A 230,686-nucleotide genomic window follows, 5' to 3' on the forward strand; every position below is an offset into this window, starting at 1 on the left:
CCGGTTACGACGCCACAGACTTTATCGCCCGCTACGTGGAAGGCTGCGAGGACCTGCCCCTCAAGCCATGGCTGGCCGAGCAAGGCTTGAAGCTGGAATGGCAGGCCGCTTCCAAGTTGCCCAACCTGGGCGCCCGTGTGCGTCAAAGCGCAGGGCAGTGCCAGCTCGCTACCGTCTTTACAGAGGGTGCAGCGCATCAAGCCGGACTATCCGCGGGGGATACTCTGGTGGCCATTGACGGCTTGCGTGTCAGCGACACTGCCAGTCTGGAGCGTCTGCTTGCAGCGTATGAGCCCGGTCAGACCGTTCAGATCCACGCCTTCCGCCGCGATGAACTACACTGCTTCACACTGCAACTGGCGCGCCCTGCTTTGGACGAGTGCGTCCTGAGCCGCCCCTCCTGACCTCTTTTCTGGGCCTGCCGCTCACGGCGGGCCTGATACTTTGCCTTTGCCATGACCACACGCCGTATTTTCATCAACAATCTGGTGGTGCAAGCCTCGATTGGCATGCTCGAGCACGAGCTGGTTCACCGCCAGCCGCTGCATATTGACGCCGAGTTCGACACCACCATCACCCAAGACGTCCAGGACCACGATATTGGCACGGTGCTGGATTACCGGCAGTTGCGCCAGGCGCTGATCGAGGTCAGCACCCTGGAGCACACGAACCTGCTGGAAACGCTGATCGAACGGCTGGCCGAGCGCATCCAAAATGAATTCCCAAGCGTGGAACGCGTTAAAATCCGCGCCAGCAAGCCCGAGGCCTTTGCCGACTGCGATGCCGTGGGCATTGAAATCGAGCGTAGCCGCTAAGCCCCTGCCCTTGCCCCGCCTCTTGCCGGGGCCACGATGACCTCTCTTTCGCTTTCCCTTATGTCCCAAGACACCAGCCCCCTGCCTTCTTCCGAAACCGACATCCCCGTGTTTGCCAGCAAGGCTGAACGCAAACAGCGCGTCAATGACAACAAGTTGAGCAAACGCATCATGCGTGAAGTGGGCCGCGCCATCGGTGATTTCAACATGATCGAAGAAGGCGACAAGGTCATGGTCTGCCTGTCCGGCGGCAAGGATTCCTACGGCCTGCTGGACGTACTGATGACCCTGCAAAAACGCGCGCCCATCAAGTTCGACATCGTGGCCGTGAACCTGGACCAGAAGCAACCTGGCTTTCCTGACCACATCCTGCCCGAGTACCTGGAAAAACTGGGCGTGCCCTATCACATCGAAACCCAGGACACGTACTCGGTAGTGACCCGCGTGATTGCCGAAGGCAAAACCATGTGTTCGCTGTGCTCACGCCTGCGTCGCGGCATTTTGTACCGCGTTGCCAAGGAGCTGGGCGCCACCAAGATTGCCCTGGGACACCACCGCGATGACATCCTGGCCACCTTCTTTCTGAATCTGTTTTATGGCGGTCGCATGAAAGGCATGCCGCCCAAGCTGATGTCGGATAACGGCGAGCACATCGTGATCCGACCACTGGCCTATGTGCCCGAAAAGGATTTGATCGCCTACGCCAAGCTCAAAGAGTTTCCCATCATCCCCTGTAATCTGTGCGGCTCACAAGAGAACCTGAAACGACAGGAAATCAACCGCATGATTGCGGACTGGGACAAGAAATTCCCACACCGATCCTGGAACGTGTTTGGCGCCTTGACCCGTGTAGTGCCATCCCACCTGATGGACCCCAAGCTGCATAACTTTGCGGACTTGAAGGTGACTGGCCAGGCTGACCCGGAGGGCGATAAAGGCTTTGATCAGGATTATTTTGACGATCATCTGCCAGAGAGTCTGCTGGCCGCTGGATTTGAAGAGGATGCCGACGACGCCGCACCTACCGTACGTCAGGATGCTTTCACCCCTGCCAAGCCCGCAGCATCCGGTGAGCAACAGATTGTGTTCATGAGCAAAAGGCGCTCCGGACAATAACGCGACTGGTCGGCGCTCCCAAACCGGCCGCCTTCTGGGCGATCAGGCTGAAGTCCGCACCCACGTAGCACAGCAAACCATCGTTTTATCTCTCGAAACCCAGGGCCAGCGCGGCCCTCGGCGCCGGCAGAGCCGACATCCCATCTTGTTGATCTGCTTGCCGTCCGCAAATACACAAGCGACGGACAATAAAAAGCCCCGATCGAAACCGCCAGGACCTGGACGTCATTCCAGATGCCGGCGGTTTCGATCGGGGCTTTTCGTACCTACTGTCCAGCTATCTGGCTTTAGTTCGGCTTTTGCGTGCCATCCCAGCGCTCACCGGGTACCTGAATATCAAACAATTCCAGCACCCGCATCACCGTGTGATCGACAATATCGTCAATACTTTTGGGACGCAGATAAAACGCAGGCATAGGCGGAAAAATGATCCCGCCCATTTCTGTCACAGCCGTCATATTACGCAGATGCGCCAGATTAAACGGCGTTTCCCGAACCAGCATCACCAGACGGCGACGCTCTTTCAAGGTGACGTCGGCCGCCCGGGTAATCAGGTTATCGGACAAACCATGCGCCACCGCTGCCAAAGTCCGCATCGAACAGGGCACAACCACCATGCCTGCAGTCGGAAAACTGCCGCTGGCCAAGGTTGCGCCCACATCGCGAAAGTTATGCACCTGATCGGCCAGAGACTGGATCTCGTTTTTGTCGATATCCAGCTCGTATTGAATGTTCAGCACCCCAGAGGGAGAGATCACCAAATGGGTTTCCACATCCGGACAGGACTGCAACACTTGCAGCAGGCGCACGGTATAGACGGCCCCCGTGGCCCCGGTCATGCCAATGACCAGGCGTCGCTTGGCTCTCACTCCAGAGCCCCGGCCTCACGCAACATGGTTTCCAGTTCGCCGTTCTCGTACATTTCAGAAACAATGTCCGAGCCACCAACGAACTCGCCCTTGATATACAGCTGAGGGATAGTGGGCCAGTTGGAGAAATCCTTGATGCCCTGACGCACTTCGGCGTCGTCCAGCACGTTAACCACAACCACCTGGCTCAAGCCGACCGCACGCAAAATCTGCACGGTACGGGCGGAAAAACCGCACTGAGGCGCTTGAGCCGTGCCCTTCATAAACAGCACAACAGGGTTTTCCGTTACGGTTTCGCGGATGAAATCTTGAACTTCACTCATGATGTTCTCTTAAGAAAAGAATTAACACTGTCCACCTGTGACGCGCCGGATTCCTGCCAGATCCTCATAGCTGATGACCTGTTTGAACCCCGCCTGCCGCAGCATATTTTGCACATGGTCGGCCTGATCCCAGCCGTGTTCCATGAGAAGACTAGCACCCGGACGTAGATACGGCCCGGCCCCCTGAACTATTGTACGCAAATCCGTCAAGCCGTCTGAGCCATCGGTCAGTGCCTGACGCGGCTCGAACCGCACATCGCCCTGCGCCAGATGTTCGTCATCCACTGCAATGTATGGAGGGTTGGACACGATCAGGTCAAAAGGTTCCTGGCCTGTCACGGCATCGTACCAACTCCCCAGACAAAACTCGACTTTCCCACACAAACGCTGCGCATTTAAGCCCGCCTGCGCCAACACCAGCGTGCTGATATCACTGGCCACCACATGGGCATCGGGACGGGCCAGAGCCAGCGATACGGCAATGGCGCCACTGCCGCAACCCATATCCAAAATGCGAGGAGATGGAATATCACGCACCCGCTCAAGCGCACGTTCAACCAGTATTTCCGTGTCAGGGCGCGGGATCAGCACCGAAGGCGACACCAAAAACTCATGCCCCATAAACTCACGGACCCCGACGATATACGCCATGGGTTCACCCGCCAGGCGGCGAGCCTCCAGCGCCTGATAAGCCTGTATTTTTTCCAGCGGCAACTCATCCGTATCATGCGCGATCAACCAAGAGCGGCTCACCCCCAGCACTTGCGTCCACAACATGTCGCGCTCAAGGCGCGGCAAAGGACTGAGCCGCTGCAAGGCACGCAGCGTACGGGGAATATAGGCAGGCAAGACCAAAGGCGACATGACCGGCTCACCGGGCAGGCTCATGCTCACGCCTGCGCCAGGGCAGCCAGCTGGCCAGCCTGATGTTCGGATAGCAAGGCCTTGATCAGCTCATCCAGGTCGCCGTCCATGATGTAGCCCAACTTGTACAAGGTCAGGTTGATACGGTGATCGGTCATGCGGCCTTGCGGGAAGTTGTAGGTGCGGATGCGCTCGGAGCGATCACCCGTACCGACCAGGCTTTTACGCTCGGCGGCTTCTTTGTCGGATTGCTCGCGCTGCTGCTTGTCTTTCAGACGCGCAGCCAGCACCTGCAAGGCTTTCTCGCGATTGCGGTGTTGGGAACGGTCATCCTGACACTCCACCACCAGACCCGTCGGCAAGTGGGTCAGACGCACGGCCGAGTCCGTCTTGTTCACGTGCTGACCACCGGCACCGCTGGCGCGGAAGGTATCCACGCGCAAATCCGCGGGGTTGATGGTGATTTCAGCCAAGCCTTCGGCTTCGGGCAGCACGGCCACCGTACACGTCGAGGTATGAATGCGGCCCTGGGCTTCGGTTTCAGGCACGCGCTGCACACGGTGCGCACCAGATTCGAACTTCAGACGACCATAGACATCCTGGCCTTCAATACGCACGATGACTTCTTTGTAGCCACCCACTTCCGAGTCGCTGGCGGACATGATTTCCGTGCGCCAGCCGCAGTTTTCGGCGTAACGCATGTACATGCGCAACAAATCACCCGCAAACAGGGCGCTTTCATCACCACCGGCACCGGCACGAATTTCAATGAACACGTTGCGGGTATCGTCCGGATCACGAGGCAAAAGCAGAATCTGCAATTCGTCTTCCAGTTGAGCGATGCGCTCTTTACCCAGCTTGTATTCTTCCTCGCCCATTTCTTTCAGCTCGGGGTCGGTCATCATGTCCTGGGCTGCCTGCAAATCACCCTCGGCCGCTTCGTAGCTTTTGAACGCCGTCACAACCGGGTCCAGCTCGGCACGCTCACGCGACAGTTTGCGAAATTCGTCCATATTGCCGGCAATTTCAGGCTCGGCAAGCATGGCATCCACTTCATGCAGACGACGAGCCAATTGCTCAAGCCGACTGCGCATAGAGTCTTTCATAGGGAATAGCCTAAAGGGAAAATCAGAAGGTCTGGGCGCAGTTCAAAGCAATCAGGCTGCACCGCAGAAAAGTCGGTGGACAGAAAGCTGCCTGGACGCTAACGCCGGCGCGTTGTCGATGGCAGCAGGCGAGGCAACAGATTCAGCAGTTGTTCGCGCTCAGCACCTTCGCTGCGCGTCAATTCAGCCATGGGACCATGCATATACTTCTGCGTCAGCCCATGAGCCAGCACTTCAATGACGTCGGCCGGATCGTCGCCACGGGCCAGCATGCGGCGCGCACGCTCCAGCTCGTGCTGACGCACTTTTTCGACCGATTCCTGCACATTCAAAATGGCAGGCACAATCGCACGAGTGCTGAGCCAGTGCATATAGTGCTGCACCTGGGTGTCGATAATCGCCTCAGCCTGAACCACCGCGGCCTGTCGGGCATCGGCCCCCCGCTGCACAAAGCGGCCCAGATCATCCACGGTGTACAGGTACACGTCGTCCAGGCGACCCACTTCAGTTTCAATATCGCGGGGCACAGCCAGGTCGACCATGACCACCGGACGGTGACGACGCGAGCGCACGGCCCGCTCCACCATGCCCAAGCCCAAAATGGGCAAGGTACTGGCCGTACAGGATACGACGACATCAAAATCGGCCAAGCGGTCGGGCACATCTGCCAGCTTCATGGTGTTGCCCATAAAGCGCGAAGCCAGGCTTTCCGCACGTTCCTGAGTGCGGTTGGCCACCACGATGCTACAGGGGTTCACCGCCGCAAAGTGCGTGGCGCACAGCTCAATCATTTCGCCTGCACCAATAAACAGCACCTTGGCCTGGCTCAGATCGCCAAACACACGCTCCGCCAAACGCACGGCTGCCGCAGCCATCGATACCGAATGAGCACCAATCGCCGTTTGTGTACGGACTTCCTTAGCCACCGAGAAGGTGCGCTGGAACAATTGATGCAGCAAGGTACCCAGCGAACCAGCCTCGTTGGCGGCTCGCACGGCATCTTTCATCTGCCCCAGAATCTGGGGCTCGCCCAGCACCATGGAATCCAGGCCACTGGCTACGCGAAACGCATGACGCACAGCCTCGTTCTGGTTGTAGCGATACAGGTGCGGGGTGAGTTCGGCAGAACGCAGGCTGTTGAAGTCCGCCATCCACTCAGGAAGACGCTCGGCCACATGGGGTTCGGCCGCACAGTAAATTTCGGTACGATTACAGGTAGACAGAATAGCTGCTTCACGGACCCCGGTGCCAAAAGTGGCACGCAAGGTATCAAGCGCAGGCTTTAACACATCGATCGGAAACGCAACGCGTTCGCGCACGGCAACCGGCGCGGACACATGATTCAGACCGAAGGTTAGAACATCTACAGACATGAGCAGTACAGGCTATAGCCCCGAAAAAGACCGAGACAAGCAGTTTCGCAGACGCAAAACGCATGAAAGATAAGTGATTTTACGCCGCAAGCCGGATTTTTGCCAAAAATGTTACTTGAATTGCCGTTTTGTGATTACAATTGCACTCCTTTATGCAGCCTGCTTTTGCTTGAAAAGGGCCCTCCCCTAGGGGTACGGCACATTTGAAGTTCAAAAGATGCATAAAATTTTTGTTGTACTATGCGCACAAATAAAAAAACGTGGTATAGTTCTATTTTTACCGAGCAGTACACGTTGGCCTGGTAGCTCAGTCGGTAGAGCAGAGGATTGAAAATCCTTGTGTCGGTGGTTCGATTCCGCCCCAGGCCACCAAGAATTCAAGCAAAAGCCCAGTCAAACGACTGGGCTTTTTGTTTTTCCATTCCAGTTGCGCCTGGCTAAATGCCCTGTCTGCGCGGCTTGCTCCTCATTTCTTGGCCCGATACCGCCCACTCTTACAGTTGCTGCTGGGGTAACGGTTGCATTGCCTGCGCTGGATATCCGATCAACGGTAGGAGGCCCGTTCTGCTCCTATCGCCTCAGCCGACGAATTTCCATCTCTTTGGCTCAGTCTGGTACCCGCAGCCGGCAAGACGTCTAAAAAACCAGAGACGTCCGTGCGCAACGTGCTGAGGCTGGCCCGACTCGGGCTCGTTTTTTTGCGCCGCCCGATGCCAATTCGTACTTAGCCGCGCTGATACTGCAAACAACGGCCCTTATACGATACTTCCTTACCCTCGGGCATCACGATAGGCCGATCCCGCAAACACACTTGCCGCACCAGCTCAAAACCGTGGCGCTGCATTTCCTGGGTAAATTTATTGCGATGCCCCCGATCCGGGTCTACCACCCAGACTTCGGCCTGTGATTTTGCATGCTGATTGACCAACGTGGCCAATTGAGCGGGCGTATTGCCTTCATACAGCAGATCACTGCCCACAATCAGGTCGTAACGCTGCCTGGCGGGAGTCAGGCCCAGGGAGGCCAGCAAATCAGGGCAGGTTTGCTCCCCCCACTGCGCATGGACATACGGCAGGTCGGACAAACCATTAAGAGCCTGATTCAGCTTCAGAAAATGCGGCACCATGGGGTGACAATCGCTGGCGTGAATGTGCGCCCCCCGTTTGTGCATGAGCAAGCTGGTCAAGCCCAGGCCACAGCCCAACTCCAATATCGTTTCCCCTGCCCGGATGGGTCGGTTCTTGAGCTTGCGTGCCAACTGGATGCTGGAAGGCCAGACGAGGCCGAACAAGGGCCAGACCGCAGGCCCTATACCCAGGGCCTGGGCATGGCCCTGCGGGTCGGCATACTGCATATGATCAGCCAAGGAACGAATACGCAAGGATTCTGCGGCCGAGATTCGTATATGCTGGAGACGGGTTTTTAAGGTAGCGGATGAAGATGAGGTAGAGCCATATAAGTCTGACATAGACCGATGATCGTCCATATCCGACAAAAAAGCGAATTTTGCCAGAATTTACCGTGGCTTAAACTATAAATAACCGAATTTACACACAATTTTGCATCACGCCGCCACCAAGGATCACTCTTGTTCAAAGACTTGATTAAAGACCTCAACGACCAATCAATTGTAGAGCCCGACATCTTTTTGGACGTGCCCTTCGTTCCCAGCGACGATCGGGTCATCGACACCATGTTGCAACTGGCCCAGGCAGGACACAAAGACCTGCTGTATGACCTGGGATGCGGGGATGGGCGCATTGTCATTGCCGCTGCCAAAAAATACCGCTGTTCTGGCGTCGGCGTGGAGCTGGACCCTTTGCGGATTGCAGACGCGATGGAGCAAGCCGGTCATGCAGGCGTGGAATACCTGGTGGATTTTATTGAAGAGGACCTGTTTACCGTTGACTTCAGCCAGGCCACCATCGTGACGCTTTACCTGATGGACACCATCAATGCCATCCTGCGCCCGCGCCTGTTGCAAGAACTACGCCCAGGCGCCCGCATTGTCTCTCATGCTTTTGACATGGGGGACTGGAAAGCAGACGAAACCTTGCATGTCGGCGGCATCAAAATCTACAAATGGATTGTGCCCGCACAGGTGAGCGGAGAATGGGAATGGGAGGGGTTGGACGGAACCGATTACCGTCTGAAGCTCAAACAGCGCTATCAAGATGTCAGCGGAAAAATCTGGATGAATGGCAAGCCAGCCCGATTGATCGACCTTCATCTGTGCGGTGATTGCCTGAATCTGAGCGTCCAGGCAGACGGCGCCTCGCCTATCATCATCTCTACGCTGTACTTTGGCCATCAGGAACTGCTATCGGTCGAAGAAGAAGGCTGACCTACCCGCCTCCCTACCCTGGCCACGTCCTGGCAGCGCTCACATCTTGTTGACAAAAGGAAACGTCTCTTAACGCCCAATTGTCTCTGCAATGCTAGGCTGATCTAACCCCTGTTTACCCAGCAAAGGAGTCAGCCTTATGCGTTTTTCTTCTCTTAAATCCCGATGCGCAATGGCTCTGGCCACCGTGAGCGCTACCCTTGCTTTATCTGCCCCCTCACTTGCCGATGTCATCATTCCCATGAATCTGGCGACCGAGAGTGGTGCTGGCGAGCAGATTGGTCAGGTAAGCGTACGACAGACCGAACATGGGCTGGTTTTTACGCCAGAGTTAAAGAATCTTAAGCCGGGCGTGCACGGTTTCCACGTGCATGAGAACCCCAGCTGCGCTCCGAGCAACAAAGATGGCAAAGTCACGCCTGCTGGGGCGGCTGGCGGCCATCTGGACCCGGACAAGACCGGCAAGCATGGTTTCCCTTGGGGCAATGGCCACCTGGGTGACCTGCCCGCCCTGTATGTGCAGGCAGACGGCACCGCCAGCACACCGGTTCTGGCACCGCGCCTGAAGTCTCTGGATCAGATCAAAGGTCGATCGCTGATGATCCACGAAGGCGGTGACAACCACTCCGACCATCCTGCTCCCCTCGGTGGTGGCGCCGGACGCTTTGCTTGCGGAGTGATCAAGTAACGGCCTTCATCCCTGTCACTTTTTCAAGGAGATACCATGAACACCACGATTGAGTCTTCCTTTGAACAACTGCAAGAGATGATCAAGGACATTCGCTTTGCGATGTTCGTCACACATGCTGAAAACGGCCAGTTGCACGCCTGGCCCATGACAACCCAAAAGGCAAAAATGGGGTCGAATCAAGAAGACTACGAGCATGACAAGCTCTGGTTCTTCATGTCGCGCAGCAGCGATCCAGTGGCCAACCTTCTGGCCAACCCACATGTGAATGTGAGCTATGCCGATCCCAAAAGTGATACCTATGTATCGGTGTCCGGTATGGCTCGTCTGGTTGACTCCATGAACCAGAAAGAACGTTTCTGGAACACCATGACGGAAGCCTGGTTCAAAGAAGGAATTACCGACCCAGACCTGGCCCTGATCTGCGTACACATTGACAGCGCAGAGTACTGGAGCGTGCGGGAGGGCAAGCTGGCCCAGGCTGGCAAAATGCTCAAAGCCACCCTGATGGGTGAGCGCTTAACCGAGATGGGTGAACACGGTAAAGTCACCCCCCACCGCTAAAGAGACGTCCCACCCGGCCAGCCTTAAGGCCAAAGCACAAAGCCCGGTCATGCACCGGGCTTTATTTGACAGACGTCTTAAGGACGCTGGTTCCTTGACTGTTTGAGGGGATGAAGTACCAGCCAAAAGGCTGATTGGGTGGATCAAAGGGGAGCGAGCTGCTTGCAGGAGTGGCTGGGCCGCAGCCTGTTGGGCTGCTGAGCAGATGCACAGGGTCGCACATTGGTTTACATGGACTCGTTGGCAGTAGTGTCGATTTGCCCACTATCAGGCCTGTTTGAGCCAACGGGCAAGACGAGTATATAAAGGCCCGGTCAGTACCAGTACGCACACCATCCGCGCCACCTGAAAGGACGTTACCATCGGCGCCCCCAGCTGAAGCACTTTGGCCGTAATCGCCATCTCGGCTATGCCCCCCGGGCTGACACCCAGCACCAGCGTGGGATAGGCAATGTCAGACAAACGATACAAGCCGTAAGCAAAACCGAATGCCAACGCCAGATTAATGAGGTTGCTGACAGCCGCTACCCCCAGGTAGCGAGGAGCACGTCGGAAAAAGTCGGGGCCGAACTTATCGCCCAAGGCCCAGCCAATGCACAGTTGCCCCAGATTGGAAATCTGCACCGGCAAGCCCGACAGAACAATGTCCTGATAGGTCAGAACGGCCACCACCAGCAGGGGGCCCAGCACCCAGGGATTGGGAAGACGCAGGATCTGAAAGATCAAGCCTGCCGCACTGCTTAACACCACTAACAGAGCCAGTCCGGGCAGATTCAAAAAATCCGGTCGCAGCACGGCTCCGGCCTGCTCACCCGAAAACCCCAGGGCTTCGAACGCAAAGGGGATGATGAGCACCACCATCAACACCCGCAACCCATGCGCCGAAGCGACCAGATCTGGGCGTGCACCATAACGCTCGGCCAGCCCGGTCATCTCACTGGCTCCGCCTACCGCGCTGGCAAACCAGGCGGTGCGCAAATCCGTACCCGCAAAACGGGTCAGCATGAAGGTCCCTATGCAGCACAAAAGCAAGGCAAATACCATGCCCATCACAATAAACAGGGCATTGCTGCCAATCAGCTGCACCATGGATGGTGTGAAATACAAGCCCAACGAGGCCCCGATCACCCACTGTCCGGCATTGCGCGCCAATGGCAGACACGCTGCCGGGCTGCCCGCCATCTTGGTGGCCGCGGTCAGAATCAAGGCACCCAACATCCAGGGCAAGGGCATGCTCAGATATGTCGCCCCCATCGCACCGACCAACGCCACCCCAAAGCCCAGGACAATTCGTATCCAGATCGCCATAACCGAAACAACAAGGCCAGGCCGCAGCCTGGCACTTTCTCCTCATAAACGCCCCACCGCAGGGGTGGGGACTTCCTCATGGTGTTTTCTTATGCCCCTGCTCTGCGTGCAGCGATGCGACGCAGCAGGATCGGACCCACACTAACCAAAAGTGCTGCGATCCACAAGGCGATCGATACCGGGCTCTCGAACAGAATGCCAAGCTGGCCGTCGGTGATGGACAAGGCCCGACGCAAATTCTGTTCCATCATATTGCCCAAGACCACACCCAGCACCATCGGCGCCATAGGCACATTCATTTTGCGCAGGAAATAACCCAGCACCCCAATGCCAACCACCAGCAGTAGATCAAAAGTCGTGCCATTGATGGCATACACGCCGATATAACTGATGGCCAAAATGCCAGGCACCAGCAAGCGCGGTGGAATGGCCAGCATGGACGCAAAGACCCGAACCATGGGCACGTTCATCAGAAACAGCATGACGTTGGCGACCATCAAGGAAGCGATCAGGCCCCAGACTATCTGTGGCTGCGACTCAAACAGTACCGGCCCGGGCGTGATGTTATACAAGGTCAAGGCCCCCATCATGACCGCCGTCGTCCCCGAGCCGGGCACTCCCAAAGTCAGCATGGGAATAAAAGAACCTGTGGCAGCACTGTTGTTGGCCGCTTCCGGCGCAGCCAGACCTCGCATATCACCCTGACCAAACATGGCGTTAGGGTCCCTGCCTTCGATATATTTCTTCTCATTGGCGTAAGCCACCGCAGAGGCCACGCTTGCCCCGGCTCCGGGCAAAATGCCAATGAAAAATCCCATCAGGCCACCGCGCACCGTGCTCCACCAGGTCAGGCCCAGCTCTTTCAGATTAAAGAGCTTGCGCTTGCTTTTAGGCACTTCAATCGACACGCCACCCAGCAGGTTTTCCAGCATCTGCAGCATCTCGGCCACCGCAAACAAACCGATCACGACAACCACAAAATCTATGCCATCGGCCAGATTCGGGATATCGAAACTGTAGCGATACACCCCTGAGTTGGCATCCACGCCCACCGTGGAAATAAACAGCCCCAGCATGGCCGCCAGAATACCCTTGACCGGCTCATCACCCAACAGACTGGTCAGGGCGCAAAAAGCGAACACCATCAGCACAAAGTACTCGGCGGGGCCAAAGGCCACGGCCCAGCCAGCCAGCATCGGGGCCAGCAGCACGATGCCGCAAATAGCAATTGTGGAGCCAATAAAGGAGGCAAATGCCGACAAGGACAAGGCCACACTGGCCATCCCTTTGCGAGCCAAAGGATAACCATCCAGGGTGGTCATGACCGCAGCCGCCTCACCGGGCACGTTGATCAGAATAGAGGTAATCCGCCCACCATACTCGGCCCCCACATAGACGGCCGCCAGCAGAATCAGGGCCGATTCGGGCGGCAATTTCATCGCAAAAGCAATGGGCACCAACATGGCCACGCCATTGATAGGCCCCAGGCCTGGCAAGACGCCGACAATGGTACCGATAAAGGCGCCGATCGCCGCCACCAGCAGATTCTGCGCGGAAAAGGCGACGCCAAAACCGACACTCAAATATTCCAATATCGAGCTCATAACCACGCTCCCAGAATGCCATGTGGCAGGACCACGTCCAGGCCCAGGTCAAACAAGACGAACAGCCCCACTCCCATCGCCAGCCCCCCGATCAGGGCCTGCTTCCAGGAGCCGCCAAACAAACGCCCCACCAAGGTGGCCATCATCGTGGTGGCGACAATAAAGCCCAACCACTGAAACAGCCAGGCATAGGCAGCCAGATAGGCCACCATCATCAAAATGCGCCCGTTCGCGCCGGGCGGATTGGCGGCAACTTGCCCACCGCCCTTGAGAATCAGGCGCAATCCGCACAGGGCGATGATCAGGGCCAGCAACAACGGAAAGGCCTTGGGCCCAACGGGTTCGTACGAAAAGGGGGGCTCTAGGTCATAGCCAAAAGCGGTGATGAGGGCGGCAAACACCAGCGCGCCCACGCCAAGCACGCGATCATTTAGCGTCATGATGGAATTCTCCGGATTTTCCCGCCGGAAGCGGCGGGGCAGACAGTGGGCTCCCGACGCGCAGCGGCCGGGAGCGCCGTAAAGACTTACTTCTTGATCAAACCAAACGAGTCCGCCAATTCGCGGTACTGAACCACCTGTTGCTTGACGTAGGTATCCAGTTCCTGGCCACTCATATTGAACGGAAACAGGCCTTGTTGAGTCTGCAGACGCGCAAACTCCGGGGTTTTCATGAGCTTGTCAAAAGCTTGAACCCACCATTGATATTGCTCGTCAGAAACCTTGGGGCCGACGTAAAAGCCACGGATAATCGGCCATTCGATATCAAAGCCCTGCTCTTTGGCGGTAGGGATGCTGGCCATCGCGCCGTCAAGCCGCTTGTCATTGAACACCGCCAGGACCCGGATGGGCGCGCCGCCCTCCAGCATGGTGTGAGCCTCGGCCGCATCGCCCATGTAAGCCTGAATATGGCCGCCACGCAACGCTGTCATGGCCTCACCGCCGCCCTCAAAAGCGACAAAGCGCATTTTGCGGAAATCCACATTGGCTGCTCGCGCCGTCAGCGCGGCTTTCATCCAGTCCTGCCCACCGACCGAGCCACCTGCACCCAGCACAATCTTGCTGGGGTCGGCCTTGAACGCCTCCATCAGCGCCTTCAGATCCTGGTAGGGCGAGTCGTCACGCACAATGGCCACCCCGTAATCACTGCCAATCGATGCCAGCCAGCGCACATCGTCTACGGAATACTTGCCAAATTTGCCCTGCGCCAGATTCAGCAAGGAGCCTCCCGAAAACGCCGCGATTGCATTGCCGTCACCCGGGCGCTGCGCAACGATGTGGTTATAGGCCACCGCCCCTACGCCACCAGGCATGTAAACGGTACGCATGGGGTTGTCCAGCAGCTTGGTTTCCAGAAAACCATTCACAGCTACACGACAGGTCAAATCAAACCCGCCGCCCGGCTGAGCAGGCGCGATGCACTCGGGTTTAGGTGGTTGCTGGGCGCTCACACCGCTCAAGCTGCTCAGGCCCAAAAGGCTGCCTGCCAGCAGCACCCGTAGTTTCATGTGGATAGTCATTGAATCGCCTCCAAGAGGATCGTCGTCGTTGTAATGGTTGCGACCTTACCGGAGCGAAGCTTTCGCCTACCTTTCAGTTCTGCCAAAAAACGATATTTTCAAGGGTATACCCTGAATCAGAGGTTCAAGAGTCCAGGGCATTGAACTCCAGGCGCACGATCAGACCACGCTGGCCCGGCCCTGGCTGAAGGCTCATCCGGGCATCGTGAATCTGGGCAATCGCCTGCACGATGGCCAGCCCCAACCCCGACCCTTGCAAAGCCTTGCCCGCCTCGCCACGACGAAAGCGATGCCCCGCCTTGGCCATATCATCGGCACTCATGCCCGGCCCATCATCCTCGACCTGTATACGGCACACGTTTCCCTCTTGCTGTACCGACACGGTGATGCGAGCACCTTTTGGACAATACTTGATCGCGTTGCTGACCATATTGCTGAGGGCCTGCTGCACCAGCCACGCCTCGCCTGCTACCCGCACCGGTCGGGACGGCGCTTCCAGCCCCAGGTCCTGACGGCGCGACCGCGCCAGACTCCATAACTCATCGACCACCTGTGCCGCCTGCTGACACAGATCCACGGTTCCCAATGCAGCCCGAACCCGTAGTTGATCCGCCGCATCCCGCACTCGTGATAAGGCCACCATCTGATGCGTCATCTGCGCCGTATTGTTCAAACGCTGCTGGATGGCATCGAGCACCTCTTTCATCTCTTCGGTCTTGGCCAGCGACAAGGCAAAATCCACCTGGGTCAACAAGACCGCCAAAGGCGTTTTCAACTGATGAGAGGCATCATCCAGAAACTGCTGCTGCTCTCGCGACTTGCGGGCATAACGCTCCATATGCAGGTTGATGGTCTGCACCAAGGGCCGTACCTCGCGCGGCAGACTGACGTCACTGATCGGCTCCAGATTGTCGGGAGAGCGGTTCCTGACCTCGGCGCTGAGCTTGCGCAAAGGACGCAAGGCCAGCAAGGTGCCGACCAGAATGAGCACAATAAACAGGCTCAACACGGCCAGATCCTGAATCAGATTCTGAAAAATCACCTTGCGAATGAAGGCATCGCGCTCACTGAGATTCTCACCGGCCTGTATCAAAACCCGACTGTGCTGATAGGTCTGCAGTCGCCCGTCCGACTCCAGTGCGACCGCCGCGATTCGCAAGGGTTCGCCCAAATACTGGGCATCATAAAAAACCGGCTGATTACTCTGTAATCGCTTGGCGGGCAACGGCATGCCCGTAAACCCAATCTCCGACAGCCCATCTTCGGTGGCGATCCGAAAATACACCTGGCTGCTGATGGTGTACTCCATGTACTCCATCATGTAGTAGGACTGCTCCATCGCCAAGCCGCCACTGATGGTGGTCACATTGGCCGCCATGGACTTGAGCGCCCCGGCCAGAGCCCGATCAAAGGCCGCGTTCACCTGATCCTTGAGCATCATGCTGGACACGAACAAGGACACGCCCGATGTCAGCAATGCCACGGGGATCAACATGCACAGCAAAGTACGACGCAAGCTGCTCAGGGCCATGGTCGCTCCCGACAGAAAGCCACGTTAGGGCTCCTCATCCGTGACAGGCTCCAGGCAATAACCGACCCCGCGCAAGGTCACGATATGCACATCCGAGTCCTGCAGTTTCTTGCGCAGACGGTGCACCAACACTTCGATAGCCTCGATATTGATTTCATCCTCATCCTTGTCGTTGAGCCGGTCCAAAATGAACTGCTTATTGACTGGCTCTCCGCTGCGCTGCACCAGAATGCGCAACACCTCCGCCTCACGCGGCGACACGGACAAAAGAGCGCCATCCAGCGTGAAGCGCTGTGTGGACAGGTCGTAGGCCAGGCTCGCACAGGCCATACGGGGCTTTTCCTTGCCGCGGCTGCGGCGTATGAGCGCATTGACGCGTGCCACCAGTTCTTCAATCCGGAAAGGCTTGGGCAAAAAATCATCTGCCCCACACTCGAGCGCCCCCACGCGTTCCTGAAGCGAGTCGCGCGCGGTCAAAATCAGGACGGGCGTGCGGTTGTCCTCGGAGCGCAGGCGCGCCAGCAAAGCACGACCATCCATGCCTGGCAACCCCAGGTCCAGTACCAGGGCATCAAATTCCTCGATCCGCAAGCGGTGATAGGCCACCATTCCGTCGTTGGACCATTCAACCGTAAATCCTTTCTTTTGCAAGCTGCGCGTCAGCCACAAGGCCAAATCAGGCTCGTCTTCGATCAGTAAAATACGCATGGCGGAAAGTAAAAAACAAAACAGGACAGCAACAATAATAAGCCGCCAAAGGGCACGGCCCGCGTTTCAATGATCCGCCGGCTCGGTCAACTCCAGCACAAAACGACGCAGCCACCGGCTTTCCTCATCGTGCTCCTTGTTGATATCCCAGATCATGGACACTACAAACGAGGGCACACGCAGTGGCACTGGCGAGACAGCCAGACGGCTATTGCATTCCACGAAGGAGCGGGCGGCATAGTCCGGCATGGTCAACACCAAAGGGCTGCCGACAATCGCATTGATCGCCCCCGAAAAGTGGGTAAATGAGGCCTTGACCTTGCGCTGCAGGCGCTCGGCATCAAACAGTTCATCTACAAAACCACGCAGCCCGTCAAAAGACACCCGGCCGTGATGAGCATGAAGGTACTCCTGCTTGCTGATGGGACTGGAGAACTGCACCGAATGGCGATCATAAATGCAGATATAAGAAGCCGAAAACAGGACCTGTGATTTGTGCATGGTGCTCAGGAACTTGGGACTGGAGCAGATGGCCAGATCCGCCCCGTGCTCCTGCATGCTTTGCGGCCACAAATAGCTGTTGGTCTGATAGAAGGAAAAACTGATGGTCCAGCCTTGCTCGTTGGCCGTGCGGATCATGCGTTTGGCCAGCATATTCTCCAGATCATCCGATAAGGCAATGCGAAACACCCGACTGGAACGAGTGGGGTCGAAGTCCTGATCGGAGGTCAGCAGCGTCGAAATGCTTTTCAGGGCTTCGGATATCTGCGGAGCAATCTCCAAGGCACGATGCGTGGGAGTCATGCCATGCGAGCCCCGCGTGAACAACTCGTCATTAAAGACCACCCGCAACTTGCGCAAGGACGCGCTGACCGCTCCCTGGGTCAGAAACAAGGCATTGGCGGCCTTGGTGACGCTGCGCTCATTCATCAAACACTGAAACACCAGCAACAGGTTCAAATCCATGCGCCTGATATTAGCGATATTAATCGAAGCCATTTTTCTAATTAGTTTGAATAATTATTTGGCTTGATTAGACTAAAAATCAGCCACAACCACAATAAGGGCCAGGTACATACCTGCCCCACTCGAGGAGATTGTTATGGGCACTGCTACCACCGCCCCTTCCCACGCCAAACCGGCCCCCCCAGGCCAGCCGGGTCTGAGCCGAAAACAAGTGCTTGCCGTAGGTATCGGCAACTTTATGGAATGGTTTGATTTCGCGATTTACGGCTACTTTGCAGCCGTCATTGGCAGCATCTATTTTCCATCCGACGCCGCCGGGGTTTCCCTGTTGTCGTCCCTGGCCGTATTTGCGGTGGGCTTTGTCTCACGTCCCTTTGGTGCACTGATTCTGGGTCCCATTGGTGACCGCTTCGGGCGCAAGACCGTACTGATGATTACCGTCTTTGGCATGGGCGTCTTTACCACCTTGATTGGCCTGCTGCCCGGTTACGCCACCCTGGGTATCACAGCGCCTATCCTGCTGGTCATCCTGCGTTTTTTGCAAGGCATGATGGTGGGCGGAGAATGGTCGGCAGCCGGTATTTTCCTGGTGGAAAGTGCCCCCGCCCATCGTCGCGCCAGTGCCGCCAGCGTGGTCACCTTTACCGCCGGTATCGCTTTTCTGGTGGGGACCGCCACAGCAGCCGCCATCAATGCCAACCTGAGCGATGAGCAAGTCTACAGCTGGGGCTGGCGTGTACCTTTTGTGCTATCCATTGTGATGACGTTCATTGCCGTCTTTATCCGTCGCAAGCTCAATGACACGCCGGTCTATCACGAGCTGCAGGAAAAGAAGGCCAACCACACCCTGGAGCGGGTTTCGTCCAAAGACAAGTTCAATGCCTTTGTCCTGTCCTTCGCATTTTCGGCCCTGTTCCTGGTATCGCTGTATTTCTTCATCACCTACGCCAATAACCACCTGGTCTCCGTTTTGGGGCTGAGCAAGACAAATGCCCTGTGGCTGTGCAGTGCGTCCCTGGTGGTGTATTGCATCCTGCACCCGCTGGTTGGCCGTTTCTCGGACCGCTACGGACGACGCAAGCTGGCCTTGTTTGCCGCCGCTGGCCTGACCGTCATGGCCTACCCGATTTTCCTCTTGATGAACACTGGCAAACCGGCCCTGATCCTGCTTGGGCTGACCATTCTGGCCTTTCTGGTAGCCATCTCCGCCGTCATGAACGTGGTGCTGCTGGTGGAAGTATTCCCGGCGTCAATCCGCTCCACCGGCGCCGCCTTGGGCCACAACGTTTCATCGGCTCTGTTGGCCGGACCGGGCCCCTTCATTGCCGCGGCTCTGATCCAGTACACCGGCAACCCCAACGTACCGGCCTGGTATCTGGCCGCGGTATCCCTGGCGAGCTTGCTGATTCTGTATACCCGCCTGCCCGAAACTCAACATGTGGACCTGTCCGCGGGCTAACCCCTAAAGGAGAGTAGTTATGAGCAAAGTTGCTGTTATACAAGCGGCATCCATTCCCTTTGACTCTGCCAGCAGTGTCGACAAAGCCGCCACTATCTTGCAGCGCGTTGCGGCCAACGGCGCCACACTGGCGGTCTTTCCCGAGGCCTTTCTGGGGGGCTACCCCAAAGGCATCAGCTTTGGCAGCGTGATCGGCAATCGTCGTCCCGAAGGCCGCGCCCTGTATCAACGGTACGTTGAGGGTGCCGTCACCTTGGGCGGCCCTGAACTGGAAGCCCTGGCCGAGGCGGTCACCCAGACCGGTGTCTACACCGTGATGGGCGTAATCGAAAAAATGGGTCGCACCCTGTACTGCACCGCCTTGACGCTGGCTCCCGGCAAAGGCGTGGTGGGCATTCACCGCAAGCTGATGCCTACCGGACAGGAACGTCTGGTATGGGGGTTTGGCGATGGCTCCACCATGGGGGCAGTCGACACGCCACTGGGCCGTCTTGGCAGTGTGATCTGCTGGGAAAACTATATGCCGGCCCTGCGTCAGACCATGTACGCCCAGGGTACTGAAATCTACTGCGCTCCTACTGCTGACGATCGCCCCACCTGGGCCTCGTCCATGATCCACATTGCCGTCGAAGGCCGCGTGTTTGTGCTGTCCGCCTGCCAGGCCATCCGCCTGAACGCCTATCCCGACGCCTTTCAGAAGGAATTTGCTCTGCCCGGCGAATTTGCACCGGACAGCTACGTCATGCATGGCGGCAGCATGATCGTCAGCCCTACCGGCCAAGTGCTGGCCGGCCCGGTATTCGACGAAGAAACCGAGCTGTACGCCGAGCTGGACATGGATTTGCTCAAGCAGGCCAATCTGGACTTTGATGTCTACGGCCACTACTCGCGCCCCGATATCTTCTCCCTGCATGTGGACACCCGTGCCAAACAGGTAGTAAGGCTGCAAACCGAAAACTCAGACGAGTAAAGCCGCGACGCCCTGCGTCGTAAGAGAAAGCGGCCCCATCGCGCCTGTCAGGTGATGGGGTCGGGCCTGCGGGACACAACACAAATCGTCTGCGCTGTACGCTGGGCCAGGGGTTCTTTAACGGCGCTTTGCCGACCGCAAGCTCCGGTGAGGTCACTGAGCCCCCGCTTCTGCTCCTCGTGCGCGTTGACTATCTAACGGTGTTCAGACCGAGTCCTTCAAACACAAGGCCGAATTTAAAAAATCCCATGCAAATAGTAGGTGAATACCCGCATCACCGACTACACTTGCGGCTTCGGCGTGAAAACCTCAATAGAATCAAGATTGTCCTTGATCAATTTGGTACGCGCTTTGGACAGTAAGGCATACGCTCAACGCTTATACTGTTCAACTATAAAACAGGGGCAACGCTCATAAGGCCACCCCCTGCAGATTTCAAACACGAAAACACATCCTATTGGAGAGCCGCATGGTTAACATGAATCGGCGTCAGTTCTTCAAAGTGACGGGGGCCTCGCTGGCCAGCTCCAGCATGGTCTTGCTGGGCGCTGCGCCCACCCCCGCCATGGCGGAAGTCAGGCAGTACAAACTGACCCGCATGACAGAGACGCGAAATACCTGTCCTTATTGTTCTGTTGCCTGTGGGGTACTGCTGTACTCTCGCGGTGACGGCGCCATGAATGCCGAGCCCAGCGTGGTTCACATCGAAGGCGATGCCGATCACCCCGTCAATCGCGGCACACTCTGTCCCAAAGGCGCTGGCCTGGTGGATTTCATCAAGAGCCCCAACCGACTCAAATATCCGGAATACCGTGCCCCCGGCTCGGACAAGTGGGAACGCATCTCCTGGGAAGACGCTTTCTCGCGTATTGCCAAGCTGATGAAGGAAGACCGCGACGCCAACTTCCAGACCACTGCCGACGATGGCACCGTGGTGAACCGCTGGCTGACCACGGGCATGCTGGCTGCCTCGGCAAGCAGTAACGAAGTGGGTTACGTCACCCATAAAGTCATCCGCAGCATGGGTGTTCTGGCGTTCGATAACCAAGCACGTGTCTGACACGGCCCGACGGTGGCAGGTCTTGCCCCGACGTTTGGCCGTGGAGCGATGACGAACCATTGGGTCGACATCAAGAACGCGGATATTGTGCTGATTATGGGCGGCAACGCAGCCGAGGCGCACCCCTGTGGTTTCAAATGGGTAACCGAGGCCAAAGCACACAACAATGCAAAACTGATCGTCGTGGATCCACGCTTTACGCGTTCGGCATCCGTGGCGGATTTTTACGCGCCTATACGTACTGGCAGCGACATCACCTTCCTGGGTGGCGTCATCAAGTACCTGTTGGATAACGACAAGATCCAGCATGAGTACGTGCGCAACTACACCGATATGCCCTTTATCGTGCGCGAGGACTTTGACTTCGAGCAGGGGCTGTATTCGGGCTACAACGAAGAAAAACGCAGCTACGACAAGTCCTCCTGGGACTACGAGCTGGGCGAGGACGGCTACGTCAAGACCGATCCCACCTTGCAGCACCCCCGCTCGGTCTACCAGTTGCTGCGCAAACACTACGAGCGCTACACGCCCGAGATGGTGGAACGCGTCTGCGGCACGCCCAAGGACAAATTCCTGAAAGTCTGTGAGATGCTGGCCTCGACCGCAGAGCCCGGTCGTGCAGGCACCATTCTGTATGCACTGGGCTGGACGCAACACAGTATTGGTTCGCAGATCATCCGTACCGGCGCCATGGTGCAGTTGCTGCTGGGCAATATTGGTATTGCCGGCGGTGGCATGAACGCGCTGCGCGGGCACTCCAACATTCAGGGCCTGACGGACCTGGGTTTGATGTCCAACCTGCTGCCCGGCTATCTGACCTTGCCCAACCAGGCCGAGAAGGATTTTGACGGCTATATTGGCGCGCGCGCCCAACAGCCACTACGTCCCAATCAGCTCAGCTACTGGCGCAACTACAAGAAGTTCCATGTCAGCCTGATGAAAGCCTGGTTCGGTGATGCCGCCCAGGCCGACAACAACTGGGCCTACGATTACCTGCCCAAACTGGACAAGCTCTACGACATGCTGCAGGTGTTCGAGCTGATGGACGAAGGCAAGATGACAGGCTATATCTGTCAGGGCTTCAACCCCCTGGCGGCAGCGCCCTACAAGGCCAAGCTGCTGCGTGCGTTCTCCAAGCTCAAATACATGGTCATCATGGACCCGCTGGTCACGGAAACGTCGGAGTTCTGGCGTAACTACGGCGAGCACAATGATGTCGATACCGCCTCCATCCAGACCGAAGTCTTCCGACTGCCCACCACCTGTTTTGCCGAGGAAGAAGGCGCACTGGTGAACTCGGGCCGTTGGCTGCAATGGCACTGGAAGGCCGCCAACCCACCGGGCGAGGCCAAGAGCGATATTGAAATCATGAGTACGCTGTTCACGCGTATCCGCTCGCTGTACGAGAAAGAAGGCGGCGCCTTCCCTGACCCGATCCTGAACCTGTCCTGGCCCTACTCCAATCCGGACGATCCGACCGCCGCTGAACTGGCCAAGGAGTATTCCGGACGTGCCCTGGTCGATCTGGTCGATCCCAAGGACCCGACCAAGATCACGCGCAAGGCCGGCGAGCAGCTCGATGGTTTTGGCGAACTGCGCGACGACGGCAGCACGCTGAGCGGTTGCTGGATCTATGCCGGCGCCTGGACGCAGCAAGGCAACCTGATGGCTCGCCGCGACAATAGCGACCCGACCGGCATCGGCCAGACGCTGAACTGGGCCTGGGCCTGGCCAGCGAACCGCCGGGTGCTCTACAACCGGGCTTCCTGTGACCTGAACGGCAAACCGTTTGACCCGCGCCGCAAGCTGATTCACTGGGACGGCAAGCGCTGGGTGGGGGCGGATATCCCTGACTACAAGGCCGATGAGAACCCGGCTGACGGCATGGGACCGTTCATCATGAACCCAGAAGGGGTAGCCCGCTTCTTTGCCCGTAAAGGCATGGCGGAAGGCCCATTCCCCGAGCATTACGAGCCCTTTGAAAGCCCCTTGAGCTACAACCCGCTCAGTCCTGATGAGCCTCGTGCCATCACCAACCCGGCAGCCCGTATCTTCAAGGACGACCTGGCCGCCATGGGTACGGTAGACAAGTTCCCCTATGTGGGTACCACCTACCGCCTGACCGAGCACTTCCACTACTGGACCAAGCACGTCAAGCTCAACGCCATCGTGCAGCCCGAACAGTTTGTGGAAATTGGCGAGGAACTGGCCAAGGAAGTGGGCATTGTGCAGGGCGACCGCGTCAAGGTGTCCTCCAACCGTGGCTACATCAAGGCCGTGGCGGTGGTGACCAAACGCATCAAGGCCCTGAACGTGGATGGCAAGATCGTCCATCAGGTGGGAATCCCGCTGCACTGGGGCTTTGTGGGTCTGGCCCGACCCGGTTTCCTGATCAATGCGCTGACCCCGCCAGTAGGCGATGGCAACTCGCAAACGCCGGAGACCAAGGCCTTCCTGGTTCAACTTGAAAAGGTTAAGGAGTAAGCCATGGCCTTGCAATCACTTGATATCAAACGGCTCTCCGCAACCACCACCCCATCGCCCAGCGTGCGCGAGCCCGTGGGCGGAGAGGTGGCCAAGCTGATCGACACCAGTAAGTGCATTGGCTGTAAGGCCTGTCAGGTCGCCTGCATGGAATGGAACGATACGCGTGACGAAATCGGCCACAACGTCGGGGTGTATGACAACCCGGCCGACCTGACCGACAAGTCCTGGACCATCATGCGTTTTGCGGAGTATGAGAACCCCGCTGGCGATCTGGAATGGCTGATTCGCAAAGATGGCTGCATGCATTGCGAGGACCCGGGCTGTCTGAAGGCCTGCCCCTCGCCGGGCGCCATCGTGCAGTACACCAACGGCATCGTCGATTTCCACGAGGAAAACTGCATTGGCTGCGGCTATTGCGTAACCGGCTGTCCCTTCGATGTGCCTCGCATTTCGGAAAAGGACAAGAAGGCCTACAAGTGCACCTTGTGTTCGGACCGTGTCGCTGTTGGTCAGGAGCCGGCCTGTGCCAAGACCTGTCCGACTGGCGCAATTGTCTTCGGAACCAAAGAAGACATGCAGCAGCACGCGGCCGAGCGTATCGAAGACCTGAAATCGCGTGGCTTTGACAATGCCGGCCTGTACGATCCGGCCGGCGTGGGCGGCACCCACGTCATGTACGTGCTGCACCACGCCGACAAGCCCGAGCTGTACAGCGATCTGCCCAAAGATCCGCAAATCAGCCCGATGGTCTCGTTGTGGAAGGGCGTGGCCAAGCCCCTGGGGGTCGCGGCCATGGCACTGACCGCCCTGATTGGTTTCTTCCACTACATCCGAACCGGCCCTAACGAGACTGACGAGGAAGACGAGCGCCGCGCCGACGAGGAAGCACGCAAGATCCAGGAGGCCCACCATGACTGATCACAACCGCAAGGACCTGATTCAGCGCTACACCACCAGTCAGCGCATCAATCACTGGATCATTGCCATCAGCTTTGTGCTGCTGGCCTTGTCCGGTCTGGCGCTGTTTCATCCGTCCATGTTCTGGCTGAGCCATCTGCTAGGCGGCGGGCCCTGGACACGCATTCTTCACCCATTCATTGGCGTGGTGATGTTTGTGTGCTTTTTCCTGTTTGCGGCCCGCATGGTGCGGCACAATATGTTCTCCAAGGGTGACGCAGCCTGGCTGCGTCACTTCAAGGACGTACTGGACGCCAAGGACGAGCGTATCCCCGAGGTTGGGCGCTACAACGCCGGGCAAAAAATCCTGTTTTTTGCATTGGTAATCTTCATGATTGGCCTGCTGGCAACCGGTGTGGTGATGTGGCGCGAATACTTTTCCGCCTTCTTCCCCATCTGGGCCATCCGTCTGGCCTCCGTGCTGCACGCGGCCTGCGCCTTGCTGATGATTTGCGCGATTATCGTGCACATCTACGCCGGGATCTGGGTCAAGGGTTCGGTCAAGGCCATGACCCGCGGCACGGTGACCCGCGCCTGGGCCTGGAAACACCACCGCGCCTGGTTCCGTGAGGAAATGGAAAAAGGTCAACGCCGTTCCGCCAAATAAGCGGTAATCTGCTTTATCAGTAACCCGGCTGCCATGCGCCATTTCGGGCATGGCAGCCTTGTTTTCAGGAGTCTGTCTTGCAACGCATCCTTCCGCGCGGCGAAATTGAAAGTCTGGACCACACCTCCATCCCCCGACTGCGCCTGCCTGTGCGAGCCAGCGTTTTTGCGGACCGGGCGGCGCGTCTGCGTCAACTGGCTGCCGACAACCCCGTCGGCGCCTATCTGCAGTTGCTGGCGCACCTGGTGGACGGCCAGCACACGCAACTAAGCGCCCTTTCCCCCACTGAGCTGCCCGCTGATGTGCTGGAAACGGCCCAACGGCACGGCATGCCGCCCTTGTTGGCCTCGGGCTGGAAGCGCGATCCGCAGTGGCTCAGCATCTTGAGCAACCTGCTCAATCACATGATCCAGAACCCGGACGTGCCCGCTCCCGCGCAAGAGGTCTGCCAGGGCCTGCTGAAAGCAGCCCAGTCCGATCCGCAAAAGCTGGAAGACCTGGCTGACGCGATTCTGGCCGAACAACTGCCGGAACAAGAGGGCGCCGCGGCCCCTTTTGTCATGGCCGCCTTGCAGGTGTACTGGACGCACCTGGCCTGCTCGCTGACCGAAGGCCAACTGTCGGTCACCAGCCCCTTTGGCGTGTGCCCGTCATGCGGCAGCCTGCCCGTATCCAGTGTGGTGCGTGTCGGTGGTCGTGAAGACGGTTGCCGTTATATGTGTTGCCCTCGCTGCAGCGTGGAATGGCATCTGGTGCGAGTCACCTGCTCGCACTGCGAAAGCACCAAAGGCGTGGCTTACCACGCGATCGAGGATGGCCCGGAAGGAATCAAGGCCGAGTCCTGTGACAACTGCCACACCTACCGCAAAATCTTCTATCAGGAAAAACAGCTGGGCATTGACCCGGTTGCCGATGATCTGGCCAGTCTGGCTCTGGATGTCTTGATGGGCGAAGCAGGTTATTCCCGTGCCAGCGGCAATCCCCTTCTTTGGCAGCAGTCTTAAGCTAAGATTCCCCTACGCCTTGCTGTCGTGCACGCAAGGCGTAGCCGAGAGACCTTGCCCACAGACTTTGCCTGCCTTTGAATGATGAGCCCCACTCCCGAACTCTCCCCCGCCCACATCCCCTCCCTGGACCGCCTGCTGCGCTCGTCAGAATTTCAGCCTTTGCTGCGCCAGTTTGGCCACTCCCGCCTCAGTCAACACACTCGCGGTCATTTGCAGGCACTGCGGGAAGCGGTGTTAAAGGGTGCGCTAAGCTCCCAGGATCTGGAGCCCGCGCAGCTCGCCAAAGCCCTGCAAGCACAGTTGCAAGCAGAGTCCCGCTTAAAGCTGCGCCCGGTCTTTAATCTGACCGGCACCGTGCTACACACCAATCTGGGGCGTGCCATGTTGCCAGAGGACGCCATTCAGGCCGTTGTCCAGGCCATGCGCTCACCCGCCAATCTGGAATTTGATCTGGCAACCGGGGGGCGAGGCGACCGTGATGACCTGATCAGCACCTTGCTGTGCGAACTGACTGGCGCCGAGGCCGCTACCGTCGTAAACAATAATGCAGCTGCCGTGCTACTGATGCTCAGCACCCTGAGTCCCCAATGCGAAACCGTGGTGTCACGCGGCGAGCTGGTTGAAATTGGCGGAGCCTTTCGCATTCCCGACATCATGAAACGCGCCGGGGCGCTTTTACATGAAGTCGGCACCACCAACCGTACCCATGCGGCCGATTACGACAACGCCGTCAACGAGCGCACCGCCATGTTAATGAAGGTGCATTGCAGCAACTACGCCGTCAAAGGTTTCACCAAAAGCGTTTCGGTAAGGGAAGTGGCACAGATCGCCAAAAAGCACGGCCTGCCCACCAGCGTCGATCTGGGCAGTGGCACCTTGGTTGATTTAAGCCAATGGGGCCTGCCACCCGAGCCTACCGTGCGCGAAACCATCGAAGCGGGCGCCGATATCGTGACTTTCAGCGGTGACAAGCTGTTGGGTGGCCCACAGGCAGGCCTGATCGTAGGCCGCGCCGATCTGATCGCCAAGATCAAGAAGAACCCGCTCAAACGCGCCTTGCGTGTAGGCAAAATCACGCTGGCAGCACTGGAGCCCGTGCTGGCCTTATACCGTTCGCCAGAGCGCTTGCCCGAGCACCTGACTACCCTGCGTCTGCTGACCCGACCTGCGGCTGAAATGCGCGCCCAGGCACTGCGTTTGGCACCAGTCCTGCAGCAATGGGTGGGCACACAATTTGCTGTCGAACCCACTGCCATGTTGAGCCAGATTGGCAGCGGGGCGTTGCCCGAAGATGTGCTGCCCAGCTTCGGGCTGCGCTTTGCCTACAAAGGGCCGGGCCGTCCAGGCCGCCATCTGACCCAACTGGAAGAACGCCTGCGCAGTTTGCCCCAGCCCGTCATCGGACGCATTGCGCAAGATGCCTTCTGGCTGGACCTGCGCTGCCTGGAAGAACACGCTGAACCGTTGTTCAGCGCACAACTGAATCCCGAGCAAGCATGATTGTTGGTACTGCAGGCCATATCGATCACGGCAAAACCACTTTGATCCGCGCCTTGACGGGCGTGGATACCGATCGTCTGGAGGAAGAAAAAAAGCGCGGCATCTCCATCCAGTTGGGCTATGCCTACACGCCTCTGCCCGACGGCCAGATCCTGGGCTTTATTGATGTGCCCGGCCACGAGCGCCTGGTACACACCATGGTTGCAGGTGCCACGGGCATTGATTTTGGCTTGCTGATCGTGGCGGCAGATGATGGTGTCATGCCACAGACCCGCGAACATCTGGCCGTGCTGCAATTGCTGGGCTTGAATGCCGGAGCCCTCGTACTGAGCAAGGCCGATCGGGCCGATACCGCTCGCCTTGAATCGGTCAAGGCGGAACTACGAGCGCTTGCTCACGGCACCTTTCTGGAACAGGCACCTGTCTTTGTGGTGGATGCCTTGAGTGAGGAGCATCCCGGCCTGCAAGCGCTGCGCCAGCATCTGCATACGCAGGCCATGCAATCGACCCGGCAGGAAGGGCAAGGTTATTTCCGTCTGGCCATTGATCGTGTGTTCACCTTGCAGGGCCACGGGACAGTAGTGACCGGCACCGTGCATGACGGTACGCTGGATCTGGATGGCCCCCCGGTGGACCTGCACCTGATGCCACGCGGCACGCCGGTACGGGTACGCAGTATTCATGCTCAGAACCGGGCCTCACGCCAGGCCCGCGCCGGACAGCGTTGCGCCCTGAACCTGGGTGGGATCGATGTGCAGGATATCGAGCGTGGCGACTGGCTGGCCGACGCCCGCTGTTTTATCCCTTCTACACGTATCGACGTGGAACTGAGCCTGCTGGACAAGGACATGCCCGCCTTGCGTACCTGGTCGCCCTGGCATGTGCACCTGGGCGCCGCGCACCTGACAGCCCATGCCGTGCCTTTGGAGGGCGACGCTTTGCAAGCCGGTCAGACCGCTAAGATTCAACTGGTCTTTGACCGACCTATCTGCTCCATGACCGGTGAACGCTTTATCTTGCGCAACGCACAGGCCAGCGAAACAGTCGGTGGTGGGATTGTGCTGGACCCGAATGCACCAGACCGCAAACGACGCTCTACGACACGACTGTCCTGGCTGGACGCCCTGGCACAATGGGCGCGCGGCGGACCACTGGAAGGCCTGCTGGCCCACGCACCTTACGGCTTGGACGAAGCAACGCTCCTACGTCTGTCGGGTGGAACGCAGCACCGCTTGATCGCTCCCGCAAACGCCCGCTGGCACACCGGGCCCCGCCCACAAAGTCAGCCTATTTTGCTCGGTGATGCACGCCTGGAAGCGCTCTGCCAACACGTAGAAAGCGTGATGCTGCAGTTTCATGAGCGCTATCCAGACGAACCGGGCCTGTCCGTCAGCCGCTTGCGCCGCATGGCGGCACCCACCATGCCCGACGCGGTCTGGCAACTCTTAAGCGAGCATCTGCTGGCAGAACAGCGCCTGGCTCGACAGGGTGCCTGGCTGCATACCCCAGGGCACCGCGTCACGCTCAGTCCCGATGATCAAATCCTGGCCGCAGCCCTGCTGCCGTTAATCGACGCTGGCCGCTTCGATCCACCCTGGACACGCGATCTGGCCAAAGAAACCGAGGCGCCCGAGGAGCAGACGCGCAACGTGCTGCGCCGACTGGTCCGCCAAGGCGAACTGTTTCAGGTCGTGCATGATCTGTTCTACCACCGTCGTCAGATTGCGGCTCTGGCCCACATCGTCGAGGAACTGCACACGGGTCAAGGAGTCAGCGCCGCCCAGTTTCGGGACGCAACCGGATTGGGCCGCAAACGGGCCATTCAGATTCTGGAGTTTTTTGATCGTATCGGCTATACACGACGGGTGCGTGATCGCCATGTTTTACGAGGCGAGGCCTGGGCAGCAGCGGATTGAACCAAAAGCGCGAAGTGGGTGCCGAAGCAGACGGCTCCCCGATCGTTGAAGCCTGACCGGCCCTAACGTATGATAGGGCCTCTTGAAGGAAAGCATCCGTGCCCGGTGGCACGGCCGGGCTTCAAACCCGGTTGGGGGCGTCAGACGTTCCCAGGTAGGTTCGACTCCTGCTGCTTTCCGCCACCTGCCTTTGAGCGAGAGATTGCCTGCGATCTCGAACGCCCCCAAGACTATTCACCCCTGGGTTTTACTCAAGTGCATCGGCATGATGCTTTAAAGCCTTGCGCACGTAATACTCGAAGCCAATCTCGGACCGGCGAGGGCGCAAGATCCAGTCATGTGCCTCTCGCCCCAGCTCCGGAAGAATCGGCTTGATCTGCCCGGCAGACATGGCCAGCAACTGCATCCGCGCGGCACGCTCGAACTGCAAGGCCAGCACACAGGCTTCTTCGATGGAGCCGGCCGCAATCAACATGCCGTGATGCGCCAGCAAAATCGCACGCTTGTTACCCAAGGCCTGGGAGATGATCTGCCCTTCTTCATTGCCGACAGGCACGCCAGGCCAGTCTTTCAGGAAAGCACAGTCCTCGTACAACGTGCAGTTATCCATATGAGAGACTTCTAAAGGCACGCCCAACATGGATAAGGACGCCACATGCAAAGGATGGGTATGGATAATGCAATTGACGTCGGGTCGTGCGCGATACACCCAGGAGTGAAAGCGGTTCGCCGGATTAGGCATGCCCTGCCCTTCCAGAACCCTCAGGTCCTCATCCACCAGCAAAATATTGGACACACTGATCTCATCGAAGCCCAAGCCTAGCTGCTGGGTGAAATAGGTACCTTCCTGCTTGCCCCGCCCTGTAATTTGTCCAGCCAAGCCGGAGTCATGACCGCCGTCAAACAGAATTCGACAGGTCAGGGCCAACTTTTCTTTAACACTGCGTTCCGGAACCTGAAACTGAGCCTGCATCTGTTCCTGCGCGCGAGCGATCAACGTTGATTTGGACAAATCCATCGTCGTAGTCATGAGTATTCCTTGTGAACAGCCTGGAGCATCCAAAGACACAGAGCCTCGTGCTTGAACCAGGCCCCTGCGCAATTGAAAAGAAGTCGCTTCAGTGATGGCGATCCTGGCCCAGGCCAAGAACTGCTGTGAAGGCTGATACAGCATGGGCCGTATCCACGAGATGAAGAGCGTGTTGTTTGGAATTGTTCTGACTACTTCTTCAAGCAAGCATGTTTCCTTTAAAGCCAAATCCTGTCAATCAGGAAACCCTATTTCCTTACGAACCATAGGCTTTCAAGACTGATTTCGGGCTGCCAACGCTGACCGCTTGACCGTGGTGCTCTCCGCCTTCCGCCGTTGACGTTACAGTTATGTTGCAACCCAGCAACGCGTTTAGCAATTATTCTCATTTTCAATACCAATGCTGCATTTTGCTTTTGATTTGGAAATGAGAATGGGTATCATTAATGTCGCTGTACGGGGAATACGGCCAGTAAGAGCAAGGCAACCGCAGCACACGCTAAAAACAGACACAAATTGGAAGTCGTCAATGAAATCTCTCTTTACCGTAAAGCGCTTGCCGCTCGTTCTGGCAAGCGTTTTTGCTGCCAGTGTTGCAGTTGCTCAAGACAGCACACCCGTTCAACTTAGCCCTGTTGTCGTAACCGCTTCGGGCTTTGAGCAGGATATTAAAGAAGCTCCAGCTTCGATTACCGTCATTACCCGCGAGGACCTGGAAAACAAGTTTTACCGCGATGCCTACGACGCCCTGTCAGATGTACCCGGTGTGATTGTGACGGGCGGTGGCGACCGTCGTGACATTACGATTCGCGGCATGAGCTCCAAGTACACGCTGATCCTCATCGACGGCAAACGCCAAAGCTCTACCGAAACACGAACCAACTCGGACTCTTCCGGTGTGGAAGGCGGCTGGACCCCTCCCCTGACCGAAATTGAACGTATCGAAGTGGTGCGTGGCCCTATGTCCTCACTGTATGGCTCCGACGCCATGGGCGGTGTAATCAACATCATTACCCGCAAGGTGCCCAAGCAATGGGGGGGAGCCGTCCGCCTAGACAGCACCTTGCAATCGCATAGCCGCTCCGGCGATATCTTCCAAGGCAACTTCATGCTGGGCGGGCCGATCAAAGACGGCCTGCTGGGTTTGCAAGTCTATGGTCAGCAGACCAATCGTCAAGAAGACGATATCTACAACGGCTATCGCAAGCGTGAGTCCTTTGAAGTCGGGGCCAAGCTGAGCCTGACTCCTTCGGACAACCACAGCTTTGTGCTGGAAGGCAACAGCAAGCGTCAAAAATACAACTCCACGCTGGGTAAAACCGTCGAACCCGTGGCTCCGGGTACCGCTTGCGGTCGCTTTGGCTGCCCCGCCAGCTCCGAAACGGATTACCGCGGTGAAAAAGTATCCTTGACCCACAACGGCAACTGGGGCTTTGCCACGTCCGACACCTACGTGCAGCAGGAAGACTTCAACAACAAGTCACGGGATATGCGCATCAAAAACACCGATGCACGTACCGCCTGGGTCGCTCCATTGGGGGATCATTTGCTGACTATCGGTGCTTCTTACCAGCATCAGAAGCTGAACGATGAAACCGGTAACCAGCTCACCACGGGCATCAGCCGCATCAAACGCACCCAGTGGGCGCTGTTCATGGAAGATGAGTGGAGCCTGACCAACCGCTTTGCCCTGACTGGCGGCCTGCGCTACGACCACGACGAAAACTTTGGCAAGCACGTCAGCCCTCGTATTTATGGTGTGTGGTCGGCCACCGACAACTGGACGATCAAAGGCGGGGTGTCCACAGGCTTTCGTGCCCCCGACTTGCGGCAAACCATCCCCGGTTGGGGCCAGGTCAGCCGCGGTGGCAATATGTACGGCAATCCTGATCTGAAGCCAGAAAAATCGCTGTCCCAGGAATTTGGGGTGATGTATGACACGCTGGAAGGCTTTTCTGCCGGCGTGACCCTGTTCAACAACGACTTCAAGGACAAGATCACCCGCGTGTCGTGCCCGAGCACCAAATGCACTGACGGTCCCAACCAGTTTGGTTCCAACCCAACCACCTACGAAAACGTGGACAAGGCGGTCACTCGCGGCATTGAAACCAATTTCACGTGGGATCTGGCCAAGGACTGGACCTTGAAGGCCAACTATACCTACACCGACTCCAAGCAAAAGAGCGGTCCTAACGAAGGTCAGCCTCTGAATCAGATGCCCAAACACATGGCCAATGTCAGCCTGGACTGGCGCCCGACCGAGAAGATCAGCACATGGGCACGCGTGAACTACCGTGGCAAAGAAAGCGAGCCAGTCAGCTCGGCTTCCTCTTCCAGCACACGCGCTCCGTCCTATACCTTCGTGGACTTGGGCGGCACCTACAAGCTGAACAAGAACGTAGACCTGTACGCAGGCATCTACAACGTACTGGATAAACAAGTCCGTTATGAAGACTACAGCTACGTGGAAGATGGCCGCCGTTACTGGCTGGGCGTAGGCCTGCGTTTCTAAAAACCTTGCCCCCCGCCAATGGCCGGCACCTCGGGTGCCGGCCATTTTTATTTCTCCACGGCATTCGCACCTCTTACCCGACAGATAAGCGCTTCCTTGCGCCCCAACAGCGCTAGACTAAAGCCTTGTTCGCCAGTTTTCTGGCGCCTGAGTCACCACAGTCGGGAGCTGACCTTGTCGTCCGTCGAGCCTGATCTTGCGATCTATGCTGGCCCTCACGCCTATCGTCACATTCAAAACCATGGCTTGCATGCCAAAGACATCAGCACGCTGATTGGCAGCGCCGGAGGGCCCAAGGCCCTGGCACTGACCGGGCTGGATCAGTATCTGTTTGGAGACTGGCTCAACACTCATGACGAGCCGCTCTGGCTGTTTGGCAGCTCGATTGCCTCCTGGCGCTTTGCCTGCGCCGCCCAGAACGATCCCTACAAAGCCTTTGCGGACTTTGCCCAGCTTTACATACACAGCCCGTTTATGCCCCAATCCACCGTGGCGGACATTACGCGCTCGACGCAGGGCATGCTCCGAACCTTGCTGGGGAACGCGGACGCCCAGGCGGCCATCCTGAACCACCCACGTTATCGCTTTGCCATCACCGTTGCACGCAGCAAAGGCTGGGCCAGCTCTCGGAACCCCAGGCAGCTCGGCGCAGCCTTGCTGGGCTGCATGGTCGGAAACTATGTCCATCCTGCCATCCCTCACTGGTTTTTTGAGCGGGTCATTGTGCATGACACCCGCAGCCCCTTGCCGATTGAGGACAAGCATCGAAAACAGGCTCGCTATGCCGCGCTGGACGAACACAATCTGTTCGAGACCCTGGCAGCCAGCACCGCGATACCACTTGTGATTGACGGGGTGGATGCCGCTCACAACTGGCCTGCCGGGCTCTACCGGGATGGCGGTCTGGTCGATTACAACTTTTGCGCACTGGATCTGGAGGGCCCCGGCCTGAGCCTGTTTCCCCATTTCACCCAGAACATCAGTGCCAGCTGGTTCGACAAATACCTGCCACGCTGGCAAAAGGCACGTCGGCCACATAGCCTGGACAAGCTGGTTTTGCTCTGTCCCACACCCCGCTTTTATCAGCGGCTGAACGAGTGCAAAATTCCCAGCCGGTCCGACTACAAGCGTTTATCGGATGCAGACCGGCGTCAGGCTTGGCAAAACTCGGTGGAACAAAGCCAGCGCCTGGGCGAGCAGTTTGCTCAATGGGTGGCCACCGACCAGCTCGCGCAGCGTGTCCGTCCGCTCCCCTTCCCCTAGCTAAAAGCCTGCAGGACCCACAGGCAATTTAGTATCATTTCACCTTCAACCTATTTCCTGGTGCGTGCTCATGGATACCCCCGTTCGTCTGACCCAATACAGCCATGGAGCCGGTTGCGGCTGCAAGATCTCTCCCAAGGTACTGGACATTATCCTGGCCGGCAGTGGCGCCCAGAATCTGGACCCGAATCTGTGGGTGGGCAATACCTCCCGCGATGATGCCGCCGTGTACGGCCTGAACGAGGAAACAGGCGTCGTCTCGACCACTGATTTTTTCATGCCCATCGTGGATGACCCGTACGACTTCGGGCGCATCGCCGCTACCAACGCCATCAGCGATATCTATGCCATGGGTGGCAAGCCGATCATGGCGATTGCGATTCTGGGCTGGCCCATCAACGTCCTGTCTCCGGAAATCGCGCGCGAAGTGGTGCGTGGCGGACGCGCCGCCTGCGATGCTGCCGGCATTGCCCTGGCGGGGGGCCACTCCATTGACGCGCCCGAACCTATTTTTGGTCTGGCCGTTACAGGCGTCGTGGATAAAGCACAGTTAAAGCGCAACGACACCGCTACCGAGGGCTGTCAGCTTTATCTGACCAAGCCTTTGGGCATCGGTGTTCTGACCACAGCCGAAAAAAAGGCCAAGCTGCGCCCCGAAGACCAGAATCTGGCTCGCGACTGGATGTGTACGCTGAACAAGCCCGGTAGCCGCTTTGCCCAACTGGCCGGCGTGAAAGCCATGACGGACGTAACGGGCTTTGGTCTGCTGGGTCACCTGATTGAAATGGCCGATGGCAGCGGCCTGACTGCCCGTTTGAATCTGGACCGCGTCCCTTTGTTGCCCGGCATTGAATACTATCTGGAACAAGGCTGCGTCCCCGGCGGAACCCAACGTAACTTTGACAGCTACGGCCACCGCATTGCCCCCATCAGCCAGGACCAGATCAACATTCTGTGCGATCCGCAAACCAGCGGTGGGTTGCTGATCGCTGTGGAGCCTTCTGCCACTGCCGAATTCATGACCATGGCGGCCGAACTGGGTTTGAAACTGGACGCCATCGGGGAATTCATCCCCGCCAACACCTACGCTGTTGAAATTGCTTGATGCGCCCTGACACCCACGACTACCGCGAGCTGTTCCTGAATGATGTACCTTTGATGGACGCTCGCGCTCCGGTCGAATTTAGCAAAGGGGCCTTTCCCGGCGCACTGAACCTGCCCCTGATGAACGATGAGGAACGTCATCAAGTCGGGATTTGCTACAAGCAGCATGGTCAGCAAGCGGCCATCGCCCTGGGTAACAAACTGGTCAGCGGTTCCATTAAAGCAGCCCGTCTGCAAGCCTGGGTGCAGTTTGCACAGACGCACCCTGAAGGCTACCTCTATTGCTTTCGGGGCGGCCTGCGTAGCCAGATCACACAAACCTGGCTACGCGAAGAGGCAGGCATCCTCTACCCCCGTGTGGTAGGGGGCTATAAAGCCATGCGCGGCTTTTTACTGAACAATCTGGAACAAACCGTCAGCAAGGCCCAGTTCCAGGTACTGGGCGGCATGACAGGCACCGGCAAGACCGATGTGCTGCTACAGCTTGAACACAGCCTGGACCTTGAAGGCTATGCGCATCATCGGGGCTCCAGCTTTGGCAAACATGCCACCGGCCAGCCCAGTCAGATCGACTTTGAACATCGTCTGTCCATCGCCATGCTGAAAAAGACAAACCAAGGACATCAGCGCTTTGTACTGGAAGATGAAAGTCAAACCATAGGACGTTGCAGCCTGCCGCTCAGCCTGTATCGCGGGATGCAGCACTGGCCGATCATCTGGCTGGAAGACAGCCTGGAAAACCGGATCACGCGCATTGTGCGCGACTATGTTCAGAACCTGCATGCCGAGTTCACCCAAGAACACGACCCGCAAACGGGCTTTGCCCTGTTTGCGGCGCAGTTGCGCCAAAGCCTGTCGCGCATCACCAAACGACTGGGGCATCAACGCTACCAGCAGCTCTCCGCCATCATGGACGCTGCCTTGCAAGAGCAGGAACGCAGTGGCGCACTGGATGGGCACCGCGATTGGATTGGCGGCTTGCTGACGCAATATTACGACCCTATGTACAGTTATCAACGCCAACAGAAAGGCGAGCGCGTCATTTTTCAGGGCGACGCCGAGGCAGTGCTGAATTATTTGCGTCACCCGGCCTGATCCAGGCGCCCGCCCCGTCCACAGCAAGGCCGTCCATCCTTTCACGCAAGCGCAGGTAGCCTGAGCGGGGCCTGCGCCCACGCTTGTCAGAATCTGTCCTTGCGCTGACACAACGAGTAAACAAAGGGTAACCCCTACCATCTTGCAAGAATCTTGTTGCAGGTGGTACGAAATGAAGTCCCTCAAATGCTTGGTCCGGCATGTCCAGTTGCGCACGCTGTGGCTCCTTCTCTTTGTTCTGGCCGCCTGTTTAAGCAGTCCCGCAGCCCACTCCACTTCGCGCATTGCCCATTTTCTGCCGGACATTGCCCTCAATGAGATTTTCCCCGCCGCCACACATGCCAGCGAGCCGGAAGGCAAGCTGCCTGTATCCAAAGTCTTTAAGGATCAGGAACAACTAGGGTATGTGTATGTGACGACCGATATCGTCAACACCCGCGGCTACTCCAGCTTTCCCATCGATACCCTGGTTGCTCTGGACATGGAAGGCAGCATCGTCGCTGCCAGACTGCTGGAACACCACGAACCCATTGTCTTGATCGGCATCCCCGAGTCCCGGGTAGAGGCGTTCATTCAAGGCTATATCGGCCAGAACTACATCAAGAACCGGCCTAAACCGGGCGCACCGCCTCCTGTTGACATCATCAGTGGCGCTACCGTGACCCTGATGGTGGTGGGCGACAGCATCATGCGCTCCTCCCAACTGCTCGGCCGGCAAGAAGGCATAGGCCAGCCTGCCGCTCCCGCCGTGGCGCAGGCCACCGTCAAACGCAGCATAGACACCCGCAACCACACCCTGTCCAGCTGGGACGAGCTGCTCCAAAGCGGCGCTGTCCAAGGCCTGCATGTCAGTGTGGCCGATATCAACCAGGCCTTTAAGGACAGCGGCCGCAGCGAGGCCGCTGCCCACCCCCAGGAGGGCGACCCGCAAGACACCTTTATCGATTTGTACGTTGCCCTGGTAAGCGTGCCCAGCATCGGTCAAAGCCTGCTGGGAGAGGCCGATTACAACTATCTGCAACAAGAATTGAAACCCGGCCAGCAGGCCATGCTGGTGTTAGGTAATGGCCTGTATTCCTTCAAAGGATCGGGTTATGTACGTGGCGGTATCTTTGACCGCATCGAAATCGTGCAGGATCTGGACAGCTTTCACTTCACCGACCTGGATCACCAACGTCTGCCCGGCGTGAAAGCCGCAGGCGCTCCGGATTTCAAAGAAGCCGCCCTGTTCAAGATCCCTGCCACCGCCACCTTTGATCCGGTTCTGCCCTGGCGCTTGCAATTGCTGGTGCAGCGCGTCCTGAGTGTCAAAGACAAAGCCTTTGTCACCCTGAACCTCAATTACCAGCTTCCTGATGCCTATTTGACAGCCCCTGCGCCCGCTGCCCCTGCAGCCGCCCCTGAGGCGGCCCCACCGGAGGAACAGGAAACAGCCAGCGCCCCCCTGTACAAGCAAATCTGGGCTGGCAAGAAGGTACAAATTGCCGTGCTGCTGGTGTCTTTGCTGACCTTGGGCGGAGTCTTCTTCTTCCAGGACACGCTGACAAAACACGAGGTGTTCTACCGACGCTTTCGTATTGGCTTTCTGCTGTTCTCCCTGGTCTGGATTGGCTGGTACGCCTCGGCCCAATTGTCCGTGGTGAATGTACTGACGTTCTCCCACGCCCTGCGCACCGATTTCCGCTGGGAATACTTCCTGATGGATCCACTGGTCTTCATTCTGTGGATTGCTACCGCCATTTCCCTGATTTTCTGGAACCGGGGCGCCTTCTGTGGCTGGCTCTGTCCTTTCGGAGCACTGCAAGAGCTGGCCAACAAGCTGGCCCGCTTCCTGCGCATTCCCCAGATCAAGGTGGCCTACAGCGCCCATAAACGGCTGGTAGCCATCAAGTACGTGACCTTCATTCTGCTGTTTGGCTTTGCCCTGTACGACATGGCCGTGGCCGAAAAGATGGCCGAAGTCGAACCCTTCAAGACCGCCATCATCCTGAAATTCATCCGCGACTGGCCCTTCACGATCTTTGCCGTACTGCTGCTGATTGCCAGCCTGTTCATCGAGCGTTTTTACTGCCGCTATCTCTGTGCCCTGGGCGCTGCCCTGGCCATCCCCGCCCGCCTGCGCATTTTTGACTGGCTGCGTCGCTACCCCATGTGTGGCAACCCCTGTCAGCGCTGTGCGACCGACTGTCCCGTACAAGCCATCGAGCCCGAAGGCCCCATCAACCCCAACGAATGTATCCAGTGTCTGAATTGCCAGATGCTGTATCACCACGAGAAAAAATGCCCGCACCTGATTCAAAAGATCGCCAAGCGCAAGCGAGATAAACCGGCCCCCGTTGCCGTTGCCAGCTCGCTGCAAGACGATGCTGCTGCCCGCCCTACCGTGCGTCCACGCAGCGTAGACAGTACCGATTCCACCCCCGCCACGCCGTGAGACGCCTGGGCGCGCCCCAGCGCCAAGTCGGTCACGTCATCACACACAAGGAAAATCACACCATGTCCGAGAACAAGCAGGATAAACAGGGTTTGAGCCGCCGCGCCTTTTTGGGCACTGCCGCCTTATCCGGCGCTGCTGTGGTCAGCGCCACCCACATTGGCAATGCCTTGGCCGATACCAAAAAGGCGCCGAACGGGCAAAGCGCCCATATTGAGCCGGGCGAGCTGGACCAGTACTACGCCTTTAACTCCGGTGGTCAGTCCGGCGAGATCCGCATCATGGGTCTGCCCTCCATGCGCGAACTGATGCGCATCCCGATCTTCAATATTTGCAGTGCCACCGGCTGGGGGATTACCAACGAAAGCCGCCAGATCATGCGCGCCAATCTGACGCCTGAAACCCTGGCGTTTGCAGACTCCCTGGGCGGCATCCTGCCCAACGGCGATGCTCACCACCCTCACATGTCCTTTACCGACGGGACCTATGACGGGCGCTTCATCTACATCAATGACAAGGCCAACAACCGCGTGGCTCGCGTGCGCTGCGATGTCATGAAGTGCGACAAGATCATTGAGATTCCCAATGCCGACGGTATCCACGGCCTGCGACCCCAACGCTACCCACGCACCGGCTATGTGTTCTGCAACGGCGAGCACATTGTCCCCCTGCCCAATAACGGCACAATCTTTGGCAACCCCAAAGAAAACTACTTCTCGGTGTTTACCGCCATTGATGGCGACACCATGGAAATCGCCTGGCAGGTGATCGTGGACGGCAACCTGGACAATTGCGACGCCGACTATCAGGGCAAGTACGCGTTCTCCACCTGCTACAACTCCGAAAAGGGAATAGATGTAGGCGAGATGAGCGCCAACGAGCAGGACTGGGCCGTGGTGTTCAACCTGAAAGCCATTGAAGACGGCGTCAAGAAAGGCGACTTCAAGGAAATGCAGGGCGTCAAAGTGCTGGATGGTCGCAAAGGCTCGCGCTACACCCGCTATATCCCCGTGCCCAATTCGCCACACGGCTGCAACGCCAGCCCCGACGGCATCCACGTAGTCTTCAACGGCAAACTCTCGCCCACCGTCACCATGATTGACGTGCGTCGCCTGGATGATTTGTTCGCCGACAAGATCAAGCCCCGCGATTGCGTGGTGGCAGAGCCCCAACTCGGTCTGGGCCCGCTGCACACCGCCTTTGATGGTCGCGGCAACGCCTACACCACCTTGTTCATCGACAGTCAGATCGTCAAATGGAACATGGCCAAGGCGATTGAAGCCTTCCAGGGCAAGGATGTGGACCCCATCATTCAGAAGCTGGACGTGCATTACCAGCCGGGTCACAACCACACCACCATGGGCGAGACCAAAGAGGCCGATGGCAAGTGGCTGGTGTCACTCAACAAGTTCTCCAAAGACCGCTTCTTGAACGTCGGGCCGCTCAAGCCCGAAAACGATCAGCTGATCGACATCTCGGGCGACGTCATGAAACTGGTACACGACGGCCCCAGCTTTGCCGAACCGCACGACATGCTGCTGGTCGCCGCTGGCAAGGTACGCCCCAAGCGTGTCTGGACCCGCGATGATCCCTGGTGGAACAGCGCACGCAAAATGGCCGAAAAAGATGGCGTCACCCTGGAAGGTGCTTCCAAAGTTATCCGTGACGGCAACAAGGTCCGTGTCTACATGACGGCTGTTGCGCCCGTGTTCTCGGTGCCGAGCTTTGAGGTCAACCAAGGCGATGAGGTCACCGTTGTGGTCACCAATATGGAGATGATCGAAGACCTGACACACGGCTTTACCTTGTCCGGCTATGGCGTAGCCATGGAAATCGGGCCGCAGCAAACCAGCTCGGTCACCTTTACCGCCTCCCGCCCCGGCGTGCACTGGTACTACTGCCAGTGGTTCTGCCACGCCTTGCACATGGAAATGTCCGGTCAGATGAACGTGAAACCCAAAGCCTGACGGTGACATGACACCTTTCCGCCTTCTTCCCTTCCGTGCACGATGCGTGCGCCCAGCCTGGGGGCTGCAGCGGCCCCTGACGCTGCTCACGGCCCTGGTCCTTGCGACCGGTGGTCTGGCTGCCCAGGCCGCCATCATCGAGGTGCCCGCCACCGCCGCGCTGCAAAGCGTCATTGACGCCGCCGTTCCCGGCGACACCTTGATGCTGGCCGCCGGCACTTATCACGGCAATATCATCGTGAACAAGCCGTTGACGCTGCAAGGCCCCGACAACCGGCAAGCCGTGGTGATGGGCGAGCGTGAAGGACGCACGGTCTGGGTACAGGCGGAAAACGTGACAATACGACAGATCACCGTAAAAAACTCGGGGCTGAGTCTGCCGGATATGGATGCGGGCATCTTTCTGGATAAGCCCGCCCATCACGCCCTGATCGAAAACAACGACATTCTCGACAATCTGGTGGGGGTCTACGTCTGGGGACCACATCAGGCCCTGGTCCAGGGCAATACCATCGTGGGCAACCAAGAACTGCGCCTGAACGAACGCGGCAATGGCGTCACCGTGTGGAACTCACCAGGCTCACGCATTTTGAACAACGACATTTCCTGGGGTCGCGACGGGATCTTTTCCAATACCAGCCGCAACAACGTTTTTAGTCATAACCGCTTTACCCAGCTGCGCTATGCGGTGCACTACATGTACACCAATAACAGCGAAGTCAGCGGCAATGTCTCCATTGGCAACGACATTGCCTACGCCCTGATGTTCTCGCAGTTCCTGACCGTACGGGACAACATCAGCATCGACAGCACGCATCAAGGCCTGATGCTCAATGCTGCCCAGCAATCGACCATTATCGACAATGTCGTGGACGGGGCCGAAAAAGGCGTTTTTCTCTACAACGCCAACTTCAACAAGATCTCTGGCAACCTGATTCAGAACACCCAGATCGGGGTGCATTACACCGCCGGCTCCGAAGGCAATGAGATCACGGAAAATGCCTTCATCCAGAACCAGAATCAGGTGAAGTATGTGGGCACCCGCTACCTGGAATGGTCCAGCAAGGGCCGGGGCAATTACTGGAGCGATCACAGCGCCTTTGACCTGAACGGTGATGGCATCGGTGATACCGCCTATCGCCCCAATGGCCTGATTGAGCAACTGGTCTGGCGTGCACCGTCTGCCCGCGTACTGTTAAACAGCCCTGCCGTGTCTATTGTGCGCTGGGCCCAAACCCAATTTCCTGCCATTTTGCCCGGCGGCATTATCGACAGCGCACCGCTGATGCGTGCGCCCGACAATCCCGTCTGGGAGCGCTACAAGGCCCATCATGACTCCATCCAATAACCGCCCGGCCCCTGTCTCGCTGTCCAATGTCAGCAAACTGTATGGCCAGCAGCGCGCTACCAACGCGGTGAACTTCGAGCTTTACCCCGGCCAATGCACGGTGCTGGCGGGTCATAATGGCGCGGGGAAAAGTACCGTCATCAAGCTGATCCTGGGCCTGATCCGTGCCGATGAAGGCAAGGTCACCTTGCTGGAGCACGATGCCAGCTCTTCTCAGGCGGCCAGGCTGCGTGCCCATATCGGCTACTTGCCCGAAACCGTCGCCCTGCACCCCGCCCTGACTGGCACCGAAACCCTGGCCTTTTACGCCCGACTCAAAGGACTGCCTATCCAGGACAATCAGCCTTTGCTGGCACGGGTCGGCATTGCTCAGGCCGCACACAAACGCGTGGGCACGTATTCCAAGGGCATGCGCCAACGACTGGCCCTGGCCCAAACCCTGCTGGGCAAGCCACGCGTGCTGCTGCTGGACGAGCCCACCACCGGCCTGGACCCCGCCTCCCGGCTGCTGTTTTACGAGATCGTGCAAGAACTGCGTGACGCCGGCGCCACCATCCTGCTCAGCACCCACGCGCTGGCAGAAATGGAACGACTGGCCGATCGCATCATCGTGATGCAGCAGGGCCGCAAAATTGCAGACGGCACCTTGTCCGACCTGCGCCAGCATGCCGGCTTGCCGGTACGCATTCGCCTGACCGTGGAACGCATACCGGACCCTGTGCCACCGCACTGGAAACCCATAGGCACAAACCGCCTGGAGCGTCATTGCACTGAAGCGGAAAAAATCCAGATCCTGCGTGAGGCGCACACCCTGCCTGGCTTGAAGGATCTGGAGCTGGAGTCCCCCGGTTTGGACGAGCTTTATGCGCACTTTTTAAAGCGCGAGGATTACTGAGCCATGAACCCTGTCCTGATCATCATCCAAAAGGAAGTGCGCGACGGGCTGCGCAACCGCTGGGTACTGGCAGTCACCCTCTTGCTGGCCACCCTGGCCTTGTCGCTCGGCTTTCTGGGCAGCGCCCCCACCGGCAGCGTCAAGGTCGACCCGTTGACTGTGACGGTGGTCAGCCTGTCCAGTCTGTCTATTTTCCTGATCCCGCTCATCGCCATGCTGCTGTCCTACGATGCCATTGTCGGGGAGATCGAACGCGGCACCCTGTCCTTGCTGCTCAGCTACCCGGTCCATCGCTGGCAGGTACTGGTGGGCAAATTTCTGGGTCATGCCCTGATCCTGAGCCTGTCTACCGTCGTGGGCTACGGCCTGGCGGGTCTGACCTTGCAACTTGCCCATGGTGGTCTGGACTTCAGCGTCTGGACGCCATTTCTGGCCATGATGGGCGCCAGCATTCTGCTTGGCGCCAGCTTCCTGTCCATGGGCTACTTCATCAGCACCCTGGTTCGGGAGCGGGCCACCGCAGCCGGGCTGGCCATCGGCATCTGGCTGTTTTTCGTGGTGATTTATGACATGGCGCTGCTCGGTGTTCTGGTGGCCGACCAAGGGGCCGTGATCACGGCCTCCTGGCTGAACATCATCTTGCTGTTCAACCCCACGGATGTCTACCGCCTGCTGAACCTGACCGGCTATGAGAACGTCGCCATGTTTGCGGGCATGGCAGGCCTGAGCGAACAGGCACGCCTGCCAGCCAGCCTGTTGATGAGCGTTCTGCTCCTCTGGATCGCCGTGCCTTTTGCTCTGGCGAGCCTGGTCTTTAAAAGAAAAGCACTATGAAAAAACTGCGCACTTTCCTGCTGGCGTGCCTGAGCGTATTGCTGACCGCCTGCGGTCAGCCCGAAACCGTCCAGGCCCCGCCGCCACCGGTCGTGCAGATTCCCCAAACCGCCGTGGGTCACTACTGCGGCATGTATCTGTTCGAACATCAAGGCCCCAAAGGACAAATACTTCTGCGGGAGCGCGAAGCACCACTGTGGTTCACCACCATCCGCGAAGTCTTTGCCTACACCTTGCTGCCTGAAGAGTCCAAAGCCATCGCCGCCACTTATGTGCAGGACATGGCCCAGCGCGAACCAAACGGCCAGTTTCCCGAACAGGCCTGGATACCGGCCCAGGAGGCCTGGTATCTGATCCACAGCCGCTACACCGGCGGCATGGGCACCATTGATGCCCTGCCCTTTAGCCAGGAGCAGGCCGCCAGGAGTTTCCAGCAACAGCATGGCGGCCAACTGGTTCGCTTTGCCGATATGCCCGAGAACTACATCTTTGGTGCCGTTGCACTGCCTTGAAACGCCCCTCTTGCTGACCCCCGGTATCTGTCATGACTTCTACTCCTGTTTCCCGTCGTCGTTTTATCGGCATTGTGGCCGCCACCAGCGCCCTGAGCGGCCTGCCCTGGGCAGCAAAAGCGATGCAAGCCCCAGCCGCCCCGCTTCGTTCCTGGCAAGGGGTGGCGTTGGGTGCCGATGCGCAACTGCATATCCATCACCCTGACCCTGTGTTCGCGCAGGCACTGATCGAGCAGGCCCTGTCCGAAGTCCGCCGTCTGGAACGAATCTTCAGCCTGTACCAGGAAGATAGCGCCCTGCGGCGTCTGAACCGGGACGGCTACCTGAAGCAAGCGCCCGGCGATCTGACGCGTCTGCTACAGGAATCACAACGACTTAGCGCGCTGACCGACGGGGCTTTTGACCCGACGGTGCAAGTACTCTGGGAACTGTATAGCCAAGCGGCCCAAGGCAAGGGCAATCAGGCGGCTGTCCCAGACGCAGCCCAGATCAGTCAGACACTGCAACAAGTCGGCCACCAGGCCATACTTATTCAGGAGGACTCCATCTGGCTGCAGCGGCCAGGCATGGCCTTAACCCTGAACGGTATTGCCCAAGGCTATATTACCGACCGCATCACCGAGCAGCTCAAACAGGCAGGGCTGGAACACGCCCTGATCGACATGGGAGAGATACGCAGCGTCGGCCTGGCTCCGGGCAATCGTCCCTGGCGGGTTGGTCTGACAGGGGACCCGGCAGAGCCAACCCGCCTCTTGAATCTGGACGTACGCAATCAGGCCGTCAGCACTTCGTCGGGCGCGGGAACCGCACTGAGCCGTGATGGCTCTGTCACTCATCTGTTCAACCCGGCCAATGGACAGGCTCGACCCTTGTATCGCAGTGTCTCGGTCGTGGCGGGCAACGCCACCATTGCCGATGCCTTGTCCACGGCGTTCTCATGGATGTCGCCCCCAGCGATTGCGCGGGTTCTGGCCAGCGACCCCGGTTTGCAGGCATGGGTCCTACCCTATGATGGCAAACATCTGATGCCGATCCATTCGTAAACACCCCGTCAAACCCGCTTACCAGGGGGCGCTCAAGCCCGACAAAGCCTCGTACAATGGCGGTTTCGTCTACCGCAGGCCTAATCCCCATGTCCGTGAACTGTCCAAGCCTTCCCTCTGCTGCCCCTTTGCCCGGTCTGCCAGAATGGACCGGGTTTTGTGAGGCGGCGCGTCAATCCGATCGCTACGCACTGGACCTGCACTGCCTGAAGGCAGCGGGCCTGCAAGTGGACTTGAGTGGGCAACGGCACTCGCCAGAACTACAGGCGGCCGGAGCCGCACTACTGGCCGCCCGCCATTTCGATCAGGCTCGCACACAATTGCTGAGCGGTGGCATCGTCAACAATACCGAGCAGCGCGCCGCCTGGCATAGCGCCCTACGCGCCCCTGCCCCCATCGCAGACGTGGCCAAGGAACGTGAACGCATGAACGAATTCGTGCGTGTCGCTGACTCCGAGCGCCGCTGGCGCAACATCATCCATATCGGCATTGGCGGCAGCGACTGGGGCGTGCGGCTGTCCTTGGCTGCCTTTGGCTATCGTCACAGCTGGCGCAATGTGCGCTTTCTGGCCAATATCGATGGCCATGCGCTAGAACATGCCCTATCGGGCATGGACCCGCATGACACCCTGATTGTCATTGCCTCCAAATCCTTCACCACCACAGAGACCTTGAAAAACGGGCAACGCGCCCTGGAATGGCTGCAGGCTGCCGGCGTCGCCAACCCCTATGAGCAGATTGTGGCCGTTACCGCCCGTCCGGACACCGCCGCACGCTGGGGCGTGCCGCAAAAACAAATCTTTCAGTTCTGGGATTGGGTTGGTGGGCGCTTCTCACTCTGGTCTGCCGTCAGTCTGACCACTGCCCTGGCCGTCAGCAGTGATGTGGTGGCCGGGATGCTGTCAGGCGCGGCTGCCATGGATCAACATTTCCAGGAAGCCCCCATTGCCTCCAACGTGCCCGTGCAAATGGCTCTGGCGGGGGTGGTCAATCGCAGTGTACTGGGCTATGGCTCACTGAATATTTCGCCCTACGATTTTCGCCTTGGCAATCTGGTCCCCTACATCCAGCAATTGGATATGGAGTCCCTGGGCAAATCCGTCACCACCGGCGGAGAGCCCGTAGGCGTCGCCACGGGCGCAGCCGTCTGGGGTCTGGCAGGAACCGACGCGCAGCACACCTTTTACCAGTGGCTGCACCAGGGCAGCGACGGCGCTCCCGTTGACTTTATTGTGTGCCAGCAGGCGGATCACCATCAGGCCGAGCACCATCATCTGTTGTTGGCCAATTGTCTGGCCCAGCGCGAGGCGCTGATGCGCGGCAAAACCTACGAACAGGCCCTGGCCGAATGCGAGCAGCAGGGCCTGGGCGAACAGGCCGCCGAGCTTGCCCACCACCGTGTCCACTCGGGCGGACGCCCCAACACGCTGATCGTGCTGCCGCGTCTGAACCCGTTCTCACTGGGCGCCTTGCTGGCCTTGTACGAACACAAGATTTTCGTGCAGGCCCTGATCTGGGGTATCAATCCCTTCGATCAGTGGGGCGTGGAATACGGCAAAGTATTGGCCAATGGGATTTTGCAGGAGCTGTCTGGGGAAAAAGAGATCTCTGCCACCCATGATGCGTCTACCCGGCATTGGATAGAGACTTTCAAGAGTTAACCTTGCTCACTGTCCTATCTGCGCCCTAGGTCCTGTTGAGACTATGTATAAAAAGCTGGATGCTAGGGTCATCGAGCTAACACAAGCCTGAAGTGAGCAACTCGCGAATTTGCATATGGCGGGTCGGCCATATTTACTAAGCCCCGAATCCTCATTGCAAACTCATCCAATTAATGATTACGGCATTCCAGACGGCACTGGTGCCATACACACTGCGGCGTTAATTTTTCACTATACGGGATATCGTAAGTTATGGAACCGGCTCTGGATCGCCTTTGATGACCATGCAACTATTGCAGGTATTAACTCAACCGGGGGGATGTGTTATCCCGTCAATTGTAACGATCATTAGACAGCAACTAACTGGCTTCAAGGTAGGCAATCTGCATCCCCAACAAGCTAGCTTCAACAACTTATCAGCATTTTCCCCATGTCTGAACACGCACTTTTTTAGCACTCTATCTGCACTCAATGGAAATCACAGAATCGAGTGCAGTCAAGCGACATATTTATCTAGCGATGAGCCAATGCTGACGCCTCTTTGTCAGTCCAACACACAATCGAAGCATATGCTAAATAAACCGGCTACGTTCGGCTTTGTAGACTGAAGCAGATCAAAAAAACCGTTCATTATTCTTACTCATGACAGTTTGGATTTTCGCGTCAGCTGAGAAAACGTACAACCCTATGCAAAGGGACATAGTTGCGGTCCCAGAAGCAAAAAATATGATCTTGAAGAAGATAGACCACGTATCCGGAATGATAGTCGTAAACGGTTTAACGGGCTGCTCCCGGTTTACTAGTTGTTAACACAACCGCTTTGAAGGATTTTTAAAATCTACTGATTTTACAGCAATGACGGGAACGCCATATACTCCAGAACACTGTACGAGTGAAAACGAGGACTTGAATTCCGCTAAAAAAACTTAGCAACAGGAACAAGGCTTGTCAATTTCAGAGTGTATAATTTTCTCAAATTACTCGGCGCCGAAGCCTGTCAGGCGGCTTATAGACTCGGCCTCGGTGTGACTGTAGAACAACGGCTCAGACCAGATAAAACCAACCAGTCGTATCCAATGTACTCATTTTTGATACAAACTCGACCGCCTCGTGACGGGTGCAATACCTTTACCATGGCCGCGCAACAAGGATTGCGGGCTTGCGCCTGACAATATGTGACCAAAGCAGTGTTTTCCCTTAGCCTGTACAAAAACGCCCGAATCAGGGCGTTTTTTTTCGGGGTTATCCCTCATCTATAGGCTGGTTCGCCTAGGCGCTATACGAATTGTCTTATGGCGCGCCTGTCGCACGCCGTTACATTGAGATGGCTACATCTAATAATTAATCCACTCTGGAGACATCTCATGGGTACGAACGCGACCACCGCACCCGTCGACGAACGATTACCGAATGGCAGGCTGGCTGCATTGGGCCTGCAGCACGTTTTGGTAATGTACGCCGGTGCCGTCGCGGTTCCACTAATTGTGGGCCGGGCTTTGAATCTGTCGTCTGAAGAAGTATCTATCCTGATCGCCGCAGACCTGTTTGTCTGCGGCATCGTATCCATCATTCAATCGATGGGTTTTACGCAGTACTTTGGCATCAAGCTGCCTGTCATGATGGGCGTTACCTTCGCTGCCGTGGGTCCCATGGTGTCCATGGCCCAGTCCAACCCCGGTCATGAGGGCGCTCAAATGCTGTTTGGCACCGTCATCGGGGCCGGGATCATCACCATGATCATTGCCCCTGCCGTGAGCCGGATGCTGCGTTTTTTCCCGCCGGTGGTCACTGGCACGATTATTGCTATGATCGGCATTACGCTGATGCGTGTGGGCATCAACTGGATTTTCGGCAATCCTGTCGGCCCGACTGCGCCCAGCGTCATCAACCCCGACCATCTGGCCTGGATACAGCACGCCCAATCCGCTGCCGCCATGCCCGGCTCCGCCCTGCCACCGCCCCCGGAAGGACTGGCCTTGAAAGCCACCGTTCCCAACCCCCGCTACGCCAACCTGACAGGTCTGGGCATTGCGGCCATCGTACTGACATCGATTCTGTTGATTGCCAAATTCGCAAAAGGCTTTCTGGCTAACGTGGCTGTCTTGCTGGGTATTGTCATTGGCGCGGTTGTGGCCTCGGCCATGGGCATCATGACTTACGAAAAAGTGGCCAACGCGGCCTGGGTTGATCTGGTTCTGCCGTTTCACTTTGGCATGCCCAAGTTCAACATTTTGCACATTGCGACCATGACCCTGGTCATGATTGTGGTGCTGATTGAATCGACCGGCATGTTCCTGGCGCTGAGCGACATGACGGGCAAGAAGGTGGATCAGAAGGATCTGGCGCGTGGTCTGCGTACCGATGGTCTGGGCACCTTGCTGGGCGGTATCTTCAATACCTTCCCCTACTCCAGCTTCTCGCAGAACGTGGGTCTGGTCGCCGTAACGGGTGTGCGCAGTCGCTTTGTGTGCGTGGCAGGCGGCGTGATTCTGATTATTCTGGGCCTGCTGCCCAAGATGGCCGCCCTGGTGGAATCCTTGCCTACCGTGGTTCTGGGCGGTGCCGGCATTGTGATGTTCGGTATGGTCACCGCCACCGGCATCCGTATTCTGTCCGGCGTGGACTACAAGACCAACCGCAACAACTCCATGATTGTCGCCATCTCGATTGGCGTGGGCATGATCCCGCTGGTGGCGCCCAATTACATGCAGTGGATGCCCCACGCCATCCATCCGCTGATCGAATCGGGTATTTTGCTGACCTCGATGGCCGCCGTTTTACTAAACCTGTTCTTTAATGGCGCCAAAGAAGACACCCACGCAGCGGTAGAAGCCGCCAAACACGCCGAAGCGTAGTTAACGCCCGGCATGATTGAAAACCGGCCTGTTTGTTGTCATGATGAAAAACAGGCCGGTTTGATCGACACAGGTGCCCTGGGTCTGGGGGCCACCGCTCAAGGCCAAACGGGCCATACGGCGAACAGCGCTTGTCTCAGGAAGCAAAACGCCGCGCACCCGCCACACACAAGGCGGCCCCCATCGTGACCCAGATCATGCTGGCATTGACGGCCTCGCCCAGCAGGACCGCAGCCAATGCCAAGCCCATAAAAGGTTGCAGCAACTGCAACTGTCCGACTGCCGCGATGCCCCCCTGCGCCAGTCCTCGATACCAGAACACAAAGCCCAAAAACATACTGAAGACCGACACGTAGCCAAACCCCAGCCAGGCCGAGAGGGTGACCGTGTCAAAGCTGGCGGGCCAGAACCAGATCATCATGAGGAACATCAAGGGCAAGGACAGCACCAACGCCCAGCAAATTACTTGCCAGCCTCCCAGGCGGCGCGACAGACGCCCACCTTCGGCGTAGCCCATGCCACAGACCGCCACCGCTGCCAGCATATACAGATCGCCTTGCCAGGCCGCTTCCAGCCCTTGCTGCGCGGCATAGCTCATCACCAGCAGGCAGCCCAAAACAGAGCATAACCAGAACACGGGTTTATGCCGTTCACCGGCCAAGACCACCCCAAAGAGCGCAGTGCACAAAGGCAACAAGGCGACATACACAATAGAATGCGCCGAAGTGATGTACTGCAGGGCCAGCGCGGTCAACAAGGGGAATCCCAGCACGACACCAAAACCGACCACGGCCAGGGACAACAGATCCGATCGCTGTGGCCGTGCCACGCGCCCCAGCAGCAACCAGACGCTGGCCAGCAACGCAGCCACGACGGCTCGCGCACCCGTCAGGAAAAATGGGTCCATACCCAGCACAGCGACCCGTGTAGCCGGTAAAGAACCAGCAAAAATCGCCACCCCCATAAAACCATTCAGCCAGCTGACCGCCTTGCTATCCATCGCTTTTTCTCCCCCAAAGAAGCTTGTCAGTACAACACAGCTATGCCAGGATACCCAGGCACAGTCCAGTACAGTTTTAAAAAACTGTATTGGCCTTTATCCCCATACACCGTGCCTAACCCTGCCTCATGCCTGCCTTGACCCGTATCGACCACCTCATGCAATCCGTGCGTGAACGCATCGCCGCACGGACCTATCCGCCGGGCACACGCCTGCCTTCTGTGCGGGCACACGCCCGTTCATCCGGCGTCTCGGTCTCTACGATTGTGGAGGCGTACGGCCGGCTGGCGGCAGAAGGGCTGATCGAAGCCCGGCCCGGCTCCGGCTTTTATGTGACGGCCCCTTTGGCCCCCCTGAGCCTGACGGCCCTGGAACCTGCACTGGACAGGGATATAGACCCTTTGTGGATCTCTCGTCAGTCTCTGGAGGCCGACGACGATGCACTCATGCCCGGCTGTGGCTGGCTGCCCTCGGACTGGATGTATGAACAAGGCGTGCGGCGGGGGCTGCGCAAAGCAGCACGCAGTGCCAGCCAGGACCTGACGGACTATGGCTCACCCCTCGGTCTGGAGCCTCTGCGACAACGACTGGCCCGCCGTCTTGTGCAATCTGATATTGAAGTTGGGCCGCATCAAATCATGCTGACCGATTCGGGCACTCAGGCTATTGACCTGATTTGCCGATTTCTTCTGGAAGCAGGCGATACCGTGCTGGTGGACGACCCTTGCTACTTCAATTTTCACGCTTTGCTACGGGCGCACAGGGCCAACGTCGTCAGTGTGCCCTACACCCACCAGGGGCCGGATCTGACCGCTTTTGAAGCGGCACTTCAACAGCACAAGCCCCGCCTCTACATCAGTAATTCGGGGATCCACAACCCGACCGGAGCACGGCTTTCGGCCGCTACGGCGCACAGTGTTCTGGCAATGGCGCAGCGTGCCGACCTCTACATTATCGAGGACGACATTTTCGGCGATCTGGAAACGCGCCCGGCAACCCGTCTGGCGGCACTGGATGGCTTGTCCCGCGTCGTGCAAATAGGCAGTTTTTCCAAAACCCTGTCGGCGTCGCTGCGTTGCGGCTACATCGCCGCACAGGCGCCCTGGATAGAAAGTCTGGTGGATTTGCGCACGGCAACCAGTTTCAGCAGCAACCGCCTGGCTTCGCATATTCTGAACAGTGCGCTGGGCGACAGCGGCTATCGTAAACATCTTGAGCACATTCGATACCGGCTGTCCAAGGCCATGGACGTGACCCTGACGCGCCTGGAGCAGCTCGGCCTCAGTCCGTGGCTACGCCCGCGCGAAGGCATGTTTCTCTGGGCCCGTCTGCCCGAAGGCCACGACGCCCTGAGTCTGGCTCGCGCCTGCCTGCCCCATGGCGTGATCCTGGCTCCTGGCCCCGTGTTCAGTCAAGCAGCGGATGCCGCTCAGTTCTTGCGATTTAATGTTGCCCAATGCAGCGACACGCGTATTTTTACGGTGCTCAAGAACGCGCTTGATCAAGCGCGACCCGATTAAGCCCTTGAACAGTGTTCGCTCTCTTGCCACGGAAACGGGCAATGATGCTCTGCCGGGGGTGGGGGATTACAATCTGTTCTGTTGGGCGGCCCATGCGGACCGCCGCCACCGATCCCATTCCCATGTCCCCCAAAGACTTACGCGATTTATTCCTGCTGGCCGCCATCTGGGGCGGCTCATTTTTATTTACCCTGCAGGCGGTTCCCGACTTTGGCCCTTTCCCGCTGACCGCCGTGCGCGTCGGTGTCAGCGCCCTGGCCCTGATGAGCTATATCACCGTCACGGGCCGCCTGCCAGTGTTCCTGGCGAACTGGAAGCCCATTTTTGCGCTCGGGGTCCTCAATGCCGCCGCGCCTTTTTCCCTGTATGCCTTTGCGGCATTGCGGCTGGAATCGGGCCTGCTGGCGGTCCTCAATGCCATGGCACCCCTGTTTGGCGCACTGGTTGCCCGGGTCTGGCTCAAAGAACGCCTGACGCCCAGCCGCATTCTGGGCCTGTGCGTCGGCTTTTTAGGCATTCTGATTCTGGTGTACGACAAGCTCAGCTTTAACAAAGGGGCCGAAGGCTGGGCTGTCCTGGCGTCTTTGCTGGCCACTGTGTTTTACGGCATTGCCGCCAACTTCACCGCGCGCTATCTGCGCGGAGTCCAACCCCAGGCGGTCGCGGCTGGCAGCATGGTCAGCGCCACCCTGGTTTTGCTGCCCGCCGCCATGTACTGGTGGCCGGCTCAAACGCCAGGCTTGCCCGCCTGGGGCGCGGCGCTGTCCCTATCCCTGTTATGTACCGCCGTTGCCTACCTGATTTTCTATCGTCTGCTCGCCAACGTCGGTCCCTCCAAAACCATCACAGTCACATTTCTGGTGCCGCCTTTCGGAGTGCTCTGGGGCGCCTTGCTGTTGGACGAAGCGCTGACCGCGCAAATGTTGATCGGCATGAGCACGGTCTTGTTGGGTACATTGCTGGCCACCGGTCTGATTGGCAGACGCAAGGCGGTCTAAGTCAGCCCCCACCGCCTTGCCCCACTCGTCAGCTAGTTGAACACGTGTTTGACGCTGGCTGTCTGTCCTGATCGCACCCGTACCGTGCTGCTAAACGGCGGCAGGCCGGCATTTTTAATCAGGATGCGGTGTGTGCCGGCCGGCAAGGACAAGGACTTCAACGGCGGACTGACTCCCTGCTTGCGTCCATTGACGTAGATCTCGCCCCACGGCCGCACATCCAGCACGACGGTACCTTTGGCCGTGGGCGCCGCTTGCGTCGGTGCAACGGCTTCAGGCTTGGCAGTATCCGCAGGGGTCGGCTCAACCCGCGGTAGACGGCTCGGCTCATCGGACGCTTGCTCTGGCTGGGCTGGCTGCGATGGCAGGGCATCCAACCCAGCCGACATGTCTGATACCTGTACCGCCTCGGCAGCCGGCTCGACAGCCTGAACCCGTGCCTGCCCGGCTAACACGCTGGCTTGAGCCGACATGGGCGCCAACGATGGAATGGCATCGGTCGTAACGGGTTGCACCGCCTGAAGCGCGACTGGTCCGCCTTCCTGCCCGGACACGGCAGCGGATAACCCTGGCGGGGAAGACGGCTCACCCTCGCTCGAGGTGTTCGGGAGCGCCGCGACTGGCTCTGAAACGGCCTGTACGGACCCCTCTGCCGTCGGCAAACCCCGTAGATCCGCCTGGCCCTCCTGCCCTTTGGGAGCCGCCCCTCTGGAAGGGGTTTCGGCCATCAAGGCCTGGCCGCTCTCTGTGGTGGCAACAAGCGATCCTGACTCCTCACTGCCTGTGCTCCAGTACCCTACTGCCAGCCCTACCACCAGCAGCAAGGCCAAGCCGCCCAGCCAACGCCAGCCAAAGGCGCGGCGTTCGGTTCGTATGGGCAACACGGGCCGCGCCAGCGCTGTCTGCTCAGAGACAGAGTCAGACACCTGTCCTAACCTTTCCAGTCGTCGATACGACAGCATGGATTGCGGGCGCTGAACCCAGTCCAATGCCAAGCCCTGCAACATGGCCTGGGTGGGGCCATCCGCCTCCTCATCCATCCCCACCGGGTCCCTTAGCTGTCGCCAGGGTGCGGCCGTCAAGGGCGTGCCCGTCGTCAAGTGCCAGCGCAACGCGGCATAGCCGTAGACATCTGTCCACGGCCCGGCAGGCCGGGTCGGGTCGTCCACATACTGTTCAGGGGCCGCACAAGGCTCATCAAACGCCATGCCGTGAGCACGGGCCTGAGTCAGGTTACGCTTGTGCAGGACCTGCGCCAGCGCTTGTAACTGAACCAGGCCCTCGTCGGTCAATATCACCGTATCCAAACCTAACGCGCCATACCATTCCTGCCGCTCATGCAATTGGGCCAGTTGCAAGGCCAAATGCTCCAGAATAAGCAGCCGCTGGTCCAGCGACAAAGAATCCAGAACCTGCCCCAAAGGACGGCCCTGTCCATCATGGGCAGAAGTCGTTCGTTTCATGAAAGTTCTCACCAGGATTGAGAGAGACGGCCATCAAGATCGGCCGCTGTAACTGAGGTAAACAAGCGTCGAAACAGGGCAAGGCTCAACTCACCACGATGGGTCACGCTACGCCAGTTGGGGTTGTTCATCCCCAAACACCACCAGTAGCTGCGTTGAGAGCCGGGTTCCAGGCAAGGCTGTAACACCGCCCATGGGTCTTGCGGCACAGCTCCTCCACGCGTGCCATACAACACATCCAGAATGTCCTGACCTGCCTCGCGTTGTTCCAGCCGGGCGGCAGCACTGTCAGCCAACAAGCCAGCAACCGGCAGCGCACGGCACAAGGTCTGGTCTACCTGCGTCGCGGCCCAGCAAAACCGCACCCCTTGCTGCAAGACCAGCCCCAGTTGCTCAACCAGACTGGCAAGAACAGGCAGACGAACGCGCTGACATTGCTCCAGATCCAAGGCCACCAGGGCACAGACCAGATACTCCCGTCCAACCCGGTCCTGACTGGGCATGACCGCGCCCGCCTGCACCCCGCCCTGAGGCAAGGACCTGACAAACCCCCAGACCGGAACGGCTGAGCCCGCTAGATTGACACCAGCCGGCTTAGTGAATGGACGAATCTGACTGACCCCACTACTGAACCAGCGCTCCCACGGCAGCAGAATCGAGTCGGGCATGCGTCTGCGCACGAAATCGCCCATTGCTGGAATCTTGCCGTACCACATCACGGCAAGGTTCGCGTCCAACTCATCGTTGAGCATCTCACTGGCTCCCCGGACAAGTAAACCCTCGCATTTCCGCCAGACGCCATGGATTTTTGGAACTGTTGGCCACTACATCCACGACAAACTGACGTCCGCCCAGGGCAAAGGACAGGCGCTGGGCACCTGCTGGTGCTCCTGGCACGACTTGCGCCTTGTCCAGCAAGCGCAACAGCGCCCACGCGCCAGTGGCCCTTATACCCGCCCCCTCGGACTGCGGTTGGGCCTCCAGGCTGACCTGACGGCCTCCTCGCGGCCCAGGCCACTGCACTCCCATCGCTACCTGGGGGCCATGCGCGTACCGCAACACCTGCCCATCCACATCCAGAAGCACTTGCGACAGTGCCGCATCCAGTTGCACCGGGGTGAATGCCAGATCAATACGTGGCTGAGTGCTTCCGGCTGGAAAAAACACGTCACGAATCACGGCGGCACGCTGAAACGCATCCAGATAACGGAAGCTGGCCGCCGCCTGCCCGTCTATACCCGGCTTGAAACGCCAGCGCCCGCCCGACATATCCACCTGATGCATCAAATGCTCTTGAAAGAAAGCATCCATCAAGCCACCCGGTGCGAACAGACGAGCAAAGTCGTTAGGAGCAACATCCTGGCTGGATTGCCCCGCAAAGGGATAACGCCCTGCGATCGCGCTACGGCAAAACTGGCCCAAGGTGGCATCGAGCAACTGCCCCAGACTCGCTTGCGTGCGTGAGGCAATCTCGGCAGAGGCGCCTACCGAGAACTGATCCAGCGCATCACGCAAAGGTCCGGGCAAACGCCCTGCCTCGGCCTGCAACTTGGTCAGCACATTGGACGGCGGCGGAGTTCCTGCACTGCGCAAAGCAGCATCCGAGGAGGTCAGAAAGGCATAGAACTCATCGAGCAGCTCCAACGTGCCATCAATGGGTGCAGGCGCGCCCCCCGTGCTGGAGGCCAGGCGGTGATAAGGCTCAAAGTGCTGATCCACAATCGCCTCGACCTGTTTGGCCTGAGGCTCATTACGACGGCTCCCCTCCAGACCGACGGGACCGAACATCTGTTCCAAGGCCTGGCGCGTATCGTCCAATCTCACCTTGGCCTGCGCACCCAGCGATGCTCCTTGCTGAGCATCCTCGCGCAACAAACGGGTTTGCAATGCCACTTGCTGCACCAGCTGTTTCAAGGGCGAGTCGGCCATGGACAAGGTACGGGCCAACTGAATGTTTTCCAGCAAACTGCCGCCTTGCAGCAGACGCAAATCCGCCAGATAGTCATCCCACACACGCACATAATCGAGCAGATACAGGCGGCGCAATTCCTGGCTGGCGGCCCGGCGCGCCGCCTCGGATTGGGCGGCGCCCGTGTCCAAGCCCAGAATCCAGCGATCATCCTCGCGCATCTGTCGCAACTCGCTGTCAATGCGCGGTTCGACCACCGTCCAGTACCCTTCGTAGGTGTACAAGCCGTCCACCCCTTCGGTTAAGGGCTTGCCGCTGGCACGCTGGAACACGGAAGCGGCATAAGGCCCCGCCATCCCCGCGACCGACATCGGCAACAAGCCGGGCGTGGCCGCCAACATGCGACGCATGCGGCTGTACGTGCGCTGCTCCAGGCTGATGCGCGCCAGCCGCTCCCGACTTTGCGCGATCAAAGCCTCATTACGAGGAAAGGGATTCAGTAGCAGACCGGCCTGGGTTACCGCGCGAACGTGGCTCTCCAGCCTGTCGTACTGCGACTGGGTAAAACCGGCTGGCAAGTCCTGCTTCAAACTGCCCAGCAACCAGGTCTGCAAATGGACAGCGTCATAGCGTCGCGTGTCGTAGAGCATCAGGTAAGCGCGCAAGGCCTCGTAACCATACTCCAGGTCCTGGGCCTGTTCGCTGCGCAGCACAGTTTCAATACGACGTGCCAGCAAAGGAGCCAGCAGCTTTTCCAAGGCCCGCTGATACACCGTATCCGCAGCGGCTTTCATCTTCTGGCCCTGATATAAACCCATGCGCCGCTCCAGCCCCGGTGCATCCAGAGAAAACTGATCGCTTTGCGGCAACAGCGACAACATATCGAGCAAAGGCAGCAACCCTACTGCCGGCGTGGTGTCCAGCACCTGTGTCTGATCCGCTTGTTGCTGGGCCTGGGGGATACGAGTCTCTACCTGTTCCACGTAAGCGCGATTCAGGAGAACGCTGCGGCCCCAGGCCAGCCCCAACAGCAGCACACCGGCCGCCACCAGACCGTAAACCAGAAAATGTCGCAGGCGCACGCGGCGCTCCCAGCGCTCGTCCCGGCCCGCCACGCCGGCCTCCTGAAAAATCAGTTCTTTGAGCAACTGGGTCAGAAAGTAGCTGCGGCCCTGGTTCGCCACAGGCTGAGCGTGATCCGCCTGTACATCCACCTCCAGATATTCGCGCAGGGGATCACGCACCTGATCCAGGCGCACCCCGCCTTGACGCCCACTGGTGAAGTACACGCCGCGCAGCAAAAGCGGTGCCTCGAATCGGGACTGGCTAAATACCTGTTCCAGAAACTCTTCCAGCACCGGCCCCAGGCGGGCAAACTGTTGCGGAAGCAGATACGCCTCGGCGCGTACACGTTCATCAGGCTGCTCGGCCATTACTGCGGCAAGGCCACGCTCCAGGCGCTGATGCAAGGCCTCATACTCGCGCCCATAGGTGTGAGACAAGGAAAACCCCGCCTCCCGCGCACGCTCATACGGCAGGGTAAAGCCCCAGACCTGTTCCAGCTCCTGACGGCTGCAATGATCGAAATACTCCTGAAAACCCTGGAGCAAATCCATCTTGGTGACCAGCACATAAATAGGGAACTGAATCCCGAGCCGCTCGCGCAGCTCAGCCAGACGCTGGCGCAATACCTGTGCGTGGTCGTGACGTTGCTCCGGGGTACTAGACAACAGGTCCGGCACACTGATTGTCAGCAAGGTGCCATTGATCGGTTGGCGGCGGCGGTAGCGCTTGAGCAGACCCAGAAACCCCCGCCACTCCTGCTCATCACCCACCGGATCACTCTCATGGGTGGTGTAGCGGCCTGCCGTATCCAGCAACACCGCTTCGTCGGTAAACCACCAGTCACAGTTACGCGTCCCGCCCACCCCGCGCAAGGAGGTTTTCCCATAGCGTTCCGACAAGGGAAACTGCAGTCCCGAATTGACCAGTGCCGTTGTTTTACCGGCACCTGGCGCCCCGATAAAGACGTACCAGGGCAACTGGTACACGTACTGACGTGACAAAAGGGAGCGCAGGCGCCCGCCCACATGCGAGCCGAAACGAATCCGCTTGAGCAATTCGATCGCTTCGTCAAACTGGCTTTGTAATGGATGGGAAGTGACGCTCGCAGCCGCGGCCGCCGCCTTTGGCGCGGGACGGCTCAGCTGTCCCAGCAACTGCGCGTTCAAGCGGCCTTCGCGCCAACTGCGCCAAAGCAGACGCACCAGCCAGAACAGCAACACTGCCGCCATTGCTATCCAGCGTGACAGCTCGGTTTCCAGCGGCCGGGTCTGACCCACCGCCAGCAAGGGCCCCAGTACCCAGATCAGCACCAGCAGGATCACGACGCCCACAAAGGTCCAGACGCCGCGGCTAAAGACCAGATTCAACAGACGTGTCATTGCCCGGACTCCTTGCTCAAGGGCACGATGGTGATTTCCACCCGGCGATTCTGGGCACGACCCTGAGCGCTGCGATTGTCGGCCACGGGCGCGGCATCGGCCCGGCCTTGAGCACGCACGCGTTCAGGCTGGCTCAACCGCTCCTGCAGCACGGCTTTTACCGAGTCGGCGCGCGCCTGCGAAAGATGAAAATTAGATGGAAAGCGCACGCTGCGTATGGGCACGTTATCGGTATAACCTTCTACCAACACCAGCCCCGGCGCGGCCTCCACGCCATCGGCAATGCGTGCAATGACAGGCAGCAGCGGTGCGCGGATCTGGTCCGCTCCGGAGTCAAACAAACCGTCTCCGCGCAAGACAATGACACTGCGGTCGGCCTGGTCCCTGACGGTCAGCAGCCCCTCGGCAATCTCGGGAGCCAGCAGCTCTGCCAAGGCCAAAGGCGCAGGTGGCGTCACACCGGCTGGTTCGGTCAGCCCTTGTGTCTGCAAGGCTGGCAAGCGCAGGGCCACGATGTCCTCAAAGACCTGATCCGATTGCCGGTTGAGCAACAGGTTTGCGCCCAGATACATCAGCATGCACAGCAGCAGCGCCACGCAAACCGCAACCCAGATCGGCACCGGTAAGGGTTTGCCCACTTTTTGCGCCGGTTTGTCCCGCCAATGTGGAGACAGGGCTGCCGCCACTGTGGGACCGTACTGACGCAAGCTCAGGTAAAGACGCTGACGCACCGTCTCCAGTTGGCTCGCTCCCTGCTCATGGACGCGGTAGCGGCCTTGAAACCCCAAGGCCAGGCAAAAATACATCAGCTCCAGTAAGTGCAAATGCGCAGCCGGGCTTTGCATCAGCTTGTCCAGAAGCTGGAAGAACTTCTCTCCCCCCCAGGTCTCGTTGTGAAAAGTGACTAGCAAAGTATGCGAGGACCAGACGCCCGCCTGCCCCCAAGGCGTCAAGGCGGCTGCCTCGTCCAAGGTCGTACACAAGCAATAACGGGCCGCCAAAATGGTCTCATTGGCTACGGGTACCGCCTGTGCGCGCAACTCGAACTGACGGATTTCAGCCACCAGCTTGGCACGCAAGCCCGCCGGGTCTGCATGGTGGGTGCTACGACGAATATCCGACACCATGACCAACAAGGGGTTGGCGGCCTCCAACAGGGGATTGGCGCCTTGAGCGATAAAGCGCGGTGCGTCCGCGCGCGATGGGCGCGGTTCGGGCACCGAGCCCGCGCCCCAGGAAACTGTCTCGTTCATAGCCATGCTCCGGTTCAGCGGCGTATCGCCCAAAACTCAAGTTGCAGACCAGGAAAATCTCCGGCCAGATGCAGGGCCAAGGCGCCATTGTGCTCAAGCTGACGCCATAACTCGCCACCTTTTTCCAGCTCGAAGTAGGTGAACCCGGCGTGATAGGGCAAAGCACGCGGCGCAACAGACAAGGGCTGCAAACCGATACCGGGCAATTGCAGATGGACCAGATCGCGAATGCGCTCCACCGGCCCCAGTTTCACTTGCGCTGCAAAATGCTGGCGTACTGTCTGAGCAGGCAAGTCAGCCTGTACGGCCAGAATGAAACCTGCCTGCTGCAAGAGCGAACGATCGGCAATGTGAGCCAGGCGCACGCCCTGGCCTTTATCCTCCAGCGCAATCGACACGGCCTGCTGCTCCAGCACTACGGCCAAGGCCCGGCGTAACTCCAGTACCAGGGGCAAGAAGGACTGGGCCAGATCGTCATGCAGATAGGGAGGCCAGACCAGCGGCTGTCGCCCATCCTGAGTGTAGGTGGCCAAAGCGCCATACAGCTCCATCCAGATCTGAAACAGCTCGCTGGGGTGTACATGAGCGCGCTGTTCCATGGCCCATAGGGCCGCCCGATAACGGTTGACCAGTTCCAGCATCATGAAGTCGGCCACATCGCCCTGCCCCCGCCCTCCCGGCCCCAGACGCTGGGCCAACGCCTGGGCGCGGGCCTGCAACAAGGCCTGTACATCAGCGCTCAACACGCTCAGCCGCGCGTGCGCCTGAATGGACAGGACAGGAGCAATAAAATCAGGGTCCAGCACCAAGGAACGATCAGACCGGCGTTCCAGAATGCGCGCCACCGGCATGGCAACGCTGTCTTCATAGACCTCGGACTCCGGCAAGAGCACAGGCTGCAAACGCCCCAATTGAGACAGACAAGGCTCGGGGGACAGGCCGCTGCTGTCATACAAGTCCTGCTCGCTGACCACATAGCGCGAACGACGTGCGCTGCTCACGTCAAACTGAACTTCTGCTCGACCTGCCTGAGGCCGAGGCAACACCAACATCAGTCGCTCGGGACGCACAAGCTCAGGGGCGGTCCAGGCCGCGATCTGCATGGCGCCCGGCCTGCTGTCAAATGGCGTCCCGTCGGGCAGCAGGCCACGCGCTTCACGCAGCGCTACACTGCCCATGCTCAGGGCCTGCTCGTCAAGAATCAAGGCTTCAAAGCCCCAAAAAAAGGGCTGTGTGGCACGCCGTCCAGCCTGGGCGTAATGCTCCAGATACCGCTCCATCTGCTGAAAATGCTGGGGCCGTAAAAAAAGCCCTTCGGTCCAAATCACTTTATCCATTGAATTAATCCGTTCCACACCTATCAATCAAGCACTTGAATGGCGTTTTTGCGTAATTGCAGACTGACCTGGACGGCATCGGGAGCCGATTGCCAGAACTTGTAAATATTGGTGGTGCGCGACTCGGGCAGCGGCAGCAACACTCGCCACACACTGGCATCCAACTCGCGATAGCCCACGACCACGCCGACGGCGGTGGCCTGCAGGTCGCCCGGCCTTTTGAAGGTATGGGTCTGGCCGGGACGCAGCACGATCTGCGCGACATTGAGCAGGTCAGCTTGCAAGGCTTGTTGCGGATCGGACTGCAGGGCAAAGAAATCCCGCGACTCAAAAGCACTTCCCGAGCGCAGCTCGAACACCAGCACCTGGACCGGAGAAGGCCGACCCGTGGTATCCGGGTTGAGCTGATCGTCCGCAGTCAGAACGATTTCATAAGGCACGGCCATGCGACTGGAGGTGGACGCGCACGCGGTCAACACGCCCAACATCAGCAGCGAACACAAACGAAGCAATCGGCAAACGGTCACGACGTCTCCTTGAATGACAATGCGCCCCATCTAAAAGCATGAATGCGACAACTTTGTTAAGGACACGGGGTGTTTCGGTGCTTACCCTTGCGCAACAACTCTTACAAAAGCATCCGCGTCATGTCATCTGGCTGTCTTTTTCCTTTCCTAGTCTTGGTGGCAAGTTCAACTTTTCTTTTTTCTGCCATGTATTTACCTGCCCGCCTGATTTCACCGGCTCTGGCCTTGTTGCTGGCGGCCTGCGCCCAGACCCCGAACAAACCGGTGGCTGTATTCAGCCCGGCTGCCGAAGCTGAGCTGGAGCAGATCCGCTCTGCCTTTCACGAAGGCGACTACACCGCCGTGATCCGGCAAGTAGGACGCTCCAGCACCTTGCCTGCTGCCGCGTCCCATCAATACAGCGAAGCCTTGAAACTGCAGGCCTTCAGCTTTTGTGTGCGCGACTACACCTTTTTGTGTGAAGAGCGTTTCAAGCAGGCACGGGTGGTGGACCCTGGTTTTAGCTTGGCCCAGGCCGAGCGCGGTCACCCCATCTGGGGGCCGGTTTATGAAAAAGTGGCGGGAGCCCAGCCATGAGCACGTCGTTAGACTGGCGTTTACAAGCCGAATCCGGTGGCCCTCCCCGCCCAGTGCCTGAACCCGGTCTGGTGTGTGGCTCCTGGACGCAGGCTGATCTGGTCTTACCCGACAACAATCAGACACCGCCCGTCCTGTCTTACCTGCGACGTCAGCAAAATGTGCTGACGATTCAACGAGCCAGCGCAGACGGTCAGGTCGCCGTCAATGGCATCGAGCTGGCACTGGAGCAGGTCCAGACTTTGCACAATGGGGATCGCCTGACCTTAGGAGACATGCACTACCGGGTGGAGTCGGGTGCCCATCCTGGCACGCAGCCTGAAACGCCTTTGGCTGCGGCGCCCATGGCCGATCCTTTCGCAGACCTGCATGTTCCCGGCATGGTCCCGGTGGGCGGCCCCATGCCGGCCCCTTCGGACAAGCATCCCTTTGAGGCCGCCGCCCAACCGGGCCGCTCGACCAGCACCGACAGCCCGATTCCGGCAGTCAGCTGGCAGCCCGAATTGGGCCACGCGCCGGAATGGGTCAGCACCTTGTCGGACAAGGAAAATGCGTTCGATCTTTTGCAGGGAATGCGTCAGGCCTAAGCCTTAGCGCCGCGGATCGTGCCAATCGGGGCGGCTGTCCAGAAACAGGCACAGATCCGCTCGGTCCTGCGTGCCGGGTTTTCCCAGCCAGGTTTCCTGGCCCAGCCCCACTCCCGCCCCCAGGCCCAGATCAGGCTGTTCACTGGCATGCAGCACCAGTTGCAGTTGAACCGACCACTCCAGCCCCAGATACAGAGCCAGGCAATAGCGCAATTGCCGCCACGCCGGACGGCCCGGCAAGAAGCGTCCATAATCCTGCCGACTCAAGGGGCCAATCCGTATGCGTATGGTTTGCTGCACGTCCAGAATACGCGCCCCCAGCACGGCATTTTTCCCCAGCCCCGAACAGCTGCGGCCCAGACAGACCTGGGTTTGATCATCCAGCGCGACCCAAACCGGCACGTTCTGCTGAATGCTGACGGGCACTTGAAAATAGCTGGCCAGAAGCGCTTGCAGGGCAGGCGCACTGCGAGTTTGGGACGCCAGCGCAGGCGCCTGAAAATACACGGCATGATCGCTCACGGGAGCCGATTCGCCCTGACTCCCTACTCCAGCCAGACTGGCCAGCCAACGCGTGAAACCATCCTGATCATGTTCCAGGTCACAGACCGCCTGCGCTTGTGCCCATGCTCTGAAAAACAGCAAAAACAGACGGTGATGAAACTGGTCCAGAAAGGCCACACCGGCATGGTCACCAAAGTTGCGGCTCCGCTGGAAAAAGTACTCTGTCATGTGCAGTGGCAAAGGGCCATTGGGCCCCCACAAGCCAAAGCCTTGCACATCCAGATGCAGTTGTTCATCTTCCCAGCGCGCGGTTTGCACGCTGGAAGCCGCAAACGCCAGACTCGGCGGCTGGCCTACCCGCACCTCTTCCTGACGCGGCGTAGGCGCGGTTCCCAAGCGAGGCTGGCCCTGGGCTGCCTGCAAGGCATCAACGGCCCGCAAGACCCGAAACAGATCATGCCCAAAAGGCCATTGCTGAATGATCCGACCCAGCTCCTCCAAGGAAGCCTGTGGCTTGAGCTGCTCTTGCTCGGCCCGGTTCACAGCACCGCCCGCGTACCTGCTTGCGGCCCCCAGGCGCCCAGTTCCACTCCTGCTTCGGAACGAAATTGGGTAGAAACAAAACTGTTCAGACTGACATGGCGGGCCAGGTAACGACTGAGCACAGCGGCCAGAACAAACGGACGGCCACCGGGAAAACCACTCTGATCCAGCGTGACCTCAAAATGCACGCCACGCGCCATCACCAACGGCCCTGGCCCAGGCATGGCCCGCTGCACGGGCCGCGCCTGAACCGCCATAAGGGACGCCAGCTGGCGCAGAGCACCCGCATCAGCGCTGTCCACATGCGGAGCCAGCAAGGCACGCCAGCGATCCGCCGCCTGTATCGGGTCTGACTGCGCCACACCCAACTGGGCCAAGCTCATCTGCGCGATCAGCTCCCAGGCCTGGCGGCCTCCCGTCGAGGCCGCTCGCGGTCGGGTCAGTCCACCCAACAGGCGGATACCGGCCACAGGGGCCGACACCTGCAAACTGAAATCCGACTCAGGCGAACGAGGCAGCAGCAAAGGTAAATCACGGTTACTGCACCAGGCGGTCACACTGATCTGATTCATGCCAAAAAACTCGGACTGCTCATGCTGATTGACCAGCGAGACATAGACTTCACTGCCTACGTAACTGCTGCGTCCCCCCCAACGCTTCTGGGCATCGGACACGAGGCGCGGTTCACGGCGCAACGTGTAATAGCGGCCATATGCCCCTCCATCCTGAGCCGTACTGGCATACAAGGGGCGAAACACAACATCGTCTGTTCCTCGTCGGCCATGGCCTTGCACCCGCTCCATCAGGCAAACTTCAAAGTCCATGGGACGGGTTCTGTCCATGACCACGTGATGATCGCTTGCCTGGGGACGCAAGGCCATACGTTCACTGCGTCGACGAAACAAATTCACGACGGGCGTGCAATACAAACGCACATGGCCAGGCCCGACTCGAGCGGCCAGATCAGGCCAGGCCTGTTTCAACACAATGTGCACACTCCAGCGACGGCTTTTCAGCGCCTGCGCCCGCGCTCTGGCAATTGCGGCTTGCAAACCCCGTAGCCGCACGAAAGCAAATCGCCCCGGCAAGGCAAAGTACTCCCGCAACAAGCGATGGCCGGAGAACTCCTGGGACACCATGGGCAAGATGGCTTGATCATCTTCCAGGCCATCGTGTGTCAGGCAATCGGACATCGCTAAAAACTGCGGCGCCTCGTCCTCCATCTGCACGAATACCCCCAAGGCCTGACGCAACAAGGCATCGAGCAACACGCTGCTGTCAGACTCCGGGCCAGCCAGATGCAGGCTCAACTCATCTACCGCCAATTCTTCCAGTGTCAGGCCGCCTTGTACCGAAAAGTCCAGCCGCAAGGCCGAACGAGCCTGTGCCGCCTGTCGACTACCCAGCGCCGCCAGCGGCAGATCAGCAGCGACATCACCCAGTTGCACATGCGTCAAGGCCATGGGCCACAAAGAGACGGTATGACAGGTGGAAAACTCACAGGCGGTTTGCTCTCCAGCCGGAATACGGGAGCGCAAGGTGGTGTGACGCGGCACCGTAAAACCTTTGGCCAGCGCCCCTTCGCTCATGCTGGGACAAAACTGCACCAAGCCCATGCTGGGAGTGGGCATCAGCCAGGAAGGCTGGATCACATCCAGCAATTGCTGGCTCAGGCGGGGAAACTCCGCGTCCATCTTCAGCTGGATGCGGGCCGTCAGAAAGCTGAACCCCTCCAGAAGGCGCTCGACATAGGGATCAGCGACCGCCGTATCGTGGACACCCAGACGGGCAGCCACCTTCGGGTAGGCTTGCGCAAACTCGGCGCCCAGCTCGCGCAGATACGCCAGTTCACGATTGTAGTAATGCAAAAGCTCCGGATTCATCCCGATGCGTCACTCTCTTCAAGATCCAGTTGCCCGCTTTCCAGATCAATGCTGGTGCGCAGTAGAAATTCCTGCGGATACGGTTCACACCAGACATGGCCCTGAATACGCAGACTTAGCACGTTATGCAGATCCTGCTGGGAGCGGTGATCCAGACAATGCACCTGCAAGGTATCGGGCAAAATGCGGGGCTCGAAATGCAAAATCGCGGTGCGCAGCGCCTGTTCCACATCCAGCCACTCCACCTCGCTCATGGTCTTGCCGGCCAGCGGGCTCAAACCATAATTCAGGCAGGAGCGACGCACATGGACCAAGGCCTGCATCAAGGGAGTCGCCCCCTGATTGGGGGTATTGAGCAAATGACCCAGATCGCGCAACACCGCCTGGCGCATCTGGTACTGGCTCATGGGCTGGGGTGGCTCCCAAATCTGATCGGGCCGCTCGTCGGTCAACCGGTCCAGCAGACACGGTTGCAAGCGATCTGCCTGACCGCGCATCAGCGCGGCCCCGCGGCGTCCCGGTAAGCGAAAGCGGTCCATGGCGGCCCTACCTCTAGAAGCCAGCCCGATCAGGCCTCTTTATTCTGCTTGATATCCCAGGCCACCAGGGTTTCAGCCCCTTTGCTGCCACGCTCGGACTGCTCCCAATATTGCTGCTTGACGCGTGCGGCCTGAAAGGAATAGTTGACCATCACACTTTCCACATCACGCTCGGCATTGAGCTGAACCGAAGTCACCAGGACTTCTTCCAGCGTAATTTTGGTGTATTCCACCTGCTCGCCACCGGCCTTGCACACCGACAGCTCCACCTTGCCCAGATGTTTGCCACTGGCGCAATGCTTCATCACCGCTGGGGCGGCCTTGTCAATGCGGGCGAGCACATGCAGATCATTGAAGTTGGCTTTGCCCTGACCGCCGCCCCCGCCCGAGCTCATGCTGCCGGGCTGGGAGGCGCCCCATGAGAACGACAGAATATCGGTCCAGTCTTTGTGGTTGGCATCTTTGGACTCGCCATTGGCGCCTTCAATCTTCATGAACATATCAACAGACACGCTTTTCTCCTTGGAGGTCGAATAAGGCCATCAAAGGCCAGGATGGAAATCAGTTCTGCTCGCCTTTCAATGACGGCAAGCGCGATACCAGTCGCAACGAAACCGTCAGGCCTTCCAGTTGGTAATGCGGGCGCAAGAAGAACTTGGCGGCGTAGTAACCGGGGTTATCGGGGACCTCCTGCACCGACACTTCAGCTGCCGCCAATGGCTTGCGCGCCTTGGTTTCCTGCGAGGAGTTGGTGGGATCGCCATCTACATAATTCATGATCCATCCGTTCAGCCAACGCTCCATATCGTCACGTTCGCGAAAGGAGCCGATCTTGTCACGCACGATGCATTTGAGGTAATGCGCGAACCGGCAGCAGGCAAACAGATAAGGCAGACGCGCTGCCAGACGGGCGTTGGCCGTGGCATCGGCATCGTAGTATTCCTGAGGTTTTTGCAAAGACTGCGCACCGATGAAGGCGGCAAAATCCGAGTTCTTGCGATGGACCAGCGGCATAAAGCCGTTCTTGGCCAGCTCGGCCTCGCGACGGTCGCTGATCGCAATTTCGGTGGGACACTTGATGTCCACGCCCCCATCGTCCGTCGGGAATGTGTGGCAGGGCAGATTCTCGACAGCGCCTCCCGACTCTACACCCCGGATCGCCGTACACCAGCCAAAATGCTTGAAGGAGCGATTGATGTTTACCGCCATGGCATAGGCCGAGTTGGCCCAGGTATACCGATCATGATTCGCGCCGTCCGTGTCTTCCTCGAAATCGAACTCATCGACGGGGTTGGTGCGTGCGCCATAGGGGAGCCGCGCCAGAAAACGCGGCATGGCCAGGCCGAGATAACGGGCATCCTCCGACTCACGCAAGCTTTGCCAGGCCGCGTATTCGGTATTGGAAAAAATCTTGGTCAGATCCCGCGGATTGGCCAGCTCCTGCCAGGACTCCATCTGCATGACCGACGGCGCAGCCCCGGCGATAAAGGGGCTATGCGCCGCAGCCCCAATGCGCGCCAGCTCGCCAAGCATTTCCACATCGGGCGGGCTGTGATCAAAGTGATAATCCCCCACCAGACAACCAAAAGGCTCACCACCAAACTGTCCGTATTCCTGCTCATAGACTTTTTTGAACAAGGGGCTTTGATCCCAGGCCACACCTTTGTAGCGCTTCAGATTGCGAGCCAGCTCTTTTTTGGTCGCAGGAAGCACGCGGATACGCAGCAGCTCATCCGTTTCCGTATTGCTGACCAGATAATGAAGGCCACGCCATGCCCCTTCCAGGCGCTGAAACTCGGGGTGATGCAGGATGTGATTGATCTGCTCGGTCATCTTCTGGTCGATCTGGGCAATCACGGCCTGAATGGTTTGATAGGCGTCCTCACTCAAGGTCACGGACTGGTCCAGGGCCTGCTCGGCCAAGGTGGACACAGCAAACTCAACCGCTTGCTGGGCCTGCTCGGTCTTGGGACGAAATTCCTGCTGCAACAGACGGGACAGCTCATCGAGCTGGGCCGTGTCACGGGTAGCGGTCAAGGTCTGGGGGGAAGTCATGAGGTAGGGCTCCTTATGCGTGGGGATCGCTGTCCTGATCGCCTTGAGACTCGTTCATTGTCAGGGCCTGGGGTGGGCGGCCAGCCAGGGCGCGCAAGAGCTCAGGCTGCTCAAGCAAACGCGACAGCAGCGCTTCCGCCCCGCTTTTGCCATCCATATAAGTCAGCAAATTGGCCAGTTGGGTACGGGCTTCGAGCAGGCGTGCCAAAGGCTCGATCTGACGGGCCAGTTCGGCAGGAGAAAAACTGTCCATGGAATCAAAAGAGACTTCCACGCCCAGCACTCCGTCCCCCGTCAAACTATTGGGGACCTGCATGTTCAGCTTGGGCGCGATGGACTTCATGCGGTCATCGAAGTTATCCACGTCAATTTCCATAAACTTGCGCTCGCCCAGATCCGGCAGGCTCTCCGTGTTGTGTCCAGCCAGATCGGCCAGAACGCCCATCACAAAAGGCAGTTGCACACGGTGCTCGGCACCGTACAGTTCGACGTCATATTCAATTTGCACACGCGGAGCCCGATTGCGCCCAAGGAATTTCTGTCCACTACCCGAATTGGATTTCACAGACATCAGGTCTTCTCCAGTTGATTGATGGAATTAAGAGGCCGCCGAGGCCGCCTCGGATCGAGGCATGAAAACCTGGATCTGTTCCCAGGCACCGGGAGCCAGATCACGAATCAGCTCGTGAAAGCCCATAGGCACCAGTTGCTGGGCGCGCCGCAACAGCAAAGGGGCGGGATGACTAGGTTCGTACTGCTCGAAATACGCCACCAGCTTGTCCAGCAGCAGCACCACTTCTTCGCGCGATGAAACATGCAGGCTCTGCCAGTTGAGCAAATCCATGGGGGGGACTGACGGACGGCCAGACGACAATGTCACCGTACTCGTCGCACTTTCCTGTATGGGTTCAGGAGCCAGCGGCGCAGACGGGGAGGTCGCTGCATCCAGGACCGCGCTGGCCGCTTCCACGGTATCCCAGGCCCCATCGAGCCGCAGCGCCCATTCCGTCTCCAGATGCTGCCGCACCAAGGCCTCCAGCTCCTGGCGGAACTGGCGTAGACGACGCAAGGCCTGGGTCTGACTCTGGCCGGCGGCAAAAGCACGACGCAATTCTTCTACCAGTCGGTCTCGCCCAGGCAGGCCAGAGTCTTTCTGCCCCCCATCCAGTACGTATCCGACTTCGCGCAAATTCAATTGACGGTGCCCCAGGCTGACCACAGGGGCTTCACGCATCAACCGCCCCAGCCCATCAATCGCCGACAAACCCGCCAGGGCATTGACACGGGGCAACGGGTCCAGCTCGCCATCTTCATACAGGCGTGGGTGGACGTACTCCCAGCCCTCTTGCAATGCACCTAACAGCCATTGGCATACGTCCACCAAGGCAGGCAGTCCACCGGTCTGCAAACGCGCCTGGGCCAGAACCACCAGCAAGCGGATATCGGCCGAGCGATCCAGCAAATCCTGCACCAGACGGACGATGCGCGTCCAATCGGGAACCTGGGCCGGAATGATGGTTTGGCCAAACTGCTGTTCACCCTGTACGTGGAGCGCCTGCATCAAGGCCAGAAAATCTGCCTCGTACTCCAGGTTCTCCCCGTAAAGAGCCTTGTCAGGCGCCACGCTCCAGGCTGGCTGCCACGGTTCCTGCATGCCTTCGACCATAGCTGTCGTCTCGAAAAACTGATTACGCAGCCAGTCTAGGAAGCGAAGGTGACACCTTTTTGACTAAAATTTTTCCTTACTTATTTTGCAAAATAGATGTATTTACGCTCTTTTTGAAGCATATAAACGCAAAAGCGCCGCCCGCAGGCAGCGCTTTTCAAACCAACACAGAGAGCGGGCAAAATCAGCTATCCAGCCCCTGCTCCTGTCGCCAATGCTGATAACGTTGCTCCAGAACCGGTCGCAGGGTCTCGTAACTGTCCCAGTCGTCGGGCACATGGTAGATAGAGGGCAGCACCTCGTCGTCCAGCGTATCCACGTAATCGTCCAGATACAGCTCGTCGTAATAAAAATCGCTGAAAGCCTTGCCCAACTCGGACATATCTTCGCTGACCAGCACGTCGTCGCAGCAGTCTTGCAACAATTGCGAGCCTTTGAGCATGTGATCGCGGCACTGGCGCACCTCGTTGGGATAGCGATCGACAAAGGTATCGGCCAGCAAACCTTTTTCCACCAGCCAGGCCAGGTACATGCCAATATGGGTGCGCCCGCCCTGCGGGCCCAGACCAGCAGGATAGTCCCCACCGACATGCCAGTCCACAGCGTCATATTTAACGGGATCAGTGTGCGTTTTCAATGTCGTACCTCCGTAGGTATGCGTAGGTTCTTGGGAAGGGGCTGGCGGGGCGCATTCTTGCCAATCAATTCTGCTCCCCTGCTCTCCATCGCCTTGTCCTTGGCCTTCTGGGTTGCGGACCGGCGTGCTCCCCCACTTTTGACTTCGACCGCCCGGATTTTGCCCGTGTTCTTGTCCTTGATCAGTATATCGATCACACGGCGGGTCAGCGGTGTTTTTGCAGATACCTGCGTACCCATCACCTCATGGCCTTCCTGCTTCAGCTCGGCCTCAACCTCGCGTTCCCGCTGCGCGCCACGACGCCGGTTGCGTTTAAGCTGCGCCCGCTTGGCCTCCCGTGCCGCCGCCTTGCGCGCCGCCTCCGGCCCGCTGCCCGAGACGCCTTTGCCGCCTTTACCGACTCCGCCACCGGCACCACCGCCACCTAGCAACAGCACTTTGAACTGGCTGGGCACCACCCGCATGCCCACTGTGTTGACGGTATTTTGCATGCTCAGGCTGGTCAGGCGGGTGGCTGGAATTCCCTTCCACAGCACATTGGGCACACAGGTAATGGAGCGCGAACGCGACATCACGGTTTGCGAGATCAAGCCCAAGGCTACACCCGGATTGTCGCCATTACTCAAGGGTATCGTCGTGAGCAGATTATGGGCAGGGCCGCCCTGCAACAAGATGTTCCACGCATTGGGGATGCCCATCAGCCCCGTCGCAAAATTGGGGTAAGGAATGGGCAACAGAGCCGGTGGCGTCTTGCAGATGTCGGGAAAGGCGATGTCCATACCGCCCCGTTGGCAATTGGCAAACATCCGGGCTCCTTACTCAAGATTCATATAACGCGCCGTCCAGCTTTCGGATTCGTGCAAAGCCGGATCATTGGGCAGGCAGCCTGCAACCTGCTCCTGTCCGGCCTTGTCCAGCAGGCAACGATGAAACTGGGTGCGTTCAAAATGCGCGCCATCCCAACGGGCCCGGCGGCAATCTGCATACGAGAAATCCGCATAACGCAGCTGGCTATGCTCGAAACGGGCCTGCTCCAGTACCGCCTGCGCGAAGTAGGCTTGCTGTAAAACCGAACCGCGAAAATCCGCCTCGGGGGCATGGGCTTGAGCCCACAGGCTTTGCGTCAGATTGGCTTGCCGCATTTGCAAGCCTTGGGCTTGCGCCTGAACAAACAACGCCTGCTCGGCCTGCACCTGGTTCAGCACGGCCTGATTCAGGATGGCAGACTTGAAATTGGTGCTGCAAAGGCGGGCGTGGCTTAGGTCCGCCTGAGTAAAGTCGGTCCCCATCAAAACACTGCCACCCAGATCCAGCCCGGACAAGTTCATGCCTTGGAAATTGCAGTCAATCGCGGTGACCCGGCTCCAGCGACTGCCTGCCAGCAGGCTGCCGCGCCAATCCAGTTCCATCACCGCCACCTCTTCCAGCCGGGTTGACCGCAAGGACAGCTCGCCAGCCCGGCAACCTGTCCAGGTACAGGCTTGCAACAAAGCCTGATCGAAATTTCCTGACCGCAGCACACAATGCGCCCAATGCGTCTCGATCCAGGCACCGCCTTGCCAAAGAGCACCCTGCAAATCGCAGTCCTGCCAGGTCACCTCACTTGCCTGTACATGTTTGCAAGACAGCTCCTTGAGTACACTGTCCATAAAAACGCAGCCGTCCAGGGTACTGGCATCCAAGACGGCCCCGCTCAGATCGCACTGGTGAAAATGGCTACCCGCCAGATTGACACCTAATGCCTTCACGCGTGGCAAGCGGCAGGACAGGAACACGGCCCCGGAGTAATCACCTGGCGGCAGATACAAGTCACTTAAATCCAGACCTTGCAATGGCTCACCCTGGCGGATGCGCAAACGCAAAACATGAGCGTCCATCAGACCGGGCCTCCCGCCGGTCCACGACGTGCGGTGCGCAGGTAGACATTCCGGCTACGAGTACGCATGTCGGTTTGCCATCCTTGCAGATCAGCCCGAAACAGATTCACCGTATCCAGCAAGGCTCCGCGCACATTCGCTCCGCCGGCCAGACTGTTGCTCATATCAACCTTGCTCAGCACGGCTTGACTGAAGTCCGCATCAATCAAAATGCACTCTCGCAAAACGGCCTGACTCCATTGCGAACCGTGCAGATTGGCACGGGATAAATCGCAACACTGGAGCTGAGCTTGTTCAAAGCAGGACTGGGATAAATCCACGCCTCGCAGATTGCTCTCTTCCAGACGCGCCCCCTGCCAGTTTGACCCTGGCATATCCAGGCCGGACACCACACTTTGGTGCCATGTACTCGCACTGCAATCTGCCACACCATCGAGCAAACCCAACAGCCAGGACGACTCTTTCAGCGTGGAGCCGCGCAAGGACAGCCCACGCAGATCACAATCCAGCCAGAGGCATTGCTGCAGCTGGCAATCCTGATACCTCACCCCAGACAAGCGCGAGCGCATCAAATACTGCACTTCCTGCAACTGGGAGGACTCGAACGTACAGCGCAGCATATCCACATCCAGCCATTCCTGTTCCTGCAAATGGGACTGCTGAAACAACACATCCTGCCAACTAGATTCGCGGGGTTGCCAACGTATCGCCTGCACGTGACGAAACTGCACCGACTGCAAGACCGCTGCGCTGAAATCCACATCATCCAACTGGGACTGGGTGAACTGCACCTGCTCCAGGCGAGCCCGCACAAAACTCGCCCCTGAGCAATCCGCCCCCGCAAATGTGCCTTCTGTCAGAACGGCATCGTTAAAGCAGGTGCCCACACAGCGCACACCGGAAAAGTCGAAACCCTGCAAATGCAGGCCGCTCAAATCCAGACCGGAAAGATTCCGCGTTCCTGCCAAAATCAGTTCCACGCGCCTGCGCAAACGCTGTTGCCTCAGCTCGGAGACCAGCATGGCATCGCCATAGGCTTGCATGGCCTGCCTGGCCTGTTCGACAGGCTTGGCCAGCACCCCGGATACCGCAGCGTTATCACTACCCATCCTATCGAGTTCATCTAAAAGGTGTTGGGTTTCCCGGGCAGCAACCCGATAAGCCGCCTTGTCCTGAAAAGGGGATTGGCGCTGCATATCCTGCACCTGCTCCATGCCCGCAGCCAGTTTCTGACGCGCATCCCACAGCTGACGATTGGACTGACGCACTTCCTGCACCCAGTCTGTCCGGTCTATATCCATAGGCTTGGGAGGCCCTGCCTGTGTCAGCGAAAAAAAGTCATCTTGCCAGGCGGGGTGAGCTTGCGCCGCCTCCTGCGCCCACCGCTCCAGACGCGTGCGCATCGTCAATGACAAGGGATCGTCCGGGCTGCTCAGCACCTCACCCAGGGGGGCACAGCAAGCCTGGGGCAGCAAGTCTTGATCGCGCAAGGCAAACAGGCCAGCCTGATCTCCTTCGCTGCGCAAGTGCAGCACGCGCTCATAATGATCCTGGCCGCGAGCTTGTCCTGCCAGCTCCACTGCGGGCATTAACACACTCACATCTTGAGCCTGCGCATCCTGCACGGGCACACTCCCCTGATACAGCAGCAACATGTGGCCCAGGTCCGGAAAAAACCAGACGGTGGTGTGCAGCAGATCCAGCTTTTGCAATCCGGGGACCCGACGATCCTGATACCAGCACATGGCTTGCCACTGCGGCAAGGTGCCGCACCACTGGGGTCGTTGTGCATGCAGATGGTGTAGCTCCCACGTACTGTCTGCAGGCCAGTGGCTCTGCCTGGGCCACCACTGATCTGGCTCCGCCGTGTTGAAAAAATGCGGGTCCAGGCTGTCGAGCATCATGCCCGGATCATGTTGCAACCAGGCGGGATCATAATGACCGGCCAAACGAAAACGTCGTGGTCGCAACGGAGAGACGGGCCCCAAACCGGCCGGGCTGCCTTGCTGACCAGAACGATGCAAACGCCCCTCCCAGGGTTCGACCTGAGGCAACGTCAGCGGCTCTCCAGGAGCGGCAAGCTCCATCCCCATGCCTGCCGGATTATCGGGATACTGCGGCCCTCCCCAGCTACGGCTACCATCCAAGGGCACACGCGTAAAAGGCGCTGCCTCGCAGGGCCTGCCTTGACGCCATTGGCGTCGCCCGAACACGGCCAGCCTCTTTTCAATGGGGCCGACACGGGCTTGAACCACCAGTTGCGAGACCTCTTGCCCATGCGGAGCACAGGCATGTCCCGATACCAGAAACTCCGCGCAAGGCTTGGGTAAAGCCAGATCCACCACCTCATCGTCCAAGATCAGGCTCGACACCCCCTGCCACATGCGTGCATCAGTGCTTAATAAATGCGGCGCATCCATCGAGCACCAGGCCTGGACTGAAACACCCAACGCATGCTGACCACGCCAGCTCCAGGGACGCGCCAAAACACCCAAGCGCAATGGCTTGACTAGGCGCATATGAACTCCTTAGCCATGTTTGCTGGTCCGATCATTGTTTCTGTTCATCCTGCCGCATAAGGTCAATCACCATAGGAAGTGAAGACAGGCCGCAATTGCAATACGACCTGTTCACGATCAAGCGCGCAACGTGTCGGTTCATGGAGGTCGCCCAGCACGGCCACCACCTGACCTGGCTCAAACCGGCTGTGCAATTCGGGTTGAATCAACACCTCTATAAACGTCCTGCGCCCCTCGACGTCCAGACTAAGACGCAACAAGGGATAAACCAGCTTGAATACACCCGGCAGCAACTCCTCTTGAGCCACGATGCGCGCCTGGCATCGCAGCGCCTTCCTGGAGCGCAGCCGCTGATACACGCGTTGCTCGGGCCAGGCACGCCAATAACGCACAAGCGCTCGAGCACCAGCCACCAAGAAGCCCACCGGCACCACCAGCACGATGGCGACCAGATATGGTAAAAAACCACTCCATTCCAAAGCCATGCCGATACGTACCATCATCGCCGCCAGACTCAGCGCCAGAAACATCCAAAGAAGCAGCCCTAGCATCTAAGCCCTTTTTCCCAAAGCCGGAACCTGACACTAATCCACATACGGGCTGTGCACAGGTTTGAGCTGCAAAGCCACCTGCTCACGATCAATGGCGCATTGGCGTGGATCAGTCGCGTCACAGAGCACCGCCACCGTATTACCCGGCCTGAATCTGTACCCCAGTTCAGGCTGCATCAGCACATCCAGATCAACGCGTGTTCCCTGCACATCCAAAACCAGGCGTACCAAGGGATAAGCATGTGTGCGCCCTTCCCGCAATGGGGTGCACTCCACAATCTCCGCCTGTACCCGCACTGCATTTCCCCGGACCAGCTTTCTGTATCTGGCCTGCTCCGGCCAGGCGCGGTAATGCTGCATGAAATCGCGGCGCGTCGTCTCCAGCGCTATCAGGAAAAACAGGTACAAGAAAATAGAGATATAAAAGCCCGGCCCTTCCCACTGGGTCATCACGCCCACGTAGGTAATCATCGCCGTCAGGAACAGGAGCATTAAGCCTGTGCGTACCGCCGTTGCCATCGTGAATCTGCCCCTCCTTGATTACATGAACAAATGCAGGATGGCCTTACGCAAACTCATCATCGATTTGTGCGTTTCCATGCCTATCTTCTTCAAGGCCAAGCCTTTCTTCTTGATATCGAGCATGACCTCATCGTTTTTGAAGGTCGCCTTATCGATCTTGTAATAGGCCCACTGATAGTTCAGCCCATACGCCTGTGCCCGCATGCCCCAGGCATCCAGGGAAGCGCCTGTCCCGTTCAGGCGAAACCCCGTCACCCTTTCGGTGTGAGGCACCCAGAAACGCTCCAGACTCGTGACATTGACCTTCCAGCTGGGCGTGGTGATGTTCACCCCTGTTGAGGCGGTAATGTCCACGGGCCCGGAAATGCTTTTGGTCAGATTGCCGGTCAGGGTGTCAGTGACATTGCCAGTGGTAGTCAGGTCCACATTACCCGTAACGGTTTCTTTAACATCGCCGGTCACGGTGTAGTCCACCGCGCCAGTAATCGTGCGGGTGTAGTCGCCGGTTTGAGTGGAGTTGCGGGTGCCGGTGATGGCGTCCGTGACCTCGCCCGTGACGGTATGGGTGACATCGCCGGTAATCGTTCTGCTCAGATCCCCGGTCAGCGTATCGGTCACATTGCCTGTCACCGTGCGCGTCACATCACCGGTGTGAGTGCGCGTCTGCTCGCCCTCTATGGTTTCGACCAGATCTCCGATGACTGTGCGTACAACCCCGCTATTGAAGGTCTCGGTTTCCAGATCCTGCACCGTGGTGGTGCGGGTCGCCATAACGCTCAAGGTATCGTGGCCGGTAATCACGGTAGTCCGGTTGCCATCGACGGTATGGGTTTCGTCCCCTTCAACTTCCGTGTCCAGATTGCGCTCGGCATGTAGCCAGATACGCTCCTGACCGGCCCTGTCCTCGAACATGAAGGCGTTGGCGTTGCTGGGGTCACCGTCTTTGGAGCGGCTCAAAAAGCCGCTTTGCGTCGCATTGTCCGGCAGGTTCCAGGGTGGCATATTGCTGGCGTTATACACGCGTCCGACCGCAATGGGCCGATCCGGGTCGCCCCCCAGAAAGTCCACAATCACTTCGTCGCCCACGCGGGGCAATTGAATGCCCCCAAAGCCGCCGCCTGCCCACGGGCTGGAGACGCGCAGCCAGCAGGAGCTGTTTTCATTGGCCTGCCCATAGCGGTCCCACAAAAACTGAACCTTGATGCGACCATACTGATCGGTCCACAGTTGCTCGCCGCTCTTGCCCACCACCTTGGCGGTTTGAGGGCCGTAGGTGCGTGGAACCGGCGTAAGCCGCAAAGGACGGTAAGGCTGGCTGGATGGCATCACCCGAAAATCAATAAAGTAGTGGCTGGCCATGCCACTCTCACCGGTATGGCTGACATCGAGAAAATCGTAATCAACCTGGGTCACCAAGTAATCGCGATTGTCCTCCAGACGCGGATGATTGCGCACGGACAACACATACCCTGGCGCGACCCCGCGCGCATTGGTCTGGGCTTGCGCCTGACTGCGTACCGCCTGCAAGGCTTCGAGCCGCAAGCGAGAGTAATGCTCACCGTGGTGAGGCTCGGTGTAGCCACCCGCCCATTCGTACACTTCCAGATCACCCAAGGCGTGTTCAGCGGGGTTGCTGCGCGTGGCGTCCAGGCTGGCCCCCGGCTTGCAATAGTCGTAATCGGCCGTCGCGTAACGGCCCGGAGTGACTTGCTCATACGGGTGCCAGGCATGGATATGCTCGACATCGGGATGCGCTACCCGGTCGGGGGACACAAAGGGTAGTTCAGTCAACCAGGGCGCAGCCGCATGCTGGCCGGCATCATCCGCCATCACCAGCGTATGAGCCCCGTTACGATGTTCGAACCAGTAGTAAATCCCTTCGCGCTCCATCAAGCGGCTGACAAACTGAAAATCGCTCTCCTGATACTGAACGCAATAAGTCTGACGTGGATAATCCTGCGTCAGCCGAGATTCCCAGGCAAAGGGGTAACGGCCCAGTACGTCCTGCAAGACCTCAGGCACTGTTTTTTCCTGAAAAATCCGGCTGTCCATGTTCTGGCTCAAGAACCAGAGCCAGGGACGCAAGGTAGCCCTGTAGGTGTAGAAACGGTCGCTACGGCCTGTTTTGCCCAGCAGGCGAAACGCGCTGATGCGCCCGTCCAGGAAACGCGGAACAGCAAGCGGCGTCCTGATCTCCAGACTCAGGGACTCACCCAGCAAGCTGCGCAAATCCAGCAAGGGTGTGTTGCACACCACATCCACCTGCAACTCAAAGGGCTGAGACAACCCTTCTCGGCCTTGCAAGGCCTGAAACAGCAGGACCTCCGGGCCCAAGGGGCTATGCACTTGCACAAGACGTTCTGTCAGCATGCCTACCCCATGTGTATTTGGTCAGCGTCAACTTTGACCAGCTCACGTGCGCTCATCAAGGTATGGCGGGCATGCAAACGCATTTGATGCTGGGCTTGTACGTCCAGTCGGCCACCACGCCAACGCTCTTCTTTTTCAGTCAGACGAAATACGTGATTACAGACTTGAGACAAGCGATCGGACACCGTTTCCTGGACCCGCGACAAGATCCGCAGCGTGCCTGCCGTCAGGCTCACTTCTCGGCCCGACTGGCGCAAATGCGCACCGGCCTGCAACGTCAAATCGGCCTCGGACTGAATATGTACCCCTCCCTGCGCAGCCTGCACATGCAACCCTTGCTCAGCCACCAGATGCAAGGCCCCGCCCTGAGGGCGCTCCAGCACGGCAAACACATAGGCCTGCTCGCCATCGGCCCCGCCTACCCATACCTTGTCACCCACTTGCGGCTGCACCAGGCAACTGACGGCCTGCGGCACAATCCAGCAGCGCTCGCCGCAGTCGACTTCAAACTGCCCCGACTCCAGACGGGCCTTGACCCACCCCTGCCAGAACCGGGGGGGCACATGCAGGCTGGACACCATGCGCGAGGGCAATCCCATACATCCTCCGTGTGAGCTGTTCAACACAATAAAAAGGACTATGGCGCGGGCCTATGTCTACTCTATGACAACAACAAACCTTTACTTTTTTGACATTTAGCGGGTTTTAAGCAAATTTGCTTACACGTATCGCGCTCTTGCCCCTCCCTGCCGGGGACAGACCAATAAAAAGCCGCCCGAAGGCGGCTTTGTCCAGCAACGATAAAAGCAGCAGATCGGAAATTATGTCCGCTCGAAAATCCCGGCTGCACCCATGCCGGTACCAATACACATGGTGAGCATGCCGTATTTCAACTGACGACGCTGCAAGGCATGAACCACCGTAGCAGCACGCATGGCACCGGTCGCACCCAGCGGGTGGCCCATGGCAATGGCGCCACCCAGCGGATTGACCCGCTCAGGGTCCAGACCCAGATCCCGAATCACTGCCAGCGACTGAGCCGCAAAGGCTTCGTTCAGCTCGATCCAGTCCATCTGGTCTTGCTTCAAGCCTGCCAGAGCCAGCGCATGCGGGACGGCTTCTTTAGGCCCAATCCCCATAATGGCAGGCGGTACGCCACGCACCGAGAAGGTCACAAAGCGTGCCAGGGGCGTCAGATTGTGCTCCCGCAAGGCACGCTCGGAGACAAGCAGCAAGGCACCGGCCCCGTCCGAGGTCTGCGAGCTGTTGCCGGCCGTGACCGAACCACGCGCTGCAAACACGGGGCGCAATTTACCCAAGGCTTCCAGACTGGTATCCGGGCGTGGGCCTTCGTCCCGATCGACCACTTGGGTTTTAACGGAGATTTCCTGAGTGTTCAGGTCAGGCTGGCGACGGGTCACCGTAACCGGCAAGACTTCACCCGTAAATTCGCCCGACTCCCAGGCCTTGACGGCTTTCTGGTGCGAGGCCAGAGCAAACGCGTCCTGGTCTTCGCGAGACACCTTCCACTGACGAGCGACCTCTTCAGCCGTCAGGCCCATACCGTAGGCAATCCCGTAGTTTTCGTCCGAGGTAAAGATCTCGGGACTGAAACTGGTGTTCACGCCCATCACCGGCACCTGACTCATGGATTCCACGCCGGAGGCCACGATAATGTCTGCCTGACCAGTACGGATACGATCGGCCGCAATGGCGATGGCACTCAGACCCGAGGCGCAGAAACGGTTGACGGTCATGCCGGCCACGGTGTGCGGCAACCCTGCCAGCAAGGCGGAGATGCGCGCGACGTTAAAACCCTGTGGGCCTTCAGGCAGGGCGCAGCCGGCCACCACTTCTTCAATGGCGGCCGGGTCCAGCTTGGGTACATCAGCCAGCATGCCGCGAATGGCATGCGCCAGCAGCTCGTCAGGGCGATAGGACGAAAACACGCCACGAGGCGCTTTTCCGATGGGTGTACGCTTGGCAGCGACGATATAAGCTTGTTGTACAGTCATGTCCACTCCTTGATCCGCTCTAGTTACGCACGGGCTTGCCAGTGCTCAACATCCCAGCAATACGCTCCTGGGTCTTGGGGGAATTGAGCAGCGCCATGAAAGCCTGCCGCTCTTGCGTCATCATCCATGCCTCATCCACCAGCGAGCCTGGATCTACATCGCCCCCGCAGATCACGGTTACGACCTTCTCGGCGATATGGAAGTCATACTCCGAGATAAAACCACCTTCTTTCATATTCACCAGTTGAGCTTTCAGTGTGGCAATGCCATCGCGACCGGCCACCGGGAAGCGACGTGGCAGCGGCGCACGCCAGCCGGCGCTGGCCAAAGCCTGAGCCTGACGAACGGCCACATACACCAGTTCCTGACGGTTCATCACGATGGTGTCGGACTCCTTCAGGAAACCAAGCTGGCGGGCATCCAGCGCAGAACGCGACACCTGGGCGCTGGCAATTGCCAGCGCAAAGCGCTTCAGATACGCCAGCAGTGGGGCGTCGGGCGCCCCCATGGCCTGCAGTTCGGCCGCGCGGCGTGCCGAGTACGCCAGACCACCGGCACCCGGCACCAGTCCCACACCGACCTCCACTAAACCGATATAAGACTCGAAATGGGCAACCCGGTGCGCACAATGGACAGCCAGTTCGCAACCGCCACCCAGAGCCAGACCGGCCACCGCAGCCACCACTGGCACTTGGGCGTAACGGATACGCAGCACCATGTCCTGCATGGCGCGTTCCACCGGCTCGACCGCCGCCACCCCCTCTTTCTCGAACAGCGGCAAAATGGCCTTCAGGTCGGCACCCGCGGAGAACGGGTCGCCATCCTGCGCAATGACCAACGCCTGATACGACGCTTCGGCCAGCTCAACCGCCTTGAACACGCCATTGACTACGCCGGGGCTGAGCGTGTGCATCTTGGTCTTGAAGGACACAATCAGCACATCCTGGGGATGCGGCGCGGGTAACGTCCAGCAGCGTACCGATTCATCCTCAAACACCGTCGTGGTTTCCAGGGACTCGACTTCGCCGACCAGCAAAGGGGTGCCGATGTGACGCTGATAAACCGGCAGTTCGCTGCGACCTTCAAAGCGACTTTGCGATGGATTCCAGGAACCGGCGGCAGTGTGGACACCCTGGGCTTCCCATACCGGGCCGCGTGTCGCCCAATCGGGCAGCGGCTGATTACTCAGTGTCTTGCCGTCCTGAATATCCTGAGTGATCCACTCAGCAACCTGACGCCATCCCGCCGATTGCCAGATCTCGAACGGCCCCTGCTTATGACCAAACCCCCACTTCAGGGCCAGATCCAGCTGACGGGCGTTGTCTGCAATGTCTTGCAGGTGAATGGCGCTGTAATGGAAGGTGTCGCGCAACACCGCCCACACGAATTGAGCCTGAGGCTTGTCGGACTCGCGCAGTTGACGCAGCCGTTCGGCCGGGTCACGTACGGCCAAAATGGCGGCGACATCGGGATCGATTTTCTGGTCAGCCGTCACGTAATCGCGCTGCTGTGCATCGAACCGCTGGATTTCACGCCCCTTCTTGCGGAAGAAACCGGCGCCGGTCTTTTGACCCAAAGCGCCTGCGTCAATCAGACCCTGCACTTCGGGCGGCAGGCCAAAGTGTGCTTTGAAGCTGTCATCAGGCAGTTGATCCTGCATGGTACGAATCACGTGTGCCAGGGTGTCCAGACCCACCACGTCAGCCGTCCGGTAGGTACCCGATTTGGCGCGTCCCAGGCGAGTGCCCGTCAATTCATCAACCTGCTCATACGTCAGGGAGAAACGGCGTGCCTGCTCGAACACGGACAGAATGCCGAAAACACCGATGCGATTGCCAATGAAGTTGGGAGTATCTTTGGCGCGAACCACGCCCTTGCCTAGTCGCGAGACCAGGAAGGTTTCCAGAATATCCAGCAGGGCTGGCTGGGTGTATTTCGTGGGGATCAGCTCCACCAGGCTCATGTAGCGTGGGGGATTGAAAAAGTGCACGCCGCAAAAACGTGGGCGCAGCGCTTCCGGCAACACCTCTGCCAACGAGGTGATGGACAGGCCCGAAGTATTGCTGGCGATGATGGCGTTAGGGTTCAGTGCTGGCCCGATCTTGCGGTACAGATCCTGTTTCCAGTCCAGGCGCTCGGCAATCGCCTCAATCACCAAGTCGCAATCGGCCAGACGATCCAGATTGTCTTCATAGTTGGCCGGCTCAATCAGGTCAGCCAGATCGGGCGTACCTAGGGGAGCGGGATTCATTTTTCGAAGATGGGCGATGGCACGAGTGACAATGCCATTTTTTGGCCCTTCACGCGCGGGCAGATCAAACAAAACGACGGGTATGCCTGCATTCACGCAATGGGCGGCAATTTGCGCGCCCATAACGCCGGCACCGCACACGGCGACCCGACGTAAGGTTCGGGCACTGCCCGTCACTGCACTGGCTGAACTAGATGTCATAGGTTTGTCTCCAGGAAACTGAACCCCCACGCCGCGCAAGATCCCAAACGGGGCTCTACGATGTGAGGCGATCGGATAATCGTACACGTACCAGCGGCTTTAAGACCATAAAGTCTTTTTTATTTTCATTCAAAGCGGGGCGTAGATCAAATCCATCTTCATCAACCGGTCTACCGTGGCGTGTCAGCGTATGTTTCCGTGGCCTTACCTGCATCCGGAAAAATTCAAACGATCGTTTCAATCTCTTTTATTTCAATAGATTGAACCAGCATCATGCTCTTTTCTTGCGCCATTCATTCCGAATAGGATTACTCGCCCCAGGTGCGCAGCAGGCCTGTCCCGGCCTGGTTTTTATTATTTCTTTTTTATTTTTTTCAATCCGGTTTCTATTTAAATTTTCATTTAATTTAATTAATTATTCATTTTAAATATTTCAAACGAATAATGACCCGGAGACTAAAAAATGGCGCATCCTTCTCCCGCCTGAACGGATACTTTGCGCAGCATCCGGGCTTGAGAAGCAGCAACGCCGACGAAGGACTGGCAGCGTAGCGCCCACAAGAAGACAAAAACGGCGTACTTTGTAGGCCAGAAACGACCACACTTTCATCTTGGCGAACCCTATCGCGCTTTATGACCCTATGATCCGGCCTCAAGACGCGCCCCCCTTATCCTTGGGCACCCTCTTTCTGATCTTTGCTCGCATTGGCCTGACCAGCTTCGGCGGGGGCTTAAGTGCTTGGCTCATGCGTGAATTTGTCGTGCAGCGACGATTAATGAGTCAGGCGGATTTTTTGAGCGGTCTGGCTCTGTCCCAAGCGCTGCCCGGCATAAACGTCGTCAATTTATCTATCTGGATTGGCTACCGCCTTCAGGCCGGCCCAGGCGCTTTGGTCGCCTCGCTGGGCATGGTTCTCCCCCCACTGCTTGTGGCCATTCTGATGCTGATCGGGCTGGAGCAGTTGACGGACTCTGTGCTGGTTCCCCAGATCATGGCGGGCATTGCGGCTGCCGCCCTGGGCCTGTCCCTTGAAATGGGGGTGCGCTCGGCACGCAGCGCGGCCACCGGCGCCATACCCATTGCCCTGATGATGGCGGTCTTTATCGGCATATTTGTCATGGAATGGAACCTGATCGCCGTCATTGTGATCTGTGCTCCCCTGTCGGTCGGGTACGCCTGGCTGCAATTGGAAGACGCTGCGACGAAGCAACCATGATCCCCATCCTCTTGCAACTTATCCGTGTCTTTGCCCCCCTGTCCTTCCTGACCATTGGCGGTGGGCAAAGCATCATTCCCGAAATACATCGGCAATCGGTCGATATTCATGGCTGGCTCAGCGATCAGGAATTTCTGGATTTGTTTGCCCTGTCACGCCTGACACCCGGCCCAAAATCCCTGCTGGTCACGCTGGTGGGCTGGAAAGCAGCGGGCTGGGCCGGCGCCCTGGTGGCATCGATCGCCATTTTTCTGCCTTCAGCGGTGCTGATTTATTATCTGGCCACCATCTGGAAGCGCTATGAAGGCAGCCGCCTGATCCGCGCCATCGAAATCGGCCTGCTGCCTATTGCCGCCGGCATGATCCTGGCGGCCAGCGGCACGATTCTGAAAGCAGCCCAAGGCGGAGTGTGGGCTTGGGGGACGGCGTTGGCCTGCGCCGCCGTCCTGCTGCTCACCCGCATCAATCCCTTATGGCTATTGGCGGCTGGTGGTCTGCTTTTTGCGTTGACACACGCTGTGACCTGAACCTACCTGGCCCCGTCAATACGTCTTTTTCTGGCCCCCGCTTCGTTCTAAAGTCGATAACGGTATCCCAGAGCGCCTGTCTCTTTCAATAAACGCCGTATTTCCACCTTGATTAAGCGCAATACATTGAGCCGCCAGACCGGCAAGCGGTACAATAGCAGGTCTTTTTACCCCCTTTTACCCACGACATGGCTGTAAATACTGACCAAGCCGTACTAAATCTGGATTCCGCTTCGCTGGGCTATGGCGCTTTCACCGTCCTGGCGGATGTGTCCATGACCGTCCAGAAAGGCCAGGTCGTCGCCATGATGGGGGGGTCAGGTTCCGGAAAAACAACACTTCTACGGGCTGCCACCGGGCAAATCCGTGCCCAGAAGGGGACTGTTACGGTGTTTGGTCAGGATCTGGCCAAGCTGGACGGCGAGGCCCTGCGCCAGACGCGCCAGCGCATGGGTGTCCTGTTTCAGCAAGGCGCCCTGTTCACCGACCTGAACGTGTTTGAAAACGTCGCGTTCCCCCTTCGCGAACTGAGCAACGACTCCGAAGCTGCCATACAGGAACGGGTGCTGGCCAAGCTGGACGCCGTGGGTCTGCGCGCCGCCGCTCATTTAGGTGTGAATGAAATCTCCGGAGGCATGGCTCGCCGGGTTGCTCTGGCTCGCGCCATTGTGCTGGAACCCGAGCTGATTCTGTACGACGAACCTTTCGCCGGGCTGGACCCCATTTCAATGGGCATTACCGCACAACTGATTCGCAACCTGACCGACCGCCTGAACTGTGCCTCGGTACTGATCACGCACGATGTGGCCGAATCCTTTGCGATTGCCGACCAGGTCTACATGGTTGGCCAGGGGCGTTTGCTGACACAGGGCACGCCCGCTGAACTGCGCGCTTCCCAAGACCCCTACGTACAACAGTTTTTGCGTGGTCAGCCCGATGGCCCCATCGCCTTCAATTACCCTGTCACCCCGGCTTTTGAGGCCTGGTTGCAGAATCGGACGACGCGCTCATGAACTTCATTACCGCCCCGATTAGCGCGCTTGGCGCTGCCATACGCAACAGCATTTACGGCTTGGGCGCATTCAGTCGCCTGTTTGCTGCCTTGCTGCTGCGTTCATCGCTGCTGTGGCGTCGCCCACGCCTGGTGTCCCAGCAAATCCACTTCATTGGCAACTATTCGCTGCTGATCATTGCCGTTTCCGGGCTGTTTGTGGGTTTTGTACTGGGTTTACAAGGCTATTACACGCTGAACCGTTATGGCTCCGAAGAGGCCTTGGGCCTGCTGGTGGCCTTGTCCCTGGTGCGTGAGCTGGGACCGGTCGTTACCGCCCTGCTGTTTGCTGGCCGGGCGGGCACCTCCCTGACCGCCGAAATTGGCCTGATGAAGGCCGGCGAACAGATTGCCGCCATGGAAGTGATGGCCGTGGACCCCTTGCGCCGCTTGCTGGTACCGCGCTTTTGGGGCGGCATCATTGCCATGCCCATCTTGGCGGCCGTCTTTTCCATGGTGGGTGTGCTGGGCGGCTATATTGTCGGCGTGCAAATGATCGGCATCGATGCGGGCGCTTTCTGGTCACAAATGCAAAACGGCGTCGATGTAATTGACGACGTTCTTAATGGGGTGATCAAAAGCCTGGTCTTTGGCCTGATCGTCACCTTGATTGCGCTCTATATGGGCTGGCATGCCAAGGCCACACCTGAAGGCGTATCTCGCGCGACCACACGCACAGTCGTCAGTGGTGCGTTGGCGGTATTGGGCACGGACTTCCTGCTCACCGCCCTTATGTTCAGTTAACTATTTAGGAATTACTCAGTTATGAATCGCGACAAAACCGATTTCTGGGTTGGCCTGTTTGTCTTGCTGGGGCTGGTCGCACTGGCATTCCTGGCCCTGCGTGCGGGTAACCTCAATTCTTTTTCCTTTGCCAAGACCTACCAGGTCTCGGCCAAGTTCGATAATCTTGGGGGCTTGAAACCCCGCGCGCCTATCAAGGCCAGCGGCGTGGTTGTTGGCCGGGTGAGTTCGATCGGTTTTGACAATCAGGACTTCAAGGCGGTCGTCACCCTGGATATGGATGAACACTACAAGTTCCCTGTCGATACCTCGGCCTCGATTCTGACATCGGGCCTGCTGGGCGAGCAGTACATTGGCCTGACCGCAGGCGGTGACGACAAGGATCTGCAAAGCGGCAGCACCATTACCTATACCCAAAGCGCGGTTGTGCTTGAAGAACTGATCAGCAAGTTCCTCTACAACACAGCCTCCAAGGACGGCGGCTCCAAATCGGAGTGATACAACGCTGCCTCATGCTCATTACAGACGACACAACCATGAATACAACCACCCACCGCTCCTACTCCCTGCCCCGTGCAGTCCGTTTGAGCCTGATCGGTGCCAGCGCAGCACTTGTGGCCGGTTGCGCCAGTGTGCCCAACCCCAATCCCCAGGACCCCTGGGAGAGCATGAACCGCGGCATCTACGCCTTTAACGAAAACGTGGACGGCGCGCTGATCAAACCAATTGCGGAAGGCTATACGGCACTGACGCCCCAACCTGTACGCACATGTATCAGTAACATTTTCAACAACATGGGTGATGCCTGGTCAGCAGTCAACAGCTTCCTGCAAGGCGAGCACGTCGACTTCTTCAATACCCTGGGTCGGGTACTGTTTAACTCCACCATGGGTCTGGGCGGCTGTATCGACGTTGCCACCATGAACGGCTCCAAGCGCATCCCTAACGACTTTGGCGTAACGCTGGGTGTATGGGGTGTCAAATCCGGCCCCTACGTCATGCTGCCCTTCTTCGGGCCCAGCACCGTCCGTGACGGTGTGGCACGCGGCACCAGCTTCCTGGAAGGTTTCTCGTCCACTGGCCCGATCATGGCCATCAAGGATGTCCCCGTACGCAACAGCATCATGGGCCTGTGGGCTGTGGATGCTCGCGCCGGGCTCCTGGACACAGAAAAACTTGTTAACGACATCGCCCTTGACCGCTACAGCTTCATACGCGACGCTTACCTGCAGCGACGTCATGCGATGGTGCAAGCCCGCCGCACCGGCGGTGACACCAGCCAGGATTTGCCTGACTACTCGGACGCAGACGAATAAAAACGCCCTGCCCGCCGACCATTCATCTGGAGTTTTTTATGATTTCCCGTCCCGCCCCGGGCGGGACTGCTTTGCAGTCCTCTCCCTCCCGCCTGTTTTCCTGGATTCTGACCGTCTGTGCGGCCCTGGCCCTGTGTTTGTCCTCGCTAGGTGCACAAGCACAAGCAGCTGATCCCAAAGGCGAGCCCAACAAATTTGTTGAAACGGTCGGCAATCAAGCATTGAAGGTCGTCAAACAAAGCGAGTCCATCCGCAAAGGGGACCGGACTGCCATTCTGGCGGCTGTGAATGAAAACATCATGCCTTACGTGAACCTGGAAAAAACGACCCGTCTTTCCGCCGGTCGCTACTGGCGTCAAGCCAGCCCCGAACAGCGTCAGAAACTGGTCGACGCGTTCAAGGGCACCCTGGTTCGCACGTACAGCGGCGCCTTGTCCCGCGTGGATGACAACACCCAGCTGACTATTTTGCCCTTCCGCGGGGATGCCAGTGCCGACGACGTCGTCGTGCGCTCGTCACTGACCCAGCCCAATGGCGGCCCTGTGGGTGTGGACTACCGCCTGGAAAAAACGGCCGACGGCTGGAAGATTTACGACCTGAACGTGGAAGGCATCTGGCTGATCCAGAACTACCGCAACCAGTTCGCCCAGCAAATTGAGCAAGGTGGTATTGACGGTCTGATTGATGCGCTGAACAAGCAGAACAGTTAAGCCCAGCCGTGGCAAACACGGCGCCTGGGCTGGGGCATTGTTAAGCAGACCAGCGTCGTACTCTATAATAAAGAGCCTGACCACCCCCCAACAGGTCTACGCCAGCGCGTAGGCCTGTTTAGTTAACAAAGACGCCACGGCGACGTCCCGCTTCGCACCACCCGCGTCAGGCCAACTCAATTTGCCATGTCCGCCTTCAAACTTGATAACGTCAGCAAACGCTTTGCCCCCCAACGACGGGGGCTCAAAAGCCTGTTTTCACAACCCCGTGCCGATGCCGGTTTTCTGGCCGTCGATCAGGTCAGCCTGACTATCGAACATGGCGAATTTTTCGGTTTGCTCGGACCCAATGGGGCCGGCAAGACAACCTTGATTTCCATGCTGGCCGGTCTGACCCGTCCCACCAGCGGTCAGGTCAGCGTCTGTGGTTACGATGTGCGTACCCAATACCAGAAGGCACGCCAGTCACTGGGCGTGGTGCCGCAGGAAATTGTGTACGATCCTTTCTTCACAGTCCGGGAAACCCTGCGGCTGCAATCAGGCTACTTCGGCCTGAAAAACAATGACGACTGGATTGACGAGATTCTGGCCAATCTGGCCCTGAGTGACAAAGCCGACACCAATATGCGCGCCTTGTCCGGTGGCATGAAGCGTCGCGTGCTGGTAGCCCAGGCGCTGGTGCATCGCCCTCCGGTCATCATTCTGGACGAGCCCACTGCCGGCGTGGACGTGGACCTGCGCCGCACCTTGTGGGAGTTCATCATCCGTCTGAACCAGCAAGGTCACACCATCTTGCTGACCACCCACTACCTGGAAGAAGCCCAGGCGCTCTGTGGCCGGCTGGCCATGCTCAAAAGTGGCAAAATCGTGGCACTGGACACCACGCAAGCCATCATGGAGCGCGCAGGCGGCCATGATCTGGAGGATGCATTTGTGCGCATCATGCACAACGAAGGAAAAATGGGAGTCGCCCTGTGAACCCAAACCACTCTCCCAAACACTGGGGCGTTCCCCAACACAGTGATACGCCCAGACCCAAAACCGGTACCCTGAGTCTGCCTCCACAACCCAAGATGGGCTCGGGCTTTCCCACCCTGCTGCGCAAGGAGCTGATGCGCTTTTGGAAAGTGGGCTTTCAGACGATTGCCGCCCCGGTACTGACGGCGCTGATGTATCTGCTGATTTTCGCCCATGTGCTGGAAGGCCGCGTCACCGTCTATGACTCCGTGCCCTACACTGCTTTCCTGATCCCGGGCCTGATGATGATGAGCATGCTGCAAAACGCCTTTGCCAACCCCTCATCGTCCTTGATTCAAAGTCGCATCACCGGCAATCTGGTCTTTATTCTGCTGCCGCCGCTCTCGCACCGCGAAATTTTTGCCGCCTACCTGCTTGCCTCCATCGCACGTGGCATCTGTGTGGGGCTATGTGTCTGGCTGGTTTCCCTGTTCTTTGTCTCCTTGCCCATTGCCAAGCCGATGTGGGTATTGGTCTTTGCCATCATGTCTTGCGGCATCATGGGCGCCTTGGGTCTGATCGCTGGTTTGTGGTCCGAAAAATTCGACCAGCTGGCCGCGTTTCAGAACTTTCTGATCATGCCGGCCACCTTTCTGTCGGGCGTGTTCTATTCGATCCATAGCCTGCCGCCCTTCTGGCAAACTGTTTCACACTGGAATCCGTTGCTCTATACCATTGACGGGTTCCGCTACGGTTTTTTCGCCGCCTCGGATATTTCTCCCTGGTTCAGCCTGACCGTTGTCGCCAGCGTCTTTGTTGCGCTGTGTCTGATTTCGCTACGCCTGCTTGCCTCAGGCTATAAATTACGGAATTGATTTCATGTTGCCGACTCCCGAACAAGTTCACCAATACATTGCCGACAACCTGCCCTGTGAACACCTGCAAGTACAAGGCGATGGTTCGCACTTTGAAGCCCTGATCGTCAGCCCCGCCTTTGAAGGCAAACGCCTGATTGCCCGTCACCAACTGGTCTACAAGGCGCTGGGCGACCGGATGAAGGCCGAGATCCACGCCTTGTCCATGCGCACGCTTACCCCCGACGAATACAAGGCCAATCCGAATGGATAAATTACGCATCACAGGTGGCCAGCGCCTTCATGGCGAGATCACCATCTCTGGCGCCAAAAACGCCGCCCTGCCTATTCTGTGCGCCAGTTTACTGACTGCCGACACGGTCTATCTGGACAATGTCCCGCGTCTGCGCGACATTGACACTACCCTGAAACTTTTGGGTCAGTTAGGGGTCAGGCAGGAACGCAATGGCACCTTGGAGCTGAACGCAGCCAACATCACCAAACTGGAAGCACCCTACGAACTGGTGAAAACCATGCGTGCCTCCATTCTGGTGCTGGGTCCCCTGCTGGCCCGCTTTGGCGAGGCCCGCGTCAGCCTGCCCGGTGGTTGCGCCATTGGCCAGCGCCCGGTGGATCAGCACATCAAAGGCCTGGCTGCCATGGGTGCGGAAATCCATGTCGAACACGGCTTTGTGAATGCCCGTGCCAAACGTTTGCGCGGTGCAGTGGTGCGTACCGATATGGTGACGGTCACCGGCACAGAAAACCTGATGATGGCGGCCGTTCTGGCTGAAGGCCAAACCATTCTTGAGAACGCAGCGCGCGAGCCCGAAATTATCGATCTGGCCGAACTGCTGATCAAAATGGGCGCCAAGATCCAGGGCCACGGTACCGACCGCATCGTGATTGACGGGGTCGAACGCCTGCACGGTGCCACGCACACCATCTGCCCAGATCGTATCGAAGCAGGAACTTTCCTGTGCGCTGTGGCCGCCACCGGTGGCGAACTGACCTTGCGCAATACCGATGCCGACGCCATGGGCGCCACGCTCGATAAGTTGCGTGAAGCCGGTCTGCATATTGAAACCGGCCCGGACTGGATCAAGGCCAGCATGGAGGGTCGCCCCAAAGCCGTTAGCTTTCGCACCAGCGAATACCCCGGCTTTCCCACTGACATGCAGGCTCAACTGATGGCCTTGAATACCATTGCCGAGGGCACCGCCTCGGTCGTGGAAACCATCTTTGAAAATCGCTACATGCATGTGCAGGAGCTCAACCGCCTGGGCGCGCAGATCGATATCGAAGGTCATATGGCCGTCGTTACCGGCGCTCCCTTCCTGACCGGCGCCAACGTCATGGCAACCGATCTGCGTGCGTCAGCCAGCCTGGTCATTGCGGGCCTGGCGGCCCGGGGTGACACCACCGTCGAACGCATCTACCATCTGGACCGTGGCTACGACCGTATGGAAGCCAAGCTTCAAGCCGTCGGCGCCAATATCGAGCGAATCAGCAGCAAGGAAACCTAATGAGTCCCGCCGGTTTAAATCAACCTCTGACGCTGGCCTTGTCCAAAGGCCGGATTTTTGACGAAACCCTGCCTTTGCTGGAAGAGGCGGGCATCAAGGTACTGGAAAGCCCGGAGACGTCGCGCAAACTCATCCTGCCCACCAACAATCCGGACCTGCGTCTGATTATTGTGCGTGCTACCGACGTGCCCACCTATGTGCAATACGGCGCCGCCCATATCGGGATTGCCGGCAAGGATGTGTTGTACGAGCACATGGAACAGCACCCTGGCGGCCTGTACCAACCGGTGGATCTGAACATCGCCCGATGCCGTCTGTGTGTGGCCGTGGCCGAAGGCTTTGACTACCACTCGGCCGTCAAACAGGGCTCGCGCCTGCGCATCGCCACCAAATACACGCGTGCGGCTCGTGAACACTTCGCCAGCAAGGGCGTGTATGTGGACCTGATCAAGCTGTATGGCTCCATGGAACTGGCCCCGCTGGTCGGCCTGGCCGATGCGATTGTGGATCTGGTCTCCAGCGGCGGCACCCTGCGCGCTAACAAGCTGGTGGAAGTGGAAGACATCACCCCCATTTCCTCGCGTTTGATCGTCAATCAGGCCGCCATGAAAAACCGTGGCGCGCAATTGCAACCCCTGATCGACGCCTTCTCGCGTGCTTCCCTGGACGAGTAAACCCACCCCTTCTTCCCATAAGGGGCAAAACGTCTGTCAATCCTGCTTGTGCAAAAGGCGCAGACCGCCTTTTGCCTGGGCGAAATGTTATACACTGGCCTTTGAACCTTAGCCTTTTCCTGTTGCGACATGTCACTGATCCATCGCCTAACCTCCCAATCCGCCCAGTTCGATGCTGAGCTGCGCACCCTACTGGCTTACGAAGCGTCCGAAGACGAGTCGATCGAGCACGCCTGTGCCCAGATCCTGCATCGTATCCAGCATGAGGGAGACACGGCCTTGCTGGACTACACGCAACGCTTTGACCGGCTGACTGTTGAACAGGCCAGCGCGCTGGAAATCCCCAAGGCGGAACTATTGGCCGCTTTGGAGAGTTTGCCGGCCGACCAGCGCAAGGCGCTGGAGCAGGCTGCCGAACGTGTGCGTCGCTACCACGAGCACCAACGCAGCGAAACCTGGACCTATACAGAGCCTGACGGCACGGTGCTGGGTCAGCAAGTCACCCCCCTGGATCGCGTGGGACTGTATGTTCCCGGTGGCAAGGCCGCTTACCCCTCCTCAGTCCTGATGAACGCCATTCCCGCCAAAGTGGCCGGCGTTCCAGAGTTGATCATGGTCACGCCCACACCCGATGGCGTGCGCAACCCCATCGTGCTGGCTGCGGCCGCTCTGGGTGGTGTAGACCGCGTGTTCACCATTGGTGGCGCGCAAGCCGTGGGCGCTCTGGCCTACGGCACAGACACCATCCCGGCGGTCGACAAGATTGTCGGCCCCGGCAATGCTTACGTCGCCGCTGCCAAACGCCGGGTGTTTGGGGTCGTGGGCATCGACATGATTGCCGGCCCGTCCGAGATCCTGATCATCAGCGACGGCAGCGCGCCCGCAGACTGGGTAGCCATGGACCTGTTCTCCCAGGCTGAACACGACGAGCTGGCTCAGGCCATCTTGCTGTGTCCCGATGCCGACTTCCTGGACCAGGTTGAGGCAGCTATCGAACGCCTGTTGCCCACCATGCCACGTGCGGACATCATTCGCCGCAGCCTGTCCGGTCGCGGCGCCCTGATCCATGTCCGCGATCTGGACGAGGCCTGTAAGATCAGCAACCATATCGCGCCAGAACACCTGGAAGTCTCTACCCGGAATGCCCAGGACCTGTTGAGCAAAATCCGCCATGCTGGCGCCATTTTCCTGGGCCCCTACAGTTCCGAATCGCTGGGCGATTACTGTGCCGGGCCCAATCATGTCCTGCCGACGGCACGCACTGCGCGTTTCTCGTCACCGTTGGGCGTCTACGATTTCCAGAAACGCAGCAGCATTATTCAGGTTTCAGAATCAGGCGCCCAGACACTGGGACCCATAGCCGCTACGCTGGCACAAGGCGAGGGGCTTTACGCCCACGCTGCCAGCGCGCAATTCCGATTGAACCAATCCTGATACCGGCCTTGCCGCCGGCTCTGACATGCGTACCGCCGAGATTACCCGCAATACCAACGAAACCCGCATCCGCGTGGCTGTAAACCTGGACGGCACCGGCCGTCACTCGCTCAACAGTGGCGTGCCTTTTCTGGACCACATGCTGGACCAGATCGCCCGACACGGCCTGATCGATCTGGACGTGCATTGTGAAGGCGATACTCACATCGACGACCATCATACCGTCGAGGATATCGGCATTGCGCTGGGCCAGGCCTTTGCCAAAGCTGTGGGCAGCAAGGCCGGTCTGCGCCGCTACGGACATTCCTATGTTCCGCTGGACGAAGCGCTCTCGCGCGTGGTGGTGGACTTCTCCGGTCGTCCCGGCCTGTTTTATTTTGTGCCCTTCACCCGCGCACGAATCGGCCAGTTCGATGTAGACTTGGCACGCGAGTTTTTCCAGGGCTTTGTCAATCACGCCCTGGTATCCTTGCACATCGATAACCTGCGCGGTGAAAACGCACACCATCAGTGCGAAACCGTGTTCAAAGCCTTTGGCCGAGCATTGCGCATGGCTCTGGAGCTGGACCCACGTAGCGAAGGCGTGGTGCCTTCGACCAAAGGGGTTCTGTAAACGTCCTTCGGACACACATCGTGACCACTATCGCTATTGTCGATTACGGTTCGGGCAACATCTTCTCAGTTGCCCGGGCACTGCATGCCGCCTCGCCCGAGGCGCGCGTTGTTCTTGCTCAAACCCCTCAAGCCATTCTGGATGCGGACCGGGTAGTATTACCCGGTCAGGGCGCCATGCCCGACTGCATGGCCCATCTGGACCAGTCCGGCTTGCGTGATGCCTTGCTGACCGCCGCCCGCACCAAACCCTTGCTGGGTATCTGCGTAGGCGAACAGATGCTGTTCGATTCCAGCCAGGAAGGCAATGTTCCCTGCCTGGGCCTGATTCCCGGACAGGTACGCCGCTTTGAAGGTCCGAATTACAAAAGCAGCGAGCACACCGGCGGCTCCGCATTAAAAGTGCCTCATATTGGCTGGAACCGAGTCCACCAGACTCGGGATCATCCCTTATGGGCGGGCATTGAGGATGGTGCGTTCTTTTACTTTGTACACAGCTACTTTGTCGATCCGCTGCATATAGATCAAACTTGTGGTTCGACGCACTACGGCCAATGCTTTACCTCGGCGATCGCAAACGCTAATATTTTTGCGTTGCAATGCCATCCTGAGAAAAGCGCAGACAACGGCCTGCAACTGTTCCGGAATTTCGCCCACTGGAAGCCATGATTTTTCAAGAAAGCTTCCTGGCGTTTTTCTGACTTTTTCCGACCCAGTATTTCTTACGTTTTTTACGGCTAAAGACCATGCTTTTGATTCCCGCCATCGACCTTAAAGACGGGCGTTGTGTGCGCCTTCGCCAGGGTGACCTGGACGATGCCACTATTTTCTCGGATGATCCGGCCAAAATAGCAACACAGTGGCTAGAGCAAGGGGCCCGACGCCTGCATCTGGTGGATCTGAACGGCGCCTTTGCCGGAAAACCCAAGAACAGCGAGGCCATCAAGTCCATTATTGCAGCCGTCGACGGTGAGATTCCCGTGCAGATCGGTGGCGGCATCCGCGACCTGGACACCATCGAGCGCTACCTGGACGCCGGCATGAGCTACGTCATTATCGGCACCGCCGCGGTCAAAAGCCCCGGTTTTCTGCAGGATGCCTGCAGCGCCTTTCCCGGCAGCATCATTGTTGGTCTGGACGCCCGTGATGGCAAAATCGCCACCGACGGCTGGAGCAAGCTGACCCGCCACGACGTACTGGACCTGGCCAAGAAATTTGAAGACTACGGCTGCGAATCCATTATTTATACCGATATTGGCCGTGATGGCATGCTGAGCGGCGTGAACATCGAAGCCACTGTCAAGCTGTCCCAGCATGTCAAGATTCCCGTCATCGCTTCGGGTGGTGTCACCAATCTGAAAGACATCGAAGAGCTGTGCGCGGTCGAGCACGAAGGGATTGAAGGCGTCATTTTGGGACGCAGCATCTACGAAGGCACCCTGGATTTTGCCGAGGCACAGACATTTGCTGACGAGTACCCGGCATGAGCCAGGTTGCTGCCAACGAATTAGCCTGCCGCATTATCCCCTGTCTGGATGTCACCGCCGGTCGGGTGGTCAAGGGGATCAACTTTGTGGATCTGGTCGATGCAGGTGATCCGGTCGAGATCGCCCGCAAATACAACGATCAGGGTGCCGACGAGCTGACTTTCCTGGACATTACCGCCACCTCGGATAACCGCGATCTGATTTTGCCCATCATCGAACAGGTGGCCAGCCAGATCTTCATCCCTTTGACGGTCGGTGGCGGTGTTCGCGAAGTGGCTGATATCCAGCGCCTGCTCAATGCCGGTGCGGACAAGGTTTCCATCAACAGTGCTGCCATCAGCAACCCTGATCTAGTACGTGCAGCCAGTGACCATCATGGCAAGCAGTGCATGGTTGTCGCCATCGATGCGCGTCGTGTCAGTACCGGCAATGAGGCTCCCCGCTGGGAAGTCTTCACCCACGGTGGACGTCGCGGGACCGGACTGGATGTGGTGGAATGGGCCGCGAAAATGGCCGAATACGGTGCCGGCGAACTGCTGCTGACCAGCATGGATCGCGACGGCACCAAGTCCGGATTTGACCTTGAGCTGACTCGTGCCGTGGCCGATGCCGTCTCTGTGCCCGTCATTGCCTCGGGCGGAGTCGGTGGACTGCAGGATCTGGCCGATGGGGTGATCAAGGGCGGCGCCAGCGCCGTACTGGCCGCCAGCATTTTCCACTATGGTCAACACACTATTGCCGAAGCCAAAGCATTCATGGCTGCGCAGGGTATTCAGGTGCGACGCTAATGGCTGACTTACCGGCTTGGCTGGCTGAAATTCGCTTTGATGAACACGGCTTGATCCCCGCCATTGCGCAAGACCAGGCAACGGGCAAAATCCTGATGGTCGCCTGGATGAACCAGGAGTCCTTGCAAGAGACCGTCAGCACGGGTCGTGCCGTGTATTGGTCGCGCTCCCGCCAGCGTCTGTGGCGCAAGGGCGAGGAGTCCGGTCATGTTCAACATGTCAGCGACTTGCGCCTGGATTGCGATGGCGACGTTATTTTGCTCAGCGTGGAACAACTTGGCCAGATTGCCTGCCATACCGGGCGGGAAAGCTGCTTTTATCGTCAGCTGCAAGGCCAGAGCGATCAGGCACAATGGGTAACGGTCGATCCCGTACTGAAAGACCCGGAGCATATTTACCGATGAGCGAACAACCTACCGTCGAGACCATTCTCGACCACCTTGGCCGGACCTTGAAATCCCGTTTACCTGCTCAAGGGGGTGACCCGTCCTCATCCTACGCCGCCAAATTGCTGGCCAAAGGTCCGGATGCATTCTTGAAAAAGATTGGCGAAGAGGCAACCGAGCTGGTCATGGCCGCCAAGGATCAGGAGCGCGAGCGTATTGTCTACGAAACGGCAGATCTGTGGTTTCATAGTCTGGTGGCGCTGACCTATTATGGTCTGGAGCCTCGCGATGTACTCACAGAGCTGTTGCGCCGCGAGGGCACATCGGGCCTGGAAGAAAAAGCTTCGCGACCTAAGGATCAGGTGTAATCCTGTCATCTAGTCGCGCTACACTGTCCGAACACCTAGATTTTCAGCATTCGCCTGGCGAATGCTTCGCTACCGAGGTTGCTATGAGCGAGAACTGTCTGTTTTGTAAAATTGCTGCCGGTCAGATTCCGTCCAAAAAAGTGTACGAGGACGAAGACTTTCTGGCATTTCACGACATCAACCCCGCCGCTCCAGTTCATATTCTGGTCATTCCCAAAAAACACGTCGTCTCCATGCAGGACGTCTCGAACCAGGATAGCGAATGGTTGGGTAAAATGATGGCTTTGGCACCTTCCCTGGCCGCACAGGCTGGTTGTCGCCCCGGCCCCGAAGGCGGTTTCCGTATTGTCATTAACAACGGTTTGGATGGCGGACAGGAAATCAACCATTTACACATGCACATCTTGGGCGGTGAGCGCCCATGGCAACAACGCGCAGCCATGGCTGCTTAAGGGAGATACATTATGGGTAGCTTTAGCATTTGGCACTGGCTGATCGTTCTGGTCATCGTCGCCCTGGTTTTCGGCACCAAAAAACTGCGCAACATCGGCTCGGACCTGGGCGGCGCAGTCAAGGGTTTTAAAGAAGGCATGAAAGACGTGGGTGAAGAAGAAAAAACACCCGAAAGCGTCAGCCAGCGTGCTGCAGATCCTCAAACGATCGACGTTCAGGCCAAGGAAAAGTCCGATCGCGCCTGACCCCCTTCTTGTGTGAGTCTGAATGTTTGATGTCAGCTTTAGCGAGCTGCTCCTGATTGGAGTGGTCGCCCTGATCGTCATCGGTCCCGAACGTCTGCCCAAAGTAGCGCGCACCGTAGGCCATTTGCTTGGCCGCGCGCAGCGCTACGTCAACGAGGTCAAGACCGATATCCAACGCGAAATCAATCTGGATGAGGTCAATAAACTCAAAGACCAGATGGAGGAAGCTGCCCGCTCGGTACGCAGTTCGGTCGAAGACACGGGCAAAAGCATCAGCCAGCCTCTGACCGAAGCACGCGATACCCTGCACAATGCGTCGGAATCGGCACGCAAGGCCTTTTCGGATACGTCCGAAAGCGCCCCTGCCACGCCCGACGCTCCTTTGGCAGAACCGGCCATCAAGCCGCCGGCCCCGGATGCAGCCGCCCAGCCAGCGCCTCATGCGCCGGCCAGTGACGACGCTCCCCGTCCTACGGATGCTCCCGCCCAACCCTCTAAAGGACCAACGGCATGAGCACCGAAACGCCTCAAGAAGATACGTTTATCTCCCACCTGGTCGAGCTGCGCACACGTTTGTTGCGCGCAGTCATCGCCGTGGTAGGGATATTTATTGTGTTGTTCACTTATCCGGGCGCCTCAGCCATTTATGATGTGCTGGCCCAGCCCATGATGAGCTCCCTGCCAGAAGGGACCCGCATGATCGCCACCGGGGTCATCACCCCCTTTATGGTGCCGGTCAAGGTCACCTTGATGGCCGCTTTTGTGCTGGCCTTGCCCATCGTGCTGTACCAGGCCTGGGCTTTTATCGCCCCTGGCCTCTATAACCACGAGAAGAAACTGGCTCTGCCCCTGATCATGACCAGCACGCTGCTGTTCATCGCCGGGATGGCCTTTTGCTATTTCGTCGTATTTCGCACGGTCTTTCACTTCATCGCGTCGTTTGCCCCGCAATCGATCACGCCCGCCCCTGACATCGAAGCCTACCTGGGCTTTGTCATGACGATGTTCCTGGCCTTTGGCATTACGTTTGAAGTGCCTATCGCCGTTATCCTGCTGGTAAAAACCGGGGTGGTCACGGTGGCCAAGCTGCGTGAAATCCGTGGCTACGTCATCGTGGGCGCCTTCGTGATTGCCGCCATCGTGACGCCTCCCGATGTGGTCAGTCAACTTCTGTTGGCAGCGCCACTGTGCCTGCTCTACGAATTAGGCATCCTGGCCGCCAGCCTGATCAAGAAACGGGAAACAGAAAGCAGTGAAAGTCGGGAGCTGGACCTGTAAGCCCCTAGGCGTACCACAGGACAGGACATCCCTGCATCACCCCGACCCAAAAATATGGCTCTCCGTGCGGCCCCGGACAGGGCAAGGCAAGAGAGCCATTTTTTTATAGCCACCTCATACCCACACCGGAGCGTCAGGCCGATGGGCAGCCCGTATGCATCATGGCAAAGCCGCGGCGACCCAGGCCCCACCAGGAAAGCAGCGCCCAGACGCTCTGAGCGACTCCCCTCCGGCCTAAGCGCCCCTCATGCAAGGGAAGCCGTAGCCTCCCTCCTTATTTGCGCACTTGCGGCCGCATACCAACCTTGACGGGGACATCCAGTTCCTTGCCCTCGCGCAGCACACTCAAGGTCACGATTTGCCCGGGCTGCACCGGACCGATCTGGTTGAGCAGATCAATCGAATCAGCCACAGGCTGACCATTCAAGCGCAGCACAATATCCCCCACCAACAAATGCGCCTCGGCAGCCGGTCCATGACGCTGCACGCTGGCGATAATTACCCCCGCATCATTTTTCAGCTTGAAGCTCTTGACCAGATCGGGGGTGATGTCCTGCGGCTCCAGCCCCAGCCAACCCCGCGTCACTTCGCCATTACGAATAATCTCGTCCATAATGGCCAGCGCTGTCGATGCGGGAATGGCAAAGCCGATTCCCAGCGACCCACCCGTTTCGGAATAAATGGCGGTATTGATGCCCACCAAGCGGCCTGCCGCATCCACCAGGGCCCCACCGGAATTACCCGGATTGATCGCCGCGTCTGTCTGGATAAAGTTCTCGTAAATATTGATGCCCAGGCGATTGCGGCCCAGTCCAGACACAATACCCATCGTAGTGGTTTGCCCCACTCCAAAGGGATTGCCAATCGCCAGTACAACATCTCCCACCTGCAACTGATCCTGAGACCGGGCGCGAATCACCGCCAGCTTGGGCAGATCGACCTTAAGCACGGCCAGGTCACTTTCCGGGTCCGAACCAATCAGGCGGGCCCTGGCCTGACGGCCATCGGACAAAGCCACCTCTATCGCATCCGCCGCCTCGATCACGTGGTAATTGGTCAGGATATAGCCCTGTTCGTGTACGATCACGCCCGAACCCAGGTTGATGGTGGAACGTCGTCCCATCAGATCAGGCAGTTCACGGAACAGACGCTGCAAATCAGGGTCCTCCAACAAGGGAGAATTGCCTTCCAAATGCTTGCTGGTGTACACATTAACGACAGCAGGCGCGGCACGGGTTACCGCCAAGGCATACGACACGCGGCCTTCCTGAGCAACAGGCGCCTGAACGACGGGGGCCGGCGCAGGCAGCACCGCCCTGCTCGTATCACGGGCCGGTGTCTGTGGGGCTCCCAGCCATTGAGGTCGCAGCGTCACCACAATAAAAAAGCCCGCCAGACAGATCGTTACCGCTTGAGCAAACACTAGCCACAATCGACGCATAGCACTCTTTCAGATAAGGAATTCCATGACTCAGGTTTCAACGGCCGAGCTGACCGACTGGCTCAACAGCACCTTGGATATCGCCCGCTTCAAGGACTACTGTCCCAATGGACTCCAGGTCGAAGGCAAGCCCTATATTGGCAAACTCGTCACGGGGGTGACAGCCTCGCTGGCGCTGATTGACGCCGCTATTGCCCGCCAGGCGGACGCTATTCTGGTGCACCACGGCTGGTTCTGGAAAAACGAAAATCCGTGCATTGTGGGCACTCGAAAAACTCGTATCGAACGCGTCCTGTCGCATCAGCTTAACCTCTTGGGCTACCACTTGCCCCTGGACGCCCATCCCCAGTTCGGCAACAACGCTCAATTAGCCCGGCAATTGGGTATTGAGGTCCTGCATGACGCAAACGGCCTGCCCCAAACCTGTGGTCCAGATGGACTGGTCTGGCTGGGCGAATTGCCAACCCCCGTTTCATTGGAAACATTCGGCCTGACAGTTTGCAATAATTTACAACGCAAACCTCTGATTGTTGGTGATTTACAACGGAAAATACGCCGCGTGGCCTGGTGTACTGGGGGTGCGCAAGGTTTTATTGAAAGCGCCGTGGCAGCACAAGCCGATCTTTACATCAGCGGCGAGGCGTCGGAACAAACCTTCCATAGTGCTCAGGAAAACGATATTGCCTTCATGGCCGCAGGGCATCATGCGACCGAACGGTATGGTGCTAAAGCCCTGGGAGAGGAAATTGCCCGTCAGTTTGGCATCGCCGTAGAGTTCATCGACCTGGACAACCCGATCTGACCGGAGCAAAAACCGGTACATATGACTTTGAACAAGCTTTAAAGACTCGCATGGCTAGACAAGCCCAGCCCATGAAAGGCTAAAATCAGGCAACCGGCGCGGGCGAACTTGACCCCGCCGGTCGGTTTACATAAACAAAAAGGTGCCGAAAGGCACCTTAAAGCTTTGATAAGTTTGGGCTTTTATTTTTTCAGCGAATCCCTGATCTCGCGCAGCAACAGCACGTCTTCAGGGGTTGGCTCGGGTACGGCCTCAGCAGCCTCAGCCTTGGCCACCGTGGCACGCATGCGGTTAACCATCTTGACCATGCAAAACACCACGAAGGCCAGCAAGATGAAGTTGATGAAAATGGTCAGGAAGTTACCCCAGGACAAAACAACGGCCCCCGCCGCATTCAAAGCTTCCAGGGTTTGAGGACCGGTATAGCCCTCTGGTGTACGCAAGACCGTGAACTGGTTGGTAAAATCCACCTCGCCGCCAAGGATGAAACTGATGACGGGCATGACGATGTCTTTTACCAGCGAGTCGATAATCTTGCCGAAGGCAGCGCCGATAATGACACCGACCGCCAGGTCCATCATGTTGCCCTTAACGGCGAACTCCCGGAATTCGTTAAGAAAACCTCGAGCCTTGTTCATATGTTCACCTTTGATCAAGTTATGCTGCGCTGGGTAAAGCGTATAATGTGCGGTTGAATAATATACCCAGGCCCAAATCCGTAAATTGTGGTATTGCCCGAGTCGGGCAGGAATAAGGATACTAGAATGAGTCAGAATACGACACAGCCCGATGCCAGAGGCGCGGTTGATCTCAACCTTCCGCCCGATCCTTCGCGCCGCACCTGGGTCGCCACCGCCTGTGCATTAGGTGGTGTCGCTGGTGTGGCGACAGCTGTTCCCTTTGTCAGCTCCTTTGCTCCTTCCGAGAAAGCAAAAGCGGCCGGCGCTCCCGTAGAGGTCGATATTTCCAGCATCGCCCCCGGTGAGATGCGCACCGTGGAATGGCGCGGGAAACCGGTCTGGATTCTGCACCGTACCCAAGAGCAGCTGGACGCCTTGCCCAAGCTGGACAGCCAGCTGGCCGACCCTGACTCGGATCGCCCCGGTTACACCCCCGCGTACGCCAAGAACGAATACCGTTCGCGTCGCCCCGAAATCTTTATCTGTATCGGTATTTGCACCCACCTGGGCTGCTCCCCTACTCCGCATCTGGCCGCCGGCGCTGGCCCGGGTCTGCCTGGTGGTTGGGAAGGTGGTTTTCTGTGCCCCTGCCACGGTTCCACGTTTGACCTGGCCGGCCGCGTCTACAGCAACAAGCCCGCTCCAGACAATCTGGAGATCCCGCCTTATGAGTTCTCGGCCGACGGCATGATGGTCACCATCGGCGTGGACGAAAACAACAAGGCCTAAGGCGGCTGCAACCCAATACGTACTATTTAAAAAGATAAAGGAGCCGTTTCATGGCTGGCGAGAAAACCGTCGAAACGACAGGACTCTTGGGATGGATTGACAGGCGCTTCCCCCTGACATCCATGTACAAAGAGCACATGTCAGAATACTACGCGCCGAAGAACTTCAACTTCTGGTACTTCTTTGGCTCTCTGGCACTGCTGGTGCTGGTTATTCAGATCGTGACCGGTATTTTCCTGGTCATGAACTACAAGCCCGATGCCAAGCTGGCGTTTGAATCGGTCGAATACATCATGCGTGAAGTGCCGGGCGGCTGGATCATCCGCTACATGCACTCCACCGGCGCTTCCATGTTCTTCGTGGTGGTGTACCTGCACATGCTGCGCGGCCTGTTCTACGGCTCGTACCGCAAACCACGTGAGCTGGTCTGGATTTTTGGCGTCGCCATTTTCCTCTGTCTGATGGCTGAAGCCTTCATGGGCTACCTGCTGCCCTGGGGCCAGATGTCCTACTGGGGTGCCCAGGTGATTGTTAACCTGTTCTCGGCCATTCCATTCATTGGTCCTGACCTGGCTATTTTCATCCGTGGCGACTACGTGGTCTCCGACGCCACCCTGAACCGCTTCTTTGCTCTGCACGTGATTGCTGTGCCTCTGGTCCTGCTGGGTCTGGTGGTCGCTCACCTGATCGCCCTGCACGAAGTCGGCTCCAACAACCCCGACGGCGTGGAAATCAAGAAAGGCCCCAAAGACGCTCAAGGTCGTCCTTTGGATGGCATTCCCTTCCACCCCTACTACACCGTCCATGACATTCTGGGCGTGGCAGGCTTTCTGATCGTGTTCGCTGCGATCGTGTTCTTTGCCCCTGAAATGGGCGGCTACTTCCTGGAGTTCAACAACTTCAGCCCCGCCGACGCACTGAAGACGCCTCCGCACATTGCACCGGTCTGGTATTTCACGCCTTTCTACTCCATGCTGCGCGCAACGACCGCCGACTTTACCTGGGTTCTGGCCGGTGCTTCCGTGCTGGGCGCTCTGGTGCTGTTCGTCAAGGGCAAGCTGCCCGGTATCTGGCGCCTGGCCGTACCGGCCATCCTGATTGCTGTTGCCGTTTTGCTGCGTGTCATTGACGCCAAGTTCTGGGGCGTGGTGGCCATGGGCGGTACGGTCGTGATCCTGTTCTTCCTGCCTTGGCTGGATAAATCGCCTGTGAAGTCGATTCGCTACCGTCCTACCTGGCATAAAGTGCTGTACGCGATTTTCATCATCAACTTCCTGATCCTGGGTTACCTGGGCACGCAGGCCCCGAACGACCTGTTCAACCTGCTGAGCCAGATCGGTACGGTGATCTACCTCGCTTTCTTCCTGCTGATGCCAGTATGGAGCCGCATGGGTACGTTCAAACCCGAACCTGATCGCGTGACTTTCCGCCCTCACTAGGCCCCCAACACGAAACGGAATGACCATGATTAAAAAACTGCTTGGCGCTCTGGCCTTGTCCCTTACCTGCACGGTGGCTGGTGCCGCCGGAGGTGGCTATGCCCTGGAGCGCGCGCCCGACCGCATGAATGACATGGCGGCCTTGCAAAATGGCGCAAAACTGTTTGTGAACTACTGTCTGAACTGTCATAGCGCCAACTCCATGCGCTACAACAAGCTGACAGAGATCGGCCTGACTGAAGAGGACATCAAAAAGAACCTGCTGTTCTCCTCGGACAAGGTGGGTGATCTGATGAAGATCGCCATGACCCCTGAAATGGGCAAGAAATGGTTTGGCGCAGCCCCACCAGACCTGTCCGTGATTGCCCGTGCCAAGTCCACCAACCTGGGCCCCAGCGGCGCAGACTACATCTACACCTACTTGCGCACGTTCTACCGTGACGTCTCGCGCCCAACAGGCTGGGACAACCTGGTTTTCCCAAGCGTGGGGATGCCTCACGCACTGTGGGAGCGCCAGGGTGGGGTAACCATGAACCGCACTACCGTGGCTCAGGAAGCCAAGGATGACGGCAGCAAGGAATGGGTCAAGACCACCGCCACCTACGATCCTGCTGGCTTCTCCGACGTCAAGAAAGAAGTATTGGCCGACTATACGGGCCACGCGACTGACACCGTCAAGCTTGTGCCCGTTAACGCCAAGGCCGCTGCCAAGTACGACAGCGATGTGGCTGACCTGGCCAACTTTATGGACTGGATGGCCGAACCTGTGCAACTGGAGCGCAAAAAGATCGGCGTTGGCGTGATGCTGTTCCTGCTCTTGTTCTTTGCCGTCGCATGGCGACTGAACAGCGTTTTCTGGAAAGACATCAAGTAAAACGCTATGCTAGACGGGCAGGCTTGACTAGTCTGCCCGGCTTTTTATTGTTAAAACCCCTTGCTGGGTTTTGAATCCTGAGCCGTGAGGCTCTTGTTTTTATTTCTACGACTGGAATCTCCTACCATGATGGTGCTCTACTCTGGAACAACTTGCCCATTCTCACAGCGCTGCCGTTTCGTGTTGTTTGAAAAAGGCATGGATTTCGAGATCCGCGACATCGACTTGTACAACAAGCCTGAAGATATCGCCGTCATGAACCCCTACGGACAGGTGCCAATCCTGGTAGAACGTGACCTGATCTTGTACGAATCGAACATCATCAATGAATACATTGATGAGCGCTTCCCCCATCCACAGCTAATGCCCGCAGATCCCACCATGCGTGCCCGCACACGCTTGTTCCTGTACAACTTTGAAAAGGAACTGTTTGTGCATGTGGCGGCTCTGGAGGATCGTCGCAATGCCGATGCCAAGGCCCAGGAACAGGCCCGTCAGCAAATCCGCAATCACCTGTCCCAACTGGCGCCCATCTTGCTCAAGAACAAGTACATGCTGGGTGAAGAGTTCTCCATGCTGGACGTGGCGATCGCTCCTTTGCTCTGGCGTCTGGACCACTACGGCATTGAACTGCCCAAGAGCGCTGCTCCGGTGCAAAAGTATGCCGAACGCGTGTTCTCGCGTCCTGCCTACATTGAAGCACTGACTCCCTCCGAAAAAGTCATGCGTCGCTAATCGATTATGCAAGAAACCTCGACCAAGCCTTACCTGTTGCGCGCGCTGCACGAATGGTGTTCAGACCACGGGTACACTCCTCATATCGTGGTGACGGTGGATGCTAATACCGTCGTCCCGAGAGGCCATATTCAGGATGGTCAAATCACCCTGAATATTGGCCATCTGGCCACCAACGGCCTGATTCTGGGCAACGAGTACATTGAATTTCAGGCACGCTTTGGCGGCGTGACGGAAGACATATTCGTGCCTGTAGCCGCCGTCTCGGCCATTTACGCACGTGAAACCGGTGCCGGCATGGGTTTTGAAGTCATGGAGTCCGAGCCCTACCCACAAGGCGACGCACCAACTGCTGTCGCTCCTGAAACGACAACAGAAGCACCCACTGCCAAAAAAGACGCTGACAAGGTTTCGCACCTCAAGATCGTCAAGTAAGGCGAGGTCGACGCAGAAAAACATAGAGCCCCGCATGGGGCTCTATGTTTTTGGCACTACGTCCGGTTAGACGCTACGACCGCCGCGCTCGCCCCTTAGCCTTGCTGCACCGCCTCAGCCTGATTACGACGGCGTCCAGCGGCCACACGCCACTCCAGAAGGCTCTTGAGCATCACTGACACAATAGCGAATACCGCCAGCAGTGCAGCCGCGGTAAAGGCCGCAGCCGCCTTGTTATCATTGTTGAGCTGATCGACCAGCAAGGACAGGGTCAAGGTCTGGTTCATGATGGTGCCCGACACAACAGATACCGCACCAAATTCGCCAATAGCTCGCGCATTGGTCAGCACGACGCCGTACAGCAGCGCCCATTTGATATCCGGCAAGGTAACGTGCCAGAAGATTTGCCAACCATTGGCCCCCAGACTTAAGGCGGCCGCCTGCGCATCCGAACCTTGAGCCTGCATGACGGGGATCAGAATACGAGCGACATACGGGGTCGTCACGAAGATGGTCACCATCAAGATCCCGGGCCAGGCAAACATCAACTGAATATCCCGTGCGCTTAACCACTGCCCCAGCGACGACTCTACCCCATAGACCACGAGGTAACACAAACCTGCCACCACCGGGGAAACCGCGTAAGGCAGGTCCACCAGGGTACTTAACAAGCGACGGCCACGAAACTGGTAGTGCGTCAGACACCAGGCCAGCAAGATGCCGAACACCATGTTCAGCGGTACCGTCAGCACCGCCACGAACAAGGTCAGCCCGATGGCGTGGAGCATATAGTCCTCTTGCAGATTGCTCCACAAAGCGGGCAAGCCATCACCCAGCGCTTTGGAGAAAATCAGCACCAAGGGAACAACAAGCAAGCCGAGCACCAGCCCGATGCCCACCGTCAGGATCAAGCGGTCTGCCAGGCTCTTAGGTGGTTTTCTCATGACGCCCTCCGCTGCCAGCCTAACAGGCGATTCTGCACCAGCTGCAGGCTAAACAGCAGCAGCAGGGAAGCGATCAGGATCACCGAGGCAATCGCCGCTGCCGCCGGGTAATTGAACTCTTGCAAGCGCACAAAAATCATCAAAGATGAAACTTCGGTTTTGAAAGGAATATTGCCCGCAATCATAATGACGGCGCCAAACTCTCCCAGGCTACGGATAAAAGCTTGCGAGGCTCCCGTCACCAAGGCAGGAATCAAAGGCGGAAACACGACTTTGCTAAAGGTCTGCCACCCGCTCGCACCCAGTGTATGGGCGACTTCCTCGTACTCCGCACCCAGTTCCTCAATGACAGGCTGCACAATACGCACCACAAAGGGCAAACTGGTAAAAGTCATGGCCAGAACAATACCGGGGTATTGATAAGCGACCTTCCAGCCCTCCGGCAGAAACTGGCCAAACCAGCCGCCCGGCACAAACAGGGTTGCCAGGGTCAAGCCAGCCACAGACGTCGGCAGTGCAAAGGGCAAATCCACCAAGGCGTCGATCAGCCGACGCCCTGGAAACTCAAAGCGCGTAATGATCCAGGCGATGATAAAGCCCACCACACTGGCGATCACGGTGGAATAAAAGGCGGCACTGACCGTGACCTGGTAACTGCTGACAACGCGCTTGTCAGTGATTGCGCGCCAATAATCGGCCAGACTCATGTCGCTGACGTACATGAACAGGGCCGACAAAGGCAAAAGCACGATAATGGACAGGTACAGGACGCTAAAGCCAAAGCTCAGCCCAAAACCCGGCATAACGGGGCGCTGCAAAAAAAAGAGGGGCTTTAGCGCAGTCTTCACCCCGGAAGCCTGCGCTTCGCCCACAAGAGTACGGCTCATGAATTATTTCGCCAGCAACTGATCCAATACCCCGTTAGCGGCAAAGTGACGGCTTTGAATCTCAGTCCAGGGGCCCAGAACGTCGGTGGGATTGATCAGCTTGACGGGCGCATATTTGGATTCGAATTCCTTGGCAACCGCCGGGTCCGTCACCCGATAGTTAAAGCCGGCCAGCAAGCGCTGAATTTCGGGGGTGTACTGAAACTTCAGGTACTCGGTCGCTTCCTTGCGCGTGCCTTTCTGATCCACTACCCGATCAACCACCGCCACGGGAAACTCGGCCAGAACACTGACAGGAGGCACCACCACTTCCAGCTCGCTGCCCTTGAACTCTTCGCTGCCAGCAATGTTGAGCACTTCGGACTCAAAAGTCAGCAGCACATCGCCCTGGCCGTTCTGGGCGAAAGCCACAGTCGCACCCCGACCGCCAGTGGGAAAACTCTCTACATTGCCCAACACCTTGGCCACGAACTGCTTGATCTTGGCCTCATCGCCACCGAACGCCTCGTTGGCATACAGCCAGGAAGCCAGATAGGTATAGCGTGCATTGCCCGAGGTCTTGGGGTTAGGGAATACCAGTTTCACATCATCGCGCACCAGATCATCCCAAGACTGAATGTTCTTGGGATTGCCCTTGCGCACCAAAAAGGCGATGGTGCTGTAGTAAGGGGAGCTGTTGTTGGGGAACTGCTGGGCCCAATCCTTGGCTACTGCGCCGCGCTCGGCCAGGAACTCAATATCGGTTACCTGGTTAAAGGTGACGGTATCAACTTTCTTGCCTTGAATAATGTCTTGGGCCTGACGGGAGGTCCCGGCAAACGACTGGTCAATCTTGATGTCTTGGCCTGTAGTCGCTTTCCAGTGCTCGACAAACTTGGGGTTGATCGCCGCAAAGGTTTCGCGCGCCACGTCAAACGAGGCGTTCAACAACGTAACCTGGGCACTGGCTGTACCTCCCAACAACGAGGCCAACAACAAGGCAGAGCCAACAACAGACTTCAATTTCATGGTGTTCCCCACAGTTCCCTGACGCAACCTTCCAGGCGCGGCATTCATGTTCAATCGCGTGCTATCTATATAAGCACAGCTTGGATAGATCAAATTATGAGTAGGGAAAAAGGCATTTAAAACGACATTTTCATCATGCCCTTATAACCAGAACCTATCTATGCACCCCGTTTTCACACTTCGGCTCCTAGCAATCTGTGCCTGGTGATTGCTTCTTTGGAAAAAATACGGCTATAATCATCAATTCGCCGGCTTAGCTCAGTTGGTAGAGCAGCGCACTTGTAATGCGAAGGTCGAGGGTTCAACTCCTTTAGCCGGCACCACGAATATCAGCGGTTTACCGCATAAAAAGGGTCACCAGAAATGGTGGCCCTTTTTTTATGCTGTTTTTCTGCCTACTTCTTGCCTGCTGTTGGTTCTGACGGGCAGACAAAGCGCCTGACCAGAGTACCTGGCCCCGATGGTTAGGTCGGCACTTCCAGGCAGGGCGTGGCTCGCCGCCTGGCAAGCAGCCCAGCAACAGCAACAGCAACAGCAACAGCAACAGCAACAGCAACAGCAACAGCAATCATAGTTTACGGGCACCATCAGCCTGTCTCTCGAAGCGACACCACTCAGCTCGCCCCCACCCTGCAGTCACCAGAAGAAAAGAGGCCGACGCCCTCATAGGGCGTCTGTTGGGCCTGGCCACGAGCCCAGTCCGCCATACCATTTCATTACTGCAGCGCCTTCAATTTGGATATATGTCTATAGCTGACATTTATCACTCATTTTTATTATTAAGTTTTTACTTATGATTAATGATTTATCATTTATTAATAATTTCTTATATCAATAATTAAACCAATAAAAACCATGCGCAGTTTTTACTTTTAAATCATTTTTATTTATTAGCCACCGCATAATAAGGCAATTGACAAACTCAATGTTTTATGCAACTTTTTTGCACGGTGAGTTATTATTCAATCACGCAAAAATAGCGTCCTTATTGATTAATTCACAGATCTCAAAATAACCTCTGGGAATCTTAGTGAAAGTTTCTTACGTCCTCATCCCAGCAATGCTTTTCTCGATTCAGTACACAGAGCTCATCTTGCTGCTCTTAAGCCCTACTTGTTCTGCTGTCTCGACATTCAAACCGCTACGTTTTAAACCTTTACTATCAGCCACTTAAGAATCCCCATCAAAACTCACAAGCAAAAAAATGCCAGGCTTGACCCACACCCAGCCCCGCTATTTTTGCTTAGGAAAAGGGGACCGGCTATTTCAGGCAGCATGCAGCACGCTCTATAGGAATAACATTCTTTTCATCTGTTTGTACCCCTAATAAAACCTGCTGCTATTGATAGCAAGTTCATCCATAGGTCCTCATTAGGTTCGCCTTTATATAAATTTAAAGCAGTGAATGCTTCTAATGTCAAACAGTCCAGGATTGCTTTCTAATGTCAGAACTCCACGCACGCAGCACTCAACATAACGGCCAGCTAGATCTGGTACAGCTTCTTCGAAGGTTTTGGGAAAAGCGCGCCCTATTTCTGTGTTTCTTCTTCGCCGGTGTCGTACTAGCCACCATTTATGCCCTTGTTGCCAAAGAACAATGGACATCCGTGGCGTACGTCAGCGCACCACGCGTAGAACAAATCAGCGCTTACCTGGACCAACGTCGCGCCATGGCGCGAGTAACAGGCAACCAGACCATTGACACGCATGCACTGAGCTCCTTGCTATTTAGTGCATTTGTCACACAAGCTGCCATTTCCAGAAACCAATGGGCCTACCTGAGTGAGACCGATTACTACAAACAACAGCTGACAGGCGATCAGAGAGCCGACCGCCTCTTACTGCTGGAACTGGTAGATCAGCTCAAGATCAAGGCCCCTGAGCATGATGTCATTGCGCCCTATTACAGGTTCTCCTTTAGTGCGACCAGCGCAGAGCAGGCCCAGGAAGTGCTGAACGGCTATCTGGACTGGGTAAACGCACTGGCATTTGAACAAGTCGATAAAGAATTCAACGACCAGCTCAATGCCCAGATACTGTCTCGACAAACGGATCTTCACAACATTGAATTCAAGCTGATGACGGACCGCCAGCACAGCATTGAAAATCTGGAGGCCGCCCTGCATACAGCCAAACTTGCCGGCATCAAGGACTATATCGTTGCCAGACAGACGGAAGGGGCCACCGTCATTGAGCTTAGCGATAGCAAACGCCTATTCATGCTCGGTGAAAAGTACCTGAGCGCTGAACTTGAGACCTGGGCCAGATCACCTATTATTTACCCGCCTAATTACTTTGAGATCAAGCGGGAGCTTGAGCAACTTGAACCGCTGCGACACTATAAAGTCAACAGCCTTTTATATTTCACTCAACGTCCCCCTACCCTTCCCTTAAAGCGTGACAAGCCTATGCGTGCGCTAATTGTCATTCTGGGGGGCTTATCAGGGGGCATGCTCGGTATTCTCTGGCTGCTTGGGCAGGAGATCTTCCGCAAACAAGACCTGACTGTGGTGACCAACTTTCGCCAGGAAAACAAACTTCTCGAGGTGAATCGGCAGTGATTCCTGTATGCCGCCCTATCCTGCCTTACTCTGCCGTCGGGACCAGACACTCGGCCAGATCCGCGGGACACCCCGCTCCCAGCAATGTCATGGTTCGCTCCAGCTCCTGAGTCAGCAGGCTGAGCACGGTCGCAACCCCTTGCTCACCATTTTGGGCCAAGCCGTAGGCAATCGCTCGGCCAAAAAAAGCGCCCGTCGCACCGCAGGCAAGCGCTTTGGCAACATCCGAACCCCGCCGGAAACCACTGTCGATGAACACCGGGATCTGCGAGTTGACGATCGCCATGATCTGCGGGAGCACACTGATTGTGGATGGCGCACAGTCCAATTGGCGGCCACCGTGATTGGAGACAATCAAGCCATCCACACCATGACGCAGCGCCTGACGCGCGTCTTCTGGATGTAGCACGCCTTTGACCAGTACAGGACCATCCCATTTGGAGCGCAGCCACGCTACGTCGTTCCACACCAGGCTGCGGTCCATACTTCTAGCCAACAGGGCTGCCTGCGCCTGGGCGGAGCTGGCCCCTTCCGTCGGCATCAGATTGACGAACTGGGGCTGTCCGGCTAATGCCTGCCGCCACAACCAACGTGGCTGCAAAGCCATATCCAGCAGTAAACGGGGACCGGGGCGAAAAGGTAGCTTAAAGCCATGACGTATATCTTTCTCCCGGTACCCACCGACCGGCACGTCTACCGTCAACACCAGCGCCTCAAAACCAGCTTGACGAGCACGATCCAAAATGGAATTGGCCATCCCCCTGTCTTGCATGACATATAACTGCATCCAGCACGGCCCGTCACAAGCCTCTCGCACGTGTTCCAGGGCGCTGTTGGAGGCCGTAGACAAAATGTAGGGCAAGCCTGCCTTGCCAGCGGCGCGCGCTGCCAGCACGTCCCCGCCAGGACGCACCACATCAATCAGGCCCACCGGCGCCACCCCAAAAGGAGCCGACCACCGCCGTCCAAAAACCTCTATGCTGGTCGAGATGGCCGATGTGTCCCGCAAACTGCGCGGCGATAAGGTCATCGTCTGCAAATCCGCTTGATTACGAGCCAGACACAGCTCATCCTCTGCCCCGCCGGCAACATAGTCATACACAAAACCGGGCAGACGGCGCCGGGCCGCTAGCTGGAAATCCTGAACATTGAGCCGCATGATGCAGGCTGCCTCCCACGTAAGGTCGAGCTTTCACGCCCGATTCAAGTTAATTGTTTAAGCATCAAGTATATGCCTGAAAATGCGGCATCCGGCCAGAGGCGCATCGCCCAAGCAGGCAGAACAAGCAAAATGGGCAGACAGGCTTGCCTCGATAAGGGGGGTACTTGCCTCAGACCGAGGGGCGCGTCAATAACGGAATCGGCAGCTCGTTAAGTCCTTTGAATTCCTGCAGGGAAAAGCTGGTCTGCGCCTGCCGAACCCCAGGCAGGCGATGCAGCTTGCGCTGCAGCAGCTCCGAGTAGCTATCCAGGTCTTTGGCCACCACCATGAGCAAAAAGTCAGCCGGTCCGGCAATGCCATGGCACATCACCACCTCCGGTATGTCGCGTACCGCCTCCACAAACTGCACCGAACGCGCTTCGTTCTGAAAGTCGACACTGATACTGACAAACGCCACCACCCCGTAACCCAGGCCACGACGGTCCAGCCGCGCCTGATAGCCGGCAATAAGTCCCGCCTCTTCCATGCGCCGAATCCGACGCCAGCAAGGCGATTGGGATATCCCCACCTTTTGCGCCAGCTCGCTCGTGGTAAGCCTGGCGTTTGCCTGCAGCTCGGCCAACAAAAGGTAGTCCACCTCATCCAGTTCTATATGCATAAAAAAACCTGTTTTTTAATTTTTACTGAAAAAATTATGCTTGTATAAAAAACCGCTTGGCGCAACCCTCTTAAATAAATAAGATCAACGCATAAATCTAAGTGGGATGAAATAATGAAACCACAGACACTTTGCGTCTCTGCCCCTAAGCCCGCTTGTTCGGGTAAGCGCATCCTGCCGCTCATGGAGACTTTCGGGCATGATGCGGGGCCCACTCCCCCTGGCGCGCAACGCGACTTTGGTTTTCTGCCGACTCAGGCGACTTGATCACACTGTCGCTCGGGTCATTATTAACATACCGGGAACAGAACACATGAATGCCTCCAACGCATCGGCTGACAAGGGAGTCGGCGAGACAGAACGCATTGTTGCGGAAGAAAAAGCGCAGTTGGATTTCAGCCAGTCCATGAGCTACGGCGACTACCTGCATCTGGATGAGGTGCTCGGCGCCCAGCACCCGCTCTCGCCCGCCCACGATGAAATGCTGTTCATCATTCAGCATCAGACCAGCGAGCTCTGGATGAAACTGATGCTGCACGAACTGAACGCCGCTACCGCAGCGGTCGCTGCCGACCGCTATGCCGACAGCTTCAAGATGCTGGCACGTGTCTCGCGCATCATGGAGCAGTTGGTTAGCGCCTGGACCGTGCTCTCGACCATGACCCCGCCGGAGTACACCGCCATGCGGCCCTATCTGGCCAGCTCCAGCGGCTTTCAAAGCGCGCAGTATCGCTGCATTGAGTTTGCCCTGGGCAACAAGAACGCCGCCATGCTCAAACCGCATGCACACCGGCCGGATCTGCTCCGCCAGGTGGATGCTGCCTATCGCGCCCCCTCGCTTTATGACGAGTCATTGCGACTATTGGCCCGTCAGGGCTTTGCTATCCCCGCCAACTACCTGGACCGCGACTGGACCCAGCCCTACCTGGCCAATGCGGAAGTGGAAGCCGCCTGGTTACAGGTTTACCGTGACCCTCATGCGCATTGGGATCTGTACCAGCTCGGTGAGAAACTGACCGACATTGAAGACGCCTTCCGGCTTTGGCGTTTCCGTCATGTCACCACGGTTGAACGCGTTATCGGCTTCAAGCGCGGCACAGGTGGGACGGGAGGGGTCAGCTACCTGCGCAAAATGCTGGATGTCGTGTTGTTCCCCGAAATTTGGACTGTGCGGACTGCACTGTGACACAGATACCCAACCCCGTTTTTTCGCCGCAAGATCGCGAGCGTGAATACTCGCCCAGCTCTTGTATCGGTGGCAACTATGCGCCGTACATTGAGCAGTACGCCACACTGAGCAAAGCCGCTCTGGTCGGCAGTGCCCACCATGTCGAGCTCGCTTATGGCGACGCTGCTGCGCATAAGCTCGACCTCTTTCTGCCTGCGGGCACGCACTCGGAATCGCTCCCGCCCCTGCTGCTATTTATACATGGCGGCTACTGGCAGGAGCTTTCCAAAGCATCCTCCTTGTTCTCGGCCCCAGACTGCACGGCAGCTGGCATCGCCTTTGCCGCCCTTGATTACACCTTGGCACCACAAGCCTGCGTCCATGACATGGTGCTGGAATGCCGCAAGGCACTGCGCTGGCTGCATCAACATGGCAACAAACTGGGCTTTGACCCGCAACGCATGGTCGTTTCCGGCAGTTCTGCCGGCGCGCATCTGGCAGCCATGTGCTGTCTGCGTGGGTGGGAGGATGATGCTGATTTGCCTTTGGGAACGCCGGCAGCGGCCGTGTTGGTGTCTGGCATTTACGACCTTCAACCCTTGATAGGCACCAGCATCAATGAGGCACTGTCCCTGGACGCGGCAAGCGCACGGGCGGTCAGCCCCCAGTTGCTTGATCTGACAGGTTTTCCACCCACCCTCATCGGCTGGGGAGAAATCGAAACCTCGGAGTTCAAGCGCCAGAGCCAAGCGTTTGCTGACTTGCTGAAAGCACAGGGCGCCCAATATCTGCCGCCCATCGAAATGCCAGGACGCAATCACTTCGATGTCATTTTTGACCAGGCTCGTCCCGACACCCGCTTGGGCGCAGCAACACACGCGCTTTTTGCATCGCTGCCAGTCACCTCTACCGCAAGCACATGAGGGAACACGGGGCAGACACGGCCGCCGCCGACGCGCTACATCGCCAGTTTCGCCGCACGCCCTTCACTACAACGCCAGCGTTGGGTGAAGGCTAAGGTCGGTCTGGGCATGAAGCTGAAAGCGTTGTCGTACGCGATGGCTTGCTAATGCCATGGCAGCCGGACGCGCAGCAGGCGGATCTGCCTGCCCGCGCTACGCAGCTGATTACAGTGAATCAAAGGGGTCCTGCGTGCTTGGCAGGCCCGTATCGTCCCCCAGCACAAAACGCGGGATGAACTGCAGCACATATTGCCGCATGGCTTCAACCAGGCGCTGTGCATCGGGGCGCAACTCCCGCGACCGCAAAGACACCACACCAACCATGTAGGGCACGTGAATATCAATCGGGCGCAGCACGACGTTGGGCAGAGGCAGGCCATGCGCAGTGAACGGATCAATCAGGGACACTCCCACCCCTTGGCTGGCCAGCACCAGCCCTTCCAGCGAGGACGCCACCTCAATATGACGAATATCTTCGGGAGCCTCCGGACTGGCACGCAACAAAGCGGTCGCCAGGGTATGGCGTAAGCGATGACGATTCTGAACGGAAATCAGGGGAGTGCCCTGAATATCGCTGAGCCGGACCAGGTCTTGACTGGCCAATGCATGGTTCACCGCCATGCCCAGCAAACAGGGGCTTTGCCCTGACCAATGCAGGGTACAGCCATCAATATCCAAAGGCAGGCTGGTCACGGCCAGATCGGCCCGCCCTTCGTCGATGGCTTGAACAACTTCCTCCGGCTTGACGGTATCAATCATCAGCTTTTGCTTGAAGGCCGGATCGTGCTGCTCCATGATGCCCAAGACCTGAGGCAACAAACCCATCGCCATGGCATGAGTGGCCACGATACGCAGGGGCCGCAGTCCCCCGCGGGCGATTTCCAGCGCACGGCTTTGCAGCACTTCCAGGTTCATCAGCACAGGCCGGGCTTCCAGATAAAACTCCCGTCCCTGTTCCGTCAGGGTGACCTGCGGGCGGGTACGGGTAAAGAGCCGGAAGCCCAACTCCTGCTCCAGCTCCTGGATCTGACGGCTGACTACAGGCTGTGAGCGATCCAACAGTCGACCGGCAGCAGTCACACTGCCTGCGGACATCACAGCTGCAAAAGCTTCTAATTGGCGAATTTCCATGTCGTTCTATGTGAATGCCGCATTTATCAACATGGAATATTCTAGTGCGGAATAGTTGGCCGGACTAGCGTTTAACACCGAAACATTGATCGAGCGTAGGGAAAGTCCCATCCCGCACTTCGGCCGCGTATTGGGCGGCCGCTTGCGAGATCAAGGCCCCCACATCCGCATACGGTTTGGCGAACTTGGGAATCTTGCCATTGGTCAGGCCCAGAATGTCCTCAGTCACCAGGACTTGTCCATCGCAGGCGGGCGAGGCGCCAATGCCGATGGTGGGAATCGCAATACTTTCCGTAATGCGGCGACCCAAACTTTCCGCCACACCTTCCAGCACGACTCCCCAGGCTCCGGCCTGGGCGTGGGCGACCGCATCTTCCAAAACACGCTGTGCAGCGGCATCGGTCATCCCCTGCGCCTTATAGCCGCCCATGGTATTGACGTACTGAGGCATCAGGCCGACGTGCGCCAGCACCGGAACACCCCGCTCCACCAGGAAACGGGTGGTTTCCGCCATGACATGCCCACCTTCGAGCTTGACCGCCTGCGCACCGCTGGCCGCCAGCATGCGCGAGGCATTGGCAAAAGCCTGCTGGGGTGATTCCTGATAGCTGCCAAACGGCATATCCACGACAATGCAAGCATGCTGCGTCGCGCGCACCACTGCCGCTGCATGGGCAGCCATCATATCGACCGTAATGCTTAAGGTGTCAGGCATCGCATAGCCCACCATGGCGGTCGAGTCACCCACCAGAATCATGTCCAGGTGCTCGTCCAGCATCCGTGCAACGGGCGCGATGTACGCAGTCAAGGCAGCAATTTTTTGTTTGCCCTTGCAGGCGATCAAAGTGGGAACGCTAACGCGAACCTGCGTGGTATGTACGCTCATACTTACTCCAGCTGGAATCCCATAGCGCAAACGCTTATATAGGATTGCTTATATAGGATTGTGAATGATGCAGATTGCAACATCTTAAGAAAAAAACCAGTCGACGCCTCTATAATCGCCGCAGGACAAAAAACAATAAGCTAATTTCCTGCCTGCGTACAAGCCTCGCGTGTCCACCCCATGCGGATTCCGGTCCTTTTAAGGACTTTTACAGAGTCAGCGCTTGTACTCTAGAACCCGATTGTTCCCAATGCGCGGTGGTTTCATCAGTCGTATCCAGGCTGTTTTGCCGTGCACTCAACCGAGGAGAGACCCATGTCGACTACCCCCCCAACAATCACCTTCCATGATGATAACCGCGCCCCGCAACTGGGCCTGGGCGTCTGGCAGGTACCTGCCGAGCAAACGGCCGATGTGGTGTGCAGTGGCATCGAAGCGGGCTACCGCCTGATCGATACTGCCGCCATTTACGGCAACGAAGCCGAAGTCGGCCAAGGGATTCGCCAGTCCAAGGTGCCCCGCGAAGAGCTGTTTGTGACCACCAAACTGTGGAATGACATGCATGGCCACGACAATACCCGTGCAGGCTTTGAGGAAAGCATGGACAAGCTGCAGCTCGATTATGTAGATCTGTACCTGATTCACTGGCCCGTGCCCAAAAACCGCCAGTACATCCAGACCTGGGAGACGCTGATCAATCTGCGCAACGAGGGCCGTGTGAAATCGATTGGGGTATGCAATTTTCTGCCGCAGCACCTGCAAACCCTGCTGGACAAGACCGGCGTTCTGCCCGTATTGAACCAGATCGAACTGCACCCCGGTTTCCAGCAGGCTGAATCGCGCCACTATCATGAAGATCATGCCATTCAGACTCAAGCCTGGAGCCCCCTGGGGCTGGGCACGCTGTGGGACAACCCGGTGCTGAACAAGATTGCCAAGCAGCATGGCCGTTCCGTGGCTCAAGTCATGCTGCGCTGGCAGATTCAACTGGGCAATATGGTGATTACCAAGTCCAACTCCCCCGAGCGTCAGCGCGCCAATATGGACATCTTCAGCTTCGAGCTAAGCGAACAGGATATGGCCGATATCGCCAGTCTGGACCGGCCCGATGGCCGTCTTGGCCCAGACCCGGAACTGTTTCGCCTGCCCAAAAGCACCGTCCAGGACTAAGCGCCAGGACGCACACGGCGCGCCGGTCCGGACAGAAAGGCAGCTAAAAGGGGCGCCAGGGCAAACAACCACAGCAAGGCCTGTGCCGACTGACGCGCGCCCTGCATGCCGCCAGGGTCCACAAACCCGGTTGCCGTGGTAATTATCCCTGCCAAGGCCGCCCCCAATGCCATCGTGTACAACTGCAAGGTGGTAATGGCGGCCGAGGCGATATTCTCCTGCCCCTTGGGGGCCGAATGAAAAACCCGCGTCAACAAGTGCGGCCAGGCCAGCCCAATCCCTACCCCCACGCCCAGCAAAGCCAGATACAGGGCCCAGGAATAGTCTGTCCCCTCACTCAAGCCCACCCATGGGATGAGGACTCCCAAAGCAGCCAGGGACAGGCCCGAGAGCACCGGCCCGACAATAATCAGTCTATCGCCGGTTTCCAGCCCACGGCTGGAGCTGGCAATCGACCCCAAGGTCCATCCCCCTGACATCAAGGCGGTCAGATAGCCCGCCTTCAGGGGACTCATGTGGTGAATGATCTGCAGGAAATACGGAATGAAGATTTCGGTCGCTACGGCCACGCTGACCAGACCAATACCGGCATAGAGACTGCCCAAAGCAGTACGAATCGAATAGGTGCCTTGGGGAAACAGACGACTGGTAGATTGACGGTCTGAGCGTGCCATCCCGTAAACCAAGGCAGCACCGCCCGCCACACCGGCCAGATTGATCACCCAGGAGGTGGACAAGCTGCCCGCCGACATTACCAGCACCGAAGCCGTCAACAACAATACCTTGCCCAGGGTCGAGCCTGATTGTCGTGATTCTGGAGCCCGCGCATCGCGCAGCTGTGTCCAGACCAGCACCGCCAGCAAGGCCGCACAGGGCAAGACACTCCAGAAGGCCAGACGCCACTGTCCCATCTGGGCAAAAACGCCGCCAATGGCCGGGCCCGACAGGGTAGCCACCCCCCACATGCTGGAGACCAGGGCCATGACACGCGGCCAGAGCCGCTCCTCAAACACCAGCCGGATGGAGGAATAGCTCAGACCCAGCAGCAAGCCGCCCCCTAAACCCTGAATCGTGCGGGCAAACAGCAAAAACAGCATGGAGGGCGCTGCCGCGCACAAGGTCGTGCCAATGGCAAAAAACAACAGCGACATCAGAAAGCTGTGTCGCAGGCCCCACTTCTCCAGAACCTGCGGTGACAGGGCCGAGCCCAGAATCGAGGCCACCACAAACAACGTGGTATTCCAGGCGTAGTACTCCAGCCCGCCAATATCCTCCACGACCGAAGGAAGAATGGTGGTGGCCACGTATACGTTAATGGCATGAACAGCCACCCCTCCGGCCAGGGCCAGGGAGCGCAAGCCATTGCGGCCCGACAGTAACTCAGACCAAGAAGCTTCCTGGGTATGTGTCATTTTTTTCTTTATCCAAGCAAAAAAGCCGGCAGACATGCCGGCCCTCTCATCCACCAGTGCGCCAGTCCCCTCAAGTCACTGGCGCACCTGCTGGCGTATCACAACACGCTCTGGCCTGCCGCAGCGCTTATGCCTTTAGCAAGCCTCGCAAAACGTATTGCATGATACCCCCATGACGGTAGTAATGCGCTTCGCTGGGCGTATCGATTCGAACCAGCGCCTCGAACTCGATATCACCGGCCCGCACAGTGACTTTTTCCGGAATGCGGTCCTGGTTCAGCGCCGTGATGCCTTCAATATCAAACACCTCATCCCCGGTCAGACCCAGCGTGGCAGCATTTTGACCAGCCAGGAACTGCAAGGGCATCACCCCCATCCCCAACAGGTTACTGCGGTGAATGCGCTCGTAGGATTCGGCAATCACCGCACGCACGCCCAAAAGCACGGTGCCCTTGGCCGCCCAGTCACGAGAAGAACCCGAGCCGTATTCCTTGCCCGCCAGAATCACCAGCGGAACACCGGCATTGAGGTAATGACGCGAGGCATCGTAAATCGTGGCTACCGGCGCGCCGTCCTGCGTAAAGTCGCGCGTATAACCGCCTTCTGTGCCAGGTGCCAGTTGATTACGCAAACGCACATTGGCAAACGTGCCGCGAATCATGACCTCATGGTTGCCGCGACGAGAGCCATAGGAGTTGAAATCCTGGGGTTTGACACCGTGGTCCATCAGGTAAGTGGCAGCCGGCGACGTGCGGGCAATGGAACCGGCAGGGCTGATATGGTCTGTCGTCACCGAATCGCCCAGCTTGGCCAGTACGCGGGCCCCCCGTATGTCCGCCACAGGGCTGGGCTCACGCTTCAGGTCAATGAAATAAGGCGGTTTTCGCACGTAGGTGGAATCGTCCTGCCACTCGAAACGATCCCCTTTGGGCGTAGGCAGGGAGCGCCAGCGCTCATCACCGGCAAATACATCCGCGTAGCCGTCACGGTACATCTCGGAGGCAATGGCTTTGCCAATCACCTCCTGTACTTCCGCCGCGGAAGGCCAGATGTCTTTCAGATAGACGTCCTGACCATCGCTGCCCTGCCCCAACGGTTCGTGGTACAGGTCGATATCCATGGTGCCGGCCAGGGCATAAGCCACCACCAGCGGGGGCGACATCAGGTAGTTCATTTTCACTTCGGGGTGAATGCGCCCTTCGAAGTTACGATTGCCGGACAGCGTGGACACCACCGCCAGATCGTTCTGATTAATGGCCTGGCTGACTTCCGGAATCAAGGGACCGGAGTTACCGATACATGTGGTGCAACCGTAGCCAACCAGATCAAAGCCCAGCTTGTCCAGATAAGGGGTCAGACCTGCACGCTGGTAGTAATCCGTGACCACGCGCGATCCCGGAGCCAGACTGGTTTTCACCCAAGGCTTGCGGCTCAGGCCCTTTTCCACGGCCTTCTTGGCCAGCAGCCCCGCCGCCATCATGACGCTGGGGTTAGAGGTGTTGGTACATGAAGTAATCGCAGCAATAACGACCGAGCCATGATCCAGCGTGCATGGGCTGCCATCGGCCAGCGTGAACTCCACCGCCGCTTTCCGGGGTGCTGGCGGTTTATGCGAGGGCACGTCCGAGGCAGGAAAGCTCTCTTCGACGGCCTCGTCGTAGGTGGCGACATCATCGCCCAGCAAATCACGCACCGCAGTACGGAAGGCCGGTTTGGAGGACGACAGTGCGATACGGTCCTGGGGACGCTTAGGTCCGGCGATCGAGGGCACCACCGTGGACAGGTCCAGCTCCAGACGTTCGGAATAACGTGGCTCGTGCTCGGGGTCGTGCCACAGCCCCTGAGCCTGCGCATAGGCACGCACCAGCTCGATCTGCTCTTTGCTACGTCCGGTCAGCTCCATATAACGCAGTGTTTCCTCGTCAATCGGGAACATGGAGATGGTGGAGCCGTATTCGGGGCTCATATTGCCGATGGTGGCACGATTGGCCAAAGGCACGGCACTGACGCCTGGGCCATAGAACTCGACAAACTTGCCGACTACGCCGTGCTGGCGCAGCATGTCGGTGATGGTCAGCACCAGATCCGTGGCCGTTGTGCCTTCGGGCATTTGACCGGTCAGCTTAAAGCCCACGACACGCGGGATCAGCATGGAAATAGGCTGACCCAACATGGCCGCTTCAGCCTCAATCCCGCCTACCCCCCAGGCCACCACGCCCAAACCGTTCACCATGGGAGTGTGCGAGTCCGTACCGACACAGGTATCGGGATAGGCCAGCTGACGGCCTTGCTCGTCGCGTGTAAAGACCACACGGGCAAGATGCTCCAGGTTGACCTGATGCACAATCCCCGTACCGGGGGGAACGACCTTGAAATTGTTAAACGCGCTTTGGCCCCAGCGCAGAAACTGATAACGCTCCATATTGCGTTCGTACTCAATCTGCACGTTGCGTTCAAACGAGCTGGGCTTGCCAAAATCGTCCACGATCACCGAATGGTCAATCACCAGCTCTACTGGCGCCAGAGGATTGATTTTTTGCGGGTCGCCGCCCAGTGCCTGCATCGCTTCGCGCATGGCAGCCAAATCCACCACGGCAGGCACGCCCGTAAAATCCTGCAACACGACGCGAGCGGGGGTAAAAGCAATTTCGCGGTCAGGCTCGGCAGCCGGGTCCCAGGCCGCCAGGGCGCGAATGTCATCGGCCGTCACATCCCCACCATCTTCGGTGCGCAGCAAGTTTTCCAGCAGGATCTTCAAGCCATAAGGCAGACTGGCAACATCCAGACCATCTCCACGAACCGCATCCAACCGATAGTAGTCGTAGGACTGCCCGCCGACATCCAACTGGTGCAAAGCTTTAAAACTATCTACGCTTTTCATATCGGGATCTCCATGGAAAAGTGCCGGCCGATACCACCCAATTCACCCAGCCAGCAAAACACATCGGGTAATTGTCTATGGGTCTAGACCATTTCACATCTTACACGCTGGCGCCACCCCCTGCCCCGCGTGACGTCCCCCCTGTGGCCTTCCGACACACCTACACAAACCCGGAAACATTCTTTACGTATAATCATTTAGGTGCCTCCCGCCTGTCTTGTGCCCCCTTTCCTCCCTTTATTTCGAGCACTCGCCCTTCCTCATGTTTTTTGTTGATCTGCGCCGGCTGATTCTCTTGCTGGCTACTGCCAGCAGTCTGCTGACCATGGGCTACACCTTGTATGGGGCCTACTCAGCGGAACGTTCCTTGCTGATCGAGCAAGCTCTGGAAAAAAACCGCGCCTACGCGCTGAAACTGGCCAGCAGTACAGATGCATTTATCGCCAACCTGTTGCAGCAACTGAGCTATAGCGCTGGCGTGCTCGAGCGATCCAGGTATATCGACGAACAATTACTGATCGACGAAGTACAACGGCTGAAAGAACAAAACAACAGTTTTAACTCGGTGCTGATTCTCGATGCCGAGGGACGGGTCCTGGCCAATGCTCCTGAAAAGCTCAGCTTGTTGGGCACAACCTTGCGCGGCGAAGGCACTCAACTGGCCTTGAAAACGCGTAAACCCGTCGTCAGTCCGCCCTATCTGTCCGCAACGGGGCGCTTGCTGATTTTTCTGTCCCACCCTCTTTTTGACGCCCAGGGAAACTACAAAGGTCTGGTGGGCGGCTCTATTTATCTGCACGAGCCCAATAGCCTCAATACCCTGCTAGGTGAACATTTTTACCGTGATGGCTCCTACATCTATGTGGTTGATCAACACAAACGCCTGATTTTCCACCGGGATGTCGCGCGTATTGGCGAAGTCATACACGGCAACCCGGCCATTGATGCCGTCAGCCAGGGCGAAAGTGACGCCTTGTCCTTGCGCAACATCAAGGGCGTGGACATGCTGGCCGGTTTCGCCCCCAGCAGCGATGTGAAATGGGGGGTGGTGGTACAAAGCCCCACAAAAGTCGTTCTGGACGAGTTGACCGTCTTGCTGGGAAAAGTAGTGCGCAACTCCATTCCCTTTTTTCTGGCCGTACAGATTCTGATCTGGATGCTGGCCATGCTGATCGCCAAACCCCTGCGTCAACTGGCCCGGCAGGCTCCACATCTGGATTCGACCAATGCCAGCTCCCGTATTGCCCAGGTTCACGCCTGGTACTTTGAGTCCCGCCAGATCAAGCTGGCCATGCTGCTGGGTTTGAAACGTGTCAACCGCAAGATGGGCGTCATGAATGTGGAACGCAATACCGACCCCCTGACCGGTCTGAACAACCGGCGCGGCATGACGACAGTGCTGCAGCAATGGAAGGAAATGGACACCCCCTTTTCCGTACTGACCGTGGATATTGACCACTTCAAACGGGTCAACGATACCTACGGCCACGATGTCGGCGATCTGGTATTGAGCTTTCTGGCCGACACCATGCGGGCCTGCACCCGCGACACGGATCTGATCTGCCGGGTCGGCGGTGAGGAGTTCTGTATTTTCCTGCCCGATCAGGATATCGATCAGGCGTTGCAACTGGCCGAGCGCTTGCGCATTCTGATCAGCGAGACTAGCAGTCCTGCGGGCTCGCCCATCACCATTTCAATCGGGCTGGCCCACTGGCCGATTCACGCCCGCGACCACAGTACCGTCCTGAAACTGGCGGACGAAGCCCTGTATAAAGCCAAGCGCAATGGTCGCAACCGCGTCGAGCTGTGCGATCCTGGCGTAGACGAAACAGACAAGCAGAGCGCTTAAAGACGGCGCAGCACCTTGATACGCACATCCAGCTGAACGGGCAGGCTCGTCAATTGACGCGCTTGTTCCCGCCCCTGGGCACTGGCTCGAAACAGGTGAGGTGTCATCAAAAGCAGGTCTGCAATCTGTTCCTGTGAGTCGAGCCGGATCTGGGCACGGACGCGTTCGGTGGTTTCCAGGCTAAAGCCGGTCGGGGGCACCAGATTCTCTTCCTTATCGGCTTTCAGCGTCGGATAAATAATGCGACGCAGCTCCAGCAGATGCTCCGGCCCGGCCTCAACCTGAACCCAGATGCCACCTGGCTTTAAAGTCCGCCAAAATTCCTCGGGCACTGCAAACCCAAACAGGCATAAGACCGCATCCAAGGCACCATCGGGCACTGGCAGTTGCGCATTGCTGCCCACCAGCCAACGGATGTCCGAGGAGCTGCGTGCCGCCGCCATAACGGCCCATTTGGAAATATCCAGACCAATCAGGGCCAACTGCCCATCTTGATCCTGCTGACGCAAGTAACGCGGGTAATAGCCTTCACCACAGCCCGCATCCAGACAGGCATAAGGAGCCTCCCCTTCCAGACCATCCATCAAGGCACGCCACACACCGGCGGCAATAGGTTCATACACCCCCGATTCCAGATAGCGACGGCGTGCCGCTACCATTTCCTTGCTATCGCCCGGATCGCGAGAACGCTTGTTCTGTACCGGCAGGAGATTGATATAGCCCTGACTGGCGGTGTCAAAGCAATGACCCGAGGCGCAACGCCAGCTAGGTGATTCAAATGTGAGCGGCAAGCCATCCAAGGGACAGCACAGCTTCTCGAACAGGGGGGGGGAAAAGTCGGACATGGATGAATCGCTCTACGGCCACCGTGGCCAAGGCGATAGTGTAGCGCCCCGGACAGTCTGTGCCGGGGCCGACAAGGCGTTTACGCTTGCGTGGCAAAGGCCAGCGCGTCGCGCAGCAAAGCCTCGATCAGGGGCTGGATCCGACCGGCCGCCTCTTCGTTGTAGGCAAAAGGCCATTGCTCTTGCATATAACAGCACTGCGCCATTTCCAGTTGGACCGCATGGATGTTCTGTTCAGGACGTCCGTAATGGCGAGTAATGTAGCCACCTTTGAAACGGCCATTCAACACGCTGCTGTAGTCCTGGTTGGCCAAGGCCGTTTTCATCAGACGTTCGCTCAAGGCAGGATCACAGCTCTGACCATTGGCGGTGCCAAAATTCAGATCGGGCAGGCGGCCTTCAAAAAAACGCGGCACTACCGAACGAATCGAGTGCGCATCCCATAGGACCACACGACCATGCAGCGCCAGCAGGCGGGTGAGCTCTTCTTCCAGTTTCTGGTGATAAGGCAACCAGATGGTTTCGCGCCGCTGGGCAACCTCTCGCTCGTCCGGCTCCTGGCCGGGCTGATAAATAGGCGCATCGTCAAACATGTCCACTGGACATAGGCCGGTGACACTTTGACCCGGATACAGGCTGCTATTGTCCGGCGGGCGGTTCTGGTCCACGACAAAGCGTGAATAGGTCGCTGCCAGAACCGAAGCCCCCAATGTGCGCGCGCATTCATAAAGGCGGGGAATATGCCAGTCCGTATCAGGCACCTGACGAGCCGATTCCGTGAAACGCGTCAGCAAATCCGAGGGCACGTAGGTGCCCGAATGTGGCATGGAGATCAGCAAGGGGACAGTGCCCGGGTAAAACTCAAAAGCAGCAGGAACAGTCATGACGGGCTCCGGTCGGTTTCAGCACACAATCAAGAGGGAATAGGATACAGATCACCCCGGCGGTGCTGCCAGGCCGGCAGTGATTCGCGCATGCGCTGCACACGAGCGGGGTCCAGATCGGCACAGATATAGCCAGGATGATCCGGCATGCAGGCCAGTACCGTTCCCCAAGGGTCAATAATCATACTGCGACCCAGACAGGGCAGGGCAGGACCAGGCCCCCCAATTTGGGCGGCGGCCAGCACATAGCATTGGTTCTCAATGGCACGGGCACGCAACAGCACTTCCCAATGGTCGCGGCCGGTATGCACATTAAAGGCAGCCGGCACCACCAGGACATTCGCGCCCCGGGCTCGCAAGGTACGAAAGAGCTCGGCAAAGCGCATGTCATAGCAAATGCTCAGACCCAGGTTCAGTTCCCCGACCTGCACATTCTGAACCTCCTCACCAGGACAAAAATCGTCGGACTCGCGGTATTCCAGGCCGTTGACCACCGCATCGTATAAATGAACTTTGCGATACTGAGCCACGATCTGTCCATCGGGCGAGAAAGTCACACTGGTATTGCCCAGGCGAGGATCGTCCGGACGGCGCTCATGCATGGAACCCAGATGAATCCAGGCACCGGTGCGCCGCGCCAGGCTGGCCATATGCTCGGTTACCAAGCCTGGGATAGGCGTGGCGTTTTGCTGCAGCCATGGCGTATCGCCGCGTACATCGCTGTACTCGGGGGTCACAATGAGTTTTGCCCCGTCCCTGGCGGCGGCCAGCACCCAATGTTCCAGCTGATCCAGATTGGTCTGGCGGTCGCGGCCACTATCCAGCTGAACCAGGGCCACACGTGTCGTAGACATACTTTTATCCTTTCAGCCCGGCTCAGTACTGCAAGGCGCGAGCAGTTTCCAAGGCCAGACGGGACAACACCCCCGCCCCCTGCCCCCCGTAAAGAGACGTGCTGGTGCGCCCGTCCGTAAAGCCATCGGCCATCACCGCCAGCACCACACTGCGCTCACCCATGGTCAAGATTCCGGCATCGTGACGCAAGCCGGGCAAGGAGCCGGTCTTGTGAGCCAGTTGAGCGATGGAAGGCAAAATTGCCGCGAAATGTCCTCGTTCACGCTGGTCAGCCAGCATGTCCAGACCCTGCTGACGCAGGCTTTCCGGCAAGGCAGGCGAGCCAAGCAGGTAGAGCAAGGTCGAGCAGGCATCCTGGGCGGTAGTCCAGTTGTCTTTACCAGCCTCCCGCGCCTTCATGTCCATCATGTGACGCTGCAACTGGGTCTGCTGCAGGCCAGCCTGCGCGCACCAGGCGTTGATGTTAGCCATGCCCAGCAAGTCGATCAGCGCATTGGTGGCGACGTTGTCGCTCAAAATGATCATCAGCAGGGCCAGCTCACGCAAGCTCAGGCTGGTCACGCCAGGCAACTGGCTCAAAATACCGGTGCCTGGCGTACGGTCTCCCTCAGGCAAGGGATAGACCGTATCCAGCGACAATCTGCCCTGGGCAACCTGTTCCAGCAGACACAGCAGCATGGGCGTCTTGATCAAGCTGGCCGAGGGCATGACGCGCTGCGCATGCCACTCAAACAAGGAGGTACCGTCGGTCGCGTAGACCGCCATCGAAATGCGGGCGGCTTCCTGGGCCAGCACAGGCTCCAGTCTTTCTTGCAGACGCTCACGAACCCGTGGCGCATCCAACAACGCGCTTCCCAAGGCAAACATACACACTCTCCTTCCGCACTCAGACCAAAATCAGGAATAGACCGGCGAACATCAACAAGTTGACGATCATCACCGCCCAGCCGTTATACAACATGTATTTAAGCTGAGTGGAACGCGCCAGGCCCATCTGGCCGAACATATCCGAAGAAGGAAAGGGACCGAACCAGTCAATTTGCGAGCTACCCAGAATGACGGCGGCCGTTGCGGCAGGACCCACGCCTGCTGCTGCCAGGAGGGGGCCAAAAATCTTGGCGGTAAAGGTCATCTGTGCGACGGCGGCTCCCGGAATATGGCCCACCACGTTAAAGGCCACAATCAACATGCACAGTACCGCGCCACTGATGCCGACCAGATACGGTTGTACCGAATCGAGCAAGGCGTGATAGGCATTGAGCTGATCCACCAGCACCAGCACGGGATTGAACAGCCAGAACAAGAAGAAAATCCAGATCAGCTTGCCCGCCCCGGCATACATGGCCTGCAAAATCTCGCGTGGGTTCATGCCGCCGGCCAGACCGGTTGCCGCTCCCAGGGACACCATCACAATAATGGCGTATGCAAAGCCGGCCTTGGAGGCAATACCCACCGCCGCCAGACCCACAATCGTGATGCAGAAAGCCCAGGCTGCACGTACTGCTTTAGGCGACGCCTTGGCATTCACATCAAAAGCCGCCTGGCCTTGCGAGGCTTCTTCGTACTGGAACTGGTCTTTGGTGATTTTCTGGATGCGGCCGGACATGAACCAGCCCGTCAGCAAGGTTGCCGCCGCCATCGGCAGGCCGGCCACCAGCAAATAGTCGGTGTAGCTCAAACCGGTCAGACCCGTTACCGTCACCACATTAGGAGTGAATGGGCCCAGCACCAGACCTGCGGAGCCGGCGCTTTGGAACAAGGCAGCCACGGCGGGGGGAGACAGACGCACGGCCGCGGCAATCGGGATCACCACCGCAGCGATAATGGCGTTACCGCCCGCCAACGTGCCCAGAGCGCCACAGATCAGGGTGGACGCCACCATGATGCCCAAACGCACACGCATCGGATTGGACAAGCCGATACGCTTCACAATGGCTCGCACCAATTGCTCAGCGGCACCCGTACGGGCGGCGACCTCGCCAACCCCGGCGCCCAGCACAATAATCAAACCCACCACCGCAATGAACGAGCCCAGTGACTCGGCCAGCAGTTTACCCATCGCAATCGGCGTCGTGCTGGTCATGATGGCGCCCAAAACAATGGCTCCAATCGTGGCCAACACAATGTCCACACCCAGCAGGGCGATAAGCGCGAACACCACTACCGGCGTCAAGCCCCACAGGGAGCTTTCACCCGGCATGTAAAAATGGGTGTACAAGGCAATCGCCATGCCAATTAAAAACACCACCATGGCTGCATTGCGCTTGCCCGTTGGCATTGCTTGCTGAATGACACTCATGTCGTCTCCTTAACGATCCTTCCTGGCCGGCTTTTCATAAGTCCGGCCTTTGCATGTGATGCAATCACCCTGCCCTGGTTGACGGCCCCAGATCCGGGCAACTGGTTTCTTGTCCGATGCGCCGCTTAAACCGAAATAATCGGCGCATCCAGGCTTTGTGCCTGAGCGGCAAAGGCGCGTTTAAGCACCTGTCCGGGCCGCTGCTCCGGAGCGACAGGATGAACCTGTACACCATTGACAAACACAGTCTGCACACCTTGAGACGGTAAGGTGGGCTGCTCCCAGGTGGCGCAATCTTGCACCGTTTCGGGATTAAACACCACCAGATCCGCCCAGGCGCCGACTTGCAACACGCCGCGGTTTTCCAGCCCGAAAACCGAAGCAGGCAGGGCCGTCATTTTGGCGACCGCCTGCTCCAGGGACATCAGGCCATCTTCGCGTACGTACCGCCCTAAAATGCGCGTAAAACTGCCCCACAACCGAGGGTGGGGATGCGCATCCGCAGGCAATCCGTCCGAGCCCACCATGCAACATGGGTGGCTGAAAATACGCTGGACTTCTTTCTCGTCCATCGCAAAATAAATCGCGCCGGCCGGCAGCAAACGCCGTGCGGCAGTTTCACGGTCGCAGCCCCACTGTTCGGCAATCTCGGCCAGATACAGGCCATTGCATTCCGGGTGAGGCTCGGACCAGGTAATACGAATCTGGTCTATGGTGTGGGCGCGCTCAGGAATCAGGATCGTGGAGCTGCCCGAATAGGGGTAGATATCGAGGGTGGCCTGTACGCCATCGGCGCGCGCTCGATCAATATTGGCCAAGGTCTCACTGCTGCGGCCCCAGTTGGCCGGCATCATGCACTTGTGATGCGACACCAGGGTGGCGCACTGCGTCTGGCGGCCTATCGCCAGCACTTCTTCTACCGACTCCTGCACCGTATCGCCTTCATTGCGAATATGACTGGTATGCAAGGAGCCCTGGGAAGCGGCAACACGGGCCAGGCCTTCCAGTTCGGCCGGTTCGGCCATGCAGCCAGGCTCATAGGCCAAGCCAGTACTAAAGCCCACCGCCCCATCCTGCAGAGCCTGGGCCAACAGGGCTTGCATGGCCTGCTGCTCATCGGCGTCAGGCTGAGCGAGCGGGTCCTGCATGACAGCCATGCGCAAATTCGCATGGCCGACCAAGGCTGCCACATTGATCATGGGCGTTAACTGACGCACCGCCTGTGCATACTGCGCCATGTCCTTAAACAAGGGCGAGTCGCCCAGCAAGGCCAAGGCAGCCGCCGAATTGCCGGGCAAGGGAGCCGGAAAGGCGCTGACGCCACAATTGCCAACCACCACCGTCGTAATGCCCTGACTGGTTTTCCAGTCCAGAGCGGGCCGCTCGATGAACATCAAGTCATCATGACCGTGGGTGTCGATAAATCCGGGGGCCACCACATGGCCGCTGGCATCCACCACTTGATCGGCATGCCAGGCGCTCAAATCGCCCAGGGCCACAATACGCCCCGACCGAATACCCACATCACCGCGCCAGCGCGGGGTGGCCAAGCCATCAATAATCCAGCCATTGCTGATCTTGACGTCCAAGCTGCGGTCGTCTGTCTGCATTTACGTCTCCACTTACCCTCCCACAAAAAGGGGAGTTGACCGCATTATCCAAAGGTATTATTAATATGAAAAATTGTTTAAGTTAATTGATTAATCAGAAAATGAAATGGACAGACTTCCCAAGCACATCACGCTCAAGCACCTGAATGCCTTTGTCGCCGTCGCCCAGGAGGCCAGCTTCACCCACGCCGCCCGGCGACTTTTTCAAACCCAGTCCTCGGTCACGGGCCTGATTCAGCAGTTGGAAGTTGCCTTGAATACCACTCTGTTCAATCGCACCAGTCGGCGCGTATCCCTGACGCCTATTGGCCTGGAGTTCCTGCCGCGCATCACGCGATTGCTGGCGGACTTTGATGGGGCCATCAGTGATGTCATGCGTTACGGAGAATTGAAAAGCGGGCGGGTCAGTGTGGCGGCCGCCCCTTCGGCCATCACGGATCTGATTGCACCGGCTGCCGCTCATTTCTCGCAGCAGCACCCTGCGGTACGGCTGTATCTGCGTGATGACAACTCAGGCCGCATTCAGCGCCAGATCGTGGCAGGAGAAATCGACTTTGGTCTGACCAGTCCCTGGGCAGATGTCCAAGGGCTGGACAGTCAACCCCTGCTGGAAGATCAATTCGGCGTGCTCTATCGCAGCGACGACACGCAGATCAAACCCGATGCCAACAACACGGTCAGTTGGTCGGCGCTGGAGGAGCGCAAACTGGTCGGTGTGGTGGACGAAACAGGCATCATGGCAGTGCTGCAATCGCGACCGGATTTACCCATTGAGGCCTCAGCCCCTTTTTATGAAGCGTCCAGCACCACCTCACAAGCGGCGTTGGTACAAAGTGGTCTGGCCATTGCCCTGCTGCCGGCCCTGGCCGCTCAACGGGTTCTCATGCCCGGCCTGAGTTTTTCGCTGCTGCAAGCCCCCACACTGGTTCGCACCTTATGCCTGATGTTCCATCAGGAACATGATTTGACACCTGCAGCGGCCGCCTTGGTGGATGAGCTGCGGGCCTATGTGAAAAAAGCAGCATTACCGCCTGGATGCCGCGCTCTGTAAGCATATGCAAATATCATGGGAGGGGCGCCCGGCCTCGGTAACAATAAGGACCGCTAGTCGCGTGCGCAGGATGACGCGACCTGGCCCAGTCTGCTCGACCCTTTCCATGAATAGACGAACAGCAAAGCCGGACGTAGCACCGTTCAGGCTCGCCTGATCACCCTGCCATCATGCCCGTGCTGCTTTCCGGGTGTTGATGGCCCACAAGGCGACCCAGCGCGTCATCGTCCTGCTCACCAGGAGAAGCACCATGACGCAGTCTTCCGCGACCTCCAGCAACGCCAAGCCGCTTCATCTTGACGACATCACCGTCGTAGACAACACCAAGCTCAAAAAAGCCGTGACTGCCGCTGCGCTGGGCAACGCCATGGAATGGTTTGATTTTGGTGTCTACGGCTTTGTGGCCGCCACCTTGGGTAAAGTCTTTTTCCCCGACGCCTCGCCCGCCGTGCAAACCATTGCGGCACTGGGCACCTTTTCCGTGCCTTTTTTGGTGCGACCATTGGGCGGCGTATTCTTCGGGCTGATGGGGGACAAGTTCGGTCGTCAGAAGGTGCTGTCCCTGACCATCATCATCATGGCGATCAGCACCTTCCTGATAGGCCTGATTCCCTCCTACCTCGCGATTGGTATCTGGGCCCCGATCTTGCTGTTGCTGTGCAAACTGGCCCAGGGTTTTTCCGTGGGCGGCGAATACACCGGCGCCGCGGTCTTTGTGGCCGAATATGCACCTGACCGGCAACGCGGGTTTCTGGGAAGCTGGCTGGACTTTGGCTCCATTGCAGGCTTTGTGCTGGGCGCTGGTCTGGTGGTGTTGCTGCAAACATCCCTGAGCGAAGCCAGTTTTCAGGACTGGGGCTGGCGCATTCCCTTCCTGATAGCCGGCCCACTGGGCATTTTGGGCCTGTATCTGCGCCATGCGGCCGAAGAGACGCCAGCCTTTACCGAGCAACTGGAAAAGATGGAAAAAGAGGACCGTGCCGCCCTGCAAGAGCGCCCGACGATTTCCTTTGGCGAGATCTTCTCCAAATACCGTAAAGCCCTGCTGATCTGTATTGGCATGGTGCTGGTCACCAACATTACCTACTACATGTTGTTGACCTACATGCCGACCTATCTGTCCAGCAGTCTGGGCTATGCCGAAGAACACGGTGTCTTCATTATTGTGGTGGTGATGATCGGGATGCTGTTTGTGCAACCGGTGGTGGGCTTTGTCAGCGACAAGATCGGGCGCAAGCCCTTCTTGCTGGCCGGCAGTCTGGGACTGCTGATCTTTGCCATTCCCGCCTTCCACTTTATTGGCAGCGACAGCAATGTGCAGATCTTTCTGGGACTGCTGATTCTGGCCGTTTTACTGAACTGCCTGACCGGGGTCATGGCCTCTACCCTGCCCGCCCTGTTCCCGACCCGACTACGCTACAGTGCCCTGGCCGCCTCTTTCAATATTGCGATTATTGTGGCGGGCCTGACGCCAACCATCGCTGCGTGGCTGGTGGAGCAAAGCAATAACCTTCTGATCCCTGCCTATTACCTGATGTTTGCCAGTGTCATCGGTTTGATTACGGCCGTGTTCCTGCCTGAAACGGCTAACCGCCCCTTGCGCGGCGATACGCCGACCGCCTCCAACCCCAAGGAAGCCAAAGAACTGCTCCAACAAGCCTACGATCACATCGAGCAAAGCGTCCAGGAGGTGGAAGAAGCCATTGCCAAGGCCGAGGCCGAGTTGGAAAGCCTGAAACAGAAACGCCAAGGTCTGGTGGACCGCCACCCCGAGTTGGATTAAATCCTGTCCCTGCTGCCAAGCCCGTTGGCGCGGGCCGGGAAATCGGCAAACAGTTCTCACGCCGCGGCATCCCCGCTGAAAGCCTGCATCAAAAAACCCGATCCCGTTTCAAGGCGGGATCGGGCTTGTAACTTGCGCTCCAGGCCTTGGCGCGGCCCCGATTCAGGCGCCGCTGCAGACGCAACATCAAATCGTCAGGCCACCTGATACTTCTAAGGTCGTGCCATTGATAAAGCTGGCCTCGTCCGAAGCCAGGAACGCGTATACATTGGCCACTTCCTCCGGCTTGCCCATACGGCGCAGCCAGCAATGATCGCGAAAGCCTTGCAGCACTTTTTCAGGGATGGATTTCAAAATGTCCGTCTCGATGAAACCAGGGCAAACGGCATTGACGCGAATCCCTTTGGGGCCCAGTTCACGGGCCCAGGTCTTGGTAAACCCAATCACACCAAACTTGCTGGCCGCGTAATTGGTCTGACCATAATTGCCATACAGCCCCACCACACTGGACGCATTGAGGATAGCGCCGCTTTCCTGCTCCAGCATCACCGCGGCCACTGCCTGAGTGAAATTGAATACCGCTTTCAAATTGACATCAATGACATCGTCAAACTGCTGTTCCGTCATGCGCAGCAGCTTGGCGTCTTTGGTGATCCCAGCATTGTTCACCAATACATCGATACGGCCGAACCGATGCTTTACATCCGCCACCATCGCATCAATCTGAGCACGGTCGGTGACATCCACGGTATAGGCCACGACCGTCACGCCCGGGGCGTGCAAGGACTGTGCGGCCGACTCAAGGGCTTGGGCATCCCGGTCACACAAGACCACTACCGCGCCTTCCTGGGCAAACTTTCTGGCCGTTGCCAAACCTATACCGGCTGCCGATCCGGTTACAAGCGCCACCTTATCTTTCAATCGCATTCCAGCTACCTTTTAAAAATCGCTCCACGCTGTCATGCAAACCCAGGTTTTCACAGCATCCCCACAGACCATGGTCTATTTACCCGTTCACACCAGCACCTAGTTTTTTACTCCGTTCGTCCGCCTTCCGCCAGTCAAAATGAGCAAATTTTATCCATGTCTGCCTGCTCCTCGCGGGCGACCAAAACGAAAAAAATGCTGCCCATCAAACTGGGCAGAAGGGCAAACAAACGCTTACTTGCCAGAAGTAAACTTGCTGTGACTGTGGATCAGATTGCGATAGTCAGGAATATGGGCAGAGAACAAGGCACCCAGACCTTCCACATCGTTACGCCAATCGCGGTGTAGCTCGCAGGCCACCCCAAACCAGGTCATCAACTGCGCGCCAGCCGCCGACATGCGATCCCACGCTGCGTGGCGGGTAATTTCATTGAATGTCCCCGAGGCGTCGGTTACCACAAACACATCAAACCCGGCTTCCAGGGCCGACAGGGCCGGAAATGCCACGCACACTTCCGTGACGACTCCCGCAATAACCAGCTGCTTCTTGCCGCTTGCCTCGATAGCCTTGACGAACTCGTCGTTATCCCAGGCGTTGATCTGACCAGGACGTGCGATGTAAGGCGCATCGGGAAAAATTTCTTTCAGTTCGGGAACCAAGGGGCCATTAGGGCCTTCTTCAAAGCTGGTAGTCAAAATCGTGGGCAGCTTGAAGTACTTGGCCAGATCAGCCAAAGCCAGCACATTGTTCTTGAACTTGTCCGGATCAATATCACGAACCAGAGACAGCAGCCCGGTTTGGTGATCGACCAGTAATACAGCGGCCTGGTCTTTATCAAGACGTTTGTAAGGCGTAGTCATCTCAGTTCTCCTTAAGAATGAGTAAGAAAGGGTGGGTGCCAATCCGGCACCCGGCACGGCTAAAGCGCTTCTGGGAAATCGCGCTGCAAAAACAAAGCGTTGAGCTGTTTCAACCCAGCCAGTGAGAGCGGACCGGGCCGCCCTCACCGACCAGCCTTAGGAAGTCGCGCCAGAAGGCATGGAGCCAAAGCGGCCATTGTTAAAATCGTCCATCGCCTGCAAGATTTCCTGCTGGCTATTCATGACAAACGGCCCATGACCCACGATGGACTCATCAATCGGTTGACCACTGATCAGCAAGACCACCGCATCGTTATTGGCTTCCACCATGAACTGGCTACCGGCGCGATCCAGCACTACCAATTGCCCTTCACGCACCACACTTTGCCCATTGACCAGCACCGTGCCGTGCAGAACCACCAAGGCGGCCGTCCAGCCTTGCGGACTTTCCAGCTCGACAATCCCCCCCTGATTCAGGCGCAAATCCCATACATTCATGGGGGTGAAGGTTCTGGCAGGGCCTGTAGCGCCGTCTTTTTCACCGGCAATAATGCGCACCTTGCCGGCAGCATCGGGCAGAGGCACGACAGGGATCTGCTTGTCAGTAATAGCCTGATAACCGGCAGGCGTGCCTTTGTCTTTGGCTGGCAGGTTGACCCACAACTGCACCATCTCCAAGGTGCCGCCCGAACGGGCAAAGGCATCAGAGTGGTACTCCTCGTGCAAGATGCCCGAACCCGCCGTCATCCACTGCACATCGCCCGGTCCGATCGTGCCCCCCTGGCCGGTGGAGTCGTGGTGCGACACTTCCCCCTTGTAGACGATGGTGACCGTTTCAAACCCCCGGTGCGGATGCTGACCTACACCGCGCTTGTGCTCGCTGGGCGCGAACTCGGCCGGGCCGGCATAGTCAAGCAACAGAAAAGGACTCAGCTGTTTTGCGTGCGTGTGGTACGAAAACAGGGAGCGAACGGGAAAGCCGTCGCCCACCCAATGGGGACGGGGCGCACTATAAATACCAAGAATGTTCTTCATGTCCATCTCCTTGTTTCAACATAGGAGACAGAATAAACTCGGAACGATGAAGTCAGTAGCCCCCTAAAACGGTCATCTCTGTTCCATTTATGGAACGATAAAAGCGCTATGCACGATTTAAATGACTTGTACTTTTATGTTCAGATTGTGGATCACGGCGGCTTTGCCCCGGCCGGTCGCGCACTGGGCTTGCCCAAATCCACCCTGAGCCGCCGACTGGCCGCTTTGGAAGAGCGCCTGGGGGTTCGGCTGATACAACGTTCTACCCGGCGCTTTACGGTGACCGAAATCGGCCAGACCTATTACGAACACTGCAAGGCCATGCTGGTAGAGGCTGAAGCGGCACAAGCCGCCATTGAAATGACGCATGCCGAGCCACGTGGCGTGGTACGTCTCAGTTGCCCCATCACCTTGCTGAACGCGCATGTCAGCACGATGTTGGCTGATTTCATGGTCCGCTATCCGCATGTGACGGTTCAGCTGGAGGCCACCAACCGGAAGGTGGATCTCATCGGAGAAGCACTGGATATCGCAATCCGCGTCCGCCCCCCGCCCCTGCAGGACAGTGATCTGGTGATGCGTGTTTTATCCGATCGTAGCCAATGTCTGACAGCCAGCCCGGCGCTGATTGCCCGTTACGGAATGCCCGGTTCGCCGGCGGATCTGGCCGACTATCCCAGCCTGGGCCTGGGTGTGCCTCAGCAAACCCATACCTGGACCTTGTTCGGACCCAATGGAGCGCAAGCCGTACTGCACCACACACCCCGTCTGATCACGACGGACATGACCGCTCTGCGCGCCGCGGCCCTGGCTGGAGTGGGAATCGTCCAACTGCCTACACTGGTGGTTTGCGATCAATTGGCACAAGGCGCTTTAGTCAAACTGATCCCGGACTGGGCGCCGCGCCGCGAGATCATTCATGCGGTGTTTTCCTCGCGCCGTGGTCAAATGCCCGCCGTACGGGCCCTGCTGGACTATCTGGTCGAACGCTACCAAGCCATGGACGAGGACTAAGCGCCATTCTGAGCCTGGCAGGCTTAGAAACCCGGTCATTGAGTGCGCGATCGGTTTCAGAAAACAAAAACGCCCTGCATATGCAGGGCGTTTTCTCTGAACGGGCCATCAAGCCGGGGATCAGATGCCGCGATTAAAATCGTGAACCTGCTTTTCAGCCTCTTCACGTGCAATACCGTAGCGCTCCTGAATCTTACCGACCAGATACTCGGTATTGCCCTCGGCAACATCCATATCGTCATTGGTCAGCTTGCCCCATTTCGCCTGGATTTTACCAGTCAGCTGCTTCCATTTGCCTTTAATCGTATCTTCATTCATAGTCGTTCTCCTATTTACAAAGGAATTTCATTACAGAGATTGATCATGGAATAATTATTCCGGCTTCACTTTCAATCCCGACGAGTCGACTTTCACAACACCTTTCACGCTTTCGGTGGCTGCCACCGCTTTTTTAAGCTCGATTTCGCTAGGCACGGTACCGGTCAATGTTGCAACGCCGTTATTGGTCTCAACAGAGATATCCGTGCTCTTCAAATCCTTGGTACTGGCCAGATCAGCCTTGATCTTGGTGGTAATCCAGGTATCGCTGACGGCTTCGCCCGCTGTTGCGGAATGATCCTGATTAACGGCAGGCTCATTAGCCAGTGCGCCGCCTTGCAGGCCAAAACTCAACGCCGAGGCCATTAGAAAACTGGATAGGATGGCGGATTTTTTCATAGATTTTCTCCAATATCAGAAAGAGTATTTTTAGAATTAAAAATTCCCTTATCCCTGCTATTAAAAGGAGTCCAAATCAATCAACAAAAATTTCGTTGTTTGCAATGGATGGTTCCACCGTAACATTCCCGTCCAGGGCGACAACTACGAAATGCTACAAGCAATTTCCTTATAATAATTTCCCTTCAAATTGCTCAAGGCAGCTTCTTCGACCTGAATAAGCAGATGTCCCTGACCCTGTTTTTCTGACCCTGTACCAGTTGGCCCCAAACCGCCCTACCCGGCATCGAGACTGGTTTTCACGTAGGGGACAACGTTGACCAGAAGGCTGTTCGCACGAGCAATAATTTACCCAAGGGCCGGGACGACCACAGACCCTGTCCTGCCCATGGAGAGGCAAGACCGGGCGGATACATAAGGTAAGAAATTTAGCAGTGCCACTAACAAACGCGACACCGTGAGCCGGTCAATTACCGTAAATGATGTACTTGCTGCAGCCCATAGACCTGCACCGGCAAACCCGCTTGACGCGCTTTCAACTGCAAGGCCAGATATTGTGAGTAATGCCGCGACTGGTGCAGGTTGCCACCGTGAAACCACAGATTTGGCTGCTGGGTGGGCTTCCACATATTGCGCTGCTCGCCCTCCCATGGCCCCGGATCTTTCGTGGTTTCCGAACCCAGGCCCCAGCATTTACCCACCCGGTCCGCCATTTCCTGGCCGGCCAGATCCGCTACCCAGCCGTTCATGGAACCGTAGCCCGTGGCGTACACCACCAGATCCGCAGGCAATTGCGTGCCGTCTGTCAGTACCACAGCGTTCTCGGTCAGATGGCTGATGTCGGTCCGGGATTTCAGCTTGATGCTGCCGTCGATGATCAGCTCGCAAGCGCCTACGTCGATGTAGTAGCCCGAAGCACGTCGCAGGTATTTCATGAACAAGCCCGAACCATCGTCACCCCAATCCAGCATGAAGCCTGCCGCCTCCAGCTTCTGGTAGAACTCTGCATCACGCTCGCGGATCTTGTCGTACACAGGAATCTGGAAGTCAGCCATGATGCGATAGGGCAGGGACGCAAAGAGCAAGTCTGCCTTGCGCGTGGTGACTCCCGAAGCCAGCGCCCGTTCAGAATACAGATCTCCCAAGCCGATCTCCATCAAGGAGTCGGATCGCACAATATGGGTGGACGAACGTTGCACCATGGTGACGTCCGCCCCCGCCTCCCACAACGCCGCGCAAATATCGTGCGCCGAGTTATTGGCCCCGATCACGACTACTTTCTTGCCCGCATACGCTTGCGGCCCAGGGTGCTGCGAGGAGTGCTGCTGCTCACCCTTGAACACCTCCTGTCCCTTGATACTGGGCACATTCGCCTTGCCGGACATGCCCGTGGCAAAGACCAGTTGCTGTGGCCGTAGCGTCATGGGCTTGCCATCACGCTCGATCTCCACTTCCCAGGTCTGGCTGGGCTCGTCGTAGCGCACCTTCTTGCACACGGTGCTGCTCCAGTAATTCAGCTCCATCACCTTGACGTACATTTCCAGCCAGTCGCCAATCTTGTCCTTGGGCGCAAAGACAGGCCAGTTGTCGGGGAAAGGCATATAAGGCAGGTGGTCGTACCAGACGGGGTCATGCAGGCACAGAGACTTGTAACGCTTGCGCCAGCTATCGCCGGGTCGAGCATGTTGATCAATGATGAGCGTGGGCACATTCAACTGCCGCAAACGTGCGCCCAGGGCAATGCCGCCCTGTCCGCCCCCAATGATCAATACATAGGGCTGTTCAGACGTACCTAATGTTGCCTGCTCCTGTTGACGACGCTCCTGCCAGGTCTGACGGCCGCGCCGGATGCCGTGCTCGGCCCCCATGGGACGACGCACGCCTAACGGCTCCTCATAGCCTTTCAATTCAGACATGGTGGTCAGAAAGGTCCAGATCTTGCCGTCCTTGACGCGAATATGGCCATAGCCACGCGCCACATCGGTTTCCACATGGAACCAGCCCTCCACCAGACCTTGGCCATCGTCACTGACCGGCTCGGCACTGTCGCGCTCGAACCTGGCTGACACGGCACCTTGTTGCTGCTGCGTCAGCATGTCGCGGATCTGATCGCGCCCCTCCATGGTTCGGATATTCCAGGTGAACATGACCAGATCACGCCAAAAGCATTCTTCGGCAAACAGGGCTGCCGCATCGTCCGGTGCATTGCTGGCAAGCGCATGGGTCAACTGGTCAAGAACCGTGTCCAACTGTTGCGCAGACGGCTGCAGTTGCTGCTGTGTTTGCATGATTTGTCTCCATATCGTTTTAATGGTGCGCCGGGCTTTTGCTGCCCAGCTATGGAGTACATAGCAAACACCGTGCCAAACCGGGAACGGCTTGTTTTAAAGGGGTATCGCTTGTTTTAAAGCGGTGAAACTGTGCCAGTGGTGACACAGGTGGTGCATCAGGTGTCGCAGCCTGTGTCAGGGGCCGAGTCTTGCTGAGTCAGACCTGCTCGTTTGATATAACGATGCAAGGTGGACCGGCTAATTCCAAGCTGCCGCGCTGCCGCACTGACATTACCGTCGCAGGCCTGCAAAACCTGCCGCCAGGAGGGTTCCCCGGCGCAGATAACTGACGTCGGGCTACTTGTAGATGTGGCCAGACGCCGCTCGCGCAACGCCTCTGGTAAATCCTGTACCTCAATGCAGGAACCTTCCGCCAAGGCCAGTGCCAGCACCAGCGCATTGTCCAGTTCGCGCAAATTACCTGGCCACTCATACGCTTGCAACGCTTGCCAGGCCTCGGGAGACAAGCCGGGTACATCGCCCTTGTTACGCCGATGCAATATCTGCTGCACCAGCCACTCCAGATCACTGCGCTGACGCAAGGCAGGCAGGGTCAACACCGCCGCATTCAAGCGATACAGCAAATCCGCACGGAAGCGGCCTTGCTCTACCAGGGCGCTTAAATCATGGTGGCTGGCTGAAATCACGCGCAGGTCCACGCGCTTGCTTGTGCGTGCGCCCAAGGGCATGACCTCGGACTCGGCCAGCACTCGCAGCAAACGACTTTGCAAAGCCAGCGGCATGTCGCCAATCTCGTCCAGGAATAGAGTGCCGCCATCAGCCGCCTCGATCAAACCCGTGCGACCTCGTGCAGCACCGCCGGTATACGTGCCAGCTAAATAGCCGAACAATTCGCTTTCAATCAGACTCTCGGGCAAGGCCGCACAATTGACGGCCACAAAACTCCCGCGACGACCACTAGCCGTGTGAATCGCACGGGCCAGATATTCTTTGCCCGAACCCGTCTCGCCCTGCAACAGTACCGGCATTTCCCGCGTTGCCAAACGGGCGGCTTTCAGCAGCATGGACTGCATGGCCGCATCCGTGCCTGCCAAGCCTCGCAATCCCTGTGGCAAGGCCGCATCCACGGCTGCCCCATCCATCCCCACAGACCGATTGTTCAATACACGTCTGGGCTCAATGGCATGGGCAAACAGCACACTCCCATCCCGGGCCATGACGACTCGCTCCTGCGTGGGGCGATAGCGCATCAAGGTCGGTAACTGATCCACTTCCAGATGCAGAAAGCGCATCAAACTCTGCCCCAGCAAATCCGCAGGATTACGCCAGTCCACCCCCGCTGCCCGCGCCAGAATTCGGGCACCCGTATGCGTCATGCCCTTGATACGGCCAGAGCCATCAATCGCAATAGCCGCTTCCGGATCAATATCCAGAAACTCCGGCGACTGCGACAAACATAGAATCCATTCCTGACGGTGACAGGCCATCAAATTGGCCAGTTCAATACGACGGGTCGCCGCATTGGCAAGGTGCAGGGCCAAGCCTTGGCTGGCCTTGGCCTCCGGCGACTGCAACAAGGACAAATCCAGTACTGCGGCCAGCTTGCCGTCATAGTGATAGATAGGCGCCGCCGTGCAGGATAAAGGCGCATGCATATGATCGAAATGATCATTTTGATGAATGGTCAGGGCCTCGCCCGTGTGCAGGCAAGTGCCCACCGCGCACGTTCCCGCACGCTCTTCAGACCATTCCGAGCCCATATACAGGCCGGCCTGCCGCAAGGCATCGCGCTGGCCTTCCGAACCCAGAAAATCCACCGTAACGCCCTTGTTATCGGACAACAGCAGTACGTAATTGAGCCCGGACACCTGTTGATAAAGACGCTCCAGCCCGGAGCGCGCAATATTGATCAGGGCTTCGGACTGTTGACGGTGCTCACGCAGCTGGGAATCGGGCACGATATAGGCCTCGCAAGCCTGTGCCGGGTCCAGCCTGTGATGCTCAATACACCGCCGCCAGCTATGGACCACAGCCTGATCGCGCCGGGACAGGCTGCCCTGCCAAACAGCCGTGATCTCTTGGACGTGTGCCACATGTGAAGACTGCATAGTTGCGCTCATCCCGAAAACAGACCACCCCCGGGCGGGCGCGGCCTCTCTTCCAGTGTGCCGCCATGCTTAGCTGCCGTACATGGAGGTTTTCCTTGAGATGCGGTGCAACAAATGAAGTGATTGCCTTCCTTTCTTTCCCGATCAAGCCATCAGTGGCATGGGCTCGTAACCAGGCTCCATGCCTACACCATATAAATAGCCAGCACCGAGGGCCGGAAAAATAAGCAACTCGTGCCCTACCACTCCATCAACAAAGCCCCCAAGCTAGTTACGCCTACATCGGTAGTCATACTCACTGAACAAGCATTTTTGACAGCAAAATTAAAAACAGCGCTTTGAACGGATCGGCATATCTGATGATAAGCACCCTAAGCTGGCATAACAGGCGATGACAGCCTAGGGCGGTACCCGTTTATCGCAGTCGAACTCTCTAGGTGACGCTTACCAGCGAACCCTTACACCGACAGTGCCGCTGTATCCATAACTGTCGCCAAAATTTTTGACGCTGCTTTTAAGCGCCAATTCTCCATAAAGCGAGTATTTGTCGTTATCCCAGTTATACGTGCCGCCGACACCCAATCCTGCCCACAAGCGCTCCGGCTTTTGAGTAAAGGTGACGCCACCCACGTTCACTTTGGAACCATTCAGAAATTCATTCTGCAAAAATAAGGTCGTATACACCGAGCTACGACTTATTTTCCCATTCTTCCCAGTCCAAGCGTTTTGATATTGCACATTCGCTGCGAGACGCAGCGCAAGACTATCTGCCTTATCTCTAGAGACCTCGGCGCCAAAAGCGTCCTGGAAACTATTGAAACGGGCATTGGTATAGCTCAGTTGGGCGTTAGGCGTCACAGACCAATTTTCATTAAATGCAAACCGCTTGCCAATCTCGGACGACACGGCGTAACCCCAGCCTCGATTACCATCCACCAAGCTGCGGCCCGCTGTTTTGGAATGCAGGTCACTGTCATACCAGCTAACTTGTGCCTGGTTATCCACATACACATTGTTGTCGCCATACCAGGTCAGCGTCGCCCCCACACCGTAACCCGAAGATTTGATGTTTCCCTTGCCATGATCGGAGTCGACATGCGCCTTGCCATGAACATACCGGGCGTTCAAGCCTCCGACCAGACGCCCCGACTGAGTGTCTTTCAAGGCTCGGTCTACCCCCAGTTGCAAGGTAAAGCTGTCGTAATCGTAATCAGCCGCAGAGCTGGACGTTCTTGGTTTGATCTTGCTATGTTGCCCGGCCATGCGTCCCCAGACACCACCGCCCTCCACCAGTGGACCCACGCCTCCGAACGACAACGTGCCTTCTGGCATCGTGGTGCCTGCTACCGGGCGGTTAGCAGACTGACTCCAGTAGCGGTTGCTGACGCGCTGCTGCCAAGTTGGCAATTCGCTTAAACCCAAAAGCAACTGCGGATAGGCTTCATAGACTGGCACACCTGCCTGATACAACGGGGAAGCGGGTTTTGGCGGTGTTACGGGAGGCGTCTGAGGCGATGACGGGGCCGGGTCGGGAGCCGGCTCTGGATTAAGCTCGGATCGCAGGTACCAACTAGTGCTATCTGTACCGCTTTGATTGCCCTGGTGCAATTGATAGGCATAAGCGCCCGCGACGATGGTATCTTTTTCGTCTTTTGTATAGTGGCCTACGAGCTTGAACTTACCTTGCCCGCCCCCTTGAACATTGACGACCTGAATCCCTTCTTGAGTCGGCGCTCCCAAGCCATTCTGATTATTAACCACAAGATCAGACTGACCCAATGAACTTCCCTTGACAACAATCTTATCGGTTTTGGATGAATCGTCTCCGAGTACGGTATTAATATTGACCACACCTCCGTTACCAATGTAATCACCTGATACCGTCAAGATCGTTCCAGCATTGGAACCCAAAGAAATAGCGCCCGCATTATCCAATCGCTTTATCGTCTGACCATAACCATTCAGGCTCAGAGCACTACCCGTCCCCACAATAAAATCAGAATTTTTGCTAAATGCACCCGCTGCGCCTGCTGACAATATACCAGCGGCGACTCTCGTCTCTCCAGAATAATCATTTATCGCCGTTAATTGAGTTTTCCCGGCATTTAAATGATTTAAATTAATAGACCCTGTCAAACTTGGTGAGAAATCAATATTTTCAACATGATTAAAATTAACCTGCGCTTTACCGAGACCACCTTCTACTTTTGTCGCCTCCAAGATACCAGCAGATTCGCCCATCCCAATATTCAAGGTTCCCAAACCTGATTCTCTGGTGGCAAGATTAACAACAGGAGTTACCAATTTACCACCACGAGCAATATTTAACGTTCCTGTACCATATGTTCCAACCGTCGTACCGTTCTCTGCTGTTGCAATCGAATTTATGCCGTCGACCTGCATGAGTCCAACAGCACCTTTATTGGAGTCTATATTGCTAGACGTTCCGGGGATACCACCAATAAAAATCTGATCAGTCGCGTGAACTTTCGCTCCGTTAGAGACATTCAGCTTTCCATTTCCTATCCAGCCCACGTAAACGTTGGGAAATTCCAATGAAGACTGGTGACCAGAAGCTGCGTCGCTCCCACTCACATCCACAACACCTTTTCCTTGTCTATAAATACCTATATACACAGGCCCCGAGCCTGAAGCGCCTCCTCCATTGCTAATGTTAACTTCTCCACTTCCATTACCACCAATCCAAAGTAACTCAGCATTTATCTCCGATTTGAATCCTGTTTCCGCATGAACACCATCAACATATGCTACCCCGGTCGATCCAGGCGCATCACCAAGAATTACGGCATTTGGTATTTTTAACAAACCGCCATTAGAAATACTCAGCCTTCCTGTTCCACTTTCACCAAACTTTATATTGTTATTTTCGGTCGTAAGCGTAGACCGAAAACCGGTCGGAGTGTGGACCCCGTCGATCAACACTGAGCCTTCGGAGCCTTCATAGGCACCCGTAAAGAGTGTATACATTCCAGAAACAAACCCACCATTCAAAATCCTAAGCTCGGCTTTTCCAAGATTGCCAATCAAAATGCGATTTTTTGTATAGATGGTAGAACGTTCTCCATTAGCCCCCACGCCATCCACTACGACCAAACCGTCAGCATTTTTACCGTATCCGATATACATATGATCGGGGTTCAGCTGTTCGTATTTAGCACCATCACTAACATTAAAAACTCCCTTCCCATGCTTTCCCACTACCAAGGCGGAAGCTCCATTCCATAGTGTGCCAGGACCAGAAAGATCAATTTTTCCCTCTGTATTTTCCTCTAACCCCAAATAAATATAAGCGCTTTCCACATAAGCACCATCTTTCACGGACACCATTCCGCTTGCCGCTGGTCCGTTTTCTGTTTTTGTATAATTAGTTCCAACAATCAGACCGGTGTTATATGCCGTTGAAAGATTCCAAGGTGAACTAGGATTTGGAGCAAGGGGGGATATAGGCGTTATAACTTCGCTTGCACAATCTGCAGGAGCATCATAAATGATACAACCATCCGCATAAGTTGCATTTTGCCCAGATACGGTAATACTTTGAGCCCAAGTCATTGAAGTACTTAAAGCGATGATTGAACTAAAAGAAGCAAGTTGAAACACAGGCACTGGATTTGACTTAATCATCTAGCATCTCCTTTGCAGATTCATTTCCAACACAAACAAAAAGTCAGAATAAAACCAGCCTTTCCTACAACATCAACTCTTAAAACATTAAATTCTTAAAATTTTTCTATCAATTAAAATGATCGTTATTTTTTATTATTCTTGATAGCCAATAAAATTAATATTATTAATAATTTTTATATTTATAATAAATTAACTTAGAAAATTTAAACCTAAATTATTAGTTTGCTATTTTTATTTGATAAACATGAGAACTCAACTGTGAAAAATTACTGTGCCCACCCATCTCAAGGGAGAACTGATCCAGGCTGAATAATCTCCATATTCAGCTTAAAAGAATGGGTAATGGACTGTACTTTTGAGGTTTTGGCTACTCACATACCAATAGACCGTTTTCTCAATGATTATTTATTTTCTTAGACACACAAACTAACGACCAAAGTCTCGACAGCGTCATTGAACGCCCCCAGTTTCTACAGCGCCTCTTTTTTATGAGAGAAAACGTGCTCTGCGCAAAGCTTACAAAAGCCTTAGCATGCATAGGCAAAACATAGCTGAACTTGCCTAGGTAAACAAGCTCCTGGATTGATTTGGTGCATTATTGTCACAATCCAGGGCTTTTCACACTCTATAAAGAATCTATCGCCTGTCGAAATTCTCCGTCAGGACAGGCCTGGAACCGCTATTCGACGGTCACACTCTTGGCTAGATTCCGTGGCTTATCCACGTCCGTGCCGCGCGAGCAAGCCGTGTGATAGGCCAGCAATTGCAGGGTCACGGTGTGCAGGATAGGGGACAGTTTGCCGTAGTGCTCTGGCATACGGATTACATGCACACGTTCACTGCTGCCGATACGGGTATCGGCGTCGGCAAACACATACAGCTCACCCCCACGAGCATGGACTTCTTCAATATTGGATTTCAGCTTTTCCAGCAACTCATCGCGTGGAGCGATAGTGACCACGGGCATGGCTTCGGTGACCAGGGCCAGCGGGCCATGTTTCAGTTCACCGGCCGGATAGCCTTCAGCGTGGATGTAGCTGATTTCTTTCAGCTTCAGCGCACCTTCCATGGCGATGGGGTAATGCATGCCACGGCCCAGGAACAAGGCGTTTTCCTTGCTGGCAAAACGGTCCGCCCAGGCCATGATTTGCGGCTCCAGAGCCAGCACGGCCGCGATAGCGGTAGGCAAGTGACGCAAGGCTTTCAGGTAGTCGCCTTCCTGCTCCTGATTCAGGTGGCCCTTGACCTGCGCCAGTGCGATGGTCAACAGAAACAAGGCCGTCAGCTGAGTCGTGAAGGCTTTGGTGGAAGCCACGCCAATTTCAACGCCAGCACGAGTGATATAGGACAGCTTGCACTCGCGCACCATGGCACTGGTGGCGACGTTGCAGATGGTCAAGGTCTGCTCCATGCCCAGACTGCGGGCATGCTTCAAGGCAGCCAGCGTGTCAGCCGTTTCGCCGGACTGGGAAATAGTCACGACCAGCGTGCGGGGATTAGGAACGCTGTCGCGGTAGCGGTATTCGCTGGCAATTTCCACGTTGACGGGGATTTTGGCCAGCGATTCGATCCAGTAACGAGCAGTCAGACCAGCATAGTAGCTGGTGCCACAAGCCAGAATCAGCACATTGTCAATGTCCTGGAACACCTTGTAGGCCTGATCGCCAAACAGCTCGGGGGTGACGCTTTCGATATCTTGCAAGGTGTCACCCACCGCGCGGGGCTGCTCAAAGATCTCCTTTTGCATAAAGTGACGATAGGGGCCCAATTCAGCCGCAGCGGTGTGCAAATGAACGGTGTGGACGGGACGGTCTACAGAGCGCCCCTCCTTGTCCATGATCCATACTTTACTGATTTGCAGATCAATCACGTCACCGTCTTCCAGATAAATGATCTGATCGGTCGTTCCGGCCAGTGCCAGCGCATCCGAGGCCAGAAAGTTCTCGTTATGACCCACACCCACCACCAGGGGCGAGCCGTGGCGCGCGCCCACCACACGGTGCGGTTCATCCTGACAGAACACCGCAATCGCATAAGCGCCGGTCAAACGGCGAATAACCTGCTGCACAGCCTCGAACAGATCACCGTTGTACAGGTGGTCAATCAGGTGAGCGATCACTTCGGTGTCGGTCTGGCTCTCGAACACATAGCCTATGGCTTGCAGCTCGGCGCGCAGCTCGTCGTGGTTTTCAATGATGCCGTTATGCACCAGCGCAATGCGGGCCTTACCTTTGCCCGAAAAATGCGGGTGTGCATTATGAGTAGCCGGCGCGCCATGGGTTGCCCAACGGGTATGAGCAATACCGGTAAAGCCTTGCAGATGGTCTGCCTTAACCTGTTCTTGCAGCTCGGCCACGCGCTGAGTACTGCGCGCCCGCAACAACTGGCCCTGCGCATGAACAGCAACGCCACAAGAATCGTAGCCCCGGTACTCCAGACGTTTCAAACCTTCCAGCAGCACGGGAACAATATCGCGTTGCGCCACAGCGCCAACAATTCCACACATAGCCAACTCCTGTTCATGGCCCCTTTCGGTCGGCCGACTAATTAATGCAATTTGTTTATTCTGATCTGAAACACAAAAAATTTTATGTCTATTTTTCTTTTGAAATGAATTAAAATTTCAATTAATAATAAAAATAAAATAAATAAATAAAAATTCTTATTTTATGGAATTTTATTTCAATACGATTAGATAAACATTGTCATGATTGAACTAGACGAGCTGGATTTACGCATTCTGGAGCAGCTGCAAAATGATGCTTCCATCAGCAATCAGGAACTGGCTTTGCTCGTGCATGCCTCTCCCCCAACCTGTTTGCGGCGAGTGCGTCGTTTAAGTGAACAAGGGGTGATTCGCAGGCAGGTCGCCTTGCTGGACCCGGAGCAACTGGGCTCCAGTTTGACGGCGATTGTGGAGATTACGCTGGACCGTCAGGGTGAAGAATATTTGCAGCAGTTCGAGCGCCTGATGGCCCCCGAAGCGGCGGTGACGCAGTGCTATCGCGTCTCAACCGGGGTGGATTTCATTGTGATTTTGCAAGTCAGCGATATGACGGCCTATCACAAGCTGGCTCATGCCCTGTTCACCAGCCAGGCGAACATACGTAATATCCGCAGTTTTTTTTCCATTCATCAGGCCAAATTCGAAACACGTGTACCGTTGCCTGCACCCAAAATCTGAGCCAGACCAAGTTTTAGAGCCGAAACGCCACCAGCCGTGAATAAGATACGAACGGCGGGCGATGGCGATGGCGATGGCGATGGCGATGGCAGGTATTAAAACACGCGTCAGGACCCGCACAAGCGCAGCGTGTGGAACGCGCAAAAACCGCGTGAATCAGCCGCGCTCAGGTTTGCACACGTTGCAGTACCAGTTGTTGATACAAACGCAAATAACGCTGCACCATAACGGCAGGGTCATGCTCCTGCTGCGCCCAGCGTTGCGCCAGCGCGGCTTGTTGACGCGCTGCTGCCGGATTGCTCAAGGTGTCATCCAAAGCCTGAGCAATAGCCTGTGCGTCCCCGACCGCACATAACTTCCCACGTCCATTACCCAGCAACTCCGTCAAGCCGCCCGCCATCGTGGCAGTGACCGGCACGCCATACACGAACGCATCCAGCACACTGGACCCGAGCGCTTCATGCCGGGAACTGAGGACAAAGCCATCCATCAGACGGTAAGCCTGTTCGGGGCGGGCTTCAAAACCGCTCAGCTTATAGCAAGACTCCAGACCTAATTGCGCAATCAAATCCTGTGCCACCGCGGACTCGGAGCCGGGCGCACCAAAATGCAGAAACACAAAGTCCTGGCGACGCTGAGACAGGGCGTGAACCGCCCGAATCAGGGTCAAGGGGTCCTTCTCGGCCGACAATGCGGCCATCGTCCCCAGAACACGCAGTCCATTTGGGTTCCAGCGCTGACGCAAGTGGTTCACATAGGCCTCATCCGACGCCACATACTCAATGGCGCTGGGAATCACCTCGACAGACAAACCCAGACGTCGCGGCTCTGCCGCCGCTGCCTGGCTGATGGCAACCAGCCGGTCCGCCTTGCGCCATTTCCAGCGCGTCCGGCGCTCTTTCACGCTCAAGGGACTGTTTGACTGTCGCCCACCACTACGTTGTTCGATACGTTTGCGGTCAACGGGAAAAGCCGTGCGCCGTGTAAAAACAAGCCGCTTGGGCAGCCAGAAATGCAATAAGGCCAGCCAGCTCATGCAGGACGCGGTTTGGGAATGGACGATGTCAAAACCACGTCCATGCACCAGCAGATAGCGCAGCGCGGCACCCACAGAGGCGCATTCCACCACACTCAACCCCTGTTCCTTGGCCCGAGCAGCCAGTGCTTCACCGCGCCGGGCCAAGAGGCTGACCTGATGGCCTGCCTGCTGCATCTGCTGGACGCTCAGCAAGGTTTGCCGTTCGCCACCGCGCCAACCGCGCTCGAAATTAAGCTGCAAAATGCGCATGGCATTGATCCAGGGTCAATCCGTTGGAGCCGGGTATGCCCGACGTACGCCTTGCCTCCCTGCCCGTGTCAGGCAAAGCCAGGGAGGTCAAAGATAGGCTGACACCCATCAGGACTTACGAACGGGGCGCTTCCAGCCGGACACGCTGCGCTGTTCCGAACGCGACAAGGTCAGCTGATCATCCGGCGCATTGCGCACCAGGGTCGTACCCGCGCCAATTGTTGCGCCTCGGCCTACGGTCACCGGAGCCACCAACTGCGTATCCGAACCGATGAAGGCATCGTCACCAATCACGGTACGGAATTTGTTCACGCCGTCGTAATTGCAGGTGATGGTGCCTGCACCAATGTTCACGCGCTGGCCCACATCGGCATCACCGATATAGGCCAGATGATTGGCCTTGGAGCCCTCGCCCAGCTGGGTATTCTTGATTTCCACGAAGTTGCCCACGTGGGTGCGATTGGCCAGAACAGCACCAGGACGCAGGCGGGCGTAAGGGCCGATACGGGCGTCTTCGCCTACCTGGGCTTGCTGCAGATGGCTGAAGGCCTCGATCTGGGTACCGGCGCCGATAGTCACGTCACGCAGCACGCTGTGCGGGCCCACGCGCACGCCATCCTGCAGCACAACCTTGCCTTCAAACACGCAACCCACATCAATGAACACATCACGACCGCATTCCAGGGTGCCGCGCACATCGAAGCGAGCCGGGTCAGCCAGTGTCACGCCTTTTTCCAGCAAGCGACGAGCCTGCTCGGCTTGCCACAAGCGTTCCAGTTCGGCTTGTTGAATACGGCTGTTCACCCCCAGGGTTTCCCACCCAGCCGCCGGCTGGGCCGCCTGCACCGACACGCCATCGGCCACCGCCAAGGCGATGATGTCGGTCAGGTAATACTCGCCCTGAGCGTTATCATTCGTAATACGGGTCAACCAGTCTTTCAGACGGGCCGTAGGAGCAACCAGAATACCGGTATTCACTTCTTTTACGGCACGTTCAGCTTCATTGGCATCCTTATGTTCCACAATGCGCTGCACGGAACCGTCCGCACCCCGAATGATGCGACCGTAGCCGGTGGAATCGGCCAGTGTTTCAGTCAACACGGCCACGCCTTGGCCACGTGCCTGCAGCAAGCGGCGCAAGGTGTCGGCCTGAACCAGAGGAACGTCGCCGTATAGAACCAGAGTGGCATCATCGTCCTTATCGCCACCGACCAGCTCCGGCACAGCCTGTTGCACCGCATGGCCCGTACCGTGCTGGGGTTGCTGCAGGGCAAAGGCCAGCTCGGCCTGGGCGAAGGTTTGCTGAACGCGCTCGGCGCCATGACCTACCACGACCACAACTTTTTCCGGCTCCAGTTCACGTGCGCTATCGAGCACGTGGGCCAGCATGGATTTGCCGGCGATAGGATGCAGTACTTTGGGCAGGTCAGACTGCATACGCTTGCCCATGCCTGCTGCCAGAATCACGATATTAAGCATAAAAATTTACCTACTAGGTTGGTCGATCAGTTCTTTTTGGTACTGCGTGTAGTGCTGCGCGTGGCGGTTTTTTTAGCCGCCGTTTTGGTGGCCACCTTGGCCGCGCTTTTAGTGGCTGCTTTCGCGGACGGTTTTACGGTCCTGGCCGCGGCCGGAGCACTGGTTTTGGCAGAAGTATGGGCATTGGCAGCCGCCGGTTTAGCGGGCTTTGACGAACCAGCCGCTTTAGCCTTGCTTGCCTGCTGACGATAGTTTTCCACCTGCTGCATCGAGGCAGCGGTAGCCGTGGCCATGGCATCAAACTGCTGTTGCAACATGTTCCACCAGGCTTGGGCAGCGGGATTGCCTGCACCTGCGTCGGCGTCCTGCTGAGCGCCAGGCTGTTTGTCGCCGGGGCTGTTCTGGCTGGCAGCCGCTTCAGACTGGGGCGGCGAGGACGGTGACGGCATGGATGCAGGCTGCGCTGCCGTGTGCGAACCAGTCTCAGGTGGGCAGGCCTGCGCCTTGGCCTCTGCCACACTGCTCGCTACTCCCGCCGCTCCCGCAGCCAGAGGATTAAAAGCCATGAAGGCCTCAAAGGGATTTTTCCCGCCAGCCGCCTGCGTCCCTTGCTGGGCCATGGTCTTGATGGCCGCCAGGGTGGAGCGCTGAATCTCCAGGCCCTGAATGGTGGTGCTCAACATGGACAGGTTTAACTGCAACCAGCTTTCCACGGCACGCAAGTCACGAATGCGGCGGTCCAGATCATCGGGGGACAGACTGGGCATCATGCCAGAGCTCACGTCACCTGCCCCACCGCCTGCCATGTTTTTCCAGGCTTGGGCCATCATGTCCATGCTACGTAGCAAGGGGTTGTTGCTGCCGCCCAGGGCATTGAAATCAGGTATACCAAAAGGATTCGGGTTCATGCTTAGCTCCCATGGGGTTGATGGCTGCCCGGCGTATCCCAGGCTCAGGCCAGCTGTTCCAGATGCTGCTTGATGCTGTCAATCAGCACCACTTGCGCTTCCAGGGTGAACATGTCTGCTTCTATCATTTGCCAGGCTTCATCCAGCGTCAATAAGCGAAATTCACTAACCTCGCCGTCCATATTGCAGGGCCGTACCTCGTCAGCCAGCACGCAGTCACTGACCAGGGCATTTTCCACCTGATAGCCTTCAGGCAGCCGACGGTGCATGCGCAAGGACACACGCAAAGGGCTGCTATGGGCCAGCACCGACTCTGGCAAACCAGCCTCTTCGTAGCTTTCACGAATCAGGGATGACTGCAGCGACTCTCCACTGACCGCCAGTCCGCCCACCAGCGTATCCCACATGTTCGGGTCTGTGGATTTGGTTGGGGAACGGCGCGCGGCCCAGATACGGCCATCCGTGGACCAGCCATTCAAATGCACTGCCTGCGTGAGAAACCCCAAGGGCCGCACCGCACCACGCTCAATACGGGACAGGCATTGCCCTTCACCGACCACATCCAGCAGCTCATCACGCCAGGCCCGGATGCAGCCGCCTTCCTGCAAACGCAAGGCAACCTGATCCAGGACCTGAGCCAGGCTCAGGTCCTGGCTCGGGCAATCGCTCAGACGCAAGACATCCTCTTCAATCGTCACCCCCGGCAGGGGCTCGATGCAATGGGCGGCCTTGGGCGTGATCCAGCCGGCAACACGCCCGTCAACCGTGACTGGGCGGCTGCCCGGCGGGGGCAGTTGTTGCAACTGACTGGTCAGGCTGAGCATGCGCTGTCGCAGGGCCTGAGTAAGCGATCGGTTTTGGAACAAAGTCATAGTCGGCGATTGTAATTCAAGCCTTGACCCATTACGGCTTTTGTAGCGTTTAGTCCAACCTTGTCTTCTAGGGACATACCCTGCCCTTGAAGGCTAAAGCAAGTTCTATATAATTTCCGTGAACAGATAAGCGACTAAAAACTTCGAGCGGGCCAGCACTTAGCTGCTACAAGCCCGCCACTGCAACACCGCAGTTTCTTCCAGCGTTGGATTTTTCGGAGCGTTGACGCAGCCGAACCCCGGTTTGGCATGGCAACACCAAAAGAGGGACAACAATGAAGATGTGGAGAAGTTTATTTGCTCTGACCGCCTGTTCGATGGCAGGTCCTAGCCTGGCTCAGACCACCAATATGGAAGGTGGACCCCGTGTCAATCAGCTCAATTTGCCCAATGGGGTCACCCCCATAGCCCAGGACATCGCCTGGCTGCACTGGATGATGCTGATTATCTGTACCATCATCTTCATTGGCGTGTTCGGCGTGATGTTCTACTCCATCATCCGGCACCGCAAGTCCAAGGGCGCCATTGCGGCACGCTTTCACGAGCATCTGGGTGTCGAGGTTGCCTGGACAGTCATTCCCTTTTTGATTGTGATCGGCATGGCCCTGCCCGCCACCAAAACCGTGGTGGCCATGAAAGACACCAGCAGTGCGGATCTGACCGTCAAGGTCACCGGCTATCAGTGGAAATGGGGCTACGAATATCTGGACGGCCCAGCCAGCGGCGTCAAATACCTGTCCAACCTGTCCACCCCCCGTGCCCAGATCGAAGGACGCGAGCCCATCGGGCCCAACTATTTGATGGAAGTAGACAAGCCCCTGGTCGTTCCTGTGAACAAGAAAGTGCGTGTCATGCTGACCGCAGAAGACGTCATTCACTCGTGGATGGTGCCCGAATTCGGTGTCAAGCAAGACGCCATTCCCGGCTTTTTGCGTGATACCTGGTTCCGTGCAGACAAGGTGGGTATTTACCGTGGCCAATGTGCCGAGCTGTGCGGCAAGGACCACGCCTATATGCCCATCGTCGTGCAAGTGATGGAGCAGGATGATTACAACCGGTGGGCCAAAGAGCAGACCGACCTGCTCACTGCCCAGGCCGATGACCCCAACAAGGACTGGAGCAAAGACGAGCTGATCGAACGTGGTCAACAAGTCTTTGCGCAAAACTGCGTCGCGTGTCACCAGGCCAATGGCAAAGGCGTACCCGGCACCTTCCCGGCGTTGGAGGGCAACACGAAGTTTGTGCTCGCTCCCATGAAAGGTCAGATAGACACCGTGCTCAATGGCCATCCCGGCACGGCCATGGCTGCCTTTCGCGATCAGCTCAATGATGTGCAGATTGCCGCGGTCATCACCTACACACGCAACGCCTGGGGCAACGCAGACAAAGGGCCGGACCCTGTCGTCACGCCCGCCGACGTCAAGGCACAGCGCTGATTTAGCGCCCGTCGCCCATCACACCATCAATCTATCCCTGACTACGGCCAGGGGGAGTGCAGCAAGGAGTCAAGCATGAGTAGCGTCACCGTCGACCATGTAGCGAACCCGAGCGGACATGAGGATCACCATCATGCCCATGCCACCCCTAGCGGCTGGCGTCGCTGGTTATTCGCCACCAACCACAAAGACATCGGGACCATGTACCTGATCTTCTCGTTTGTGATGTTGCTCGAAGGCGGCGTGCTGGCTCTGCTGCTGCGGACCGAACTATTTCAGCCCGGTCTCCAGTTTTTCCGGCCCGAGCTGTTCAATCAGTTCACCACCATGCACGGCCTGATCATGATTTTCGGCGCGATCATGCCGGCCTTTGTGGGCTTTGCCAACTGGATGATTCCGCTGCAGATTGGTGCTTCGGACATGGCCTTTGCCCGCATGAACAACTTTAGCTTCTGGCTTTTGCCAGTCGGCGCGATCCTGTTCACTGCTTCATTCTTTGTACCTGGCGGCGCCCCGGCCGGCGGCTGGACCATGTATGCCCCCCTGTCCTTGCAAATGGGTCCAGGCATGGACTTCACCATTTTTGCAGTCCACATTCTGGGGGCATCGTCCATCATGGGGGCCATCAATATTGTGGTGACGGTCCTGAACATGCGCGCCCCCGGCATGACCCTGATGAAAATGCCGCTGTTTTGCTGGACCTGGCTGATTACCGCTTATCTGCTGATTGCCGTCATGCCCGTACTGGCCGCAGCCGTGACCATGCTGCTGACCGATCGCCACTTTGGCACCCATTTCTTTAACGCGGCCGGCGGCGGCGACCCGGTTCTGTACCAGCACATCTTCTGGTTCTTTGGCCACCCCGAGGTCTACATCATGATCTTGCCGGCCTTCGGGATTGTGTCGGCCATTGTTCCGGCCTTCTCGCGCAAACCCTTGTTCGGCTATGCCTCCATGGTGTATGCCACGGCCGCCATCGCCATCTTGTCGTTTCTGGTGTGGGCTCACCACATGTTCACCACCGGAATGCCCGTGACCGGGCAACTGTATTTCATGTACGCCACTATGTTGATCTCCATCCCTACCGGGGTGAAGATCTTTAACTGGGTGGCTACCATGTGGCGTGGCTCGCTGTCCTTTGAAACGCCCATGCTGTTTGCCATCGGCTTTATCTTCGTGTTCACGATTGGCGGTTTTACAGGCCTGATCCTGGCCGTGGCGCCGATTGATATTGCGGTCCACGACACCTATTACGTAGTGGCTCATTTTCACTATGTGCTGGTTGCCGGATCGCTGTTTGCCTTGTTTGGCGGCGCCTACTACTGGCTGCCCAAGTGGACGGGCCGCATGTACAACGAACGCCTGGGCAAGATTCATTTCTGGTCCACCATGATCTCGTTCAACGTGACCTTCTTTCCCATGCATTTTCTGGGTCTGGCGGGCATGCCGCGTCGTTATGTGGACTACGCTGGCCAATTCACGGACTTTCACCAGATTGCCACCATTGGCGCCTTCTGGTTTGGGCTGTCGCAACTGCTGCTGATCTACATCGTGATTCAGGCAGCTCGCGGCAAAGGCGAAGCGGCCAGTGCCAAGCCCTGGGAAGGCGCGGAGGGGCTGGAGTGGACCGTTCCCTCGCCCGCACCGCATCACACGTTTGAAATCCCCCCTGTCGTCAAATGAGCTGGAGGAACGCCCTATGACTCCCGAACAACGCCGTCGCAACCGCCGTCTGGGACTGCTCCTGGCTGCGTTCGTCATTGCCATCATGGCCTGGACCTTTCTGAAAGGCAGTCAATTTTTAGGACAGTGATATGGATGACGATTTTCGGGACCTCACACGGCGCAAGCTCAGCTTTTTCCAGACCTTGAAAGCCATTGCCTGGGGTTTTTTTGGAGTCCGTCGTGGTCGCGACCATGAACAGGACATTGCCAAGATCAATCCGGTCTATCTGATTATTGCCGCCTTGATCGCCACGGTTGTTTTCGTTGTGGGCCTGATTATGGTGGCCCGCTGGTTCATTGGTCAGGCCAGCTGAACCCTGGCCGAAGACGGCGCCCCCCGGGCACCTGACCCGAAGGAGAACACTATGCATGTCGAGACTACGGCTCACCCGTCCAAGGCGCCGTATTACTACGTTCCCGGCTTGTCGGGACATCCGGTACGCGCCAGTCTTTCTCTGTGCCTGACACTACTGGGGGCGGCGACCTGGATCAATGACTGGCCAGGTGGTTTCTGGGTGTTTCTGGTCGGGATTCTCAGCTTCTTGCTGGTCCTGTATTTCTGGTTCAGTGATGCCATACGCGAATCCGAAACTGGCCTGAACAGTGCCCGTGTCGATGTCTCCTACCGCTGGAGCATGTCTTGGTTCATCTTTTCAGAAGTCATGTTTTTTGCGGCTTTTTTCGGGGCTCTTTGGTATACCCGTGAAATTGCCACCCCCCTGTTAAGTGACCTGGATCACCGCGCCCTGCTCTGGCCCGACTTCACGGGCACCTGGCCCAACCAGGGCCCGGCAGGCACCATTGCCCCCTTTCAGACCGTAGGCCCACTGTGGCTGCCCACCATCAACACGACCCTGCTGCTGACCTCGGGCGTGACGCTGACCATTGCTCATCATGCCTTGCGTGCCAGCAAGCGCAGCAGCGCGATTTTCTGGTTGTTCATGACCGTTGCCCTGGGGGTTGCGTTTGTGGCCTGCCAGGCATACGAATACCTGCACGCCTACGCTGAGCTGAACCTGAAGTTCACCTCCGGCGCCTACGGGGCCTTGTTCTACATGTTGACGGGCTTTCACGGGTTTCACGTGATTATCGGCGCCACCATGCTAACGGTGATGCTGATACGGTTGATACGCGGTCACTTTACTGCCGAGCATCATTTTGGCTTTGAGGGTGCCGCCTGGTACTGGCACTTTGTGGACGTGGTCTGGCTGGGTCTGTATCTGTACGTGTACTGGTTCTAGCAATGCATGCACCAGGCCTGTCTGTACGGGCCTGGTGTGTTCTTTCATGCCAAGGGTACGCCAGTGCTTTCAATCCAGCCCAGATAATGGGCCAGCAAGACAAACAGGAACAGGGCCACGGACAAACCCACACGCCAGGTCAGGGCATAAGCCATACGACTGGAATTGCCCCGGTCCCGCATCAGGTACACCAAGGCAGATCCCAACGAAACAATAATCCCCAGAAACACGATCAGGACTAGCACACGCATTACGTCTCCCCCGCTTCAGGTTGAATGGATGTCCAGCAACAATTCTCGTTCTTCTTCGACTCGACCCCTGCTTGCCCTGCTCTGTTTGGGTTTGCTGATGCTGCTGTTCATGAACCTGGGACGCTGGCAATTGAGCCGCGCACAGGAGCGTCAAAACCTGGCACAACAAATCGCTCAAGGCCGCCAGCAAGCCCCTTTGCACATCGATTCCAAAGCCAGCCTGGACAAAGGCGCTTTGTGGCAGTCGGTCGCCGTGCACGGCTCCTGGCGCAGTGAGTTAACTGTACTCCTGGATAATCGCAATTTCAAAGGTAAGCCGGGCTACTGGGTGGCGACTCCTTTTGTACTGGATGAAGGCGATCTGACGGGCTCCAGTCTGCTGGTGCTACGCGGATGGCTGCCGCGCGAACCTGGTCAAGCCCCCGAGGTCCCACCTGCCCCCACTGGCTCCCAAACCATTGTCGGCGAACTGCTGGAACGAGTGCCGCGTCTGTTCGAATTGGGCAACAGCCCCCTGCCCGAGCAGTTGCCCACCTCGTCGCGCACACCACCTGTCGTGCAAAACCTGAGCCTGGAGCAGTTGCGCAGCCGCATTGACGTGCCGTTGCTGCCGCGTGTACTGGCCCAGACCGCGCCCGCCTCCTCGCTGCAAACCCAATGGCCCGACCCCAATATCGATTTTGAGAAAAACCGCGGCTACGCCCTGCAATGGTTCGGCTTTGCCCTGATTGCCCTGTGTGCCTGGATCGGTGTAGCGTGGAAATGGCTGCGACGCTCCAGGCCCCATTTCGCCTCTACAAGGAAGACCTGACGTGGACACGACTCAAGCCCCTGCCCGCCCGCGTTCCCTGACTCCGCTGTACCTGCTGCTGGCGGTCAGCCTGGCACCCGTGCTGTTTGCACTGGCCGCCTATTACATTCCGGCCTTGGGACTGCGACCCGCTGAAAGCAATGCCTATGGTCAGTTGATCGAGCCACAACGCAGCGTGCCTGCGCAAGCCTTATTGCCGCTGCAGACGCTGGATGGTCAGGCCTTTGATCTGCAATCGCTGCGCGGCCGCTGGGTGCTGGTCAGTGCCGATGACAGCGCCTGTCCCGAAAGTTGCGTGCGCAAGCTGTTCATCCTGCGCAACTCCCACGCCAGCCAGGGCAAGAACGTGGATCGCCTGGCCCGCGTCTGGTTTGTGACCGACTCCGGCCAACCCTCCGAGCAAATTCTGGAGGCTTATAAAGGCACCCACATGCTACGGGCCGACCCACAGCAACTGGCCCCGTTTCTGGCACCTGGCGCCCCAGGCCAGGCCCCCGAGCAAGCCGTCAAAAACGGCATGTGGATCATCGACCCCAATGGCAACCTGATGATGGCCTTTCCCGGTGATGCCGACCCACTCAAGGTTCGTACCGATATACGCAAACTGCTGAACAATTCACGCATCGGATAAACGCATGACCGATATCCGCCATCGCTACCGCAAGCTGGTCTACCTGACCTGGTTCCTGACCCTGGACCTGATCATGTTCGGCGCCTTTGTGCGCCTGACCGATTCCGGCCTGGGCTGCCCGGACTGGCCTGGCTGCTATGGCAAGCTCACGCCGCTGGGCGCAGGTGCACATATCGAACAAGCTTATCAAGCCATGCCCTATGGCCCAGTCAGCTGGGGCAAGGCGTGGATCGAGATGATTCACCGTTATGTGGGCGCGGCCTTGGGCATGCTGATTATTGCCATCGTCTGGATGGCTTGGCGACATCGTCACGCCCTGGGGCACTCCGCCCGGCTGGCTCTGTTCACCTTGCTGGCGGTGTGCGTGCAAGGAGCATTTGGCGCCTGGACGGTTACCCACAAGCTAATGCCCCTTATCGTCACCACCCATTTGCTGGGCGGCATGAGCGTACTGGCCTTGATGACCTGGCTGGCTACCCGCGAGAATCCTGGCCCACCTGTCTTGTTGTCCACCCGTCGTTGGCGACCCTGGCTGATCGGTGCCTTTCTCCTTCTGACCATTCAGATTGGGCTGGGCGGCTGGGTCAGCACCAATTACGCGGCACTGGCCTGCATGGACTTTCCGCAATGCCACGGCCAATGGATTCCCGACATGGACCTGCACGGCGGATTTTCACTGTTTCGTGCGCTGGGCGAGCTGCCATCCGGTGAAATGATTTCCCAGGCCGCACTGACTGCCATTCACTGGGTTCATCGCAATATGGCCTTTCTTGTCTTTCTGATTCTGGGATCGGTCGCCTGGAAATTGCGCGCCGATCCTGTCTTGCGTCGCCCCGCCACCGGGGTGCTGTTGCTCTTGCTGGCCCAGCTCGTCACGGGGTTAACCACGATCTTTTTTCAATGGCCTCTTTTGATTGCCGTCCTGCATAATGGGGGAGCTGCCGGTCTCGTTTTATGCTGCGTCACCCTGTTGGTACGGCTTTCCCGCAAGTCGACTGTCCCCCAAGGAATACAGTATGACAAACACCGCCACCCTGGCTCCCGCCTCGCTCCTGCGCCAATATCTGGTACTGACTAAACCGCGCGTCACCCAGTTGGCTGTTTTCTGTGCCGTTATCGGCATGTTTCTGGCTGCTCCCGGCCTGCCCGATCCCGGCACAGTCGTAGCCGGCACACTGGGCATATGGATGTTGGCTGCCGCCGCCTTTGCCATCAACTGCCTGATCGAAAGCCAGATTGATGCCCGCATGCTGCGCACTGCCCGTCGCGGTACTGCCCGCGGCACCATTACCCCACCTCAAGTCCTGGCCATGTCCGGTTTGCTGGGTGGCATAGGCATGCTGGTGCTGTATTACTGGGTGAATCCGCTGACCATGTGGCTGACCTTGGCCACCTTCATCGGTTACGCGGTGATTTATACCGTGATCCTCAAACCCCTGACCCCACAAAACATCGTGATCGGCGGTTTGTCCGGTGCCATGCCCCCCGCTCTGGGGTGGGCAGCGATTGCCAACGCCGTACCGGCAGAAGCCTGGCTGCTGGTGCTGATTATCTTCATCTGGACGCCCCCCCACTTCTGGGCATTGGCCTTGTATCGCCAGCACGACTACCAGCGTTCGGGGCTGCCCATGCTGCCCGTCACCCACGGCAAGACTTTTACGACGCTGCATGTGCTGCTCTACAGCTACATCCTGATGGCCTCCAGCCTGCTGCCCTTCGTCATCCGCATGAGCGGCGTGCTGTATCTGGTGGCTGCCATCGTGCTGGGCGCACGTTTCATTCAATATGCCCATCAACTGCACCGCAACTACAGCGATGAACTGTCCCGCAAGCTGTTCCGCTTCTCCATTATTTATCTGGCGGTTCTGTTTGGGGCCTTGCTGATAGATCATTGGGTGCGGCTTATTTAACCGTCCGCCAAAAAAACGGGTCACAGCAGACCCGTTTTTTTTCGACTAGGCTTCTACTGTCCGTTCCCAATCAGGTGGCAAGGGCGGGCCCACAAAGTTTTCTGCCTCGCTCAAGGCATGCGCCAAACCAAACAAGGGTGGCAATTCTTCGTGCTGACGCTGGCCGGACTCGAATTCCTGCCAGACCTGATACGCGCGTTGGCGCTGTCGCACCACGGCCTCGATCTTTTCACTGAAGATGGGATCTTTGCCACGCAAGGTATCGAAATCACGCTCGGTCAGCATCAGCAGGCGGCTATAGCCCAGGGAGCGCACTTCACCAACGTGGTCGCTGTGCTCCACAACATTGACCTCACCAATCGTCTGCCCTGTCCCCAGTTCCACCAGGCTGCCATCAGGCAAGGTCAACTCCAGCGCCCCGGACGCCACAAAGAACATGGCACGCATGCCGCCATAGCGCAAATGGATCTTTTGATCTGGCAGCGCCAGACGTGGGCGCAAGCGTCGAGCCAGCTCTTTTTTGGCTTGCTCGGAGATGCCGTCGAACATGGGCACCTGCGCAATCAGCTCCATGGCGCTCATGGTCATGTCCAGAGTGGGACGCTCATCCAGATAGCGCCAGCGTTGCGTAATCTGTTTGACCAGATCCGCATACATCTCGCTGGTAATCAGGGAATGCGACAGCATGGTGCGATAGTGCGCCCGCTCTTGCGAGGCTGCCACACGCGCCAAATAGGATTCCTGCAACCATTGCGCAAACACCGGGTATTGCAGGGTCAGGGAGTGCAGGGCCTCTTCCAGCTGAGACAAACGTAACTTATGGGCCTGCACAATCGTACCGGTCGCCTGTTTCCCCAATAAGGGCGCCAATTCAGTCTCGGCAAAACGAATCAGACGCTGCGCCACCGAGCGTTTGGCGATCAGATTGGAGAAGCGTTTATCCAGTTCGCGTACCAGCCAGCCTTGCAAACCAAACAGATAATGCAGACGCAAAGCGGTACGAAAACCACGCGAATAGCGCAGGTCTGTTGCAATCGCCGCCTCAAAACCGGCCAAACCGGCCAGCCTCACTGTATCGTTCATGCGTTCGGCCCGGCTCAATAGGGCCTCGGCTGTTTTCCAATCCACAATCTGCGATTTCAGCAGCTCGTAAAACAGCTCCACCTCGCGGGCCGATAAAATCGCCATGCCCATTTTGATTTTCTGTGCCTCGGTCAGGCTTTGAATCTGGCCCGACGCCACACCGGCCTGACTGGCCTCAAAAACCGTACAAAGGCGCTCGATCACTTGTGGCTTGATCTGCTCTTGCCGCCCCAGTTCCTCGGTCTTGTCGCGCAGCTCTTCCAGCGCCAGACTCACCGCCTGATCGCGCAAATGGCGCTCCAGCGGTGTCAACTGATTCAAACCCAAACGACGAATCAAGGGCCGCAAGCTGATCCCGTTCACAAACAGGGTCAGCAGCACAAAGCCCGTGGTGGCCACACCGATGAACTGGCGCACATCATGCGGAATGGCGTGTTGTTCCGTAACCGCCAAGGCCAGCGCCAGGGAGACTGCTCCGCGCAGCCCGCCCCATAAAATCACCACCCGGTAAGGTCGACTGACCCGAGTGCCAAAGCGAGTACGGCCCAACAGAGGCAGCACGCCAAACACCATCGCAGCACGTGCCAGAAGCGTCACCCCAAACAGCAATACAACCAGACCAATCTGCATCCAGGTGATTTCTGCCATCAGGCGCGGAATCAACATGGCGGCGAACAGAAAAATTAGGGAATTGGCCAGAAACCCCATCTGGGTCCAGGAGCTGCTTAACAGTTCGAAAGTCGCGGGCGACATGCGGGTGCGACCCGTGGAACCCACCACCAAACCGGAAATGACGGTAGCGACCACTCCCGACACACCCAGATAGTGTTCGGATACAAAAAAGGCCAGGTACGCCAAGGCAATGGTCAGGGTTACTTCAGCAGCGGGCCAACCCCGCAAGAGCACAAACAGACCACTGGCCAGCCGTCCCATTAAGAAGCCCGAGATCCCCCCACCCAGAAAACTGAACAGGAAGCTGCCCAGCACCGTACTACCACTTAACTCACCACCTCCGGTCAGCACCGCCAGCAGCACGGAATACAGAGCAATGGAAGCGGCGTCGTTAAACAGGGCCTCCCCTTCGACCAGCGTGGACAACCGTTTGGGTGCGCCCACTTCACGGAAGATGCCCACCACGGCGACAGGGTCTGTCGTGGCCACAATCGCGCCCAACATCAAACAGACTACCAGTCCATAAGACGACGCCGCGTTCAAGGCGTAACCCACGGCAAAGGTACAGACCACCACGGCCACAATTGCCATCATCAAAATGGCACCGATATCATCGAGCAAGCGGCGCAAGTTCATGGCCAGCGATGTCTCGAACAACAAGATGGGCAAAAAGGCGTATAGAAAAGTCTCGGACGAGATGTCGAAGGCCTGCAGGGTATTGAGAAAGTCCGACACCATCTTGGGCGCCCAGGCATGCAAATGCAGCAGGATGCCCAGCGCAAAGCCGATCAAGGCCAGTAGTACGGAATACGGTAGTCGCAGGCGTCCAGCCAAAGGCGGCATAAAGGCGACCAATCCCAACAGGCCTGCCAGTCCAAAAACAAACTGCCCAATGTGCATCGCGACATCCTTTGTCATCGGCATTGACCCGATTGGCATGTGCCTACGCATTCAGACATGGGCAAGCCAGATCGGCACGGAAAATCCCCCCGCTTTCCGCAGGAATCAGAATAGCGCTTTTTCCCCGGCCCACAGCCGCCAAATTATCTTTTTCTCGCAAAATTTACGTTTTTTGGCCTGTGCCGGGGCACACACTCATCCGTAAAGCGGCAACTCAAAACCTGCGCCAGCGCAAATTCGCCCCTGACATAACTGGTTATACTTTCGCATCATGAGTTTTCCGCGCTCCTTCCTCGCCGCCCATGCCTGGCCCCATCGACTGGGCCTGTGTCTGTTGCTGCTGGCTGTGGTGTTGCGCGGAGTCGTGCCAACCGGCTATATGCCTAAACAGGGCGATCAAGGCTATGCCCTGGCCTTTTGTCTGCCTTCCGGACAGAGCCTGCCACCTGAAATGGCGCAACACTGGGCCGCCCTGTTAGGCGAGGACGCCACAGCGCACTCCGATCAGGCCACCACCAGCGCCACCTGCCCATTCTGCGTCATGCTGCAAGCGGCTCTGACACCCGCGCCTGTCGCGCTCGTGACGCCCTTGAGCCTGGGCCATTTCCGGCCCTTGTTGCTTCCGGCACTCCACCCGGCCCTGGCCCAAACCTTTATTCGCGGCCCACCCGTGGGGCCACGCGCTCCTCCCTTCCTTCTTCCTGCCTGATTCCTCGCGTTCGGCGCTGCCGCTACGCTTTCTCTGCCCTGCAGCTCTCGACCAAGCGGGTATGCCGCTGGACGATGGCTGCGCTTTGGAATTTAGTCATGAAGAACCTAGTAAGCCCCGGCCTGATCCGCGCCGGTGTTCTGGCCTGCCTGCCCTCTATGGCCCTGGCCCAAGCCACCGTTATTGAACAACTGAGCCCCATTGTGGTGACAGGTGTGGCCCCCGAGTCGCCCCTGCAATTTAGTACCAACCCCAAGCTGCCCCGCCTTCCCTTGCCGGCCAGCGACGGCACCGACTACCTGAAAACAATTCCGGGTTTTGCCGCCATCCGCAATGGCGGCAGCAATGGTGATCCAGTACTGCGCGGCATGTTTGGCTCGCGTCTGAACATACTGACCAACGGCAGCGCCATGCCCGGTGCCTGCCCGTCCCGGATGGATGCGCCTACCTCCTACATTTCGCCCCAGTCCTTTGATGAGCTGACCATCATCAAAGGCCCACAAAGCGTACGCTGGGGGCCGGGCGCTTCTGCCGGAACGATACGTTTCGAGCGCACAGCACCCGGTTTCACCGAGAACGATGCCACGCTGGAAGCCAGCCTGCTAGGCGGGTCGGCAGGACGCCACGCCGGAAACGTGGATTTCGCGGCCGGCAATGCCTCTTACTATGCCCGCCTGACCGCCAACCAGGACCGCGCGCAGGACTACAAGGATGGGGACGGCGAGCGCGTCCCCTCACGCTGGAAAAAATGGAATACCGATGTCGCCATTGGGCTGACACCCGATAGCGACACTTTACTGGAGCTTAGCGCCGGTACGGGCGACGGGTATGCCCGCTACGCAGGACGTGGCATGGACGGCACGAAGTTCAAGCGCGAAAACCTGGGGCTACGCTTCAAGAAAGAGATGCAGGAAGGGGCTGTGCGCCAGGTGGAGGCCCAGCTCTACTACAACTACGCCGATCACGTTATGGACAACTATGAGCTGCGCCCCTTCAAACCCAGCGCTGGCATGTCCATGCCCATGGCCTCCAATGTGGATCGCCTGACCTGGGGCGGACGCATCAGTGTGGATTGGGCGTTACGCGACGATTTGACCCTGACGACCGGTACCGATGTGATGCGCAGCCGCCATCGCAAGCGCAGCGGTATGGGTATGCAGGATTACCGTGATCAGGATTGGATAAAAGATGCGGAGTTCGACAATATCGGCCTCTTTACCGAGGCGCGTTGGGATCTGAACGATAACAGTCGTCTGATTGGTGGCGCACGTCTGGACTGGGCCAGCGCCCGGGACCTGCGTCCCAGTCTGGGCAGCGGCATGATGAGCAAGCCCAACCCCGGTGCCAACGAACGTCGCAAAGAAACCCTGCCCAGCGCCTTTATACGTATTGAGCATGATCTGCCAAGCCTGCCCTTGAGCCTGTACGCCGGTATCGGCCATGTACAGCGCATGCCAGACTACTGGGAGCTCATTTCTCCAGCCAGCGGCCCACAGGGAAGTCCCAGCGCCTTCCTGGGCATTCAACCAGAAAAAACCACGCAACTGGATATTGGCGCACAGTACAAGGATGACACGGTCTCGGCCTGGGCCTCGGCTTACCTCGGCCAGATTCAGGACTACATCCTGTTCGACTACCTGCCTGGCGGCATGATGGGCAGAAAAACGCAGGCTCGCAACGTCAATGCTCGTATTATGGGTGGCGAATTGGGTGCCGACTGGAAAGTCTCCCCCAGTTGGACGCTGGGCAGCAGCCTGGCCTATGCCTGGGGCAGCAACCGCACAGACAGTCGGGCTCTGCCACAAATGCCCCCTCTGGATCTGCGTTTAACGGCGGACTATGTACACGGCCCTTGGTCTGCAGGCGGTATCTGGCGCATTGTGGCCAAGCAGACGCGCTACGCTCGAGATCAGGGAAATGTGGTTGGTTATGATTTCGGGCCTACCGGGGGATTTAGCACGGTGTCGCTGTACGGAGGCTACAAAATCAACCGTAATCTGTCCCTGACAGCCGGTGTCGACAATCTGTTCAACAAAACCTATGGTGAACACTTGAATCTGGCCGGTAACAGCGGTTTTGGCTTTGGCGCCGCCACGCGCTTTAATGACCCTGGCCGCACCCTCTGGCTACGCGCAGCCCTGTCCTTCTAAGCCTTCCGTATAAGCCCTAGCCGGGTCTGACCGACCCGGCTGGGCAAACGGCAGCAGCATCAGGACAAAAAAAAGGGACACCTGGTCGGTGTCCCGTAAACATCCGCTTCAAAAGGGAGGGGAAGAGGAGAAGCCGAAGCGGACGTGCAAATGCCGATATGCGTAGGTGGCAAAAATCAGCAAATGTATTGTTTAGTCCGCGAAGATCAGCGTAAGTTCAGCCCTTTTCCCTGAAAAGTTGTAACTCTTTAAAACGGCTTACACGGCAGCAGACAGCGCCACGCGCAGCTTTTTGAACGCGGCCACTTCAATCTGACGGATACGCTCGGCCGACACGCCAAACTCAGCAGCCAGATCGTGCAAAGTGGCACCGCCATCATCCTGCAACCAGCGTGCGCGCACAATCCGCTGCGAACGCTCGTCCAACGTGTCGATCGCCTCTTCCAGGCCACTGCCTTCCAACATGTCCTGAGCGCGGCGCTCCAGCACGCGGCTCGGCTCCTCGTGTCCTTCATCGGACAGATAGGAAATAGGCGCGAAATTGTCATCATCGTCGTTGGTCGGGGCCTCCAGAGCCATATCGTGACCCGACAGGCGCACTTCCATCTCGCTGACGTCCTGTGGGCGCACGTCCAACTCACGCGCAATCGCATCGACCTGCGCGGTATCCAAGGTTTGTCCGTCCGGACGCATACGACGCAGGTTGAAAAACAGTTTGCGTTGGGCTTTGGTCGTGGCCACTTTCACCATGCGCCAGTTGCGCACGACGTATTCATGAATCTCGGCCTTGATCCAATGCACGGCAAACGACACCAAACGCACCCCGCGATCGGGATCAAAGCGCTTGACGGCTTTCATCAGGCCCACATTGCCCTCCTGGATCAGGTCGGCATGGGGCAATCCATAACCCAGATATTGACGGGCAATGGAGACCACCAGACGCAGGTGCGACAAAATCAATTCACGCGCGGCATCCAGATCATCCTGGTCGCGCAGGCGCTGACCCAGCTCGGTTTCGCGCTCGGCGCTGAGCATGGGCAGGCGGTTAACGGCAGAGATATACGCTTCGATCGTCCCCAGTGCGCCTGGATTAGACACGGCGGCGACCAGTTCATTACCAGACGCCAGGGCCAAAGCGTTCGCTTGTTGTGTCATGGAAAATCCTTAAAAAGTCAGCCGGCGAGAACACTGAGCAAGGCTCTCAAACCGCGGAAAACGCATTTCATCAATGATTGAGTTTAGCACTCGATGCTCTGGAGTGCTAAAAATTTCAAATACAGGAATAAGAGCGTCGCAGCAAGGAAAAGTTCACTCTTTAGCGTCAAACTGCAATAAATCGGTGGGCAGAACGCCACAAACAAGCTGAAAACCGTGGCAGCCTGAGAGTAACGCCTTTACGCCCACCTGAAAACAACAAAGTGCGACCTGGTTTATCCGCCAATCACAGGCGCTCGGCGTGAAAGTCCAGGTGGTCCTGAATGAAGGTCGAAATGAAGTAGTAGCCGTGGTCATAGCCTTCGTGGCGACGCAAGGTCAAAGGCTGCTTGGCCTGTTCACAGGCCTGCTCAAAGACGTCCGGATACAGTTGCTCGGCCAGAAAGCCATCGCTCAAGCCCTGGTCCACCAAAATACCAGCCGGATAAGGGGTGCTGCGCTTGCTCATCAAGGCACTGGCGTCGTGCTGCTCCCAGGCCTGACGGTCCTGACCGAGATAGGCACCGAAGGCTTTTTCGCCCCACGGACAACGGCTGGGGGCCGCAATAGGAGCGAAAGCCGATACAGAGCGATATTTACCGGGATGGCGCAGGGCCAAGGTCAAGGCACCATGGCCCCCCATGGAGTGGCCAAAAATACCCACACGACTGGCATCGCCGGGCAAGAGGGTCGTGACCAGATCAAAGAGCTCCTGGCTCACATAGCTTTCCATGCGGTAATGCGTGCTCCAGCTAGGTTCTGTGGCATCCAGATAGAAACCGGCCCCGGTTCCCAGGTCCCAGCCATCGTTCTCTCCTTCCACGCCAGCGCCACGCGGGCTGGTGTCGGGAGCAACGAGCATGATGCCGTGCTCGGCAGCATAGCGCTGAGCACCGGCCTTGATCATGAAGGTTTCTTCTGTGCAGGTCAGCCCAGCCAGGAAAAACAGGACAGGCACACGGCCTTGGCCGACGGCCTCGGCCAGATTGGTCGCACCCTTTTGGGCATGGGCCTGCAACTGAGGCGGCAGGTACACAGAAAAACGCATGGGCAAACCGATCGTCTGCGACGCGTGTTGGTAGTAGCGCTGCCAACCATTAAAACAGCGATGTTCGTTAAGCAGTTCCAGTGTCTGAGTCATAGCCCCCTCGTGTTCTCAATAGCAAATCCGGCCCAGGATCAGTGAAAGCACCCGAAGACCTCCCACCGCTCCTGGACCGGGATAAAGGGTGCGGGCGCACGCCTGCCCCCTCATGACGATCGCAATCAGTACATCACCACCGAACGAATGGACTTGCCTGCGTTCATCAGGTCAAAGCCTTCATTGATACGCTCCAGCGGCAAGGTGTGGGTGATCAGGTCGTCGATATTGATCTTGCCATCCATGTACCAGTCCACAATCTTGGGGACATCGGTACGACCACGAGCGCCGCCAAATGCAGAGCCTTTCCATTCACGGCCCGTCACCAGTTGGAACGGACGGGTAGCGATTTCAGCGCCAGCCTCGGCTACGCCGATAATGATGGACTGGCCCCAACCGCGGTGACAGCATTCCAGGGCTTGGCGCATGACCTTGGTGTTGCCGATACATTCAAACGAATAATCCGCACCGCCATCAGTCAGCTGAATAATGTGGTCCACCACGTTTTCAACGTCATTGGGGTTCACAAAATCCGTCATGCCGAACTGGCGGGCCATGGCTTCGCGCTCGGGATTGATATCCACACCAATGATCTTGTCCGCACCCACCATCTTGGCGCCCTGGATCACGTTCAGGCCAATCCCGCCCAAACCAAACACCACCACGTTGGCGCCCGCTTCCACCTTGGCAGTAAACAGGACAGCGCCCAGGCCGGTGGTCACGCCACAGCCGATGTAGCACACCTTGTCGAACGGAGCATCACTACGGATCTTGGCCAGCGCAATTTCAGGCACCACGATATGGTTGGCGAAGGTCGATGTGCCCATGTAATGGTGAACCGGTTTGCCGCCGATGGAGAAACGCGAGGTGCCATCGGGCATCAAACCCTTGCCCTGGGTAGAGCGAATGGCTGTACACAGATTGGTCTTGCGCGACAGGCAGGATTTGCACTGACGACATTCGGGCGTGTACAGGGGGATTACATGATCGCCAGGGCGCAGGCTGGTGACACCCGCGCCGACATCCAACACCACGCCTGCACCTTCATGGCCCAAAATGGCGGGAAACAAACCTTCCGGGTCAGCGCCCGACAGGGTGTAGTAATCAGTATGGCAAATGCCTGTCGCCTTGATCTCGACCAACACTTCGCCTGCTTTGGGGCCTGCCAGATCGACCTCTTCAATCGTTAGCGGCGCGCCCGCTTTCCAGGCAACAGCTGCACGTGTTTTCATGTGGTCCACCCTCCGGGTAAAAGTAATTATGGTTACGGTCAACTCGGTCCTTCGGGACCAAACTATTAAAGTATAAGAAATATTTTATAAGGCGCGGCCTGTCGGCCGACTCCTTGTATGGGTAAAGCCCCGCCTGAGCAAAGCCGCACCGACCTCAGTACAAGGACGATTTGCCCGTCAAGAGCACACCCAGACGCAACATACCATATGCCAGATAATCGACCAGCCTGCTCAGCCAACCCAGACGCTGATAGTGTTCCTGATGAACCCGCGTGGCATTGTGCTCGATTTCGTATTCCAGCTTGGCCTGCAAATCCCGGGTGAACGGCGCATCCTGAATCAGGACATTGGCCTCACGCGCCAGCAACAGGCTGAACGGGTCCAGATTGGATGAGCCCACCATGGAGTAATCATCAATGACCGCCACTTTGGCGTGCAAGTAACTGGCCTTGTACTCGTACAGCTCGATGCCGTGGTCCAGCAACTGCCCGTACATAAATCTACAGGCCCGATATTGCAGAAAATACTCGGCATGACCTTGCAGCAACAAACGCACCCGCACGCCCCGCTGTGCCGTCTGCTCAATGCGTCGCCGCAGGCTGCGGCCCGGGAAAAAGTAAGCATTGGCCAAAATCACCTGTTGCTGCGCCTTGCCCAGCAGGTGCAAGTAAGCCTGCTCAATCTGCTGACGATAGCGCACATTATCCCGCAGCAACAAGGTGGCCCGGACCCCCTCGAACACCTCTCCGGCCTGCTGCGCTTTCTTGCGAGCCTGACGCCGTTTGCGCCACTCGCGCCAAGTGGTGAAGCGTTGCGTAAAACTGTCCCAGTCCTTGCGTCTGCGCCAGGCCATGCGCAGCCACAAGGCCTGTTGGGCGCGCACCATATCATCGACGATCGGCCCCTCGCAGCGCACGGCAAAATCAAAACGTGGCCTGCCCTTCCCATCGATTAGCGGCACCTCATCAAAATCATCCAGGATATTGATGCCGCCCACAAAACCAATGCGCTCATCAACCACCAGCATCTTGCGGTGCAACCGGCGCAAACGTCGTAGGGATAGACGCGGCTCCCGCCATCCTTTGGGCTTGGGTCGGTAAATTCGATAACGCGCTCGCATGGCCTTTAACTGCTCAGCGATCTGCAAGGCATAGACATCACTGCCAAAGCCGTCGATCACCACACGCACGCGTACCCCTCGCTCACAGGCCCGACGCAAGGCGTCCAGAACACTGTGACCGCTATCATCCAGGTTGAAGATATAGGTTTCCAGATGCAGGCGCTTGGTGGCCTGATCGATCGCCTGACAAATAGCCGGAAAAAACTCCTGCCCATTTTGCAGCAAGGTGATCTGATTACCATCGTGCCAAAGTGGATCGCGCTTCAGACTCGGCATGTTTGCAAGGCCTATGCGTTAAGAAACCACTGAACGGCAAAGCTCCTTCAGGGCAGCTCCAGCTCAGTCAGGATAGGGGCATGATCAGACAACTGCTTCCAGGGGTCCCCCACCAGCACACGGGCATTACGGACCGCGAAACCACGCTGATAAACCCGATCCAGTCGTAGCCAGGGGAATGCCGCTGGGAACGTGCGGGGAGGAGGCGTCATGCGCGCTGCGCCGTTCACACCCAGTTGTATGCCCTGCTCAGGCACCACCAACCCGCTTTTACGCCGGGTACGCAGCCACTTGATGGGCTGGCGCAAGCGGAAACGGTTATCAACCTGTCCGCGAGGCGAGAAAGAAAACACTTCGTACAGGTTCAATTGCTGCACAAAAATCGGGGCCAGCCGGTTATTCCAGTCATTGAAGTCGCCCGCAATCAGCAACGGCTCATCGGCCGGGACAATGCGCTTGATGCGATCGAGCAGCGCCTGCACCTGACGAACCCGGCCACTGTTAAACAGTCCCAGGTGGACCACAATGCAGTGCACCGGGCGGCCATCAATATCAATGACCGCATGGAGTAGACCACGCTGCTCCATGCGGTGATCCGAAATATCCTGGTTTTCATACTGCAGGATAGGAAAACGCGATAGCAAGGCATTGCCGTGGTCCGTATACGGACGAACCACATTGCAGCCATAGGCCGTATTCATGCGCAAGGCCGCAGCCAAAGACTCATGCTGGGCGTCCAGACTGCTTTGCAGCTGGTTGCGCCCCTGCACTTCCTGCAAAAACAGCAAGTCGGGAGACAGTCCGTACAGTCCCAGGCGCAAATCCGCCAAGGACTCTCGTTTGCCAGAAGCCGAGCGTCCTTTGTGAATGTTGTAGCTGACTACCCGAATCACTGACACGCCGTCCCCCGATTTGACTTATTTGTTGTCCACGGCCCGCAGACGGATATGCAACTCGCGCAGTTGCTGCTCATCCACCGCCGAGGGGGCCTGAGTCAGCAAACACTGAGCACGCTGCGTCTTGGGGAACGCGATCACGTCACGAATCGAATCCGCGCCCGCCATCAGGGTAACCAGTCGGTCCAGTCCCATGGCCAGACCGCCGTGTGGAGGTGCACCGTATTGCAAGGCATCAAGCAGGAAGCCAAATTTGAGCTGAGCCTCTTCAGGGCCAATCTTCAAGGCATTGAATACTTTACTTTGAACATCGGCGCGGTGGATACGGACCGAGCCGCCACCCACTTCCCAACCGTTCAGCACCATGTCGTAGGCCTTGGCAAAGGCCTTGCCGGGATCGGTTTCCAACAGATCTTCGTGACCATCTTTGGGGCTGGTGAACGGGTGGTGAGCGGCGAAGTAGCGGTTCTCGCCCTCGTCGTACTCGAACATGGGGAAGTCCACCACCCACAGAGGTTTCCAGCCTTCTTCGAATAGGCCGTTTTCCTTGCCGAACTCGCTGTGACCGATCTTGATACGCAGCGCGCCGATCGCGTCGTTGACGATCTTGGCCTTGTCGGCACCAAAGAAGATCAGGTCACCATTCTGAGCACCTGTGCGCTCCATCAACTGCTTCAGAACCTCTACATTGATGTTCTTGACGATGGGCGACTGCAGGCCCTCAGGAATCGAGGTCACATCGTTGACCTTGATGTAGGCCAGGCCCTTGGCGCCGTAAATACCGACAAACTTGGTGTAGGCGTCGATTTCGCTGCGGGGCATGGCGCCACCGCCAGGAATGCGCAAGGCAACCACACGGCAGCTTGGGTCGTTGGCCGGTGCGGAAAAGACCTTGAAATCCACTTCACGCATCAGGTCAGCCACATCCACGAACTCCAGCTTGACGCGCAGATCAGGCTTGTCCGAGCCGTAGCGCTGCATGGCTTCAGTCCAGCTCATGGTGGGGAACTTGGGCAGCTCCACATTTTGCACCGTGCGGAAAATATGTGTGACCATGCCCTCGAAAATCTCGCGAATCTGCTCTTCGTTCAGGAAAGAGGTTTCGCAGTCGATCTGGGTAAATTCGGGCTGGCGGTCCGCACGCAAGTCCTCATCGCGAAAGCACTTGGTGATCTGGTAGTAGCGGTCAAAGCCCGACACCATCAGCATCTGCTTGAACAGCTGGGGCGACTGGGGCAGCGCAAAAAATTCGCCGGCGTTCACACGCGAAGGCACCAGATAGTCGCGAGCGCCTTCGGGGGTGCTCTTGGTCAACATGGGCGTTTCAATATCGATGAACCCCAGGTCGTCCAGGTAGCGACGGGCCTGCATGGACACTTTGTAGCGCAGCATCAGGTTGTTCTGCATTTGCGGACGACGCAAATCCAGGACACGGTGCGTCAAACGGGTGGTTTCGGACAGATTGTCATCATCAAGCTGGAAAGCGGGTGTGACCGAAGCGTTCAGGATCTCGATTTCGTCACAGACGATCTCGATTTCGCCCGAGCGCAGATCCGAATTGACCGTGCCTTCGGGACGAGCCTGAACACGACCGGTAATGCGCAGGCAGTACTCATTACGGATGCGCTCAGCCACTTCAAAGGCCTGCACGTTGTCAGGATTGACCACAACCTGCGCCAGACCCTCACGGTCGCGCAGATCAATGAAAATCACACCCCCGTGGTCGCGGCGACGATGTACCCAGCCAAACAAATTGACCGTCTGGCCCAGGTATTCTTTGGAAACCTCGCCGGTATAACACGTACGCATCTAGGATGACTCCGAAATAGTAAAAACTGCAAATTGGAAAATTCAGGTTCCAGCCAAAGGGGGCGTCCCTTCAGGGCCCGCAGGCTGGTCAGAAACTGGGGGTAGGGCTATGGGCTCGACAGGGCTGACCACGCCCATGGATACGATGTATTTAAGCGCTGCATCCACCGTCATGTCGAGCTTGTGAACGTCCGCCCGAGGCATCATCAGGAAAAAACCGGAGGTCGGGTTGGGCGTCGTGGGCACGTAGACACTGACAAAGTCGTCTCCCAGTATCTGCGCCACTTGTCCGCCCGGTGTACCGGTTAAAAAGGCAATGGTCCAGGAGCCGGCCCTGGGATACTGCACCAGGACAGCCTCGCGAAAAGCCTGACCGTCGGGTGCCAACACCGTATCGCTGACTTGCTTGACCGAATTATAAATGGAACGAACCAAAGGAATACGCCCAAGTAGCAATTCCCAACGATCCACCATCGCACGGCCCAGGTAATTGGCCGCCAGCAAACCCGTGCCGAACAAAACCGCCAGCACCAGCAAAATTCTAAAGCCGGGAATCCGCAGGCCAAACAAGGCCTGCGAAGACAGGAACTCCGGCACAACGCTCTCCAGCGTCTCGATCAGCAAGGTCAGCACCCAGACTGTAATGACCAGGGGCACCCAAATGAGCAGACCAGTGACGAAATAACGCTTGAAGGGGCGCATAAGAAATAGTGTTAACTGGACGTTGAAGGCGCAGGCGCCGACGAAGCAGCTGGCGTGGATGCCGAGCCGCTGTCCGCAGGCTTGCTGCCACCCTGGTTACGGAAGTCCGTTACATACCAGCCCGTACCCTTGAGCTGGAACCCGGCCGCCGTTACCTGTTTGGTAAAGGTGGGCTGATTGCATTCTGGACAAACCTCTAAAACGGGGTCCGACATTTTTTGCAGCACATCTTTTTCGTATTGGCACGAGCTGCATTTATACGCATAGATTGGCACGACTCATCCTAACTAAAAAAAGCCGAAACAAATTTCGAGATACCAGTAAATGGGGGCGGCACCTGCCCATTTCAAGCCGGCGCCCCGCTCAACGAGCCCCCGCAAACACGTCACGGGAGCGCTTCTGGCTTGATTTTAGCCCTTTTGGCGTTCAATCGCACTGAACTTGCTCCCCGCCAGAGTCACCGCGCAAGGTGGGCACCAGGTTCAGATCAGAAACAGGCAGGCAGCAACCAGGGTGGGCGCGGCCGCACTGAGCAACAAGCGCAACGGCGAGATGGCGCCGTCCGGGAAACTGCCTTTCAGAATGGAGAAACCGGCTGGATTGGGCGCATTGGCGATCACTGTCAAACCGCCCCCTGTGACCGCACCCGCGACCAGCATGTAACGCCAGATCTCCGAGGTCCCCTCAACCAGGGAGCCCAGGTAAGTCAAGGCCGCGTTGTCGGTGACAGCCGTCAAGGCGGTAGCCCCCCAGAACAGCACCGTGGGCGACAGACCACCCAGCAGATCCTGAAGCCACCATTTTTGTAGTCCACCCAGCACCACCAGCCCTGCCAGGAAAAAGCCGACCATCAAACCTTCACGCACCAGCAAGGGGCTTTGGTAGTGTTTGTACGAGTGGGCATAGCCGATGAACAGCATCAACAAGGCCATGAACACAATTGGATGATGCGCGCCCAAGACAATCGCAACCAGAAAAGCCACATGAATGGCCATGACGGTCACAGGCACGGAACGCTGCGTCTTGGCTTCCTGGGGCATGCCCTGGCCCATTTCCAGCAAGGCCTTGCGGCACACCAGCGTGACCAACGTGGCATTGATCAGCACCGCGACGACCGCACGCCACCCGAAGTGGGTGGACATATAGGCTGTATCCCAGCCAAAGGTACTGGCCACCATCAGGACGGGCGGGGCCGCATAGGCCGTCAGGACGCCGCCGATGGAGACGTTCACAAACAGAACACCCACGGTCAAATACTTGAAGCCGGCATGGCCTTGATGACGGAAATAGGCTTTATGCAGCAGGAGCGCCGCCAGGGTCATGGCGGCCGGCTCGGTAATCAGCGAACCGGCCAGAGGCACCACGGAAATCGTAATGAAATACGTGGAAATCTTGTCAGACATGGGAAGCGCACGGGCCAGGACGGACACCGTCTTGTTCACCAGCTCTAAAATGGGACGGCTGGCCGCGACCACCATGATCGCAAACACGAACATGGGTTCGGTAAAGTTGCGCCCTTCCAGATACTCAATCGCCGACTGTAAATCCACAAAAACAGCCATATAGGCCACCAGCACACAGGCCCACACGCCAAACACCGCCTCAACCTCGGACAACATGTGCCACAGCCCTGCATGGCTGCCGCCTTTATTGGCCAAGCGTGCAAACACCGGAACCGAAAAGGTGTGGACGATGGCAATGGCAAACAGCGCCGTTGCAACATACTCAAGAGGAGAGGCCATTTTTCAAACCTTTAAAACTTTACGTAAATTGCTTGAATACGTATCAAGCCAAACGGAGAGTGCCGGCCAAAGCAGCCACCACCAGCAAGACACCAACCCAGATGTTGGCACGGAAAAGGCGCAGGCCTCGTTCGGGATAGCGCACGTCAAAATGCCGCATTTGCCACAGCAGATGCAGCGCAATCAGCGCCATGACCGCGTAATACAGAATACGCTCGTTCAGCAGATAACCGCCGATCAGCCAGCACAACATGGCGGCAATGTAAAAACCGCTGATCCAGGTCTTGCCTGCCTCGCGAAAACGCAGCGCCGTGGAGTGCAGACCCAGCTTGGTATCGTCAGCCATGTCGATATAGGCATAGATGGAGTCGTAGCCAACCTGCCACAAAATCGCGCCCACCCACATCAGGATGGCACCAAAAGGCACCATGTTCTGGGTGTCCGACCAGGCCATCAACATGCCCCAGTTAAAGCAGATGCCCAGGACCACTTGCGGCCAATAGGTAAAACGCTTGCACAGGGGATAAATCATCACAATCGGGAACAAGGCCAGCGCCAGCCACCGGCTGTATTCATTGATCGCCAACAGCAGCAAGGCACACACGGCCATTTGCGCCAGCACGAAGAGCACGGCCTGACGCATGGTGATCTGGCCACTGGTCAAGGGACGAAAACGGGTACGCTCGACCTGATGGTCGAAATTGCGATCCGCCATATCGTTAAAGCAGCAGCCAATACCGCGCATCAGCAAAGCGCCCAGGGAAAAGATCACCAGACGCCACAAGGTGGGCAGTCCGTCCGCGGCCTGCACCAGAGCGGCAAGCGCGGGCAGCAGAGTCAACCAGGTGCCTACTGGCCGATCCAAGCGGCACAGCCGGGCATACGGCCCCCAGGAGGCAGGCAGATAGCGGGCTACCCAATCATTGTTGGGGCGCATATCAGACAGATCTGGACGCGGGGGGGCTTTCGAAGCGGATGGAGATGTCATAGAGGTAAAACCCAAATCCAGGCCCTGGGCCATAGACCGAAAACAAGCATACCCTCTGACAGAGGGTATGCGGTGGATTCCAGAAACCCGTTCACGCTCTGGGAGCCAAGAAAGTGCAATAAGCGGCGCTGAAAACCACAACGCTGGCTGAGCCAGCGCTTGAAAAGGCGCAAACCCGTCTGGCTGCGCCCCATGCCCGTCAGATAGCGATCAGGCTTCTTTGATGAGTTTACCCAAGATGGCAATGCCTTCGCGAATTTTTTCCTCGGGTACGGTCGCAAAGCTCAGGCGCAATGTGTTGCGCTTGACGCCATTGCCCGCGTAGAACGGCTCACCAGGCACAAAGGCCACCAGATTTTCAATGGCTTTTTGCAACAGGGCCGTGGCATCCACATGCTCGGGCAAGGTCACCCAAATGAACATGCCACCCTCAGGACGGGTCCATTGGGCCGTGTCCGGGAAGTTCTTGTCCATGGCGTCCAGCATGATGGCGCACTGTTTCTGGTAAATATCGCGCACTTTGGGCAGGTGCTGTTCCAGGAAACCGTTATGTACGGCTTCGTAAACCGCCATCTGTGTCAGTGTGGACGTGTGCAAGTCCGTGGCCTGCTTGATCTGCACCAGTTTGTCGATGATTTTGGCAGGGGCCACGATGTAACCCAGGCGCAGGCCGGGAGCCAGCACTTTGGAGAACGTGCCCAAACGCACCACAGTCGCGCCTGCCTTGCGCCCCAGGGACAGCAGGCTGGGCAGGCGCTCGCCGGCATAACGCAACTCGCCGTAGGGATCGTCCTCGATAATAGGAATATGGGCCGCAGCGCAGCGCTCCACCAGATCCTGGCGGCGTTCCAACGGCAGACGCAAGCCGGTCGGATTCTGGAAATTGGGCAAGGCGTACAACAGACGAGCGCCCATGGCCTCCGGTGCCGAGACATATTCGGGAATCATGCCCTGACCGTCAGTCGGAATGGCGACGAAAGAAGGATCGTAGACCGACAAGGCTTGCAAAGCGCCCAGATAGGTCGGGGACTCCACCAATACCTTGCTACCCTCGTCAATGAGCAGCTTGCCCAGCATGTCCAGCGCCTGCTGGGAACCGTTCACCAGCAAAATCTCATCGGCCTGAACGGGCGCGCCTTCGGCGCTCATCTGCTCAGCCAACCATTGGCGCAGCGGCAGATATCCTTCAGTCGTGGTGTATTGCAGTGCAGTCCGCCCCTGCTCGCTCAATACCTTGTTGAACGCGCTTTGCATTTCCTCGACAGGAAAGCCGACTGGAGTGGGCAGACCGCCCGCAAAGGAAATAATCTCGGGTCGCGCCGTGACCTTGAGAATTTCACGAATTGCGGAGCCACTCAGTTTCTGGGCACGTTGGGAAAAGGTAAAAGGCTGCGAGAGGGTATCCATGATTCGGAAAAGTCCTGAAGAAGAACGATTAAATACTTCATATGCAAACTTTATAGCTTGCAACAATGAACGCAGGATGCCGGAAAACCAGGCATCCTGCACCTTTGAATGAGTTATGACGCGGGTTTATTAGCGTATACCTTGCCACCAAGCGGCTTGCAGCGCAAGTAGCCAACGCGCATCCGCTCCGGATTTACCCTGAAAAAACAAGCTCTCGGCCCAGACAAACGTCGCGCTTTGTCTATACTTCATTATTGTATATACAATTAAAATCCGCATGGAGCCCTGCCACCATGAGCCAGCCCCACCCAAGCACTTTGTTTGGTCTGCTAACCATCAGTAAGCTGCCCGTGCAAAACTGGAAAAATGGGGGCGGCACCACACGCGAGATCCTGCGCCATCCCCCCCAAGCAGGATATGAAAGCTTTGACTGGCGCCTTAGCCTGGCCCATGTGCAGACCTCCGGTGATTTTTCCCGTTTTCCCGGTATAGAGCGCCATATCCTGCTCATCGAAGGCGAGCACATGCAGTTGATTCACAACGAACAGCGCCATGCACTGCATCCCTTCCAACCCTATGTCTTTGCGGGTGAGGACAAGGTGAGCTGCTTCTTGGCGCAGGGCCCTACCCAGGATTTGAATCTGATGGTGCGCCGGGGCCGGGCCCAGGGCCGTCTGCAGGCATGGGCGGGACGCGACACTCCTGTGCAGCTGGAGGCAGGCACGCACTTTCTGTACGCACCACGCGGCGGCTATACATGTCAGGCTGGAACCGCAAGCTGGGCTCTGACCGCAGAGCAGGCCCTGATCGGCTCCACCTCTGTCTCCGTCTCCTTGCAACTGACCGCCGATCATGCCGCGGCCCCGCTGGTCTACGCGTATATCGCCCCTACGGAATGACTGATGAACTACACACTCTGGACTGATTTACGTCTGGCTCCCCGCGCCGACCCCGAACACGTCATTGAGGATGCCTGCCTGGTCGAACAAGCGGGCCGCATCGTCTGGATGGGGCCCCGGCATGCACTCCCCCCCCAATGGCAACAGGCCAAACACGTACACAAGCTGGACAATCGCTGGGTCACCCCCGGCCTGATCGACTGTCACACTCACCTGGTTTACGGTGGCACCCGAGCCCAGGAATTCGCTTTGCGGCTGGCCGGAGCCTCCTATGAGGAAATAGCCCGCCAGGGAGGCGGTATTGTTTCAACGGTTCAGGCCACCCGTTGCATGAGCGAGGAGCAACTGCTGGCCCAGTCCCTGCGTCGTCTGGAAGCTTTGTTGGACGAAGGCGTGACCGCAATCGAAATCAAGTCGGGCTACGGCCTGGATCTGGACAGCGAGCGAAAAATGCTGCGCGTGGCCCGGCGTTTAGGAGAGTTGCGCCCGGTCACAGTGCGCACTACCTTTTTAGGTGCTCATGCCCTGCCCCCGGAGTTCGCAGGTCAAACCGACGCCTATGTGGATCAGGTCTGCAGCCAGATGATGCCCACCCTGGCACAAGAGGGGTTGATTGACGCTGTGGATGTATTTTGTGAACGCATCGCCTTTGATCTGAGACAGTCCGAGCGCGTGCTGAAAGCTGCCCAAGCCCTAAAACTACCTGTAAAAATGCATGCCGAGCAGCTCTCCAATCTAGGGGGCACGGCAATGGCGACACGCTACCGCGCCCTGTCCACCGATCATCTGGAGTATCTGGATGAAGCAGGGGTGATCGCCATGAAAGAAGCCGGAACGGTTGCCGTACTGCTGCCCGGCGCCTATTATTTCCTGCGTGAAACCCAGTTGCCCCCGATCGAGCTGCTGCGCAAGCACGGCGTACCCATGGCCTTGTCCACCGACAGCAACCCCGGCACCTCTCCCTGCACCTCCCTTCTGTTGATGCTGAACATGGGCAGCACCTTATTCAGGCTAACGGTGCCTGAGGCCCTGGCCGCCGTCACCCATCATGCCGCCCAGGCCCTGGGAGCCCCGGACATCACCGGCGAACTGAGCATTGGGTCCCGCGCCGATTTTGTCGCCTGGGATATCGAGTCACTGTCGGAACTGGTCTACTGGCTGGGCCTGCCCCGCTGCGCCCTGGTGGTGTACCAAGGCGCCATCAGCCGCGATCTGCGCAAGGAGTCATCATGAACCCTGTCCAACAGCATGAAGCCCTGTGGGCGCCCTGGGCCTATTTGGACGGCCACTGGCAAGCCGATGTGCTGATGCGCTGGGACATGCACGGCACGCTGACGCAGGTTCTGCCTGGAACCTGCCCGCCCGCCAAGGACGTGAGCGATAAGGTGTATCGGGCACAGGGCGCCGTGCTGCCAGGGATGCCCAATCTGCATTCGCACGCTTTTCAAAGTGCCATGGCAGGCTTGACGGAATTTCGGGGACAAGACCAGGACAGCTTTTGGAGCTGGCGCGACCTGATGTACCGTTTCGCCGCCCGTCTGGAGCCTGAACACCTGTATGCGATTGCCCACTGGCTTTACATACAAATGCTCAAGGCCGGCTATACCAGCGTCTGCGAGTTTCACTACCTGCATCACCCGCGTGAGGGAGGCCGATACAGGCCATCGGGTCTGCTGGCCCAAGGGATTCTGGAGGCGGCCAGCGCCAGCGGACTGGCGATCACCCTGCTGCCGGTGTTGTATCAGTACAGCGACTTCAGCCGCAAAGCACCGCGACCGGACCAAGAGCGCTTCCTGAACAGCCCCACGCAACTGCTGTACCTGCTGGAATCCTTGCACAGCAGCCACCCTTTGAACGTGGACCGGCGCTATGGCGTGGCGCCCCATTCCCTGCGTGCCACCGATGTGGGTTCCATCAGCACGCTGATCGACGGCCTGCATAGCCTGCCCTCCCGCCATCCGATTCACATCCATATTGCCGAGCAGATGGCCGAAGTGCTGGCGTGCCAGGAGCTCAAGGGTTGCAGTCCGGTCACCTACCTGTACGATAACTTCAATGTGGACGAGCGCTGGTGCCTGGTTCATGCCACTCACATTGGCGAGCCGGAGCGTCAGCAAATTGCCCGCAGTGGCGCAGTGGCGGGCCTATGCCCGACAACCGAAGCCAATCTGGGGGACGGCCTGTTTCCGGCCGCTGCTTTTCTGGCCGACCATGGCCACTTGGGCATCGGATCAGACAGCCACATCTGCGTGGACTGGCGCGCCGAACTGCGTCTGCTCGAATATGGCCAACGTTTAAGCCGTCAGCAACGCAACGTGCTGGCTTCGCCTCGACAGCCCTATGTCGCAGACTATTTATTTGGGACCTGCGCCCGCGGTGGGGCGCAGGCGTCAGGGCGGGCCACGGGGCAGCTTGCCCCCGAGCATCAGGCCGACCTGATGGTGATTGATCTGGCTCACCCCAGTTTGGCGGGACTGGATCAATCACATTGGCTCTCCGCCCTGGTCTTTTCAGAGCGCGCCCACACCAATCCGATTCGCGACGTATTCGTCAGTGGCAAAGCCTGTGTGATCGACGGCCAGCACCCCCAGGAGGAAACGGCGTTTGCCGCCTATCAAGACACACTGAGCCAGCTGTTGGACCGCGCCTGAAAAAACGAGCCTGAAAGCCTTACCCGGCAGGCCCTAGTCCGCGCTCGGCCCGACAGTCCTTGGCTCGCCATCGCGGTCAACAAAGCCTGGCGCAGTCGTTTTTCACTGGGTTGTCCGCCACGTCATTATGCAAAAAACCTGGCTCCGCCCATCCGGGCCAGGGCCACTGGCATGGAGACAACAAGGCTCGGGAGTACGCCCTGGACCCTAAAACAGGTCGGCCGCCGTGTCAGCCAGACTCTCGTCCAGCACCAGGGCTTTCAGGGCCTCGATATCGGGAGCCAGATAACGATCCTGATCGTAAAAAGGCACGGCCTGACGAATCGCGTCCTGCACCTTTCTCAAGCGCTCGGAAGTCAGCAAAGGAGCATGAAAATCAATGCCCTGCGCCGCACACAGCAATTCAATCGCCACAATTGCAGCGGTATTTTGTGCCATATCCTCCAGTCTGCGCGCTGCAAAGGTCGCCATGCTGACGTGGTCTTCCTGGTTAGCCGACGTAGGCAGGCTATCCACGCTCGCAGGATGTGCCAAGGACTTGTTTTCCGAAGCCAGCGCCGCCGCGGTCACATGGGCAATCATGAAGCCCGAATTCAAACCGGCAGAAGGCACCAGAAACGGTGGCAAACCGGAAATGCTGGCATCAATCAACAACGCGACTCGACGCTCTGCCAAGGCACCCATTTCGGCAATCGCCAGGGCCAGGCCGTCGGCGGCGAAGGCCACCGGCTCGGCGTGGAAGTTGCCGCCGGAAATCACCTGATCGGGCTCACCGTTCTTGCCGGGGAATACCAGCGGGTTGTCCGTGACGGCATTGGCCTCGATCAGCAAGCTGCGCTCATTTTGCGTGATGAGATCGTGGATCGCGCCCATCACCTGGGGCTGGCAACGCAAGCTGTAGGGGTCCTGCACCTTGTTGTCATTGTCCCGATGCGACTGGCGAATCTGGCTGCCAGCCAGCAGCTCCCTATACAAGCGGGCCGCGTAAATCTGTCCTGGCTGTCCACGCACCTCATGGATACGCGCATCAAAAGGCGCATCACTGCCTTTGGCGGCGTCCACACTCAAGGCTCCGGCCAAAATCGCATTGCGGAACAAGGTCTGGGTGCGGAACAAGCCATGCAATGCCAGGGCCGTAGACACTTGCGTGCCATTGATCAGAGCTAGCCCCTCCTTGGCGGCCAGCACAATCGGGGTGATACCAGCCTTGGCCAAAGCCTGCTGGGCAGGCATCCATTCGCCCTGCCACTTGGCCTGCCCTTCCCCGATCAGCGTCAAGGTCATGTGCGACAAGGGTGCCAAATCACCGGATGCGCCCACCGAACCTTTGGACGGAATGAAAGGCACCACGCCCGCATTCAGAATATCCAGCAAGGTCGTGACCACATGCGAGCGTATGCCCGAAAAGCCACGCGCCAGACTGGCAATCTTCATGGCCATAATCAGCCGTGCCACCGCATCGGAAACCGGCTCACCCACCCCTACGGAATGCGACAGAATCAGGTTCTTTTGCAGCTGTTCCAGATCGTGGTCGGGAATGCGTTGCTGGGCCAGCTTGCCAAAGCCGGTATTGATGCCATAGGCAGGATGACCTGCACGGATGATCTTGGCCACAATGGCCGAGGACGCGTCCATCGCCCCCACCGCCTCTGCCGGCAGAGTCAGAACAGTCGGTTTCTGCCAGATCTGGCGCAGTTGCGCCAAAGTCAGTGCGCCGGGAGAAAGCTCGATACTCTTGCTCATTTATCTGTCCTGTTTTTCTTACTTGATCATGGGCAGTGTCAGCCCGAAATTCTTGGCCGTTTGAATCGCCAGCTCGTAACCTGCATCCGCATGACGCATCACACCACTGGCGCAATCGTTAATCAAGACCCGCTCCAGACGGGCCGCAGCCTGCTCGCTGCCATCAGCCACGATCACCATCCCCGCGTGCTGGCTGTAGCCCATGCCCACGCCGCCGCCGTGATGCAGCGACACCCAGCTGGCCCCCCCAGCTGTGTTCAAGAGCGCATTGAGCAAAGGCCAGTCCGACACGGCATCCGTGCCGTCCCGCATGCTTTCGGTTTCGCGGTTCGGACTGGCTACCGAACCGGTGTCCAGATGGTCACGTCCAATCACAATCGGCGCTTTCAGCTCGCCCTTGCGCACCATTTCGTTAAAGGCCAAACCGGCACGATGACGCTCGCCCAGCCCCAGCCAACAAATTCGAGCAGGCAGACCCTGGAAAGCGATACGTTCCTGTGCCATGTCCAGCCAGCGATGCACGTGCTCATTGTCGGGGAACAGCTCTTTGATTTTCTGGTCGGTTTTATAGATATCTTCCGGGTCGCCCGACAAGGCCACCCAACGGAACGGGCCTTTGCCCTCGCAAAACAAGGGGCGAATATAGGCTGGCACAAAACCGGGGAAATCGAAGGCATTGGCCACGCCCTCATCAAACGCCACTTGGCGAATGTTATTGCCGTAATCCACAACCGGAATGCCCATTTTCTGGAAATCCAGCATGGCTTTTACATGGATGGCGCAAGACTGGGCAGCAGCTTGCTGAATGCGGACGTGTTGCGCCGGATCTTTCTGAGCGGCCTGCCACTGCTCCACCGTCCAGCCCGAAGGCAAATAGCCATTGAGCAGATCGTGGGCAGAGGTCTGGTCCGTCACCAGATCAGGCTTCAAACCACCGGCTTGAGCGCGTCGCACCAGTTCGGGCAGCACATCGGCGGCATTGCCCAGCAAGCCAATCGACACGGCTTCTTTAGCAGCCGTGTGTTGGGCAATCAGCTCCAGTGCATGGTCCAGATCGCGCGCCTGCTTATCCAGATAACGAGTCTGCAAACGGAAGTCGATACTGCTTTGCTTGCATTCAATCGTCAGCGATACCGCACCGGCAAAGCTGGCAGCCAAAGGCTGTGCGCCGCCCATCCCCCCCAGGCCAGCCGTCAGAATCCAGCGCCCGGCCAGCGAACCCCCAAAATGCTGACGACCTGCCTCAGCAAAAGTCTCGTACGTGCCTTGCACAATGCCCTGGCTGCCGATGTAGATCCAGCTGCCCGCCGTCATCTGTCCGTACATGAACAACCCGGCCTGATCCAGCTCGTGAAACTTCTCCCACGTGGCCCATTTGGGCACCAGATTCGAGTTGGCCAGCAGTACGCGCGGCGCATCACGGTGGGTACGGAACACGCCCACCGGCTTGCCGGACTGAATCAGCAAGGTCTGGTCATCCTCGAGTTGGCGCAGACTGGCCAGAATCTGGTCATAGCACGCCCAGTTTCGAGCCGCACGCCCGATGCCACCGTACACCACCAGATGTTGGGGGTTCTCGGCCACGGCCGGGTCCAGATTGTTCTGAATCATGCGGTACGCGGCTTCTGCCACCCAGTTCTTGCAACTGAGCTGTGTACCCGTGGGGGCATGAATCTCCCGCGCAGGATCGAAACGGGGGTCCTGGCTGGCCGTCGAAGTGTGATGATCAGGCATGGTGCTGTCCTCCATCTGAGGTGTCTCTGGATACGCGCTGGTTCTATCTGGCAGACTGTTTCCACCCAGGGAAGGCAGGTCCAAGCGCCGACAAAACAACGGTTTTCTTGTAAGCTTTTGCCAATGTATAGTCATTTCCAATAGTTGTCTATACATATGCCTGCCCTGGCAGCGCCGCGAAAACAGACGGCCAGGGACACTGTCGGGGTATTAGAATCATGGCCGGTGCAGCACCCCCGACGGTTGCCTGCACAAACCCTAGAGTGTGAACACGTCCCTACAGGAAAGCATCAGCATGGTTGCCCCTTTGACGAGCAACTCGTCCTCCGAATCGGCTCTCCCCGTCTATGTACAGATCAAGAACTATGTCGTGGAAAAGATTCAGACCGGACAATGGCGGGAAGGCGATCTGATTCCCACAGAGCTGGCCTTATGTGAGCAATTTGGCGTATCACGCATGACGGTCAACCGGGCCCTGCGCGAACTGACCAACGATGGACTGCTGATCCGCATCAAGGGTTCTGGCACGTATGTAGCCCAACCCAAATTCCAGTCCACGCTGATCGAGATACGCAGCATTGCACAAGACATACGCGAGCGCGGTCATCAACATAGCTGTCAAGTGCTGAGCATGGAGCGGCTGCAGGCCAGCCCGGCACAGGCACGCCTGTACGGCATTGCTCCGGGCGCGGCGCTGTTTCATTCCATTATTGTGCATGCCGAAAACGGCCTGCCTATCCAGTACGAAGATCGTCTGGTGGATGCGCGCATGGCACCCGACTATATGGAGCAGGACTGGAGTCAGATCACGCCTAACGAATATCTGGTGCGGGTCGCCCCCTTGCCAACCGGCTTTTACAGCATTGAAGTGCTGGTGCCACCCACCGGAATCGCACAGGCCCTGCATATGAAAGAGCAGCAGCCCTGTTTGGTGATGGACCGCCGCACGTTTTCCAGTGAGCAGTTCACTACTCACGCTAGGCTCTGGCATCCTGGCGATCGCTACAAATTCACGGGACGGATGTAGGCCCCAAACCGGCGCCGCTTCGAGTTTGCTTCCCAAACATAACTCTCAAGCGCAGCGGCACCTCGCCTTCCGGGCCACACAACACCGCCATGTTCGTGCCGCACGGACCTGACACGACCCGCACCACTGGCCTGTTCGCTTGCGAACCACGCCAGAGCGGGCCTGCTCACACTCTCGATCAGCCCGGCGGGCGTTCACCTTGCGCATGCTGGCGATAACGGCTCAAAGACAGCCCGGTGTGGCGCTTGAAGTAGCGACACAGATACGAGGGGTCCCCAAAGTTGAGCTGATCGGCGATCTGCCCCATCGCCAACTGGCTGTAAGAAAGCAGCGCCTTGATTTCCAGCACCACTTGCCTGTCGATCAAGGCCTTGGGGCTGTCGTTGAAAAACTCTTTGGTCAGCTGGGACAGGTAAAACGGGGTGATATTGAGCGCATCCGCGTAAAACTTGACCTCACGATGCTGCCTGCACTGCTGTCCAACCCGTTCCCAGAACCGCCAACTGATCTGCTCCTTGCGGCTGAACGTCTTTCCGCCTTGATACTCGGGCGGAATCTCATCGGCAATCCGCAGAAAGAAATTCTGCAACTGATTGCGCAGCATGATGTGCTGATACAGCGTGCGGGTTCGCACAATCTCGCGCAGTTGCACCAGCCAAGCCGCCAGCAAGGCCCGGTCTTGTTGCGGGGGCACGCACAGTGGATGGTCATGCAGGAACACAAACAAGGCATTAGGCAATTGATACGCCACTTCTGACGCCAGGCTCTTGGGCATCAACAGGAAAAACACCTTGAAACCGCGCGAACGCTTTTTCAGCAGCGCAATCGTGTCCTCCGCCAAAACCAGCACATCCTGAGGCCGTACAGGCTGATCCTTGAAGTTCAGGCTGATCAGAGCGTGGCCCGACAGGCAGATCATCAAGGTCATATAGGCATGACCAAAAGACAACGGCATGCCCATGCTGTCAGCCAGCGTTGTCTCGCCCGTCAGCCAGCCGTCTTGGGCGCTGAATAATTGTGGAGTGTGATGCATGATGTTGTTCTGCGCTTTAGCGCTCGGCACCCTGCAAGACTTGCTAAAAGTACCGAAACTACCAAGGTCCTGCTCTGTTCGCTCACGCCGCCCGCTTCTATTCTGTTTTCTGCTTCATTGTGAGTAAAGAAAATGACACTTCAAACAGAAAGACTCATTTTACGCCCCTGGCAGAACAGCGACGCCGAGGATTTGTATCTATACGCCAACGACGAGCGAGTCGGCCCGATTGCCGGTTGGCCTGCTCATACCAGCGTTGAGGAAAGTGCCGAAATTATCCGCACAGTTTTCAATATGCCCGAAGTGTATGCCGTCGAACACAGAGACAATGGCCGGGCTGTTGGATGCATTGGCATACTGATCGGCAAGAACAGCAACTTCAAGCTCAGTGAAGAAGAAGGTGAAATTGCCTATTGGATTGGCGTCCCCTACTGGGGTCAGGGCTTGATCCCCGAGGCCGTGCGCGAAGTGATGCGACACGCGTTTGAAACGCTGAAACTGAACGCACTGTGGTGCGGCTACTTTGCCAACAATACCCAATCACACCGTGTGCAGGCCAAATGCGGGTTTCGCCATCACCGCACCGAGGAAAACAAATACAACCCGTTCCTGCGAGACTACCGGACTGAACACATCAGCCGCATTACGGCCCAGGAATGGCTGGCCTTGCCCAAACAACAGGCCTAATCCCAGCCACCACCCTCCGGTCAGCTGGAATCGGCATCCTGGGGCTGACTTACACACGAGAACAGCTCCTGGACTTCTTCGATGCTCAATGTCAGACCCAATCGTGACTGCAAGCACTCAGCCCAGGATGTCGCCCATCAGAAACACGACACTGCCCATGGCAAACAGGCTCAGGGCAAGCAGAGAGACGGCCGACGGGAAGGTGCCGGTAGTTTTCAGATTACTCATGACAGATGTCCCAACAAATTACATCGCCTTAGGCCACTTGCTGGGTCAGCAAGGCCGCAAGGTACATGCCCAAACCGAAAATCGCGTGTGTCAGCAAACTATGCAAACGATGGGTCCAAGGCGTAGGGGTACGCGACGCAGCCAATGCCCCGCCGCCAACCATACGCAATGTCCAACATTCCCGCGCTTGCTGAAAGCCGCTGCGATCCGGGTCAGGAAGAACAAGACCGGCAGCCCCAGCGAGGCAGTGTCGCGTCTGGCCAAACCTTTGCCGGGCAAAAAACCACCAGCCATCACAAGCTGAGGCTTCAAGACCGTAAAAGCCTCCCCCTATAATGAGCAACTGTCGCGCCACATCCCTTTCAACTGGGCAGATGCCGCCATGCAGCGTTTCCCCCGCGACACATCTTCAAGCTATTTCTGTGAGGAGCCGTCTGAATGACGAGCACAAAGTCAGCAACTGAGTAAGCCGCAACAAGCTCTTGTCTTGTTGCGGCGCTCTGTACTTCCAATCCCGCTGATTGATAACAAACAGACGCCGCCCGATTCCTTTTTTCGAGTGGTAATTTTGTTATGTCTTGCTCACGCTCTTCCTGGGCTCATACGCTGCCAGCCGCCTTGCTGTTGATGGCGCCTTTTGACATCCTCGCGTCCCTGGGGATGGATATCTACTTGCCCGTCGTACCGGCCATGCCGGAGCTTCTGGGCACGACCCCAGCCCTCATCCAGCTGACCCTTAGCCTGTACATGCTGCTATTGGGTGCGGGGCAACTGATCTTTGGCCCTCTGTCGGACCGCATAGGCCGACGACCAGTTTTGCTGGCCGGAGCCGCGCTGTTCGTGCTGGCCTCAATCGCCGCCGCCTTATCCAGCACCGCCTGGGCTTTTGTAGGTTTCAGAGTGCTGCAAGCACTGGGGGCCTCGGCCACCCTGGTGGCCTTGTTTGCCACCGTACGCGATGTCTACGCCGATCGTGCCGAAGGGGTGGTGATCTACGGCCTGTTTAGCGCCATCCTGGCATTCGTACCCGCCTTGGGGCCTATTGCAGGTGCTCTGATTGCCCGTGCGGGCGGGTGGCAGGCCATCTTCCTGAGCCTGGCCGGAATGGGTCTGCTGGCCTGGCTCCACGCGCTGTTCCGTTGGCAGGAAACTCGGCCTGCCAAACCACTGCATTCACAACAGTCCGCGCTGGCCGTCTTCAAAAGCCCAGCCTTTTGGGTCTATACCCTGGGTTTCTCCACCGGGATGGGGACATTTTTCGTCTACTTCTCCACGGCCCCACGCGTCCTGATCGGACAAGCGGGTTACTCAGAAATGAGCTTCAGCCTGGCCTTTGCCAGTGTTGCCCTGGTGATGATTGCCACCACCCGCCTGTCCAAAACCTTTGTGGCCCGCTGGGGAACCGCCGGGAGCCTGAAGCGCGGCATGGGCGTGATCCTTCTTGCCACCCTCTTGCTGGCAACCGGGCAGATCTTGCTGGAACCTTCCTTTGCCAGCTTTATCCTGCCCATGTGGCTGGCCGCCATCGGCATTGTGATGACCGTATCCGTCACCGCCAATGGCGCCTTGGCTCAATTCAACGACGTGGCCGGCTCCGCCGTGGCGATCTACTTTTGCGTGGAAAGCCTGATCGTTAGCGTGATCGGTACGTTGGCAGTGACCTTATTGGATGGGGATACGGCGTGGCCGCTGGTGGTGTTTGGACTAGGGATGAGCAGTGTGGTGTTGCTTGCTTTGATGTTGCTGGAGGCAAAGAGCAAACGCGAGGTTTGAAGATAAAAAAGGGAAGGTTTTCGGTATGCCTTCCCTCCATTTGGATCACCCGCCGCCACTGTTCATGAGTAATCTCAGGAGCGAGCTACGGCGGACAACAATGCAATCAAGCGTCCCCAAACTCAAGTCATACGTCACCCAAACGGTTGCCTGAGCCAGACCATCGTATAGCCTTCGCGCCTGGGCATTGTCCTGCGCCGTAATCCAGCGCAGGAACGGCCAGCCTTGCTCCTTACCTGCCTGGGAGACTGCCTCAATCAAACGGCTGCCCAGCCCGCCGCCTCGCTGTTCCGGCAACACAAACAAGTCATCCAGAAAACCAGCCTCCTTGCCCAGCAAGGGCTCCGGGAAAGGACGGTAATGCGCCAAACCCAGCAGCACACCATTCGCCGTAGCTACCACCTTCCCCTGCAAAGGATGCTGCGCATCCAGCAGCCAGGACCAGGTACGAGCCAGGATCTCTTCATTCATGGGCTCTTTGTAAAACTCGGCGTACTGCCGATACAGTAGCTCCCAAGCGACCCGGTCTTGCGGCTGCAAATCCCGGATCTGAATACCACCGGCTATCGGCTGTTCTGCACGGCTAGTCATGCTTGTGTTCCCCTGTCGCTTACCATGCTGTTGCAAGGGCAGGCTGCGCCTGGTGAGAGGCAAAATGTGGCAGCACATACTCAGCCAACTCCTGGATAATTCCCGCCGCCGGTCGCTGCGCAAACTGAATACCCAAAGCAGCATGATTCACACCGGCTGCCTGCCATTCTTCCAGCAAGGTGATCAGCCCCTTGCGCCCGGTACGCAGTGTAAAACCACCGCGCAACGGTGTGCGTGGGTAATCGGGGTCATCCACCAAATCCAGCCATTCATTGGTCATGTGCGGACGGAAACCGCCATCTGGAATCCGGGCGCGCCAAGCCCGAATTTTGGCAGCCAGCTTTTGCGGACCTAGCGGTGTATGTGTGGCTTCCGGATAGGTCAGCCAACCATCGGCATGTTCGGCGATCCATTCGGGCGACTGCCCCGAGGAGCTGGTGACAATCAAGGGAATGGAGCCATGCACAGGCTTGGGTAACAGCTCTGCGGTATCGAAGCGACCTAGCGGAGAGTCGATATCCAGTTGCCCCGCTTGCGTTAGCTGACGGAAATAGCTGACAGCCTGCGCAAAACGCTCTGCCCGTTCGGCCCGCTCCACGCCATAGGCGGGAAACTCCACGGGCCTGTCCCCGGAAGCAATACCCAGCACCAAGCGTCCACCGGACAACTGATCAATGGTGAAAGCGGATTTCGCCAGGTCGATCGGGTGACGCAGGGAGAAAATCGTGCTGCCCGTGGCCAAGGCCACCCGCTTGGTGCGAGCAGCCAGAAAAGCCAGGTAAGTAAAGGGATCGAACACCTGCCCCGCATCTCCGAAACTTGGATCATACAAGGGCACATCACGTACCCACACCGCTGCAAAATCCTTGCGGTCTATCTCCTCTAGCAGCGCTGCCTGCCCGGCCAGCACACTCATATCGCCTTGATAAAAACGCAGAGGCAGGAAGATCCCCATGGTCAGACGACCCGGCGCAAACATGCGGCTATAGCCAGGGTGATTGGCAAAGGCAGGGAAAGATGCGCCTTGAGTCAGGCTTGTTTCAATCGTCATGCTGTTTTCCCCTCAGGCGCCAGTAGCAGGTTCAGGCAAGGTGATGCCTTTACGGACTGCGGGGCGTTGGGCCACGCGATCATGCCAGGCACTCATGTGCGGGTACTGGCTGAAATCAAAGTCGATAATCCGCGCAATATGCATCCAGCCAAAATGCGCAATATCGGCAATGGAATAGTCCTGTCCCGCCAGATAAGGATGGTCTGCCAAGCGTGTATCCAGCACGGTGAACAGATCATTCACCAGACGGCGGTAGCGCTCGATGGCGGCCGGAATCTTCTCTTGCGCGAACAGCTCGAAATGCACGCGCTGGCCCAGAATCGGCCCCACGCTGGAGGAATGAAATTGCAGCCATTTGATCGTTTCCCAGCGCTGAACAGGATCTTTTAAAAGCAATTGGCCGGTTTTTCCCGCCAGATACAGCAGGATCGCGGCGGACTCGAACAGAACAACAGCTGTTTCATCATCCGTCATCACCGGGATACGCCCATGTGGATTCAGGGCCAGAAACTCCGGCTGCTTATGCTAATTCGCTTCGATACGCACGTGATGCAGGCGATACGGAAGTGCCAGCTCTTCCAGGGCGATGGTCACCTTAAAGCCGTTAGGCGAACTATCGGTGTACAGATCAATCATGGCGTGGCTCCCAAACAGAAAGTTCGCTCTTCTTTTGGATATAGATAAGCTAAACTTTAAAAACGATTCAGAAGCCCATTTTCCCCACTTAGATAGCCAAAGAAAAACGATTAAATCTGCTTGATAGATTTAGATAAACTAAATCATGAATCCTGTCTTTCCTTTACAAGCTCTGCGCGCCTTTACCGAAGTCGGACGCTACGGCAGCATCAAGCTGGCCGCCCAGGCACTAGGCGTAACCTCGGGCGCAGTCAGCCAGCAAATCCGGCTGCTGGAAGACCGCTTGGGCGTGACACTGTTTGTGCGCAGCCACCACAAAATGAGCCTGAGTCAAGCAGGTGAACAGGTCTACCCTGCCCTGCTGACGGCGTTTGACCAGATCGAACAGGCCATGCATACGCTGGAAGCCACCAAGCACAGGAAGACACTGACGATCAGCACCGTGCCTTCCTTTGCCGCTTCCTGGCTGATTCCCCGGCTGGCCGATTTCAAGCAACGCCATCCCGATATCGAAATCCGTGTGGAGGCGTCCCCCACGCTGGTGGACCTGCGTCGCGACAAAGTGGATATCGCCATTCGCCACGGCTTGGGCGTATACCCCGGCTTGCAGGCCGAGCCCTTGATGGCCCCTGTCTTGCTGCCTGTAGCCAGCCCTGCGTTGCTGCAAGACAAGCCAGTCATTCAGGAGCCAGCAGATTGCCTGGAGTGGCCACTGCTACAAGATGCCGACCGGGCCGACTGGGCGCTTTGGCTGTCTGCCCACGGGGTGGAGGACGATGCACGCGCCGATAGAGGCACAGCTTTTGAGGATGATTACCTGCTGATACGCGGCGCGATTGCGGGCCTGGGACTGGCTTTGATACCGCAAGAATATGCGCAAGATGAAATAGCCGCAGGCCGCTTGGTGCAAGTGTTGGACAAGCCCTGGCCAGCCCGCTTTGCCTACTACCTGGTGACCTTGCCCGATACGAGGCAAAAAACAGAGGTCCGTGCCTTTAGTGATTGGATAAGCGAGCAAGCCCATTCATAGCAAGGTAACCAAGCTTCTTCCTGCTGCTGTGGTGGTAACAATGACCGCTATCGCACAGCGGTAGGGAGAAACAGACAGCACCTCATCGCTTCCCAATCCAGTCTCCGTAGGACCACCACGTCAACAGCCCTCATGGCCACGTCCCCCGGCTCCAGACATTGAAAATCCGCCTGACTTCCAACAAGGAAGCATATGATTTTTTTTGAAAAAAAACCCCGTCCCAAAAGGACGGGGCCAACCTCAACAAGCAATTGAAAAACTCTTAAGGCAATTCCACGGCCACCGGACCACGGGGACGGGAACAGCACAGCAAGACTTTGCCCTCTGGCACAGGGTCCAGAGGCTCTTCAAAATAATCGACCTCGCCCGATACCAGGGTGCACATACAGGTATTGCACAGGCCGGCCCGGCAATTAAAGTCCGGACTCAAGCCCGTTTCCTCAGCCAGATCCAGCAGGGAAGGACAGTCCTCATGCCATTGGGCCTGACGACCGTCGGGCAGGAACGTCACGGTTTGCGTCGCATCCACGGCGGTTTCCGCACTGGTTTGCGCAGCAGCTTCAGTGATGGCGGGGAGCAACGCCTGCTCTGCGTTCACCCCTGCGGCGCTGGAGACCACGGCCGTTTGCCCCTCAGGCTGAACCGTGCTGGCGGCAGTATCGCCAGCCAGGGTGTTTTCCAGCACCGTGGCCGGGCCAAAAAACTCGTAGTGAATGCGCTCTCGCGTCACTCCCAGACTACGCAGAACGCCGTAATTGCTCTGCATGAAGGCACCAGGCCCACACAGGTAAAACTCGTAATCATCCAGCGGTAGCCAACGCTGCAAATGCTCACGGGTAATCAGTCCCGCCACATGGTGCAAACCGGCTTGTACGTCATCTTCAGTCGGGTTGCGATAGCAGAAGTAAAGCTGCACGCCGTCACGCTGTGTGGCCAGTTCACGCATTTCATCCGCAAAGGCATGAACCGAGCCGTTATCGCAGGCGTGAATCACGTAGACCTTACGCTGACTGCGTTTCAGCAAACGATGCAGCATGGCCAGCAAGGGAGTCTGGCCCACGCCGCCACTTAGCAGCACCACAGGCCGCTGGCTGCTCTCGTCCAGCACAAACTCGCCAAGTGGCCCTGCCGCGCTCAGCACATCACCTGGCTGCACCTGTTGATGCAGATAGGAGGAGGCCAGACCATCGGCCACGCTTAACCCTACCGGGGCCTTCTCGTGTTTGACGGAAATACGCAAGCGGTCCGTGCTGTCGGGGTCCCCCGACAGACTGTAATTACGCAGCACGGTTTGTCCGTCAATTTCCAGACGAAACACCAGATACTGGCCTGGCTGATAAGGCGGCATCACACCGTCCACCGGGGCCAGCACAAAGGAGGTAATCACATCGCTTTCACGCTGTTTTTCCAGAACACGGTAATCCCGAAAACGGCGGCTGGCCGGGGATGCAGTGGACGCAGATGAGGCAGTCGGGCTCATGACGCTCAAGCCGCCGGGGTCTCGCTGGCGACCGTCTGCTCGGCCTGGATCAGCTGGCTGATCTTGCGACGGAAGCGCAAGGGGCCGGAATCCAGCGGCAAGTCCAAGGCAGCGGGACGCTCTTTCAGGGCTTTATGCACCTCTTCCAGAACCACCTTGTCTTCCAGGAACGCATGGCGCACGTCTTCATTGAAAATCTTGGAAATGGCCTCGTCATCCGGGCTGAAGTTGCGCAGCTGGAACCAGAAGTAGCGGGTGTGTTCCTCGTCGATGGGGGTCAGGAAGTTATAGGAGTCCATCAGGAAAACGTCTGGGTGGTACTCGCTGGGCTGCTCGGTGGCGGCACCGGCAGGCAGGAAGATGGCCTTGATAACGGCCAGCGACGGGAAGCGTACTTCGTATTGCTGCCTGCGGTCGCAATTGCCTTCAAATTTCACAAACTGCTTGTAAAACGGCGCAACTTCCACGTTTTTTGACCAGCGCGAGACCGTCACGCCATTGTCCTCAACCTTCACCGTCAGGGGCAGGCCGATGATGTCGGGGCTACCAAACGAGCTTTGGTGTACCCAGGATACGTGCGAGGGGTCCAGCAAATTGTCGGTGACGTACAAGTAATTGCAGTCCAGTTCCATGGCATCGCCACGATTCACGCCCCATTCGGGATTGTCCCACTCGGGGATATCAATCAATTTGGACGGGTCTGCCAGCGCAGGGTCCCCCATCCAGACCCAGACCAGACCATAACGCTCCGCACAAGGATAACTACGTACCACCGCACTTTTAGGAATTTGCGCCACGCCGGGCGCCTTGGTACAGGAGCCGCTGCAATCAAAGGTCAGGCCGTGATAGCCACACTCCACCTGATCACCAATCAAGCGACCTTTGGACAAGGGCAGACGACGGTGCGGACAGGAATCTTCCAAAGCAACCGGCTGGCCGTCTTCTCGACGGTACAGCACCAGATTTTCGCTAAGCATACGCACGGGCAGCAAGCTGCGGCCAAGCTGCGCAGCTAAAGCGCCAACATACCAAGCATTACGTACAAACATGGTTTACTCCCAACTCTGAATGCGACGCATGAAGGCGAAACGCATCCACCCATGCTTTATGTGTCTTTGAAGAATGCCGAGCCAAGGCCCAGGATCATCATAAACGCAATTAAATTCAGGCTACTATCCATTTCGTTTAGAATTTCTAAACCTAAATGACTGTTCTGAACGGGGCCTACCGATCATGGATACTTTGCCTCCCCTACGTGCCTTGCAAGTCTTTGAAACGCTGGGCCATAGCCAAAGCCTGCAAGAAGCCGCCCGACGTCTAAAAATTACACCCGGTGCGATCAGCCAGCAATTACGGTTGCTGGAACAGTCGCTGGGCTGCAGCTTGACCTACAAGGAAGGCAAGCGCCTGCGGCTGACGGCGGCCGGGGTACGCTTTCACGAAATTTGCACCCAGGCTTTTGAGCTCCTGCGTGACGGCCGGCAAGAAATGGAGCGGTCGCGCAATACCAGCCTGTTATCCATCAGCGCCCTGCCATCCATGCTGAAAACCTGGATGGCCCCGCTGGCATTTCGATGGCAAGAGCACTATGACCCAGAACTGACGCTGCATCTGAAAGGCAGCCATGCCGAGCCTGATCTGGAAGCAGAACAGATTGATTTTCGGATTACCTATGGGCAAGCAGCCGCCCGCCCCCGCAGCTTTACCGAACTGTATACCGATCGAGTCGTCCCCGCCTGCAGCCCGCTTCTGCTGCAAGGGCAGGCTCCGTTGCGGCATCCACGTGATCTGCTGAACTATCCGTTGCTGTCCTCGGACTGGCAGCCGCGCTTTACCTCGCCACCGTCCTGGCGAGACTGGTTTGAATCGCTGAGCGTCGACCCCGGCGAGCTGCCCTTGGATCGCTTCCGCGTTTTTTCGCTCTCGCATATGGCTTTGGAATGCGCTGTCGCCGGTCAAGGGTTTGTTTTAGCCCAATGCTCGATGATAGAAAAAGAAGTCCGCCACGGGCAGCTTATCCTGCCCTTCTCCCATTCCTTACCCCTGCCCTGGCCCTACGTGTTGACTCGACGGGCAGGCGCCTTTGAATCGCCCCATAGTCAGGACTTTCACCGCTATTTACTAAACCGGGCTCGACAACAGGAGCAGATCAATCAGGAGATTCTGTCCTGGGCGTTAGCCTAAGTCCGCCGCCGACAGACGGTTTCAAGAGGGCTGGGTTGAACCGGCCCAATATAGGCAAGCGACTTACCGGCCAGGATGCGGGGTGATCCAGCGGCCTGATCTGGATGGACGGGTCGGGCTGCGTTGCCGCTCAGTCTGGGTAGACTTCCTTTCCTCCAATTCACCGAAAAAAAACGTGTTGCCGGCCCCACAAAGGCTGGCAACACGTTCTTGGCTTCGTCAGCAACGACGGTACGGTTTAGGCCACGACTGCCGCCATCGACTCCGCAAAATAATCAACGTTGGACTGATTCAGGCCAGGCACGCTGATGCGGCCCGATTCCAGCACGTACACGCCATAATCGTCACGCAGCTTCTGAATCTGCTCTTTGCTCAGCCCGGTGTAGCAGAACATGCCTTGTTGTTTGACGAAATAGCTGCTGTCGTACTGGGGCGCCAGTTCTTTCAAACGCTCGTGTACACGCTTGCGCATGGCAGCGATACGCTGACGCATGGTTTCCACGTCAGCCGACCATTCCGCCAGCAAGGTTTCATCCGACAAGACCGAGGCAATTGCCTGACCACCATGCGAGGGAGGATTGGAGTAAATGCGACGTACCACCGCTTTCAACTGCCCCAGAACACGATCTGCTTCATCGGCGCTCTGGCACACCACCGACAACCCGCCGCAACGCTCGGAGTAATAGGAAAAGTTCTTGGAAAACGAGTTTGCCAGCAGGAAGCTCAACCCGGCATCCACCATGGCACGTACGGCAAAGGCGTCTTCATCCAGACTACGACCAAACCCTTGATAGGCCATATCCAGGAAAGGAATCAGCTTGCGCTGCTGCAGCACAGGAATCAGTTGCAGCCACTGCTCATCGCTCAGATCGGCCCCGGTGGGGTTATGACAACAAGGATGCAACAAGACAATGCTGTACTCGGGCAGCACGGAAATGTCCTCCATCAACCCAGTGAAGTCCAGACCGCGAGTGGCTGGATCGTAGTAGCGATAGGTATGGGTACGAATGCCCGATCCCCGGAAAATGGAGTGGTGGTTATCCCAGGCCGGGTCACTGATCCACATTTCACTCTCGGGGTAGGCTTCGTGCAAAAAGTCGCCCCCGACTTTCAAGGCGCCGGAGCCACCCAGTGTCTGAATGGTCGCCACACGTCCTTCCTGCAGCACCTTGCTGTCGGCACCAAACACCAGCTTCTGTACAGCGCTGCGGTAAGAAGCCAAGCCTTCAATAGGCAGATAGCCACGTGGCTGGCCCTTGGCGGCCCATTGCTCTTCAGCGCGGCGAGCCACGTCCAGCAGGGGCAGACGGCCTTGCTCGTCGTAATACAGACCAATGGTCAGGTTAACCTTGCGATCGCGCGGATCGGCGTGAAATGCCTCATTCAAGCGGAAAATCGGATCGCCACCATAGGCCTGCAAATGCTCAAACATGCTTGTTCCTTGAAAAATTACGGTTCTGGGCCGTCCGGTTGGTCGACGGTCTGTCCAAATATGCATTGACCTTATACCTTGGGCCTGCTTTAGCCACTATATCGGGGATCTTTTGGCAGCACCTGAGCATGCGAGCGATGCGTGAATGCCTCATCAGACTTGTCCCCCCTGACCAGGCACCGCACCTGTTCTTGTCTAGTCGGTGCAGGCAACGCATCGCGCGCCTCCCTATCTCGCCTTGGGTCAGTCGGATTCAAGGGACATGAAGGCATGATGGCGGTCGCGTTGCCCGGGCCTTGCCAGCAAAGAATATACATGGCTTTTTCGCGATGCAGGAAGCCTCGTCAGCGCTGGGCGGGGTTTTGCCCGACCTGCCGTTCCTATGTCACCGTATTGTCATATGCAGATCCTGCTCAAGACCGTTAACATGAGACTTTCATCGTTTCCACACAGGAGTCCGCCGTGCCCGTATCGTCGCTGCCCAGTCCCGTATCCTGCCCTTTAAAAGGGGCCAGCAATTTCCGTGATATTGGCGGCTATGCCACGGACTCCGGCTCTTTTCGTAAAGGTCGTGTCTACCGCTCGGACCATCTGGCAGATTTAAGCCAGCAGGATCTGGACATCCTCAAGGAGCTGGGCATTGCGCGCTCCCTGGATTTTCGCGGGGCGCACGAGCGCAAACGTTCGCCTTACCAGTACAGCTTTTTGACCAGTCACGCCCTGACAGTCGAACCCACCGTCTTACCCGATTTTCTGGACATGCTGGCTCAAGGCCAGGGGGATGTGCAGGCTGCGCACGCCACGATGAACAAGACCTACACCGAGTTCGTAACCACCCATGCCCGCACCTTTGCCCAGGTCTTTGATCAACTGCTGCAAGCCGATACGCCCGTGGTGATGCACTGTACGGCCGGGAAAGACCGGACTGGCTTTGCCGTGGCCTTGTTGCACCGCGCCGCTGGCGTCCATCCAGATGATGTCATGCACGACTATCTGCTGACCAAGCAGTTCTTCCGCCGCCCCGATCTGCCTGATAACCGGGGTATCCGCGACGAAGTACTGGATATTCTGTGGGGTGTTCAGCCCGAGTTTTTGGAAACCGCCTTCAAGACGATTGATGCTACCCACGGCAGCCTGGATCGGTTTTTCCAGGATGCCTTACAGCTCAGCCCCGCCCGACGCGAGGCCCTGCTGGAACGCTACGTCGCCTAAACCACCCTCACGGAGGTCGCGGGCAGTTCCCAGTGACCTTCCAGACTCAAGGCCGGTCCCAGCACATTGCGCCAGGTTGGCAGATCATGCATTTGCGTGAACAAGGGCATGCAATAACGCGGCTGCACCATATCCACCAGCCAGCGCAAATCGGACAGACGGGGATGCACATTCCAGCACAAGGTGTGAGTGCCGCGCGGCGCGTGCGGGGCGACATAGCCGGTGTGTATCAGCAAGCGGCTGCCGGGCGCTGCCTCCGGGTCCAGGGAGTGCAGCCGATGCTCCCGGATCAGCTCGCCCGCTTTGCCCTGACACCCGTCCGGTTCGCCAGCCAGCACCAGGTGAGCATGCGGATCAAAGGCGGCAGCACGCGGCATGAGCTCGCGCAACGCCTGTTGCACCCCAGGCAATAACAGGTCACTGCTCTGACTGATCATGCGGGTCAGGTTTTCATAGCAGGACGCATCCATGCTCCAGTCCTCGTATCCTTGCTGCTGACGCCACAGGGCAATCTCTATTGCCCGGCCCGAAGGCGGCACCGGCAACAAGGCGGGATGAGACTGTAACAAGGATTCCAGAATGCTCCAGGCCACATGATGCGACTGGTCGTACAAACCGTAAGAGGCGTCCAGTAAAGCCAGATGCGCAGGTGGTGGCAAGTCAAACGGAAACAGCAGGGATTCGCAGGAAAAATCCCCGCTATAAAATAGCCCGCCCCCCACATCCAGATGCAGCCAGACACCTCCCAGCGCGTGGCCGGACAAGCCGGTACGCACAGCAATATCACCGATATAGGTCGTGCCGCGCGTGGGCAACTCGCGCCAGGTTCGCCCGGCAGGCAAACTGCGTGCGGTGGAGGCGGTGGCATAGACAGGAATATGCTCGGGCAGCTTGGACAGCGCGCCGATATGGTCCTGGTGATCATGGGTGACCAGGATGGCATCCACCTCCAGTCCGTGATACCAGTCGCACGCCTGCCCGGGATACAGCGGGCCGCCTGCATCCAGCAGGAGTCGCAGGCCACAGGCCTGTACAAGGATAGCGGCGGGCGCCTTGCCTCCATAACCGCTCAACACCGTCACCTGGGTCTGGTTCATGGTCCTTCCCCCACAAGGCCGTGTGATCCACACATCGCCAAGCCACACCCGGCATCCTGCTGTGTCGCAGGGCTAAGCACCGGGCACACAGGCAAAGCATCAATTAGCGCAATAGGCCGCAGCACAGGCTGCCGGACAGAAAAAGGCATCAACTTAAAGAACCAGAGTCACCGAAGTGCCCTGCCTTAAAAAGACTACGACAGGCTCAGGTTAAACAAGAGTTCTTTCAGCCCTGTTACAGTTTTATGGCAGTTCGATGGCAGTGTGGGCTCGCGGACAAAACCGGCAAAAATAAAAAAAAGAGCGCCAACATCAGCGCTCCGAAAGTGGGGGAACAACAAACAGGATTTCAGACAATCAAAGGCGTCAGGAACACAGCCAGCACCACCGCAGTCAGCAAGCGCATCACGATGCCCAAAACAGCCGCTACCATGACCTCCTTTTCATTCAGATCCGAGCATTCGGCCCAGACCACGGGAATCTGCCCAAAGACCGCAGACAAGGGCAAGCCGGAGGACGCCAGTACAAACGAGCCCACCACCAACGACGGGTCCAGGGTCGAGGCAATCGCCTGCAATTTGCCCATCGCCAGGGTAGGGCTGACCAGCATGGCCAGCAAACCGGTTTCAGGGTGAATGTTCAAGGCCAGCAAACCACGCTCAAGCACCGCACTGATCGGCGCCCAGACGCCGATATGCTCAAGCAGGCCAATGACGCAAAACACCAGAGCCACTGCCGGGATCAGAATCAACAGCAAGAGCTCTACCCCTTCCCGGGCCGCCTTGAACAACATGGGCGCAAAATCGATATTCGGCGTAAAGCGGGGGGCCGCGAGTAAATCCACCGAACGAACATTGCGGTAGACCAGGCGTGACAACAGCAGGGGGGACAGCAGCAAAGGACCGAAGATCGCAATCAGCACCACGGCAAAGACATTGACCCCCGCAAAGGTCAGCGCCATCATGCCCAACATGAAGGTCGAGAACGACTGTTGGGACTGCACCATCGTGGCCACTGCAATCTTCTGCTCGTCCTTGGTGGCCCCGGCCTGGCGCAACAAAGGTCCCGAGATACGGCCAGCCGCGTTGATGTCGCCAAAAATGTTGTACACACTGGGAATAATCACCGCTGGATTGATCCCGATAGCGCGCATGGCGGGCATAAAGACCCGCATCATGGCGTCGGTAAAACCCAGGCGCTCCAGCAGGCGTCCAATGATGACGCTGATAATGACCGCCACCCCCACCTGTCCGGTCAAGAACACATCCACCACGACCGGTTTGACCTTGTTGAGCACGGTATCAAAGGCACCGGACAAGGTAGCGGGATAGAAAAACAGCGTCAGCATGGCCAGGATCAACAAGCCCAGGCCGACTGCCTCAATACGCTCCAAAGGACGACGTCCCGCAGGCGCTACATGCACTACTTTGTCGATTTCTATTGTTTTGTTATCCATGTCTCTCTCCGTTCAGGAAGCTGGACCTACTGGAAGCTCAACACGTTCTTGCCCATCAGATGGGCGGTCGAAAAGTGCTGGGCGTAGTCGCGCAAGCGGGCGCCTCCTACCTGATGCACGGGTGTGGAGGTGACCCGGTCACGGAACATCACCACCTCGACACCCTCGAGCAAGGCGCTCAAGGCATAAGCCAGCGGCAGCCCATTTTCCAGAATTTCCAGCACATGACTGTTACCCACCAGGAAATTCAGGCCCAGCTCCCGAGCACACTCAATCAGTGCATGACCGTCATAAACCCGGCTGATCGACGCCAGCACCGTATCCACCCCCGGATTCTCGGCCACCGCCTGGCGCAGATGTTCGGGGCTGAAACCGGTATGGGGGAAAATATGCAAAATGCGACCCACCCGGCTGCTGCGTTCCCCCAGACGAATCGCGCCGCGGGTCAGGGTGCTGGTCTCCAGAATGCTCTCGTTGCCCTTGATGCGACGTTCCGCCTGCAATAGTTGATCCTCCAGATCCAGCCCCATGAATCCGTCCAGGCGATCGAGCATATCGCCCAAGGTGCTGACCTCCTCCAAGGGTTCACCCACGAACATGACATTGCCATGAATGGCCCCGTAGGCGATATCGCTTTTTACGACTTTGTGACCATGCAGATACGCAATACCCGGATGCAGGCCGTGAAACGCCTCGTGGCATTCCAGCGCCGCCACGCCGTACAGGTCCAGATAATCCTTCAAGGTCACGCCCCCACAACTGGCCGCATCGGCAATCGGGTGGTGCGCGACAATGGCATCCACACCCGTAGCGCCAGCCAGCTCAATACTTAGCTCGGACATGGTCATGCACACTGCCACCTTGCGCACTTCCTTGTTGGGATCACCATGAATCAAGCCGGGTATCTCCAAGACTTCCTTACCGTAAATCCCCGAGGACTTCCAGATCACGAAGGGATGATGGCCGCACTTGACCTCATCCATACAGGACACCATGCGTCCCCCTGTGATTACATTCAATGCATCTAGCAAATCGGCTACATAGGCCATGATTTTGTCTCCAAATAAAAAGCCGGCCTCCGGCCCTGGGAATTCCCAGGGCCGGAGGCCGGCGGTATGCAAGCACTTCCTGTCGGCAACTTCCCCGAAGCAGGCCTGTCACGGCCTGAACCCGGCTCCGCAGCCCGATGCACACAGCACATCCGGCTTCAGAAGGAAGGACAACAAGACTGTCTACCAGTCAGCTTCTTTTTATCGATTTGGAATTCAGGGCGGCCGCTCACACCACCGCCACTGCATTCACACTCCTTTTTGCAACAACACCATGGTGGAAGACAACTGCGCGACGGCATCGTAGTCCTTGAAGATGGCCACAACATCCAACCCGTACTCTTCCACCAAAACCTGCTTCATCTCCTTTTTGAAGGCCTTGATCAAATACAGATCGGCCAGATCCGCAATATGCGCATTTTCCCGGCTCAGGGTCTGCAAAGCGGGCTGACGCTTGTGCACCGCCAACATGCTGATCCTGTCCTCCGTTACATCTATTTTCAGTGTCACGACACCAGATGCAAAAATACTGCTATTGATGCGGTTGTAATCCCGGGTCAGCGCCTGCTTGAATTCGCCTATAGAAGAAAAGCCTGCCATTCCCATTGCCTACCCCCAACATGCTTGAATTATTGTCGTTTTTCAGTGTGCAGCAACGACCTCCTGCGCCGCCTTGCCAAGCTGATAACGGCGATACGCCAGGCCAGCGACCGCAATATCCTCAATTGCCACACCCACTGATTTATACACGCAAATACCCTGTGCGTCGTAGCCCTGACCCGGGTCTAATTGCAACCAATCGCTGAGCTCGCACAACTTGCCGTGGATACCACAGTCCGGTGCCGCCAGAATCAAGTCTCCAGCCTCAGCCAGTGTCTGCTCCCCCCACTCCACCACAACCGTGCCCGCCCGCTCCAGACAGGCATCGTCCAGCTCCCGCGCAACCGGCAAACTGGAGCCGACCGCCGCCACAAAGCAGCCGGGCTTGAGTGTGCGTCCATCAAACAGGGGCTCCCGACTCCGGCTGGCCGTCACCAGAATGTCCGCCTGTACGGCGATCTCCTCAGGACGCATGGCACGCACCGGTACACCGCATTCCAGCTCCAGCTTGCGACAACGCTCCTCGTTCACATTCGGGCTCCAGACCAGAATCCGACGCACGTCAAAAGCCTGACAAAACTGCATGGCATGCGCGATCCCTTGAGCACCCAGACCCAGCACGCCCAGGGTTTGGGCTTGAGGGTTGGCACCCCGACGCGCCGCCAACACCGAACAGGCTGCTGTGCGCCATTGCGTAATCGCACCGGCCTCCAGCGTGGCCAAGGCCTGACCACTGAGAGCATCAAACAACACGATGACAAAGTTGAACGCGCCCCGCACCGTCGTGTAGATCTTGGCCCCTGCCACCTGTTGGCTTGGTATGACCGCCCCCAGGGTGGACAGACGCGTCTCCCCCACCTGCGTGCGCACACGACGCTGCTGGGCCGCGCGCCCCTGTCCAAACTCCAGAAAGGCCTGCTCCAGCACACCCTGCACGGCGGCAGCGTCAAGCAGTTCATGGAGTTGCTGATCGGTCAAATGCAGCATGGGCGACTCCTCTTACCAGCTCACCGTGACATCGCCACGAACAAAGGTCTGGCACGCCATGCGAAAGCCCTCTGCCAGGTCCTGCTCCGACAAATGCTTGTGTTCTTTGGCCTTGACCTCATCCGTATTGTCCAGTCCTTCGGTAATACGGCATTTGCAAGTCCCGCAAATGCCTCCTCCGCACTTGAACGGTATACCGCCCCGCTCCCGGATTGAGACCCGCAGCAAGTTGCTGTTTTCTGCGGCGGACACCACTAAGTCATTGTTCGATGCAAATGTAATCTGAACCATATTCTGCTACCTCAGGATTGCTGCTGTGCCGGGGTCTGGTCCCCAGCCTGGTGACCGACGGCCTGACACTGACGCAACTCGGCCTGGATGCTGCCAAACTGCGTCAGCCCGGCCAGCTCTTCATAAGCCTGCTTGGCGGTTGCAAACTTTTCCATTTGCCGGGTAGGAATGTCATTGATCGTGCCGTTGGGCGTCTCTTCCACAATACGCACGCGCGACCCTTCCTGAATGCGCGCGATGGCAAACACCGCTTTGAAACGTCCCTGAAAATGGTATTCATACGCTGCCACCGTCTCCACACCCACACCCGGCTCCGTGCGATATTCCCCCGGCTTGCTGGTCAGTACCACATACATCACTGCACCTCCTGCATTTCAGCCTGCTCCAGAACAATGTCCTGCGTAATCCACAACTGGCAGGCCAGCCGCCAGCCCTGATCCAGGCGTTCACCCAATTGCTTTTTCTCTTTCCAGTTGGCGGCAGGCAGATGCTCGGCCCCGTCCAGCACACGACACGCGCATTTGGCGCACTTGCCCATGCCGCAACCGTAGGTCAAATGAGGAAAGGGGAATTGCTTGATGCCCGCCCTGACCACCAAATTCGTGTTCTCCTGCACTTCGCCCACATGAGTCTGGCCGTTTTTATGAAAAGTAATGGTTGGCATAAGACCTCCTGCTTGCTGCCAATGATGCGACCGGATTGCGAGCCCTGACCGCCTGAAAAACCAAGAACGGTATACCAAGTCAAAAAATGCGCTTTCTCCGCAACAGATTTCCTTAGTTTTAAACACAAATTTCTGTCAATTTGAGTAGAAACCCCTATTGCGGTATACTTAATTCAATTAAAACCTTAAACGAGATTGTCATGAAAACCCCCGTCGAACGTCGCTATTTGCAGCGTCCCGTCGGCGAGCAGTTGCTGCCTCATTTGGCTCAGCGCAAGCATCTGCGCCGTCGTATTCCACTCATCAATCTGCCCTCGCTCACTGAGCTGTTTGGTAGCCGAAAGAAGCGCGACCCCAAAGCGGCCCACGATCAGCTCCCGCACAACGCCTAGGCAAGAGAAGGCTCTGCCGCACGGGTATCGGACTGAAAGTTGAAGGCATCGGCATACATGAACTGCTCATTGGCACCATGTTCCTTGAACAGGCCACGTGCCTGCTCAATCATCACGGGCGAGCCGCACAAGTAGATGGCATGCTCTGACAGGTCGGGTTCATCCCGGCATACCTGTTGTTGCACATAGCCCCGAGCGCCTTGCCAGCTCTCGTCAGCATGGGAGAGCACCGGGACAAAACGGAACTCGCACAAGCGGTCCGCCCAAGACTCGATTTCCTGGGCCAGATACAAATCCTCGGGTCGGTTCATCCCCCAGTACAGGCTCACGGGCGGGCAATCTTCCTTGTCCAGCAAGGACTCCAGAATTGCCTTGATCGGTGCAATACCCGTACCGGTGGCCACCATGACCATGGGCCTCCAATCTCGCTCACGCCAATAGAACACGCCCAAGGGCAGTTCCAGTCGCAGTTCGTCTCCAGCCTTCAAGGCTGGCAGATGCACCTGGGTAAAACGACCGCCTTCCACTTCCCGCACATGCAGTTCAATCCGACCCTGTGCCGCATCGGCATTGGCCATGGAAAAACTGCGCGCACGCCCGTCCTCGAGCAGGATGTTCAGATACTGACCCGGACGAAACTGCACTTGCACGTCCTGGGGCAACTGCAAGGTCAAACGCCAGATTCCCTGGCACGCCCGCTCCACGCGATGAACCTGCGCCCTGACTTGCCGAGTTTCTGGCAGCTCATCACGATGGGCAGCCAGACTGATTTCAATATCGGCATCCAGTCGAGCCTGGCAGGCGGCGGCATGGCCCTGCTCGTGTTCTTCATCAGTAATGCTCATGGGCAGGCTGTCATCCTCGTAACACACCTTTCCGCGAGTGACCTGAATGCGGCATGTGCCACAGCCACCGAACTCGCAGTCGCTGTAAATACGTACGCCTTGGCGCTGGGCGGCCTGCAAGAGGGTCTCCTGCGGTTCTACCCAAAACTGCTCGCCCGTTTCCTTGATATCGACACGATGGGCCATGACCCGTCCTCCTGATGCCACTATTTCTTGATATCGGCCTGAACCAATACATCCAGACCCTCATCCTTCAAGGCCTCGGCCAGCGCCTGCAAGCCAGCAACCCCGGCTGCCGTGTCCTGCTCGCCATTACCACCACTCAGGCCTATGCCACCAATCACTTCGCCATTGACCACAATGGGGTAGCCACCCACAAAGGCGGCAAAACGCCCCTCAAAGCTCAGCTGAATACCGAAAGCCTCATTGCCGGGCAAGGCCGGACCATTGGGCGCGGTAGTGAACAAATGAGTCGAGCGCTTATGGCCCGCCGCTGTAAATGCCTTGTTCCAGGCAATCTGGGCACCCGTGATACGCGCGCCGTCCATGCGTTCCATCACAATGGGATAGCCGCCCTCATCGACCACACACACTGTCTCCAGCACACCAATCTCTTTGGATTTGGCAATCGCCGCGTCCACCATCAAGCGCGCTTCGCGCTGTTCCAGACGTAGGATCTTTTTCATAATGCTTCTCGGTAAATCGGGTTAATAAAATTCAGATGCCGCGATACACGGTCTTGATCTGGGTGTAGAACTCCAGACCCGCACGACCGGATTCACGGAAGGTAGACGTGCTGGACTGTTTCAGCCCGCCAAACGGAGCATTGATCAGATTGCCGGTCGTCGTGCGGTTAATCTTGACGGTCCCGGCCTCGATATCATTGGCAAAGCGATGCGCATACTCGGCACTGCGTGTCACGATGGCAGCCGACAAGCCGTATTCGGTATCGTTGGCCATGGCCAACGCCTGCTCATAGGAATCGATTTCCAGCAAGGCAATCACGGGTCCAAAAATTTCTTCACGGGCAATACGCATCTGCTGGGTCACGTCCGTAAACAAAGCCGGGCGCATGAACAGGCCGCGTGCGTAGTCGCCTTCGGTCAAACGTTCGCCGCCCAGTAAATGGGTGGCTTCCTGCTTGCCAATGGCCACATATTCCAGAATGCTTTCCAACTGGCTTTCGGTGGCAATAGGCCCCAGATCGGGATTGCTATTCAAACCATTACCCACGGTCAAGGCGCTGACTTTCTCTACCAAGCGCCGCGTGAATTCTGCTTTGACCTGACGATGCACCAGCACACGGCTGGTCCCTGTGCAGGCTTGCCCACTCAGAGAAAAGCCACCCTGCACCACCAGCTTGACGGCCAGATCCAGGTCGGCGTCCTCCATGACAATCAAGGGGTTCTTGCCCCCCAGCTCCATTTGGGTCCGGGTGCTCATACGTGCCTGACGACAAATGTCTTCACCCGCCTGGGTCGAGCCAGTAAACGAAATAGCGCGTACCTGAGGGGATTGCACCAGCGTGGGCCCTACTTCACTGGCCCTGCCATGCACCAGATTCAGCACACCAGCCGGAATCCCCGCTTGTGCAAAGGCTTCACACAGGTAGTAGCCGGTCAAGGGCGTATCAGACGACGGCTTGAACACAACGGTATTCCCGGTGATCAGAGCGGGGGCAATCTTGCGTGCCGGGATGGAGATGGGGAAATTCCAGGGCGCAATCACTGACACCACACCCAATGGCTCGCGCTGGGTATAGACCAGTTGCTGCGCATCATCCTGGGGAAATGTCTCGCCGGTGTAGGTCTGGCCTTCAACCGCATAAAAGCGCAGGGTCTGGGCCGAGCGCCCGACTTCCATCTTGCTTTGCGCCAGCGTCTTGCCTTCTTCCCGCGTCAAGCCTTGCGCAATGCGCTCCACATTGGCATCGAGCCACGTGGCCGCTGCATTCAAGATACGTGCCCGAGTGGTGATCGGCGTGGCCCGCCATCCGGCAAAGGCAGCCTGGGCAGCAGCCACGGCGGCCTGCGCATCCTGCGCTGTGGACAGCGGGAAAATGCCCACTACATCGTCCCGATCAGCCGGATTCAGATTGGGCTGCGTACGTCCGCTCTGACTGGGTTGCCATTGCCCATCAATAAAATTGTCGAAAACGACGTCCTTGAGATTTTCCACCGCTGTACTTCCTTGTCTCTAGATTGGCGGGCAGCCCATCTGCCCGCCCGACTTTCCGGCTCAGGCCGCTTCCAGTTGCAATTCCTGCAGGCTGATCTCGTCTTTGACGTAGTCGTTGTACAAGGAAGTTGTATACAGTAGACGCATTTCGGCGCCAATTTCACAGATACGCAGGCAGCGCTGCTGCAGTTCCACGGTGTTGGCGTGCTCCAGCACGATCTGGTAGCCGCGTTCGCCATGAATCTCGTCGGACACGATATGCAGGTCGAAAAACTCCACCTCTTCGTCGGTAAAGCCGTACTTTTCGCGCAATGTGGGCGTTTGCTTGCGATAAATCGAAGGCACCTGGGACTCCAGGCCCACCACCAGACCAGCAACCGCCACCACCGGATCTTCACGCATGGCAATGGCGTAGCACCAGGCCTGCAGCGCACGCGTGGTGGCATTCATATTGTCAGGGTTTTCAATACGGGCCCGTGTCGTGCCGCAAGCCTCGCCAAAGCGGATCAGCAGATCGGTGTGGCGGTCACCACCAATTTCCTCTTCGTACATATTGGCCAGCAAGAAGTCTTTGGCTTCCACGTATTCGGCGGGAGTGCGGGCATACAGATAACCCAGGTAATCGGCAAAAGGGCCCACATAGTGATAGTGGTTTTCAGCCCAGCGAGCCAGATGCTCACGGCTTAATTTGCCAGTTGCCCAGGCAATGCTGAAAGGAGAGGTGTTGGCACTTTTACCCTTGATGGCGGTTTCCAGTGCGGTGCGAAATTCATCGCGATTCAGCAGTTTTTCCATGACTGTTTCCTTGTTGAAAGACGTCGCCCTTTGCTGCAGTCGACGAAAGATTAGGTTTTGACTATTTAAGTATATTGTATACCGTCTACTATTTTAAAAAGTAGGGAATAACCCTGCCTGGCTCTCAGCCCAGCGCGACACAACCATCTTTGCGCGGATCGGAAACGGCCTTCAAACGGCCGTCCGCCAAACGTTCGACCGCCTGGGCGCCACCGAAATCGCTGCGACCTGCCAGCTCGCCGACTCCTTTATCAGGCGGTCCATACGCCGAACCACGCAAGAAAGCGGCGCAATGTGCATCAAACCCCTCTTCCAAAGCCAGTCTGCCCGCTGCCTCCAGACGCCAGCGTGGGGCAAACAAAGCGCGCTCTAGCGGCCAGCCGTCGCGCAGCACACGTGTCCAGATCTGGATCTGGCCCTGCGGCTGCATCAAACCGCCCACCACACCCAAGCCCATATGAAAGCGGCCGGAGCGCAAAGCTACGGAAGGCACGACGGTGTGATAAGGCCGTTTTCCTGGCCCTGGCCCATTGACATGCCCCGGCCCGGAAAACCCGAACCCCCGGTTTTGCAACACAAATCCACAACCGGGCACCGCATAGCCCGAGCCAAACCGTTTGAAAATACTGGACATGAACGTGACCGCCAGACCCTGTCCATCCACCACTACCGTGCAGACGGTGTTGCCTGCCGGATCGCACACCACCCGGGAAGCCTGAGCCATGGCCGCTTCAGTGGCTTGAACCAGCGCCAGTTCAGCAGCCGCCTCGTCGGCCGGCCGATGCCAGGCAGCCTGAACCGCCTCCAGCACGGCGACGCCATGTGTATTGGGAGGACACTCAAAAAGACTGAATTCACCAAGAGCCGTGCTCACCGGTTCACAGAAAAAGCCCTGATGCCGCTGAAAGTCCTGGGCACGCAATAAGCCCCGTACCTGCTTCATGGCCCGTTCCGCCTGCTGGGCGGGACGCCCCAGATAGAAAGCATCTGGCCCCTGCTCGGCAATCTCTTGGAGCACAAGCGCCAACTCGGGATTCATATAGCGCTCACCCGCCTTGGGGGGATTGCCAGCACGATATAAGGCGGCACAGGCCGGATCACGGTGTAGAACAAAGTCAAAGATGTGCCATTCCCGGGCTGCCACGGGCGCCACGGCAAAACCCTCCCGCGCAGCCTCGATAGCCGGCTGGAACAGGCTTGCCCAAGCCAGGCGCCCATAACGCTGATGCATATCCCACCAACCCCGCACCAGTCCCGGCGTGGTGATCGACAAGACATGGCGCTCGGGAATACGTTCTCCTGGCAAGGCCTGAACCTGCTGAGCCGTCAGCAGCAAAGGGGCTGCTCCGCTGCCGTTATAGGCCACAGGCGTACTGTCTGGCGGCGCAATCATGGCCAACAGATCGCCCCCTATACCCGTGGCCATGGGTTCGACCACCCCCATCACGGCATCGGCAGCAATCGCGGCATCGACCGCAGTGCCCTTGAGCTCCAGCATGCGCTGCGCTGCCCGTACAGCCAGAGGATGACCCGCCGCCACCGCCCACTGCTGTCCCAGCCCTTGCTTTTCGCCCGCACGATAGGCTGTCGTCTCCATATCGCTCATCCAAATATCAGCACTGCGCAGATCGTCGAGAGCGCCATCCCACTTAGCACGGGTATCGTCAACGCGCGCACCAGATCCAGAATGTGTACACGGGCGAAACCCGCCACGGCAATCAATGACGACCAGGCAATCAGAGTGCCTCCTCCCGTCCAGATAGCGCCGATCTGTCCTACTGCAGCCAAGGTTTCCACTTCCAGGCCGGAGACCGGGCTCAAAGCCGAGGCCAGGGTGCCGGTCAAAGGCAAGCCCGAAAAGCCCGAACCATCAATGCCCGAGATCATACCGACCAGCAGCACACCAAAAGCCACCAGGAAATGATTGTCCGGAATCAGGTGCTGACCGGCTGAAATCAGCTCGAACAGCAAGCTGGGCGTCTGATCCAGCGGCGTACCCAAAATAGCGGACGTTGCTTCACTAGCCCCCAGAAAGAAGAAGCCGGCAATGGGCAAGACCGAACCCATGGCGCGAAACGCGAACACAAAACCATCGGTCATATGATCCGGGCAGGTATCCAGCATACGTCGCGGGCCTTCGGCCATACAGGTGGCAATCATCATCAGCACAAAGGCCACGCCACCCACCAGACCGGCAGCATCCCCGCCCCGCAGCACCGGCAGGGATGGAATAAAGCGCGGCAAAAGCATGATGCCAATGACACCCAGAAAGGCCAGCGGCGTGGCCCAGGCGAGGATGCGCGAATAACGCTCTTCCTTGGCTGTCAGCCCCACATGCACCGTATGCTCATTCCCGGCGGTGCCACGGGCAATCTCTGCCTTGTCATACGTTCCTTGGGACTCGACCTCATCCAAGGTACTGTCCGGGGCCTGTCGCATCCAGGCATCCAGCAAACGGCTGTCTGCCGGTTTGAAATGACGCCGCATCAGCAAAAACGCCAGACTCAGGGCGACCCCACCCGTAATCCAGGACAAGACCAGCGCACGATCTGCCAGGACAGCCACATCCGCACCGACACCGGCCGCCTTGGCGCTGATACCGGGAGCCACGCCGATAATGTAATCTGACGACAAGGCCATACCCTGCCCGCAAATGGCAATGGCCATGGCCCCCACCAGGGGCGGCAGGCCTGCGGCGATGGCAGCGGGAAGCAGGATGGCCGAGACCAGTGGCACCGCAGGTGTAGGCCAGAAAAACAAGGAAATGAAATAGGTAGCCGCCGCAATCATCAAAAACGACGATCCACTATTGACCATGACCTTGCGAAAGGGGGCCACCATCTTTACATCGGCTTCCAGGCGCTTCAAGGAATTGAGCAGCGCCGTCATGAAGGTAATTACCAGGAAAATATTGAACAGTTCCTGGGCCGCCACAAAACTGGCTGAAAAAATGCTGATGAAGCCCTGAATCGGGCTGCCTGTTATGGCGGTAACAACGGCCAAGGTGCCAATCACGGATGGCACCACCACGTTGGCCCGGAAGATCATCGTAATGATGATCACCAGAACGCTGATCAAATAAGCCCAGTGCGCCGCACTGAGCACCACGTCGCTTTGCATGTATCCCCCTTTCCTTCTCTTTTTTCTGACTATCGAGCACACCTGAAACGGTATACTATCTTCAATTTTTATTTCATATCAGAAAAATCTACCGGAAATTGGGGAAAACTCTGAGAGTTTGAAGAGTAAAACTTCCAGATTGAATACCTTATACAAATAAAAGGATGGGTATGGCGGCTTTAATCGATCTTGTGGACCCGCTATCCTGGTTGCTGATGGCGTGTCTGGTGGTTTTGGCCGCTTTTCTGCAAGGAGTAGGCGGGATTGGCTTTGCCATGCTGGTGGCCCCCATTGCAGCACTGATCTTCCCGCAACTGGTTCCTGGCCCCTTACTGGCTCTGGGTGGCAGTGTCTCCTTGCTGGCCGCGCTGCGAGAGCGCACCTATATCGTGCCGCATGTCGTGACCTGCGCGCTAGGGGGACGTGCTGTGGGTTCGGTCATCGCCGTACTGGGCATGACACAGCTGCCTCTGGAAGCCGTTAACCTGGGTTTTGCGGTCGCTATCCTGGCCGCCGTCGCACTGAGCGCCTGGGGCCTGCGCATCCTGCCCTCCCTGCGCAACATGATTCTGGCCGGCATTGCATCGGGCATCATGGGCACACTGACCTCGGTGGGCGCCCCTGCCCTGGCCATGGCCATGCAAAATCTGGCTCCTGCACAGCTACGCGCTTCTCTGGGTCTGATTTTATTTTTAGGCGCCAGCCTGTCACTGCTACTGCTTATTCTGGCAGGCCTGTTCACCCTGCAGCAGGCCATGCTCAGCATCGTGCTGTATCCGTTCATGCTGCTGGGCTTTGCGTTGTCAGGACAGCTACGCCATAAAGTCAGCCTGAGCTTGATGCGCAGGCTGCTGTTGGGCATCTGCTCGCTCAGCGCACTCGCGTTGATTGCACGGACTTTATGGAATTGATTGCTTAGGGGCCAAACTGTATACCATATTCAGAAAAGCACGCTCACGCCGTATAATCATGCCTGGCCCTTTTGCCCGATTGCACAGGTCGTACCATGAATATCCCCAGCTTCAGCCTTCCTCATTCCTTGACCGGCTCAGACAACCGTCGTCTGGGTGATCAGCACGCGTCATTGTTTGCCGTCATCCGTGATCAATTACGCGAACGCATTCTGAGTGGCGAATTTCACCCCGGTGACCGACTGGTGGAGGGCAAGCTGGCTACCGAGCTGGGCGTCTCGCGCATACCGGTACGAGAAGCCCTGCGTGAGCTGGCCTCAGAAGGGCTGGTCACTATTGAGCCACGCCGTGGTGCCTCGGTGGCCGTGCTGTCGGCAGAGATCGCCTACAACATGGCTGAAGTACGCGCCACCTTGGAAGGCCTCAACGCAAAGCTGGCTGCCCAGCGTCGCGATCCCGCCAATATCGAGAAGCTGCAAGCTATTCTGACCCAAGGCCACGACGCGATGGACGCTGGCAATCTGGACTTGCTCAAATCCCTGAACCGGCAATTTCATGAAACCCTGGCCACCATGTCGGGCAATATCGTGCTAACCGAACTGATGCGCTCCTTGCGTGATCGCACCGCATTGCTCTTTGCGCCCAGCAATTTGCAACGCATCCGCCAAAACTGGGAAGATCACGCTCAGATTCTGAATGCCGTCGTAGCCGGCAATGGTGATCTGGCCAACCTGCTGGCCACCCAGCATGTCCATAATGCGGCCAAAGCGTATCAGGACGCCCAAAGCGGCGAGAAACCCTGATCGATCAAGTCGGCGTGCTCCACCTCCAGCGCTGGACCTGAGCCCGTGCACAGGGTTCGTCGACCCTGAAAGACGCGTGCCCCAGCGTCCGCATTGATTTGACTGTTGAAAGTCGCAGCGCGCGTGCCGTGGGCAGCCTGCACGCCCTACTCTTGAGTCACACGACGTGCCAGGCTGGCCTTGCACAGGGGCTTCGTCACGACGGTGCCCACCTCCCCGGCCATGGCTCGCCACTCGCCCCATCGCTGCCCTGCTTTTTCAGAATCAGACAATAAAAACCCCGGCAATGACCGGGGTTGGCTGGGCTATGATCAGCTCAGTTAAATGTCCAGCAGATCTCCCATATCATCTGCGTGTTCTTCCTCAACAGCCATAATCTCAATCAGCATCTGGCGGGTCGTGGGGTCGGTGTCGCCGATACGTTCAATCATCTGCCGGTAGGACTCAATGGCAATACGCTCGGCAATCAGATTGGCACGGATCATGGATTTAATATCACTGCTGTCGTCATATTCCGCGTGGCTGCGTTCAACCAGATTCTGAGGATTGAAGTCTGGCTCGCCGTTCAGTTGTACGATCCGCTCGGCAATACGGTCGGCATGCTCGGCTTCTTGCCGGGCATGCTCCAGAAACTCGGCTTTGATAGGTTCATTGTTCAAACCGGTGGCGGTGAAATAGTGGCGCTTGTAGCGCATCACACAGACTAGCTCGGTGGCCAGAGCTTCATTGAGCATCTGAATGATTTCTTCGCGATTGCCCTTATAGCCGGACGCCACCGCCCCATCGTCCACAAACTTCTTGGCAGCCGCGCGAATAGCGGCAACATCAAAGGGACCGTGGTTTGGTGTCACAACTTTATGCTTACTCATTGCATTCCTCCGTATTGATTCCCACCGCGAACGCGCGGCGCCGTATCACGCAACAACCGGAAACGAACACACGGACTTCAGAACCAACCAGAGCTTGCGTTAAGAACAAGCACGTTACCTAAGCCTGGGTTTGAAGTCTGCACGCTGCTTGTGGTTGAGACCGGTCGTGCAAGAAACTGAACAAAGTGGATAGGCTGTTTCATAGTAGCGACTGCTCTCGCGCTTGAAAAGCTGAAAACGGCGGCAGGCGTCAGCCGACACACAGGCAGATTTACGCAGCAGGGCTGGCAAGCACTCACCCCTAAAACACGGAAAACTGACGAGCCATGCGGCTTAGCCAGGACATGGGGTGCCGGCACAAGAGGCCGGAACACGCCCTCATTGTGTTCAAGCCGAGATACAAGACCAAACACTTGGATACAGGCGCACGCTGTTTTCAGGGTGGAAGCGTCCCTTGGCCTCGTAGGCCAGATAAGGCCGATGCCTATTTTAAGAATCAATGGATTCTATTAATATGAATCGACCGTTACTTTTATTGCGGACAATGACTTCAAGAAGCTGGATACTACTGACTTACAAAGTCCCTGCGGAACCCAGTGCCAAACGTCTGGCACTGTGGCGACGCTTGAAAAGCCTGGGGGCGGTTTATCTGCAAAACGGTGTGTGCGTCCTGCCCAAAACGGATGAGCATGTGCGTCGCCTGAAAGTGCTGGAAAATGACATCGCGACCATGCAAGGCGAGTGTGTCCTGCTAGAGACGGTTGCCCTGGACAAAGCCCAGGAGGATAAAGTGATCGCCCGCTTCACGCACGAGCGCAACGATCAATACCAGGAACTGCTGGGTTGCTGCCGGGACTTCGAAGCCGAGATCGACAAGGAAATATCGATTCAGAAATTCACCTATGCCGAGCTCGACGAAGAGGAAACCGACCTGAAGAAACTGGAGAGCTGGTACGAAAAAATCCAGAAACTGGATTTTTATGGCGCTCCCCTGGCACAGATTGCTCAAGAGCGTCTGCAAGCGTGCAGGGCCCGACTGGAAGCCTATGCCCAAATGGTCTACGACGCCCATGAAGAAAACCGCTGATCCCATGCCTGCCCAGGCCCTCGCCTCCCGAGCCAACATTCACCGTAGCGTCTGGGCGCTGGGTTTCGTGTCCATGTTCATGGACATTTCCTCCGAGCTGATCCATGCCCTGCTGCCTATCTACATGGTTACGGTCCTTGGCACCTCGGTACTGGCAGTGGGCCTGATCGAAGGTATTGCCGAAGCCACAGCCTCCATCATGAAAGTGTTTTCCGGTGCCCTCAGCGACCGTTTTGGCAAGCGCAAGCTGCTGGCCGTCATTGGCTATGGCCTGGCTGCCCTGACCAAACCGATTTTCCCCCTGGCGAACTCCTTGGACTGGCTGGTCGGCGCCCGTTTTGTCGATCGCATTGGCAAAGGCATACGCGGCGCCCCCCGCGACGCTCTGGTTGCCGATGTCACTCCACCCGAACTGCGCGGCGCAGCCTATGGCCTACGGCAAACGCTCGATACCATTGGCGCATTTATCGGCCCTTTACTGGCAATCGGACTGATGTGGTGGACGGCCAATAACTACCAGCTAATCTTCTGGGTCGCAGTCCTGCCCGCCTTTACGGCCCTTGCGATTTTGGTGTTCTTTGTACGCGAACCCAAGCTACCCGCCACAAACCGCCCCCGCACACTGCCGCTGAACCGGCAAGAATTAGGCCGCCTGGGCTCCCGTTACTGGTGGGTAATCGTGATTGGTCTGGCCTTTACCCTGGCCCGTTTTAGCGAAGCCTTCCTGATTCTGCGCGGCGAATCCAGCGGACTGCCACCCATGTGGGCCCCAGCCGTGCTGGTCCTGATGAGTGTGGCCTTCTCGCTGTCTGCCTACCCTGCCGGTGTCCTGTCCGACCGCATGCGTAAAACCGATCTGCTCCTGATCGGCGTGGCCTTGCTGATTGCAGCAGACCTGATTCTAGCCTTCGTCCCCGGCCTGTTTGGCCTCGGTTTAGGGGTAGCGCTGTGGGGACTGCACATGGGATTTACTCAAGGCCTGTTCAATGTACTGATCGCTGACAGCGCCCCCGCCGAACTACGCGGCACTGCCTTTGGCCTGTTCCACCTGCTCACCGGCATTGCACTGCTGCTGGCCAGTGTGATTGCGGGCCTGCTGTGGGACTCCATCGGCTTTCAGGGGACATTTGCCGCTGGCGCACTCTTTGCCGTCTTGACGGGAGCTGGTCTGATCGCCCTACGGCGCTCTGCCCAAGGACACTTTTAAAACGCCGCCTGAGACGATGCAGCAAACGCAGACTCGGGTTCTGCCCACCGTGCCGCCCAACGGGTTGGAGCTACCTACCCTCAACGGCTCACGGGTTTTCGCCACGCGAGTCGGGACTGCGCAGCCAGGGCGTCAAACGGGGCCCTGCCTCATTGCGAACCGTCGACCTCGTCGACGACGACCCACAAAAAAACCCTGGCCCGCACGCTGCTAACCAGGGTTTCTGAGCCTGAAGGCTGCTGAGAATTAGAACGGAATGTCGTCATCCATATCGGCCAGATTATCCGACATGGGTGCGGGGTTGCGGGGGGCCTGTTGCGGTGCCTGCTGCGCAGGAGCAGGACGCTGAGCGCGCTGAGGAGCCGGCGCACCACCGCCATATTCGCCACCACCCATCTCGCCGCCACCATCACGACCACCCAGCATTTGCATTTGCTCGGCAATGATTTCAGTCGTGAAGCGTTCCTGTCCGTCCTGACCCGTCCATTTACGGGTACGCAGACGACCTTCCACGTAGACGGGACGGCCTTTGCGAAGGTACTCACCGGCAATTTCAGCCAGGCGGTTGTAGAACACCACGCGGTGCCATTCCGTTTCCTCGCGGCGTTCGCCGGAGGTACGGTCTTTCCACTGCGAAGTCGTGGCAATGGAAATATTGCAGATGGCCGAACCTTCCGCGCTGTAGCGTACTTCTGGGTCACGGCCAAGATTGCCCACCAGAATGACTTTATTTACCGATGCCATGAAAAAATCCTGTAGTCAAAATTTCAATATCAAGCCGTATTATCGTGGATTCGTGCCTTAATTAACACTCCCACCCGGCTGCCGGCGAGACTGTTTTGCCCATGCCGACCATCCCCGTACGGCACCTTGAAAGGCCTGTCAGGCTCTGCAGCCCAACCCTGTCGCTGCCATGCCCAGCTCTTGCTACCTGGGCCCATCCGGTCACCTTACAGGCGCCTGCCCGCCCGCTTGTTGCACAGGCGTAACCAACACCGCCTTTTAGTATTTGTCTTTGAATCCACGCGCCGTCAGTAGCCAGAGCACGGCCAGGGCGGCACCCGTCCACAACACCCATTGGATTTGCCCACGACCCGCCAGGACGCCCCCGACCAGCCCGCCCGCAAATACGCCCAGGGACTGAGAGGTGTTGTAAAAACCCAGCGCCAAGCCCTTATATTCGGGCGGTGCCACACGCGAGACCAAAGACGGCTGCAAAGCTTCCAGCACGTTAAAACCAATGAAAAACAAGGTCAATGCAGCCACCATGGGCACCAACGCATCGCGTGCCCACGGCATGACAGCCAGTACCACGATCAACAGCAACACGGCCAGTTCCAACGCTTGCTTATGGCGCTTGCGAGTCTCGGTCCAGAACACCGCCGGCACCATCAGTACAAAGGACACCAGGATGACGGGCAGGTACACCTTCCATAAATCCTGCGTTCCATAACCGCCCAAGGTAGCCAGAATACCCGGCACCACGATGAACAAAGACATCAGGATAAAGTGCAGACAGAACACCCCAAAATTCAGGCGCAACAAATCCATATGACGCAAGACCTGCCCAGCCGTGACCCGCACAATCGAAGCGGGCGCTTTAGGGGCGCTGGGCACAGCAAAAGCCGCGATCAACAGACAGACAAAACCCAGCAAACTGATCGCCCAGAACAAGCCTGACAGTCCGAATTGTCCCACCAGAACTGGGGAAAGAACCAGCGATACGGCAAAAGACAGACCAATCGAGCCGCCTACCATGGCCATTGCACGCGTCCGTACCTCAGGGCGCGTGGAGTCAGCCACCCAAGCGGAAATAGCGGCCGAAACCGCCCCCAAACCCTGGATACACCGCCCGACTGTCACCCAGTCGATATGTTGGGCCAGGGCCGAGATCACCCCGCCAATCACAAACAGCGCCATGCCAATGACAATCACCGGACGACGGCCAAAGCGGTCCGAAGCCATGCCCAAGGGAATCTGCAACACGGCCTGTGTCAGGCCATAGGCCCCCAGAGCAAGGCCGACGCGGGCGGCATCATTGCCGCCTGGCAACGCGTGCGCGGCAACAGCGAACACGGGGGTAAGCAAAAACAGGCCCAGCATCCGAGAGGCAAACAACAAAGCAAGCAGGATGCTGGCCTTGCGTTCCTGCCGGGTCAGACTCAGGCGTGCTGGGCGCGAGCCGGCCGTATTCATGGTTTGATGTGTACTCATTTAATACTCTGTCACAACTGGGCTGCCAAGGAGCCCCGTTACCCGTTCACATAAATTCTGACGCAACGCGCTATAGTAGCAAGTTGCCTTTTGACAAGCCTAAATAAAGCGATGGAAGCCATCCGCATTCGTGGTGCCCGTACCCACAACCTGAAAAATGTCTCCGTAGACCTGCCACGCCACCAGCTGGTCGTGCTGACGGGGCTGTCCGGTTCTGGGAAATCCTCTCTTGCCTTCGACACTTTGTATGCCGAGGGCCAGCGGCGCTATGTGGAAAGCCTGTCCGCTTATGCACGCCAGTTTCTGCAACTGATGGACAAACCCGATGTCGACCTGATCGAAGGCTTATCGCCGGCCATTGCCATCGAACAAAAGGCGGCGGGCCATAACCCGCGCTCGACAGTCGGTACCACAACCGAGATCCACGATTATTTGCGCCTATTGTACGCGCGCGTCGGCACACCTTACTGCCCGGACCACCATCTGGCACTGCAGGCCCATAGCGTGAGCCAGATGGTAGACCAGATTCTGCAATGGGAACCAGAAACCCGTATCGCTGTGCTGGCTCCCCTGCACCGCGCCCGGGTAGGCGATTTGCAACTGGAACTGCGTGGCTTGCAGGCCCAAGGCTTTGTGCGGGTACGGGTCGATGGGGAAATCTCCAGCATTGAAGATCTGCCGACGCTCGATGCCGAGCAGGCTCATGATCTGGACCTGGTGATAGACCGGCTGCGTATCCGGCCCGACAGCCAGCAACGTCTGGCAGAAAGCCTGGAAACCGCCCTGTCCACCAGCAATGGGCGCTGCCTGGTGGTCAATCTGGACACCGGTCGGGAACAGCCCTATTCCAGCCACTACGCCTGCCCGGTCTGTGATTACTCCCTGCCCGAGCTGGAACCGCGCCTGTTCAGCTTCAACAATCCGGCCGGCGCCTGCCCGGAATGCAACGGTTTGGGTCAAGTCGATGTGTTCGACCCGGAACGCGTTGTCGCTTTCCCGGAACTGAGCCTGGCCGGCGGTGCGATAGCGGGCTGGGATAGACGCAATGCCTTTACCTATACCCTGCTGACCAGCCTGGCAGCCCATTATCACTTTGATATCGACGCACCCTTCGAGTCCCTGCCCGACGAACTGCGCCACACCGTGCTGTATGGCTCCGGCGCTGAGGAAATTCCTTTTCTCTATTTGAACGAGAAAGGTCGCACCACGGTGAAAACTCACCCCTTTGAAGGTGTGATTCCCAATCTGCAACGTCGCTGGGCGGAAACCGATTCCAGCGCTGTGCGCGAGGAACTGAACAAGCTGCGTCGCACCCAGACCTGCCCAGCCTGCCATGGTGCACGCCTGCGTCTGGAAGCGCGTCACGTCCGTATTGGGGACGACCCGGTTCCCCATCCCACAGAATGCAAGCATCAGGCAGGCGCCGCGCCTGCCAGCCCAGCAGCCCGCAACGTCGACAAATTGCCTGAAAATACTGCGCAGTGCGCACAGGCAAGCGCCACAACTCAAGGACAGGCCAAGGGTCTGGCCATCTATGAAGTCGAAGCCCTGGCTTTGTCTGACTGCCTGGCCTGGTTCGAGCACCTTTCGTTAACAGGGGCAAAGAAAGAGATTGCCGACCGTATCGTGCGTGAAATCCGCCTGCGGCTGGAGTTTCTGAACAATGTGGGTCTGAACTACCTGTCTCTGGACCGCAGTGCCGACACCATCTCGGGTGGCGAGGCGCAGCGTATTCGTCTGGCCAGCCAGATCGGCTCCGGCCTGACCGGGGTAATGTACGTTTTGGATGAGCCCTCGATTGGCCTGCATCAGCGCGATAACGACAAGCTGATCCAGACCCTGCAACACCTGCGGGACCTGGGCAATAGCGTGATTGTGGTCGAACACGACGAGGACATGATCCGCAGCGCCGACTACGTCATTGATATGGGCCCGGGCGCAGGCGAACACGGCGGACAGATCACCGCTCAGGGCTCTCCCACAGAGCTGGCCAGCAACCCGGCCTCGATGACCGGGCAGTACCTGTCCGGGCAACGGAAAATTGCCATTCCCAAACGCCGTCCAGTGGATGACAGCCTGAACTGGCTGCGCTTGTACGGCGCCAGCGGCAATAATCTGAAATCGGTGGATCTGGCGATTCCTGCAGGCCGGCTGGTTTGCATTACCGGGGTATCCGGCTCCGGCAAATCCACCCTCATCAACGACACCCTGGCCACGGCTTTCTCGCATCTGCTGCATCGCGCCCACGCCGAACCTGCCCCCTATGACCGCATGGAAGGGCTGGAACATTTCGACAAGATCATCACGGTGGACCAAACACCGATTGGCCGTACTCCGCGCAGTAACCCAGCCACGTACACCGGCATGTTCACCGCTATTCGCGAGCTGTTTGCCAGTGTGCCCGAGGCTCGCCTGCGCGGCTACGACCCGGGTCGCTTCTCTTTTAACGTCAAGGGCGGTCGCTGCGAGGCTTGCCAGGGCGATGGCGTGGTCAAGGTCGAGATGCACTTTCTGCCCGACGTCTACGTGCCTTGTGATGTCTGCCAGGGCCGTCGCTACAACCGCGAAACCCTGGATATCCGCTACCGGGGTCGCAATATCAGCGAAGTGCTGGATCTGACCGTTGAGCAGGCGCTGGAGTATTTTGATGCGGTCCCCGCAGTGGCCCGCAAACTAAGCACTCTGATCGATGTAGGGCTGTCCTATATACGTCTGGGTCAAAGCGCGACCACTCTGTCCGGGGGTGAGGCTCAACGAGTGAAATTGTCACTGGAGCTGTCCAAACGCAGTACCGGCCAAACCTTGTACGTGCTGGACGAGCCGACCACCGGCCTGCACTTTCAGGATATTGCCGTCTTGTTGGACGTGTTGGACAAGCTGGTCGAGTCTGGCAATAGCGTGGTTGTCATTGAACACAACCTGGATGTCATCAAGACCGCTGACTGGCTTGTGGACATGGGGCCGGAAGGCGGCCAGGGCGGTGGACAGATTGTGGTGCAAGGCACCCCGGAAACGGTTGCCGCCTGTGAACAAAGCCATACCGGGCGCTATCTGAAGCCTTTGTTGCAGCGCTAAGGTCCTGCTTCGCAGGACGCTACCACCAGAGATCCAGGCTTAAAGACCGCTCATTCGCCGCATCCTGGGCCATTAAAGCGGTTTCTACGGCCGTGCCTCCTGGTGAGGTCGATCTATCAGGCCTACATCTTGAATATCGCGTCATGTTCGCGAATGGCATGGCGGTCCGTCATCCCCGCAATGTAGTCGGCGATGGCCCGGGCCTGGGCAATAGGGTCTTCACGACGATGCTCGGCCGCCAGCAGGCGCGGATCATCCAAAAAAGCGTGAAACAGTTCGCGCACAATATTCTGTGCCTTGCTCATCATGCGCACCACTTTGTAATGACGGTATAAGTTGGCATGCAAAAACCGCTTGAGCTCATCAGCCTGAGCGCGTAGTTCCGGCGAGAACCCAGCCAGGCGCGGTAACTGACGAATCGCCTCCACACTATCAGGACGGTGCTCCTCCAGCCTGGCACGCGTGGTTTCGGTTAAATCGACCACCAGGGTATTGATCATGCCACGGATAATTTCAGCTACCAAACGCTGACCACTCAAGCCCGGGTACTGAGTCTGCACATGCTCGTAATGATCACGAAACAGACGCAGCTCCAGCAATTGCTCCAGACGAATCAGGCCGGAGCGCAAGCCGTCATCAATATCATGATTGTTGTAAGCAATTTCATCAGCCAGATTGGCCATTTGCGCTTCCAACGACGGCTGGGTGCGATCAATGAAGCGCTGGCCGACCTCGCCCAATTCCCGCGCATGTTTTAGTGAGCAGTGCTTCAAAATCCCTTCGCGGGTTTCAAAGCACAGGTTCAGACCATTGAAGGCGGCATAGCGCTCTTCGAGCTCGTCCACTACCCGCAGGCTTTGCAGATTGTGCTCAAAGCCCCCGGCCTCGGGCCGCAGGCTTTGCATGCAACTATTCAAGGTATCCTGACCCGCATGGCCAAAAGGGGTATGGCCCAGATCATGAGCCAGGGAGATCGCTTCAATCAGGTCTTCGTGCAAGCCCAGATTGCGGGCGATGGCCCGCGCCAACTGGGCCACTTCCAGACTATGCGTCAAACGTGTCCGAAACAAGTCACCTTCGTGGTTAATGAAAACCTGGGTCTTGTATTCCAGCAAACGAAACGCATTGCAGTGAATAATCCGGTCGCGGTCCCGCTGAAAGGCATTCCGGCCCTGGGGCGCTGCCTCTGCATAACGCCGACCGCGGGACTGTTCAGGGTGACAGGCATAAGCGGCAAGCATTTGCATGGGTTTTACTCCTGTTCCACCGTTGTAAAGCGGGCCAAGGCCTGGCGCACCACATCAGGCGCTACCGCCTGAACCTTGGCATGAGCTAATTTATCCAGCAGCACAAAGCGCAGCTGGCCACCTTCATTTTTCTTGTCCACCTGCATCAGTTGCAGCCAACGGTCCGCAGGCCATTGTGGTGGCGTGACCGGACATCCGCTGGCTTGAACCAGGGCCTTGATACGGGCCACATCCTGAGCCGGCAGGCCACAAACTAAATGGGACAATTCAGCGGCCATGATCATGCCGCAGCCGACGGCTTCACCATGCAGCCATTGACCATAGCCCATACCGGACTCAATTGCGTGACCAAAAGTGTGGCCAAAGTTCAAGATAGCGCGCAGACCAGACTCGCGTTCGTCCTGCGAGACCACCTCGGCCTTCACTTCGCAGGAGCGGCGGATCGCATGAGCAATCTGCTCCTGATCCAGACGGCGCATGGCGGCGATCTGCTCCTCACACCAGTTGAAGAAATCCAGATCGTAAATCATGCCGTACTTGATGACTTCAGCCAGACCGGCGGAAATTTCGCGAGCGGGCAGCGTCCTGAGTACATCGGTGTCTATTTCCACCGCGATGGGCTGGTAGAAGGCGCCCACCATATTCTTGCCCAGCGGATGGTTGATGGCTGTCTTGCCACCGACTGAAGAATCCACCTGCGCCAGCAAGGTCGTGGGGACCTGCACAAAGCGCACGCCCCGCATAAAGCAAGCTGCGGCAAAACCGGCCATATCACCAATAACCCCGCCACCCAATGCCACGATCAGAGCTTTGCGATCCAGATGACTGCCCAGCAGTGCGTCAAAAATCAGGTTCAGGGACTCCCAGGTCTTGTAAGCTTCGCCATCGGGCAGTTCAATCACGTGAACCGGTTTGCCAGTGGTGACCAGAGCTTCCTTGACCGGCGCCAGATACAAGGCCGCTACGGTAGGATTGGTGACAATTGCAATGGCGGAGGTATCAGCGGGCACGGTGTCTGCAAGCTGCGCCAGACGTCCGGCAGCGATATGGATGGGATAAGCGCCACCCTGGGCGTCAACATGCACTACGGACATTTAGCAACCTCGTTCTTTCAACAGAGACAATAAATGGCGCACCGCATGATGCACCGGCGCCGAGCCGGTCTCAAAGCGGATGTCGGCCACTTCTTCATAGAGGGGTTCGCGCGCCTGCAGCAACTCCTGAATGCGAGCCCGAGGGTCCGCCGTTTGCAGCAGTGGCCGGTTACGATCTCGGGCCACGCGACGGTACAGTTCATCTACCGTGGCGCACAAGTACACTACGATACCGCGATCTTTGATGATCTGGCGATTGGCCTCGGACAAAATAGCCCCGCCACCCGTTGCCAGCACAATTCCGCTCTGGCGCGAACAAATATCGAGCACTGCAGATTCACGTTTGCGGAACCCTTGTTCACCTTCGAACTCAAAGATAGTGGACACTCGCACCCCGCTTCGGGCTTCCAGCTCGTGGTCCAGGTCCATAAACTCGCGTTTGAGTTCCCGCGCCAATTGACGGCCAATGGTCGTTTTACCGGCCCCCATCATGCCCACCAAAATAATGGGTCGAGGGCCAGTTTGTTGTAAATGGAGCAGCTCGGCGTCTGTTAAGGGATCAGGATGTTCTACAGGCATCAGCTCGGCGGGTAAAGAGTGGTTCATTTGTGTATTATCCCATTAGCCTTCCCTAAGCACAGTCCGCTTGCTTAGTATTATTTTGTTACATTGATACTTGGTATGAGGCCCAGTCCTGCTGCGTTTGGACTTTAAAATCAGCCCTAATGAGTTCTTCTTCCCGCTCCCCCAATTCTAAGCCCGAGCAAAGCTCCGGTTCCTGGCTTGCCCGCCTCATCATCAAGACCTCGGTCTTTTTTGTGGGGCTTGGTCTGTGTGCCGCCCTGCTCGGGTCACTTGCGCTAGCTCTGGCTTGGCCCAACCTGCCCGATCTTAGCGCCATGATCGACTACCGCCCCCGAGTGCCGCTGCGCATTTATACGGCGGACAAGGTCTTGATCGGTGAATTTGGCGAAGAACGCCGCAATGTGCTGCGTTTTGACGAAATCCCCGATGTCATGAAATCGGCCATTCTGGCGGCCGAGGACGACCGTTTCTACCAGCACGGTGGTATTGACTGGATGGGGGTCGGTCGCGCGGCCCTGGCCAACATGACCCATATGTCCAAGACACAAGGGGCCAGTACGATCACCATGCAGGTGGCCCGCAACTTCTACCTGTCTTCGGAAAAAACCTATACCCGCAAGTTCTATGAACTGCTGCTGACCT

Annotated in this window: 207 protein-coding genes, 3 tRNA genes and 1 pseudogene (2 of these 211 only partly in view); 99 read left to right on the plus strand and 112 right to left on the minus strand. The window is 57.7% G+C overall.

Translation table 11 applies throughout. The features are described 5' to 3' along the window. The 3 genes in view from ACOZ42_RS15175 to ttcA are tightly spaced (at most 60 nt apart) and all read left to right on the plus strand, a layout consistent with a single transcriptional unit that may run on beyond the window. Positions 1-404: the final stretch of a M61 family metallopeptidase gene (locus ACOZ42_RS15175; protein WP_003804993.1), read on the plus strand. 1,372 nt of this gene lie to the left of the window's left edge; the window shows 404 of its 1,776 coding nt (coding positions 1,373-1,776); its start codon lies off the left edge, out of view; the stop codon is at positions 402-404. 51 nt (positions 405-455) lie between these two features. Beyond that, the gene (gene folB, locus ACOZ42_RS15180; RefSeq protein ID WP_003804991.1) at positions 456-815 is read left to right on the plus strand and encodes a dihydroneopterin aldolase; all 360 of its coding nucleotides are present in this window, start codon (positions 456-458) and stop codon (positions 813-815) included. A gap of 60 nt (positions 816-875) precedes the next feature. Next, positions 876-1,931, plus strand: a complete 1,056-nt coding sequence (ttcA, locus tag ACOZ42_RS15185) for a tRNA 2-thiocytidine(32) synthetase TtcA (protein WP_003804989.1) — start codon at positions 876-878, stop codon at positions 1,929-1,931. A gap of 287 nt (positions 1,932-2,218) precedes the next feature. On the opposite strand, the gene ACOZ42_RS15190 is transcribed toward ttcA, so the two are convergent. From ACOZ42_RS15190 to hemA, 5 genes are all read right to left on the minus strand, one after another. Next, complete coding sequence (locus ACOZ42_RS15190; protein ID WP_039944058.1) at positions 2,219-2,770, minus strand: UbiX family flavin prenyltransferase; 552 nt, start codon at positions 2,768-2,770, stop codon at positions 2,219-2,221. Between the two features lie 26 nt (positions 2,771-2,796). Then, positions 2,797-3,123, minus strand: coding sequence for a Grx4 family monothiol glutaredoxin (grxD, locus tag ACOZ42_RS15195; RefSeq protein WP_003804985.1), 327 nt, complete (start codon positions 3,121-3,123; stop codon positions 2,797-2,799). Between the two features lie 21 nt (positions 3,124-3,144). Next, positions 3,145-4,011 carry a peptide chain release factor N(5)-glutamine methyltransferase gene (gene prmC / locus ACOZ42_RS15200; protein WP_003804982.1) on the minus strand — a complete coding sequence of 289 codons (867 nt, stop codon included), beginning with the start codon at positions 4,009-4,011 and terminating at the stop codon, positions 3,145-3,147. Positions 4,012-4,013: 2 nt separating this feature from the next. Then, complete coding sequence (prfA, locus tag ACOZ42_RS15205; RefSeq protein ID WP_003804980.1) at positions 4,014-5,093, minus strand: peptide chain release factor 1; 1,080 nt, start codon at positions 5,091-5,093, stop codon at positions 4,014-4,016. Positions 5,094-5,191: 98 nt separating this feature from the next. Then, positions 5,192-6,466, minus strand: a complete 1,275-nt coding sequence (gene hemA / locus ACOZ42_RS15210; RefSeq protein WP_003804979.1) for a glutamyl-tRNA reductase — start codon at positions 6,464-6,466, stop codon at positions 5,192-5,194. A 296-nt stretch (positions 6,467-6,762) separates the two neighbouring features. Between hemA and ACOZ42_RS15215 the strand changes: the two genes are divergently transcribed. After that, a tRNA-Phe gene (locus ACOZ42_RS15215) sits at positions 6,763-6,838 on the plus strand. A 352-nt stretch (positions 6,839-7,190) separates the two neighbouring features. On the opposite strand, the gene ACOZ42_RS15220 is transcribed toward ACOZ42_RS15215, so the two are convergent. Then, a complete protein-coding gene (locus ACOZ42_RS15220) occupies positions 7,191-7,847 on the minus strand; it encodes a class I SAM-dependent methyltransferase (RefSeq protein ID WP_230406216.1) in 657 nt (218 codons plus the stop codon). 207 nt (positions 7,848-8,054) lie between these two features. Between ACOZ42_RS15220 and ACOZ42_RS15225 the strand changes: the two genes are divergently transcribed. From ACOZ42_RS15225 to ACOZ42_RS15235, 3 genes are all read left to right on the plus strand, one after another. Further along, positions 8,055-8,810, plus strand: a complete 756-nt coding sequence (locus ACOZ42_RS15225) for a class I SAM-dependent methyltransferase (RefSeq protein WP_131071011.1) — start codon at positions 8,055-8,057, stop codon at positions 8,808-8,810. Between the two features lie 139 nt (positions 8,811-8,949). Further along, positions 8,950-9,498, plus strand: coding sequence for a superoxide dismutase family protein (gene sodC, locus ACOZ42_RS15230; protein ID WP_003805039.1), 549 nt, complete (start codon positions 8,950-8,952; stop codon positions 9,496-9,498). 36 nt (positions 9,499-9,534) lie between these two features. Further along, positions 9,535-10,062, plus strand: a complete 528-nt coding sequence (locus ACOZ42_RS15235) for a pyridoxamine 5'-phosphate oxidase family protein (RefSeq protein ID WP_003805041.1) — start codon at positions 9,535-9,537, stop codon at positions 10,060-10,062. A gap of 267 nt (positions 10,063-10,329) precedes the next feature. Here ACOZ42_RS15235 and ACOZ42_RS15240 read toward each other — a convergent pair whose 3' ends face one another. From ACOZ42_RS15240 to ACOZ42_RS15270, 7 genes are all read right to left on the minus strand, one after another. Beyond that, positions 10,330-11,370, minus strand: coding sequence for an AbrB family transcriptional regulator (locus ACOZ42_RS15240; protein WP_426345335.1), 1,041 nt, complete (start codon positions 11,368-11,370; stop codon positions 10,330-10,332). A gap of 89 nt (positions 11,371-11,459) precedes the next feature. Next, positions 11,460-12,974 carry a tripartite tricarboxylate transporter permease gene (locus ACOZ42_RS15245; protein WP_003805046.1) on the minus strand — a complete coding sequence of 505 codons (1,515 nt, stop codon included), beginning with the start codon at positions 12,972-12,974 and terminating at the stop codon, positions 11,460-11,462. Continuing rightward, the gene (locus ACOZ42_RS15250) at positions 12,971-13,414 is read right to left on the minus strand and encodes a tripartite tricarboxylate transporter TctB family protein (RefSeq protein WP_059318181.1); all 444 of its coding nucleotides are present in this window, start codon (positions 13,412-13,414) and stop codon (positions 12,971-12,973) included. The genes ACOZ42_RS15245 and ACOZ42_RS15250 overlap by 4 nt, the downstream gene beginning before the upstream one ends. An 86-nt stretch (positions 13,415-13,500) precedes the next feature. Continuing rightward, a complete protein-coding gene (locus ACOZ42_RS15255) occupies positions 13,501-14,493 on the minus strand; it encodes a Bug family tripartite tricarboxylate transporter substrate binding protein (RefSeq protein ID WP_003805049.1) in 993 nt (330 codons plus the stop codon). 124 nt (positions 14,494-14,617) lie between these two features. Next, complete coding sequence (locus tag ACOZ42_RS15260; protein ID WP_059318180.1) at positions 14,618-16,024, minus strand: sensor histidine kinase; 1,407 nt, start codon at positions 16,022-16,024, stop codon at positions 14,618-14,620. Positions 16,025-16,048: 24 nt separating this feature from the next. Further along, positions 16,049-16,732 carry a response regulator gene (locus tag ACOZ42_RS15265; RefSeq protein ID WP_003805055.1) on the minus strand — a complete coding sequence of 228 codons (684 nt, stop codon included), beginning with the start codon at positions 16,730-16,732 and terminating at the stop codon, positions 16,049-16,051. Positions 16,733-16,798: 66 nt separating this feature from the next. Next, a complete protein-coding gene (locus ACOZ42_RS15270) occupies positions 16,799-17,698 on the minus strand; it encodes a LysR family transcriptional regulator (RefSeq protein ID WP_003805057.1) in 900 nt (299 codons plus the stop codon). Positions 17,699-17,834: 136 nt separating this feature from the next. On the opposite strand from ACOZ42_RS15270, the gene ACOZ42_RS15275 reads away from it, so the two are divergent. From ACOZ42_RS15275 to ACOZ42_RS15315, 9 genes are all read left to right on the plus strand, one after another. Continuing rightward, positions 17,835-19,157 (plus strand): MFS transporter, encoded by a 1,323-nt coding sequence (locus ACOZ42_RS15275; RefSeq protein WP_059318178.1) that lies wholly within the window; start codon positions 17,835-17,837, stop codon positions 19,155-19,157. 19 nt (positions 19,158-19,176) lie between these two features. Beyond that, positions 19,177-20,127, plus strand: coding sequence for a carbon-nitrogen hydrolase family protein (locus tag ACOZ42_RS15280; RefSeq protein WP_003805062.1), 951 nt, complete (start codon positions 19,177-19,179; stop codon positions 20,125-20,127). Positions 20,128-20,596: 469 nt separating this feature from the next. Then, on the plus strand, positions 20,597-23,671 hold the full coding sequence (fdnG, locus tag ACOZ42_RS15285) for a formate dehydrogenase-N subunit alpha (RefSeq protein WP_153008905.1): 3,075 nt from the start codon (positions 20,597-20,599) through the stop codon (positions 23,669-23,671). A 3-nt stretch (positions 23,672-23,674) separates the two neighbouring features. Continuing rightward, positions 23,675-24,592 carry a formate dehydrogenase subunit beta gene (fdxH, locus tag ACOZ42_RS15290; protein WP_003805067.1) on the plus strand — a complete coding sequence of 306 codons (918 nt, stop codon included), beginning with the start codon at positions 23,675-23,677 and terminating at the stop codon, positions 24,590-24,592. Continuing rightward, on the plus strand, positions 24,585-25,238 hold the full coding sequence (locus ACOZ42_RS15295; RefSeq protein ID WP_003805069.1) for a formate dehydrogenase subunit gamma: 654 nt from the start codon (positions 24,585-24,587) through the stop codon (positions 25,236-25,238). The genes fdxH and ACOZ42_RS15295 overlap by 8 nt, the downstream gene beginning before the upstream one ends. A 77-nt stretch (positions 25,239-25,315) precedes the next feature. Beyond that, positions 25,316-26,242, plus strand: a complete 927-nt coding sequence (fdhE, locus tag ACOZ42_RS15300) for a formate dehydrogenase accessory protein FdhE (protein WP_059318177.1) — start codon at positions 25,316-25,318, stop codon at positions 26,240-26,242. An 84-nt stretch (positions 26,243-26,326) separates the two neighbouring features. Then, positions 26,327-27,745, plus strand: coding sequence for an L-seryl-tRNA(Sec) selenium transferase (gene selA / locus ACOZ42_RS15305; RefSeq protein WP_426345860.1), 1,419 nt, complete (start codon positions 26,327-26,329; stop codon positions 27,743-27,745). Next, complete coding sequence (gene selB, locus ACOZ42_RS15310; RefSeq protein WP_426345336.1) at positions 27,742-29,661, plus strand: selenocysteine-specific translation elongation factor; 1,920 nt, start codon at positions 27,742-27,744, stop codon at positions 29,659-29,661. The genes selA and selB overlap by 4 nt, the downstream gene beginning before the upstream one ends. A gap of 87 nt (positions 29,662-29,748) precedes the next feature. Then, positions 29,749-29,844, plus strand: a tRNA-Sec gene (locus ACOZ42_RS15315). A 64-nt stretch (positions 29,845-29,908) separates the two neighbouring features. Here the strand turns inward: ACOZ42_RS15315 and ACOZ42_RS15320 are convergent. Then, complete coding sequence (locus tag ACOZ42_RS15320; RefSeq protein ID WP_301606040.1) at positions 29,909-30,691, minus strand: aldolase; 783 nt, start codon at positions 30,689-30,691, stop codon at positions 29,909-29,911. A 529-nt stretch (positions 30,692-31,220) separates the two neighbouring features. Here ACOZ42_RS15320 and ACOZ42_RS15325 point away from each other — a divergent pair. The 13 genes from ACOZ42_RS15325 (at position 31,221) to ACOZ42_RS15385 (ending at position 50,214) form a co-directional block, all read left to right on the plus strand. Next, complete coding sequence (locus tag ACOZ42_RS15325) at positions 31,221-33,203, plus strand: ligand-gated channel protein (protein WP_426345337.1); 1,983 nt, start codon at positions 31,221-31,223, stop codon at positions 33,201-33,203. Between the two features lie 174 nt (positions 33,204-33,377). Further along, positions 33,378-34,466: a hypothetical protein gene (locus ACOZ42_RS15330; protein ID WP_003805079.1), complete on the plus strand. Its 1,089-nt coding sequence runs from the start codon at positions 33,378-33,380 to the stop codon at positions 34,464-34,466. A gap of 70 nt (positions 34,467-34,536) precedes the next feature. Next, entirely contained in the window at positions 34,537-35,571 is a 1,035-nt protein-coding gene (gene selD / locus ACOZ42_RS15335) for a selenide, water dikinase SelD (protein ID WP_240209476.1), read from the plus strand. Continuing rightward, the gene (gene mnmH / locus ACOZ42_RS15340; protein WP_426345338.1) at positions 35,571-36,665 is read left to right on the plus strand and encodes a tRNA 2-selenouridine(34) synthase MnmH; all 1,095 of its coding nucleotides are present in this window, start codon (positions 35,571-35,573) and stop codon (positions 36,663-36,665) included. The genes selD and mnmH overlap by 1 nt, the downstream gene beginning before the upstream one ends. A 172-nt stretch (positions 36,666-36,837) precedes the next feature. Then, entirely contained in the window at positions 36,838-39,099 is a 2,262-nt protein-coding gene (locus ACOZ42_RS15345) for a 4Fe-4S binding protein (RefSeq protein ID WP_426345339.1), read from the plus strand. A 62-nt stretch (positions 39,100-39,161) separates the two neighbouring features. After that, the gene (gene nosZ / locus ACOZ42_RS15350) at positions 39,162-41,066 is read left to right on the plus strand and encodes a TAT-dependent nitrous-oxide reductase (protein WP_426345340.1); all 1,905 of its coding nucleotides are present in this window, start codon (positions 39,162-39,164) and stop codon (positions 41,064-41,066) included. A 7-nt stretch (positions 41,067-41,073) separates the two neighbouring features. After that, on the plus strand, positions 41,074-42,414 hold the full coding sequence (locus ACOZ42_RS15355; protein WP_080585009.1) for a nitrous oxide reductase family maturation protein NosD: 1,341 nt from the start codon (positions 41,074-41,076) through the stop codon (positions 42,412-42,414). After that, on the plus strand, positions 42,398-43,309 hold the full coding sequence (locus ACOZ42_RS15360) for an ABC transporter ATP-binding protein (protein WP_059318172.1): 912 nt from the start codon (positions 42,398-42,400) through the stop codon (positions 43,307-43,309). The genes ACOZ42_RS15355 and ACOZ42_RS15360 overlap by 17 nt, the downstream gene beginning before the upstream one ends. 3 nt (positions 43,310-43,312) lie before the next feature. Beyond that, entirely contained in the window at positions 43,313-44,143 is an 831-nt protein-coding gene (locus ACOZ42_RS15365; protein ID WP_003805092.1) for an ABC transporter permease, read from the plus strand. Continuing rightward, the gene (locus ACOZ42_RS15370) at positions 44,140-44,655 is read left to right on the plus strand and encodes a nitrous oxide reductase accessory protein NosL (RefSeq protein WP_003805094.1); all 516 of its coding nucleotides are present in this window, start codon (positions 44,140-44,142) and stop codon (positions 44,653-44,655) included. Before ACOZ42_RS15365 ends, ACOZ42_RS15370 begins: the two co-directional genes overlap by 4 nt. 32 nt (positions 44,656-44,687) lie before the next feature. Next, complete coding sequence (locus tag ACOZ42_RS15375; protein WP_059318170.1) at positions 44,688-45,698, plus strand: FAD:protein FMN transferase; 1,011 nt, start codon at positions 44,688-44,690, stop codon at positions 45,696-45,698. An 89-nt stretch (positions 45,699-45,787) separates the two neighbouring features. After that, positions 45,788-47,359 (plus strand): glucose-6-phosphate isomerase, encoded by a 1,572-nt coding sequence (gene pgi, locus ACOZ42_RS15380; RefSeq protein WP_426345341.1) that lies wholly within the window; start codon positions 45,788-45,790, stop codon positions 47,357-47,359. A 1,364-nt stretch (positions 47,360-48,723) separates the two neighbouring features. Then, positions 48,724-50,214, plus strand: a complete 1,491-nt coding sequence (locus ACOZ42_RS15385) for a nucleobase:cation symporter-2 family protein (RefSeq protein ID WP_003805495.1) — start codon at positions 48,724-48,726, stop codon at positions 50,212-50,214. Positions 50,215-50,350: 136 nt separating this feature from the next. On the opposite strand, the gene ACOZ42_RS15390 is transcribed toward ACOZ42_RS15385, so the two are convergent. Further along, a complete protein-coding gene (locus tag ACOZ42_RS15390; RefSeq protein WP_426345342.1) occupies positions 50,351-51,214 on the minus strand; it encodes a DMT family transporter in 864 nt (287 codons plus the stop codon). A gap of 128 nt (positions 51,215-51,342) precedes the next feature. Between ACOZ42_RS15390 and ACOZ42_RS15395 the strand changes: the two genes are divergently transcribed. Further along, positions 51,343-52,734, plus strand: coding sequence for a PLP-dependent aminotransferase family protein (locus ACOZ42_RS15395; RefSeq protein WP_131071025.1), 1,392 nt, complete (start codon positions 51,343-51,345; stop codon positions 52,732-52,734). A 92-nt stretch (positions 52,735-52,826) separates the two neighbouring features. Beyond that, the gene (locus ACOZ42_RS15400; protein ID WP_081050055.1) at positions 52,827-53,732 is read left to right on the plus strand and encodes a DMT family transporter; all 906 of its coding nucleotides are present in this window, start codon (positions 52,827-52,829) and stop codon (positions 53,730-53,732) included. A gap of 32 nt (positions 53,733-53,764) precedes the next feature. On the opposite strand, the gene ACOZ42_RS15405 is transcribed toward ACOZ42_RS15400, so the two are convergent. The 6 genes from ACOZ42_RS15405 to tssJ are packed head-to-tail and all read right to left on the minus strand — an operon-like array spanning position 53,765 to position 62,665. Further along, positions 53,765-55,195 carry a PEGA domain-containing protein gene (locus ACOZ42_RS15405; protein WP_426345343.1) on the minus strand — a complete coding sequence of 477 codons (1,431 nt, stop codon included), beginning with the start codon at positions 55,193-55,195 and terminating at the stop codon, positions 53,765-53,767. Between the two features lie 8 nt (positions 55,196-55,203). Beyond that, complete coding sequence (gene tagF / locus ACOZ42_RS15410) at positions 55,204-55,947, minus strand: type VI secretion system-associated protein TagF (RefSeq protein ID WP_219235285.1); 744 nt, start codon at positions 55,945-55,947, stop codon at positions 55,204-55,206. A gap of 1 nt (position 55,948) precedes the next feature. After that, on the minus strand, positions 55,949-59,548 hold the full coding sequence (tssM, locus tag ACOZ42_RS15415; RefSeq protein ID WP_426345344.1) for a type VI secretion system membrane subunit TssM: 3,600 nt from the start codon (positions 59,546-59,548) through the stop codon (positions 55,949-55,951). After that, positions 59,545-60,801, minus strand: a complete 1,257-nt coding sequence (locus ACOZ42_RS15420) for a DotU family type VI secretion system protein (protein WP_426345345.1) — start codon at positions 60,799-60,801, stop codon at positions 59,545-59,547. Before ACOZ42_RS15420 ends, tssM begins: the two co-directional genes overlap by 4 nt. Positions 60,802-60,815: 14 nt before the next feature. Further along, positions 60,816-62,138, minus strand: a complete 1,323-nt coding sequence (gene tssK / locus ACOZ42_RS15425) for a type VI secretion system baseplate subunit TssK (protein WP_219235291.1) — start codon at positions 62,136-62,138, stop codon at positions 60,816-60,818. A gap of 23 nt (positions 62,139-62,161) precedes the next feature. Beyond that, positions 62,162-62,665: a type VI secretion system lipoprotein TssJ gene (tssJ, locus tag ACOZ42_RS15430; RefSeq protein WP_230406223.1), complete on the minus strand. Its 504-nt coding sequence runs from the start codon at positions 62,663-62,665 to the stop codon at positions 62,162-62,164. 186 nt (positions 62,666-62,851) lie between these two features. Between tssJ and ACOZ42_RS15435 the strand changes: the two genes are divergently transcribed. Further along, on the plus strand, positions 62,852-63,241 hold the full coding sequence (locus ACOZ42_RS15435; RefSeq protein WP_003805477.1) for a TssQ family T6SS-associated lipoprotein: 390 nt from the start codon (positions 62,852-62,854) through the stop codon (positions 63,239-63,241). Continuing rightward, the gene (locus ACOZ42_RS15440; protein WP_003805475.1) at positions 63,238-63,828 is read left to right on the plus strand and encodes a hypothetical protein; all 591 of its coding nucleotides are present in this window, start codon (positions 63,238-63,240) and stop codon (positions 63,826-63,828) included. The genes ACOZ42_RS15435 and ACOZ42_RS15440 overlap by 4 nt, the downstream gene beginning before the upstream one ends. A 3-nt stretch (positions 63,829-63,831) precedes the next feature. Here the strand turns inward: ACOZ42_RS15440 and tssG are convergent, their stop codons facing one another. The 17 genes from tssG to ACOZ42_RS15525 form a co-directional block, all read right to left on the minus strand. After that, on the minus strand, positions 63,832-64,875 hold the full coding sequence (gene tssG / locus ACOZ42_RS15445; RefSeq protein ID WP_426345346.1) for a type VI secretion system baseplate subunit TssG: 1,044 nt from the start codon (positions 64,873-64,875) through the stop codon (positions 63,832-63,834). Beyond that, positions 64,872-66,758, minus strand: a complete 1,887-nt coding sequence (gene tssF, locus ACOZ42_RS15450; RefSeq protein WP_059318144.1) for a type VI secretion system baseplate subunit TssF — start codon at positions 66,756-66,758, stop codon at positions 64,872-64,874. The genes tssG and tssF overlap by 4 nt, the downstream gene beginning before the upstream one ends. Continuing rightward, complete coding sequence (tssE, locus tag ACOZ42_RS15455; RefSeq protein WP_131071030.1) at positions 66,755-67,297, minus strand: type VI secretion system baseplate subunit TssE; 543 nt, start codon at positions 67,295-67,297, stop codon at positions 66,755-66,757. Before tssE ends, tssF begins: the two co-directional genes overlap by 4 nt. A 29-nt stretch (positions 67,298-67,326) precedes the next feature. Further along, positions 67,327-67,809 carry an Hcp family type VI secretion system effector gene (locus tag ACOZ42_RS15460; protein WP_003805467.1) on the minus strand — a complete coding sequence of 161 codons (483 nt, stop codon included), beginning with the start codon at positions 67,807-67,809 and terminating at the stop codon, positions 67,327-67,329. A 49-nt stretch (positions 67,810-67,858) separates the two neighbouring features. After that, a complete protein-coding gene (tssC, locus tag ACOZ42_RS15465) occupies positions 67,859-69,352 on the minus strand; it encodes a type VI secretion system contractile sheath large subunit (RefSeq protein WP_003805465.1) in 1,494 nt (497 codons plus the stop codon). Positions 69,353-69,365: 13 nt separating this feature from the next. Then, complete coding sequence (tssB, locus tag ACOZ42_RS15470; protein ID WP_201024855.1) at positions 69,366-69,923, minus strand: type VI secretion system contractile sheath small subunit; 558 nt, start codon at positions 69,921-69,923, stop codon at positions 69,366-69,368. A 27-nt stretch (positions 69,924-69,950) separates the two neighbouring features. After that, positions 69,951-71,018, minus strand: a complete 1,068-nt coding sequence (locus ACOZ42_RS15475; RefSeq protein WP_219235299.1) for an ImpA family type VI secretion system protein — start codon at positions 71,016-71,018, stop codon at positions 69,951-69,953. Positions 71,019-71,202: 184 nt separating this feature from the next. After that, positions 71,203-71,655 carry a hypothetical protein gene (locus ACOZ42_RS15480; RefSeq protein ID WP_131071031.1) on the minus strand — a complete coding sequence of 151 codons (453 nt, stop codon included), beginning with the start codon at positions 71,653-71,655 and terminating at the stop codon, positions 71,203-71,205. Further along, positions 71,652-72,461, minus strand: a complete 810-nt coding sequence (locus ACOZ42_RS15485) for a DUF4150 domain-containing protein (protein WP_165477531.1) — start codon at positions 72,459-72,461, stop codon at positions 71,652-71,654. Before ACOZ42_RS15485 ends, ACOZ42_RS15480 begins: the two co-directional genes overlap by 4 nt. Before the next feature lie 9 nt (positions 72,462-72,470). After that, positions 72,471-73,532: a pentapeptide repeat-containing protein gene (locus ACOZ42_RS15490; protein ID WP_219235301.1), complete on the minus strand. Its 1,062-nt coding sequence runs from the start codon at positions 73,530-73,532 to the stop codon at positions 72,471-72,473. Further along, complete coding sequence (locus ACOZ42_RS15495; RefSeq protein WP_426345347.1) at positions 73,532-76,051, minus strand: DUF2169 domain-containing protein; 2,520 nt, start codon at positions 76,049-76,051, stop codon at positions 73,532-73,534. The genes ACOZ42_RS15490 and ACOZ42_RS15495 overlap by 1 nt, the downstream gene beginning before the upstream one ends. A 62-nt stretch (positions 76,052-76,113) precedes the next feature. Next, entirely contained in the window at positions 76,114-76,602 is a 489-nt protein-coding gene (locus tag ACOZ42_RS15500; RefSeq protein ID WP_235587667.1) for a hypothetical protein, read from the minus strand. Between the two features lie 33 nt (positions 76,603-76,635). Further along, on the minus strand, positions 76,636-77,121 hold the full coding sequence (locus ACOZ42_RS15505; protein ID WP_003805449.1) for a hypothetical protein: 486 nt from the start codon (positions 77,119-77,121) through the stop codon (positions 76,636-76,638). A 21-nt stretch (positions 77,122-77,142) separates the two neighbouring features. Continuing rightward, on the minus strand, positions 77,143-79,494 hold the full coding sequence (locus ACOZ42_RS15510) for a type VI secretion system Vgr family protein (protein ID WP_003805448.1): 2,352 nt from the start codon (positions 79,492-79,494) through the stop codon (positions 77,143-77,145). Positions 79,495-79,496: 2 nt separating this feature from the next. Continuing rightward, complete coding sequence (locus tag ACOZ42_RS15515; RefSeq protein ID WP_426345348.1) at positions 79,497-80,093, minus strand: DUF3540 domain-containing protein; 597 nt, start codon at positions 80,091-80,093, stop codon at positions 79,497-79,499. 222 nt (positions 80,094-80,315) lie between these two features. After that, entirely contained in the window at positions 80,316-81,515 is a 1,200-nt protein-coding gene (locus ACOZ42_RS15520; protein WP_426345349.1) for an acetyl-CoA C-acyltransferase, read from the minus strand. A 13-nt stretch (positions 81,516-81,528) separates the two neighbouring features. After that, a complete protein-coding gene (locus ACOZ42_RS15525; RefSeq protein WP_426345861.1) occupies positions 81,529-83,883 on the minus strand; it encodes a 3-hydroxyacyl-CoA dehydrogenase/enoyl-CoA hydratase family protein in 2,355 nt (784 codons plus the stop codon). Positions 83,884-84,602: 719 nt separating this feature from the next. On the opposite strand from ACOZ42_RS15525, the gene ACOZ42_RS15530 reads away from it, so the two are divergent. The 23 genes from ACOZ42_RS15530 (at position 84,603) to tatC (ending at position 100,588) form a co-directional block, all read left to right on the plus strand. Further along, complete coding sequence (locus ACOZ42_RS15530; RefSeq protein WP_003805440.1) at positions 84,603-85,178, plus strand: chromate transporter; 576 nt, start codon at positions 84,603-84,605, stop codon at positions 85,176-85,178. After that, complete coding sequence (locus ACOZ42_RS15535) at positions 85,175-85,705, plus strand: chromate transporter (RefSeq protein WP_003805438.1); 531 nt, start codon at positions 85,175-85,177, stop codon at positions 85,703-85,705. The genes ACOZ42_RS15530 and ACOZ42_RS15535 overlap by 4 nt, the downstream gene beginning before the upstream one ends. A 188-nt stretch (positions 85,706-85,893) precedes the next feature. Further along, positions 85,894-86,718, plus strand: a complete 825-nt coding sequence (locus ACOZ42_RS15540; RefSeq protein ID WP_003805436.1) for an ABC transporter ATP-binding protein — start codon at positions 85,894-85,896, stop codon at positions 86,716-86,718. After that, on the plus strand, positions 86,715-87,500 hold the full coding sequence (gene mlaE / locus ACOZ42_RS15545) for a lipid asymmetry maintenance ABC transporter permease subunit MlaE (RefSeq protein ID WP_003805434.1): 786 nt from the start codon (positions 86,715-86,717) through the stop codon (positions 87,498-87,500). Before ACOZ42_RS15540 ends, mlaE begins: the two co-directional genes overlap by 4 nt. A gap of 21 nt (positions 87,501-87,521) precedes the next feature. Continuing rightward, complete coding sequence (gene mlaD, locus ACOZ42_RS15550; protein WP_003805432.1) at positions 87,522-87,998, plus strand: outer membrane lipid asymmetry maintenance protein MlaD; 477 nt, start codon at positions 87,522-87,524, stop codon at positions 87,996-87,998. A gap of 38 nt (positions 87,999-88,036) precedes the next feature. After that, the gene (locus ACOZ42_RS15555) at positions 88,037-88,816 is read left to right on the plus strand and encodes an MlaA family lipoprotein (RefSeq protein WP_003805431.1); all 780 of its coding nucleotides are present in this window, start codon (positions 88,037-88,039) and stop codon (positions 88,814-88,816) included. Positions 88,817-88,854: 38 nt separating this feature from the next. After that, positions 88,855-89,526 carry an MlaC/ttg2D family ABC transporter substrate-binding protein gene (locus tag ACOZ42_RS15560; protein WP_003805429.1) on the plus strand — a complete coding sequence of 224 codons (672 nt, stop codon included), beginning with the start codon at positions 88,855-88,857 and terminating at the stop codon, positions 89,524-89,526. Positions 89,527-89,712: 186 nt separating this feature from the next. After that, complete coding sequence (locus ACOZ42_RS15565) at positions 89,713-90,504, plus strand: ABC transporter ATP-binding protein (RefSeq protein ID WP_003805427.1); 792 nt, start codon at positions 89,713-89,715, stop codon at positions 90,502-90,504. A 95-nt stretch (positions 90,505-90,599) separates the two neighbouring features. Continuing rightward, the gene (locus tag ACOZ42_RS15570) at positions 90,600-91,358 is read left to right on the plus strand and encodes an ABC transporter permease (RefSeq protein WP_051010478.1); all 759 of its coding nucleotides are present in this window, start codon (positions 90,600-90,602) and stop codon (positions 91,356-91,358) included. 4 nt (positions 91,359-91,362) lie between these two features. Then, positions 91,363-91,611, plus strand: a complete 249-nt coding sequence (locus tag ACOZ42_RS15575; RefSeq protein ID WP_003805423.1) for a BolA family protein — start codon at positions 91,363-91,365, stop codon at positions 91,609-91,611. Then, positions 91,604-92,863, plus strand: coding sequence for a UDP-N-acetylglucosamine 1-carboxyvinyltransferase (murA, locus tag ACOZ42_RS15580; RefSeq protein ID WP_003805420.1), 1,260 nt, complete (start codon positions 91,604-91,606; stop codon positions 92,861-92,863). Before ACOZ42_RS15575 ends, murA begins: the two co-directional genes overlap by 8 nt. Continuing rightward, positions 92,863-93,537: an ATP phosphoribosyltransferase gene (gene hisG / locus ACOZ42_RS15585; protein ID WP_003805418.1), complete on the plus strand. Its 675-nt coding sequence runs from the start codon at positions 92,863-92,865 to the stop codon at positions 93,535-93,537. Before murA ends, hisG begins: the two co-directional genes overlap by 1 nt. Positions 93,538-93,666: 129 nt before the next feature. Then, positions 93,667-94,971, plus strand: a complete 1,305-nt coding sequence (gene hisD / locus ACOZ42_RS15590) for a histidinol dehydrogenase (RefSeq protein ID WP_003805416.1) — start codon at positions 93,667-93,669, stop codon at positions 94,969-94,971. A gap of 25 nt (positions 94,972-94,996) precedes the next feature. Further along, positions 94,997-95,584, plus strand: coding sequence for an imidazoleglycerol-phosphate dehydratase HisB (hisB, locus tag ACOZ42_RS15595; protein WP_003805414.1), 588 nt, complete (start codon positions 94,997-94,999; stop codon positions 95,582-95,584). A 20-nt stretch (positions 95,585-95,604) separates the two neighbouring features. Next, positions 95,605-96,252, plus strand: a complete 648-nt coding sequence (gene hisH, locus ACOZ42_RS15600; protein ID WP_003805413.1) for an imidazole glycerol phosphate synthase subunit HisH — start codon at positions 95,605-95,607, stop codon at positions 96,250-96,252. Positions 96,253-96,329: 77 nt separating this feature from the next. Beyond that, complete coding sequence (hisA, locus tag ACOZ42_RS15605; protein ID WP_003805410.1) at positions 96,330-97,070, plus strand: 1-(5-phosphoribosyl)-5-[(5-phosphoribosylamino)methylideneamino]imidazole-4-carboxamide isomerase; 741 nt, start codon at positions 96,330-96,332, stop codon at positions 97,068-97,070. Then, positions 97,067-97,858 carry an imidazole glycerol phosphate synthase subunit HisF gene (gene hisF, locus ACOZ42_RS15610; RefSeq protein WP_003805408.1) on the plus strand — a complete coding sequence of 264 codons (792 nt, stop codon included), beginning with the start codon at positions 97,067-97,069 and terminating at the stop codon, positions 97,856-97,858. Before hisA ends, hisF begins: the two co-directional genes overlap by 4 nt. Continuing rightward, positions 97,858-98,262: a phosphoribosyl-AMP cyclohydrolase gene (gene hisI, locus ACOZ42_RS15615; RefSeq protein WP_003805407.1), complete on the plus strand. Its 405-nt coding sequence runs from the start codon at positions 97,858-97,860 to the stop codon at positions 98,260-98,262. Before hisF ends, hisI begins: the two co-directional genes overlap by 1 nt. Then, on the plus strand, positions 98,259-98,612 hold the full coding sequence (locus ACOZ42_RS15620) for a phosphoribosyl-ATP diphosphatase (protein ID WP_003805405.1): 354 nt from the start codon (positions 98,259-98,261) through the stop codon (positions 98,610-98,612). Before hisI ends, ACOZ42_RS15620 begins: the two co-directional genes overlap by 4 nt. Positions 98,613-98,695: 83 nt before the next feature. After that, positions 98,696-99,064, plus strand: a complete 369-nt coding sequence (locus ACOZ42_RS15625) for a histidine triad nucleotide-binding protein (protein ID WP_003805403.1) — start codon at positions 98,696-98,698, stop codon at positions 99,062-99,064. A 12-nt stretch (positions 99,065-99,076) separates the two neighbouring features. Continuing rightward, positions 99,077-99,310: a Sec-independent protein translocase subunit TatA gene (gene tatA / locus ACOZ42_RS15630; RefSeq protein ID WP_003805401.1), complete on the plus strand. Its 234-nt coding sequence runs from the start codon at positions 99,077-99,079 to the stop codon at positions 99,308-99,310. Positions 99,311-99,332: 22 nt separating this feature from the next. Then, entirely contained in the window at positions 99,333-99,824 is a 492-nt protein-coding gene (gene tatB / locus ACOZ42_RS15635) for a Sec-independent protein translocase protein TatB (protein WP_059318133.1), read from the plus strand. Then, positions 99,821-100,588, plus strand: a complete 768-nt coding sequence (gene tatC / locus ACOZ42_RS15640; RefSeq protein ID WP_003805399.1) for a twin-arginine translocase subunit TatC — start codon at positions 99,821-99,823, stop codon at positions 100,586-100,588. The genes tatB and tatC overlap by 4 nt, the downstream gene beginning before the upstream one ends. A 274-nt stretch (positions 100,589-100,862) precedes the next feature. Here tatC and ACOZ42_RS15645 read toward each other — a convergent pair whose 3' ends face one another. Beyond that, positions 100,863-102,029, minus strand: coding sequence for a S1C family serine protease (locus ACOZ42_RS15645; RefSeq protein ID WP_301606061.1), 1,167 nt, complete (start codon positions 102,027-102,029; stop codon positions 100,863-100,865). 25 nt (positions 102,030-102,054) lie between these two features. Between ACOZ42_RS15645 and ACOZ42_RS15650 the strand changes: the two genes are divergently transcribed. Then, the gene (locus tag ACOZ42_RS15650; protein ID WP_426345350.1) at positions 102,055-102,831 is read left to right on the plus strand and encodes a Nif3-like dinuclear metal center hexameric protein; all 777 of its coding nucleotides are present in this window, start codon (positions 102,055-102,057) and stop codon (positions 102,829-102,831) included. A gap of 182 nt (positions 102,832-103,013) precedes the next feature. Here ACOZ42_RS15650 and mscL read toward each other — a convergent pair whose 3' ends face one another. Beyond that, positions 103,014-103,469, minus strand: a complete 456-nt coding sequence (mscL, locus tag ACOZ42_RS15655) for a large conductance mechanosensitive channel protein MscL (RefSeq protein WP_003805396.1) — start codon at positions 103,467-103,469, stop codon at positions 103,014-103,016. A 126-nt stretch (positions 103,470-103,595) separates the two neighbouring features. On the opposite strand from mscL, the gene petA reads away from it, so the two are divergent. From petA to ACOZ42_RS15680, 5 genes are all read left to right on the plus strand, one after another. Beyond that, positions 103,596-104,240 (plus strand): ubiquinol-cytochrome c reductase iron-sulfur subunit, encoded by a 645-nt coding sequence (petA, locus tag ACOZ42_RS15660; protein WP_003805394.1) that lies wholly within the window; start codon positions 103,596-103,598, stop codon positions 104,238-104,240. Positions 104,241-104,290: 50 nt separating this feature from the next. After that, positions 104,291-105,679, plus strand: a complete 1,389-nt coding sequence (locus ACOZ42_RS15665; RefSeq protein ID WP_003805393.1) for a cytochrome b — start codon at positions 104,291-104,293, stop codon at positions 105,677-105,679. 19 nt (positions 105,680-105,698) lie between these two features. Next, complete coding sequence (locus tag ACOZ42_RS15670; RefSeq protein WP_003805392.1) at positions 105,699-106,553, plus strand: cytochrome c1; 855 nt, start codon at positions 105,699-105,701, stop codon at positions 106,551-106,553. Positions 106,554-106,679: 126 nt separating this feature from the next. Continuing rightward, positions 106,680-107,288, plus strand: a complete 609-nt coding sequence (locus tag ACOZ42_RS15675) for a glutathione S-transferase N-terminal domain-containing protein (protein ID WP_003805391.1) — start codon at positions 106,680-106,682, stop codon at positions 107,286-107,288. 6 nt (positions 107,289-107,294) lie between these two features. After that, positions 107,295-107,723: a ClpXP protease specificity-enhancing factor gene (locus ACOZ42_RS15680; RefSeq protein WP_003805390.1), complete on the plus strand. Its 429-nt coding sequence runs from the start codon at positions 107,295-107,297 to the stop codon at positions 107,721-107,723. A gap of 95 nt (positions 107,724-107,818) precedes the next feature. Here the strand turns inward: ACOZ42_RS15680 and cysW are convergent, their stop codons facing one another. Genes cysW through cysP form a run of 3 tightly spaced genes read right to left on the minus strand, consistent with a single transcriptional unit; the run spans position 107,819 to position 110,562 of the window. After that, positions 107,819-108,667: a sulfate ABC transporter permease subunit CysW gene (gene cysW, locus ACOZ42_RS15685; protein WP_003805389.1), complete on the minus strand. Its 849-nt coding sequence runs from the start codon at positions 108,665-108,667 to the stop codon at positions 107,819-107,821. Next, positions 108,664-109,554, minus strand: a complete 891-nt coding sequence (cysT, locus tag ACOZ42_RS15690) for a sulfate ABC transporter permease subunit CysT (protein ID WP_336579976.1) — start codon at positions 109,552-109,554, stop codon at positions 108,664-108,666. Before cysT ends, cysW begins: the two co-directional genes overlap by 4 nt. A 3-nt stretch (positions 109,555-109,557) precedes the next feature. Next, positions 109,558-110,562, minus strand: a complete 1,005-nt coding sequence (cysP, locus tag ACOZ42_RS15695; RefSeq protein WP_059318128.1) for a thiosulfate ABC transporter substrate-binding protein CysP — start codon at positions 110,560-110,562, stop codon at positions 109,558-109,560. Between the two features lie 247 nt (positions 110,563-110,809). Between cysP and ACOZ42_RS15700 the strand changes: the two genes are divergently transcribed. Together ACOZ42_RS15700 and ACOZ42_RS15705 are read left to right on the plus strand one after the other, a co-directional pair. Then, positions 110,810-110,885, plus strand: a tRNA-Thr gene (locus ACOZ42_RS15700). A gap of 1,119 nt (positions 110,886-112,004) precedes the next feature. Beyond that, positions 112,005-113,123, plus strand: a complete 1,119-nt coding sequence (locus tag ACOZ42_RS15705; protein WP_426345351.1) for an LPS O-antigen chain length determinant protein WzzB — start codon at positions 112,005-112,007, stop codon at positions 113,121-113,123. A gap of 25 nt (positions 113,124-113,148) precedes the next feature. Here the strand turns inward: ACOZ42_RS15705 and ACOZ42_RS15710 are convergent, their stop codons facing one another. Both ACOZ42_RS15710 and ACOZ42_RS15715 read right to left on the minus strand, forming a co-directional pair. Then, positions 113,149-114,282, minus strand: a complete 1,134-nt coding sequence (locus ACOZ42_RS15710; protein WP_059318126.1) for an alpha-hydroxy acid oxidase — start codon at positions 114,280-114,282, stop codon at positions 113,149-113,151. A gap of 172 nt (positions 114,283-114,454) precedes the next feature. After that, the gene (locus ACOZ42_RS15715; RefSeq protein WP_003805681.1) at positions 114,455-114,943 is read right to left on the minus strand and encodes an Lrp/AsnC family transcriptional regulator; all 489 of its coding nucleotides are present in this window, start codon (positions 114,941-114,943) and stop codon (positions 114,455-114,457) included. 313 nt (positions 114,944-115,256) lie between these two features. On the opposite strand from ACOZ42_RS15715, the gene kynA reads away from it, so the two are divergent. After that, positions 115,257-116,129, plus strand: coding sequence for a tryptophan 2,3-dioxygenase (kynA, locus tag ACOZ42_RS15720; RefSeq protein WP_003805677.1), 873 nt, complete (start codon positions 115,257-115,259; stop codon positions 116,127-116,129). Next, positions 116,126-117,034 carry an alpha/beta hydrolase gene (locus tag ACOZ42_RS15725; RefSeq protein ID WP_426345352.1) on the plus strand — a complete coding sequence of 303 codons (909 nt, stop codon included), beginning with the start codon at positions 116,126-116,128 and terminating at the stop codon, positions 117,032-117,034. Before kynA ends, ACOZ42_RS15725 begins: the two co-directional genes overlap by 4 nt. 204 nt (positions 117,035-117,238) lie before the next feature. Here the strand turns inward: ACOZ42_RS15725 and ACOZ42_RS15730 are convergent, their stop codons facing one another. Both ACOZ42_RS15730 and panB read right to left on the minus strand, forming a co-directional pair. After that, positions 117,239-118,168, minus strand: a complete 930-nt coding sequence (locus tag ACOZ42_RS15730; protein ID WP_230406225.1) for a LysR family transcriptional regulator — start codon at positions 118,166-118,168, stop codon at positions 117,239-117,241. Between the two features lie 100 nt (positions 118,169-118,268). Continuing rightward, positions 118,269-119,090 carry a 3-methyl-2-oxobutanoate hydroxymethyltransferase gene (gene panB / locus ACOZ42_RS15735; protein WP_003805671.1) on the minus strand — a complete coding sequence of 274 codons (822 nt, stop codon included), beginning with the start codon at positions 119,088-119,090 and terminating at the stop codon, positions 118,269-118,271. A 315-nt stretch (positions 119,091-119,405) separates the two neighbouring features. On the opposite strand from panB, the gene ACOZ42_RS15740 reads away from it, so the two are divergent. Continuing rightward, positions 119,406-120,260: an aldo/keto reductase gene (locus ACOZ42_RS15740; RefSeq protein WP_003805669.1), complete on the plus strand. Its 855-nt coding sequence runs from the start codon at positions 119,406-119,408 to the stop codon at positions 120,258-120,260. Here ACOZ42_RS15740 and ACOZ42_RS15745 read toward each other — a convergent pair. Beyond that, positions 120,257-121,672: an MFS transporter gene (locus tag ACOZ42_RS15745; RefSeq protein WP_003805667.1), complete on the minus strand. Its 1,416-nt coding sequence runs from the start codon at positions 121,670-121,672 to the stop codon at positions 120,257-120,259. The two genes, ACOZ42_RS15740 and ACOZ42_RS15745, sit on opposite strands and share 4 nt — an antisense overlap. 127 nt (positions 121,673-121,799) lie before the next feature. Beyond that, positions 121,800-124,553, minus strand: a complete 2,754-nt coding sequence (gene acnA, locus ACOZ42_RS15750; protein WP_131071047.1) for an aconitate hydratase AcnA — start codon at positions 124,551-124,553, stop codon at positions 121,800-121,802. A gap of 262 nt (positions 124,554-124,815) precedes the next feature. On the opposite strand from acnA, the gene ACOZ42_RS15755 reads away from it, so the two are divergent. Next, positions 124,816-126,402 (plus strand): diguanylate cyclase, encoded by a 1,587-nt coding sequence (locus ACOZ42_RS15755; RefSeq protein WP_426345353.1) that lies wholly within the window; start codon positions 124,816-124,818, stop codon positions 126,400-126,402. Here the strand turns inward: ACOZ42_RS15755 and ACOZ42_RS15760 are convergent. From ACOZ42_RS15760 to ACOZ42_RS15785, 6 genes are all read right to left on the minus strand, one after another. Further along, the gene (locus ACOZ42_RS15760; RefSeq protein ID WP_426345354.1) at positions 126,399-127,247 is read right to left on the minus strand and encodes a putative RNA methyltransferase; all 849 of its coding nucleotides are present in this window, start codon (positions 127,245-127,247) and stop codon (positions 126,399-126,401) included. The genes ACOZ42_RS15755 and ACOZ42_RS15760 overlap by 4 nt on opposite strands. Positions 127,248-127,327: 80 nt before the next feature. Beyond that, entirely contained in the window at positions 127,328-128,131 is an 804-nt protein-coding gene (gene hutG / locus ACOZ42_RS15765; protein WP_059318122.1) for an N-formylglutamate deformylase, read from the minus strand. A 29-nt stretch (positions 128,132-128,160) separates the two neighbouring features. After that, a complete protein-coding gene (locus tag ACOZ42_RS15770) occupies positions 128,161-128,985 on the minus strand; it encodes a carbon-nitrogen hydrolase family protein (protein ID WP_003805656.1) in 825 nt (274 codons plus the stop codon). A 22-nt stretch (positions 128,986-129,007) separates the two neighbouring features. After that, on the minus strand, positions 129,008-129,853 hold the full coding sequence (locus tag ACOZ42_RS15775; RefSeq protein ID WP_415301987.1) for a serine hydrolase: 846 nt from the start codon (positions 129,851-129,853) through the stop codon (positions 129,008-129,010). 19 nt (positions 129,854-129,872) lie between these two features. Next, complete coding sequence (locus ACOZ42_RS15780; protein WP_426345355.1) at positions 129,873-131,285, minus strand: gluconate:proton symporter; 1,413 nt, start codon at positions 131,283-131,285, stop codon at positions 129,873-129,875. A gap of 125 nt (positions 131,286-131,410) precedes the next feature. Further along, complete coding sequence (locus ACOZ42_RS15785) at positions 131,411-132,895, minus strand: N-acyl-D-amino-acid deacylase family protein (protein ID WP_003805650.1); 1,485 nt, start codon at positions 132,893-132,895, stop codon at positions 131,411-131,413. 106 nt (positions 132,896-133,001) lie between these two features. Between ACOZ42_RS15785 and ACOZ42_RS15790 the strand changes: the two genes are divergently transcribed. Both ACOZ42_RS15790 and proP read left to right on the plus strand, forming a co-directional pair. Beyond that, on the plus strand, positions 133,002-133,946 hold the full coding sequence (locus tag ACOZ42_RS15790) for a LysR family transcriptional regulator (protein ID WP_059318119.1): 945 nt from the start codon (positions 133,002-133,004) through the stop codon (positions 133,944-133,946). Between the two features lie 250 nt (positions 133,947-134,196). Further along, positions 134,197-135,729 carry a glycine betaine/L-proline transporter ProP gene (gene proP / locus ACOZ42_RS15795; RefSeq protein ID WP_003805648.1) on the plus strand — a complete coding sequence of 511 codons (1,533 nt, stop codon included), beginning with the start codon at positions 134,197-134,199 and terminating at the stop codon, positions 135,727-135,729. Between the two features lie 186 nt (positions 135,730-135,915). Here proP and fabG read toward each other — a convergent pair whose 3' ends face one another. The 3 genes from fabG to ACOZ42_RS15810 form a co-directional block, all read right to left on the minus strand. Next, a complete protein-coding gene (gene fabG, locus ACOZ42_RS15800) occupies positions 135,916-136,656 on the minus strand; it encodes a 3-oxoacyl-ACP reductase FabG (protein ID WP_059318118.1) in 741 nt (246 codons plus the stop codon). A gap of 234 nt (positions 136,657-136,890) precedes the next feature. Then, positions 136,891-137,517: an isochorismate family cysteine hydrolase YcaC gene (ycaC, locus tag ACOZ42_RS15805; protein ID WP_059318117.1), complete on the minus strand. Its 627-nt coding sequence runs from the start codon at positions 137,515-137,517 to the stop codon at positions 136,891-136,893. A 156-nt stretch (positions 137,518-137,673) separates the two neighbouring features. Beyond that, complete coding sequence (locus ACOZ42_RS15810) at positions 137,674-138,552, minus strand: pirin family protein (RefSeq protein WP_059318116.1); 879 nt, start codon at positions 138,550-138,552, stop codon at positions 137,674-137,676. A 108-nt stretch (positions 138,553-138,660) separates the two neighbouring features. On the opposite strand from ACOZ42_RS15810, the gene ACOZ42_RS15815 reads away from it, so the two are divergent. Then, positions 138,661-139,566, plus strand: a complete 906-nt coding sequence (locus ACOZ42_RS15815; protein ID WP_003805641.1) for a LysR family transcriptional regulator — start codon at positions 138,661-138,663, stop codon at positions 139,564-139,566. A 120-nt stretch (positions 139,567-139,686) separates the two neighbouring features. On the opposite strand, the gene ACOZ42_RS15820 is transcribed toward ACOZ42_RS15815, so the two are convergent. From ACOZ42_RS15820 to glmS, 6 genes are all read right to left on the minus strand, one after another. Then, positions 139,687-139,884 carry a CsbD family protein gene (locus ACOZ42_RS15820; RefSeq protein ID WP_003805639.1) on the minus strand — a complete coding sequence of 66 codons (198 nt, stop codon included), beginning with the start codon at positions 139,882-139,884 and terminating at the stop codon, positions 139,687-139,689. A gap of 54 nt (positions 139,885-139,938) precedes the next feature. Beyond that, on the minus strand, positions 139,939-140,283 hold the full coding sequence (locus ACOZ42_RS15825; RefSeq protein ID WP_003805637.1) for a BON domain-containing protein: 345 nt from the start codon (positions 140,281-140,283) through the stop codon (positions 139,939-139,941). Between the two features lie 470 nt (positions 140,284-140,753). Then, complete coding sequence (locus ACOZ42_RS15830) at positions 140,754-142,571, minus strand: NAD(P)/FAD-dependent oxidoreductase (protein ID WP_003805635.1); 1,818 nt, start codon at positions 142,569-142,571, stop codon at positions 140,754-140,756. A 158-nt stretch (positions 142,572-142,729) separates the two neighbouring features. Next, positions 142,730-144,682, minus strand: a complete 1,953-nt coding sequence (locus tag ACOZ42_RS15835) for a sigma-54-dependent Fis family transcriptional regulator (protein ID WP_426345356.1) — start codon at positions 144,680-144,682, stop codon at positions 142,730-142,732. A gap of 444 nt (positions 144,683-145,126) precedes the next feature. After that, complete coding sequence (locus tag ACOZ42_RS15840) at positions 145,127-148,327, minus strand: autotransporter outer membrane beta-barrel domain-containing protein (RefSeq protein WP_426345357.1); 3,201 nt, start codon at positions 148,325-148,327, stop codon at positions 145,127-145,129. Between the two features lie 682 nt (positions 148,328-149,009). Next, the gene (gene glmS, locus ACOZ42_RS15845; RefSeq protein WP_426345358.1) at positions 149,010-150,836 is read right to left on the minus strand and encodes a glutamine--fructose-6-phosphate transaminase (isomerizing); all 1,827 of its coding nucleotides are present in this window, start codon (positions 150,834-150,836) and stop codon (positions 149,010-149,012) included. Between the two features lie 201 nt (positions 150,837-151,037). Between glmS and ACOZ42_RS15850 the strand changes: the two genes are divergently transcribed. Next, positions 151,038-151,514 (plus strand): Lrp/AsnC family transcriptional regulator, encoded by a 477-nt coding sequence (locus ACOZ42_RS15850; RefSeq protein ID WP_003805628.1) that lies wholly within the window; start codon positions 151,038-151,040, stop codon positions 151,512-151,514. 166 nt (positions 151,515-151,680) lie between these two features. Here the strand turns inward: ACOZ42_RS15850 and ACOZ42_RS15855 are convergent, their stop codons facing one another. The 4 genes from ACOZ42_RS15855 to ACOZ42_RS15870 all read right to left on the minus strand — a co-directional run bounded on the left by ACOZ42_RS15855 (position 151,681) and on the right by ACOZ42_RS15870 (position 156,061). Then, on the minus strand, positions 151,681-152,802 hold the full coding sequence (locus ACOZ42_RS15855; RefSeq protein ID WP_426345359.1) for a glycosyltransferase family 4 protein: 1,122 nt from the start codon (positions 152,800-152,802) through the stop codon (positions 151,681-151,683). A 108-nt stretch (positions 152,803-152,910) separates the two neighbouring features. Continuing rightward, on the minus strand, positions 152,911-154,281 hold the full coding sequence (glmU, locus tag ACOZ42_RS15860; protein ID WP_003805147.1) for a bifunctional UDP-N-acetylglucosamine diphosphorylase/glucosamine-1-phosphate N-acetyltransferase GlmU: 1,371 nt from the start codon (positions 154,279-154,281) through the stop codon (positions 152,911-152,913). Positions 154,282-154,307: 26 nt separating this feature from the next. Continuing rightward, a complete protein-coding gene (locus tag ACOZ42_RS15865) occupies positions 154,308-155,189 on the minus strand; it encodes a PhaM family polyhydroxyalkanoate granule multifunctional regulatory protein (RefSeq protein ID WP_301606097.1) in 882 nt (293 codons plus the stop codon). Positions 155,190-155,233: 44 nt separating this feature from the next. After that, positions 155,234-156,061: an NUDIX hydrolase gene (locus ACOZ42_RS15870; RefSeq protein WP_336579983.1), complete on the minus strand. Its 828-nt coding sequence runs from the start codon at positions 156,059-156,061 to the stop codon at positions 155,234-155,236. A 275-nt stretch (positions 156,062-156,336) separates the two neighbouring features. Here ACOZ42_RS15870 and coxB point away from each other — a divergent pair, with 275 nt between their 5' ends. The 5 genes from coxB to ACOZ42_RS15895 all read left to right on the plus strand — a co-directional run bounded on the left by coxB (position 156,337) and on the right by ACOZ42_RS15895 (position 160,463). Then, positions 156,337-157,497: a cytochrome c oxidase subunit II gene (coxB, locus tag ACOZ42_RS15875; protein WP_301606100.1), complete on the plus strand. Its 1,161-nt coding sequence runs from the start codon at positions 156,337-156,339 to the stop codon at positions 157,495-157,497. 75 nt (positions 157,498-157,572) lie between these two features. Then, positions 157,573-159,180 (plus strand): cytochrome c oxidase subunit I, encoded by a 1,608-nt coding sequence (gene ctaD, locus ACOZ42_RS15880; RefSeq protein ID WP_003805154.1) that lies wholly within the window; start codon positions 157,573-157,575, stop codon positions 159,178-159,180. Between the two features lie 16 nt (positions 159,181-159,196). Further along, positions 159,197-159,310: a cytochrome oxidase small assembly protein gene (locus ACOZ42_RS15885; protein WP_219235321.1), complete on the plus strand. Its 114-nt coding sequence runs from the start codon at positions 159,197-159,199 to the stop codon at positions 159,308-159,310. Between the two features lies 1 nt (position 159,311). Then, on the plus strand, positions 159,312-159,536 hold the full coding sequence (locus ACOZ42_RS15890) for a DUF2970 domain-containing protein (RefSeq protein ID WP_003805158.1): 225 nt from the start codon (positions 159,312-159,314) through the stop codon (positions 159,534-159,536). 51 nt (positions 159,537-159,587) lie between these two features. Beyond that, positions 159,588-160,463 (plus strand): cytochrome c oxidase subunit 3, encoded by an 876-nt coding sequence (locus ACOZ42_RS15895; RefSeq protein WP_131071057.1) that lies wholly within the window; start codon positions 159,588-159,590, stop codon positions 160,461-160,463. A 44-nt stretch (positions 160,464-160,507) separates the two neighbouring features. Here the strand turns inward: ACOZ42_RS15895 and ACOZ42_RS15900 are convergent, their stop codons facing one another. Further along, positions 160,508-160,714 (minus strand): twin transmembrane helix small protein, encoded by a 207-nt coding sequence (locus ACOZ42_RS15900; protein ID WP_003805161.1) that lies wholly within the window; start codon positions 160,712-160,714, stop codon positions 160,508-160,510. Positions 160,715-160,742: 28 nt separating this feature from the next. Between ACOZ42_RS15900 and ACOZ42_RS15905 the strand changes: the two genes are divergently transcribed. From ACOZ42_RS15905 to cyoE, 4 genes are read left to right on the plus strand one after another with little or no spacing between them, the layout of a single operon-like run. After that, on the plus strand, positions 160,743-161,525 hold the full coding sequence (locus ACOZ42_RS15905; protein WP_219235325.1) for an SURF1 family protein: 783 nt from the start codon (positions 160,743-160,745) through the stop codon (positions 161,523-161,525). Between the two features lies 1 nt (position 161,526). Continuing rightward, on the plus strand, positions 161,527-162,156 hold the full coding sequence (locus tag ACOZ42_RS15910) for an SCO family protein (protein ID WP_415301990.1): 630 nt from the start codon (positions 161,527-161,529) through the stop codon (positions 162,154-162,156). Between the two features lie 4 nt (positions 162,157-162,160). Continuing rightward, positions 162,161-163,234 carry a COX15/CtaA family protein gene (locus tag ACOZ42_RS15915; RefSeq protein WP_426345360.1) on the plus strand — a complete coding sequence of 358 codons (1,074 nt, stop codon included), beginning with the start codon at positions 162,161-162,163 and terminating at the stop codon, positions 163,232-163,234. Beyond that, on the plus strand, positions 163,173-164,066 hold the full coding sequence (gene cyoE, locus ACOZ42_RS15920) for a heme o synthase (protein ID WP_059318100.1): 894 nt from the start codon (positions 163,173-163,175) through the stop codon (positions 164,064-164,066). Before ACOZ42_RS15915 ends, cyoE begins: the two co-directional genes overlap by 62 nt. A gap of 45 nt (positions 164,067-164,111) precedes the next feature. On the opposite strand, the gene ACOZ42_RS15925 is transcribed toward cyoE, so the two are convergent. Continuing rightward, the gene (locus tag ACOZ42_RS15925; RefSeq protein ID WP_059318099.1) at positions 164,112-166,721 is read right to left on the minus strand and encodes a cation:proton antiporter; all 2,610 of its coding nucleotides are present in this window, start codon (positions 166,719-166,721) and stop codon (positions 164,112-164,114) included. Between the two features lie 271 nt (positions 166,722-166,992). Between ACOZ42_RS15925 and ACOZ42_RS15930 the strand changes: the two genes are divergently transcribed. Then, positions 166,993-167,430 (plus strand): DUF2946 family protein, encoded by a 438-nt coding sequence (locus ACOZ42_RS15930; protein WP_003805177.1) that lies wholly within the window; start codon positions 166,993-166,995, stop codon positions 167,428-167,430. A gap of 98 nt (positions 167,431-167,528) precedes the next feature. After that, on the plus strand, positions 167,529-169,580 hold the full coding sequence (locus ACOZ42_RS15935; RefSeq protein ID WP_219235327.1) for a TonB-dependent copper receptor: 2,052 nt from the start codon (positions 167,529-167,531) through the stop codon (positions 169,578-169,580). A 258-nt stretch (positions 169,581-169,838) separates the two neighbouring features. Here the strand turns inward: ACOZ42_RS15935 and rpoH are convergent, their stop codons facing one another. The 11 genes from rpoH to ACOZ42_RS15990 form a co-directional block, all read right to left on the minus strand. After that, a complete protein-coding gene (gene rpoH, locus ACOZ42_RS15940) occupies positions 169,839-170,735 on the minus strand; it encodes an RNA polymerase sigma factor RpoH (RefSeq protein WP_003805180.1) in 897 nt (298 codons plus the stop codon). 286 nt (positions 170,736-171,021) lie between these two features. Next, entirely contained in the window at positions 171,022-171,915 is an 894-nt protein-coding gene (fghA, locus tag ACOZ42_RS15945) for an S-formylglutathione hydrolase (RefSeq protein ID WP_426345361.1), read from the minus strand. A 125-nt stretch (positions 171,916-172,040) separates the two neighbouring features. Beyond that, the gene (locus ACOZ42_RS15950; protein ID WP_003805184.1) at positions 172,041-173,147 is read right to left on the minus strand and encodes an S-(hydroxymethyl)glutathione dehydrogenase/class III alcohol dehydrogenase; all 1,107 of its coding nucleotides are present in this window, start codon (positions 173,145-173,147) and stop codon (positions 172,041-172,043) included. A 154-nt stretch (positions 173,148-173,301) separates the two neighbouring features. Beyond that, positions 173,302-174,543: a cardiolipin synthase ClsB gene (gene clsB, locus ACOZ42_RS15955; RefSeq protein WP_003805185.1), complete on the minus strand. Its 1,242-nt coding sequence runs from the start codon at positions 174,541-174,543 to the stop codon at positions 173,302-173,304. A 47-nt stretch (positions 174,544-174,590) separates the two neighbouring features. Next, positions 174,591-175,442 (minus strand): endonuclease/exonuclease/phosphatase family protein, encoded by an 852-nt coding sequence (locus tag ACOZ42_RS15960; protein ID WP_003805186.1) that lies wholly within the window; start codon positions 175,440-175,442, stop codon positions 174,591-174,593. Between the two features lie 18 nt (positions 175,443-175,460). Beyond that, positions 175,461-177,248 (minus strand): aspartate--tRNA ligase, encoded by a 1,788-nt coding sequence (aspS, locus tag ACOZ42_RS15965; protein WP_003805188.1) that lies wholly within the window; start codon positions 177,246-177,248, stop codon positions 175,461-175,463. A gap of 42 nt (positions 177,249-177,290) precedes the next feature. Continuing rightward, entirely contained in the window at positions 177,291-177,950 is a 660-nt protein-coding gene (locus ACOZ42_RS15970; RefSeq protein ID WP_003805190.1) for a DUF502 domain-containing protein, read from the minus strand. An 11-nt stretch (positions 177,951-177,961) separates the two neighbouring features. After that, positions 177,962-178,165, minus strand: a complete 204-nt coding sequence (locus ACOZ42_RS15975; protein ID WP_426345362.1) for an FmdB family zinc ribbon protein — start codon at positions 178,163-178,165, stop codon at positions 177,962-177,964. A 267-nt stretch (positions 178,166-178,432) separates the two neighbouring features. Further along, positions 178,433-179,692 (minus strand): putative Na+/H+ antiporter, encoded by a 1,260-nt coding sequence (locus ACOZ42_RS15980; RefSeq protein WP_003805195.1) that lies wholly within the window; start codon positions 179,690-179,692, stop codon positions 178,433-178,435. 43 nt (positions 179,693-179,735) lie between these two features. Continuing rightward, entirely contained in the window at positions 179,736-180,680 is a 945-nt protein-coding gene (ubiA, locus tag ACOZ42_RS15985) for a 4-hydroxybenzoate octaprenyltransferase (protein WP_039944086.1), read from the minus strand. 210 nt (positions 180,681-180,890) lie between these two features. Further along, entirely contained in the window at positions 180,891-182,087 is a 1,197-nt protein-coding gene (locus ACOZ42_RS15990) for a PLP-dependent aminotransferase family protein (RefSeq protein ID WP_426345363.1), read from the minus strand. 293 nt (positions 182,088-182,380) lie between these two features. On the opposite strand from ACOZ42_RS15990, the gene ACOZ42_RS15995 reads away from it, so the two are divergent. Genes ACOZ42_RS15995 through ACOZ42_RS16005 form a run of 3 tightly spaced genes read left to right on the plus strand, consistent with a single transcriptional unit; the run spans position 182,381 to position 185,637 of the window. Beyond that, a complete protein-coding gene (locus ACOZ42_RS15995; RefSeq protein WP_003805201.1) occupies positions 182,381-182,986 on the plus strand; it encodes a HutD/Ves family protein in 606 nt (201 codons plus the stop codon). A 3-nt stretch (positions 182,987-182,989) separates the two neighbouring features. Next, the gene (gene hutI, locus ACOZ42_RS16000; protein WP_426345364.1) at positions 182,990-184,219 is read left to right on the plus strand and encodes an imidazolonepropionase; all 1,230 of its coding nucleotides are present in this window, start codon (positions 182,990-182,992) and stop codon (positions 184,217-184,219) included. Next, entirely contained in the window at positions 184,216-185,637 is a 1,422-nt protein-coding gene (locus ACOZ42_RS16005; protein WP_426345365.1) for a formimidoylglutamate deiminase, read from the plus strand. Before hutI ends, ACOZ42_RS16005 begins: the two co-directional genes overlap by 4 nt. A gap of 207 nt (positions 185,638-185,844) precedes the next feature. Here the strand turns inward: ACOZ42_RS16005 and hutH are convergent, their stop codons facing one another. Both hutH and hutU read right to left on the minus strand, forming a co-directional pair. Next, positions 185,845-187,380: a histidine ammonia-lyase gene (gene hutH / locus ACOZ42_RS16010; RefSeq protein ID WP_003805206.1), complete on the minus strand. Its 1,536-nt coding sequence runs from the start codon at positions 187,378-187,380 to the stop codon at positions 185,845-185,847. Positions 187,381-187,398: 18 nt separating this feature from the next. Then, positions 187,399-189,129 (minus strand): urocanate hydratase, encoded by a 1,731-nt coding sequence (hutU, locus tag ACOZ42_RS16015; protein ID WP_059318091.1) that lies wholly within the window; start codon positions 189,127-189,129, stop codon positions 187,399-187,401. 280 nt (positions 189,130-189,409) lie between these two features. Between hutU and hutC the strand changes: the two genes are divergently transcribed. Further along, the gene (gene hutC / locus ACOZ42_RS16020) at positions 189,410-190,141 is read left to right on the plus strand and encodes a histidine utilization repressor (protein WP_059318090.1); all 732 of its coding nucleotides are present in this window, start codon (positions 189,410-189,412) and stop codon (positions 190,139-190,141) included. 178 nt (positions 190,142-190,319) lie between these two features. Here the strand turns inward: hutC and ACOZ42_RS16025 are convergent, their stop codons facing one another. Further along, entirely contained in the window at positions 190,320-191,174 is an 855-nt protein-coding gene (locus ACOZ42_RS16025) for a helix-turn-helix domain-containing protein (protein ID WP_426345366.1), read from the minus strand. Between the two features lie 132 nt (positions 191,175-191,306). On the opposite strand from ACOZ42_RS16025, the gene ACOZ42_RS16030 reads away from it, so the two are divergent. After that, complete coding sequence (locus ACOZ42_RS16030) at positions 191,307-191,861, plus strand: GNAT family N-acetyltransferase (RefSeq protein ID WP_336579995.1); 555 nt, start codon at positions 191,307-191,309, stop codon at positions 191,859-191,861. 256 nt (positions 191,862-192,117) lie between these two features. Here the strand turns inward: ACOZ42_RS16030 and ACOZ42_RS16035 are convergent, their stop codons facing one another. Then, positions 192,118-192,252 carry a DUF2938 family protein gene (locus ACOZ42_RS16035; protein WP_003805223.1) on the minus strand — a complete coding sequence of 45 codons (135 nt, stop codon included), beginning with the start codon at positions 192,250-192,252 and terminating at the stop codon, positions 192,118-192,120. Between the two features lie 410 nt (positions 192,253-192,662). On the opposite strand from ACOZ42_RS16035, the gene cml reads away from it, so the two are divergent. Continuing rightward, the gene (gene cml, locus ACOZ42_RS16040; protein ID WP_003805225.1) at positions 192,663-193,862 is read left to right on the plus strand and encodes a CmlA/FloR family chloramphenicol efflux MFS transporter; all 1,200 of its coding nucleotides are present in this window, start codon (positions 192,663-192,665) and stop codon (positions 193,860-193,862) included. A gap of 45 nt (positions 193,863-193,907) precedes the next feature. Here cml and ACOZ42_RS16045 read toward each other — a convergent pair whose 3' ends face one another. The 3 genes and pseudogenes from ACOZ42_RS16045 to ACOZ42_RS16055 form a co-directional block, all read right to left on the minus strand. Beyond that, positions 193,908-194,453: a GNAT family N-acetyltransferase gene (locus tag ACOZ42_RS16045; RefSeq protein ID WP_426345367.1), complete on the minus strand. Its 546-nt coding sequence runs from the start codon at positions 194,451-194,453 to the stop codon at positions 193,908-193,910. Between the two features lie 19 nt (positions 194,454-194,472). Next, a complete protein-coding gene (locus tag ACOZ42_RS16050) occupies positions 194,473-195,504 on the minus strand; it encodes an LLM class oxidoreductase (RefSeq protein WP_426345368.1) in 1,032 nt (343 codons plus the stop codon). A 12-nt stretch (positions 195,505-195,516) separates the two neighbouring features. Next, positions 195,517-196,140 (minus strand): annotated as a pseudogene (locus ACOZ42_RS16055) (glutathione S-transferase family protein). A 145-nt stretch (positions 196,141-196,285) separates the two neighbouring features. Here ACOZ42_RS16055 and gcvA point away from each other — a divergent pair. Next, complete coding sequence (gcvA, locus tag ACOZ42_RS16060) at positions 196,286-197,170, plus strand: transcriptional regulator GcvA (RefSeq protein ID WP_131071074.1); 885 nt, start codon at positions 196,286-196,288, stop codon at positions 197,168-197,170. 262 nt (positions 197,171-197,432) lie between these two features. Here the strand turns inward: gcvA and ACOZ42_RS16065 are convergent, their stop codons facing one another. Beyond that, positions 197,433-198,650: an FAD-binding oxidoreductase gene (locus tag ACOZ42_RS16065; RefSeq protein WP_131071075.1), complete on the minus strand. Its 1,218-nt coding sequence runs from the start codon at positions 198,648-198,650 to the stop codon at positions 197,433-197,435. Between the two features lie 5 nt (positions 198,651-198,655). Continuing rightward, positions 198,656-199,699, minus strand: coding sequence for a Rieske 2Fe-2S domain-containing protein (locus ACOZ42_RS16070; protein ID WP_426345369.1), 1,044 nt, complete (start codon positions 199,697-199,699; stop codon positions 198,656-198,658). A gap of 184 nt (positions 199,700-199,883) precedes the next feature. On the opposite strand from ACOZ42_RS16070, the gene ACOZ42_RS16075 reads away from it, so the two are divergent. After that, positions 199,884-200,834: a LysR substrate-binding domain-containing protein gene (locus ACOZ42_RS16075; protein WP_426345370.1), complete on the plus strand. Its 951-nt coding sequence runs from the start codon at positions 199,884-199,886 to the stop codon at positions 200,832-200,834. A gap of 238 nt (positions 200,835-201,072) precedes the next feature. Here the strand turns inward: ACOZ42_RS16075 and ACOZ42_RS16080 are convergent, their stop codons facing one another. Next, positions 201,073-202,266, minus strand: coding sequence for an aromatic amino acid transaminase (locus tag ACOZ42_RS16080; RefSeq protein WP_003805245.1), 1,194 nt, complete (start codon positions 202,264-202,266; stop codon positions 201,073-201,075). A 462-nt stretch (positions 202,267-202,728) separates the two neighbouring features. On the opposite strand from ACOZ42_RS16080, the gene ACOZ42_RS16085 reads away from it, so the two are divergent. Then, a complete protein-coding gene (locus tag ACOZ42_RS16085) occupies positions 202,729-203,478 on the plus strand; it encodes a tyrosine-protein phosphatase (protein WP_003805247.1) in 750 nt (249 codons plus the stop codon). Here ACOZ42_RS16085 and ACOZ42_RS16090 read toward each other — a convergent pair. The 8 genes from ACOZ42_RS16090 to ACOZ42_RS16125 form a co-directional block, all read right to left on the minus strand. After that, positions 203,475-204,575 (minus strand): MBL fold metallo-hydrolase, encoded by a 1,101-nt coding sequence (locus tag ACOZ42_RS16090; RefSeq protein WP_131071078.1) that lies wholly within the window; start codon positions 204,573-204,575, stop codon positions 203,475-203,477. The genes ACOZ42_RS16085 and ACOZ42_RS16090 overlap by 4 nt on opposite strands. Positions 204,576-204,924: 349 nt before the next feature. Beyond that, a complete protein-coding gene (locus ACOZ42_RS16095; protein WP_059318084.1) occupies positions 204,925-206,031 on the minus strand; it encodes a hypothetical protein in 1,107 nt (368 codons plus the stop codon). A gap of 26 nt (positions 206,032-206,057) precedes the next feature. After that, entirely contained in the window at positions 206,058-207,080 is a 1,023-nt protein-coding gene (locus ACOZ42_RS16100) for a Nif3-like dinuclear metal center hexameric protein (protein ID WP_059318325.1), read from the minus strand. Positions 207,081-207,329: 249 nt separating this feature from the next. Beyond that, positions 207,330-207,680, minus strand: a complete 351-nt coding sequence (locus tag ACOZ42_RS16105; RefSeq protein ID WP_131071079.1) for a DUF2294 domain-containing protein — start codon at positions 207,678-207,680, stop codon at positions 207,330-207,332. A gap of 42 nt (positions 207,681-207,722) precedes the next feature. Beyond that, complete coding sequence (locus tag ACOZ42_RS16110) at positions 207,723-208,667, minus strand: ornithine cyclodeaminase family protein (RefSeq protein WP_426345371.1); 945 nt, start codon at positions 208,665-208,667, stop codon at positions 207,723-207,725. Positions 208,668-208,679: 12 nt separating this feature from the next. Then, the gene (locus tag ACOZ42_RS16115; RefSeq protein WP_003805258.1) at positions 208,680-208,958 is read right to left on the minus strand and encodes a 2Fe-2S iron-sulfur cluster-binding protein; all 279 of its coding nucleotides are present in this window, start codon (positions 208,956-208,958) and stop codon (positions 208,680-208,682) included. Between the two features lie 11 nt (positions 208,959-208,969). After that, entirely contained in the window at positions 208,970-209,314 is a 345-nt protein-coding gene (locus tag ACOZ42_RS16120; protein ID WP_426345372.1) for a ferredoxin, read from the minus strand. Further along, a complete protein-coding gene (locus ACOZ42_RS16125) occupies positions 209,314-209,622 on the minus strand; it encodes a 2Fe-2S iron-sulfur cluster-binding protein (RefSeq protein ID WP_003805261.1) in 309 nt (102 codons plus the stop codon). Before ACOZ42_RS16125 ends, ACOZ42_RS16120 begins: the two co-directional genes overlap by 1 nt. A gap of 200 nt (positions 209,623-209,822) precedes the next feature. Here ACOZ42_RS16125 and ACOZ42_RS16130 point away from each other — a divergent pair, with 200 nt between their 5' ends. After that, positions 209,823-210,014 carry a hypothetical protein gene (locus tag ACOZ42_RS16130; RefSeq protein WP_131071081.1) on the plus strand — a complete coding sequence of 64 codons (192 nt, stop codon included), beginning with the start codon at positions 209,823-209,825 and terminating at the stop codon, positions 210,012-210,014. Here the strand turns inward: ACOZ42_RS16130 and ACOZ42_RS16135 are convergent. The 6 genes from ACOZ42_RS16135 to ACOZ42_RS16160 form a co-directional block, all read right to left on the minus strand. Continuing rightward, positions 210,011-211,045: a 2Fe-2S iron-sulfur cluster-binding protein gene (locus ACOZ42_RS16135; RefSeq protein ID WP_415301995.1), complete on the minus strand. Its 1,035-nt coding sequence runs from the start codon at positions 211,043-211,045 to the stop codon at positions 210,011-210,013. The two genes, ACOZ42_RS16130 and ACOZ42_RS16135, sit on opposite strands and share 4 nt — an antisense overlap. Positions 211,046-211,065: 20 nt before the next feature. Beyond that, the gene (locus ACOZ42_RS16140; RefSeq protein WP_003805267.1) at positions 211,066-211,545 is read right to left on the minus strand and encodes a GlcG/HbpS family heme-binding protein; all 480 of its coding nucleotides are present in this window, start codon (positions 211,543-211,545) and stop codon (positions 211,066-211,068) included. 31 nt (positions 211,546-211,576) lie between these two features. Then, positions 211,577-213,037 carry an aldehyde dehydrogenase family protein gene (locus ACOZ42_RS16145; protein ID WP_059318080.1) on the minus strand — a complete coding sequence of 487 codons (1,461 nt, stop codon included), beginning with the start codon at positions 213,035-213,037 and terminating at the stop codon, positions 211,577-211,579. A 60-nt stretch (positions 213,038-213,097) separates the two neighbouring features. Beyond that, the gene (locus tag ACOZ42_RS16150) at positions 213,098-213,832 is read right to left on the minus strand and encodes a TenA family transcriptional regulator (protein ID WP_003805271.1); all 735 of its coding nucleotides are present in this window, start codon (positions 213,830-213,832) and stop codon (positions 213,098-213,100) included. Positions 213,833-213,956: 124 nt separating this feature from the next. Beyond that, positions 213,957-215,438, minus strand: coding sequence for a gamma-glutamyltransferase family protein (locus ACOZ42_RS16155; RefSeq protein WP_426345373.1), 1,482 nt, complete (start codon positions 215,436-215,438; stop codon positions 213,957-213,959). Then, positions 215,435-216,952 (minus strand): hypothetical protein, encoded by a 1,518-nt coding sequence (locus tag ACOZ42_RS16160; RefSeq protein WP_003805276.1) that lies wholly within the window; start codon positions 216,950-216,952, stop codon positions 215,435-215,437. Before ACOZ42_RS16160 ends, ACOZ42_RS16155 begins: the two co-directional genes overlap by 4 nt. 170 nt (positions 216,953-217,122) lie before the next feature. Here ACOZ42_RS16160 and ACOZ42_RS16165 point away from each other — a divergent pair, with 170 nt between their 5' ends. Next, the gene (locus tag ACOZ42_RS16165; RefSeq protein WP_059318078.1) at positions 217,123-217,863 is read left to right on the plus strand and encodes a TSUP family transporter; all 741 of its coding nucleotides are present in this window, start codon (positions 217,123-217,125) and stop codon (positions 217,861-217,863) included. Positions 217,864-217,958: 95 nt separating this feature from the next. Then, on the plus strand, positions 217,959-218,666 hold the full coding sequence (locus ACOZ42_RS16170; RefSeq protein WP_003805280.1) for a GntR family transcriptional regulator: 708 nt from the start codon (positions 217,959-217,961) through the stop codon (positions 218,664-218,666). A 146-nt stretch (positions 218,667-218,812) separates the two neighbouring features. Here the strand turns inward: ACOZ42_RS16170 and ACOZ42_RS16175 are convergent, their stop codons facing one another. Continuing rightward, on the minus strand, positions 218,813-218,938 hold the full coding sequence (locus ACOZ42_RS16175) for a hypothetical protein (RefSeq protein WP_268885612.1): 126 nt from the start codon (positions 218,936-218,938) through the stop codon (positions 218,813-218,815). Between the two features lie 48 nt (positions 218,939-218,986). After that, a complete protein-coding gene (locus ACOZ42_RS16180; RefSeq protein WP_059318077.1) occupies positions 218,987-219,535 on the minus strand; it encodes a ferritin-like domain-containing protein in 549 nt (182 codons plus the stop codon). 544 nt (positions 219,536-220,079) lie between these two features. Here ACOZ42_RS16180 and ACOZ42_RS16185 point away from each other — a divergent pair. Beyond that, on the plus strand, positions 220,080-220,622 hold the full coding sequence (locus ACOZ42_RS16185; protein WP_131071084.1) for a Chromate resistance protein ChrB: 543 nt from the start codon (positions 220,080-220,082) through the stop codon (positions 220,620-220,622). Then, positions 220,606-221,829, plus strand: coding sequence for an MFS transporter (locus ACOZ42_RS16190; RefSeq protein ID WP_003805288.1), 1,224 nt, complete (start codon positions 220,606-220,608; stop codon positions 221,827-221,829). Before ACOZ42_RS16185 ends, ACOZ42_RS16190 begins: the two co-directional genes overlap by 17 nt. Positions 221,830-222,075: 246 nt before the next feature. Here the strand turns inward: ACOZ42_RS16190 and ssb are convergent, their stop codons facing one another. Further along, a complete protein-coding gene (ssb, locus tag ACOZ42_RS16195) occupies positions 222,076-222,573 on the minus strand; it encodes a single-stranded DNA-binding protein (RefSeq protein WP_426345374.1) in 498 nt (165 codons plus the stop codon). Positions 222,574-222,831: 258 nt separating this feature from the next. Continuing rightward, on the minus strand, positions 222,832-224,043 hold the full coding sequence (locus ACOZ42_RS16200; RefSeq protein ID WP_003805292.1) for an MFS transporter: 1,212 nt from the start codon (positions 224,041-224,043) through the stop codon (positions 222,832-222,834). 111 nt (positions 224,044-224,154) lie between these two features. Between ACOZ42_RS16200 and uvrA the strand changes: the two genes are divergently transcribed. After that, the gene (gene uvrA, locus ACOZ42_RS16205) at positions 224,155-227,118 is read left to right on the plus strand and encodes an excinuclease ABC subunit UvrA (protein WP_426345862.1); all 2,964 of its coding nucleotides are present in this window, start codon (positions 224,155-224,157) and stop codon (positions 227,116-227,118) included. Positions 227,119-227,240: 122 nt separating this feature from the next. Here uvrA and ACOZ42_RS16210 read toward each other — a convergent pair whose 3' ends face one another. From ACOZ42_RS16210 to ACOZ42_RS16220, 3 genes are read right to left on the minus strand one after another with little or no spacing between them, the layout of a single operon-like run. Continuing rightward, a complete protein-coding gene (locus ACOZ42_RS16210; protein ID WP_059318073.1) occupies positions 227,241-228,365 on the minus strand; it encodes a deoxyguanosinetriphosphate triphosphohydrolase in 1,125 nt (374 codons plus the stop codon). A gap of 5 nt (positions 228,366-228,370) precedes the next feature. Continuing rightward, positions 228,371-229,459 carry a 3-dehydroquinate synthase gene (gene aroB / locus ACOZ42_RS16215; RefSeq protein WP_003805299.1) on the minus strand — a complete coding sequence of 363 codons (1,089 nt, stop codon included), beginning with the start codon at positions 229,457-229,459 and terminating at the stop codon, positions 228,371-228,373. Further along, a complete protein-coding gene (locus tag ACOZ42_RS16220; RefSeq protein ID WP_003805300.1) occupies positions 229,460-230,065 on the minus strand; it encodes a shikimate kinase in 606 nt (201 codons plus the stop codon). It lies immediately after the preceding gene. 119 nt (positions 230,066-230,184) lie between these two features. Here ACOZ42_RS16220 and ACOZ42_RS16225 point away from each other — a divergent pair, with 119 nt between their 5' ends. Next, positions 230,185-230,686: the start of a penicillin-binding protein 1A gene (locus ACOZ42_RS16225; protein WP_003805303.1), read on the plus strand. The gene runs 1,946 nt beyond the window's last position; the window shows 502 of its 2,448 coding nt (coding positions 1-502); the start codon lies at positions 230,185-230,187; its stop codon lies off the right edge, out of view.

It is taken from the genome of Alcaligenes sp. HNGD-HTN06 (assembly GCF_049932565.1).
GTDB lineage: Bacteria > Pseudomonadota > Gammaproteobacteria > Burkholderiales > Burkholderiaceae_B > Alcaligenes > Alcaligenes ammonioxydans.

Excerpts from the sequence above, each read along its gene's own strand:
- folB (WP_003804991.1), top strand. The coding sequence starts at position 456 with ATGACCACACGCCGTATTTTCATCAACAATCTGGTGGTGCAAGCCTCG.
- ttcA (WP_003804989.1), top strand. The coding sequence starts at position 876 with ATGTCCCAAGACACCAGCCCCCTGCCTTCTTCCGAAACCGACATCCCC.
- ACOZ42_RS15190 (WP_039944058.1), bottom strand. The coding sequence starts at position 2,770 with ATGACCGGGGCCACGGGGGCCGTCTATACCGTGCGCCTGCTGCAAGTG.
- grxD (WP_003804985.1), bottom strand. The coding sequence starts at position 3,123 with ATGAGTGAAGTTCAAGATTTCATCCGCGAAACCGTAACGGAAAACCCT.
- prmC (WP_003804982.1), bottom strand. The coding sequence starts at position 4,011 with ATGAGCCTGCCCGGTGAGCCGGTCATGTCGCCTTTGGTCTTGCCTGCC.
- prfA (WP_003804980.1), bottom strand. The coding sequence starts at position 5,093 with ATGAAAGACTCTATGCGCAGTCGGCTTGAGCAATTGGCTCGTCGTCTG.
- hemA (WP_003804979.1), bottom strand. The coding sequence starts at position 6,466 with ATGTCTGTAGATGTTCTAACCTTCGGTCTGAATCATGTGTCCGCGCCG.
- sodC (WP_003805039.1), top strand. The coding sequence starts at position 8,950 with ATGCGTTTTTCTTCTCTTAAATCCCGATGCGCAATGGCTCTGGCCACC.
- ACOZ42_RS15235 (WP_003805041.1), top strand. The coding sequence starts at position 9,535 with ATGAACACCACGATTGAGTCTTCCTTTGAACAACTGCAAGAGATGATC.
- ACOZ42_RS15240 (WP_426345335.1), bottom strand. The coding sequence starts at position 11,370 with ATGGCGATCTGGATACGAATTGTCCTGGGCTTTGGGGTGGCGTTGGTC.
- ACOZ42_RS15245 (WP_003805046.1), bottom strand. The coding sequence starts at position 12,974 with ATGAGCTCGATATTGGAATATTTGAGTGTCGGTTTTGGCGTCGCCTTT.
- ACOZ42_RS15250 (WP_059318181.1), bottom strand. The coding sequence starts at position 13,414 with ATGACGCTAAATGATCGCGTGCTTGGCGTGGGCGCGCTGGTGTTTGCC.
- ACOZ42_RS15255 (WP_003805049.1), bottom strand. The coding sequence starts at position 14,493 with ATGACTATCCACATGAAACTACGGGTGCTGCTGGCAGGCAGCCTTTTG.
- ACOZ42_RS15260 (WP_059318180.1), bottom strand. The coding sequence starts at position 16,024 with ATGGCCCTGAGCAGCTTGCGTCGTACTTTGCTGTGCATGTTGATCCCC.
- ACOZ42_RS15265 (WP_003805055.1), bottom strand. The coding sequence starts at position 16,732 with ATGCGTATTTTACTGATCGAAGACGAGCCTGATTTGGCCTTGTGGCTG.
- ACOZ42_RS15270 (WP_003805057.1), bottom strand. The coding sequence starts at position 17,698 with ATGGATTTGAACCTGTTGCTGGTGTTTCAGTGTTTGATGAATGAGCGC.
- ACOZ42_RS15275 (WP_059318178.1), top strand. The coding sequence starts at position 17,835 with ATGGGCACTGCTACCACCGCCCCTTCCCACGCCAAACCGGCCCCCCCA.
- ACOZ42_RS15280 (WP_003805062.1), top strand. The coding sequence starts at position 19,177 with ATGAGCAAAGTTGCTGTTATACAAGCGGCATCCATTCCCTTTGACTCT.
- fdxH (WP_003805067.1), top strand. The coding sequence starts at position 23,675 with ATGGCCTTGCAATCACTTGATATCAAACGGCTCTCCGCAACCACCACC.
- ACOZ42_RS15295 (WP_003805069.1), top strand. The coding sequence starts at position 24,585 with ATGACTGATCACAACCGCAAGGACCTGATTCAGCGCTACACCACCAGT.
- selA (WP_426345860.1), top strand. The coding sequence starts at position 26,327 with ATGAGCCCCACTCCCGAACTCTCCCCCGCCCACATCCCCTCCCTGGAC.
- selB (WP_426345336.1), top strand. The coding sequence starts at position 27,742 with ATGATTGTTGGTACTGCAGGCCATATCGATCACGGCAAAACCACTTTG.
- ACOZ42_RS15320 (WP_301606040.1), bottom strand. The coding sequence starts at position 30,691 with ATGACTACGACGATGGATTTGTCCAAATCAACGTTGATCGCTCGCGCG.
- ACOZ42_RS15325 (WP_426345337.1), top strand. The coding sequence starts at position 31,221 with ATGAAATCTCTCTTTACCGTAAAGCGCTTGCCGCTCGTTCTGGCAAGC.
- selD (WP_240209476.1), top strand. The coding sequence starts at position 34,537 with ATGGATACCCCCGTTCGTCTGACCCAATACAGCCATGGAGCCGGTTGC.
- mnmH (WP_426345338.1), top strand. The coding sequence starts at position 35,571 with ATGCGCCCTGACACCCACGACTACCGCGAGCTGTTCCTGAATGATGTA.
- ACOZ42_RS15345 (WP_426345339.1), top strand. The coding sequence starts at position 36,838 with ATGAAGTCCCTCAAATGCTTGGTCCGGCATGTCCAGTTGCGCACGCTG.
- nosZ (WP_426345340.1), top strand. The coding sequence starts at position 39,162 with ATGTCCGAGAACAAGCAGGATAAACAGGGTTTGAGCCGCCGCGCCTTT.
- ACOZ42_RS15355 (WP_080585009.1), top strand. The coding sequence starts at position 41,074 with ATGACACCTTTCCGCCTTCTTCCCTTCCGTGCACGATGCGTGCGCCCA.
- ACOZ42_RS15360 (WP_059318172.1), top strand. The coding sequence starts at position 42,398 with ATGACTCCATCCAATAACCGCCCGGCCCCTGTCTCGCTGTCCAATGTC.
- ACOZ42_RS15365 (WP_003805092.1), top strand. The coding sequence starts at position 43,313 with ATGAACCCTGTCCTGATCATCATCCAAAAGGAAGTGCGCGACGGGCTG.
- ACOZ42_RS15370 (WP_003805094.1), top strand. The coding sequence starts at position 44,140 with ATGAAAAAACTGCGCACTTTCCTGCTGGCGTGCCTGAGCGTATTGCTG.
- ACOZ42_RS15375 (WP_059318170.1), top strand. The coding sequence starts at position 44,688 with ATGACTTCTACTCCTGTTTCCCGTCGTCGTTTTATCGGCATTGTGGCC.
- pgi (WP_426345341.1), top strand. The coding sequence starts at position 45,788 with ATGTCCGTGAACTGTCCAAGCCTTCCCTCTGCTGCCCCTTTGCCCGGT.
- ACOZ42_RS15385 (WP_003805495.1), top strand. The coding sequence starts at position 48,724 with ATGGGTACGAACGCGACCACCGCACCCGTCGACGAACGATTACCGAAT.
- ACOZ42_RS15390 (WP_426345342.1), bottom strand. The coding sequence starts at position 51,214 with ATGGATAGCAAGGCGGTCAGCTGGCTGAATGGTTTTATGGGGGTGGCG.
- ACOZ42_RS15395 (WP_131071025.1), top strand. The coding sequence starts at position 51,343 with ATGCCTGCCTTGACCCGTATCGACCACCTCATGCAATCCGTGCGTGAA.
- ACOZ42_RS15400 (WP_081050055.1), top strand. The coding sequence starts at position 52,827 with ATGCGGACCGCCGCCACCGATCCCATTCCCATGTCCCCCAAAGACTTA.
- ACOZ42_RS15405 (WP_426345343.1), bottom strand. The coding sequence starts at position 55,195 with ATGAAACGAACGACTTCTGCCCATGATGGACAGGGCCGTCCTTTGGGG.
- tagF (WP_219235285.1), bottom strand. The coding sequence starts at position 55,947 with ATGCTCAACGATGAGTTGGACGCGAACCTTGCCGTGATGTGGTACGGC.
- tssM (WP_426345344.1), bottom strand. The coding sequence starts at position 59,548 with ATGACACGTCTGTTGAATCTGGTCTTTAGCCGCGGCGTCTGGACCTTT.
- ACOZ42_RS15420 (WP_426345345.1), bottom strand. The coding sequence starts at position 60,801 with ATGAACGAGACAGTTTCCTGGGGCGCGGGCTCGGTGCCCGAACCGCGC.
- tssK (WP_219235291.1), bottom strand. The coding sequence starts at position 62,138 with ATGGATAAAGTGATTTGGACCGAAGGGCTTTTTTTACGGCCCCAGCAT.
- ACOZ42_RS15435 (WP_003805477.1), top strand. The coding sequence starts at position 62,852 with ATGTATTTACCTGCCCGCCTGATTTCACCGGCTCTGGCCTTGTTGCTG.
- ACOZ42_RS15440 (WP_003805475.1), top strand. The coding sequence starts at position 63,238 with ATGAGCACGTCGTTAGACTGGCGTTTACAAGCCGAATCCGGTGGCCCT.
- tssF (WP_059318144.1), bottom strand. The coding sequence starts at position 66,758 with ATGAATCCGGAGCTTTTGCATTACTACAATCGTGAACTGGCGTATCTG.
- tssE (WP_131071030.1), bottom strand. The coding sequence starts at position 67,297 with ATGGACCGCTTTCGCTTACCGGGACGCCGCGGGGCCGCGCTGATGCGC.
- tssC (WP_003805465.1), bottom strand. The coding sequence starts at position 69,352 with ATGACTTCCCCCCAGACCTTGACCGCTACCCGTGACACGGCCCAGCTC.
- tssB (WP_201024855.1), bottom strand. The coding sequence starts at position 69,923 with ATGTCTGTGAAATCCAATTCGGGTAGTGGACAGAAATTCCTTGGGCGC.
- ACOZ42_RS15475 (WP_219235299.1), bottom strand. The coding sequence starts at position 71,018 with ATGGTCGAAGGCATGCAGGAACCGTGGCAGCCAGCCTGGAGCGTGGCG.
- ACOZ42_RS15485 (WP_165477531.1), bottom strand. The coding sequence starts at position 72,461 with ATGTTTGCCAATTGCCAACGGGGCGGTATGGACATCGCCTTTCCCGAC.
- ACOZ42_RS15490 (WP_219235301.1), bottom strand. The coding sequence starts at position 73,532 with ATGGACGCTCATGTTTTGCGTTTGCGCATCCGCCAGGGTGAGCCATTG.
- ACOZ42_RS15495 (WP_426345347.1), bottom strand. The coding sequence starts at position 76,051 with ATGCGCCTAGTCAAGCCATTGCGCTTGGGTGTTTTGGCGCGTCCCTGG.
- ACOZ42_RS15500 (WP_235587667.1), bottom strand. The coding sequence starts at position 76,602 with ATGCTAGGGCTGCTTCTTTGGATGTTTCTGGCGCTGAGTCTGGCGGCG.
- ACOZ42_RS15505 (WP_003805449.1), bottom strand. The coding sequence starts at position 77,121 with ATGGCAACGGCGGTACGCACAGGCTTAATGCTCCTGTTCCTGACGGCG.
- ACOZ42_RS15510 (WP_003805448.1), bottom strand. The coding sequence starts at position 79,494 with ATGCTGACAGAACGTCTTGTGCAAGTGCATAGCCCCTTGGGCCCGGAG.
- ACOZ42_RS15515 (WP_426345348.1), bottom strand. The coding sequence starts at position 80,093 with ATGGGATTGCCCTCGCGCATGGTGTCCAGCCTGCATGTGCCCCCCCGG.
- ACOZ42_RS15525 (WP_426345861.1), bottom strand. The coding sequence starts at position 83,883 with ATGGGCGCGCAAATTGCCGCCCATTGCGTGAATGCAGGCATACCCGTC.
- ACOZ42_RS15530 (WP_003805440.1), top strand. The coding sequence starts at position 84,603 with ATGATCCGGCCTCAAGACGCGCCCCCCTTATCCTTGGGCACCCTCTTT.
- ACOZ42_RS15535 (WP_003805438.1), top strand. The coding sequence starts at position 85,175 with ATGATCCCCATCCTCTTGCAACTTATCCGTGTCTTTGCCCCCCTGTCC.
- ACOZ42_RS15540 (WP_003805436.1), top strand. The coding sequence starts at position 85,894 with ATGGCTGTAAATACTGACCAAGCCGTACTAAATCTGGATTCCGCTTCG.
- mlaE (WP_003805434.1), top strand. The coding sequence starts at position 86,715 with ATGAACTTCATTACCGCCCCGATTAGCGCGCTTGGCGCTGCCATACGC.
- mlaD (WP_003805432.1), top strand. The coding sequence starts at position 87,522 with ATGAATCGCGACAAAACCGATTTCTGGGTTGGCCTGTTTGTCTTGCTG.
- ACOZ42_RS15555 (WP_003805431.1), top strand. The coding sequence starts at position 88,037 with ATGAATACAACCACCCACCGCTCCTACTCCCTGCCCCGTGCAGTCCGT.
- ACOZ42_RS15560 (WP_003805429.1), top strand. The coding sequence starts at position 88,855 with ATGATTTCCCGTCCCGCCCCGGGCGGGACTGCTTTGCAGTCCTCTCCC.
- ACOZ42_RS15565 (WP_003805427.1), top strand. The coding sequence starts at position 89,713 with ATGTCCGCCTTCAAACTTGATAACGTCAGCAAACGCTTTGCCCCCCAA.
- ACOZ42_RS15570 (WP_051010478.1), top strand. The coding sequence starts at position 90,600 with ATGGGCTCGGGCTTTCCCACCCTGCTGCGCAAGGAGCTGATGCGCTTT.
- ACOZ42_RS15575 (WP_003805423.1), top strand. The coding sequence starts at position 91,363 with ATGTTGCCGACTCCCGAACAAGTTCACCAATACATTGCCGACAACCTG.
- murA (WP_003805420.1), top strand. The coding sequence starts at position 91,604 with ATGGATAAATTACGCATCACAGGTGGCCAGCGCCTTCATGGCGAGATC.
- hisG (WP_003805418.1), top strand. The coding sequence starts at position 92,863 with ATGAGTCCCGCCGGTTTAAATCAACCTCTGACGCTGGCCTTGTCCAAA.
- hisD (WP_003805416.1), top strand. The coding sequence starts at position 93,667 with ATGTCACTGATCCATCGCCTAACCTCCCAATCCGCCCAGTTCGATGCT.
- hisB (WP_003805414.1), top strand. The coding sequence starts at position 94,997 with ATGCGTACCGCCGAGATTACCCGCAATACCAACGAAACCCGCATCCGC.
- hisA (WP_003805410.1), top strand. The coding sequence starts at position 96,330 with ATGCTTTTGATTCCCGCCATCGACCTTAAAGACGGGCGTTGTGTGCGC.
- hisF (WP_003805408.1), top strand. The coding sequence starts at position 97,067 with ATGAGCCAGGTTGCTGCCAACGAATTAGCCTGCCGCATTATCCCCTGT.
- hisI (WP_003805407.1), top strand. The coding sequence starts at position 97,858 with ATGGCTGACTTACCGGCTTGGCTGGCTGAAATTCGCTTTGATGAACAC.
- ACOZ42_RS15620 (WP_003805405.1), top strand. The coding sequence starts at position 98,259 with ATGAGCGAACAACCTACCGTCGAGACCATTCTCGACCACCTTGGCCGG.
- ACOZ42_RS15625 (WP_003805403.1), top strand. The coding sequence starts at position 98,696 with ATGAGCGAGAACTGTCTGTTTTGTAAAATTGCTGCCGGTCAGATTCCG.
- tatA (WP_003805401.1), top strand. The coding sequence starts at position 99,077 with ATGGGTAGCTTTAGCATTTGGCACTGGCTGATCGTTCTGGTCATCGTC.
- tatB (WP_059318133.1), top strand. The coding sequence starts at position 99,333 with ATGTTTGATGTCAGCTTTAGCGAGCTGCTCCTGATTGGAGTGGTCGCC.
- tatC (WP_003805399.1), top strand. The coding sequence starts at position 99,821 with ATGAGCACCGAAACGCCTCAAGAAGATACGTTTATCTCCCACCTGGTC.
- ACOZ42_RS15645 (WP_301606061.1), bottom strand. The coding sequence starts at position 102,029 with ATGCGTCGATTGTGGCTAGTGTTTGCTCAAGCGGTAACGATCTGTCTG.
- ACOZ42_RS15650 (WP_426345350.1), top strand. The coding sequence starts at position 102,055 with ATGACTCAGGTTTCAACGGCCGAGCTGACCGACTGGCTCAACAGCACC.
- mscL (WP_003805396.1), bottom strand. The coding sequence starts at position 103,469 with ATGAACAAGGCTCGAGGTTTTCTTAACGAATTCCGGGAGTTCGCCGTT.
- petA (WP_003805394.1), top strand. The coding sequence starts at position 103,596 with ATGAGTCAGAATACGACACAGCCCGATGCCAGAGGCGCGGTTGATCTC.
- ACOZ42_RS15665 (WP_003805393.1), top strand. The coding sequence starts at position 104,291 with ATGGCTGGCGAGAAAACCGTCGAAACGACAGGACTCTTGGGATGGATT.
- ACOZ42_RS15670 (WP_003805392.1), top strand. The coding sequence starts at position 105,699 with ATGACCATGATTAAAAAACTGCTTGGCGCTCTGGCCTTGTCCCTTACC.
- ACOZ42_RS15675 (WP_003805391.1), top strand. The coding sequence starts at position 106,680 with ATGATGGTGCTCTACTCTGGAACAACTTGCCCATTCTCACAGCGCTGC.
- ACOZ42_RS15680 (WP_003805390.1), top strand. The coding sequence starts at position 107,295 with ATGCAAGAAACCTCGACCAAGCCTTACCTGTTGCGCGCGCTGCACGAA.
- cysW (WP_003805389.1), bottom strand. The coding sequence starts at position 108,667 with ATGAGAAAACCACCTAAGAGCCTGGCAGACCGCTTGATCCTGACGGTG.
- cysT (WP_336579976.1), bottom strand. The coding sequence starts at position 109,554 with ATGAGCCGTACTCTTGTGGGCGAAGCGCAGGCTTCCGGGGTGAAGACT.
- cysP (WP_059318128.1), bottom strand. The coding sequence starts at position 110,562 with ATGAAATTGAAGTCTGTTGTTGGCTCTGCCTTGTTGTTGGCCTCGTTG.
- ACOZ42_RS15705 (WP_426345351.1), top strand. The coding sequence starts at position 112,005 with ATGTCAGAACTCCACGCACGCAGCACTCAACATAACGGCCAGCTAGAT.
- ACOZ42_RS15710 (WP_059318126.1), bottom strand. The coding sequence starts at position 114,282 with ATGCGGCTCAATGTTCAGGATTTCCAGCTAGCGGCCCGGCGCCGTCTG.
- ACOZ42_RS15715 (WP_003805681.1), bottom strand. The coding sequence starts at position 114,943 with ATGCATATAGAACTGGATGAGGTGGACTACCTTTTGTTGGCCGAGCTG.
- kynA (WP_003805677.1), top strand. The coding sequence starts at position 115,257 with ATGAATGCCTCCAACGCATCGGCTGACAAGGGAGTCGGCGAGACAGAA.
- ACOZ42_RS15730 (WP_230406225.1), bottom strand. The coding sequence starts at position 118,168 with ATGTCCGCAGGCAGTGTGACTGCTGCCGGTCGACTGTTGGATCGCTCA.
- panB (WP_003805671.1), bottom strand. The coding sequence starts at position 119,090 with ATGAGCGTACATACCACGCAGGTTCGCGTTAGCGTTCCCACTTTGATC.
- ACOZ42_RS15740 (WP_003805669.1), top strand. The coding sequence starts at position 119,406 with ATGTCGACTACCCCCCCAACAATCACCTTCCATGATGATAACCGCGCC.
- ACOZ42_RS15745 (WP_003805667.1), bottom strand. The coding sequence starts at position 121,672 with ATGACACATACCCAGGAAGCTTCTTGGTCTGAGTTACTGTCGGGCCGC.
- acnA (WP_131071047.1), bottom strand. The coding sequence starts at position 124,553 with ATGAAAAGCGTAGATAGTTTTAAAGCTTTGCACCAGTTGGATGTCGGC.
- ACOZ42_RS15755 (WP_426345353.1), top strand. The coding sequence starts at position 124,816 with ATGTTTTTTGTTGATCTGCGCCGGCTGATTCTCTTGCTGGCTACTGCC.
- ACOZ42_RS15760 (WP_426345354.1), bottom strand. The coding sequence starts at position 127,247 with ATGTCCGACTTTTCCCCCCCCCTGTTCGAGAAGCTGTGCTGTCCCTTG.
- hutG (WP_059318122.1), bottom strand. The coding sequence starts at position 128,131 with ATGACTGTTCCTGCTGCTTTTGAGTTTTACCCGGGCACTGTCCCCTTG.
- ACOZ42_RS15770 (WP_003805656.1), bottom strand. The coding sequence starts at position 128,985 with ATGTCTACGACACGTGTGGCCCTGGTTCAGCTGGATAGTGGCCGCGAC.
- ACOZ42_RS15775 (WP_415301987.1), bottom strand. The coding sequence starts at position 129,853 with ATGTTTGCCTTGGGAAGCGCGTTGTTGGATGCGCCACGGGTTCGTGAG.
- ACOZ42_RS15780 (WP_426345355.1), bottom strand. The coding sequence starts at position 131,285 with ATGAGTGTCATTCAGCAAGCAATGCCAACGGGCAAGCGCAATGCAGCC.
- ACOZ42_RS15785 (WP_003805650.1), bottom strand. The coding sequence starts at position 132,895 with ATGCAGACAGACGACCGCAGCTTGGACGTCAAGATCAGCAATGGCTGG.
- ACOZ42_RS15790 (WP_059318119.1), top strand. The coding sequence starts at position 133,002 with ATGGACAGACTTCCCAAGCACATCACGCTCAAGCACCTGAATGCCTTT.
- proP (WP_003805648.1), top strand. The coding sequence starts at position 134,197 with ATGACGCAGTCTTCCGCGACCTCCAGCAACGCCAAGCCGCTTCATCTT.
- fabG (WP_059318118.1), bottom strand. The coding sequence starts at position 136,656 with ATGCGATTGAAAGATAAGGTGGCGCTTGTAACCGGATCGGCAGCCGGT.
- ycaC (WP_059318117.1), bottom strand. The coding sequence starts at position 137,517 with ATGACTACGCCTTACAAACGTCTTGATAAAGACCAGGCCGCTGTATTA.
- ACOZ42_RS15810 (WP_059318116.1), bottom strand. The coding sequence starts at position 138,552 with ATGAAGAACATTCTTGGTATTTATAGTGCGCCCCGTCCCCATTGGGTG.
- ACOZ42_RS15815 (WP_003805641.1), top strand. The coding sequence starts at position 138,661 with ATGCACGATTTAAATGACTTGTACTTTTATGTTCAGATTGTGGATCAC.
- ACOZ42_RS15820 (WP_003805639.1), bottom strand. The coding sequence starts at position 139,884 with ATGAATGAAGATACGATTAAAGGCAAATGGAAGCAGCTGACTGGTAAA.
- ACOZ42_RS15825 (WP_003805637.1), bottom strand. The coding sequence starts at position 140,283 with ATGAAAAAATCCGCCATCCTATCCAGTTTTCTAATGGCCTCGGCGTTG.
- ACOZ42_RS15830 (WP_003805635.1), bottom strand. The coding sequence starts at position 142,571 with ATGCAAACACAGCAGCAACTGCAGCCGTCTGCGCAACAGTTGGACACG.
- ACOZ42_RS15835 (WP_426345356.1), bottom strand. The coding sequence starts at position 144,682 with ATGCAGTCTTCACATGTGGCACACGTCCAAGAGATCACGGCTGTTTGG.
- ACOZ42_RS15840 (WP_426345357.1), bottom strand. The coding sequence starts at position 148,327 with ATGATTAAGTCAAATCCAGTGCCTGTGTTTCAACTTGCTTCTTTTAGT.
- glmS (WP_426345358.1), bottom strand. The coding sequence starts at position 150,836 with ATGTGTGGAATTGTTGGCGCTGTGGCGCAACGCGATATTGTTCCCGTG.
- ACOZ42_RS15850 (WP_003805628.1), top strand. The coding sequence starts at position 151,038 with ATGATTGAACTAGACGAGCTGGATTTACGCATTCTGGAGCAGCTGCAA.
- ACOZ42_RS15855 (WP_426345359.1), bottom strand. The coding sequence starts at position 152,802 with ATGCGCATTTTGCAGCTTAATTTCGAGCGCGGTTGGCGCGGTGGCGAA.
- glmU (WP_003805147.1), bottom strand. The coding sequence starts at position 154,281 with ATGCTTAATATCGTGATTCTGGCAGCAGGCATGGGCAAGCGTATGCAG.
- ACOZ42_RS15865 (WP_301606097.1), bottom strand. The coding sequence starts at position 155,189 with ATGAACCCGAATCCTTTTGGTATACCTGATTTCAATGCCCTGGGCGGC.
- ACOZ42_RS15870 (WP_336579983.1), bottom strand. The coding sequence starts at position 156,061 with ATGACTTTGTTCCAAAACCGATCGCTTACTCAGGCCCTGCGACAGCGC.
- coxB (WP_301606100.1), top strand. The coding sequence starts at position 156,337 with ATGAAGATGTGGAGAAGTTTATTTGCTCTGACCGCCTGTTCGATGGCA.
- ctaD (WP_003805154.1), top strand. The coding sequence starts at position 157,573 with ATGAGTAGCGTCACCGTCGACCATGTAGCGAACCCGAGCGGACATGAG.
- ACOZ42_RS15885 (WP_219235321.1), top strand. The coding sequence starts at position 159,197 with ATGACTCCCGAACAACGCCGTCGCAACCGCCGTCTGGGACTGCTCCTG.
- ACOZ42_RS15890 (WP_003805158.1), top strand. The coding sequence starts at position 159,312 with ATGGATGACGATTTTCGGGACCTCACACGGCGCAAGCTCAGCTTTTTC.
- ACOZ42_RS15895 (WP_131071057.1), top strand. The coding sequence starts at position 159,588 with ATGCATGTCGAGACTACGGCTCACCCGTCCAAGGCGCCGTATTACTAC.
- ACOZ42_RS15900 (WP_003805161.1), bottom strand. The coding sequence starts at position 160,714 with ATGCGTGTGCTAGTCCTGATCGTGTTTCTGGGGATTATTGTTTCGTTG.
- ACOZ42_RS15905 (WP_219235325.1), top strand. The coding sequence starts at position 160,743 with ATGTCCAGCAACAATTCTCGTTCTTCTTCGACTCGACCCCTGCTTGCC.
- ACOZ42_RS15915 (WP_426345360.1), top strand. The coding sequence starts at position 162,161 with ATGACCGATATCCGCCATCGCTACCGCAAGCTGGTCTACCTGACCTGG.
- cyoE (WP_059318100.1), top strand. The coding sequence starts at position 163,173 with ATGACAAACACCGCCACCCTGGCTCCCGCCTCGCTCCTGCGCCAATAT.
- ACOZ42_RS15925 (WP_059318099.1), bottom strand. The coding sequence starts at position 166,721 with ATGCACATTGGGCAGTTTGTTTTTGGACTGGCAGGCCTGTTGGGATTG.
- ACOZ42_RS15930 (WP_003805177.1), top strand. The coding sequence starts at position 166,993 with ATGAGTTTTCCGCGCTCCTTCCTCGCCGCCCATGCCTGGCCCCATCGA.
- ACOZ42_RS15935 (WP_219235327.1), top strand. The coding sequence starts at position 167,529 with ATGAAGAACCTAGTAAGCCCCGGCCTGATCCGCGCCGGTGTTCTGGCC.
- rpoH (WP_003805180.1), bottom strand. The coding sequence starts at position 170,735 with ATGACACAACAAGCGAACGCTTTGGCCCTGGCGTCTGGTAATGAACTG.
- fghA (WP_426345361.1), bottom strand. The coding sequence starts at position 171,915 with ATGACTCAGACACTGGAACTGCTTAACGAACATCGCTGTTTTAATGGT.
- ACOZ42_RS15950 (WP_003805184.1), bottom strand. The coding sequence starts at position 173,147 with ATGAAAACACGTGCAGCTGTTGCCTGGAAAGCGGGCGCGCCGCTAACG.
- clsB (WP_003805185.1), bottom strand. The coding sequence starts at position 174,543 with ATGCCGAGTCTGAAGCGCGATCCACTTTGGCACGATGGTAATCAGATC.
- aspS (WP_003805188.1), bottom strand. The coding sequence starts at position 177,248 with ATGCGTACGTGTTATACCGGCGAGGTTTCCAAAGAATACCTGGGCCAG.
- ACOZ42_RS15970 (WP_003805190.1), bottom strand. The coding sequence starts at position 177,950 with ATGCGCCCCTTCAAGCGTTATTTCGTCACTGGTCTGCTCATTTGGGTG.
- ACOZ42_RS15975 (WP_426345362.1), bottom strand. The coding sequence starts at position 178,165 with ATGTCGGACCCCGTTTTAGAGGTTTGTCCAGAATGCAATCAGCCCACC.
- ACOZ42_RS15980 (WP_003805195.1), bottom strand. The coding sequence starts at position 179,692 with ATGGCCTCTCCTCTTGAGTATGTTGCAACGGCGCTGTTTGCCATTGCC.
- ubiA (WP_039944086.1), bottom strand. The coding sequence starts at position 180,680 with ATGACATCTCCATCCGCTTCGAAAGCCCCCCCGCGTCCAGATCTGTCT.
- ACOZ42_RS15990 (WP_426345363.1), bottom strand. The coding sequence starts at position 182,087 with ATGGATACCCTCTCGCAGCCTTTTACCTTTTCCCAACGTGCCCAGAAA.
- ACOZ42_RS15995 (WP_003805201.1), top strand. The coding sequence starts at position 182,381 with ATGAGCCAGCCCCACCCAAGCACTTTGTTTGGTCTGCTAACCATCAGT.
- hutI (WP_426345364.1), top strand. The coding sequence starts at position 182,990 with ATGAACTACACACTCTGGACTGATTTACGTCTGGCTCCCCGCGCCGAC.
- ACOZ42_RS16005 (WP_426345365.1), top strand. The coding sequence starts at position 184,216 with ATGAACCCTGTCCAACAGCATGAAGCCCTGTGGGCGCCCTGGGCCTAT.
- hutH (WP_003805206.1), bottom strand. The coding sequence starts at position 187,380 with ATGAGCAAGAGTATCGAGCTTTCTCCCGGCGCACTGACTTTGGCGCAA.
- hutU (WP_059318091.1), bottom strand. The coding sequence starts at position 189,129 with ATGGAGGACAGCACCATGCCTGATCATCACACTTCGACGGCCAGCCAG.
- hutC (WP_059318090.1), top strand. The coding sequence starts at position 189,410 with ATGGTTGCCCCTTTGACGAGCAACTCGTCCTCCGAATCGGCTCTCCCC.
- ACOZ42_RS16025 (WP_426345366.1), bottom strand. The coding sequence starts at position 191,174 with ATGCATCACACTCCACAATTATTCAGCGCCCAAGACGGCTGGCTGACG.
- ACOZ42_RS16030 (WP_336579995.1), top strand. The coding sequence starts at position 191,307 with ATGACACTTCAAACAGAAAGACTCATTTTACGCCCCTGGCAGAACAGC.
- ACOZ42_RS16035 (WP_003805223.1), bottom strand. The coding sequence starts at position 192,252 with ATGGTTGGCGGCGGGGCATTGGCTGCGTCGCGTACCCCTACGCCTTGG.
- cml (WP_003805225.1), top strand. The coding sequence starts at position 192,663 with ATGTCTTGCTCACGCTCTTCCTGGGCTCATACGCTGCCAGCCGCCTTG.
- ACOZ42_RS16045 (WP_426345367.1), bottom strand. The coding sequence starts at position 194,453 with ATGACTAGCCGTGCAGAACAGCCGATAGCCGGTGGTATTCAGATCCGG.
- ACOZ42_RS16050 (WP_426345368.1), bottom strand. The coding sequence starts at position 195,504 with ATGACGATTGAAACAAGCCTGACTCAAGGCGCATCTTTCCCTGCCTTT.
- gcvA (WP_131071074.1), top strand. The coding sequence starts at position 196,286 with ATGAATCCTGTCTTTCCTTTACAAGCTCTGCGCGCCTTTACCGAAGTC.
- ACOZ42_RS16065 (WP_131071075.1), bottom strand. The coding sequence starts at position 198,650 with ATGAGCCCGACTGCCTCATCTGCGTCCACTGCATCCCCGGCCAGCCGC.
- ACOZ42_RS16070 (WP_426345369.1), bottom strand. The coding sequence starts at position 199,699 with ATGTTTGTACGTAATGCTTGGTATGTTGGCGCTTTAGCTGCGCAGCTT.
- ACOZ42_RS16075 (WP_426345370.1), top strand. The coding sequence starts at position 199,884 with ATGGATACTTTGCCTCCCCTACGTGCCTTGCAAGTCTTTGAAACGCTG.
- ACOZ42_RS16080 (WP_003805245.1), bottom strand. The coding sequence starts at position 202,266 with ATGTTTGAGCATTTGCAGGCCTATGGTGGCGATCCGATTTTCCGCTTG.
- ACOZ42_RS16090 (WP_131071078.1), bottom strand. The coding sequence starts at position 204,575 with ATGAACCAGACCCAGGTGACGGTGTTGAGCGGTTATGGAGGCAAGGCG.
- ACOZ42_RS16095 (WP_059318084.1), bottom strand. The coding sequence starts at position 206,031 with ATGGATAACAAAACAATAGAAATCGACAAAGTAGTGCATGTAGCGCCT.
- ACOZ42_RS16100 (WP_059318325.1), bottom strand. The coding sequence starts at position 207,080 with ATGGCCTATGTAGCCGATTTGCTAGATGCATTGAATGTAATCACAGGG.
- ACOZ42_RS16105 (WP_131071079.1), bottom strand. The coding sequence starts at position 207,680 with ATGGCAGGCTTTTCTTCTATAGGCGAATTCAAGCAGGCGCTGACCCGG.
- ACOZ42_RS16110 (WP_426345371.1), bottom strand. The coding sequence starts at position 208,667 with ATGCTGCATTTGACCGATCAGCAACTCCATGAACTGCTTGACGCTGCC.
- ACOZ42_RS16115 (WP_003805258.1), bottom strand. The coding sequence starts at position 208,958 with ATGGTTCAGATTACATTTGCATCGAACAATGACTTAGTGGTGTCCGCC.
- ACOZ42_RS16120 (WP_426345372.1), bottom strand. The coding sequence starts at position 209,314 with ATGTATGTGGTACTGACCAGCAAGCCGGGGGAATATCGCACGGAGCCG.
- ACOZ42_RS16125 (WP_003805261.1), bottom strand. The coding sequence starts at position 209,622 with ATGCCAACCATTACTTTTCATAAAAACGGCCAGACTCATGTGGGCGAA.
- ACOZ42_RS16130 (WP_131071081.1), top strand. The coding sequence starts at position 209,823 with ATGAAAACCCCCGTCGAACGTCGCTATTTGCAGCGTCCCGTCGGCGAG.
- ACOZ42_RS16135 (WP_415301995.1), bottom strand. The coding sequence starts at position 211,045 with ATGGCCCATCGTGTCGATATCAAGGAAACGGGCGAGCAGTTTTGGGTA.
- ACOZ42_RS16140 (WP_003805267.1), bottom strand. The coding sequence starts at position 211,545 with ATGAAAAAGATCCTACGTCTGGAACAGCGCGAAGCGCGCTTGATGGTG.
- ACOZ42_RS16150 (WP_003805271.1), bottom strand. The coding sequence starts at position 213,832 with ATGGAAAAACTGCTGAATCGCGATGAATTTCGCACCGCACTGGAAACC.
- ACOZ42_RS16155 (WP_426345373.1), bottom strand. The coding sequence starts at position 215,438 with ATGAGCGATATGGAGACGACAGCCTATCGTGCGGGCGAAAAGCAAGGG.
- ACOZ42_RS16160 (WP_003805276.1), bottom strand. The coding sequence starts at position 216,952 with ATGCAAAGCGACGTGGTGCTCAGTGCGGCGCACTGGGCTTATTTGATC.
- ACOZ42_RS16165 (WP_059318078.1), top strand. The coding sequence starts at position 217,123 with ATGGCGGCTTTAATCGATCTTGTGGACCCGCTATCCTGGTTGCTGATG.
- ACOZ42_RS16170 (WP_003805280.1), top strand. The coding sequence starts at position 217,959 with ATGAATATCCCCAGCTTCAGCCTTCCTCATTCCTTGACCGGCTCAGAC.
- ACOZ42_RS16180 (WP_059318077.1), bottom strand. The coding sequence starts at position 219,535 with ATGAGTAAGCATAAAGTTGTGACACCAAACCACGGTCCCTTTGATGTT.
- ACOZ42_RS16185 (WP_131071084.1), top strand. The coding sequence starts at position 220,080 with ATGACTTCAAGAAGCTGGATACTACTGACTTACAAAGTCCCTGCGGAA.
- ACOZ42_RS16190 (WP_003805288.1), top strand. The coding sequence starts at position 220,606 with ATGAAGAAAACCGCTGATCCCATGCCTGCCCAGGCCCTCGCCTCCCGA.
- ssb (WP_426345374.1), bottom strand. The coding sequence starts at position 222,573 with ATGGCATCGGTAAATAAAGTCATTCTGGTGGGCAATCTTGGCCGTGAC.
- ACOZ42_RS16200 (WP_003805292.1), bottom strand. The coding sequence starts at position 224,043 with ATGAGTACACATCAAACCATGAATACGGCCGGCTCGCGCCCAGCACGC.
- uvrA (WP_426345862.1), top strand. The coding sequence starts at position 224,155 with ATGGAAGCCATCCGCATTCGTGGTGCCCGTACCCACAACCTGAAAAAT.
- ACOZ42_RS16210 (WP_059318073.1), bottom strand. The coding sequence starts at position 228,365 with ATGCAAATGCTTGCCGCTTATGCCTGTCACCCTGAACAGTCCCGCGGT.
- aroB (WP_003805299.1), bottom strand. The coding sequence starts at position 229,459 with ATGTCCGTAGTGCATGTTGACGCCCAGGGTGGCGCTTATCCCATCCAT.
- ACOZ42_RS16220 (WP_003805300.1), bottom strand. The coding sequence starts at position 230,065 with ATGAACCACTCTTTACCCGCCGAGCTGATGCCTGTAGAACATCCTGAT.